This window comes from Bacteroides faecalis (assembly GCF_003865075.1).
GTDB classification, from domain to species: Bacteria; Bacteroidota; Bacteroidia; order Bacteroidales; family Bacteroidaceae; genus Bacteroides; species Bacteroides faecalis.
This window is the reverse complement of the sequence record NZ_BHWB01000002.1, coordinates 287050-517735: the sequence shown is the minus strand read 5'-3', so window position 1 is coordinate 517735 and position 230686 is coordinate 287050. Positions and strand designations below refer to the sequence as shown.

General features: G+C 38.0%; 186 protein-coding genes, 3 tRNA genes, 3 rRNA genes and 10 pseudogenes (2 of these 202 running past the window's edge). 108 read left to right on the top strand and 94 right to left on the bottom strand.

All coding sequences use genetic code 11. The annotated features are described in order from the left end of the window. The 6 genes in view from EJF25_RS04955 to tsaB are tightly spaced (at most 52 nt apart) and all read right to left on the bottom strand, a layout consistent with a single transcriptional unit that may run on beyond the window. Positions 1–253 carry the 5' portion of a 1-deoxy-D-xylulose-5-phosphate reductoisomerase gene (locus tag EJF25_RS04955; RefSeq protein WP_125040293.1) on the bottom strand. The gene continues 917 nt to the left of window position 1, outside the view, so 253 of the gene's 1170 nt are visible here — the first part of the coding sequence; its start codon is at positions 251–253; its stop codon lies off the left edge, out of view. A gap of 42 nt (positions 254–295) precedes the next feature. Continuing rightward, positions 296–1156, bottom strand: coding sequence for a M23 family metallopeptidase (locus tag EJF25_RS04950; protein WP_125040292.1), 861 nt, complete (start codon positions 1154–1156; stop codon positions 296–298). A 44-nt stretch (positions 1157–1200) separates the two neighbouring features. Then, positions 1201–1737 (bottom strand): ribosome maturation factor RimM, encoded by a 537-nt coding sequence (rimM, locus tag EJF25_RS04945; protein WP_125040291.1) that lies wholly within the window; start codon positions 1735–1737, stop codon positions 1201–1203. Then, complete coding sequence (gene murA / locus EJF25_RS04940) at positions 1734–3038, bottom strand: UDP-N-acetylglucosamine 1-carboxyvinyltransferase (RefSeq protein ID WP_125040290.1); 1305 nt, start codon at positions 3036–3038, stop codon at positions 1734–1736. Before murA ends, rimM begins: the two co-directional genes overlap by 4 nt. Positions 3039–3048: 10 nt before the next feature. Next, the gene (locus EJF25_RS04935) at positions 3049–3663 is read right to left on the bottom strand and encodes a DUF4290 domain-containing protein (protein WP_125040379.1); all 615 of its coding nucleotides are present in this window, start codon (positions 3661–3663) and stop codon (positions 3049–3051) included. 52 nt (positions 3664–3715) lie between these two features. Further along, the gene (gene tsaB / locus EJF25_RS04930; RefSeq protein WP_125040289.1) at positions 3716–4405 is read right to left on the bottom strand and encodes a tRNA (adenosine(37)-N6)-threonylcarbamoyltransferase complex dimerization subunit type 1 TsaB; all 690 of its coding nucleotides are present in this window, start codon (positions 4403–4405) and stop codon (positions 3716–3718) included. Between the two features lie 89 nt (positions 4406–4494). Here tsaB and EJF25_RS04925 point away from each other — a divergent pair, with 89 nt between their 5' ends. From EJF25_RS04925 to nadD, 3 genes are all read left to right on the top strand, one after another. Then, positions 4495–5373 (top strand): YicC/YloC family endoribonuclease, encoded by an 879-nt coding sequence (locus tag EJF25_RS04925; RefSeq protein ID WP_125040288.1) that lies wholly within the window; start codon positions 4495–4497, stop codon positions 5371–5373. A gap of 77 nt (positions 5374–5450) precedes the next feature. Then, on the top strand, positions 5451–6017 hold the full coding sequence (gmk, locus tag EJF25_RS04920; RefSeq protein WP_125040287.1) for a guanylate kinase: 567 nt from the start codon (positions 5451–5453) through the stop codon (positions 6015–6017). Between the two features lie 183 nt (positions 6018–6200). Continuing rightward, positions 6201–6797, top strand: a complete 597-nt coding sequence (nadD, locus tag EJF25_RS04915; protein ID WP_125040286.1) for a nicotinate (nicotinamide) nucleotide adenylyltransferase — start codon at positions 6201–6203, stop codon at positions 6795–6797. A gap of 53 nt (positions 6798–6850) precedes the next feature. Here the strand turns inward: nadD and EJF25_RS04910 are convergent, their stop codons facing one another. Next, the gene (locus EJF25_RS04910; RefSeq protein ID WP_125040285.1) at positions 6851–7885 is read right to left on the bottom strand and encodes a metallophosphoesterase; all 1035 of its coding nucleotides are present in this window, start codon (positions 7883–7885) and stop codon (positions 6851–6853) included. Positions 7886–7979: 94 nt separating this feature from the next. Here EJF25_RS04910 and EJF25_RS04905 point away from each other — a divergent pair, with 94 nt between their 5' ends. Continuing rightward, positions 7980–8873: a 1,4-dihydroxy-2-naphthoate polyprenyltransferase gene (locus tag EJF25_RS04905; RefSeq protein WP_125040284.1), complete on the top strand. Its 894-nt coding sequence runs from the start codon at positions 7980–7982 to the stop codon at positions 8871–8873. Positions 8874–9122: 249 nt separating this feature from the next. Here EJF25_RS04905 and rfbB read toward each other — a convergent pair whose 3' ends face one another. The 4 genes from rfbB to EJF25_RS04885 form a co-directional block, all read right to left on the bottom strand. Next, the gene (gene rfbB, locus EJF25_RS04900) at positions 9123–10259 is read right to left on the bottom strand and encodes a dTDP-glucose 4,6-dehydratase (RefSeq protein ID WP_125040283.1); all 1137 of its coding nucleotides are present in this window, start codon (positions 10257–10259) and stop codon (positions 9123–9125) included. A gap of 21 nt (positions 10260–10280) precedes the next feature. After that, complete coding sequence (gene rfbA, locus EJF25_RS04895; RefSeq protein ID WP_125040282.1) at positions 10281–11150, bottom strand: glucose-1-phosphate thymidylyltransferase RfbA; 870 nt, start codon at positions 11148–11150, stop codon at positions 10281–10283. A 75-nt stretch (positions 11151–11225) separates the two neighbouring features. Then, the gene (locus tag EJF25_RS04890; protein WP_125040281.1) at positions 11226–11717 is read right to left on the bottom strand and encodes a metallophosphoesterase family protein; all 492 of its coding nucleotides are present in this window, start codon (positions 11715–11717) and stop codon (positions 11226–11228) included. Positions 11718–11761: 44 nt separating this feature from the next. Further along, positions 11762–12925 (bottom strand): DUF4221 family protein, encoded by a 1164-nt coding sequence (locus tag EJF25_RS04885; RefSeq protein WP_125040280.1) that lies wholly within the window; start codon positions 12923–12925, stop codon positions 11762–11764. Between the two features lie 351 nt (positions 12926–13276). Between EJF25_RS04885 and EJF25_RS04880 the strand changes: the two genes are divergently transcribed. Beyond that, positions 13277–15337 (top strand): RNA degradosome polyphosphate kinase, encoded by a 2061-nt coding sequence (locus EJF25_RS04880; RefSeq protein WP_125040378.1) that lies wholly within the window; start codon positions 13277–13279, stop codon positions 15335–15337. Positions 15338–15600: 263 nt separating this feature from the next. Further along, positions 15601–17853, top strand: a complete 2253-nt coding sequence (locus tag EJF25_RS04875) for an inorganic phosphate transporter (protein WP_125040279.1) — start codon at positions 15601–15603, stop codon at positions 17851–17853. A 530-nt stretch (positions 17854–18383) separates the two neighbouring features. On the opposite strand, the gene EJF25_RS04870 is transcribed toward EJF25_RS04875, so the two are convergent. Beyond that, the gene (locus EJF25_RS04870; RefSeq protein ID WP_009040242.1) at positions 18384–19670 is read right to left on the bottom strand and encodes an IS1380-like element ISBf12 family transposase; all 1287 of its coding nucleotides are present in this window, start codon (positions 19668–19670) and stop codon (positions 18384–18386) included. Positions 19671–19905: 235 nt separating this feature from the next. On the opposite strand from EJF25_RS04870, the gene EJF25_RS04865 reads away from it, so the two are divergent. From EJF25_RS04865 to EJF25_RS04830, 8 genes are all read left to right on the top strand, one after another. Beyond that, the gene (locus EJF25_RS04865; RefSeq protein WP_125040278.1) at positions 19906–20730 is read left to right on the top strand and encodes a DUF4493 domain-containing protein; all 825 of its coding nucleotides are present in this window, start codon (positions 19906–19908) and stop codon (positions 20728–20730) included. An 11-nt stretch (positions 20731–20741) separates the two neighbouring features. Further along, positions 20742–22061 (top strand): DUF4493 domain-containing protein, encoded by a 1320-nt coding sequence (locus tag EJF25_RS04860; protein WP_125040277.1) that lies wholly within the window; start codon positions 20742–20744, stop codon positions 22059–22061. A 17-nt stretch (positions 22062–22078) separates the two neighbouring features. Continuing rightward, on the top strand, positions 22079–23749 hold the full coding sequence (locus EJF25_RS04855; protein ID WP_125040276.1) for a DUF4493 domain-containing protein: 1671 nt from the start codon (positions 22079–22081) through the stop codon (positions 23747–23749). A gap of 8 nt (positions 23750–23757) precedes the next feature. After that, positions 23758–24489, top strand: coding sequence for a hypothetical protein (locus tag EJF25_RS04850; RefSeq protein ID WP_125040275.1), 732 nt, complete (start codon positions 23758–23760; stop codon positions 24487–24489). A gap of 17 nt (positions 24490–24506) precedes the next feature. After that, positions 24507–26120: a PCMD domain-containing protein gene (locus EJF25_RS04845; protein ID WP_235016722.1), complete on the top strand. Its 1614-nt coding sequence runs from the start codon at positions 24507–24509 to the stop codon at positions 26118–26120. Further along, positions 26113–28266, top strand: coding sequence for a DUF4493 domain-containing protein (locus tag EJF25_RS04840; protein WP_235016721.1), 2154 nt, complete (start codon positions 26113–26115; stop codon positions 28264–28266). Before EJF25_RS04845 ends, EJF25_RS04840 begins: the two co-directional genes overlap by 8 nt. 2 nt (positions 28267–28268) lie before the next feature. Continuing rightward, entirely contained in the window at positions 28269–28943 is a 675-nt protein-coding gene (locus tag EJF25_RS04835; protein WP_125040273.1) for a DUF4493 domain-containing protein, read from the top strand. A 418-nt stretch (positions 28944–29361) separates the two neighbouring features. Further along, positions 29362–30243 (top strand): M48 family metallopeptidase, encoded by an 882-nt coding sequence (locus EJF25_RS04830; RefSeq protein ID WP_125040272.1) that lies wholly within the window; start codon positions 29362–29364, stop codon positions 30241–30243. 86 nt (positions 30244–30329) lie between these two features. Here EJF25_RS04830 and EJF25_RS04825 read toward each other — a convergent pair whose 3' ends face one another. The 6 genes from EJF25_RS04825 to EJF25_RS04800 form a co-directional block, all read right to left on the bottom strand. After that, entirely contained in the window at positions 30330–31664 is a 1335-nt protein-coding gene (locus EJF25_RS04825; protein ID WP_025075175.1) for an NADP-specific glutamate dehydrogenase, read from the bottom strand. Positions 31665–31827: 163 nt separating this feature from the next. Next, the gene (locus EJF25_RS04820) at positions 31828–32004 is read right to left on the bottom strand and encodes a hypothetical protein (RefSeq protein ID WP_125040271.1); all 177 of its coding nucleotides are present in this window, start codon (positions 32002–32004) and stop codon (positions 31828–31830) included. Next, positions 32001–34292 (bottom strand): NADP-dependent malic enzyme, encoded by a 2292-nt coding sequence (locus tag EJF25_RS04815; RefSeq protein WP_125040270.1) that lies wholly within the window; start codon positions 34290–34292, stop codon positions 32001–32003. Before EJF25_RS04815 ends, EJF25_RS04820 begins: the two co-directional genes overlap by 4 nt. 94 nt (positions 34293–34386) lie before the next feature. Further along, complete coding sequence (locus tag EJF25_RS04810) at positions 34387–35997, bottom strand: hypothetical protein (RefSeq protein ID WP_125040269.1); 1611 nt, start codon at positions 35995–35997, stop codon at positions 34387–34389. 3 nt (positions 35998–36000) lie between these two features. Next, positions 36001–37035 carry an HlyD family secretion protein gene (locus EJF25_RS04805; protein WP_125040268.1) on the bottom strand — a complete coding sequence of 345 codons (1035 nt, stop codon included), beginning with the start codon at positions 37033–37035 and terminating at the stop codon, positions 36001–36003. Positions 37036–37048: 13 nt separating this feature from the next. Further along, complete coding sequence (locus EJF25_RS04800) at positions 37049–38368, bottom strand: TolC family protein (RefSeq protein WP_125040267.1); 1320 nt, start codon at positions 38366–38368, stop codon at positions 37049–37051. Positions 38369–39088: 720 nt separating this feature from the next. On the opposite strand from EJF25_RS04800, the gene EJF25_RS04795 reads away from it, so the two are divergent. After that, complete coding sequence (locus tag EJF25_RS04795) at positions 39089–40291, top strand: multidrug effflux MFS transporter (RefSeq protein ID WP_125040266.1); 1203 nt, start codon at positions 39089–39091, stop codon at positions 40289–40291. 6 nt (positions 40292–40297) lie between these two features. Here EJF25_RS04795 and EJF25_RS04790 read toward each other — a convergent pair whose 3' ends face one another. Then, a complete protein-coding gene (locus EJF25_RS04790) occupies positions 40298–41146 on the bottom strand; it encodes a helix-turn-helix domain-containing protein (RefSeq protein WP_025075654.1) in 849 nt (282 codons plus the stop codon). Positions 41147–41305: 159 nt separating this feature from the next. On the opposite strand from EJF25_RS04790, the gene EJF25_RS04785 reads away from it, so the two are divergent. The 5 genes from EJF25_RS04785 to EJF25_RS04765 all read left to right on the top strand — a co-directional run bounded on the left by EJF25_RS04785 (position 41306) and on the right by EJF25_RS04765 (position 48322). Further along, positions 41306–42463 carry an efflux RND transporter periplasmic adaptor subunit gene (locus tag EJF25_RS04785; RefSeq protein WP_125040265.1) on the top strand — a complete coding sequence of 386 codons (1158 nt, stop codon included), beginning with the start codon at positions 41306–41308 and terminating at the stop codon, positions 42461–42463. A gap of 3 nt (positions 42464–42466) precedes the next feature. Then, a complete protein-coding gene (locus tag EJF25_RS04780) occupies positions 42467–45664 on the top strand; it encodes an efflux RND transporter permease subunit (RefSeq protein ID WP_025075656.1) in 3198 nt (1065 codons plus the stop codon). A gap of 44 nt (positions 45665–45708) precedes the next feature. Next, positions 45709–47073 (top strand): TolC family protein, encoded by a 1365-nt coding sequence (locus EJF25_RS04775; RefSeq protein ID WP_125040264.1) that lies wholly within the window; start codon positions 45709–45711, stop codon positions 47071–47073. A gap of 9 nt (positions 47074–47082) precedes the next feature. After that, positions 47083–47691, top strand: coding sequence for a TetR/AcrR family transcriptional regulator (locus tag EJF25_RS04770; protein WP_125040263.1), 609 nt, complete (start codon positions 47083–47085; stop codon positions 47689–47691). A gap of 160 nt (positions 47692–47851) precedes the next feature. Next, positions 47852–48322: a 4-fold beta flower protein gene (locus EJF25_RS04765; RefSeq protein ID WP_125040262.1), complete on the top strand. Its 471-nt coding sequence runs from the start codon at positions 47852–47854 to the stop codon at positions 48320–48322. Between the two features lie 125 nt (positions 48323–48447). On the opposite strand, the gene EJF25_RS04760 is transcribed toward EJF25_RS04765, so the two are convergent. Continuing rightward, positions 48448–49386 carry a hypothetical protein gene (locus EJF25_RS04760; protein WP_125040261.1) on the bottom strand — a complete coding sequence of 313 codons (939 nt, stop codon included), beginning with the start codon at positions 49384–49386 and terminating at the stop codon, positions 48448–48450. Between the two features lie 312 nt (positions 49387–49698). Between EJF25_RS04760 and EJF25_RS25475 the strand changes: the two genes are divergently transcribed. The 4 genes from EJF25_RS25475 to EJF25_RS04740 all read left to right on the top strand — a co-directional run bounded on the left by EJF25_RS25475 (position 49699) and on the right by EJF25_RS04740 (position 54897). Next, on the top strand, positions 49699–49920 hold the full coding sequence (locus tag EJF25_RS25475; RefSeq protein ID WP_125040260.1) for a hypothetical protein: 222 nt from the start codon (positions 49699–49701) through the stop codon (positions 49918–49920). Positions 49921–50028: 108 nt separating this feature from the next. Continuing rightward, entirely contained in the window at positions 50029–50667 is a 639-nt protein-coding gene (locus EJF25_RS04750) for an HU family DNA-binding protein (RefSeq protein ID WP_125040259.1), read from the top strand. Positions 50668–50848: 181 nt separating this feature from the next. Further along, the gene (locus EJF25_RS04745; RefSeq protein WP_125040258.1) at positions 50849–51709 is read left to right on the top strand and encodes a hypothetical protein; all 861 of its coding nucleotides are present in this window, start codon (positions 50849–50851) and stop codon (positions 51707–51709) included. A gap of 458 nt (positions 51710–52167) precedes the next feature. Beyond that, positions 52168–54897 (top strand): AAA family ATPase, encoded by a 2730-nt coding sequence (locus EJF25_RS04740; protein ID WP_160119374.1) that lies wholly within the window; start codon positions 52168–52170, stop codon positions 54895–54897. Between the two features lie 81 nt (positions 54898–54978). On the opposite strand, the gene EJF25_RS04735 is transcribed toward EJF25_RS04740, so the two are convergent. After that, positions 54979–56256 (bottom strand): O-acetylhomoserine aminocarboxypropyltransferase/cysteine synthase family protein, encoded by a 1278-nt coding sequence (locus tag EJF25_RS04735; protein WP_125040256.1) that lies wholly within the window; start codon positions 56254–56256, stop codon positions 54979–54981. A 191-nt stretch (positions 56257–56447) separates the two neighbouring features. On the opposite strand from EJF25_RS04735, the gene EJF25_RS04730 reads away from it, so the two are divergent. Next, positions 56448–57533: an N-acetylmuramoyl-L-alanine amidase family protein gene (locus EJF25_RS04730; RefSeq protein ID WP_125040255.1), complete on the top strand. Its 1086-nt coding sequence runs from the start codon at positions 56448–56450 to the stop codon at positions 57531–57533. 537 nt (positions 57534–58070) lie between these two features. Next, a complete protein-coding gene (locus EJF25_RS04725) occupies positions 58071–58394 on the top strand; it encodes a thioredoxin family protein (RefSeq protein ID WP_025075667.1) in 324 nt (107 codons plus the stop codon). A gap of 286 nt (positions 58395–58680) precedes the next feature. On the opposite strand, the gene pncB is transcribed toward EJF25_RS04725, so the two are convergent. From pncB to EJF25_RS04685, 8 genes and pseudogenes are all read right to left on the bottom strand, one after another. Next, the gene (gene pncB / locus EJF25_RS04720; RefSeq protein ID WP_125040254.1) at positions 58681–59850 is read right to left on the bottom strand and encodes a nicotinate phosphoribosyltransferase; all 1170 of its coding nucleotides are present in this window, start codon (positions 59848–59850) and stop codon (positions 58681–58683) included. Between the two features lie 61 nt (positions 59851–59911). Then, positions 59912–60895, bottom strand: coding sequence for an Acg family FMN-binding oxidoreductase (locus EJF25_RS04715; protein WP_125040253.1), 984 nt, complete (start codon positions 60893–60895; stop codon positions 59912–59914). 40 nt (positions 60896–60935) lie between these two features. Continuing rightward, positions 60936–61313 (bottom strand): hypothetical protein, encoded by a 378-nt coding sequence (locus EJF25_RS04710; protein WP_235016720.1) that lies wholly within the window; start codon positions 61311–61313, stop codon positions 60936–60938. A 34-nt stretch (positions 61314–61347) separates the two neighbouring features. After that, positions 61348–61767 (bottom strand): annotated as a pseudogene (locus EJF25_RS04705) (hypothetical protein); the annotation flags it as partial. 10 nt (positions 61768–61777) lie between these two features. Beyond that, positions 61778–62377 (bottom strand): TetR/AcrR family transcriptional regulator, encoded by a 600-nt coding sequence (locus EJF25_RS04700; protein WP_125040252.1) that lies wholly within the window; start codon positions 62375–62377, stop codon positions 61778–61780. A gap of 75 nt (positions 62378–62452) precedes the next feature. After that, entirely contained in the window at positions 62453–63232 is a 780-nt protein-coding gene (hdhA, locus tag EJF25_RS04695; RefSeq protein ID WP_125040251.1) for a 7alpha-hydroxysteroid dehydrogenase, read from the bottom strand. Between the two features lie 348 nt (positions 63233–63580). Beyond that, positions 63581–64519, bottom strand: a complete 939-nt coding sequence (locus EJF25_RS04690) for a DUF1848 domain-containing protein (protein WP_125040250.1) — start codon at positions 64517–64519, stop codon at positions 63581–63583. A 349-nt stretch (positions 64520–64868) separates the two neighbouring features. Beyond that, a complete protein-coding gene (locus EJF25_RS04685) occupies positions 64869–65195 on the bottom strand; it encodes a cupin domain-containing protein (RefSeq protein WP_125040249.1) in 327 nt (108 codons plus the stop codon). A gap of 233 nt (positions 65196–65428) precedes the next feature. Between EJF25_RS04685 and EJF25_RS04680 the strand changes: the two genes are divergently transcribed. Both EJF25_RS04680 and EJF25_RS04675 read left to right on the top strand, forming a co-directional pair. After that, positions 65429–66298, top strand: a complete 870-nt coding sequence (locus EJF25_RS04680) for a DUF6845 domain-containing protein (RefSeq protein WP_125040248.1) — start codon at positions 65429–65431, stop codon at positions 66296–66298. A 189-nt stretch (positions 66299–66487) separates the two neighbouring features. After that, entirely contained in the window at positions 66488–67246 is a 759-nt protein-coding gene (locus EJF25_RS04675; RefSeq protein WP_125040247.1) for a hypothetical protein, read from the top strand. A 186-nt stretch (positions 67247–67432) separates the two neighbouring features. On the opposite strand, the gene EJF25_RS04670 is transcribed toward EJF25_RS04675, so the two are convergent. The 3 genes from EJF25_RS04670 to EJF25_RS04660 all read right to left on the bottom strand — a co-directional run bounded on the left by EJF25_RS04670 (position 67433) and on the right by EJF25_RS04660 (position 69836). Next, positions 67433–68290: an AraC family transcriptional regulator gene (locus EJF25_RS04670; RefSeq protein WP_125040246.1), complete on the bottom strand. Its 858-nt coding sequence runs from the start codon at positions 68288–68290 to the stop codon at positions 67433–67435. Between the two features lie 65 nt (positions 68291–68355). Then, positions 68356–68487, bottom strand: coding sequence for an NAD(P)-binding domain-containing protein (locus tag EJF25_RS04665; RefSeq protein ID WP_125040245.1), 132 nt, complete (start codon positions 68485–68487; stop codon positions 68356–68358). A gap of 38 nt (positions 68488–68525) precedes the next feature. Beyond that, positions 68526–69836: an amino acid kinase family protein gene (locus EJF25_RS04660; protein WP_125040244.1), complete on the bottom strand. Its 1311-nt coding sequence runs from the start codon at positions 69834–69836 to the stop codon at positions 68526–68528. A 242-nt stretch (positions 69837–70078) separates the two neighbouring features. Here EJF25_RS04660 and EJF25_RS04655 point away from each other — a divergent pair, with 242 nt between their 5' ends. The 3 genes and pseudogenes from EJF25_RS04655 to EJF25_RS25045 all read left to right on the top strand — a co-directional run. Further along, positions 70079–70786, top strand: a complete 708-nt coding sequence (locus EJF25_RS04655) for a TIGR02757 family protein (RefSeq protein WP_125040243.1) — start codon at positions 70079–70081, stop codon at positions 70784–70786. Between the two features lie 248 nt (positions 70787–71034). Then, complete coding sequence (locus EJF25_RS04650) at positions 71035–72243, top strand: MFS transporter (protein WP_125040242.1); 1209 nt, start codon at positions 71035–71037, stop codon at positions 72241–72243. Between the two features lie 470 nt (positions 72244–72713). Then, positions 72714–72887 (top strand): annotated as a pseudogene (locus EJF25_RS25045) (FimB/Mfa2 family fimbrial subunit); the annotation flags it as partial. 294 nt (positions 72888–73181) lie between these two features. Here the strand turns inward: EJF25_RS25045 and EJF25_RS04640 are convergent. Beyond that, positions 73182–73721: a phosphatase PAP2 family protein gene (locus EJF25_RS04640; RefSeq protein ID WP_125040376.1), complete on the bottom strand. Its 540-nt coding sequence runs from the start codon at positions 73719–73721 to the stop codon at positions 73182–73184. 164 nt (positions 73722–73885) lie between these two features. Between EJF25_RS04640 and EJF25_RS25470 the strand changes: the two genes are divergently transcribed. The 3 genes and pseudogenes from EJF25_RS25470 to EJF25_RS25460 all read left to right on the top strand — a co-directional run. Then, entirely contained in the window at positions 73886–74233 is a 348-nt protein-coding gene (locus EJF25_RS25470) for a MerR family transcriptional regulator (RefSeq protein ID WP_235016719.1), read from the top strand. 93 nt (positions 74234–74326) lie between these two features. Beyond that, positions 74327–74470 carry a GyrI-like domain-containing protein gene (locus tag EJF25_RS25465; protein ID WP_160119373.1) on the top strand — a complete coding sequence of 48 codons (144 nt, stop codon included), beginning with the start codon at positions 74327–74329 and terminating at the stop codon, positions 74468–74470. A gap of 80 nt (positions 74471–74550) precedes the next feature. Continuing rightward, positions 74551–74828: pseudogene (locus tag EJF25_RS25460) on the top strand (ATPase); the annotation flags it as partial. Between the two features lie 129 nt (positions 74829–74957). Here EJF25_RS25460 and ung read toward each other — a convergent pair. Continuing rightward, complete coding sequence (gene ung, locus EJF25_RS04625; protein ID WP_125040240.1) at positions 74958–75620, bottom strand: uracil-DNA glycosylase; 663 nt, start codon at positions 75618–75620, stop codon at positions 74958–74960. Between the two features lie 867 nt (positions 75621–76487). On the opposite strand from ung, the pseudogene EJF25_RS04620 reads away from it, so the two are divergent. Both EJF25_RS04620 and EJF25_RS04615 read left to right on the top strand, forming a co-directional pair. After that, positions 76488–77699 (top strand): annotated as a pseudogene (locus EJF25_RS04620) (MATE family efflux transporter). Next, positions 77696–78334 carry a CatB-related O-acetyltransferase gene (locus EJF25_RS04615; protein WP_125040239.1) on the top strand — a complete coding sequence of 213 codons (639 nt, stop codon included), beginning with the start codon at positions 77696–77698 and terminating at the stop codon, positions 78332–78334. The pseudogene EJF25_RS04620 and the gene EJF25_RS04615 overlap by 4 nt, the downstream one beginning before the upstream one ends. 1156 nt (positions 78335–79490) lie before the next feature. Here EJF25_RS04615 and EJF25_RS04605 read toward each other — a convergent pair. Beyond that, positions 79491–83555: a hybrid sensor histidine kinase/response regulator transcription factor gene (locus EJF25_RS04605; RefSeq protein ID WP_125040238.1), complete on the bottom strand. Its 4065-nt coding sequence runs from the start codon at positions 83553–83555 to the stop codon at positions 79491–79493. 357 nt (positions 83556–83912) lie between these two features. Here EJF25_RS04605 and EJF25_RS04600 point away from each other — a divergent pair, with 357 nt between their 5' ends. The 9 genes from EJF25_RS04600 (at position 83913) to EJF25_RS04560 (ending at position 101149) form a co-directional block, all read left to right on the top strand. Continuing rightward, positions 83913–87029 (top strand): SusC/RagA family TonB-linked outer membrane protein, encoded by a 3117-nt coding sequence (locus tag EJF25_RS04600; RefSeq protein ID WP_235016718.1) that lies wholly within the window; start codon positions 83913–83915, stop codon positions 87027–87029. A gap of 13 nt (positions 87030–87042) precedes the next feature. After that, positions 87043–88962 carry a RagB/SusD family nutrient uptake outer membrane protein gene (locus EJF25_RS04595; RefSeq protein WP_125040237.1) on the top strand — a complete coding sequence of 640 codons (1920 nt, stop codon included), beginning with the start codon at positions 87043–87045 and terminating at the stop codon, positions 88960–88962. A gap of 29 nt (positions 88963–88991) precedes the next feature. Next, positions 88992–90236, top strand: a complete 1245-nt coding sequence (locus tag EJF25_RS04590) for a DUF5000 domain-containing lipoprotein (protein ID WP_125040236.1) — start codon at positions 88992–88994, stop codon at positions 90234–90236. 34 nt (positions 90237–90270) lie between these two features. Further along, positions 90271–90981, top strand: coding sequence for a DUF4998 domain-containing protein (locus tag EJF25_RS04585; RefSeq protein ID WP_125040235.1), 711 nt, complete (start codon positions 90271–90273; stop codon positions 90979–90981). Between the two features lie 90 nt (positions 90982–91071). Further along, on the top strand, positions 91072–93777 hold the full coding sequence (locus EJF25_RS04580; protein ID WP_125040234.1) for a glycosyl hydrolase 2 galactose-binding domain-containing protein: 2706 nt from the start codon (positions 91072–91074) through the stop codon (positions 93775–93777). Between the two features lie 14 nt (positions 93778–93791). Further along, positions 93792–96371 (top strand): beta-mannosidase, encoded by a 2580-nt coding sequence (locus EJF25_RS04575; protein ID WP_125040233.1) that lies wholly within the window; start codon positions 93792–93794, stop codon positions 96369–96371. A 5-nt stretch (positions 96372–96376) separates the two neighbouring features. Then, a complete protein-coding gene (locus EJF25_RS04570; protein ID WP_370685702.1) occupies positions 96377–97615 on the top strand; it encodes a glycoside hydrolase family 88 protein in 1239 nt (412 codons plus the stop codon). Then, positions 97612–99075, top strand: a complete 1464-nt coding sequence (locus EJF25_RS04565; RefSeq protein WP_125040231.1) for a glycoside hydrolase family 28 protein — start codon at positions 97612–97614, stop codon at positions 99073–99075. The genes EJF25_RS04570 and EJF25_RS04565 overlap by 4 nt, the downstream gene beginning before the upstream one ends. Positions 99076–99088: 13 nt before the next feature. Continuing rightward, positions 99089–101149 carry a polysaccharide lyase family 8 super-sandwich domain-containing protein gene (locus EJF25_RS04560; protein ID WP_125040230.1) on the top strand — a complete coding sequence of 687 codons (2061 nt, stop codon included), beginning with the start codon at positions 99089–99091 and terminating at the stop codon, positions 101147–101149. Positions 101150–101377: 228 nt separating this feature from the next. On the opposite strand, the gene EJF25_RS04555 is transcribed toward EJF25_RS04560, so the two are convergent. The 14 genes from EJF25_RS04555 to EJF25_RS04490 form a co-directional block, all read right to left on the bottom strand. Beyond that, positions 101378–103192, bottom strand: a complete 1815-nt coding sequence (locus EJF25_RS04555) for a FimB/Mfa2 family fimbrial subunit (RefSeq protein WP_125040229.1) — start codon at positions 103190–103192, stop codon at positions 101378–101380. Between the two features lie 12 nt (positions 103193–103204). Then, on the bottom strand, positions 103205–105091 hold the full coding sequence (locus EJF25_RS04550) for an FISUMP domain-containing protein (protein ID WP_125040228.1): 1887 nt from the start codon (positions 105089–105091) through the stop codon (positions 103205–103207). Between the two features lie 544 nt (positions 105092–105635). Further along, on the bottom strand, positions 105636–106346 hold the full coding sequence (locus EJF25_RS04545; RefSeq protein WP_125040227.1) for a TatD family hydrolase: 711 nt from the start codon (positions 106344–106346) through the stop codon (positions 105636–105638). After that, the gene (gene qatC / locus EJF25_RS04540) at positions 106343–107674 is read right to left on the bottom strand and encodes a Qat anti-phage system QueC-like protein QatC (protein WP_125040226.1); all 1332 of its coding nucleotides are present in this window, start codon (positions 107672–107674) and stop codon (positions 106343–106345) included. The genes EJF25_RS04545 and qatC overlap by 4 nt, the downstream gene beginning before the upstream one ends. Continuing rightward, a complete protein-coding gene (locus tag EJF25_RS04535) occupies positions 107664–108398 on the bottom strand; it encodes a Qat anti-phage system associated protein QatB (protein WP_028729003.1) in 735 nt (244 codons plus the stop codon). Before EJF25_RS04535 ends, qatC begins: the two co-directional genes overlap by 11 nt. Beyond that, on the bottom strand, positions 108398–110179 hold the full coding sequence (locus tag EJF25_RS04530; RefSeq protein WP_125040225.1) for a KAP family P-loop NTPase fold protein: 1782 nt from the start codon (positions 110177–110179) through the stop codon (positions 108398–108400). Before EJF25_RS04530 ends, EJF25_RS04535 begins: the two co-directional genes overlap by 1 nt. Before the next feature lie 122 nt (positions 110180–110301). Further along, entirely contained in the window at positions 110302–111267 is a 966-nt protein-coding gene (locus EJF25_RS04525) for a DUF5712 family protein (RefSeq protein ID WP_125040224.1), read from the bottom strand. Positions 111268–111271: 4 nt separating this feature from the next. Then, positions 111272–111856, bottom strand: a complete 585-nt coding sequence (locus EJF25_RS04520) for a BfmA/BtgA family mobilization protein (RefSeq protein ID WP_125040223.1) — start codon at positions 111854–111856, stop codon at positions 111272–111274. Positions 111857–112140: 284 nt separating this feature from the next. Further along, on the bottom strand, positions 112141–112473 hold the full coding sequence (locus tag EJF25_RS04515) for a helix-turn-helix domain-containing protein (RefSeq protein WP_065762702.1): 333 nt from the start codon (positions 112471–112473) through the stop codon (positions 112141–112143). Between the two features lie 145 nt (positions 112474–112618). Further along, positions 112619–113254, bottom strand: a complete 636-nt coding sequence (locus EJF25_RS04510) for an RteC domain-containing protein (RefSeq protein WP_125040222.1) — start codon at positions 113252–113254, stop codon at positions 112619–112621. A 30-nt stretch (positions 113255–113284) separates the two neighbouring features. Then, a complete protein-coding gene (locus EJF25_RS04505; RefSeq protein ID WP_125040221.1) occupies positions 113285–113743 on the bottom strand; it encodes a DUF2867 domain-containing protein in 459 nt (152 codons plus the stop codon). A 1-nt stretch (position 113744) separates the two neighbouring features. Beyond that, positions 113745–114281, bottom strand: a complete 537-nt coding sequence (locus EJF25_RS04500) for a TetR/AcrR family transcriptional regulator (RefSeq protein ID WP_125040220.1) — start codon at positions 114279–114281, stop codon at positions 113745–113747. Between the two features lie 112 nt (positions 114282–114393). Continuing rightward, entirely contained in the window at positions 114394–114912 is a 519-nt protein-coding gene (locus EJF25_RS04495) for a DinB family protein (RefSeq protein WP_125040219.1), read from the bottom strand. A gap of 52 nt (positions 114913–114964) precedes the next feature. After that, positions 114965–115510, bottom strand: a complete 546-nt coding sequence (locus tag EJF25_RS04490; protein WP_125040218.1) for a TetR/AcrR family transcriptional regulator — start codon at positions 115508–115510, stop codon at positions 114965–114967. Positions 115511–115727: 217 nt separating this feature from the next. On the opposite strand from EJF25_RS04490, the gene EJF25_RS04485 reads away from it, so the two are divergent. From EJF25_RS04485 to EJF25_RS04465, 5 genes are all read left to right on the top strand, one after another. After that, positions 115728–116042, top strand: a complete 315-nt coding sequence (locus tag EJF25_RS04485) for a helix-turn-helix domain-containing protein (RefSeq protein ID WP_125040217.1) — start codon at positions 115728–115730, stop codon at positions 116040–116042. Next, positions 116029–116322 carry a DUF3876 domain-containing protein gene (locus EJF25_RS04480; protein ID WP_065762709.1) on the top strand — a complete coding sequence of 98 codons (294 nt, stop codon included), beginning with the start codon at positions 116029–116031 and terminating at the stop codon, positions 116320–116322. Before EJF25_RS04485 ends, EJF25_RS04480 begins: the two co-directional genes overlap by 14 nt. Before the next feature lie 141 nt (positions 116323–116463). After that, the gene (locus EJF25_RS04475; RefSeq protein ID WP_235016716.1) at positions 116464–116697 is read left to right on the top strand and encodes a helix-turn-helix domain-containing protein; all 234 of its coding nucleotides are present in this window, start codon (positions 116464–116466) and stop codon (positions 116695–116697) included. A 248-nt stretch (positions 116698–116945) separates the two neighbouring features. Further along, a complete protein-coding gene (locus tag EJF25_RS04470) occupies positions 116946–117242 on the top strand; it encodes a helix-turn-helix domain-containing protein (protein ID WP_125040216.1) in 297 nt (98 codons plus the stop codon). 6 nt (positions 117243–117248) lie between these two features. Then, on the top strand, positions 117249–117551 hold the full coding sequence (locus EJF25_RS04465) for a helix-turn-helix domain-containing protein (RefSeq protein WP_125040215.1): 303 nt from the start codon (positions 117249–117251) through the stop codon (positions 117549–117551). A 65-nt stretch (positions 117552–117616) separates the two neighbouring features. On the opposite strand, the gene EJF25_RS04460 is transcribed toward EJF25_RS04465, so the two are convergent. The 6 genes from EJF25_RS04460 to sppA all read right to left on the bottom strand — a co-directional run bounded on the left by EJF25_RS04460 (position 117617) and on the right by sppA (position 124034). Then, positions 117617–118843: a site-specific integrase gene (locus EJF25_RS04460; RefSeq protein WP_125040214.1), complete on the bottom strand. Its 1227-nt coding sequence runs from the start codon at positions 118841–118843 to the stop codon at positions 117617–117619. Between the two features lie 236 nt (positions 118844–119079). Next, positions 119080–119152 (bottom strand) — tRNA-Phe (locus EJF25_RS04455). A 140-nt stretch (positions 119153–119292) separates the two neighbouring features. Continuing rightward, positions 119293–120327, bottom strand: coding sequence for a thiamine-phosphate kinase (thiL, locus tag EJF25_RS04450; RefSeq protein WP_125040213.1), 1035 nt, complete (start codon positions 120325–120327; stop codon positions 119293–119295). A gap of 17 nt (positions 120328–120344) precedes the next feature. Further along, positions 120345–121154, bottom strand: coding sequence for a purine-nucleoside phosphorylase (locus tag EJF25_RS04445; protein WP_125040212.1), 810 nt, complete (start codon positions 121152–121154; stop codon positions 120345–120347). Next, positions 121117–122244 carry a tetraacyldisaccharide 4'-kinase gene (lpxK, locus tag EJF25_RS04440; RefSeq protein WP_125040211.1) on the bottom strand — a complete coding sequence of 376 codons (1128 nt, stop codon included), beginning with the start codon at positions 122242–122244 and terminating at the stop codon, positions 121117–121119. Before lpxK ends, EJF25_RS04445 begins: the two co-directional genes overlap by 38 nt. Positions 122245–122255: 11 nt before the next feature. Then, positions 122256–124034 carry a signal peptide peptidase SppA gene (gene sppA, locus EJF25_RS04435; protein WP_125040210.1) on the bottom strand — a complete coding sequence of 593 codons (1779 nt, stop codon included), beginning with the start codon at positions 124032–124034 and terminating at the stop codon, positions 122256–122258. Between the two features lie 175 nt (positions 124035–124209). Here sppA and EJF25_RS04430 point away from each other — a divergent pair, with 175 nt between their 5' ends. Further along, positions 124210–125478 (top strand): histidine-type phosphatase, encoded by a 1269-nt coding sequence (locus tag EJF25_RS04430; protein WP_125040209.1) that lies wholly within the window; start codon positions 124210–124212, stop codon positions 125476–125478. A gap of 108 nt (positions 125479–125586) precedes the next feature. On the opposite strand, the gene EJF25_RS04425 is transcribed toward EJF25_RS04430, so the two are convergent. After that, a complete protein-coding gene (locus tag EJF25_RS04425) occupies positions 125587–125796 on the bottom strand; it encodes a hypothetical protein (RefSeq protein ID WP_125040208.1) in 210 nt (69 codons plus the stop codon). Between the two features lie 146 nt (positions 125797–125942). Here EJF25_RS04425 and EJF25_RS04420 point away from each other — a divergent pair, with 146 nt between their 5' ends. After that, positions 125943–126230: a hypothetical protein gene (locus EJF25_RS04420; protein WP_125040207.1), complete on the top strand. Its 288-nt coding sequence runs from the start codon at positions 125943–125945 to the stop codon at positions 126228–126230. Between the two features lie 185 nt (positions 126231–126415). Here the strand turns inward: EJF25_RS04420 and EJF25_RS04415 are convergent, their stop codons facing one another. Beyond that, the gene (locus EJF25_RS04415) at positions 126416–126814 is read right to left on the bottom strand and encodes a hypothetical protein (RefSeq protein ID WP_125040206.1); all 399 of its coding nucleotides are present in this window, start codon (positions 126812–126814) and stop codon (positions 126416–126418) included. A 297-nt stretch (positions 126815–127111) separates the two neighbouring features. Here EJF25_RS04415 and EJF25_RS04410 point away from each other — a divergent pair, with 297 nt between their 5' ends. Then, entirely contained in the window at positions 127112–127273 is a 162-nt protein-coding gene (locus EJF25_RS04410; protein WP_235016715.1) for a hypothetical protein, read from the top strand. 397 nt (positions 127274–127670) lie between these two features. Here the strand turns inward: EJF25_RS04410 and EJF25_RS24810 are convergent, their stop codons facing one another. Then, positions 127671–127841 carry a hypothetical protein gene (locus tag EJF25_RS24810; protein WP_160119372.1) on the bottom strand — a complete coding sequence of 57 codons (171 nt, stop codon included), beginning with the start codon at positions 127839–127841 and terminating at the stop codon, positions 127671–127673. Beyond that, positions 127838–128757 (bottom strand): annotated as a pseudogene (locus EJF25_RS04405) (IS1595 family transposase). The gene EJF25_RS24810 and the pseudogene EJF25_RS04405 overlap by 4 nt, the downstream one beginning before the upstream one ends. Before the next feature lie 2307 nt (positions 128758–131064). Here EJF25_RS04405 and EJF25_RS04395 point away from each other — a divergent pair. The 15 genes from EJF25_RS04395 (at position 131065) to EJF25_RS04330 (ending at position 148968) form a co-directional block, all read left to right on the top strand. Continuing rightward, a 16S ribosomal RNA gene (locus EJF25_RS04395) occupies positions 131065–132590 on the top strand. 307 nt (positions 132591–132897) lie between these two features. Continuing rightward, positions 132898–132971: transfer RNA gene (locus EJF25_RS04390), tRNA-Ile, on the top strand. Between the two features lie 74 nt (positions 132972–133045). Further along, a tRNA-Ala gene (locus EJF25_RS04385) sits at positions 133046–133122 on the top strand. A gap of 25 nt (positions 133123–133147) precedes the next feature. Next, positions 133148–133279, top strand: a complete 132-nt coding sequence (locus EJF25_RS26105; protein ID WP_262707190.1) for a hypothetical protein — start codon at positions 133148–133150, stop codon at positions 133277–133279. Beyond that, positions 133280–136162 (top strand): 23S ribosomal RNA (locus EJF25_RS04380). Between the two features lie 108 nt (positions 136163–136270). Next, positions 136271–136381 (top strand): 5S ribosomal RNA (rrf, locus tag EJF25_RS04375). Together the 16S, 23S and 5S rRNA genes with 2 tRNA genes alongside form the textbook arrangement of a ribosomal RNA operon. 533 nt (positions 136382–136914) lie before the next feature. Further along, positions 136915–137505, top strand: coding sequence for a V-type ATP synthase subunit E family protein (locus EJF25_RS04370; protein ID WP_125040204.1), 591 nt, complete (start codon positions 136915–136917; stop codon positions 137503–137505). Positions 137506–137516: 11 nt separating this feature from the next. Then, the gene (locus tag EJF25_RS04365; protein ID WP_125040203.1) at positions 137517–138359 is read left to right on the top strand and encodes a DUF2764 family protein; all 843 of its coding nucleotides are present in this window, start codon (positions 137517–137519) and stop codon (positions 138357–138359) included. Positions 138360–138376: 17 nt separating this feature from the next. Further along, on the top strand, positions 138377–140131 hold the full coding sequence (locus EJF25_RS04360; protein WP_125040202.1) for a V-type ATP synthase subunit A: 1755 nt from the start codon (positions 138377–138379) through the stop codon (positions 140129–140131). 43 nt (positions 140132–140174) lie between these two features. Further along, positions 140175–141500: a V-type ATP synthase subunit B gene (locus EJF25_RS04355; protein ID WP_025076427.1), complete on the top strand. Its 1326-nt coding sequence runs from the start codon at positions 140175–140177 to the stop codon at positions 141498–141500. Between the two features lie 37 nt (positions 141501–141537). Continuing rightward, entirely contained in the window at positions 141538–142143 is a 606-nt protein-coding gene (locus EJF25_RS04350; RefSeq protein WP_125040201.1) for a V-type ATP synthase subunit D, read from the top strand. Beyond that, positions 142140–143957: a V-type ATP synthase subunit I gene (locus EJF25_RS04345; protein WP_125040200.1), complete on the top strand. Its 1818-nt coding sequence runs from the start codon at positions 142140–142142 to the stop codon at positions 143955–143957. Before EJF25_RS04350 ends, EJF25_RS04345 begins: the two co-directional genes overlap by 4 nt. Before the next feature lie 82 nt (positions 143958–144039). Beyond that, positions 144040–144501 carry an ATP synthase subunit C-like protein gene (locus EJF25_RS04340; RefSeq protein ID WP_125040199.1) on the top strand — a complete coding sequence of 154 codons (462 nt, stop codon included), beginning with the start codon at positions 144040–144042 and terminating at the stop codon, positions 144499–144501. A gap of 202 nt (positions 144502–144703) precedes the next feature. Beyond that, entirely contained in the window at positions 144704–146365 is a 1662-nt protein-coding gene (locus EJF25_RS04335; RefSeq protein ID WP_125040198.1) for a glycogen/starch synthase, read from the top strand. A 38-nt stretch (positions 146366–146403) separates the two neighbouring features. Then, a complete protein-coding gene (locus tag EJF25_RS04330; RefSeq protein WP_125040197.1) occupies positions 146404–148968 on the top strand; it encodes a glycosyltransferase family 1 protein in 2565 nt (854 codons plus the stop codon). Between the two features lie 155 nt (positions 148969–149123). Here the strand turns inward: EJF25_RS04330 and EJF25_RS04325 are convergent, their stop codons facing one another. Beyond that, entirely contained in the window at positions 149124–150224 is a 1101-nt protein-coding gene (locus EJF25_RS04325) for a TlpA disulfide reductase family protein (protein ID WP_125040196.1), read from the bottom strand. 138 nt (positions 150225–150362) lie between these two features. On the opposite strand from EJF25_RS04325, the gene EJF25_RS04320 reads away from it, so the two are divergent. Genes EJF25_RS04320 through EJF25_RS04305 form a run of 4 tightly spaced genes read left to right on the top strand, consistent with a single transcriptional unit; the run spans position 150363 to position 154720 of the window. Next, complete coding sequence (locus EJF25_RS04320; RefSeq protein WP_125040195.1) at positions 150363–151754, top strand: polyamine ABC transporter ATP-binding protein; 1392 nt, start codon at positions 150363–150365, stop codon at positions 151752–151754. Between the two features lie 11 nt (positions 151755–151765). Continuing rightward, the gene (locus tag EJF25_RS04315) at positions 151766–152563 is read left to right on the top strand and encodes an ABC transporter permease (protein ID WP_200832866.1); all 798 of its coding nucleotides are present in this window, start codon (positions 151766–151768) and stop codon (positions 152561–152563) included. After that, the gene (locus EJF25_RS04310; RefSeq protein WP_125040194.1) at positions 152557–153354 is read left to right on the top strand and encodes an ABC transporter permease; all 798 of its coding nucleotides are present in this window, start codon (positions 152557–152559) and stop codon (positions 153352–153354) included. The genes EJF25_RS04315 and EJF25_RS04310 overlap by 7 nt, the downstream gene beginning before the upstream one ends. A gap of 31 nt (positions 153355–153385) precedes the next feature. Next, complete coding sequence (locus EJF25_RS04305) at positions 153386–154720, top strand: ABC transporter substrate-binding protein (protein ID WP_125040193.1); 1335 nt, start codon at positions 153386–153388, stop codon at positions 154718–154720. Between the two features lie 313 nt (positions 154721–155033). On the opposite strand, the gene EJF25_RS04300 is transcribed toward EJF25_RS04305, so the two are convergent. From EJF25_RS04300 to EJF25_RS04280, 5 genes are all read right to left on the bottom strand, one after another. Next, the gene (locus tag EJF25_RS04300; RefSeq protein ID WP_125040192.1) at positions 155034–155729 is read right to left on the bottom strand and encodes a DNA alkylation repair protein; all 696 of its coding nucleotides are present in this window, start codon (positions 155727–155729) and stop codon (positions 155034–155036) included. A 74-nt stretch (positions 155730–155803) separates the two neighbouring features. Continuing rightward, the gene (gene fucP, locus EJF25_RS04295; protein WP_125040191.1) at positions 155804–157114 is read right to left on the bottom strand and encodes an L-fucose:H+ symporter permease; all 1311 of its coding nucleotides are present in this window, start codon (positions 157112–157114) and stop codon (positions 155804–155806) included. A 17-nt stretch (positions 157115–157131) separates the two neighbouring features. Beyond that, positions 157132–157524 (bottom strand): L-rhamnose mutarotase, encoded by a 393-nt coding sequence (locus EJF25_RS04290; protein ID WP_125040190.1) that lies wholly within the window; start codon positions 157522–157524, stop codon positions 157132–157134. A 161-nt stretch (positions 157525–157685) separates the two neighbouring features. Then, positions 157686–158234, bottom strand: a complete 549-nt coding sequence (locus EJF25_RS04285; protein WP_125040189.1) for a 30S ribosomal protein S16 — start codon at positions 158232–158234, stop codon at positions 157686–157688. Between the two features lie 145 nt (positions 158235–158379). Beyond that, positions 158380–159681, bottom strand: a complete 1302-nt coding sequence (locus EJF25_RS04280; protein ID WP_125040188.1) for a Na+/H+ antiporter NhaC family protein — start codon at positions 159679–159681, stop codon at positions 158380–158382. A gap of 196 nt (positions 159682–159877) precedes the next feature. On the opposite strand from EJF25_RS04280, the gene EJF25_RS04275 reads away from it, so the two are divergent. The 5 genes from EJF25_RS04275 to EJF25_RS04255 are packed head-to-tail and all read left to right on the top strand — an operon-like array spanning position 159878 to position 167160. After that, the gene (locus EJF25_RS04275; RefSeq protein WP_125040187.1) at positions 159878–160948 is read left to right on the top strand and encodes an efflux RND transporter periplasmic adaptor subunit; all 1071 of its coding nucleotides are present in this window, start codon (positions 159878–159880) and stop codon (positions 160946–160948) included. Positions 160949–160958: 10 nt separating this feature from the next. Next, a complete protein-coding gene (locus EJF25_RS04270) occupies positions 160959–163991 on the top strand; it encodes an efflux RND transporter permease subunit (protein ID WP_125040186.1) in 3033 nt (1010 codons plus the stop codon). 2 nt (positions 163992–163993) lie between these two features. Further along, a complete protein-coding gene (locus EJF25_RS04265) occupies positions 163994–165298 on the top strand; it encodes a TolC family protein (protein WP_125040185.1) in 1305 nt (434 codons plus the stop codon). A gap of 36 nt (positions 165299–165334) precedes the next feature. After that, positions 165335–166363, top strand: coding sequence for a sensor histidine kinase (locus EJF25_RS04260; protein WP_200832871.1), 1029 nt, complete (start codon positions 165335–165337; stop codon positions 166361–166363). Further along, complete coding sequence (locus EJF25_RS04255; protein ID WP_125040183.1) at positions 166360–167160, top strand: LytR/AlgR family response regulator transcription factor; 801 nt, start codon at positions 166360–166362, stop codon at positions 167158–167160. The genes EJF25_RS04260 and EJF25_RS04255 overlap by 4 nt, the downstream gene beginning before the upstream one ends. Positions 167161–167169: 9 nt before the next feature. On the opposite strand, the gene EJF25_RS04250 is transcribed toward EJF25_RS04255, so the two are convergent. Both EJF25_RS04250 and EJF25_RS04245 read right to left on the bottom strand, forming a co-directional pair. Next, a complete protein-coding gene (locus EJF25_RS04250) occupies positions 167170–170313 on the bottom strand; it encodes an ATP-binding protein (RefSeq protein WP_125040182.1) in 3144 nt (1047 codons plus the stop codon). A gap of 620 nt (positions 170314–170933) precedes the next feature. Next, positions 170934–171461, bottom strand: coding sequence for a DJ-1/PfpI family protein (locus EJF25_RS04245; protein ID WP_125040181.1), 528 nt, complete (start codon positions 171459–171461; stop codon positions 170934–170936). A 166-nt stretch (positions 171462–171627) separates the two neighbouring features. Between EJF25_RS04245 and EJF25_RS04240 the strand changes: the two genes are divergently transcribed. Continuing rightward, positions 171628–171978, top strand: coding sequence for a winged helix-turn-helix transcriptional regulator (locus EJF25_RS04240; protein ID WP_125040180.1), 351 nt, complete (start codon positions 171628–171630; stop codon positions 171976–171978). Positions 171979–172079: 101 nt separating this feature from the next. Here EJF25_RS04240 and EJF25_RS04235 read toward each other — a convergent pair whose 3' ends face one another. Then, positions 172080–173396: an MFS transporter gene (locus EJF25_RS04235; protein WP_125040179.1), complete on the bottom strand. Its 1317-nt coding sequence runs from the start codon at positions 173394–173396 to the stop codon at positions 172080–172082. Between the two features lie 31 nt (positions 173397–173427). Continuing rightward, positions 173428–174870 (bottom strand): mannitol dehydrogenase family protein, encoded by a 1443-nt coding sequence (locus tag EJF25_RS04230; protein WP_125040178.1) that lies wholly within the window; start codon positions 174868–174870, stop codon positions 173428–173430. Positions 174871–175068: 198 nt separating this feature from the next. Between EJF25_RS04230 and EJF25_RS04225 the strand changes: the two genes are divergently transcribed. From EJF25_RS04225 to EJF25_RS04210, 4 genes and pseudogenes are all read left to right on the top strand, one after another. Continuing rightward, a complete protein-coding gene (locus tag EJF25_RS04225) occupies positions 175069–176085 on the top strand; it encodes a LacI family DNA-binding transcriptional regulator (RefSeq protein ID WP_125040177.1) in 1017 nt (338 codons plus the stop codon). A 26-nt stretch (positions 176086–176111) separates the two neighbouring features. After that, positions 176112–176555 (top strand): GNAT family N-acetyltransferase, encoded by a 444-nt coding sequence (locus EJF25_RS04220; RefSeq protein ID WP_125040176.1) that lies wholly within the window; start codon positions 176112–176114, stop codon positions 176553–176555. 11 nt (positions 176556–176566) lie between these two features. Next, positions 176567–177246: pseudogene (locus EJF25_RS04215) on the top strand (RNA polymerase sigma factor). Between the two features lie 62 nt (positions 177247–177308). Beyond that, a complete protein-coding gene (locus EJF25_RS04210; RefSeq protein WP_125040175.1) occupies positions 177309–177833 on the top strand; it encodes a DinB family protein in 525 nt (174 codons plus the stop codon). A 433-nt stretch (positions 177834–178266) separates the two neighbouring features. Here EJF25_RS04210 and EJF25_RS04205 read toward each other — a convergent pair whose 3' ends face one another. Genes EJF25_RS04205 through EJF25_RS04190 form a run of 4 tightly spaced genes read right to left on the bottom strand, consistent with a single transcriptional unit; the run spans position 178267 to position 180764 of the window. Further along, complete coding sequence (locus EJF25_RS04205) at positions 178267–178494, bottom strand: hypothetical protein (protein ID WP_125040174.1); 228 nt, start codon at positions 178492–178494, stop codon at positions 178267–178269. A 13-nt stretch (positions 178495–178507) separates the two neighbouring features. Then, entirely contained in the window at positions 178508–179854 is a 1347-nt protein-coding gene (gene creD / locus EJF25_RS04200; RefSeq protein WP_125040173.1) for a cell envelope integrity protein CreD, read from the bottom strand. 25 nt (positions 179855–179879) lie between these two features. Then, positions 179880–180176, bottom strand: a complete 297-nt coding sequence (locus tag EJF25_RS04195) for a winged helix-turn-helix domain-containing protein (protein WP_125040172.1) — start codon at positions 180174–180176, stop codon at positions 179880–179882. Continuing rightward, positions 180177–180764: a hypothetical protein gene (locus EJF25_RS04190; protein WP_200832865.1), complete on the bottom strand. Its 588-nt coding sequence runs from the start codon at positions 180762–180764 to the stop codon at positions 180177–180179. A 239-nt stretch (positions 180765–181003) separates the two neighbouring features. Between EJF25_RS04190 and EJF25_RS04185 the strand changes: the two genes are divergently transcribed. Genes EJF25_RS04185 through EJF25_RS04170 form a run of 4 tightly spaced genes read left to right on the top strand, consistent with a single transcriptional unit; the run spans position 181004 to position 185435 of the window. Beyond that, positions 181004–181444 carry a MarR family winged helix-turn-helix transcriptional regulator gene (locus EJF25_RS04185; protein ID WP_200832870.1) on the top strand — a complete coding sequence of 147 codons (441 nt, stop codon included), beginning with the start codon at positions 181004–181006 and terminating at the stop codon, positions 181442–181444. Further along, the gene (locus EJF25_RS04180) at positions 181425–182747 is read left to right on the top strand and encodes a TolC family protein (protein WP_125040371.1); all 1323 of its coding nucleotides are present in this window, start codon (positions 181425–181427) and stop codon (positions 182745–182747) included. The genes EJF25_RS04185 and EJF25_RS04180 overlap by 20 nt, the downstream gene beginning before the upstream one ends. Before the next feature lie 16 nt (positions 182748–182763). Beyond that, a complete protein-coding gene (locus EJF25_RS04175) occupies positions 182764–183834 on the top strand; it encodes an HlyD family secretion protein (RefSeq protein ID WP_125040170.1) in 1071 nt (356 codons plus the stop codon). Further along, a complete protein-coding gene (locus EJF25_RS04170; RefSeq protein ID WP_200832864.1) occupies positions 183831–185435 on the top strand; it encodes an MFS transporter in 1605 nt (534 codons plus the stop codon). The genes EJF25_RS04175 and EJF25_RS04170 overlap by 4 nt, the downstream gene beginning before the upstream one ends. Before the next feature lie 370 nt (positions 185436–185805). Here the strand turns inward: EJF25_RS04170 and EJF25_RS04165 are convergent, their stop codons facing one another. Then, positions 185806–186870, bottom strand: coding sequence for a LacI family DNA-binding transcriptional regulator (locus EJF25_RS04165; protein WP_125040169.1), 1065 nt, complete (start codon positions 186868–186870; stop codon positions 185806–185808). A gap of 251 nt (positions 186871–187121) precedes the next feature. Between EJF25_RS04165 and EJF25_RS04160 the strand changes: the two genes are divergently transcribed. Next, a complete protein-coding gene (locus EJF25_RS04160) occupies positions 187122–188147 on the top strand; it encodes a sugar kinase (protein ID WP_125040168.1) in 1026 nt (341 codons plus the stop codon). Between the two features lie 38 nt (positions 188148–188185). Further along, complete coding sequence (locus EJF25_RS04155; protein ID WP_077153862.1) at positions 188186–188854, top strand: bifunctional 4-hydroxy-2-oxoglutarate aldolase/2-dehydro-3-deoxy-phosphogluconate aldolase; 669 nt, start codon at positions 188186–188188, stop codon at positions 188852–188854. 210 nt (positions 188855–189064) lie between these two features. Here the strand turns inward: EJF25_RS04155 and EJF25_RS25450 are convergent, their stop codons facing one another. After that, complete coding sequence (locus EJF25_RS25450) at positions 189065–189325, bottom strand: hypothetical protein (RefSeq protein WP_125040167.1); 261 nt, start codon at positions 189323–189325, stop codon at positions 189065–189067. Between the two features lie 250 nt (positions 189326–189575). On the opposite strand from EJF25_RS25450, the pseudogene EJF25_RS04145 reads away from it, so the two are divergent. From EJF25_RS04145 to EJF25_RS04095, 12 genes and pseudogenes are all read left to right on the top strand, one after another. Further along, positions 189576–190475, top strand: a pseudogene (locus EJF25_RS04145) (cation diffusion facilitator family transporter). 49 nt (positions 190476–190524) lie between these two features. Next, complete coding sequence (locus EJF25_RS04140; protein ID WP_125040166.1) at positions 190525–192123, top strand: aspartate:alanine exchanger family transporter; 1599 nt, start codon at positions 190525–190527, stop codon at positions 192121–192123. A gap of 67 nt (positions 192124–192190) precedes the next feature. Continuing rightward, a complete protein-coding gene (locus EJF25_RS04135; RefSeq protein WP_502697240.1) occupies positions 192191–192541 on the top strand; it encodes a DUF8478 family putative metalloprotein in 351 nt (116 codons plus the stop codon). A gap of 92 nt (positions 192542–192633) precedes the next feature. Beyond that, positions 192634–194961, top strand: coding sequence for a TonB-dependent receptor (locus EJF25_RS04130; RefSeq protein ID WP_125040165.1), 2328 nt, complete (start codon positions 192634–192636; stop codon positions 194959–194961). A gap of 85 nt (positions 194962–195046) precedes the next feature. Then, the gene (locus tag EJF25_RS04125; RefSeq protein ID WP_125040164.1) at positions 195047–195274 is read left to right on the top strand and encodes a hypothetical protein; all 228 of its coding nucleotides are present in this window, start codon (positions 195047–195049) and stop codon (positions 195272–195274) included. Between the two features lie 580 nt (positions 195275–195854). After that, entirely contained in the window at positions 195855–196499 is a 645-nt protein-coding gene (locus tag EJF25_RS25445; protein ID WP_235016712.1) for a glycosyltransferase family 2 protein, read from the top strand. Between the two features lie 18 nt (positions 196500–196517). Next, positions 196518–197699 carry a glycosyltransferase gene (locus tag EJF25_RS25440; RefSeq protein ID WP_235016711.1) on the top strand — a complete coding sequence of 394 codons (1182 nt, stop codon included), beginning with the start codon at positions 196518–196520 and terminating at the stop codon, positions 197697–197699. 7 nt (positions 197700–197706) lie between these two features. Continuing rightward, positions 197707–198666 (top strand): glycoside hydrolase family protein, encoded by a 960-nt coding sequence (locus EJF25_RS04115; protein WP_125040163.1) that lies wholly within the window; start codon positions 197707–197709, stop codon positions 198664–198666. Positions 198667–199190: 524 nt separating this feature from the next. After that, positions 199191–199511: a hypothetical protein gene (locus tag EJF25_RS04110; protein ID WP_077153870.1), complete on the top strand. Its 321-nt coding sequence runs from the start codon at positions 199191–199193 to the stop codon at positions 199509–199511. 172 nt (positions 199512–199683) lie between these two features. After that, complete coding sequence (locus tag EJF25_RS04105; RefSeq protein WP_125040162.1) at positions 199684–200865, top strand: DUF4934 domain-containing protein; 1182 nt, start codon at positions 199684–199686, stop codon at positions 200863–200865. 117 nt (positions 200866–200982) lie between these two features. Further along, a complete protein-coding gene (locus EJF25_RS26525) occupies positions 200983–201201 on the top strand; it encodes a cysteine peptidase family C39 domain-containing protein (RefSeq protein WP_125040161.1) in 219 nt (72 codons plus the stop codon). Continuing rightward, on the top strand, positions 201191–201904 hold the full coding sequence (locus EJF25_RS04095; protein WP_125040160.1) for a vitamin K epoxide reductase family protein: 714 nt from the start codon (positions 201191–201193) through the stop codon (positions 201902–201904). The genes EJF25_RS26525 and EJF25_RS04095 overlap by 11 nt, the downstream gene beginning before the upstream one ends. A 330-nt stretch (positions 201905–202234) precedes the next feature. Here EJF25_RS04095 and EJF25_RS04090 read toward each other — a convergent pair whose 3' ends face one another. The 6 genes and pseudogenes from EJF25_RS04090 to EJF25_RS04065 all read right to left on the bottom strand — a co-directional run bounded on the left by EJF25_RS04090 (position 202235) and on the right by EJF25_RS04065 (position 207865). Beyond that, entirely contained in the window at positions 202235–204487 is a 2253-nt protein-coding gene (locus EJF25_RS04090) for an outer membrane beta-barrel family protein (protein WP_160119371.1), read from the bottom strand. Positions 204488–204701: 214 nt separating this feature from the next. Beyond that, entirely contained in the window at positions 204702–205436 is a 735-nt protein-coding gene (locus EJF25_RS04085) for a hypothetical protein (protein ID WP_106813128.1), read from the bottom strand. A 40-nt stretch (positions 205437–205476) separates the two neighbouring features. Continuing rightward, on the bottom strand, positions 205477–206427 hold the full coding sequence (locus EJF25_RS04080) for a relaxase/mobilization nuclease domain-containing protein (RefSeq protein WP_125040158.1): 951 nt from the start codon (positions 206425–206427) through the stop codon (positions 205477–205479). Then, entirely contained in the window at positions 206424–206837 is a 414-nt protein-coding gene (locus tag EJF25_RS04075) for a plasmid mobilization protein (protein WP_125040157.1), read from the bottom strand. Before EJF25_RS04075 ends, EJF25_RS04080 begins: the two co-directional genes overlap by 4 nt. Positions 206838–207021: 184 nt before the next feature. Further along, positions 207022–207501: pseudogene (locus EJF25_RS04070) on the bottom strand (DUF3408 domain-containing protein). Positions 207502–207514: 13 nt separating this feature from the next. Continuing rightward, positions 207515–207865, bottom strand: coding sequence for a hypothetical protein (locus tag EJF25_RS04065; protein ID WP_125040156.1), 351 nt, complete (start codon positions 207863–207865; stop codon positions 207515–207517). 33 nt (positions 207866–207898) lie between these two features. Between EJF25_RS04065 and EJF25_RS04060 the strand changes: the two genes are divergently transcribed. Beyond that, positions 207899–208210, top strand: a complete 312-nt coding sequence (locus EJF25_RS04060; protein ID WP_008656559.1) for a helix-turn-helix domain-containing protein — start codon at positions 207899–207901, stop codon at positions 208208–208210. An 82-nt stretch (positions 208211–208292) separates the two neighbouring features. Further along, positions 208293–208601 (top strand): helix-turn-helix domain-containing protein, encoded by a 309-nt coding sequence (locus EJF25_RS04055; protein ID WP_125040155.1) that lies wholly within the window; start codon positions 208293–208295, stop codon positions 208599–208601. Between the two features lie 232 nt (positions 208602–208833). Here the strand turns inward: EJF25_RS04055 and EJF25_RS04050 are convergent, their stop codons facing one another. Both EJF25_RS04050 and EJF25_RS04045 read right to left on the bottom strand, forming a co-directional pair. After that, a complete protein-coding gene (locus EJF25_RS04050; RefSeq protein ID WP_125040368.1) occupies positions 208834–210030 on the bottom strand; it encodes a site-specific integrase in 1197 nt (398 codons plus the stop codon). A gap of 64 nt (positions 210031–210094) precedes the next feature. After that, entirely contained in the window at positions 210095–211327 is a 1233-nt protein-coding gene (locus tag EJF25_RS04045) for a site-specific integrase (protein WP_125040154.1), read from the bottom strand. 447 nt (positions 211328–211774) lie between these two features. Between EJF25_RS04045 and EJF25_RS04035 the strand changes: the two genes are divergently transcribed. The 3 genes from EJF25_RS04035 to EJF25_RS04025 all read left to right on the top strand — a co-directional run bounded on the left by EJF25_RS04035 (position 211775) and on the right by EJF25_RS04025 (position 214823). Beyond that, positions 211775–212320, top strand: a complete 546-nt coding sequence (locus EJF25_RS04035; protein WP_235016710.1) for a DsbA family protein — start codon at positions 211775–211777, stop codon at positions 212318–212320. Between the two features lie 178 nt (positions 212321–212498). Next, entirely contained in the window at positions 212499–214367 is a 1869-nt protein-coding gene (locus tag EJF25_RS04030) for a heavy metal translocating P-type ATPase (RefSeq protein WP_125040152.1), read from the top strand. Next, the gene (locus EJF25_RS04025) at positions 214368–214823 is read left to right on the top strand and encodes a Fur family transcriptional regulator (RefSeq protein ID WP_370685695.1); all 456 of its coding nucleotides are present in this window, start codon (positions 214368–214370) and stop codon (positions 214821–214823) included. It begins immediately after the preceding gene. A gap of 24 nt (positions 214824–214847) precedes the next feature. Here the strand turns inward: EJF25_RS04025 and EJF25_RS04020 are convergent, their stop codons facing one another. From EJF25_RS04020 to fldA, 10 genes and pseudogenes are all read right to left on the bottom strand, one after another. After that, complete coding sequence (locus EJF25_RS04020; RefSeq protein ID WP_125040151.1) at positions 214848–216932, bottom strand: cytochrome c biogenesis protein CcsA; 2085 nt, start codon at positions 216930–216932, stop codon at positions 214848–214850. 21 nt (positions 216933–216953) lie between these two features. Next, on the bottom strand, positions 216954–218108 hold the full coding sequence (locus EJF25_RS04015; RefSeq protein WP_125040150.1) for a Rid family hydrolase: 1155 nt from the start codon (positions 218106–218108) through the stop codon (positions 216954–216956). 22 nt (positions 218109–218130) lie between these two features. After that, a complete protein-coding gene (locus tag EJF25_RS04010; RefSeq protein WP_306308330.1) occupies positions 218131–218862 on the bottom strand; it encodes a hypothetical protein in 732 nt (243 codons plus the stop codon). Positions 218863–218873: 11 nt separating this feature from the next. Further along, positions 218874–220088, bottom strand: coding sequence for a porin (locus tag EJF25_RS04005; protein WP_125040149.1), 1215 nt, complete (start codon positions 220086–220088; stop codon positions 218874–218876). Between the two features lie 23 nt (positions 220089–220111). Further along, positions 220112–221542 (bottom strand): di-heme oxidoredictase family protein, encoded by a 1431-nt coding sequence (locus EJF25_RS04000; RefSeq protein WP_125040148.1) that lies wholly within the window; start codon positions 221540–221542, stop codon positions 220112–220114. Between the two features lie 103 nt (positions 221543–221645). Further along, the gene (locus EJF25_RS03995) at positions 221646–222803 is read right to left on the bottom strand and encodes an imelysin family protein (protein WP_125040147.1); all 1158 of its coding nucleotides are present in this window, start codon (positions 222801–222803) and stop codon (positions 221646–221648) included. A 31-nt stretch (positions 222804–222834) separates the two neighbouring features. Further along, positions 222835–224168, bottom strand: a pseudogene (locus EJF25_RS03990) (putative porin). Between the two features lie 224 nt (positions 224169–224392). Beyond that, positions 224393–224706, bottom strand: a pseudogene (locus EJF25_RS03985) (TQO small subunit DoxA domain-containing protein); the annotation flags it as partial. A gap of 128 nt (positions 224707–224834) precedes the next feature. After that, positions 224835–225197 carry a DUF2023 family protein gene (locus tag EJF25_RS03980; RefSeq protein WP_125040146.1) on the bottom strand — a complete coding sequence of 121 codons (363 nt, stop codon included), beginning with the start codon at positions 225195–225197 and terminating at the stop codon, positions 224835–224837. Between the two features lie 29 nt (positions 225198–225226). Beyond that, positions 225227–225733 (bottom strand): flavodoxin FldA, encoded by a 507-nt coding sequence (gene fldA / locus EJF25_RS03975; RefSeq protein WP_125040145.1) that lies wholly within the window; start codon positions 225731–225733, stop codon positions 225227–225229. A gap of 182 nt (positions 225734–225915) precedes the next feature. Between fldA and EJF25_RS03970 the strand changes: the two genes are divergently transcribed. After that, entirely contained in the window at positions 225916–227958 is a 2043-nt protein-coding gene (locus EJF25_RS03970) for an LruC domain-containing protein (RefSeq protein WP_125040144.1), read from the top strand. Between the two features lie 305 nt (positions 227959–228263). Here the strand turns inward: EJF25_RS03970 and EJF25_RS03965 are convergent, their stop codons facing one another. Further along, positions 228264–229439, bottom strand: a complete 1176-nt coding sequence (locus EJF25_RS03965; RefSeq protein ID WP_125040143.1) for a phosphoribosylaminoimidazolecarboxamide formyltransferase — start codon at positions 229437–229439, stop codon at positions 228264–228266. A gap of 205 nt (positions 229440–229644) precedes the next feature. On the opposite strand from EJF25_RS03965, the gene EJF25_RS03960 reads away from it, so the two are divergent. Beyond that, a complete protein-coding gene (locus tag EJF25_RS03960) occupies positions 229645–230349 on the top strand; it encodes a hemerythrin domain-containing protein (RefSeq protein WP_125040142.1) in 705 nt (234 codons plus the stop codon). After that, positions 230339–230686, top strand: the 5' portion of a protein-coding gene (locus EJF25_RS03955) for a response regulator transcription factor (RefSeq protein ID WP_125040141.1). 264 nt of this gene lie beyond the right edge of the window; the window shows 348 of its 612 coding nt (coding positions 1–348); its start codon is at positions 230339–230341; its stop codon lies beyond the right edge, outside the window. The genes EJF25_RS03960 and EJF25_RS03955 overlap by 11 nt, the downstream gene beginning before the upstream one ends.

Here is a 230686-nt window from a genome sequence, read left to right as displayed (position 1 = left end):
ATACTTTGATGGGGAGATCGCTCAATGCTTCTTTTAACTGAGGATATTTCTCTTCGTTGGCTATCACTACCACCTCCGGCTGAAACTTCCTTGCCTGATCGATCAGTAGTTCCACCCGGTTATTAGCTGTCAGTGCATAGACTTCATACAGATCAGGATGTTCCTCAATTACCTGTAGCGCCTGTGTACCGATTGAACCGGTAGAGCCTAAAATTACTATTTGTTTTTTCTTTTTATCGTTCTCTATATTCATTATGATCTAATTCCTTCTTTTTCTTTTCATCATCCCCTCCACTTAATACACGATATATTTCTCCGAATTGACCGGACGACCTTTATACCAGAGTTCAAAGTGTAAGTGAGGACCTGTGCTGAGTGTTCCGCTGTTTCCTACCAGAGCAATAGCTTCTCCCCCCTTTACCCGTTCTCCTTCTTTCTTTAGTAGCGAACCGCAATGTTTGTAGACCGAAACAAAATCCTGATTATGCTGCACAGCTATCAGGTAACCTGTTTCAGCTGTATATGTGCTCAAAATAACTGTTCCGTCCATTGTTGCCAACACACTTTCATTAGGGTTAGCCGCAATGTCGGTTCCGAAATGTTTTTTCTCCGCATCGAAATGGTCGGAAACCATACCACGTGCAGGACGATAGAAAATTAATCCGTTTACATCCGGTTGAAAAGCACTCGATGTCAGATTATATTTTTCATTTTCTTCATATTGGCGGCGGAATTCCTCTTCACGCTTAGTACGTTCCATCAAAGTATCATGGCGGGCTTCCGTCAATGAATCTAACGTTTGTACACTATCGATCCGTACCTTTCCGCTAAATATATCCTGAATATTCATGATATAGAGATTCTGCTTGCCCAATACCTGTTGGAGGGAATCCACCCGCAGTGCATTATTCACAATCTGACTACGGACTTCACTATTCATATAACCGGGAAGGTAATTACGCAAAGGAGTAAAAGTAATGATACTGGCAGCTATCAGAAAGAGCACCGCCAGCACACTCAGCAGAACAGAGAGACCGTTGAGCTTGGACACATGTAGCCCTACTATCTCTTCAAGTGTGTTCTCATTGGTTATTGTGAGTTTATACTTGAACTTGAAATTATTCCAGAAAGCTTTGCTTCGTCTTCTTTTTGGCATTCCTCGGTTAATTACAAATTTCTAATTAGTTACTACAATCTATTTTAATCTTCTTCCAAATCATCCAAATTCAGCAATCCTTCAGGAAGCTCCACTGTGATAAGTTTCTGCTCCTGATCAATGCCTAAAATAAACTCTTCCTGTGCAGGAACCAGAAGTTCTTCTCCTTCCTGTTCGACAACAAAAAGAGTATTCACCGTAGTGGTATCTACATCCACAACATCACCCAGCAGTCCATGGTGAACATCTTCCATTCGGAAACCGATAAAGAAGTTCCACGACAATTCGCCGGCTCCTGCCTCATCTACGTGTTCTACCGGAAAATAAACATCGACATTGGTAAACATCCGGGCCCGTTCGGCAGTATCTACACCTTCCAGCTTCATCAAAGCGGTAGAATCTGAGCGGAAACGGTATTCTTCGATAAAGAAAGGCACGAAGATTCCATCGAGCTGACATACCAAATAATCGCAATCTGTACGATCGAAAATATCATCTGTGAAAGTAAATTGCAATTCACCATGTATGCCATGCGGTTTATTAAATATACCGATCTTATATACTTCTTCTTTCTTTATCATATACGAGTTATTCTTGCTCCGATTGCGTTCAGACGTCCTTCAATATTCTGATATCCCCGGTCTATCTGCTCGATGTTACTGATAGTACTTGTACCTTCCGCACTCATGGCAGCGATCAACAGGGCGATACCGGCACGAATATCGGGAGAAGTAAGACGGGCACCACGCAGGGTAAAACCATGATTATGCCCAATGACAACAGCCCGGTGCGGATCACACAAGATAATCTGTGCTCCCATATCTATTAGCTTGTCCACAAAGAACAAACGGCTTTCAAACATTTTCTGATGTATCAATACACTTCCTTTAGCCTGGGTAGCTACTACCAACAATACGCTCAGCAAATCAGGTGTCAAACCCGGCCAGGGAGCGTCGGCTATAGTCATGATTGAGCCATCTATAAAAGATTCTATCTGATATGTTTCCTGAGCCGGGACATAGATATCATCTCCCTTTTGCTCCAGTTTGATACCCAACCGACGAAAGCTTTCCGGAATAATCCCCAGATTCTCATTGGAAACATTTTTAATGGTAATCTCACTTTTGGTCATGGCTGCCATACCGATAAAACTGCCCACTTCGATCATATCGGGCAATACGGTATGTTGCGTACCATGCAGTTCTTCTACACCTTCGATCGTAAGTAGATTAGAAGCAATGCCGCTGATTTTTGCTCCCATTCGGTTGAGCATGTGGCAGAGTTGTTGCAGATAAGGTTCACAAGCAGCATTGTAGATAGTAGTCGTACCTTTAGCAAGCACAGCAGCCATCACAATATTGGCAGTTCCGGTAACGGAAGCTTCGTCCAACAGCATATAATTGCCTTGAAGCCGATCTGCAGTTATTACGTAAATACCGCGTTCTTCATCATAACGGAAATCAGCTCCCAAGTTCTGAATGCCCACGAAGTGGGTATCCAAACGTCTACGACCAATCTTATCGCCACCCGGCTTTGAAATCAACGCTCTACCAAAACGCGCTACCATCGGCCCGATCAGCATAACCGATCCGCGAAGGCTTGAACATTTCTTCAGGAATTCATCACTTTCCAGATACGCCAAATCAACATTCTCTGCTTTGAAGGTATAAGAATCAATGCCATTCTTTGCAACCGTTACTCCCATCTCCCGCACAAGCTGGATCAGGTTATTGACATCCAAAATGTCAGGTATATTGTTCACCGTTACTTCCTCTGCAGTCAGCAACGTGGCACAGATAATCTGCAAAACTTCGTTTTTAGCACCCTGAGGATAGATTTCCCCACTGAGCCGATGTCCTCCTTCGATTACAAATGAAGCCATATAATTCCGATTAATATCTTCTGCGTTGATTATTATTTCTGTTATTGTTATAATTTGCTTTCGGACGATAGTTCTGATTCAGACGTTCTGCCATAAGACGAATAATATCATCTGTCAGTTGAAGCTTTCCATCCGAAAGTTCATTCAGGTCTTCTGCAATCTTACGTTCGTCCACTGTGTCTTTGTTCCAAGCCATGTAGTCTTTCTTCATATGGTTGCAAATCATTGCGACCAGATTTCTCTTTTCATTTCCTTCCGGAAATTCACAGGCTTTCTTTATCAAGACTTCCAATGTATGTCCATAATGACGGTAGTGCATACGAACGTTTGGATAAGATATCGGTTCCGGTTTAGTTACCAGATTGTCTTTATGGATTATTTCGTACGGATAATCGATATCTAACTCAAAACCGGACATGATAGCCAAATGATCCCACAGTTTATGCTTGAAATCAGGAACATCACGCAGATGAGGAAACATATTCCCCATAATGTTGATAATTGTATTGGCACAACGCTGACGTTCAGAACGATCTTGGATAGTCAGCGCATAATCCACCATATTTTGGATGCTGCGTCCGTATTCGGGAAGGGGCATTCTCTTTTGTTGGGTATTGTATTGCATATCTTCAGTAGATAAGGAATTATTGATTATAGATAATGACATAAGAAAACAATTAAAGAAGTTTTTTGGGTAATGATGCAACAAACTCTTTCAAATAGAAAGGTTCAAAATAAGCAACATTCTTATAATCTTCCAATGCCACTGCTTTCTCAGCCAATGGATACATCGCTTTTGCCAGTGGATGAATATTTTCAATGAAATGTGCATTCGGATGAGTGATTTTCTCACGACACTTCTCTGCTCCGTTACCAAAGAAGTAAACCGGATGTTCGTTTAGAAATTCAAGATATGAATTCTCATCTACGATGTCGGCGGCAATTTCACGTTTCACATTCAAAGCACGATCATAAATAGCTGCGTATACTTCCATACGGCGGGCGTCAATCATTGGACAAAGCAGTGCGTCTTCCGGCAGATCATGCTGCAACAGTACAGGTACACAGAGAATCTCCAGAGTAGGAATGCCAATCAATGGAATGTTACGACCATAGCAAATACCTTTTGCCATCGAAACCCCGATACGAAGTCCGGTATAAGAACCCGGTCCGCAACTGACTGCAACTGCATCCAATGGTATGGCATGGTTATCGATAAATGATAACGCTTCGTCTACAAACACTCCCAAAGAAACAGCGTGTGAAGGGCCTTTCAAGTCTTCTTTCACAAAAATCGTCTGTCCGTCTTGACTGGCCGCTACCGAGCAAACAGAAGTAGAGGTTTCAATATTTAGTATACACGACATAAAAATCAGCTTATTAAATTGTGGCAAATTTACATGATTATTTCCAATTCTTAAAATAATCGTGTACTTTTGCACAAAACTTTAAGATTATGATACAGTCAATGACAGGATATGGCAAAGCTACCGCCGAACTTCCTGATAAAAAGATAAATGTAGAAATCAAATCGCTCAATAGCAAAGCTATGGACCTCTTTACCCGTATAGCTCCTGCCTATCGCGAAAAAGAGATTGAAATCCGCAATGAAATATCCAAAGTACTGGAACGTGGAAAGGTTGATTTCAGCCTGTGGATTGAGAAAAAGGAAGGTACGGAGGGGGCGACTCCTATCAACCAAGCATTGGTAGAAGGTTACTACAAACAAATCCAGAACATTTCTAAGAATCTGGGTATCCCTGTTCCGACAGACTGGTTTCAGACATTGCTCCGCCTACCGGATGTGATGACAAAAACAGAGATTCAAGAGCTGACGGAAGAAGAATGGAAAATGGTACATGCGGCTGTATTGGAGGCTATCAATAATCTTGTAGAGTTCCGTAAGCAGGAAGGCGCTGCATTGGAAAAGAAGTTCCGCGAGAAAATCACTAATATCACTCATTTGCTCGAAACGGTGACTCCTTACGAAAAAGAACGTGTAGAAAGAGTAAAAGAACGTATCACCGATGCACTTGAAAAAACTTTAAGTGTAGATTATGACAAGAACCGATTGGAACAAGAATTAATCTACTACATCGAAAAGCTTGATGTCAATGAAGAGAAGCAACGTCTCAACAACCACTTGAAATATTTTATCAGCACCATGGAAAGTGGTAATGGTCAAGGTAAGAAACTAGGATTTATTGCTCAAGAAATGGGACGTGAAATCAATACGCTTGGTAGCAAATCCAACCATGCCGAAATGCAAAAGATCGTCGTGCAAATGAAAGATGAGTTGGAACAAATCAAAGAACAAGTATTGAACGTTATGTAAAAATAAAGCATGAAGAGTTACTATGCAACGTTATAAATAGCGCAGCAATTCTTCATTCTTAATTCTTCATTTTTATTATGAATGGTAAATTAATCATCTTTTCTGCTCCGTCAGGTTCGGGAAAATCTACTATCATCAATTATCTATTAACGCAGGATTTGAATCTTGCTTTCTCTATTTCTGCCACTAGCCGCACTCCGCGCGGAACAGAGAAACATGGGGTTGAATATTTCTTTCTTACTCCTGAGGAGTTTCGTCGTCGTATAGAGAATAATGAGTTTCTGGAATACGAAGAAGTATATACAGACCGTTATTATGGCACATTGAAGTCTCAGGTAGAAAAGCAATTGGAAGAAGGACAAAACGTTATTTTTGACGTGGATGTAGTAGGCGGTTGCAATATCAAGAAATTCTATGGTGACCGGGCTCTGTCTGTTTTTATCCAGCCGCCTTCTGTTGAAGAGTTACGTTGCCGACTGGAAGGTAGAGGTACGGATAAGCCGGAAGTAATTGAAAGCCGTATAGCTAAAGCGGAATTTGAGTTGGGCTTTGCTCCTAAATTCGATAAGGTCATTATCAATGACGATTTGGAAACAGCTAAAGCAGAAGCTCTGAAAGTGATCAAAGAGTTTTTGGAGAAATAGATCAAAATAAAGGAAAATGGCAAAGAAGTATCCTAGAAAAACAATTGTAAACTTGACGATTCTATGTGCTACAACAGGTATTGTAAGCCTGTCTTTTGGTATACTCTTCCTTTTTTATGAGAAGTGGATCTTTGCCGTTATTCTACTGTTAATAACTCTCAGACAAGCCATTGTTTTCCCAAAATGGATAAAGCTGCTAAATTAAAAACCGGAATCTTCAGCGGGTCATTCAATCCGATTCATATCGGGCACTTGGCAATAGCTAATTACCTTTGCGAATATGAGGGACTGGATGAAATATGGTTTGTAGTAAGCCCACAGAATCCTCTAAAGGCACATTCAGAGCTATGGAGTGACGAACTACGTCTTAAATTAGTAGAACTGGCTGTTGAAGATTATCCACGTTTCCATGCTTCTGATTTCGAATTTCATTTGCCTCGTCCATCATACAGTGTTCACACATTAGATAAGTTGCATGCCACTTATCCCGAACGGGAGTTCTATTTCATTATCGGCGCCGATAATTGGGCACGCTTCGACCGTTGGTATCAATCCGAACGGATCATCAAAGAAAATCAACTACTCATTTATCCACGTCCGGGTTACCCTATAGAGAAAGGTGAACTTCCGGAAACTGTACGTCTCGTTCATTCACCTGTATTTGAAATCAGTTCTACTTTTATCCGCCAGGCACTTTCCGAAGGGAAAGATGTCCGTTACTTTGTTCATCCAAGAGTTTGGAATTACTTGGCTATGCATACACAAGATGAATTACTGTAGTCAAAAATTGATTACTCTACTGCGTTAGCCATCACTCCTTTTTCTTCAATTGACTATTTCTTCTGTGTACTGTGAAGGGTTATCATTATTATCTCCGCAGGAGCACCCATACGGATAGGTAACTGTGAAGTTCCGATACCATTTGTTACGATCAGTGGTATCTGAGCTGAGTTATAAGCCAATCCTGTAAGAAAGCGCATACCATAATGAGAATTTTGTATCGGAGCTTTACCAAATATGCGTACTTGTCCGCCATGGGTATGTCCTGCCAAAGCAAGATCCGTATTAGCTACTGACACATCTTCCACATAGTCCGGAGTATGCACCAGAAGGATAACAAAGTCTTTAGGTGAAAGAGCCAATGTTGGAGACACACCATTCTTTGTCATATTAAAGGGATCACGCACACCGGCAATCAATATCTGCTGACCATCTTTGCGTATAGTGTCTACTTTATGCTCCAATACATGCATACCATAATGTTCCATCGTACGGATAATCTCGTCATGACAACGCTCATAATCATTATTTCCCATCACGCCGTATGTTCCCATTGGAGTTTTCACCTCCGAAAGTGCAGCGAACAAGGGTTCCACATGTTCGCATCCTTCCTGATAATCTCCTCCCATCAACAATACATCTGCTTTTTGCTTATTCAACAAACGGACAAGATTGCGCAATGAAGTCTGTCCAAACAAACTTTTATAATGCAAGTCAGAAATAAAAGCAATACGAAATCCGTCAAATGCTTCAGGAATATCATCGTTTGTAAAATCATAATACATCACACGCTCTATACCGGAATAATCTGTACCCAAGCTTAATGCAGAATAGGATATTTTTATTCCAGGTACCGTTTCATCGGAAAAGATTTTTGCTTTTGCTTTGCGGTCCTTTTCAAACTCTTCCCTCAGGTCATTGATTTCCGAATGTTTGGGAGGAACATAGGTATCTTTCTTTAATGAGGTAACGGTATCTATAGTCAAAGTAGAGACAGACGAACTCGCTACCATATTTTTCTTCGACTTACAAGAGACAAAGGCAAATAACACCACCAAGAATAAGAAAGGATAAAAATTCTTCTTCATAATCTTTTAGTATAATGAAAGTACAAAGATAAATAAATTTCATGTACCTTTGTCCGTCAAAGCATTTAATTATACAGAGATAAACAATAACAGGATGGAAAAAGTTAAACGGAATTCGCTACATGCTTGGATATTGGCAGCACGTCCCAAGACACTGACAGGAGCTATTACCCCTGTCATGGTAGGTACAGCACTTGCTACAATGGATGGACATTTTCAATGGCTTCCTGCTCTTATTTGTTGCCTGTTTGCAAGCTTCATGCAGATTGCGGCCAATTTCATCAATGACCTTTTCGATTATCTCAAAGGCACTGACCGAGAAGATCGACTTGGCCCGGAACGTGCTTGTGCACAAGGGTGGATTTCAGCAGGAGCCATGCGGACAGGAATCATTATCACCGTAGTGCTTGCCTGTCTTATCGGCAGCGTACTGCTATTCTATGCCGGATGGGAGTTGATACTCGTAGGATTGCTCTGTGTACTTTTTGCTTTTCTCTACACTACCGGTCCTTATCCCTTATCTTATAATGGTTGGGGAGATGTTCTAGTCATCGTCTTTTTCGGCTTCGTACCCGTAGGAGGGACTTATTACGTACAAGCATTAACGTGGACACCGGATGTCACTATTGCCTCTCTGATTTGCGGATTACTGATCGATACATTATTAGTAGTAAACAATTATCGCGACCGCGAAGCGGATGCACGAAGTGGGAAACGAACTGTCATCGTTCGCTTTGGGGAGCATTTTGGGCAATACCTTTACTTTATATTAGGATTATCTGCCTCCCTTCTCTGCTTTTGGTTTCTTATCGAGGGACAGATGTTTGCCGCCCTTCTACCACAGCTCTATCTGATTCCTCATATCATCACCTGGAAACGAATGATACAAATTCATAGTGGTAAAAAATTAAACAGCATATTAGGCGAAACTTCGCGTAATATGCTGTTATTCGGTATTCTTTTATCAATAGGAATGCTAATAAGTTAAATCAAATACACCTTTATCCTATTCTTGTACTTCTTTCATGGTAATCTTGTACTTAACTCACCGTAGTCTTGTACTTCATTCAGACGACTCTTATACATCAATCTATCCATTCAAGTACATCTTTCGGGAAGTTCTTGTACATCTATTAAGCAATGCTTGTAGATGAAGCCTTATTGAAGTACAAGATCAAACTATTTAATTTGATTCAGCCTAAGTTTACTAAACTGAATGTTCTAAATAATCCGGGGATTATTTCCCGTACATCTTCTCGTAGTATCCCTGATAATCGCCACTGGTCACTTCATCTACCCAAGCCTGATTACTCAGATACCATTCGATAGTCTTCACAATACCAACTTCAAATTTCGTTTCCGGATACCAGCCCAAAGCATTCGTGATTTTAGTTGGATCAATAGCATAACGTTGGTCGTGACCCAAACGGTCCTTAACAAAGGTAATCAAATCTTCGTTTATCCAATCGATTGCAATTTCTCCTTTTTCGTCTTTTACTTTTTTCTTCAAGACCTGACGATATTCGGGATGTTCTTCCATCAATCGGCGGATCGTTGCAATGGTCAGCTTCACGATTTCAAGATTTGTTTTTTCGTTATGCCCACCTACGTTGTATGCTTCACCTTCTTTACCTTCACGTACTACGAGGTCGATAGCCTTACAATGGTCCTCTACGTAAAGCCAGTCACGCACATTGCTGCCATCGCCGTAAACAGGCAAATGTTTACCTTCGAGAATATTCTTGATAATTAGTGGAATCAGTTTTTCCGGGAAGTGATAAGGACCGTAGTTATTAGAACAACGGGTAATCGTTACCGGCATTTTATAAGTATCATGATAAGCCATCACTACCATATCAGCACTTGTTTTGGATGCACTGTAAGGGCTGTGAGGACAAAGCGGAGTTGTTTCAGTAAAGTAACCTTCTGCTCCGAGAGAACCATATACTTCGTCAGTAGATACCTGATGATAACGTACACCTTTTCTCCAAGTAGGATATCCTTGTTCATCCTTACCCATCACCCATGCACGACGAGCGCAATCCAACAGGTTTTGCGTACCGAGAATATTCGTTATCAGGAACAATTGAGGATTTTCAATGCTACGGTCTACATGACTTTCAGCAGCGAAATTCACTACATAATCAAAACGGTATTCAGCAAAAAGACGATCTACCACTTCGCGATTACAGATATCACCTTTTATAAAAAAGCAGCGTTCGTTATCAATATCCTTTGCAATAGTACCCAGATTACCTGCATATGTCAAAGCATCCAGGACAATTACTTTTATGTCACTGTGTTTAGCTAGAATATACTTTATATAATTGGCGCCAATAAATCCAGCAGCACCGGTCACTAAATAAGTTTTCATATATAATTCTTTATGTTGATTTTAGGATTGTTTTGCCAGTTCTATAAGGTACTTACCGTATTCCGTCTTTTCAAGTTGTTGTCCTAACACAAGTAGTTGCTCTGATGAAATCCATCCCTGACGCCAAGCTATTTCTTCGATACAACTGACGTAGAAGCCCTGACGATTCTGAATGGTTGCCACAAAATTGGAAGCTTCCAGTAAGCTATCACAGTTTCCTGTATCAAGCCATGCAAATCCACGTCCAAACAGTTCTACCTTCAATGTGCCCTCTTCCAGATAAAGACGGTTCAGATCCGTTATCTCATATTCTCCACGCGCCGAAGGTTGGAGTGCAGCAGCTTTCGCGGTTACAGTAGCGTCGTAAAAGTAAAGTCCGGGAACGGCATAGTTACTTTTCGGGTGTACCGGTTTCTCTTCCAGCGACATCACTTTTCCCTGTTCGTCAAATTCCACCACACCATAAGCGCGAGGATCTTTCACATAATAGCCGAAAATACAAGCACCTTTTGTTATGCTGGCGGCACGACGAAGCATAGCAGAGAATCCTTGACCGTAAAACATATTATCGCCCAAGATAAGGCAACCCGGTTCTCCATTCAGAAAATCGGCACCAAGTACAAAAGCCTGCGCCAAACCGTTAGGTTTCTCTTGAATCTTGTAAGAAAACGACATTCCTAGTTCTTCACCTGTCCCCAACAAGTCGCGAAACATAGGAAGATCACGAGGGGTAGAGATAATCAATACTTCACGTATTCCAGCCAACATCAGTGTAGATAGCGGATAATATATCATCGGCTTGTCATACACAGGCATTATTTGCTTGGAAATCGCTTTAGAAAGCGGATAGAGACGCGTAGCACTCCCTCCTGCCAGAATAATTCCTTTCATCTTCGTCTGAGTTATTCGTTACTGCGTGCAAAGGTCGGAAAGAAATTTGACGTGGCAAAATTTTAAAATCATTTTTCACCCTGCCAGTTCAATAACTTCCAAGTCTTTGAAGGCTCCCTGATCAATGACAAAGCGCACCAATGTCCGTACTTTGTGAAAACCGGACATTCCAGCGGCCCCCGGATTAATATGTAACATATTCAATGTTTTATCATATTTTACCTTTAATATATGGGAATGTCCGCTAATAAACAATTTTGGTGGACGCGTCATGAGACTCCCGATGATAGAGGGATCATATTTTCCCGGATAACCTCCAATATGTTTTATCAGTACTTCTGCACCGTCTACAGTAAAACGGTTTACTTGTGGAAACAGTTTCCTGATCTCCTGACCGTCAATATTGCCATAAACAGCCCTGAACGGACGAAAAGCCGTCAGTTTTTCCGCCACTTCCAAAGAGCCAATGTCTCCTGCGTGCCAGATTTCATCACAGGGTTCGAAATACTCCAAATATTTCTCATCCCAAAAAGCGTGAGTATCTGATAATAGTCCTATTCTTGTCATAAAATATCTTGTTTAGTAACGGCAAAGATACGATGTTTTTTCTATTATTTATCAGGACGAATAATATCCACTATCAATTCTTCGCTATTATTTTCTGTATCCAGAAGGTTATCATTATAGAGTACAATTCCATCATCAATCACTACCCATCCTGTAAATACTCCATAACGATGTTTTGCCAGTTCAACCTCGCACATTTTATTAAAATCAGAATCAAAAATCATTAAATACAAACCGCGATCATGCATTAGGTAATCCAAACTTTGAGTAGTATCAAAGTCACGTTCACCTAAGTGTAAACGAGCATACAATCTATATTTCGACAAAAGCATGATATCATAAAAATGCGGATTCTCAATTCCATATCTTTCCCATACCGAATAATCTGCATCAGATTCACACTTCTGTGCTTTATTCTCTGTGAATTTACTATCAGCATCAATTGTTTTACGTTCTCCTGTCATTGTGTCGATAAAATAAAGATGAGATTCAATAGGATAATTATATATTATTTTCCCATTCCCAAAACTAACATTCGGTTGATTCATAGTAGCATATCCTTTGTCAATATCTGGTTCCACAACAGACGGCATTAAAACATAGTCTACGTTCTTTTCTTTACCGGATAAAAATAGTTTCCTCACTTTAAATGTTACAGGAGATGTCGATGTATCTTTAATCAAAAAGCTCAAAGCATCACAGTTTGAATCATAGTGTAAATGAGAAGTAGCTATGGCACGATTTGTAGTTACAAGAATCTGTTCATTTTCGCCAATATACTCCCTCATATTCACTTTTTTCAAAACATCTCCCTTTCTATTGATAAGAAAGGCACGATCTGTTTCATCATACAACCATACAGAATCCAACGCCTGAACAAATATCCCTTGTAACCGTACGATGGCTGAAGGACCCTCTTTATTTAAAATCACTTGAGATATTTCTTTGTTTTGCAAATCAATATAGTCCAACGCATGTGTTTTGTAATTATATCCAACGATGACATCTATCGTATCAAAACTATAAGAGGAAGATAGATAATATGATTTAAGTTGTAATACATCCGAAAAAGGGAATTTAATTTCTTCCGCCTTTACAGATAATGAATCACTTTGGTTTGGAACCTTTTTATTGTTTTGAGTCCCGGTACAAGCAAAGAGGCTCAACAATAACAATAGTAAAGAAGATATCTTAGTATACTTTTTCATTTTACTTTTAATTTCAGATCTGATTAATTCATTCTATCCTGTTTCTCAATAGGAAAATAATTGTATTTGCTTTCATCAGTTTAATTTAGCATAGTTTTCTTTTTAAATAGTTGATATTCGAAATAAAAGTAGTGAATGAAAGGCACATCTCAAAAATAAATAGATAACTATTTCTGATTAACTGCATTTTTTATGAAAAAGAATGATAGAATCTACAGAAATTCATTACTTCATAGAAAACGGAAGCAAGAAACACTGTCCAAAAGAGGATCTCCTAAATTTTAATCGAACAGAGTTTGTACTGATATAATAAAAGTGCTATATTTGGAGGAAATCTTGACTTTGAAGCGCATGGAAAACAAGTATAATTATTTCAAACGGGACATCAGTTGGCTCTCATTCAACTATAGGGTGCTACTGGAAGCTCAAGACGAGCATTTGCCGTTATATGAACGTATCAACTTCATCTCGATCTACTCTTCTAATCTGGAAGAGTTCTATAAAATTCGTGTGGCCGACCATAAAGCCGTAGCCTCGGGAGCTACCGAAAGTGATGAAGAAAGCGTACAATCTGCACGTGATTTGGTAGAGGAAATTAATCAGGAAGTTACCCGCCAATTAGATGATCGTGTACGTATCTATGAAGAGAAGATACTCCCTGCTTTACGTAAAAACCATATCATATTTTATCAGGATAGTGATGTAGAAGCATTTCATCAACAGTTTATCAAGAGATTCTTCCAAGAAGAAATATTCCCTTATTTACAACCTGTCCCCGTATCAAAGAATAAAATCATCTCTTTCCTACGAGACAACCGACTTTATATTGCGATACGGCTCTACCCCAAAGATGGAGGTAATCCGCTTTATTTTGTAATGAAGCAGCCATACGCTAAAGTTCCCCGATTTATTGAACTTCCACCACATGGAGAAAACTATTATCTGATATTTGTTGAAGACATCATCAAAGCAAACCTCGGACTTATTTTCCCTGGTTATGACGTAGATTCGAGCTATAGTATCAAGATTTCCCGCGATGCGGACATCCTGATTGATGACACGACTAACAGCGCCGATCTCGTAAAACAACTAAAGCAAAAAGTGAAAAAACGTAAGATAGGAGATGTCTGTCGATTTGTTTATGACCGCTCTATGCCACAAGACTTTCTCGAGTTTCTCATGGATGCTTTCCACATCCATCAGGACGAACTAGTACCCGGAGACAAACATTTGAACTTAGAGGATTTACGCCATCTGCCTAACCCCAACAAGGCACTCCGCCCCATTGAAAAGCCGAAACCAATGAAGCTAACTTGCCTCGATGAGAAAGAGTCTATTTTCAATTATGTTGCTCAGAAAGACCTGTTATTATATTATCCTTATCACTCTTTCGATCACTTTATCCATTTCCTCTATGAGGCAGTGCACAATCCTGAGACACGGGAAATTATGGTTACCCAATATCGGGTAGCAGAAAACTCAGCTGTTATCAACACGTTGATAGCTGCCGCACAAAACGGTAAGAAAGTGACTGTCTTTGTAGAACTAAAAGCCCGATTCGACGAAGAGAATAATCTGGCAACTGCTGAAATGATGCAAGCAGCAGGTATCAAAATCATTTATAGCATTCCCGGATTGAAAGTACACGCCAAAGTAGCTCTTGTTCGGCGACGAGGATTCAATGGTGAAAAGATTCCTAGTTACGCATATATCAGTACAGGCAATTTCAATGAAAAAACAGCTACGCTCTATGCTGACTGTGGGTTGTTCACCTGTCGGAAAGAAATCGTGAATGATCTTTATAATCTTTTCCGAACCTTGGAAGGAAAAGAAGATTTGAAATTTAATACATTGTTAGTTGCCCGTTTTAACCTTATTCCAGAACTTAACCGTCTTATCGACCGGGAAATCTCCCTCGCCGAACAAGGCAAAGAAGGACGAATCATTTTGAAAATGAACGCTCTTCAAGACCCTACAATGATCGACCGACTTTACGAAGCTTCGGAACGTGGTGTAAAGATCGACCTTATCATCCGCGGTATCTGCTGCCTCATCCCTGAACAACCTTATAGCCGTAACATTCGTGTAACACGCATTGTTGATAGTTTTCTGGAACATGCCCGTATCTGGTATTTTGGCAATAACGGACATCCTGACCTTTTCATGGGTTCTCCCGACTGGATGAGACGTAACTTATATCGCCGAATCGAAGCCGTCACCCCTATTCTTGATCCGGATTTAAAAAACGAGCTGATAGAATTACTTCATATCCAACTGGCGGATAATCAAAAAGCCTGTTGGGTAGACAATCAACTACATAATGTTTTCAAAAAGAGACCTGCCGGAAAGCCTGCTATCCGGGCACAATACTACTTTTATGAATGGTTAAATAAAAAGACAATAGCTAAATGAAATTCTAAAAACAGATAAGCAAGAGTAAAATTAAGAGTGTGCTATTTTAGGGCTAGCACACTCTTAATTTTCTGGTTATTATTTTGAAATCTTTTTCCTTTTTAAAACAAAAACACACAAAGCGGCAAAATATCCTCTTCCAATCATTCTGTATAATACCTTTACCCAGAACTTTTATTTTGTAACACAAATGTAACGCATATGACATTTCTCTGCAACGTCAAAATCGGACTTTTGCATCCAGAAATAACATACACATTTTTATGGAGACAATTTACTTATGCATTATCATTTTCCTCTTCGTTCTTGCTGTGTTCGACCTTATTGTCGGTGTAAGCAACGACGCGGTAAACTTTCTGAATTCAGCAGTAGGAGCCAAAGCCGCTTCGTTTAAAACGATTCTATTCATTGCCGGTATCGGTATTTTTATTGGAGCTTCCCTCTCTAATGGAATGATGGATATTGCACGACACGGTATTTATCAACCCGAACATTTCTATTTTACGGAAATTATGTGTATCCTGCTTGCCGTCATGCTTACCGATGTCGTGTTGCTGGATGTATTCAACTCCATGGGAATGCCCACTTCCACTACAGTATCATTGGTATTCGAACTACTAGGAGGTACCTTCGCCCTTTCACTGATCAAAGTAAATACTGACAGCGCCCTCAGTCTGGGCCAACTTATCAATACAGACAAAGCGCTCTCTGTCATCATGGCCATCTTCGTATCCGTTGCAATTGCTTTCTTTTTCGGTATGGTTGTACAATGGATTGCCCGTGTCGTTTTCACCTTCAACTATACAAAGAACATCAAATACAGTATTGGAGTATTTGGAGGCATTGCCGCTACTTCCATTATTTACTTCATGCTTATCAAAGGTTTGAAGGATAGTTCATTCATGACAGCCGAAAACAAACAGTGGATACAAGACAATACCCTGATGTTAATCTTCTTATTATTTGTATTTTTCACTATCCTGATGCAAATACTCCACTGGCTAAAAGTAAATGTGTTCAAAATAGTAGTGTTAATGGGAACTTTCGCCCTTGCACTCGCTTTCGCAGGCAATGACTTAGTAAACTTTATCGGTGTGCCTTTGGCAGGATACTCCTCATTTCTTGATTTTACAACGAACGGAAACGGTGTTGCTCCCGACAGCTTCCTGATGACATCTTTGCTTGGTCCGGCAAAAACACCCTGGTATTTCCTGATTGGTGCCGGAGCCATTATGGTATATGCTCTATGCACTTCAAAGAAAGCACACGCTGTTATCAAAACCTCTGTCGATCTCTCTCGTCAGGATGAAGGAGAAGAGAACTTCGGAAGTACACCAATCGCCCGTACCATGGTCCGTATAAGTATGACCCTTGCTAACACAATATCACGCATCACACCAGAAGGTACTAAGAAGTGGCTCGATGCTCGTTTCCGTAAAGATGAAGCTATCATTGCCGACGGAGCAGCTTTCGACCTGGTTCGTGCCTCCGTAAATTTAGTACTCGCTGGTTTACTCATTGCTTTGGGAACCTCCTTAAAGTTGCCACTCTCTACTACTTACGTGACTTTCATGGTTGCCATGGGTACTTCACTCGCTGATCGCGCTTGGGGACGTGACTCAGCCGTTTACCGTATTACCGGTGTATTAAGCGTTATCGGTGGATGGTTCATCACAGCCGGAGCAGCTTTTACCATCTGTTTCTTTGTAACTATGATATTGCATTATGGAGGAAACATATCTATCATTGTCCTGATCGGTATTGCTGTATTTATCTTAATACGTAGCCAAATAATGTATAAGAAACGTAAAGCAAAAGAACAAGGTAATGAGACGTTAAAACAACTGATGCAAACTACCGACAACGAAGAAGCTTTACAATTAATGCGCCAACATACTCGTGAGGAACTTGCTAAGGTATTGGAATATGCAGAAACTAACTTCGAATTAACTGTAAATTCATTTATCCACGAAAATCTGAGAGGGCTACGCCGGTCGATGGGAGCTACTAAATTCGAAAAACAACTCATCAAACAAATGAAACGTACGGGAACAGTTGCCATGTGTCGCCTTGACAACGCGACCGTTCTTGAAAAAGGACTTTATTATTATCAAGGAAATGACTTTGCCAGCGAACTGGTTTACAGTATCGCCCGTCTCAGTGAACCTTGTTTGGAACATATCGATAATAATTTTAACCCGCTGGATGCTATTCAGAAAGGTGAATTCAGCGACGTAGCAGAAGATATCACCTATTTGATTCAACAATGCCGCAAGAGATTGGAAAACAATGACTACAACAGTATGGAAGAAGAAATTCGCCGTGCCAACGACCTAAATGGACAACTTTCTCATCTGAAACGTCAGGAGTTACAACGTATCCAAAGTCAGACCGGTAGTATCCGTGTAAGCATGGTTTATCTCACTATGGTTCAGGAAGCACAAAACGTGGTAACTTACACTATCAACCTAATGAAGGTAAGCCGCAAATTCCAGATGGAGACGGAGATGCCATAAGAAAAAGATACAGAACAAACAGCAAGAGGCTGTACCGAAAGTAATAGAACTATCAAATGATAGTAAATAATTGCTTTCAGTACAGCCTCTCTTTTTATACCTTCCTTGATAAAGAGATGTGGACAAGCCAGCCAATAATACTTTTTTAAACTATTATTTTTTATTTATTAAATTGCATAAATATTAAACCTGCATTCAAAATGGCATAAAAATGACCACTCTCACTCAAATTTATTCATTGTAAGCAAACAATTCTAATCTAAAAGATGTTGTCTCAGCATAAAGGTCAGCACAGAGTTTAGTTATCAATGAGGATTAATGCTCAGTTAGAAAGCAAACAACAGTTTTTATAAGTTAAACCTCAAATCCGCAACTAAGCCCTTGAACGTCCTTATTGCGTTTACACGTCCTCTCATTACTGAATTTGCAGATAATTTGAACTTGAAGCACCCACTTCTGCCTACAATATCCCCTTACCCCACAATGTGACTTGAGGCAATACACAATATCATTCCCATAAGTTGTAGGCATTATCCAAAATCAGTCTGGAAAACATCTGCGTAAGCATTATTACAGGTATAGATGTTCAGCACATACCGCCTTGATGTCCTGATCCACTTGGCTGGTACAGAGATAAACCTGAAGACAAACGCTTTTATGCGACTTGTTGCATTGAGCCCGAACTTCTTTACGTCAAGTCTTTGAATAATGGCCTTGTAAAAGTTACGGATAAGTGCTGTAAGAAGAAGGAACACTGTGTTCTCTGCCATGAAGGATTTGGGCAATCTGTCCCACCCGAAACCATTGTTCATATCATCGAAGATACGTTCCTTTCCTCCACGAAGGTTATAGAACTCGACAATTTCTCTTACGGAAGAATCATAGTCGTTAGTCAGGATACAACGGTATGTGTATTCTCCTTCCCAAAAATCCTGCACACCATCCATCCGTTTCTGTCTTTGAATCACAAGTCGATATGCCTTACCTTTCCACTTCTCAACAAGGATAGAGTTCAATTCAAACTCAATGCCATTGATTTCCTCAGTTTTCCAGCCTTTGAGAGCAAAGGTGTCATTGTAGATCGAACTGCAGCGGTTAGCACGGATATAGAAGGACTTGCAGTGTTTTTCTATTTCCTCCACGATTTCCTCGGAACATGATCCACAATCAGCTCTGAAGCGATTGATAGTGAGCCCATTCTGTTCAAATCTCGCAAAGAACCTCTTCAGCGTGTCCTTCTGATGGAAACGAACATTTGTGTTACCATCGCTATTCTCTATACCGACTATCAAATCGCCAATAACCGCCACGCCAGGGCGATAACCAAGGAACTTCTTGTATGTAGGCTTTGCATCATACTTCTCTGTCTCTATGAACTGATGGTCGAAATCAACATCATACATCTCACCCTCTTTCAGTTGGCCAGATGCAAATATACAATTGAGCAATAAAGTATTGAGAGTGTCAGCCGTATTGAAATCGTAGGTCTTGCCCATATCTGATGTGTATGAAATGTTTTCTTGCGTCAACTCCTTTATCGCCCTGAGGATAGTATCAGAGCTACAAGTGCGAAGTGTCGGATGAAGCGAGAGGTGGTTCATCAAATGAGTAGTGACATCCTCAATACATGAACCGCTACAGAAGTAGATACTCATGAGAGAACGGATGATTTCGCTGTACTGATAACCGAACGATCTACACCTTAGACCGAGGGTTGAGTCGATTACAGATGATAATGTGGAGTCAAATTGCTCCATGATTGAAAATAATCCCCCAAAAGGAGTGAGTCTCTCAGATTTAATTTGTATCTTCGCCATGTCTATCGTCGGATTCTCTTGTTTTTTTTGCAACACTAAGATAAGTGAAAATTCTGACATGGCAAAATCCTGAGCAACTTTTTGTTGCTCAGGTACTTAAAAAGTTTAATTTATAATAGTGTTGCGGAATTAAGGTTAAATATTGAAAACTATTATATTTGCCTGAGTTTTGTATAAAATATTAGTGGTTAAGTTATATAGTGTATAACTTTATATTAAATAATGAGAGATTATTATGAAGAAAAGTTTTATTTTATGCTTCACGTTTTTCTCTTCTTTGTTTTTTATCGCTTGTGAAAGTAGTGAGGGGAACGATGCTTCAGCAGCAAAGGGAAAAATGATGATTGACTTAAATTCTGACGTGTCATATGCTTCAAAAGGGAGTAAGGCACGAGCTATGGATCTGACCCCGTATAAAAATGTAGCAAATTATACGGTGGAGTTGAAAGACGCTTCGGGAAATGTTCTTCAGTCAAAACTTTATTCCGAAATGGAATTGACTCAGGAAGTGACTCCCGGTACTTATACAGTACGTGCGTATTATGGTGAAAACGTAAATGCCGGATATGATAAGCTGTATATGGAAGGTGCACAAACCATTACAGTAGTGAAAGGAGATAATAAAACTGTTTCTTTTGCTTGTACTCCGGCAAATGTTAAAGTGAATCTGAAATATTCTGATGACTTCTATACATTCTATTCTGATTGTACGGTGGGATTGAAAACCCAATATCTGACGGAAGCTTTTGAGATGTCGCAGGCTGATGTAGATAAAGATTTGTTTTTGAAGGCAGTCGGTAACGAAAATCTTTCTTTGACTTTTGCTTTGAAGGATAAAAATGGTATTACCGTTACGCCTGCTAATTTCGGTGCTCAGACTGTGACCATCAAACCACGTGATTTTCTGACTATTACAGTAAAACCTAAATTGATAGATATTGAGGGTGGAAAAATCAGTGGTATCACTGTAACAATAGATAATGGAGTGCAAGAGGAGAATATAGATGTTACTCTACCGGATGAGTTTATGCCGGGCGAGGATACCACTGTTAATAATTAAAAGATTGCAGCATGAAACAAATTACCTATATATTGACGGGAATTAGTCTCGTGATTGGATTGAGCGCTTGTGAAATGCGCGATGAATTGAAAGGGAAAAATGCATTGAATGATAATGAAGGGTTAGTAAGTCTGGATTTATTGGCTCAGGACTATTCTAATATCGTAATTTCTCGTGGAGCTTTTCCTGATGAGGAAGTGAATGTGGAAAATTATACGGTTCAAATTGTTAATGCATCTACTGACGGTGTGGTAAAAGAGACTTCCTATGGCGATTTAAGAGCAGAGGGAGGTTCAGTGAAGCTGACTGCCGGGAAGTATCGTGTGAGGGCTTACAATTATAATGGTGAAAATGTAGGTGCTTCGGAACGTCCGTATTTTAAAGGACAGACTGATTTTCAGATATTGCCGGGAAAGACAACAACGGTTAATACGACTTGTCGTTTAAGTTGTGTGGAGGTGAATCTGATTCTGGCTAAGAGTTTCGAAGAAAACTTCAAAGATGATTATACGATCACCATCACGAACGGCGGTACGGGCAACTACGTTTTTAAGAAGGAGAACGTGGGTAAGAAAATCTATTTTAATGTACCGGAAAATGCATCTAGCATATTGATGAGTGTGAAAGCGACTACTTCTACAGATGGTACGGATATTGCACAGTCTTATACAATTACTAAACCGGAGAACTCTGAAAATAGTAGCAAGTTGGAAAACGGGGACTCGTTTAAAGTGACAATCAATCCGGGAGATAATCCAGTCATTGATCCTGTGACGAAGATAAATCTGGGGATTACCGTTGATTTAACTTGGACTGAGACCGGAACGACTGTGGAGATTCCAACGGAAAATATTGTATTTAATCCCGGAGGAGGTTCAGAAGGAGGAGATACAAATAAAGGAGAAATGAATGTTGTCGGCTTAGATAAAACTTATTCATTTGTAGCTTTGTCAGAAGATGTTCCTACTGTAAAAGTTGATTTCTCGGTTCCTAATGGAATTAAAAAGCTGTTGGTAAAGATTAATTCTGATAACGAGGGCTTTATGGAGACTTTAGAAGGTTTTGGCTTAGGTGGTGAATTCGATTTGGCCAATCCGGGTGATTTACAGGGAGTATTGTCCGGGTCTTTGGAGACACAGGAAGGAATAGGATTAATCGATGCTAATGACCCTATCAAGGATAAAACAAGTTATTCGTTTGATGTTACTTCTTTTATGTCCTTATTGGGATTGTACGGTGCAAGTGAGAATACTTTTACTATTACTGTATCTGATGGTATCAATTCGGATATCCAAGGTGATTTGAAAGTGAATGTAACAGCGCAAGAATAACCTAAACTATAATCATAATGAGACGATTTATTTTTAGCACATTTACTTTGTGCTTGTTAGCTATTATGATAGCTTGTCAGGATGAGACTTCTTCGAGTGATGGTTACGGTTATCTTCAGGTTTCTTCTGTGGGATTAGATAAAAATGTAATACCACAGGCAAGAGCTGTAGAGAAGATGGGACTGGACATTTTGCAAGAGGGAACAGTAGTGAAGCACGTAGATGACTGGACGCTATTACAAAGTGAAAGTCTGTTGCTTCCTGTAGGCAATTATTTTTTGCGAGCATATTCAATGGATAAGGATTCCACGCAGCAAGGATTTGAGGTTGCGCCCTATTATCTCGGTGAAACACTTGTGAAGATAGAGAAAGACATTTCTCGCTCGGTGGAAATTGTTTGTTCTATGGTTCAAAGCATGGTAGCTGTCAGCTATTCACAAAACTTTAAAAATGCTTTCTCTTCGTATGACTGTGTGGTTTCCAATGAATATGGAAGCATAGATTTTACATCTCAGGAAACACGTCCTGCTTATTGTCGTACTGGGAAATCTTTGAATGCTGTTTTGAAAGTGACAAATACCGATGGAAATTCCTTTACTTTTAATAAAGTAATAACAGAAAAGGCTGAAAAACGTTATTATTATAAGGTTAAGTACGATGTTACTAATGAAGGTAATGGTAGCTTTAATTTTACAGTAGATGAAACGACTCATGAGTATGAGGTAAATATAACTGTTCCTATGACATCTGATGCCGATCCGAATTTAAAGGTGACAGGCTCAAACGCATTTGGTAAGTTTGCTTATATGTATGGGGCTTCCACTTTGACCGGAGAAACTGAACCTATTGTTTTTCAGTATAAAAAATCATCAGAAGGAGTTTGGAAAAGTGTAAGTACAACAGTAGAGAACGGAGTATATAGCGCGAAAACTGAAGAATTGGAATTCGGAACGAGCTATGTTTATCGCCTTGCTTGTGGTACAAAGGTAGGAGCTACCGATATGTTCACTACCGAGGTGTATCAGGAAATACCGAATTTAAACTTTGATACCTGGTCGCAAAGTGGAAAGAACTATTTTGCAAACGCAGATGCAAGTGACTCATATTGGGCTACGGGCAATACCGGTGTTACTTCTATCTTGGCAGGTTCTAAAGATCCAATCACTGTTTCTGTAGAAGGAGATGATGCTTATTCGGGTAAAGCCGCCAAATTGAGAACGATAACAGGGGTTACTTTAGTAAAATCTGCTGCTGGTAATTTATTTATCGGAAGTTATAAAACGAATATGTCTAATCCTTCTGCCAGTGTTACGTTCGGCCGTCCTTATACTGGAGCTCGTCCTGTTTCACTTTCAGGATATTATAAGTATAGTCCGCAGCCTATTAACGAAGGTTCTAAGCCGGGTACATTGACTACCGATGAATGCAATATTTATGTAAAACTGTGGGATGCTTCCGGTAACCAGATTGGTTTTGGAGAGTTTGTCGGAACAGAGACAGTTACATCTTATACGAGATTTTCTTTTGATATTACCTATACGGATATGACGGCAAAACCGGCAACGATTACAATTGTTGCAACGTCAAGTCATTATGGTGGAGATTTTAGCGGCTCTGCTGTTGTAGGGCAGGTTGGAAATGGTAGTACACTCTGGATAGATGAGTTTGAGTTGTCATACTATAAATAATTAACTGAATGAAGAAAAGATATGTCATCTTTTTCATTTCCCTATTGTGCGTGGCAACCGTCTGCGCACAACGGGGATTTGACCGTAAAATAAAATCCTCTCTTTTTGTTCCTAAAGGCACTTGGATGGGTGGCTGCTCCTTTTCCTATTCTGAGCAAACAAATGACAATTACAAGTTCTTAGTTCTGGATAATGTCAAAGCAAGCGGATATAATTTCAAAGTCAGTCCGTATGCCGGATATTTCTTTGCTGATAATATGGCGGCAGGAGCACGACTCAATTATTCACGCTCTTACATTGACATCGGCAATCTCGATTTGGATCTGGGAGACGATCTTACCTTTGATATAAAAGATTATAAATATTTGGAACATACTGTCTATGCTTCCGGATTTCTGCGTACCTATATGGGGTTGGGAAACAGCAAAATTTTCGGCTTCTTCAATGAACTTCGTTTGTCATATGGTTACGGACAAGGGAAAAACACTTCCGGAGTAGAGAATGATCTGACAGGTACATATCAGTATATACATCGCTTGCAGTTGGGCTCTGCCCCCGGATTAACAGCTTTTGTAACAAATAATATAGCAGTAGAAGTTTCCATCGGTCTTGTTGGACTTGATTTTAAATGGATAAACCAGAAAACCAATCAGGTAGAGAGTGGATATCGCAGGAGTAGTTCTGCGAATTTTAAGATTGATATATTTTCGCTGAATATCGGAATGTGTTTTTATCTTTAATTCAAATGAGGAAAAAAATGAGAATATATATTTTGGGCATCGGTTTACTGGCTTTTCTATTGGGAGCTTGTATTGAAAATGATATTCCTTATCCCTATATTCCAGGTGAAATTCAAGAGTTTGAAATAGAAGGGCAGACCGAGGATACAAAGATTGATGCAACCAAACGTACCGTTGTACTTACTGTGGACGAGTTGGTGGAACTGGAAGAATTGAAAGTCACAAAGTTGGTGGCTAATTCTGAAGCAAAAATTCTTCCGGATGAAGCTGTTTGCGCTTCTGCCAAGCAGTTTCCTGATTTTAGTTTTACCTCTTTGAGTGATTTGCCCAGTAATGCCAATACAAAGATAAACTTCACAAATCCGGTTAAGATTCTATTACGTACTTATCAGGATTATCCGTGGACTGTTACGGTCAATCAAGTGATTAACCGTACTATAAATGTAGAAAATCAGGTAGGACAGCCAGTTATAGATGAACTGAACCATATTGTCTTGATCTATGTGTCAGCTTCTCAATCGCTGAAAGATGTGAAGATTAACGCATTGGAATTAGGAGGACGCAATGGGAGATTAGTGCCTGACCCAAGCGGTGTGAAGGATTTCAGCCGTCCGCAACAGTTTGCTGTTTATCGCGGAGAAAAATATCTTGGTCTGTGGACTGTGGATGTTGTCCAAACTGAGACTACTTCTTCTGTTGGAGAGGTGGAGATCTGGGCGAAAAAAGCAATTGTGAGCGGTGGAGTGAAAGCTGGGAGTACGCCTACCATTGAATATAAGAAAGCGTTGGATAGCAGTTGGAGTCAGTTAGACGCATCTGCTGTAAATATGTTAAGTGCTACTTCCTTTAAAGCAACGATTGCAGGTTTGGAGGACGGTACGGTTTATCAGTGGCGCATTTTAGTAGATGGTGTTGCCGGCAGTGTAGGATCTTTTACTACAGAGAAGATAACAGTGGTTCCCAATCTAAACTTCGATACTTGGATACAGAGTGGAAAGAACTGGTTTGCAAATTCGATTGCTGATGATTATGAAGCTGCCGGAGCCTATTGGGCTACGGGAAATGAGGGTGTTACTTCTTCTTTGGCTGGTGGCAATGATCCTATTACGGTTCCGGTAGAAGGAAGTGACGCTTACAAAGGAAAAGCGGCCCGTTTACGTAGTATTACCGGAGTTACGTTAGTTGGTGCTGCGGCAGGTAATTTATTTATTGGGAAGTATAAAACGAATATGATGAAACCTTCTGCCAGTGTCACTTTTGGACGGCCTTATACGGGTGCGCGTCCCACAAAGATGACGGGATATTATAAGTATAAGCCTGAACCGATAAATAATGGAGGAAGCATTCCGGGTACTTTGACCAAAGACCAATGCCATATATATATAAAATTATGGGATACTGCGGGCAATGAATTTGCTTATGGGGAGTTTGTTGGTTCGGTAGAAGTAACATCATATACTAAATTTACAATTGATATTGATTATAAGAATTTGAATGCTCGTCCTGCTGCCATGACTATTGTAGCTACATCCAGTCGTTACGGTGGAGAATTTGAAGGAGCTAAAGTCGTTGGGCAAGTTGGGCACGGCAGTACTCTTTATGTAGATGAATTTGAATTGTTATATGAATAGAAGAATAAGAATGAGGATCAAAGCTTTACATATAAGTTGTTTAGTCATTTTGTTTTTCGTGATTTCATGTCAGAGGGAGGAATTGATTTCTGAAAGCGGAAATCTGTCTATTACTCTAACGGATGGAGAAGCAGCTCTAAAAGTTCGTTCTTTACCGGATTTATCAGTTGAGACGGCAGGGCAATTTATTATTAAGATGCAAAATCTCGAGAAAGATAAAGTTGTTTTTGATAATACTCTTTCTGCTTTTAACGTTTCTGCACCTCATTTGTTTGTGGCGGGGCAGTATGAAGTGGTAGCTTCGTATGGGACAAATCCGGAACTTGCATTGGATGCTCCTTATTATACGTCGAAAACGATTGCGTTTGATATAGAATCCGGTAAGACGAAGGAATTGACGATTCCTTGTTTTGTTGGCAATTCTTTAGCTTCTTTCAAATTTGGAAATCAGGATAAACTTGAGAAGGTTTTGAAGGATTATTATATAGAATTAGTGGTAGGTGACCAATCTGTGGTTTGGCATCCGGGTGATATAGAGAACCCTTATTTCAGGGCAGGTTCCACGGTTGAACTTTATTTGAAAGGAACGTGGATAGAGAATAATAAAGGGTATAGCAAAAATTTTGCTGTAATCATGCCGGCGCAGAAAGGTAAAAACTATGTGTATACACTCAATATAGATACATCCAATATGACAGGTGTGATTTTTGATTTACAGATTGAAACCTCTATTGAAACGGTTACGGTGAATGAAACTGTCCCCCAAGAGTGGTTACCAAAGCCTAAAGTAGAAGCAATCGGATTTGATGATTCTAATGCATTGACATATGTAGAAACGGCTGATGCAACTACAGCTAAAATTGCCTATAAAGCTGTGCGTCCGGTAGAAGATGTTGAGTTTACTTTGAATTTTGAAGATGAGAAGCTTTCTTCACTGAATAAAACGTACTTATTGTCTACGCTTACAATAGACGAACGTACTTCATTGGAAGCTGTGAATATTATTTTGCCAACTTTGAATGTGGTAGAGGGTGTATTGGATTTATCTGCAATGACTGCTAACTTACTGGCAAAGAATGAAGGCGATGTAAATAACCTAATTGGTGTAAAGGTAAAGGCCAACGGAAGATGGAGTGAAGAAAAAACGTATACAATAAGGACTTTAAAACCTGAGTTTGCAGTATCAGTCTATCCGGGCAATATCTGGACTAAAGAATTAACGGCTAATCCACTTATGGCAACCGATATAAAAACAGGAAATATTGATAAAATTGTAACTGACGTTCAATATCAATTTAGCACAGATGGTAATTCATGGATTCCTTTGCTTTCAGATTTGCGTAAAGAGGGACTTGCTCCCGGAACAACATACTATGTACGGGCTTTGTATCGTGATGAATTAACTAGTGGTGTTACAGAGGTAAGGACATATGAGGCTCTTACTATACCCAATGCTTCTTTGGATGATGGGTATGATACTACCAATCCTAAAAGTAAAAATCCGCTTTATACATTTCAGGGCGGATGGATTGGAACCAGAAATCCATTGACTTGTCATACTAACGGTGTGAATGCTTTTTATGTTTCAAAATCGAGTACTCTTCCTATTTCTGATAATGGAAGTACGGTAGCACACATGATGACAATAGGGTGGGGAGCCGGAAACTCTTGTAGTTTTGGGAACAAAAGTGGAAGTATCATAAATAACATTTCAGCTGGTATTGTTTGTGTGGGAGAATATAGCGCTTCTGAAGATTCCGTTTATGGTAAAGCGGCATATATCCGTCCTACCAGTCTATCTTTTGTATATAAAGCCTCTCCCTACAATGGAGATGAATATCAGGTAGAGGCTTATTTGGAGAATATAACTGATGGTAAGGTTGTAGTGATAGGAAAAGCCTTTCTGAAATCCGGCATTGCTTATTCTTCTTATCAAACAGAAAGTCTGTCTTTTGATTATGATCCGACTCAGGAACGTTTACCTATCTCTCATTTGAGAATAATATTTAAAGCAGGAACGAAAGAAGATAAGGATCATTTGGAAGATAAGTTTACTAAGGAAGGAAGTGGAAGTTTTTATTCTAACTATTATATCAGAGGTAGCCAATTTTGGCTCGATTCTTTTGAATTGCATTACGATAAATAAATATGAAACAGATTTATATTATTATAATCTTCTTATTGGTAAGTTTTTCTTTTGTATCTTGTAGTGAAGAGCAACATTATACCAATAAGTCTTTTGGATATTTTTCTATTTCGAACCTTTTCTTGAGTTGCGATGAAGAGGTTCATCCTTTGGTTCGTGCCGTGGATACATCTCTTCAGTTACAGATCTGTCAAGGGGGAGAAATCGTAAAGGATTATGCTCCTGGAGAAGATTTATCGAAACGTATTGTGCTTCCAGTAGGGGAGTATACATTAAAAACTTTTACTCCAGATCAATCGGAAGCGGTTAATGGTCAAATAGGTGTACCTGTTTATGAAACAATTTCTTCCTTTGAAGTAAGGGAAGGGGATATAACTAGCATTTCTTTGGTTGTTCCACAAGTTAATGTAGGAGTTTGTGTTAATGTATCAGATGAATTTAAGGTGAATTTTCATAATTTATCTGTTACTATAGCTTCTGTGACTGGACGTTCGATTGTTATTGCAGATATAGATACTTCGTCTCCGTATTATTATTTTGCTATTCCTTCTGACGGAAAACTAAAATATACTGTAACGGCTTACAATGCAGATGAAGAAGAAATGACTTTAACAAAAGAAATAGTGGACATTGTTTCGGCTAAGAATTACTCCATTCATCTGGATTTGTCTAATTGAATTTGATTATTACAGGAGTAAAAGAAATACAGATTATAGAAAAATAAAGATTTGTTGTAATCTAAACAGTGTTAGCAAAGTAAGTGAAATTATTCTTTGTTGACACTGTTTTTTTATACTTCCGAATTCTTAGAAAAACAGTTGGTCCATTTAATTCTAATATGTTGCTTTGTCAATAGTTGTATATCTGTAATAATTAACTGTTTTATTTAGGTTTGCAATTACCGGAATATCTCTTGACCAACTATTGCACTTCTTTTTTCTAATTGATTATCATTTTATATCCAGAGACTTAAGGTTTCCGAAGTGAACTAAATATTTTGGATCTATTAAATCAAAATAAATTCCTGATTGTTCATTATTATAAAAGTGCTATTTTTGTTTAATGAAAAAAGGGTATTACTATAATAATATAATTATGAAAAAAGGAATTGTTGCTGTTTCTATGCTTTTGTTATTATCCGGATGCAGTAGCGTTGCTTTGACAGGACGTAAACAACTGCTACTGGTCTCTGATTCTGAAGTCATGAGCTTGAGTAATTCAAGTTTTCAGGATTATATGAAAACTGCGAAAGCCTCTACAAATGTGGCAAATACTGCGATGGTTGTCCGGGTAGGTAAGCGAATAGCCAATGCGGTAGAGACATATCTGCGTAATAACGGTATGGCTGATCAGATTCAGAATTTTGCCTGGGAGTTTCATCTGGTGCAAGATAAAGAACCGAATGCTTTTTGTATGCCGGGTGGAAAGATTGTGGTTAATGAGGGTATTTTACCTTATACCCAAACAGAAGAAGGACTTGCCATTGTCTTGGGGCATGAAGTTGGCCATGCTGTAGCCAAACATTCTGCTGAACGGCTGAGCCAGCAAATGGTGGCTTCTTATGGCGGGCAAATATTAAATGGAGTGCTTTCCAACAAATCTACTGCTACACAAGCTTTAGCACAACAGGTTTACGGATTGGGAGCACAATATGGAGTGATGTTGCCTTATTCCCGTAAAAATGAAAGTGAGGCTGACCATCTGGGGTTGGTGTTTGCTGCAATGGCAGGATACAATCCGGAAGCAGCTATAGTTTTTTGGCAACGTATGGCTTCAGCGGGAGCACAAAAAATACCGGAGTTTATGAGTACTCACCCTTCGGATGTGTCCCGTATCAACAATATAAAGAAATTAATACCAGAGGCAATGAAATATTACCAACCGGGACAAACGCAACTGCCGGGACAGTCGCTAAAGCAGACTTCTGGAAAATCTTCCGATAAACAACCCTATCGCTTTGAGAAAGTAACGAAATAAGAGATATAAAGAATCCCCGTCTTCCCTAAAAAAGAAAGAACGGGGATTTATTAACTATAGCTTACTAATAATTGTATTGTGGCTGATTATAAAATACCTTGTGCCATCATTGCTTTTGCAACCTTCATGAATCCAGCTACGTTGGCACCCTTCACATAGTTTACATATCCGTTAGCTTCAGTACCATACTGAACACAAGCAGCGTGGATATTCTTCATGATGCTCTTCAGTTTTTCATCTACCTCTTCAGAGCTCCAACTCAGTTTGATAGAGTTCTGAGTCATTTCCAGACCAGATACTGATACACCACCGGCATTTGCAGCTTTACCCGGAGCGTAAAGGATTTGAGCTTCCTGGAATATACGGATAGCCTCAGGAGTAGAAGGCATGTTTGCACCTTCAGAAACAGCTATCACACCGTTAGCAATCAACTTCTTAGCGTCATCGCCGTTGATTTCGTTCTGAGTTGCAGAAGGAAGAGCGATATCAGCTTTTTCTCCCCAAGGACGAGCTCCTTCTACATATTTGCAACCATATTTTTCAGCATATTCGCGAATACGTCCACGATACAGGTTTTTAAGTTCCATGATGTAATCCAGCTTTTCGCGGTCGATACCTTCCGGATCGTAGATATAGCCGTCAGAGTCGGACATGGTAACAACCTTACCACCCAATTCGAGTACTTTTTCTACTGTGTATTGAGCAACGTTACCAGAACCGGATACCAGACAAGTTTTGCCTTTCAAATCCATACCCTTAGTTTTCAGCATTTCCATCAAGAAATAGATGTTACCGTAACCAGTAGCTTCCGGACGAATCAATGAACCACCGAATTCGCGGCCTTTACCTGTAAATGTTCCGGTAAATTCGTGAGCTAATTTCTTGTACATACCGAACATGAAACCTACTTCACGACCACCAACACCGATATCACCGGCGGGAACGTCAGTCTCAGGACCAATGTGGCGCCACAATTCCAGCATGAATGCTTGTACGAAACGCATTACTTCAGCGTTTGATTTTCCACGTGGAGAGAAGTCGGAACCACCTTTACCACCACCCATTGGCAATGTCGTCAGTGAGTTTTTGAATGTCTGCTCAAAAGCAAGGAATTTCAGAATTGAAAGGTTTACAGATGAGTGGAAACGGATACCGCCTTTGTACGGGCCAATCGCGTTGTTGTGCTGAACACGGTAACCCATGTTAGTCTGCACGTTGCCTTTATCATCTACCCAAGTTACGCGGAACTGGAATACTCTATCAGGAATACACAAACGTTCAATCAAGTTTGCTTTGTCGAACTCAGGATGTTTGTTGTATTCTTCTTCAATAGTTGAAAGAACTTCTTCTACTGCCTGATGATACTCCGGTTCATTGGGAAACCGTCTTTTCAAATCGTCTAATACCTTAGCTGCATTCATAATCTTTTTGTCTTTTATTGGTTGTTATAAATTCGATTATCTATTTCTCTAATGCGGTTGCAAAAGTAAAGATAAAAATTAAACTAGCAAACATTTTATAAAGAAAAATGCGATAAAATATCAAATTTGATATTTTATCGCATAAAAAATGGGAAAAAAGATATTATTTGTTCTTTTTGATAGACTTATAGACAGGAATAAAGACTAATGCTGCCGAAATGATAAGCATTACTACTGTCATTCCGTCAATACGTTCGGCTTTTGTTAGAACCAAATAGCAAAGCGCCAGCCAAAGTAGGCTGACGCAAACTATTTGTGATTTGGATAATGGTTTTCTCATTGATTTCCTTTTTTCTTCTTTTCAACGATAGCATCAATCACTGCTACGGCAGTAATGTTAACGATATCACGAACAGAACTTTCGAAGTCGGTGAAGTGAATCGGCTTGTTCAATCCCATTTGGATAGGACCAATAAATTCTGTATCGGGATCCATTGCCTGAAGCAATTTGTAACCTATGTTTGCCGAACTCAGGTTAGGGAAAACCAGCGTATTTACATCTTTACCTTTCAGACGTGTAAACGGATATTTAGCGTCACGAAGTTCACGATTGAGAGCAAAGTTTACTTGCATTTCACCATCAATGGCAAGATCAGGAAATTCCTTCTGCATAGAGTTGATTGCTTCGTGCACTTTTACAGGACTACCTGAGGTATCAGCTCCAAAATTGGAATAAGAGAGCATAGCCATAACAGGGATATGATTGAAAAAACGTACTGTTTTGTCAGCAAGTTTGGCTATATCAGTCAGAGTTTCTGTGTCTGGGTGACGGTTGATTAGCGTATCGGCAAGGAAGAAAGTACCTTTCTTTGAGTTGAGGATATGCATCGTACCGAAGTGTTTGAATCCGGGCTGGATACCAATAACCTCTTTTGCTACCTTGATGGTGTTACTGTATTTGGTATAAATTCCGGTGATAAAAGCATCTGCATCACCAGTTTCAACCATCATCATTCCGAAGTAGTTGCGTTCGAACATTTTGTCATTGGCTTCTTCATAAGTAAAACCTTCGCGAGCACGTTTTTCTGTTAGAATACGAGCGTAGCGTTCACGACGTTCCAATTCGTTCGGATGGCGGAGATTTACGATTTCAATACCTTCCAAGCTAAGGTCTAATTGCTGAGCCATTTTGGCGATCACTTCGTCATTACCTAATAATATAGGATGACAGATGCCTTCGGATTTGGCTTCGACTGCAGCTTTCAGCATATTGGGATGGCCACCTTCGGCAAATACAACGCGTTGTGGATTACGGCGAGCTGTGTCGTGCAATTGACGGGTTAATTCTGATTCATATCCCATCAATTCGCGGAGATGGACACGATAAGCGTCCCAGTCCTCGATTTCTATACGTGCTACTCCACTTTCCATGGCAGCTTTGGCTACGGCACAGGAAACTTCTGTGATGAGGCGTGGGTCTACCGGTTTCGGAATAAAATATTCAGGGCCGAACGAGAAATTGTTTACATGATATGCTGCATTTACCACATCAGGTACAGGTTGTTTTGCCAAATTAGCAATAGCGTGTACAGCTGCAATCTTCATTTCTTCATTGATTGCTTTGGCGTGTGTATCCAATGCACCGCGGAAAATATAAGGGAATCCGATTACATTATTAATCTGGTTCGGATAGTCGGAACGTCCGGTTGCCATCAATACGTCTGGGCGGGCAGCCATGGCGTCTTCGTAAGAGATTTCTGGTGTCGGATTCGCTAATGCAAATACGATCGGCATGGGAGCCATACTACGTACCATATCCTGATTTAGCACATTTCCTTTTGACAAGCCGAGGAATACGTCAGCACCTTTAATGGCTTCTTCCAAAGTATGAATGTCAGTACGGTCCGTTGCAAAATATCTCTTTTGTTCGTTCAGGTCAGTACGTGCTTTACTGATGACTCCTTTGCTATCCAACATCACGATGTTTTCCAGACGTGCACCCAGAGATACATATAATTTAGTACAGGAGACAGCAGAGGCCCCGGCACCGTTCACTACGATTTTTACGTCTGCAATGTTTTTGCCGGCCACTTGCAGTGCATTTACCAATCCTGCACTGGAGATGATGGCAGTTCCATGTTGGTCATCGTGCATGACGGGAATATCGAGTTCCTCTTTCAGACGGCGTTCGATTTCAAAACATTCCGGAGCTTTTATATCTTCCAGATTGATACCACCGAAAGTGGGAGCAATTGCTTTAACAGCTTCGATAAATTTATCCGGGTCTTTTTCGTCTACTTCAATATCGAATACATCAATTCCTGCATAAATTTTGAAAAGTAAACCTTTACCTTCCATTACGGGTTTACCGCTAAGAGCACCTATATTACCTAAACCAAGTACTGCTGTACCGTTAGAGATTACGGCTACCAGATTTCCTTTGGCTGTATATTTGTAAGCATCTTGTGGATTCTTCTCTATTTCGAGGCATGGTTCTGCCACGCCGGGAGAATAAGCGAGTGATAAGTCTGTCTGTGTACTATAAGGTTTGGTAGGAACTACCTCAATCTTGCCGGGCTTGCCTTGTGAATGATAGAGCAGAGCGGCTTCTTTGGTTATCTTAGCCATACTAGTTGTATTTTTTGTAAATTATCAATTGGCTGCAAATGTAGGAATAAAAGTTTGGAATTGTAGCTTTATGGCAAAATTATATGTTATTTTATTATCTTTTATCGGATGGAGCATGTGATGTACGCCAAAATGTATTTTTAACTTCTCGGGCTACATTTTTCCAATTGGGCATACGTTTTAAAGAACGGCGTATCGGAAAGTCGTAGAGTAATAACAGCAGAAAGAGGAAAATACATGCATAGGCCACCCAGCCGTAAATTTGCTTGATGCTCACTTCCATCATTTGACTAATAAATTCTTCCATATAATGACCAAGATGGAATGGATTGTTACTGAAAGATACATGATCGATCGCCGATCCGTAACGTCCCAGATTGTCGGGTACGTAGTAAGCCAATCCTTGTGAATAGATTGCACAGCCCAGTACTCCGCCGACTACCATATGGAGCATATTGAATACACTTAATCCCTGAAAGAAATGTTGGAAGGTCATAATCTCTTCCAGACATACCATGAAAGTGGCACTTAATACTGCATAAGCAAAGCCTCGACAAATCGTTGGCAGATAGAGTTGGGAGATATGAATGTCAGTCGAAAGAGTCAGGTAATATCCGATTAAGTAACCTATTAGTCCAACAAATCCGACAATGATAAGACGTACATAATTATATTGTTTGACGTGCATCCACCAGTAAGAAAACAGGCAACCACCAATAATACCTATGATAGCAAACCAATCTAATTGTACACTGACCATTTCTTCATATTTCATCACCTCTTCATAAAAGACTTCTTCTAATACGTGTTCTGTTGCCAGAAATGCTTCTACTATCGTAATCAGTCCTAGTAACGGCCAATAAAACCGATAAGTCCACATCTTAGGTTCAAGAAACGGATGGCGGATGGTCATCATACGCCAGATACAAAATACTAGGGTGATGATGATTGCTACCGATAATTGCCGGATAACAGGACTGTTCCACCAATCGTACCAATCACCATAATTAAATAGGAAAGTGATTTCGGCTAATAAAGCGGCCCATAAAGCTGCGCCTAGCCAATCAATACCGAATAGTGGGAACTTGCGCATGAAACGGAAATGTTTAACGCAAGTAAACTGTATAAATAAGACTATTAACATTAACCCTACAATAAAGAGGTGCATATAGGTCCAGTTGTAGTGGTACATTAAATAGGTCGTTATCAAGTCTGACAACTGAATGCTGCCTAAAATAACAATATGAAGCCATGGAAAGAATACGGTGAAATCTCGTGTCGGCGTCATCCACAACTGGATATTGGACATGCACTCAAAAGTTCCCTGAATTTTACACATACCTTCAATGAAACATACCAACCACAAAAGTGGAAGAAAGCTGATGGATGGCGCTACTAGATTGCAAAGCAAAACTCCCAATGCTGCCGATGTAAGCAAAGTTTTATTGGTAAAGCGGAACTTCATTCGGAATAATAGCGGAAAGTAGATTGCCATTCCCGCCAGATTGGCGTACATACACATGAGAATATCTTCACGCATCAGTACTTTGCCACCGATCATCTGATTTAATGCTCCCAAATAAACTCCCCCCGATAATTGGAAGGTAACAGCAATGAATAGATAAATCCATGGTTGTATTTTTCGTGGCACAAAGCTACGAAACATCGGCATCGTGAAAGGACCGTTTAAAACAGGTGCTCCCATATGTTAATATTTTACTTCACATTCTACATTGAACCCTGCTCGTAAACGTTTTAAGTCTTCGGGCTTGTTTCCTTTCAGACGGATGCGGACGGGGATACGTTGCTCTACTTTTACGAAATTTCCCGTGGCATTATCTTGTGGAATCATAGAGAAAGCTGCTCCTGTTGCATCCGAAATGGATTCTACAGTTCCTTTGAAAATTATATTCGGCACTGCGTCTGCGGTCATTTCTACTTCGGCTCCCTCTTTAATATTAGGTAATTGGGTTTCGCGATAGTTGGCTATGATCCACAGGTCACTATTATCTACAATATCAACCATTGTTTGTCCCGGTTGTACCAGTTGTCCTTCCTGTATCTCTTTTCGTCCCGTAGTTCCATCGCATGGAGCAATGATAACTGTATAAGAAAGGTTCAGACGAGCGAGCTCGAGTGCAGCTTCTGCCAGACGGACTCCTGCTTCATTCTGTCCTAAGCGGTGGGTCTGTTCACTTTTAACTAACGATGTAGACTGCTTGGCACGTGATACTTGTTCGTAGCGTGCTTTTGCTGCTTCGTATGCTGTATGTACATTATCATATTGTTGTTTGGTAACTGCATCGTCTTTCAGTAGTTTTTCAAAACGATCCAATTCACGTTTGGCATTTTCCATTTGTACGCGAACTTCCTCTATACTTGCATCGTTTACACTCAAATTGTTTTGAGTGGTGGCAATACCGATGGTGGTAGCTTGCCTTCCTGCCATAGCGTTTGCCAAATCTGCTTCTGCCTGAGCAACGCGAAGTCGAAATTCCGCATCTTCGATGATAAGCAACGTATCACCTTTATGTACCGGCTGATATTCTTCGAAACAGATTCTTTTTATAAATCCCGGTACGCGGGTATTAATCGGAGTAATGTGTTGTTTAACTTGTGCGTTATCAGTATATTCTATACTTCCCAAATGAAGAAAACGGGAACAAACATAGGCTGCACCGCCGATGAGGAAACAAAGAATCAGAATATTGTATATAATCTTTTGAGTTTTTCTAGCTATCATAATCTATTGTATTTTAAAGGGTATGTGTGATATATTTCATTTTGTAGTAACTGTAGATCACGTTGATACGTGCATTAACCAGAGCAAGATCAGCACTTAGCTTCATGTTACTGGCGTCAAGCATATCGGTAAGTAACGCCAGATCGTTTTTGTAACGGTTGCTGGTTACACTGTAGTTTTGATCAGCCAGTTCCACGCTTTTTTCTTGTGTGCGTAAGTCGGTAAAAGAGGTAAGGAAATTAACATAATTGGCTTGAACACCATTCTCAACTTGTTCTTGTGCAAGAATATATTCCTCCTGTGATTTTTGTATATTCAATTTTGCCTGACGGACTTTCTTATTGTTTTTGAACAATGAAGAAAGATTGTATTTGATTCCTACTCCTACATACCAATAATTAAAATTGTTGTTCAATACCGGAACTTCAATGGTGATGGGACCATCCAAATGTTCTCCTGCAACAAGAGCTATTTTGGGAAGGAGTTCCGAACGTTCCAGTTTGGCCTTCTGTTCGTTCATTTTCACAGCCAGTTGTGCTTGTTGCAAACCTACATTACTTTGAGTAGCTAATTGCTGCCAGTCATTTTCTGCCAGTGCTTTCACTTCTTCTTCTAGTAAAGTGGAATCAGGAATGATTTCTGTTCCGACAGGTAGGTGAAGAGTAGTCACTAATTGATGGTTCATGATTTTGCAAGCATCTTGAACTTTGGCAAGCTGCAACTTTAACGTCTCTTTTTGTAATTCATAGCGGGTGATATCATTTTTCAAAGCCGTTCCTTGTGTGCGTCGTGCTTTCATGTTACGTATCACTTGTTCTGTTAAATCGAGATTTTTCTGTAATACTTGTATCTGATTGTTTAGTTTATACAGATCCAGGTAATAACCGGTCAGAAGAAAACGTATTTCCTGACGATTTTTCTGCCAATCTAATTCACTCATCTTTTGCCCGAGTTCAGCCAGAGCGATTCCGCTGTTGATTGCTCCACCTGCATAGATCACTTGCTGCGCTTCCAAGGCGAAGTTATTGCCGAAATGAGGCATCGGAATATTCTGACCATTTGTGAAATCACGATCCCATAAATATCCATTACCAAGATAACTGAACGATAGTGAAGCGCCTATATCCGGCAACCGTTCTGATTTGGCTGCTTTTAAAGCTTCATCAGCTGCCTCTTTTCCGGTTTTGTACGTTCGGATACTCTGGCTGTTCTCATCTGCCAGACGAAAGATTTCATTAATGCCCAACACCTGTTTTGATGACGTCTGGGCAGACAAACTCTGACTGCATAGTGCCACGCATAGCGGTACTATGAGCCATCCTTTTTTGCTCATAAAGTAAAATAAATAATTAATGTGATTAAAATATTCGCTCTTATATCATGCTTCCTTTCCTGAAGGTCAGCGTTTTGAATTGTGGCGAGTCATTAAAATGAGAATGATTATATCTGTGCAGCTACTCCCCAACTGTGGAAATCGTGCATTTTGTTTTTATAGCGAATGGAAATTTGATAATACTTAAGTTTCATATTGATACTTGTTTTCTATTTTGATTTGCAAAATTATAAAAAATAATAGGTAAGTTGTGACTTTATATATCTACAAATATAATGTTTTTTAACGAATACTCTTTCTCTTTTTTATTCTTGGATGATGCTTAACCAAGTTATTTAATTTGTGGTTTTATCAAGTAAGTAGTAATGTTACGGTATCTGTCATTAGCTTCGTTCAAAACATCTTTTAGCTTTTATATTACGGTATATTCATACTACCGTAGGGAGAAAGAATCTCTTCTTTGTATATGCCGAAGAGGAGATTCTTCACTTCCTTATGAATGAAAGAGATACTATCGAGAATCATTCTTATATTGCAGAAAAAAATGAAAGAATACTTATAATACTAAAACGAATTAAATTAAGAATTGGCTGAGCTATCTGTTACAAAGTGATTCTTCACTCTAGAATTGTTCTGAAAAGTACTAATTTTGTTCTTGTTTTGACGTTCTCATATAGATAGAAAGCCCATACCTTTGCACTCAAATTTAAAAGATAGATTATGAATGCAATAAAAGAAGAAAATTCAAAGGTCTTTCTGTTGTTATTGTTAGGAATGTTGACAGCATTCGGACCTTTTGTTACGGATATGTATTTACCCAGCCTGCCCTCGATGACAGACTATTTTTCCACAAGTTCTTCTATGGTACAGTTAGGACTTACTACAAGTATGATAGGCTTGGCGTTGGGACAAATCTTTTTTGGACCTCTTAGTGATAAATATGGCAGACGTCCGCTATTATTGGTGTCGATAGTGTTATTTATGATTTCTACTATGTTATGTTTGTTTGTGCCGGATATTTATTCGTTTGTTACATTAAGATTAGTACAAGGTATAGCTGGAGCAGGAGGAATAGTAATTTCCCGTTCGATATCAACAGATAAGTTTTCGGGAAAAGAATTAGCTAAAATGCTGGCAATAATTGGTGCAATAAATGGAGTTGCTCCCGTTGCGGCTCCGGTTATCGGAGGATTGCTGACAGGCACAGTGGGTTGGAAAGGTATTTTCGTGATCCTGTTGCTTTTGGGAATATTGTTGTGGATTGGTTGTATTCGTTTTAAAGAATCACTGCCTGTAGAAAAACGTTCGAAGACAGGAGTTGTTGCTACATTCCGTAGTTTCGGTACAATTGTTCGTAACGGTCGTTTTATGCTTTATGTCTTGCAATTAGCATTTGCACAAGGCATTTTATTTGCCTACATTGCTTCTTCTCCTTTTATAATCCAACAGCATTACGGATTTTCTCCTTTAGCTTTCAGTATTTGTTTTGCTGTCAATGCAATAGCTATTGGGACAGCTGCCGCTATTTCGGTAAAATTCCGTAAGACTGAGTACGGAACACTGACTGGGTGTGTTGGTATGTTGGTTTTGTCTATCCTTATGATGGTTGCTTTATACAGTCAATGCAACTTCTGGACCTATGAATTGCTGATGTTTACGTTATTATTTATGATGGGATTGACTTTTACAACTTCCACTACTTTGGCGATGGACTGTGAACGTCAGTATTCCGGTGCAGCTTCCGCTTTGCTGGGTGCACTGTGTTTTGCGGCCGGTGGAATAGTTTCTCCATTAGTCGGTTTAGGCGATATACTTATATCTACTGGGATAACATTCATAATTTGTGCTATTTGTTCATTACTATGTGCGTTAGGAGCAGTCAGACGAACCATAGTCAAGGTAGTAAAAGTAAGCCGGATTTAGTCCGGCTTACATCGAATATTTACTTTGATATTCTCTGGGTGACATTCCTTCGTGCCGTTTGAAATATCTTCCTAGATACGATTGGTCCGGGAAACCGAGTCGGTGGGCTATCTCTTGTATGGTCAGTCCGGTGGATTGGAGTAACACTTTTATCTCCAGAATAGCAAAGTCGTCAATAATCTTTTTAGCAGAATCGCCGGTTACACTTCTACAGATACCCGTTAGATATTTGGTAGAGATACAGAGTTTACTGGCATAAAAATTTACTTCCCGTTGAGAAATACAGTTTTCGTGAACTAAAGCGACGAAATGCTTAAAGATTTCATCCTGTCGGCTTCCACCTTCAATTTCACGTCGGTCGAAATAACGGTAACACTTATCATAAATGTTCAGCATGAAGGATTGAAGATGATTTTTGGCTATTTGGTTTCGAAAACGATTTTCACGATCTTTATAGATTGCCGTTGTCGCACGTATTAATCCATTAATGGTTTCGGTATTTTCTTCGGAAAGGGTGTAACAAGGATTCTCTTTAAGGAACTGGAAGAAAAATGGTTCGAATCGGAGACAAGCCTCCCGGAACATATCTTGTGGAAATCCGAAAAAAGAAGCGGTAAAATCGCTACTGCTGCCATTGATGCGTATGATAGTTCCCGGTAACAATACTATTTGGGTATTTTCAATAACTTCATAATCTTTCAGGTCGATCGTTACATGTGCCCACCCACTTTGACAGAAATAGATGGCACCACCTTCCAGTTTCCACAGGTGGTGCATGATTGGTGACAAATTTTCATCTGTGCCAGCCACAAAGGGTTCACGAAGTACAGCAAGTATAGATTTTCTTTCTTTCATATACAGTTCTTTTTTAGGAAGGCAAAAATAAGATTTTTTTGCTAAATATTAGCTTTTATGTTCCGAAAATGAACAAAACTGAAAACACTATGAATAGTTTTCTATCATAGAATCCATTTACCTTTGCCGCAGTAATTTTTTTAACTAGGTAACAACAAAATGAGTAAAAAGGTATGTAAAATGAAGCAGGCATTAATGTTGCTTTGCTCTTTAGCTGCTGTAGGATGTAAACAAGCACCACCGGCACAAATGGAAACAGGATACGAAGTGATGACCCTTTCTCCGGCAGACCGGATGATATCAAGCACCTATTCGGCGACTATTCGCGGACGTCAGGATATTGATATTTATCCTCAGGTAAGTGGTACACTGACTAAAGTAAGTGTGACTGAAGGTCAGCGTGTGAAGAAGGGACAAACATTGTTCATCATCGATCAAGTACCTTATGAGGCTGCGTTACAGACTGCATTGGCTAATGTGGAATCTGCTAAAGCGTCTCAGGCTACGGCAAAACTGACTTACGAAAGCAAAGAGGAACTGCATAAAGAAAATGTAGTTTCCGATTTTGACTTGAGCACAGCAAGAAACTCTCTTTTGGCAGCTAATGCGCAACTGGCACAGGCAAAAGCTCAGGAAGTAAGTGCTCGTAATAACCTTTCTTATACGGTGGTGAAAAGTCCGGCAGATGGAGTGATCGGTACATTGCCTTATCGTGTAGGTGCTTTGGTTAGTTCTAATCTTGCCGAACCTTTGACTACAGTTTCTGATAACTCGGATATGTATGTTTACTTTTCGATGACAGAAAAGCAACTGTTAAATTTGATTCGTCAATATGGTTCTAAGGAAGAAGCATTGAAGAATATGCCGGCGATTGATTTGCTGTTGAATGATAAGTCTGCTTATCCACAACAGGGACAGATCGAGACTATCAGCGGAGTGATCGACCGTTCGACGGGAACCGTTAGCTTGCGTGCTGTATTTCCTAATAAGGATGGTCTGTTGCATAGTGGTGGTACAGGTAATGTGGTTATTCCGGTGCATAGAACAGAAGCACTGGTTATTCCGCAAGCAGCTACATTTGAAATTCAGGATAAGAGATATGCATATAAGGTAGTAGACGGTAAAGCGCAATCAAGCCAGATACAGGTAACCCGGGTGAATGGAGGTAAGGAATTTATCGTGGATGAAGGCCTGGCTTCGGGAGACGTAATCGTGAAGGAAGGTGTAGGATTACTTCGTGAAGGTACTCCTATTAAGGCGAAGACGGCACAACCTACGATGACAACTACTGAAAATCAAACAACAAAGGAGGATTAATCCATGAATTTAAGAACCTTTATTGAACGCCCTGTATTATCGGCAGTCATTTCTATTACGATTGTCGTTGTGGGTATCATCGGGTTGTTCAGTCTACCCGTAGAGCAGTATCCGGATATTGCTCCCCCTACTATTATGGTGAGTACCACCTATTATGGTGCCAGTGCAGAAACTTTGCAGAAAAGTGTAGTTGCTCCTTTGGAAGAAGCTATCAATGGTGTGGAGGATATGACATACATGACTTCTTCGGCTACTAATTCCGGTTCAGTGAGTATTACCGTTTACTTTAAACAGGGAACAGATCCGGATATGGCGGCTGTCAATGTGCAGAATCGTGTATCAAGAGCTACGGGACAGCTTCCGGCAGAAGTAACCCAGGTGGGTGTAACTACTTCCAAACGTCAAACTAGTATTTTGCAGATGTTCTCATTATACAGCCCGGACGATAGCTATGACGAAAACTTCCTTTCCAACTATATTAGTATTAACCTGAAACCGCAGATACTGCGTATTTCCGGTGTAGGTGACCTGATGATTATGGGAGGTGAGTATAGTATGCGTGTGTGGATGAAGCCTGATATAATGGCACAGTATAAACTGATCCCATCGGATATCACTGCAGTACTTTCCGAACAGAATATTGAATCTGCAACCGGTTCGTTTGGTGAGAATTCTAACGAAACCTATCAGTATACAATGAAGTATAAAGGACGTCTGATTACTCCGGAAGAATTTGGAGAGATTGTCATTCGTTCTACAGACAATGGCGAGGTTTTGAAACTGAAAGACATTGCCGAGATACAGCTAGGTCAGGATAGTTATGCGTATCATGGTGGTATGGACGGTCATCCGGGTATTTCGTGTATGGTTTTCCAGACGGCAGGTTCTAATGCTACCCAAGTAAACCAGCAGATTGACGACTTACTTGAAGAAGTAAGTAAAGATCTTCCGCGTGGTGTGGAACTGACACAGATGATGAGTTCGAATGACTTCCTGTTCGCTTCCATCCATGAAGTAGTGAAGACGTTGATTGAAGCTATCATTCTGGTGATTCTTGTGGTATATGTCTTCTTGCAGGATTTCCGTTCTACGTTAATTCCTTTGGTGGGAATTGTTGTTTCATTGGTCGGTACATTCGCATTTATGGCTTTGGCAGGATTCAGTATCAATTTGCTTACTTTGTTTGCGTTGGTGCTTGTGATTGGTACGGTGGTGGATGATGCCATTATTGTCGTTGAGGCGGTGCAGGCGAGGTTTGATGTGGGATATAGATCATCGTATATGGCAAGTATTGATGCGATGAAAGGAATCAGTAATGCTGTCATTACTTCTTCACTTGTGTTTATGGCAGTATTTATTCCGGTATCATTTATGGGAGGTACTTCCGGTACGTTCTATACTCAGTTTGGTCTGACAATGGCGGTGGCTGTCGGTATATCAGCTGTCAATGCATTAACATTAAGTCCGGCATTGTGTGCTTTGTTACTGAAGCCTTATATTAATGAAGACGGGACACAGAAGAATAATTTTGCGGCGCGATTCCGTAAGGCATTCAATTCGGCTTTTGATATAATGGTTGAAAAATATAAGAATATCGTATTGTTCTTTATCAAGCGTAAGTGGCTGACTTGGTCGTTGCTGGCATGTTCTATAGTACTATTGGTTTTTCTGATGAACACTACTAAGACCAGTCTGGTTCCTGACGAAGATCAGGGTGTGATATTCGTCAATGTAAGTACAGCGTCAGGCAGTTCATTGACGACGACTGACGAAGTGATGGAACGTGTTGAAAAGCGTATGATGGAAATTCCTCAGATTGCTCACGTACAGAAAGTTTCCGGTTACGGATTATTGGCAGGACAGGGAAGTTCGTTTGGTATGTTGATTCTGAAGTTGAAACCCTGGGGTGAACGTCCGAATGATGAAGATAATGTACAGGCTGTAATTGGTCAGGTGTACGTTCGTACGGCTGATATTAAAGATGCTAGTGTCTTTGCTATATCTCCAGGTATGATTCCGGGTTATGGTATGGGTAATGCATTGGAACTTCATATGCAGGATAAGATGGGTGGTGATATCAATGAATTCTTTACGACTACCCAGCAATATTTGGGAGCATTGAATCAGCGTCCTGAGATTTCGATGGCATATTCTACGTTTGACGTTCGTTATCCACAATGGACCGTAGATGTGGACGCTGCTAAATGTAAACGTGCCGGTATTACTCCTGATGCAGTGCTGAGTACCCTTTCCGGTTATTATGGAGGTCAGTATGTATCCAACTTCAATCGTTTCTCTAAAGTGTATAGAGTAATGATTCAGGCAGATCCGTTATTCCGCTTGGATGAGACCTCTCTTGATAATGCTTTTGTACGTATGTCGAATGGTGAGATGGCTCCGTTAAGCCAGTTTGTTACATTAACACGTAGCTATGGTGCAGAATCATTGAGTCGTTTTAATATGTATAACTCTATTGCGGTAAATGCAATGCCGGCAGATGGTTACAGTACCGGAGATGCAATCAAAGCAGTGCAGGAAACTGCGGAACAAGCTCTTCCCAAAGGATATGGTTATGATTACGGAGGTATTACTCGTGAGGAAAATCAGCAAAGTGGTACGACGATTATCATTTTCGGTATATGCTTCCTGATGATTTACTTGATTCTGAGTGCATTATACGAGAGTTTTCTCATTCCGTTTGCTGTTCTTTTGAGCGTACCTAGCGGATTGATGGGAAGTTTCCTTTTTGCCAGGATGTTCGGATTAGAGAACAATATCTATCTGCAAACGGGATTGATCATGTTGATTGGTTTGCTGGCGAAGACGGCTATCTTGCTGACAGAGTATGCTGCCGAACGTCGTAAGGCAGGAATGGGACTGGTTGCTTCTGCGGTAAGTGCTGCTAAAGCTCGTCTTCGTCCGATTCTGATGACAGCATTGACGATGATCTTCGGTCTGTTCCCTTTGATGTTGTCTAGTGGGGTAGGTGCGAATGGTAACCGTTCATTGGGTACAGGTGTAGTCGGTGGTATGACTATCGGTACGTTAGCTTTACTTTTCATTGTTCCGACTTTGTTCATTGCTTTCCAATGGTTGCAGGAGCGTTTGCGCCCTATGCAAAGTGTACCTACAGAGGACTGGCAGATCGAAGAAGAAATTAAGATAAGTAACGAAGAAAAGTCTGAGGCAGGAAAGAAATGATTCACTATAGAGTGACACAGAGTTTTCAATTATAAAAAAGAAATATGAGAAAAATAATACTATTATCCGCAGTGACAGTCATGTTGAGTAGTTGCGGTATTTATAATAAATACAAGTCGGTTTCGGAAGTTCCCGAGGGACTTTATGGCAGCGAGTCAGTCGCTGCCACCGATACGACGAATTTTGGGAATCTTTCTTGGCGGGAAGTATTTACCGATCCACATCTACAGGTACTGATAGATTCGGTTCTGGTGAAGAATACGGATATGCAGACAGCTCATTTGCGTGTGAAAGAAGCGGAAGCTTCTTTGATGACGGCGAAGTTATCCTATTTACCTTCTTTGTTTCTTTCACCGGAAGGAACAGCCAGTAGTTTTGATAAGGGAAAGGCTACACAAACCTATTCATTGCCTGTGACTGCTTCTTGGGAACTGGATATTTTTGGCCGTACCACGAATACGAAACGTAGTGCAAAAGCAGCTTACCAACAAAGTAAGGAATATGAGCAAGCTGTAAAAACGCAATTAGTATCTGCCGTAGCCAACAATTATTATACTTTGTTGATGCTCGATGCTCAATACGATATTGCCGTAGCTACGGAAAAAGCATGGCAGGAAACAGTAAGAGCTTCACGTGCCATGAAGAAAGCAGGTATGATGAATGAAGCCGGATTGGCTCAGACAGAGGCTAACTATTATACAATTCGTACGACAGTACTCGATTTGAAAGAGCAAATCAATCAGGTAGAAAACTCCATGAGTCTATTGCTGGCGGAAGTTCCTCATACTGTTCAGCGTGGTAAATTGAATAATCAACAGTTGCCGGAAAACTTCTCCATAGGAGTTCCTTTGCAAATGCTTTCCAATCGTCCGGATGTACGTAGTGCCGAATATTCTTTGGCACAGGCTTTCTATTCGACAAACTCTGCGCGTGCTTCTTTCTATCCTTCTATTACTTTGAGTGGTAGTGCTGGCTGGACGAATAATGCCGGAAGTATGATTCTAAATCCGGGTAAGTTTCTTGCTTCAGCAGTAGCTTCTCTGACGCAACCTCTATTTAATAAAGGTACAAATATCGCCCGATTGAAAATAGCGAAAGCTCAACAGGAAGAAGCCCGCCTCAATTTTGAACAGACATTATTGAATGCAGGTGTGGAGGTAAACGAAGCATTGGTGCAGTATCAGACAGCTCGCGAGAAAGCCGCTTTCTATGAGAAACAGGTTACTTCTTTGCAGACAGCTGTCAAGAGTACCAATCTTTTAATGAAACATAGCGATATAACTTATCTGGAAGTCCTGACCGCACAGCAAACGTTGCTGAATGCTCAGCTTTCTCAAGTGGCAAACCGCTTTACTGAAATCCAGGGAATGATTACTCTATATCAGTCGCTGGGTGGCGGTAGGATGTAGGAGGATAGTATGAATCCTGAAACGCTACGGAGTCAGATACTCGATTACACGAAACGGGAAATGTCTCTGCATGGAACTAACGGACTGACTATGGATGACATAGCTAAGGGGATGAAGATGTCGAAGCGTACGCTCTATAAACTTTTTCCCAGCAAGGTTTGTCTGTTTCGTGTTTGCCTTTCTGATTTTGCTAATAAGATCAGAGGCAGTGTACAGCAGCAGCAAATACGGATGGATAGTTCGTGCATGGGGCATCTTTTTATAACTGTAAACGGGTATCTCACTCTGTTACATTCGATGGGGAAGACTTTACTGTTGGATATTGCCGAAGATGATGAGTACCGTTCTTCTTTTGAACGGGAAAATACGTTCTGGCTACAACAGTTCATTGATATACTGACACATTGTAAAATTTGTGGTTTTCTACTTCCTGAAGTCGATACGGATCGTTTTGCAGCGGAATTGCGGGAAGCAATTTATCAGAGTTGTCTGCAAGGCACTCCGTATATAGTGCAACGGATGTTGAATTATATGCTTTTACGAGGACTTTTTAAGATGGATGGGATTCGTTATATTGATGAACATCTGGCATTCGATAAGTTAAATGTTTGTGTTTGAAGAGAAAAAGCGTATCTGAGTAAAAACGGATACGCTTTTTCATTTGTAATGAGCCTTCTATTTCAGGATTCAGGTATTCTTTTAGCAAGTAAAGATTGTTTGTTTCAGTTTATAATCTGTATATTTGCGGATAATAAAAATGAATTTTATATTATAAAATATGAAAAAGTTATTTCTAATTTTATTCGTTATTGGGGGATTAGTATCGGGATGTAGTAAAGATGATGATAAACCTGTTATTCCGCAGGAAGCAGAAGTCACCTTATTTGATAAGAATATAAAACCTATCGCTTATATAAATTATGTGGATGATGATTTGACTATTTATATGTGGGACGGCATTCCGGTGGCTTATTTGGAGGAATCTGGACTGATTTATCATTTCAACGGGCAATTTCTGGGGTGGTATATGAACGGTGTGATATATGATAAAGAAGGCTATGCAGTTGCCGCTAAAAAAGGTGTTGTAAGAGGAGAAATAAAAATGAATGAAACGTATGCGGAATCAGTGATAAAAGGAGTGAAGCACGTTAAACCTATTCCTCATGTTCACTCATTAAAACCGAAAACCCCGTCTTTTCGGGATAAATGGAGTGAAATTTCTTTGACTGACTTTTTTCTTCCCCAATAAAAAAAAGGAAAAATCAGCATCTCAAATTGAGTGCTGATTAGAGGTGAGGTGATTGTTTATTAATGATTCTCTATGATAATTCTTTAAATTGAATGCTGAATAAAAGCTAGTTATAAACTGTTCTTTTACTTGTCTATCACTTTCAAGCTCATATTTCTTACACTGATGGCTGCATCAAATGTGCCGGGTACTTCCCATCCGAAATTCATCCCGCAGATTTCCATATCCTCCCAAGTCGTATCCTTAAAAAAGCCCTTTGATTTCATTTTCTCAATAGCTTCTTTAATCAGAGGCAGCACATCTACTTTAGCCTGATGCCATTGTTTATCGTGAAAAGTGATATTGCCCCATACGGCTAATTGGGGAACATTATAAATATAAGTGGAAGTATCTAAATCCCAAGAAATAGTTTCCTTGTCAGTCATCTGTTGATGCCGGTAATCATAAGAAGGAATACCCAGCCAAATGAAGGTGTTAAAGTCCGGAGCCTCACTATTGATATTTCTCAAAACGAAGTAAAAGGGAGTTTGAGCTGTATGTAATTTCGGATTATACTCACTGTCGGACATCTTCCTCTCACATTTCTCCAATTTTATCTCCATCGAAAAATTCAATTGTTTCACTTTGCCTATATTGGGCTGACTTTTGAAGTTCTGCTCAATCAAAAGATGAGGCCATGGCTCATTCTCTTCCCGTGGCTTATCATACTCTTGACTTGTATTGATTTCCAACCATAAGCTGCCATCTTGATTCCAGATAACTTTTTTCCCTTGATTAGTATAAGTGATGGAGCCATCCTGATTCCTTATCGGTAGTGTATTTCCTAAATCGTGTTTACTGTTCCATTGAGCTATTTTCCAAATAGGCTTTTGGGCCTGTTTCTCAAAATAGAGTGTATCTACGCAGGCTTTTTCCCATCCACCTTTCTCTTCCACTATCTTAGTATTCAGAGGACTGAGTGCGAATCCATCTTCAAATGCAATGTCTCCGAAAGCTTCCCATTCGTCTACAGGCGAGGCAAAGCTGAAACAAATACATAGATTTAACAGTAGACTACTCCACACCGACAACTTTATAATACTTTTTTTTTCATATCTGTGATACTTTTAAGAGCCTGTTTAAGATTAGTTGAAATTAAGATTCTAAGTAAGTTTCCGTTTCAGCTGAAGTATCAATTTATTGGGAGTGCATAGACTTTTCCTAAAAATGTATTAGACTGGTTTAACGAAAACCGATTTCCAAATATAAAGTAAAGTGCCCGGACTTGCAAGAAAGAAACTGAAAATATGATTTATATATGTTCGGTAATGCCGTTTTTATTCAATTAAACTTTGTTGCTAATTCTCGTACTTAGTATTATTCATAAACATTAGAATATGAAAGAATGTATTAATGGCATAAATAAGAATTTATTTCATACCTTTGTAATGCGTAAATTACTTTTGATCGGAAGGAAATTTGTTCTTTCAAGAAATAAAGTATACTTTTGTAGGAAAGGAGCTATAACCGCAAGTCCTGATTATGAAACCGGAACCTTTGATTATATAATCGAAAGTTTCAGTTATATAACCGGAGCTTGCGGTTATAGTTTTGTATAAAGAAAAAGAATGTTTTCTATTAATACAGAGCAAGTTATCTCTTAATGGAGAATAAGTTTTCTATTAATGGCCAACAGTATATCTAATAATGAAATAAAAACAAGAACTATGGCAAGGTACATCATGGAAGAAATGCCCGACATACAAGGAACGGGCGAACGGATACTTTATCCAAAACTGGCAAGGATCGAACAAGTTTCTACCGAAGATCTGATATACGAAATAACATCCTGTAGCGGATTTAATAGGGGAGTTGTAGAAGGAGTACTTGCGGAAGTAGCTATCGAAATGGCACATTTGATGGCAAATGGTAAATCTGTGAAGTTGGATGGTATCGGAACGTTTACACCATCTCTCACGTTATGCAGTGACAAGGAGCGCGAGAAACCGGGTGAAGGAGAAACTCACCGGAACGCGCGAAGCATTATGGTAGGGAATGTGAATTTTCGTGTGGAAAAGACGATGATAAGACGTATCAATGAACGGTGTGATTTGGAAAGGGCTCCCTGGAAACCACGACGTTCTTCGAAAAAATATTCATCTGAACAACGGCTGGCTTTGGCAGTGAAGTATCTGGAGCATCATCCTTATCTGACAGTTCGTGAATATCAGAAAATGACAGGATTATTGCGTACGACAGCTACCGAAGAGTTACGCCAATGGGCAAAACAACCCGATTCGGGTATCGGAATTGACGGGTGGGGAACACATCGGATTTATATAAAGAAAGTGGTTACTTCTCTCTAAAAACTGCTGTTTCTTATAAATATGTGAAGCGAGTCAGAGAGCTATATTTTCCCGATAGAGGTAATCTATTTCTGTACATATTGTGTATATTTGCGGATAATAGATACTTCTGCTATACTATTATATTATGAATTAATTGTGAATACATGCTTTAAGAAGAATTAATCTAAGTACCAGATATATGAAAACAAAAACTTTATTAGGCTTTTTATTTTTGCTTGCCACTGTGTTATCTCTTACTTCTTGCCAAGACAATACTGAAATTATTTTGTTTAGTGGTTCGGAACTGAACAATGAAACAGGAACTTGTACTAATACAGTTTCTAATGCTACGCTATACTTGAATGGAAGTTTGAGCATGGATATTGGAATTGCCAATGGAAAAGGAGGTTATTCGGCTCAGAGTTCTGATGAAACGATAGTGACAGCAATTGTAAAAAATGATCGTCTATTACTGAATGCGCATGATAAAAAAGGAAAAACTAAGGTGACTATTAGTGATAAAGATGGGAATTCTGCAACACTGCCCGTAGAAGTTTCTTATGGAGTTGCATCATTGTATGGTAGAACCGAACAGATTTCGGTGATTGTGGATAATGTATATTGGAAAGACGAAGAATTGCAAGAGGCAGTAAGAGAAGAACTGAGGTCTTACTCTTTTTTAAAACAAGGGAACGAATGTATTTTGCAGCCTGAAGATGTAAATACATATCTGAAAGAGAATTCTAAAGGTAAGTTTACTCTTGAAACAGGTAGTGAAGAAGGAAAAAGAGAGGGGATTTATCAAATAAAAATAGATGATACCTTGACTGGAGATTTCAGGTATACCTTTGAGTTTACGTATAATGATAACAATGAAAAGCATACTTTCTTCTTAAATCCGAAGTTGAAAAGCGCTTCTGTAAAGAGCGTAGCACCTGCTCCTATTCTTTTTGTAGAAGATATAACTGATATTCAACCAGTGACATCAGTCCAATTACCCGAAAATAGTAGGGTGATTTATGTCTTTTATTCGAATCTTATGCAATTAAGACCGTTATAAATTCAATAAATCATAGTTTTGTTGAAGGTGGCAAACAAGGCTTCAAATAAATATTTTGTTAAAATAGTTGGATCATATTTATTTTCCAACTATTTTTGTCTCCGTACTTTAAAAGCACTATATGTTCTAATGAAACAGAACCGTTTACTAAAACAAATTTCAAAGAATTACAATGAAACGATGACTGCGAGGCTCATGGAGGAGTTTTGTATGCATTAACGTTGTGTTCTTTGACAGATTGGACACCCATCCGGCATTTTGTAGTTGATTACAAAATGAGAGGTCCGGAATATCTGCAAAATCGCTAGTTTCTTATTCTCTTTTATTATTTGTAGATGTTTTTAGCCTGTATGCGTCTTTCTCGATTCGTACAGATTACTCTCGTATTGCCCTTTGTCAAGGGTGATTTAGCTTACCGTTTTTTATTATTCCATTTTTATATTAAAACTTATAGTGCTATGACAAAAAAGAAAGATACAACTATTGATGAGAAATTAAATGATTTGGACGAACAAATCAAAGCCTTTTTAGATGATATAGAGGATTGGAAAACTAACTCTGATACTACTGCATGCGAAGAAACAGGTATATCGGGATTAGATGATAATTTCGGATATGTAAGAGAAAGCCGCTACGTGGATAAAGGAGTGACATATTTCATTCCGGTCAATCCCAAACCGGAGGGTGAATATAAATTGGAAGAATTAGTTGTCTTTGCCAATGAGGAAGATACTTATCATGAAAGGAGAAAAAATAAACTTTATTTTAAATCGGATACGAAGAAGGTACTTCGAATAACGATGTGGATACGGAAGGTTACAGGAAATGATCCATCGAACGGTGTTCTGTTTTCGCTGTATCGGGAGGGATGTCGAGTTCCGGTTTTTAAACGATTAGAGCAAATTGATCCGGATGGATTCGAATATTCTTTTACGTATGAAGATACAGGCAAACTATTGCCGGGACGTTACTTCTTATTGATTGGTAATATGGAAAATGATTTGGAAGCAAAGTCACCGTTGGAAATAATGGGGACGCAATTATGTTACCGATTTCGGATACTGACTGAGGGAACATATTTACCTAAGCCAAAAGTGAGAAGAGTGTCTGTGTCTCGTCCTGATGTGCAGGAAACTGTTTGCGGAACTTCCGGTAAATTGGATATAAAAGTTGCTTTGAAAGGATACATCGAAGATACATATGACTTTTGTGCTTATTGTTATAATACTGACCATCAGCTGATAGGAAAAGTGGAGACCGACGCGAAACTTATATCGAAAGGATCGAATACATGGTTAAAGTTTTCATTGGAGTCTGCATACATTTGGGTAGCAGGAGATTATTCATTGGTATTTGTATATAATGAAGAGCCAGCTTACGTATTCTCTTTTCATCTTTCATCACAAGCTTTCGTACAATGTGAAGTCCGGGAACTTCAACCGGATTCTTTTCATTATTTAATGGTTAAGTATTGTGAGAAGAAAGTGGTATGGCAAGGGAGAATTTGTAAGCTACCGGGGATGCGAAATATTCGGGAACGGTTTGTTTCTTTGATAGAAGAGACTGTGTTTGATGAACTGTGTCGACGGAAAGGAGTGGAGATTACCAAGAGAAATAAACATTTTGTGATGATAGGAGCAGAATCTTCGATCCAACCAAAAGTGGCGACTTGTCTTTCTTCAATGTTCTCATTGGGTAATATTCAGATGGATGAAGTGGATGCCACATCGTTGATTACTTCCAAAAACTCATTGAATCCTTATGAGGAAGTAAATACATTGATGAGTAACCGTTTGGATAGTACAATTTTCCTGAAGCAGTTCTCTGCATTACTTTCTCCCAATGGGTTACCGGTGTTACGTAAAATCACGAATGCTTTAAATGATCAAGAACATTCTTGGTCGTTAGTACTTTGTGGAACAGAAAGTGAAGTTGAACAGCTTTTTGAAGCGGTTCCTGAATGGAGGGCTTACTTCCCTGAGGAATATTGGTTGGAATTTGGAAATTATTCGTTCTCTGATGTATTGTATAGGTTGATATATCAGTTAGAGAAACGTAAATACAAGCTTTCTCCGGATGCAGAGCTACGTTTGTATCATGCGACTAAACAGTCGTGGGATAATGGAAAATTGATGCATTGGGGTGAGAAAGAAATTATCGATTTTGTTGAGAGTACCTTATTGCCCGTTGTTAGAAAACGCATGATGAAGAGGGTATTAAAATCTGCTTCACAGGATATACAAGCATTACAAACTTTGTATGCGGATGATCTGGAGCTATCGTTTGACGGTAGCCGGATGAATAGTTTTGAAGAAAATATGAAACCTCTTCTTGCAATGGTCGGGCTAAAGGAAGTGAAAGAACGGCTGACTGAGCATTTCAACTTGTCCTGTTTACAAAAGATGCGGCAACAAGTCGGTCTTCCGGTGGGCGATATAGGTCCGTATCACATGATATTTACAGGCAATCCGGGTACAGGTAAAACGACGGTGGCAAAATTGATTGGCAAAATCTATCATTCTTTAGGAATACTTTCGAAGGGAGATGTAGTAGTGACAGATCGTTCGCATATCGTGGGACAATATCTCGGAGATACGGAAAAGAATATGCTCGATATTCTGGAAAAATCTCGTGGTAATGTGCTATTCATTGACGAAGCTTATACGCTGTATTGCAGAAAAGATGATCGGAGTGACTATGGATTACGTGCTATCGAAGTGTTACTTCCTGTATTGGCACAGAAAAATCCGGATATGCTTGTCATTATGGCCGGATATGAGAAAGAGATGGAATTGATGATGAGTGGGAATCAAGGGTTGGCAGGACGTTTCCCTCATAAACTTCATTTTAGCGATTATACAGTAGATGAACTATTCCAGATCGGGCAGAATTTATTAGATAAAGGCGAATATTGGTTACCGGAAGCAACAGAGGATATTTTCAGAAGACTTATTGCTGAAGCTGTAGCGAATAAAAATGCTTTATTCAGTAATGCACGTTGGGTGGAGCAAGTAATTACTACCGGAATTCTCCCTGCCATGGCAAAGAGATTAATGCGTAATTGTGATACGCTTTCTAAAGAAATGCTTCGGACAATAGAACCGAGTGATGTAGAGGAAGGAATGTTTCGTTTTATCAATGTATTGGCGGATAAACCTCAAAGAAACCCTATTGGATTCAGAGCGTAGATAAATGAAGAAGAATGAAGAACTTCCCTTGCGCTAACTACGCCGAAAGCTAATTCTTCATTCTTCATTTTTAGCTCTTCATTACCCAAGTGCTTGTTTTATGTCAGCGATGATGTCGTCAGCATTCTCAATACCTACTGACAGACGGATTAAGTCAGGGCGTACACCTGCTTCGAGCAATTGTTCGTCAGTTAGCTGACGGTGTGTATGACTTGCCGGGTGAAGTACACAGCTACGTGCATCGGCAACGTGAGTGACGATAGCGATTACTTCCAGAGAATCCATGAATTTAATGGAAACATCACGCCCGCCTTTCAGACCGAAGGAGATAACACCGCATGAACCGTTCGGCATGTATTTCTGTGCAAGTGCATAATACTTGTTATCCGGAAGTCCACAGTAATTTACCCAAGCCACTTTATCATTTTTTGATAAGTATTCGGCAACCTTCTGTGCGTTGCGGCAATGTTGCGGCATACGGAGGTGCAGAGTCTCCAAGCCTAAGTTCAGCAAGAAAGAGTTTTGAGGGCTTTGGATACTTCCAAGATCACGCATCAGCTGAGCTGTTGCTTTGGTGATATAGGCTCCCTTACCAAAAGCTTTGGTATAAGTCAGTCCATGATAAGATTCGTCCGGAGTACAAAGTCCGGGGAATTTGTCAGCGTAAGCATCCCAATCGAAGTTGCCACTGTCTACGATACATCCACCTACACTGGTAGCATGACCATCCATGTATTTAGTGGTAGAATGAACTACGATATCTGCTCCCCATTCAAACGGACGACAGTTGATCGGAGTTGGGAAAGTATTGTCTACAATCAAAGGAACGCCATGACTGTGAGCAACGCGGGCAAACTTTTCAATATCTAGCACTTCAAGAGAAGGATTGGAGATCGTTTCTCCAAACAATGCTTTAGTGTTCGGTTGGAAAACAGCGGAAATTTCTTCTTCGCTCGCATCCGGGCTGACAAAGGTAACGTCAATACCGAGTTTCTTCATTGTTACGCCGAACAGATTGAATGTTCCGCCGTAAATGGCTGAAGAGCAAACAAAATGATCTCCTGCCTGACAGATATTGAATATGGCATAGAAATTGGCTGCCTGACCGCTGGAAGTCAGCATAGCGGCAACTCCACCTTCAAGAGCAGCAATCTTGGCAGCTACTGCATCATTTGTCGGGTTTTGCAAACGGGTATAAAAATAGCCACTTTCTTCAAGATCAAAGAGACGTGCCATTTGTTCACTGGTCTCATACTTGAAAGTTGTACTTTGATAAATGGGCAGCACACGCGGCTCGCCCTTTTTAGGAGTCCATCCTGCTTGTACACACAGGGTTTCGGGCTTGAATTGTTTTGCCATAATGTTATCGGATTTATTGTTTTATTGCCAAAAAAAGTTTTTATGGCGCAAAAGTAAGGAAAATAATTGTATTTTTGTCCCCTTCATAAGTATTTAGTTTACTATTGAGAATAGGGAATTATCACGTTATTCTCAGTAGAATATGCCAGAGGAAATAATTGATTGTGATGACATACTAAGTCCGTATTGAAATGAAAAAGAGATTCTATATTCTTTTGTTATTTACTTGTTTTTTTTCAGTACCTACTCTTTGGGCGCAACAGAAGGCAACTCCGAAAGCAGGTGAAGGCATTTCTACTTTTTTGTTGCGTCATAACCGTTCTCCCAAAAAGTACTACGATGATTTTGTTGAGCTGAATCAGAAGAAGTTGGGAAAAAATAAAGTGTTGAAGATGGGAGTTAGTTATATTATTCCTCCGGTGAAGAAATCTACAGCTTCTTCTACGTCTGTGAAAGCGACATCCGAAAATAATACTTCCTCAAACAATACAAATAGCGATACTGCACTACAATCGGCTAAAGCCGTAAAAATAGGAGCTATTAAAAATGAACCCTTGTTTGGCAAAGCGCTAGCAAATGTGAAAGTTACTTCTAACAGACTCGCAGGTGCATGTTTCTATGTAGTCAGTGGTCATGGAGGTCCCGATCCCGGAGCTATCGGAAGAGTTGGAAGACATGAACTCCACGAGGACGAATATGCGTATGATATTGCTCTTCGTTTAGCACGAAATTTGATGGAGGAAGGAGCAGAGGTGCGTATTATTATTCAAGACGCTAAAGATGGTATTCGGGATGATCCTTATCTTTCGAATAGTAAACGCGAAACTTGCATGGGGGCACCGATTCCGTTGAATCAAGTGCAACGTCTACAACAGCGTTGTAGTAAGATTAATACGCTCTATCAAAAAGACCGTAAGAACTATAAATATTGTCGTGCTATCTTTATCCATGTGGACAGCCGTAGTAAGGGTAAACAAACGGATGTCTTTTTCTATCATACTCTTCAAAAACCGGAAAGTAAACGTTTGGCAAATAATATGAAAGACATGTTTGAAGCTAAGTATGATAAGCACCAGCCTAACCGGGGATTTTCGGGGACAGTTGGTGGGCGTAATTTATATGTACTCTCGCATACGACTCCTGCTTCTGTTTTTGTAGAGTTAGGAAATATCCAGAACACTTTCGACCAACGTAGATTGGTGATGAGTTCTAATCGACAGGCACTCTCTAAGTGGCTGATGGAAGGCTTTTTAAAAGATTATAAAGCAAAAAAATAAACTTTTTACTCTTTTTCTTTGAACAAAAGAAAGAGCAAGGATGTTATATATGTGCAAATCGCCTGATACACTACTTGTAGGTATGTGAATATATATGAGTCAGCAATATGCCTCCCTGGCATAACAGGAAGATTGCATAGTAGTTTTGTCGTGTTTTATTTTGTGTTTGTGTTGTGACGGTGCTGCGATGTGAATCGGGGTGCCGTTTTTTTTTATCATAATTTTTTTTCGATTACTTGTGAACAAAAAGAAAACAGTGTTGTTATATATAGTGCAAATCGCCTGGTACACTACTTGTAGGTATGCGAATATATATCAGTCAGTAATATGCCTCCCCGGCATAGCAGGAAGATTGCATAGTAGTTTTGTCGTGTTTTATTTTGTGTTTGTGTTGTGACGGTGCTGCGATGTGAATCGAGGTACCGTTTTTTTGTGGTTACTTAATAGTTTAATCTTTGTATATTATTGATTAATGACTAAACCTTCTCTCTCTATCTATTGTTGGATTTATAATTATGAACTAAAATATCAATGAGTATGAAAGAGAAGAAGATTGCCCGAGAGGCGAGAAACAAAGAAAAGTTAGCTAATGACGATTGGGTAATGGCAGAATTTTACGCAACATGGTGTCCTCATTGCAGACGTATGCAACCTGTGGTTGAAGAATTTAAAAAATTGATGGAAGGTACACTTGAGGTAGTGCAAATTGATGTTGACCAAGAAGATGCTCTTGCTGATTTCTATACTATTGAAGGGACTCCTACATTTATTCTTTTTAGAAAAGGAGAACAGTTATGGAGACAGTCAGGTGAATTAAGTCTTGAAAGACTTGAGAGAGCCGTCAAAGAGTTTAAGTCTTGAAAAAATATTAATAAAAGAGTATGTTTTCTACTGTAAGTTTTAAATCATGTTATAAAACATACTTTTTTATTTGGATAATTTGCAGATATGTCAAAAGTCCGTATCTTTGCAATGTGTTTTTCATAGTATTAGATTTAAGGTTAACAAAGGTTGGAGCAAGGCGTTGCTCCTTTTTTATGTCCATACTTTTAATATTCGTAATTTATTGCGTTCAATTAGTCTTTTCTGATCTGTTTGTTTTTAATTTTCTCCCATATAAAAATGAGGTGGTTTCTTTTATATATTATCATTTACTTAATCTTAGTTCGTACAGACAGGCTTTGACTTCTTCCGGATTACCTGAATGTTTTCCCTCGTCATCCGATAGTTTGATACATTCTCTCCATTTCTGATTGACATTCATCTTACATTGAGTTAGCTTCATCACAATATTGGAAGGCTCGAAACCTGTATCATTGGTGAGATTCGTACCAATTCCGAAAGAACAACGGATTTTATTCTGGCAATATTCCTGAATTTCTAATGCTTTGGTAAAGTCGAGGGCATTGCTGAAGACGATCACTTTAGTTGTTGCATCAATACCTAGCTCTTTGTAGCGGGCAATTAGTTTGTCGATGAATTTGAATTCATTGCCAGAATCACACCGTACTCCATCAAATAACTTTGCTTGCTTACGGCTTATGTTGCTGAGAAAAATATCGGAAGTGTATGTGTCGGACAGAGCGATTCCTAAATCTCCATCGTACACATTGACCCAATTTTCAAGTGCCATGTAATTAGCATGTTTATATCCGAATTGTGCACCATGAAACATAAACCATTCATGAGGATGGGTGCCCATCATTTTCATATCGTATTTCATTGCAAAATAACAGTTGGAAGTGCCTGTGCAATATCGGGCTGTTTCATTCAGTTTTTTGATAACGGCTTCTTGTACATCTGTCGAGAATCTTCTGCGTGTACCAAACTCAGAAAAACGAAGTTGATTACGATTGGATAATTCTACTTTTTCTGACAGTTTACAAAGGATATCACTCATATCCGCTATATTACCTGAGAACTTATTTTTGATTTCGGAAACAATAGCGAGTAAAGGAACCTCATATAAAGTGACTTTATAAAGAAAATCACTTACTTCAATGTGTAGATGGTGTTCTTCGTCCAGATGAATTTTAATTTTGTGAGGATCGAAGCGGAAAGAGGATAACCATTCCCAATAGACTCTTGGAAGGAAACGGCAATTACGAGTCATATATTCCAGTTCTTCTTCCGTAAGTCTTAATTGGTTCAGATTATTGATTTCCGTTTTTAGTGTTTCCAGAAACTCTTCGGTATATTTCGTCTCGTTTCTGTCATTGAAACTGAAGGTTCCCATAGCAGATGGAAACAGTTTGATATAAGCATACGAAGTGGTAAACTTATAAAGATCTGTATCTAGTAGCGTTCTGACAATCATTTGTTGGTTCTTTATGATAGAAAACGCTGTAAAGTTAGTTTTTGTTGGTCAAAGCTGGTGTCTAATTGCCAATAATTACCTCACTTACTTTTTTTCTAGGCGAATAAGGCATTGGTTGGGCATATCCTACTCGTAAAAGTAGGATGGGAATTTCTTCTCCATTTTCTTTTAAAACCTCTTTTTGTATTTGTTCTGAAAGGGAAGCGATCTCGCAGGGTTGATTCATAAATGCAGTTGCTATATCATGTTGGGTAGTATTTAATAGAAAACGTTCTAATATTCTTCCTGCCGCAATCCATGTTTTGGGTGTGTCTTCTTTGATAGTAAACAGAATGAGGTGAGAGGACGAGTTGATTTTCTTCCGGTCGCTTTTATTCTGAATCCCAGGTGTTAGACAGGTACTTATAATGGAACGAGATATCCATTTCGGAAGGTTAGGTGCTCCGAAAACAGCATAACTTAATCCGTCGTTGGTTTTCTTTTCGTGGCGTTTATTGAATCTCATCCATGATTTTAATTCTGTCTTAAACAAAGGATCGCTCATTTGAATTTCATTTCCTTTTAAAATGAGACGAAGCAGTTGATCAAATTCGGAAGTGCCATTTTTCCAGTAGTGAAGTTGAATATTCTGTTCTTGATTTATTGATATGGTTTCTTTTAAAATCGTATTCCTAATTGTCTGTCCGTTGTAAACACTTCGATTATTTTGTCGCTTATTAATTTGTTCGAGTAAGGAGTTCAGGTTTTTATTGGTTGATGTTACTCCTTCATTAACTTGGGACATTAATTGAATTGTAATTATTCCATCGTTTGAGATTTCTATTCCATAAGTATATCCTTTGGATTGTGCGGCAATACATAGATTTTCTGCTGCACAACCTAATGAAATGAATAATTCGCGGTGACTGGCGTCTACTACCTTTAATGTTTTGCTGAAATCAGGATGGATCTCAATACTATTTTCATTGATGTGAAATAACCATGGTTGGGTGTTATGTCCCGAAGGCGCTTTTATTGCCTGCTCTATCATGAATTGTGTGTCCATAATTCTTTGGTTATGATGATTATCGGTTTCTGGTAATATATTAGTAGGTTAAACCTACTTTTAGTTTGATTGAATGATGAGATAATTCTTCTGTAAACTCTGTGTGGAAATATTCATCAGTTCGTTTTTTCAATCTTTCTAATTCTTGTAATTCATAACCTAAAGCCAGATTAATTTTTAGCTTATGTGTGGTTTTGAATTGTATTCCAAATGAAGGGGAGAGGTAGAAGCCTCCGTTTGTTTTTTTATCCGTAGCAAAAGATCCTCCGATATTACATTCTAAGTAGGGAACGACTTTCTTTGGTTTAGTAAAGAAAAACTGCGTACTGGCGTATAATGGAATGAGGAGTTTTTCATAAAAAGAAAGTCCGGATCCTGCGCCGATGGTAAAATGACGATTAATGTGATAATGTGCCATTAACTCCCATGTGAAAGGTGTATGAGACGGTTGGCTCATTGAAATCTGTAGAATGATTGATTTCGACTTTGATAATAAACTGCTTTATCTTTTGGGTCGGTTCCATTTTTATATGGAAACTACCTTTCGGAGTAGCTCCACTGATACCATCGATCAATGGTGATTTTTTTGTTGGAAGATACAAACCGTCTTCATACTGTATTCCTCTTTGATAGCACCAATGTGGTAAAGCTTCTTTCCTGCGGTTTCCTTTGGAAGATTGCCAGGATTGAGTTGCAATTTGGGGAGGGTTCTTTTTGTTGATTCCCATAAAAAGCGGAAAGTCGTGTAGCCATTCATCTCCTTTCTCAATCGAAATTTTTAGATCATTGCTATGATAATCTATTAAATCCTGGTTGCATCCACTATTTATTAAAGTGATAAACCACATTGCTATAATTGTCATTGTTTTCATAGTCTTAGGATTACTTTTTTAACCAAAGGTCGATGAGTAAATTAATTCCTTCGTTCAGTTGCATCCATCCGCTCTCTTCTTGTAATTTAAGTCCATTGTAAACCGGACAGCTTTCTTCAAGTAATGCCAGATAGCTGATTGCAGCAGTAATAATAGAAGCCATAGCGGCTGTTTCTTTTTGTGGATGTTTAGAAAGTTTGCTAACAGTTTCTACGAGCCAAATTCCCTTTTCCTCTCGTTTATCGCGAAGTTCCTTAACAATTTTGTTGTCCGTTGCCAACTCCCAACGATAAAGCCGTTTTAATGTATAATTCCTTCTTAGCTGTTCGATTTGTTTTTTAAACATTTGTTTGATGAATTCTCCTATATGTTCTGCGTCAGGTAGTTTCTCCTCAAAGTTGATCCAATAATCATTCTCCTGAATATAAGCGGCAATCAATCCATCCAGTGAGTTAAAATAACGATAGATCAGCATTTTTGAAACTCCTGCTTTGGTAGCTACAGCATTGATTCCTAACCCTTCAAAGCCACTTTCTTCGATAATGTCATTAACGGCTTTGATTAAAGTTAGTTCTGTTGCCTGTCTGTTTTTAATAATCTCTTTTTCCATTGATTTATATATGTTACTGATTGGTCACAAAAGTATGTTTCCTATCGGTAACATCAAAAGAAAAAGAGATTTATTTTATGATAATTCGACAGTAGGATTATGAATTGTCAATCCACCGTCTACAACAATCGTTTGTCCTGTGATGTAACGAGCATCGTTTGAAGCTAAAAAAGCAATAGTAGCTGCAATATCTTCGGGTTCTCCCAGATAAGGAGTGGCACATTGTCCCAGAAAGATATTTCTGACCTCTTCATTTAGATTGTTTAAAGCAGCAGGGGTGAGAATTAATCCTGGTGCCACAGCATTGCAACGAATATTTTTCTTTCCTATTTGAGTTGCGATATATTTGGTAAGGTTTATGACTCCCGCTTTGCTGGCACCATATAACGTTCCGTTAGTATCGGCTGTAATTCCACTGACAGAAGCAATATTTACAATGTTTCCTCCATTATGAGCAGTCATGATGGGGATAATTTGTTGAGAGAGATACATGGTACAACAAAGATTCAAGTGAAAAGCCTCGTCGAAGTAATCAATATCCAGTTTCTCGATATTTAGGTCTTGTTTAGGATTGGTTCCCCCTACATTATTAACTAAAATGTCTATTTGACCATATTCCTTCTTTGCAAACTCAATCAATTGCTTGCAACTATATAATTCTGTGGCAGAAAAATAGATAGAGCGTACATCGGCTCCTGACTGAGTAAGTTCGGTAGCAAGTTTATCTGCATTTTCTATGGAATGGTCGGCAATAACTACTTTGCCACCTTCCGATACAAGCCGGCGTGTGGTTGCTTCGCCAATACCACTGGCCGCTCCGGTGATGATGGCTACTTTATTTTCAAATCTCTTCATTATGATGATTTTTAGATGGTTACCTTTCATCAATAACATATAGTCCTATAATTTGTTATCCCTAGTAAACCCTCTTTAATAAGATTCATTAGTTGGTTCGTAAACTTTAGCATCTCTTTTCGTCTGGAAGCTTTATATATTTAAGAAAACTACAAAATGTTAATGACAGTTCAATTATTTGTTAATGTGATTACGATTCTATTAAACCATGTTATAAAACATTGCGTTTTTCCGTAATAATTTGGAGATAAGTCAGAAACCCGTATCTTTGCAATGTGTTTTTCATAGTATTAGATTTAAGGTTAACAAAGATTGGCTGTCTGGGATAGATAGCCTTTTTTTATGCCCCTAAAAAAGTGAGAACTGATCATTTCGTAAACTAAGTATTTTCCTTTCTTTTATTATATCATTTTCTGATGGGTGTCCTATAAGTAGAGGCAAGTTTTTATCATGTTTCTGCATATTATATTCTATATGATTGTATTTACCTTTAATTGCGTAACAATAGATACATCCGTTTTGGCAACTTTCATAAGTACCTATGTCGATACTCTCAATGCAATTGCAGACTGACCTTTGATTCTTGTCTTTTTTTGCGAGAATGGGATAACCTGTTATTCGTTCGATATGAATTTTATCGATACACATGCCGTTCGTGATACCTAGATGTTTTAAATCCACTTTGGTAGTACAGGTTTCTAATTGAATGGAAGGATAGTTATTAATCGTACTTTTGAATGAAATAGCCATATTTTCGATTTCATCTTTCCTTAAAGGTTGGATATTGAATTGCCTCATTGCATTAAAGATATGTGGATAATGGTCAATAAAGCCAAGCATGCATTTTTCTGTATGATCTTTAAGTTTGTCAGCGATCATCGCAAATCTTTCTTGATGAAAAGATACATTAAATTCGTCATTTGTTAATATGGGATCATATCGCCAGATTACTTTTTCTCTACCTATTTTATCTGAAAGTCGTTTAAAGGTATCTATCCGTTTGCTAATCGATGGTAAGTTAATTTCTAGCTTATTTCCATATGGATTAAGGGTGAATTGAAAATAGTATTTATAATCCTTTAGTTGATTCAAGTTATTCAACATAGGTCCCGGATTCTTGGTCCAGAATACAATACAGTCTATAACGATCGGACTCAGTGAGATTTTACTGAGCATTTTAGGATTAAAAGGATTAGGAACCAATACATATCCTTCTTTTATCCGATTGAAAAACCACTCTGAGAAGAAAGCCGGAATGTCTGTCCGGCGGCTGGCACTAATTATCATAATTCAAAAGTACTAAAAATAACTAGTGTAACAATGTTTTGGATTATATTAATGATGAGTCGAAACAAAGTAATTTGTAGATGATCAATAGTTATGTGATAAATGAATGTAAGTAGAATTGTGAATGAATGTGTTAATTGTTAATTCAAAAAGTGTGAAATGTTAATGCGCTGCCGAGAACTTTAAACCATGTTATAATATGACCGATTCTAACCTTGAAATTTGCTATTAAACCTGAAATTGGTATCTTTGTACAGTGTTTTTTTCATAAGTATTAGATTTAAGGTTAACAAAAGATTGGTTGCTCGTGATGAGTAGCCATTTTTTGTTTTTATACCACTGAGGTTGTTCATTCCTTAATCATCGTTAATAACATCTTAAATCTTTCGATAGCTGTTACAGCATGTGGAATGTTTGCCGGAAGTATAATGCTTTCACCTGCTTTTACCATAAAAGGTGTTCCATTGATAATAATGTTTGCTGCTCCTTCCAGTATTTGTATGAGTGCATCGAACGGAGCCCGATGTTCGCTTAATTCTTCTCCTTTGCCAAAAGAGAACAGAGTGATATTTCCCGAAGGACTTTTGATTAATTGTTTGCTAATGATACCTCCATCTGAATATTCGATGAGAGATGTTAAATGGAGTAATGTTCCTTTTTGAAATGATTGTTCCATATCGATTTTATTTTTAATGAATATATGGACGATAACATTTGTGAAACCGGCATTGTTTACTAATCGTTTAAGAATAAATGATTGACGTTTTTCTAAAAATAGAACTTTTATTTTGTGTTTTATAAATTATTAATCAGCAAAAATCAATTTCTATTGTTATAGTAAAAAGTAAGTTATTTCTATGGCTTGCTATAAGCGAATCATTCTATCTACAACTTAGTAAAGAAAACATTATGAGAAAGAGTTTTTTATTTTTTGGAGCACTATTAGGTGTTTTACTATTGGTCTCTTGTTCGGGAGGAAGCAAGAAACAGGCTACCGCTGCAGTGAATGCGGAAGATTTGGATAATGCAAGTAAAGTGATAAATTACTATCATACATCACTTAGCGTATTAAAACATGTAGCTAACGCGAAGGATATTAATGCTGTGCTTGGCTATATGGAGCAAACTGGTAAAGTTCCAGAGATTTCTCCGATTGCCCCTCCGGAACTTTCTGCACAGGATACTGCAGAATTGATGCATCCGGGAAATTATTTTAGTGAAGAAATCCGCCAACATTTGGAGCAGACTTATAGTGGGCTATTTGGGGTACGAAATCAATTTTATGCGAATTTTAATAAGTTCTTGACTTACAAAAAAGCAAAGGATACAGCAAAAACCAGCCAACTTTTGGATGAGAATTATCGGTTAAGTATAGAATTGTCTGAATATAAACAATTGATTTTTGATACATTGGCTCCTTTTGTGGAACAATCAGAGAAAGAATTGTTGGCTGACGAACCTTTGAAAGATCAGATAATGGCTATGCGGAAGATGTCCTCTACAGCACAAAGTATTCTGAACTTATATAGTCGTAAACATGTAATGGATGGTGCTCGAATTGACTTAAAAATGGCAGAGTTGAGGAAACAGTTAGAAGCTGCTAAAAAACTTCCTAGTGTTGCTGGCTATGATAAAGAGATGAAAACTTATCAGGATTTTCTGTCTACTGTAGAATCCTTTATGAAGGATATGCAGAAAGCCAGAGATAAGGGAAAATATTCTGATGAGGAGTATAGTTCTATGATGGATGCCTATGAATATGGACTTTCTGTCATTTAAAAAAGTAACCTCCTGTTGTTTAATGATTAGTTTCATGAGAGAAGAAGCTATTTGTTAATAATCTTTATATTAGTAAGGTATTAGTTGTTTTCTTGAATTTGATCAAGGTTTTTGTATTGGCTTTCTTTTATTTTTGCCATCACAAAAAACTAAATGATCTATATAAAATAACTAATACCTTATGTAATTATGAAGAATCTAATTTTGACGGGATTAGGCATTCTGTTTTTTTCCATATTGATATGTGGATGTTATGACAGTTTTGAGTATGATAATTCGGGGGAAAAAGGTAGTCCTTATGAATCCGATCTTAATGTATTAAAGAAATTCGTGGATATTAATGAATCAACTCAAGAATATTACATTAATCCGAACAAGAAAAGTACAATACTATCTTATATCACAAATTCAGATTTGGAAGAACTGAATGCTGTTGATCCCCAAAATGCATTGCAATACGAGGGAAATTTGAGTATGCTTAATACAGAAATATTGCAGGCTATATCTTCTCACACTGTAGATTATGTTGTAATGAGTACCAATTATCAGGTTATCATAGAGAAGGTGAATGAGGATGTTCCGGTGGAACTGAGTCATGTCGCTTTTTCTGCTTCGACAAATAATCAGGTGAGATCTTTGTTGGATATATCAGATCAAGGATTATCAAAAAACATCTATTCCGGGAATCTTGTAGAGACGGGAATAGAATTGAATCCATCTTTGTACACTAGGGATAATTGGTCTTTCAGGATAAGTTGTGAGGTTGGTAATTCCGGCAATAAACAAATTGTACGAGTGTTTTTTTGTGGAACAGGCTATTTTAGTGTAGCTACTTTCAATTGGCTACTATTGAATGCCTATGATAGTAAAGTGCTATGGAATTTTACTTGTGAACAGGTGATGAATGAAGATTTGCCGTCAGTTGCACAGATGGTTTTCTTTAAATAGTTTATTGGAAATTGGGGATTATAAAATTGCGATGAGAATTGTTATTCATATAACAAATTTTCATCGCAATTTGCTTATAGCACTGTCTTTTAGAAGATGACATTTTACGAGTTATTATGTGAAGGTTTAGAGCATACTCGTTAAAATGACTTTGATGACAATGACAGACTTTTGCAATTTATTCTTTTATTCTACAGGAATATAAATTTCAGTCAGTAAATCTTCAGGAGCAGTACAGCATGGATCGTTCAAATATCGTTCCGCACTTGCTTCATCACGTATTGTGCACTCCATTTCCGGTAGATATTTTCCATAAATGGTATCGTATACAGCTTGTAGGTGCTCATAAGATCCTTTATAGATAAACGTTGCATAGCGACCGACAGGAATTTGCTTAAATCCAATCTCTCCTTTGGGAGCAACTTTTTCAGGTATCACCATACATACATCGGTACGTAATTTTTCTACTGGCGTGACTTTGGGGTCATCGTGATAAATACAAAGAGGAGCTGCTTCTCCCATCGGTAGTTTTTGTTCAAAAATGAACTGACACAATCTTCCCCAACTACCTCCATAGTCGTTAAGTTTGTAGTCTCCTGACAAACGGATATAAATAACATTTCGTTCAGGAATATTTTTGATTTCCCTTTTCAGTTCGAGATCAGGTCTGATAATCGCTGGTTTCATAATTACAAAGTTTTTATTGTTTCTATATTCTAAAGGTGAAATACCATAAAATTGTTTAAACACTTTCGACAATGAAGAAGGTGATGAATATCCGATGCGATAGGCAATATCTGCAATCGGGATATCTGAGTAGCGTAGTAGACGGGCTGCTGTTTCTGTTCGCGTCCGAACAATAAATGTGCCGATAGGTTCACCGAGGAAAGCTTTCATAATCCGGTGAAAGTAGAAAGGTGAAAAATTTGATATCTTGGCCAGCGATTTCAAATCGATTTCTTCTCCTAAATGTTGGTTAATGTATTCCACTACTACGTTTACACATTTCTGATATTCTTCTTTCGTTGTTTTCTTTGGTTGCATAGTTTGATTGTTATTTCACTTTGCAAAAATACAGGTAAAAAGGGGAAAGGACTTTTCCAATGTTGCTAAAATGCTTTTAATTTATTTATATCAGGATCAGAAATGATAATATCATTTTCATTATAAAGATGGTCTTGTGCCAGACAGGTAGCAATTGCACTACCCATAGGCCCAGCACCTAAAATTGCTATTTTCATGCAAATAGGATATTTGTTAGTTAATTGAATGGAGTTAGTTATGCCGATTGTACTTCAAGGAAATGTTGGGATAATGAATCAATCAATCTTTTTTTATCGGTGTTACGAACGGAGATTGTAAAGCAGTGGTCACTTCCGCCATAAGAAATCAGTGATATGGGAATATGTTTGATCGTATCTAAAATATTACTTTCCATCTGGGTACGTTCCCAATGGAGGGAACCGATAATGTGTATTACCGACATATTCTCATCAACTACCATTTCTGCGTATTTATATAATTCTCTTTGAATAATCCGTAAGGTATCATGGCTTGCATTGAGTAACATTGAAATAGAGACATTGGAGGAGGCCATTGATACTACATTTATTTTATATTTACCTACAATCTCCAATAACTTCCCCATTAATAAATAGCCGGGTAAAACATTGAGTGAGGTGAAACGAACAAAGGTAACGGAATCTTGGGCAAGGATTGCTTTAACACCGCTTCCGGTATCATCAGAAGAAATATAAAGGCGTTCTGTTGCCAGATCGTGGGTATCTGTTAAACGAATGGTCATTTTGTAACGCGATGCGAGGGTGATACACTCGGCATAAAGTAAATGTACGCCACTGTTTATTAGATTTTCGGCTTCTTCGTATGTCAATGAATGTTCTTCTCTCTGGCCGTTCTGATTTGCATAAATATTGTCGAGTTCAGTTGATAAAACAATTTCGTCGGCTTGAAAGACAGAAGCAAGTATCATAGCATAATAGTCATTTCTCTTTTCACTCATAAAATCTATTTCGCCATACACATTCTTACATAAAGAGAGTGGAGCGATAAATAGCTCAATGTCGCGGTTTACCTCTAAGTATTGTTTTATATTCTCTTGAATGTATGGAATATTAGGTTTTCTTTCCATATTGTTTTGTATGAATATGTCAGTATCCAGAATTCTGGTATTTATTCCTTGTTCACGCAGACAATATATAACCAACTGACTAGATAATTTATATATTTCGGCTTTTATAATTTTATCAATTAGTAAATCGGCTTTGTTCTCAACGAGTCTATGTAGATTTTCAATGTACTGTTGAATCACCACCTTAATTTCTTGGTGTAATTGAGGATTCAGGATGAGATGGTCTGCTATTGTAGAGCAATATTCTGCGATGGCGCAGATAGTTGTGTGCGAAGCTTCATCTTCATCATGAAACCAACTGATTGAGATATCTTGTAACCATATTTGTAATTTCGTTAATACCGGAACGACTCCTACATTAGGATGTTCTCTTAAGATGCTGTTGATTACTTGCTTAATTTCATCTTCATCTTTAATTTTTTCAAATTTGCAAACTTTCATTGTTGTATAGTCATTAATTGGTTGCTATTCTTTTCAAAATGATATGCTTTTTACCAAAAGAGAAGACTTTGTTTAATTGCTTCCATAAATTGTAATTACTACATATTGCTAGTAATCAATGTATTAAGGTAATACTCTAGACTTCTAACATATCCTTCTATACTAAGTATAGTGCCAAAACCATACCACTTCCGTTTAGAAATATGTACTTTTGTACTTTCAATGATTGATACTCTTTCAAAATGACCGAAGACATAAAGAATAAACTTTTGATGTGTGCAGAGATATATCACTGTGCTGAATTTATAGAAAATGATCCGGTGCAATTCCCGCATCGTTACACAAAAAAGCAAGACATAGAAATCAGTGGTTTGCTGACTGCTATTATGAGTTTTGGTAATCGCAAACAGATATTGAAAAAAGCAAATGTATTGCACGAGTTAATGGGGGATTCGCCATATCAATATGTATTGTCTTGTCAATGGAAAAAGGATTTTCCCGCAGAAATAACTAGCAGCTTTTACAGAATGTTATCCTATGCTGATTTTCATGGTTATTTTCAACGATTGTATAGGGCTTATTCAAAATATGAAACTTTAGAGGAAGCTTTGAATATCTATTCTGGGATTCCTATGGAGAAGTTGTGTACATTCCTCGAAGTATCTTCCAAAAGTCCGCAAAAGAAATTGAATATGTTTTTGCGTTGGATGATTCGACGAGACTCGGAAGTCGATTTTGGCATCTGGGAGAGTTTTGATCGGAGAGATTTGATTGTACCTTTGGACACACACGTCTGTCGTGTCGCTCATTTTTTCAATTTGATAGATACTGATACTTTCTCGTTGAAGAATGCTCGCAATATTACTACCGCATTGGCGGAGGTTTTCCCCGATGATCCTTGTTTAGGAGATTTTGCCTTGTTTGGTTTAGGAGTTAGTGGGGAAATATAGGTTTTAAAAATTCATTAGTTGATGAAGAAATGATTATTTGGATGAGGTTATTTGATTATAGTCAAAAGATTGAATCTTTTTGATTCATAAATATATAAAGCGCTGAACAGGAAAGTTTAAATGGAAATTTATATAACTCATGTGAACAATTCTACATTTTAATGGATTAATAGTTAGTAGATGACTTAGAGTTTATACTTTTGTATTGGCATTCTGAAGCATATCATTTGGAAGCTATTTAACATTATATGACTAACTGGAAAAAGAAGTTCATTATTATATGGACAGGACAATTATTCTCCATTTTAAGTAGTTCGATAGCGCAATTCGCACTTGTATTATGGATAAGTCTGGAAACAGGCTCTGCGGAAGTATTATCTTATGCGACCATTGCTGCTTTACTTCCCCAAGTATTGATAGGACCATTTGCTGGTGTTTTTGTTGATCGTTGGAATCGTAAGTGGACAATGATTGGAGCCGATAGTTTTGTTGCGCTTTGTTCGGGAATCATTGCTTTGTTATTTTATCTTGACGTGATAGAAATATGGCAAATTTATATATTATTGATGCTTCGTTCAATTGGTGGTGCTTTTCATACTCCGGCTATGAAATCGTCTATTCCGTTATTGGCTCCTGAGAGTGAATTAATGCGTATCGCTGCAGTTAATCAAGCTATACAGTCCGTTTGTAGCATTGGTGGACCGGCATTAGGTGCGATTTTATTGCTGTCTTTTGACATGAGTATAGTGATGATGCTTGATGTGGCAGGAGCCTTTATTGCTTGTATCTCCTTGTTATTTGTCTTTATACCAAATCCTAAAAAGGAACTTCAGTCAGCTAAAGGAGTAGTGAATGATATGTACGAAGGCTTTAAAGTTATTCTAAAGAATAGAGGAATTAGTTGGGTGATGGCAACAGAGGTTTTGATAACTTTCTTTGTTTTACCGATTGTAGCATTAATGCCACTTATGACTTTGAAGAATTTTTCAGGAACAGCCTATCAGGTTAGTCTTATTGAAGCATTATTTGGGATAGGTATGTTGATTGGAGGAATACTCCTAGGAATATGGAATCCCAAAATACGAAAGATATTTCTGATTGTTTTTTCTTATTTTTTCCTGGGACTTGCATTGGCTTTGTGTGGATTGCTTCCTACTGACGGATTTATTCTTTTTGCAATTCTGACAGTGATGCAGGGAATTGTTATTCCATTTTATTCAGGACCATTTACTACTTTATTGCAAACACAATTTAAACCCAATTATTTGGGGCGAGTATTTGCTTTATTTGATAGTGTAAGTCTTTTCCCTTCCATAATTGGGTTACTTATTACCAGTGTTATGGCCGACTCTTTAGGTATCGCCAACATCTTTGTTTATTGTGGCATTGCTATTGTTTTGACTGCAATTTGGATGATGTGCATTCCTTCTGTCAGAAATCTGGGAAAAGAGGATTGAAAATTGCTTCTGACTGATTTATGAAATAGCCATACGGAAAACTTTTTTGAGCTATAGGGAAAAACATCTTATTGAGTCTTCTACCTACCTTTGTATCGTTGATCAAAACAGAATAGGAGCGATGGGGATATGTGCCGAAGGTGGATCACAGCTAATACTGCAATGAATATCGTACCAAAGCAGTAGGGGCTGTAAGTGCTGTGAATATCGGAACTATGTTCCGGACTGGTTGGAATAGAAATCAGAAATCGGTGGATGCTTTCCCATTGCTTGAAGCAGGCGCAAATCCGCGAACAGCAGAAGTTAGCGGAATAGCAAGTGCTACATTTCTTTGGGCTCCGGTAACCAAAGAGGATACATCAAGTAAAGAGATGGAAGAAGCTTGGGAGTACTATCGTACCTCGCGTACGCAATTTTGTATTGCTCCAAGTGTTGCTACTGTGGGAAGTTTTATACAACTCGTTACTTATGATGCTTTTCATACTCAAGTGGATAAAGTTGAACTTTATGTATTTGACAAAGAGGGGAAGTATCTGTTTAAACAGACGAAGGAAGGTAAGGTGTTGGCAACGGGAGTACGGGATTCGTATGATATTACTTCACTTATTTCCGATGTTTCTGATATAGCTGATTTGAGATTACAATTCCTTTGGCTATATGTGCTGATGTAATATACCCGACATTTCATCTTTCGAAGTATTAAACTGGAGGAGGGTTGGGTATTCTCCATGTCGCATAACAGGGGATAATTCATTATAGACTTGTATCTTTTAAGTGAAATTGGTAATTTCGTAAGTAGATAACTTTGGCAAAGTTTCATCACTTCTCCTGTGTTGTATGATGGCTATTTTGAAAAAGGTTGCCGAACGTATATCTACAGCATCCGGTAGAAGGGATTATAGAGTGGATGCCTTAATTGTCTTAACGGGGAGACTTGATTAAAAAGTCATGGATGCGTATATTCCCCAATGCTCATTACCGAAAACTGCCGGAGATATTGTCAGATTATGCTTATTGGCGAACGGACGAGTGAATATATAACTACTTCCGATGCCTATGGCAGCTCCGGCGAGTATGTCCCAGCAGTCATGTCTTTTTGCATATACACGTCCCCATGCTACATATCCGGATACAAGATAAGCAGGAATTCCGTATTTCCATCCATATCTGCGTTGGATAAAAGAAGCTCCCTGAAATGACATGGCTGTATGGTTGGATGGGAATGCATGATTGTCACTGCCATCAGGACGCTGTTTTTTTATACTGTATTTTAAAATGTAAGAGGTTGCCAAACTAGTTGCACCTCCTAAAACTAATTGTTTGGTACCTTTATAGTCTTTCATAATAAGGGTGGTTATTAAACCGGCTGCCGGAGTTGCAAACATTAAAACATCTGTTGATTTTTTCACGTTTTCACGAGGCTGTGCTTGGATGAAGTTCAGAAAGCAAGAAAATAGTAGCCAAGTACAAATAACCATTTTGCTCCATCTATTTTTTGAAATTTGATCCATTTGGTGGTTTTGTCTGATTGTTAAAGTAGTGTTTATATACATTTGAAGTTTTTGTTTCTACAACATGTTGAGTTGTATAAGTTAATTTTGCGTCAAAGGTATTATTTTTATTTGGATTTTATGTTAATCTCTTGACTCATACCTTAGGAGAGGTCTTATCTTTGTGGCATAAACCAACTGCGCAGAAGTTTATGAAGAATAAAATAAAGTTTAAAATCGGAGAATTTTCCAAGCTTTGTCAAGTGACAGTCAAGACACTTCGTTATTATGAAGAGGTAGGATTATTAGTGCCTGTTGAAATGGATGAGTGGACTGGCTATCGCTATGACAATATCAGCCAACTTCGAAGAATGAACCGGATTGTTTGTTTAAAGCAATTAGGATTTAGTCTTGAAGAGATAGGTGAATTGCTTGAGGATGGTAGGTCTTATCCTAATCCTGATCAATTGAAGAGAAAGGTCGAAAGTTGTAAACAGTAGATAGAACATTTGATGTAATGAAGAATATGGTGTGGATATTGACATTGAGTATTTGTTGCTCTTTGTGTCAATCATTATGGAGCATACAAGAAAATGCCGGAAACTTTTACAGAGTTATATGCTTATGCCGAAGCGAATGGTTACGAAGTAAGTGAACAACCTCGTTTTTGTTATATAGATGGTATCTGGAATAAAGAATCTGTAAATGAATGGTTGACTGAAATTCCATTTTATTAATTTACATACTCCCATCCAGTCTGGCATTGATCATCCAGCTTACACCGAATTTATCGGTAAGCATTCCAAAATATATCATATCCGAACATACCATTTTCCGCGAAATATTGTCGAATATACCTGAAAAACAAAAGGAGTTACTTTATGCGATTGCTAAAGAAGGTGAGGCAGGGCGGATTACTTCTGCACAATTCATTAAACGTCATGGTTTGTCTTCTTCAAGTTCTGTACAATCAGCATGAATAAACTACTAGAAAAGGATATTATCACAGAAATTAATATGGTCTTTTCTGTGACGGATAAACTTTTTGCGTTGTGGATAAATAAAATATATGGTGGAATATATCTGGTTACTTAGAATTAATACAGTGTGTGTAGATATTTCTGATCTCTGTCTTGCTCGGATTGCTTCGATGGAGTTCTGTACTCCCAACATTAGAAGAGACATGAGAATAATTGTACTGATATACATCCACAACAATACTACTTACCAATCAATTTCTTTGATTCCTTTACTTTGTAAGAAAATATTAGCTTTGCTGAAATGCCTACATCCTAAAAAGCCATACTCAGCAGACCGGGGAGATGGATGTACTGCTGTTAAGACAAGGTGTTTATTTGTATTTATTAAAGCTGTTTTTTCTTTTGCATAACTTCCCCATAACATGAATACTAAATGTTCCCGCTCATCACTTAACTTTTTAATGACCGCATCTGTAAATGTTTCCCAACCCATATTCCGATGTGAACCTGTTTCGTGAGCACGTACGGTGAGAACAGAATTCATTGGAAATACTCCTTGTTCTACCCAACGATTCAAATTTCCGGAAGTGGGTATTGGTTTTCCCAAATCCTGATGTATTTCTCTAAAAATATTAATTAATGATCCTGGGATTGCTACTCCATCAGGCACAGAAAAACAAATTCCATAATATTGTCCGGGATTAGGGTAAGGGTCTTGCCCGAGAATGACAACTTTTACTTTTTCGAAAGGACAAGAGTTGAATACATGGAATATCTGGTGTCCGGGCGGGAGTACATGTGTTCGTCCATACTCACTCCTGACAAATGTTACCAATTTCTCAAAATATGGTTTATCAAATTCTTCTTGGAGACGTTTACGCCAACTTTCTTCTATTTTCACATTCATAGGTTACTGCTGTATTTTGTTGTAACATCTTTGATCCACAAGACGTCTTCGTCTTCTTCAGCTGAAGGGATTCCTTCCCAATCGGAAAATATATTTCACAGTATTCCAACAGACATGATTCTTCGTTAAATATTCGTAGCATAGTAAGAATAAAAAGAGGATATAAGATTATAGCATCCCTCATATATGTAGAGAATTGCAATACATTAATAACTAATACACAAAGATACGACTACTCAATGTGCTACACCTTACAATAGTTCTTTTTTATATTTCTTTAATAGTTTTGAAAAATGTATTTGTAATACAGTTAGAATTAATGTCTTTGTGTTGGTTGAGATTAAGATAAATTCTGTCTTTGTCATAGTTAGAATAAGACGTTATTTATGTTAGAACCAGAAATAATACAATCTTTGATTCATGGCGGAGAGGGCTACGATGTAGAGTTTAAAGTTCGGGTGCCTTTTACCGTTGTATTGTGCGAAGCTATTTAAAGTATTTGGGTATCAGGGTATTATTGAATTGAAATGTATATCTGAAATAGATGGTTACTTCTTAATACAGAGAATAATTAGATATTAGTTGTAGAATATTCGAAGAATAAATATAAAATATGCCATATTATAAATAAGTTATTCCTCTTTTTCCTATTTTTGTATCCGAACTCAGTAAGTTAAATAGTATTCACTGCTTATGAAACTCTGTATATAGCTACGCTCATTGGATAGTCCTTTTTTGTAATGCTATTCAGCTATTTGACAAATAATCTTTTATTTGTCACAGAGAATTTTACCCTCTTATTTATAACTTGTAGAATGATGAGCTATTTGAACGTAGGTTATCATATCTGCTATTTATAGTTGAGCGATGAATTATTCATATAAGCAAATATGGCTCATTAACTTTCCGGTGATGATGAGCATTTTAATGGAACAACTAATTAATATTACAGATGCTATTTTCTTAGGTCATGTAGGGGAAGTGGAATTAGGTGCATCTGCTATAGCCGGAATCTATTATTTGACAGTGTACATGCTTGGTTTTGGATTTTGTATTGGCTTACAGGTGATAATTGCACGAAGGAATGGAGAGCAAAAATATGGAGAAGTCGGAATGGTATTCTTTCAAGGATTATTGTTTCTATCAGTACTGGCTGTTTTCCTTTGTTTATTGATCCATGTGATTTCTCCATTTATTTTAAAACAGCTAATTACTTCTTCAGAAGTCTGTCAAGGTGTAATTTTATATCTGGACTGGCGTAGTTTTGGATTGTTATTTTCATTTCCGTTTTTAGCAATTCGATCTTTTTTTGTAGGTATAACACATACTAAAGCACTATCATGGTTAGCCATCGTTGCAGTGATTATCAATATTCCTTTTAACTATTTCTTGATTTTCATTTTAGATTTGGGTATCTCAGGAGTGGCAATTGCTTCGTCATTAGCGGAAATGGGGTCATTAGTGGTAATCGGAATTTATATGTGGATGAAGATTGATAAATTGAAGTATGGATTGAAGCCTGTTTACGATGGACAGTTATTGCTAAAAGTGCTGAAACTATCAGTCTGGAGTATGCTTCATGCATTTATCAGTATGGCACCATAGTTCTTGTTTTTTATTGCAATAGAACATTTAGGAAAGATAGAATTGGCTATCTCTAATATTATCAGAAGTGTATCTGCATTGTTTTTTGTAGTTGTAAATTCTTTTGCACTCACTGCCGGTTCATTGGTGAGTAATCTGATTGGAGCTGAAGAGGCTAAGGAGATTTTCCCGCTATGTCGGAAGATCTTGAATCTGGGATATGTAATAGGATTACCTTTGGTGGAAATTACTTTATGGGGACATCAATGTATTATCGGTTTTTATACGGATAGTGAACAATTAGTGCAATTGGCATTCCATTTGTGGTGATGTTATTGAATTATACGTTTGCTTTACCTTGGTTGGTTAAGTTATTGTACGAAAGCACCTTGGGCTGTCTACCTGACTGCAGAATATCTTTTTGTGATTTTATTAGCTGTTCAATCTATCATTTATTTAAAAAAGAAAAAATTACCAAAATTAAAAAAGTTATGATGACAAAGATATATCCGCGTACAGGTGATAAACAAACGGTGTACCTGAATGCTGTAGTGAAAGATTCACAATTTGAGATTGGTGACTATACAATTTATAATGATTTTGTATCTGATCCTTTGTTGTTTGAAAAGAACAATGTACTTTATCATTATCCGATTCATCGGGAGAAACTGGTAATAGGAAAGTTCTGTTCTATAGCTTGTGGTACGAAATTCCTATTTAATTGCGCTAATCATTCATTGAAATCATTATCTACTTATACGTTTCCTTTATTTTATGAAGAATGGGGTTTGGATAAAGCGAATATTACGTCTGCTTGGGATAATAAAGGAGATATCGTTATAGGTAATGATGTCTGGATTGGTTATGAAGCAGTGATTATGGCGGGTGTTCATATTGGTGATGGAGCAATTATTGCAGCGCGTGCTGTTGTGACAAAGGATGTAGCTCCTTATGCTATTGTAGGGGGGACCCCTGCTAAAGAAATTCGGAAACGTTTTGATTTGGATACGATAGGACAATTACAAGCACTGAAATGGTGGGAGTGGCCTGTTGATGAGATACGCCGATGTATACCATTTCTTACTAATGGGAATGTGGGTGAATTGTTGGCTGTTGAAAGGGATTGGTAATCGTGAGATTCCTTTTTCCAGAGGACCAAATATCAGGGATATATCAATTAAAAACAAGATTGAAATTAACTTGTAGTTTATTTAGGAGCATTTAAAAAACATAAGGAACTTTGTATCAAAACATCTCAATGTTTGTTTTAAATCATTGGGAAGTTTTTTTTAATCTTCTCAATGTTTTTCGCCCTTTCAAAACGACAAAATGACAAAACGACATATATGACCTTTTTCTAAGTGTATTTTATTCTGTTGTTTATGTAATTATTTGATTGTTAGTGATATATGTGGAATTTCTAACTTTCTTAAGATAATTGTTGGAAGTGTTAATTACGTGGGATTAAAAATATGTTCTAATACATAATATTATACTGATTTGTTATATTGGATTATTATGTGTTGATATTATTTGATAAATAAATAATAGTGTAGCTTATTTTGACTGTATTTTATGGTGAGATTTGAATGTTTTTTTAATTAAGTAATTATATTGTATTAGAATGTATATGAAATTAATGTTGAAAATATTCTTATATTTATATCTTGATTTTATCTTTTATGTAGTTTTTAAAAGTGTCATATGTCATTTTTGTCGTTTTGTCGTTTTGAACAAAAGTGACAATGATATGGATTATAGTATAACTAAATTTATAATAAACATGTAATCAGATAGTTATTGAGAAATTTAAACTTTAAAATCCTTTTCTTAGGTTTGTAATATGCTTCAAGCTTACGTAATTTATGTTTTAGGAATGATAGTAAATATCGCTTTTTCTCGTTTTTTTAATGAAGTAAATGTAGTTATAAATGAATGTTTAAAATAATGTGTTGCAATGATTGTTGTGTAAATATAGTGACGCTATCTTATCGTCATAGCGTTAGTATAGATGTAGTTTAGTGTTGCTATAACCAGGATATAGCGACACCCTTTTGAATGCTTTCAATTGTATGGATAAGAGGGCTTTAAAGATAATACTATCACAATACAATGAAATAAAAGAAGCTGTATAACCTCATAAAACAGTTGTACTACTTGGCGGATTAGGGTGGATTGGAAAAATAATCTGTTAATTGCTCTTGAACATGGCGTGGCACGATGTCTCGGAATGGCTCCAACCAACGCAACTACACAGTAAAGACGATGTCGATAACAAAAATTCTTCTAATTTAAAGAATTATCTTTTTGTTTATTGCTGTCTCTATATTCTTTAGGTGTTTGATTATATCTTTTAGCAAATTCCTTATAAAAATGCGAACGATTGAGAAAGGCAGTTTTATACATAATCTCTTGAATGGTTAATTGGGTAGTCAGTAACAGTTTGGCCGCATGGCTAATCCTCTGTTCTTTAATAAAATCTTTCGGAGGCAATTGATCCAAAGCTTTGAATTTGCGATATAAATTTCGGCTACTGGTTTGTAAAGCTGCCGCTAATTCATCCGGACCAAACGAAGCATCATCTATGTTCTTTTCGATCATCTGAATAGCTGTTTGTAGAAACTCCTTATCCTCTTTTTGAATCAATTGTCCACCACTGAACTCAAAGATGCTGGCGGATGAATTGTAGTATTCTTCCATTTCTTTTTGCTTTTTTATTAAATGGCGGACTACTGTTTTCAGGTATTGAGAATTGAATGGTTTAGGGATATAAGCATCAGCACCACATTCTATTCCTTCTATTTTTTCATCTGTTGTGTTCTTGGCAGACAAAATTACTAAAGGAATATGTAGTGTGTGTTTATTTCCTTTCAGTAATTTGGTTAAGGTGATACCGTCCACTTTGGGCATCATAATATCTGTGATGATTAACTCCGGTGTTTGCTGTTTTAGTAAGTTTAGTCCCTCTTCACCATTTGAGGCTGTTAATACCCTATATTCATCAGAAAGAATATCCTTCAACATCCACAATAGTTCTTTATTGTCTTCAATAACTAAAATAGTGGCTGAAGTTGAAGAAGATTTATTACCTTCAGAAAAAGCCATTGGTTGCTCTGACTTTTTTAATGAATAAGATTGTATGTGACCCGCCTGAGTGTTATTTTTTCCTTCTTCCTTTTCAGAAGTAGAAAGGCTTACTTCAAGTAGAGGTAATGTTACAATAAATTCCGCATATTTGTCCACCTCACTTTCAATATGAATTTCTCCTTGCAGTAGCTTCACCATACTTTGACAAATAGCCAGTCCAAGGCCGTTTCGTGATGAAAGACCTTTGATGCTGTTTTCTTTAATGTTATCGAGTACAATATATCGGTTAAATATAAGAGGAATGCTTTCTTGACAAATACCTTTTCCTGTATTATATACTTTGATTTGCAGATTTGAATCGATTTGTCTTACAGAGATGCGAATTACCCCCTTTTTAGGTGTATATTTAAAAGCATTGGAAATCAGATTGTTTAATACTTTACTAAAACAATTATTGTCACTATTCCAAATCAGCTCACGTTCAACTTCTGTTTGAAGGAAAATATTGTTTTGTTCTGCTAACTCACTGAATGAATCGATTATTTCGTTAGAAAGTACACTTATGTCTAATTTCTGAATATGGCATATCTGATTTCCTGTTTCCATACGTCGGAAATCAATTACTTCCTGGATAAGGCTATTTAGTCGTTCAGAGTTTGACTTTATAATCTGTATATATTTGTTGATAAACGAATCAGTGTGTTCATAGTTCAGAATCCGTTCGCATGGACCATAAATTAGGGTTAATGGAGTACAGAACTCATGAGTAATATTGGTAAAGAAACGTAGTTTCTCCTCATACATCTCTTCCTTATATTTGGTATCAAGTTTTTGGGTGATCTTATTTTTTCGTTGTTCATATTTCCACCTGATATATCGGATCATACCTAAAATACAGCCGATAATAATCAATGAATAAAAAATATAAGCATAGATTGTTTGATACCAGGGAGGACGTACAAAGATATGGATACTTTTGGCTAGTTGATGGCTATTGTTGATACCATCATTGTATTTTACTTTTAGAATATAGTGTCCGGGAGGAATATTAGTAAATTGTGCTTCATGTGACCGGGTATCCATCCATACATTATTGAAGTTCTCCAGCTTATATGAATATTGGCTGTTTTCTCCATTAATATAATCGACTGCCACAAATGAGACGGCAAAGAAGTTTTGATGGTGATTAAGAACAATTGTTTTTTCATCTTTTCTCTCCTCAACAAATTCGGAAATGTTATATTCCTGATTAAATATTCGTAGTTGAGTAAAATAAATCTCCGGTAAGAATCTTTTTTTCTCTTTAGGATTGTTTTTAATCCAAACAAGTCCGTCTACTCCCCCGAAAAAGCATCTTTTTTTAGTAGGATCCCAATAATAAGCATTATCGCTAAATTCAATTGTTTTCAGTCCTGTTTTATGATTTAAATTCTGAAAGGTATTTTGATATGGATTAAAAAGAATAATGCCGGTATTGCTGCTAAGCCATAAATTGCCTAGATCATCCTCTAAAATTCCATGTATGGTATTGTTAGGCAGCCCTTCATTTTCACTATAATTTTTATATTCGATTTCTCCATCGGGTAGTATAGTAATCTTTGTCAGTCCATAACTAGTACCTAGCCAGAATTGATGGTTTCTATCTTGATGAATACATAGAATATCGTTCATGGGAACAATTCCGTCTTTTTCGGTAAAATTGATGAGGCGATAGTTTTCTGTAATTGTGTTCAGCCTGATCAAACCATTACCACGCATACCTATCCATAGGATTGAATCATTTTCGGCACATATGGAATATATCTGGTTGTATTGCACCTTATTGGGGATATGGAAATTATAAGGACGGATGTTTTTTATGCTAACATCATTATTGTGAGACTGTATGGCAATTTTTAACAAGCTACTTCCTGATCCGACCCATAGCAAAGAGTCTCCCTTTTCGAGAATGGAATGTACTCCTGCGATTTTTATACGCGTAGAATTTTTTATTGTGTGTATTCTGTCATCTTTGTAGGAATAATAATTTAGTTCGGGGCCGTCGGAACCTATCCATAAGATTGCAGAAGAACTTCCGGGTGTAAAGGCAAATATTGCATTATTGGTTAATCCATCTTTAGTTGTGAGGTGCTTGACATTAGTTGCTGAATAATTAATTGCAGCTTGGTCGTAATCTTTAATTTTGATGATGCCGTTTTCTTTTGTACCCAGCCATAATGTATTTTGTGAATCAGTATAGATAGCACGAATCGGACGTTTTTTGGAAACAGGTAACTGGTTAAGAGTGATATTGTTATAAGTGTATTCATCTTTAGTCCAGGCATATACCCCTTGTCCGTCTGTTCCAATCCATACAATATCCTGTTGGGTATCTTTGTATAAGGAGAATACGCCGCAATCGATTTCCATCCATTCTACTTTGTAATTGCGTGAAGCATCGAGTCGTATCAAACCATTTGTTTTAAATCCTATCAGAAGGTCTTTATTATCAAATATAATCGAACCTATTTTCCCATTTTCATTGATTAATGTGCCTGGATTCGTTATGAAGTGAGTACCGGTGGAGTCAATATAAGAAATATTGCCTCTGTTGTCAACAATGATAATTTTTTCTTCGCTATAAAATGAAGCACGAATAGAATAAGGATATTTAAAGTTTTTGTGCCGGATGAGCTGAGGTACTTCTTTCTGATTGAAAGTTAGAGTATATTTTTCTAATTTTCCTTGATTATGAATCCAGATCGTGTCATGTGAATCAATAATAAGGTTAGAAACATTGTCATGTACCATTCCGGGATGAGTAGGCAGATTTATAAATTTCTTTTGAGTTTTGGAGTAGAAAGACAAAACATCCGGTTTTCCGGAAATGTAGAAATTATCATGACTATCTTTTGCCATATGAGAATTTTCACCGAATTCATCGTATGTTTCTTCAATCTTGTTGGTTAGTTGGGAAAGCTTGTTGAGTCCCCATTTTGTATTAATCCAGAGATAAATACTATCAGTTTCTATAATATCTTTTATGATATTGCTAGAAAGAGTATTCTGGTTCTTAATGTCAGGTTTATAAATATGTATTTTGCGGCTATTATACATATTTAGTCCGTCATAGGTCCCTATCCACAGAAAGCGTTTATCATCCTGAAACAGACAGGTTACAGAGCTGTTGGATAGTCCGTCTCTGCTGCTGATTTGCCTGAGATTGTATGCATAAGTAGTTATTGAACAAAAAATATAGATTATATATATGATAGCCTTTTTCATTTTGCGTGTTGCTTAAAATATAAACTTCACAAATATATAAATGAATCGTTTGATCTTTGCAAAAACAGATGTATTCAATTTCGCCAAAAGTGTATTTTTCCGTATTATTAGTTTCTTTTCATATAGAATTGGCGAGATTCGGCATATCTTATACTCTTACTTCCTTCTATATTTGTCGAGGATACAACACGATGTAGGTTTTCAATAGGTATATTATCATATAAGAGAAAACAATTACTATTATTATCTAATATTAAATTAAAAGTTATGCAAGAAAGACACATTTTTCATGGTAGGAGGATGTCTTGGATAAGTTGGCTGCAAAGTATGTCAGTTTTTCCTAAGAAACCAATTCTTATGATTGTGGTGCTATTGTTAGCATCTATTGTGACAACAAACACTTATGGACAAAATGCAAGTACAACAAACTCCATAACCGTTCAGGGGCAGGTTATGGATGCAGAGGGTGTTCCAATTCCCGGTGTTAATATCAGACTTAAAGGACAGAATACAGGTACTATTAGTGATTTGAATGGTAACTATAAACTTTCCGATGTAACAGAAGATGCAGTGATTGAATTTTCTTTTATAGGTTTTGCCACACTTGAAAAGAAAGTGAAAGGAGAAACATTGAATGCTATCCTTCTGGAAGATACCAAATCGCTGGATGAAGTTGAGATTGTTGCTTTCGGTACACAAAAGAAGGAAAGTGTTATCGGTTCGATTTCAACGTTGAAACCCGCGGAATTGAAAGTGCCTACCAGTAATCTGACAAATGCTTTGGCAGGACGTATCGCAGGTGTTATTGCCTACCAGCGTACCGGTGAACCGGGAGTTGATGATTCAAATTTCTTTATTCGTGGGGTAACTTCCTTTGGTTATGCAAAATCTCCGTTGATATTGATTGATAATATTGAAGTAGATACGAAAGACTTGTCTCGTCTGCAACCGGATGATATTGAAAGCTTTTCTATCATGAAAGATGCTACTGCTACTGCTTTATATGGCTCGCGTGGTGCAAATGGTGTTATTTTGGTGAAAACCAAAGAAGGACAAACCGGATCTATGAAATTAAATCTTCGGGTAGAGAATTCAATTTCTACTCCTACGAAAATGTTGGAATTGGCTGATCCCATTACTTATATGAAATTGCATAATGAGGCCATTTTAACTCGTGATCCGCTGCATGCGTTAATGTACTCGGAAGACAAAATAGATAATACGGTACCGGGACATTCAAGCGTAATTTATCCTGTAACGGATTGGCGTAATGAACTGTTGAAAGATTATACGATGAATCAACGTGTTAATCTGAATATTAGCGGCGGTGGTAGTATGGTGAATTATTATGTAGCCGGTTCTTTTATGCAGGATAATGGCATATTGAATGTTGATAAAGCGAACAATTTCAATAATAATATTAAGAATCGCAATTATTCGGTAAGGTCGAACATCAATATAAAACTGTCAAAGACGACTAAATTGATGGTACGTATGAATGGCGCTTTTGAGGATTACAATGGGCCGTTAAGTGGTGGTTCTGATCTTTATTACAAAATAATGCAAAGTAATCCGGTATTGTTTCCGGCTACTTATCCGAAAGATGAAGAACATGCTTATGTGAAACATATTATGTTTGGTAATTCAGGAGATGGAAAATATATAAATCCATATGCTGAAATGGTAAAAGGATACAAAGAAACGGGACGTGCCAAATTGGAATCGCAGTTTGAATTGAATCAGGATTTGGACTTTGTAACAAAAGGATTGAAAGTGCGTGCATTGTTTAATACCTCTCGTTTGTCTTATTATTCGACTTCTCGTCAATATAAACCTTTTTACTATGCATTGGGTGAATATAATTATATGAATAACACATATGCTGTTGATATTATAAATCCTAATGGCGGTACTGAATATCTGGACTATAATGAAGGAGATAAGACAATTACGGCCAATACTTATTTGGAAGCGGCAGTAAATTATGATCGCGACTTTGGTAAACATGGTGTTGGAGGGTTGTTGGTAATGCAATTACGTAATAATCATCAGCCGAATGCCAGTTCTTTGCAGACTTCTTTGCCGAAACGTAATGTCGGTTTATCGGGACGTTTCACATACGCTTATGATAGTCGTTATTTTGTTGAAGGGAACTTTGGTTATAATGGTTCGGAACGTTTCGATAAAGATCATAGATGGGGCTTTTTTCCATCGGCAGGTCTGGCATATATGATTTCTAATGAAAAGTATTTTAAGAACCTTCTTCCTTATGTGCAAAAGTTGAAATTGCGTGCTTCTTATGGTTTGGTAGGTAATGACAATATTGGTGATTCCAACGCCCGTTTTCTATATTTATCGGAAATCAATATGAATAATGGAGGAACCGGAGCTAGCTTTGGATATAATGAAGGTGCCTATAAGAAGAATGGTATAGCTATTAATCGTTATGCGGATCCTTCCATCGGCTGGGAAGTGGCTAAGAAAATGAACTTTGCCGTTGAAATGACATTTATGGATGCCTTGAATATTACAGCTGAATATTATAAAGAAAGTCGTGACCACATCTTACAGTCGAGAGCTGATATTCCGAATACAATGGGATTATGGAAAACTCCTAATGCTAACTTAGGTAAAGCGAAATCTCATGGTGTAGATTTGTCTTTGGATTATAATAAGTATTTTACGAATGATACGTGGTTGCAGTTACGTGGTAATTTTACTTATGCTGCCAATCAATATGTGGAATATGAAGAAGTGGAATATCCGGGAGCACCTTGGAAAAGCCGGGTCGGCAATCCGATTACTCAAGAATATGGATATATAGCCGAAGGTTTATTTGTTGATGATGAAGAAGTGAGAAACTCTCCTGTACAATTTGGAGAATATGGAGCCGGTGACATTAAATATCGTGATGTAAATCGTGACGGTGTTATTTCAGAGTTGGACATGGTACCTATTGGTTATTCGAAAGATCCTGAAATCGTATATGGCTTTGGGGCTTCTTACGGATTTAAGAATTTTGATGTTTCTGTATTCTTCCAAGGGTTGGCAAGAGAGTCATTCTGGATAGATTATGGCAGAGTTTCACCTTTCTTTGATAATTCAAGTACGGATGTTCGTGAAAATAACCAGTTAGCTAAGTTTATTGCAGATGATCATTGGTCGGAAACGAACCGTAATATTTATGCGGTATGGCCTCGTTTGAGTGATTCTTCTATTGAAAATAATGCCAAGAAGAGCACATGGTTTATGCGTGACGGTTCTTTCTTACGTTTGAAACAATTAGAAATAGGTTACACATTGCCACAACGTATTATTCAGAAAGCCGGATTGAAAAATCTCCGCGTATATTTCACCGGTAATAATCTATTCTGTTTTAGTAAGTTCAAAGAATGGGATGTAGAGCAGGCGGGTGACGGTTTGAAATATCCGTTGCAGAGAATTTATAATATTGGTTTGAATTTAACTTTCTAAATAAAGAAGAGCGATGAAAAAAATACATATACTTTTATTAGCAGCATCTTTATCATTGGGTTCTTGCAACAATTATCTGGATATAATTCCTGATAATATTGCTACTATTGATAATGCATTTACGATGCGTACTGAAGCAGAGAAATTCCTTTTTACCTGTTATTCTTACAGACCGGCAATCGGTACAAAAGAAGACCCGGCCATGTTTGGTGGTGACGAGATTGTTGTTACTAATTATTTTCGTGAGAGTGCTTCTTATCAGTCTGGCTGGTATGTAAGTCGTGGTATGCAGCGTTCCAGTGATCCTTATTTCAATTATTGGAATGGGCAACAGCAGGCCAGAGATATGTATCAGGCATTGCGGGATTGCAATATCTTTCTAGAAAATATTCAAAAGGTCCCTGATATGACTCATGTGGAAAAGGATAGATGGATAGCAGAAGTCAAGTTTTTAAAAGCTTATTATCATTATTGGCTGGTACGCATGTATGGTCCGATTCCTCTGGTGAAGGAAAATCTTCCTATTGAATCAGGTTCTTCCGAAGCCAGAGTTTACAGAAATACGTTGGATGAGTGTTTTGATTATATTGCTGAGTTACTCGATGAGGCAATTGCCAGTGAGGGTTTACCTGACAGAATCGAAAATGAGACAGAAGAATTAGGTCGGGTTTCTAAAGCTGTTGCTTATGCTTTAAAAGCGGAAGTGATGGTAACAGCGGCCAGCCCACTATTCAATGGTAATATGGATTATGCGGGACTTACTGATAACAGAGGTATTGAGATTTTTAATCCACAGAAATCTGAAACAGAAAAGTTGAAGAAGTGGGAAGATGCTGCTGAAGCGTGCCGTTTGGCAGTTGAATTTTGTGTAGGAGTAAACTATGACTTGTATAAACCGGAATATTTTGATTATACCAATATGACAGATGGATCAAAACAAGTTATGGCCTTGCGTAAGATTATGGCGGAAAGATGGAATAATGAAATAATCTGGGCAAATTCAAATGCTTGGTTTACTAATTATCAGGGACATTGTATTCCTCGTGGGTGGACTTCAGAAACAGTTAATAATACCAGTGGTACTAGTGGTAATTATGCAGTACCTTTGAGGATTGCGGAACTCTTTTATACGAAAAATGGAGTTCCTATGGAAGAAGATAAAGAGTGGAAATATGAAGAACGTTATGGAGCTGCGAAAGTGGGTGCTGACAATGCTGCTTTTATGGCAAAAGATCAGTGGACAGCTAAATTTAATTTGAATCGTGAAGCTCGTTATTATGCTTCTTTGGGATTTGATCGTGGTATCTGGATGGGACAGGGAACGAAGGATGTGAGTAAATCTAATTATTTGAAGGCACGAGCTGGAGAATCAGCTGCCAATTCATTTGAACCAAGTTGGAATCTTACGGGATTTTGGCCTAAGAAATTAACTCATGACGGAACGGTGGTTACAAAGAATAGTGTTACTTATGAAAAATACCCATTCCCGGTGATTCGTATGGCAAGCCTTTATCTTCTTTATGCAGAAGCTTTGAATGAGATAAACACTTCTTATGAAAATGTATTGCCTTGGATTGATAAAGTACGTAATCGGGCAGGTTTGAAAGGAGTCGAAGAGTCGTGGACCAATTATTCTACTGATCCGATGAAGTTTAAAGACCAGAAAGGTTTACGTGAGATCATTCATAATGAGCGATTAATTGAATTGACATTGGAGAGCCAGCGCTTTTGGGATCTCCGTCGTTGGAAAGAAGCTTTGAAAGTATTTAATCAACCGATTACTGGATGGAATTTATTGTATAATTCTGCTGATGATTATTATAAAGAAACGTTTGTTTTCAGTAGGGCATTCAATGTGCGTGATTATTTTTGGCCGATACAGGATGCTGAATTGTGGCGGAATAAAAACTTGAAGCAAAACTATGGTTGGTAATTGAATAAATGATATAAAATGAAATAATTATGAAAACGAAAATATATACTTATTTAGTGGGCTTGCTGGTTATTTGTACTCCTTTCCTGACAAGTTGCGGAGATGCTGATTTGAACGAAGCTTCCGGAAAGAAAGTTGCTCCTCAGCAAGTGACGGTCAGGGAAGTTAAGAACCTGAATGGTGGGGCTATTATATACTATACACTTCCCGATGATCCGAACTTGAAATATGTACGTGCTGTCTATGATGTAAAGCCCGGAGTTGAGTCGGACGCCAGAGCTTCTTACTATGTAGATTCCCTTGTTGTGGAAGGTATGCAAGAAGGAGGAAAACATGAAGTGAAGTTGTATTCTGTAAGTTATGGGGAAGTTGCTTCAAAACCTGTTATAGTAGAAATCGATGCAAAAACTCCGGCTTATCAGGAGATCTGTCATACACTGAAATATGATAAGACATTCTCTGGGGTAAAGGTTGAATTTGAGAACGAGACAAAAGCTAAAGTTGCTATTGGTATTGTTAAAAAGAATACTGAAGGAAAGTGGGAACAACTTTATATGCATTATACTGAAGCTGTCAGCGGTAACTTCTCCGTTCATGGTCAGGATGCTGTTGAAACGGAATTTGGCTTCTATGTGCGTGACCGATGGGGAAATCTTTCTGATACGATTTCATTTGTTACTGTTCCTATTATGGAAATAGAATGTGATAAATCCCTGTTCAAGAATGCTAAATTGCCGGGTGATGAGTGGGAATGTCATGCTTGGGCTTCGATGAAACTGAATGCAATAGAGTGTATCTGGGATGGCCGTACAGTGGGACTGCCGATGTATCACTCAAAGAATGTAACGATGCCGCGGCATATTACCATTGATTTAGGTAAGAAATATCAATTTAGTCGTTTCGTATATTATGGACGTTGTGATACACAGAATAATCCGGAGGCCTATCAGAAAGGACATATTCATTTATTTGAAATGTATGGTAGTAATAATCCGAATCCGGATGGTTCATTTGATGAAAGCTGGACACTAATCAATGATTATGAAACAGTGAAAGCATCAGGAGGAGGTCTGAATGATCCGGTAACAGAGGATGACCGTAAGAAAGTCATGGCAGGTGAAGAATTTGAAGTACCGGAGACAACCGCTGCTTACCGTTACATTCGTTTGCGTGTATTGGAAACATGGGGTGTATATGGTTCTTGGGGCGAATATGAGGCTAGTAGCTTTATCTATATAAATGAGCTGACTTTCTATGGAACGGAAGCTGAATAAACGGAATTCATTGAAATTTATAAAAAGAACAGATATGAGAAAAAATTATATATATACGATACTTGCAGCAATCGTAACACTTCTGTGCAGTTGCGACGGGATGGATGCCCCATACGCTGATTTTATAAAAGACGGTCCAATCGTTTATATCGGCAAGGCTGATTCGTTGAAGGCTTTTTCGGGTAGAGAACGGGTGAAGTTGGCATGGCAAATGCGAAATGATCCTCGGGGAGTAAAAGCTAAAATATTCTGGAGAGATCGTACTGAATCGGAAGAAATTACTTTAGACCGTTCAAAAAAGGAGTTTGAATACGTTATTAATGATCTGGACGAATCAACCTATGTATTTGAGGTGGTTATTTATGATAAATATGGAAATTCTTCTCTGGCAGCAGAGGTTACAGCGGAAGTATACGGAGAAGTCTATGAGAGTTATCTTTATCCGCGTAGTTGCTACAAGTATAGTGGTAAACAGGTTTATATCGACAAAACTCTGAATAAGTGGGTGGTGACGTTGAATGCTATCCGGGATGATACCATGATAAATACAGAAGTTGTTTATGTAGATAAAAATGGAAACGAACAGACCGTTTCATGGAGCGAGAAATCACAGAAATCTCTTGTGCTGGAAGATTATGTAGAAGGTAATATGGTGAAATACAGAAGTTGTTTTAGTCCACAAGAAAATGCGATTGATGATTTCTGGACAGATTACACCTACTTTGTGAAACCTGCGGAGAATTAATAAAATAGTATTGATATAGTAAGAGAGGAAAAAATTCCTTCTGTGTAGGATCCCTTTTTCCTCTCTTATCGAAAGATGTAATGATTGATAATGAAGAAGCTAATAAGTTTATTTTTTGCACTCTTGTTCGTCTCATTTCCTATATGGGGGGATAGTATTCGTAATGATGTCAGAGATGGAAACAGAATCTGGCTGGATTCGAAGGAATTTCATCAAGGAGAATTTTGTTGGAAAATGATAAAGGCCGGTGATGTTAAATCGACTGCTGACGAGATTTCGTCATTGGGGTATGATACTCATGACTGGATAACAGCCATTGTACCCGGAACCGTATTGAATTCCTTAGTTTATAACAAAGTCTATCCGGAACCTTATTACGGAGTGAACAATAAGATTGAGTCCGGTAAAATTCCGGATATATCAAAAGTGGGGCGTGAGTTTTATACTTATTGGTTTCGTACTGAGTTTGATGTACCGGAGTCTTTTGCAAAAAGAACGATTTGGCTTCAGCCGGAAGGGATAAATTATAGAGCAGAGATTTGGGTAAACGGAAATTTGTTGAGTACAATGAAGGGAATGTTTACGAATGATTATATCAATGTGACAGATTTCGTAAAGGTGGGACAAAAGAATGTTTTAGCTATTAAAGTATACCCTGTAGATATGCCTGGGTCTGCCAAACCAAAGAACTGGGGAGCAGTAGGTGAGTTTCATAATGGGGGGAATGGGAATATCGGCCTTAATACTACGATGTTGATGACAGTAGGATGGGACTTTACTTTCATGGATGGCATTCGTGACCGTAATACAGGTATTTGGAAAAGTATTTCCTTATATACTACGGGTAAATTGGCTATAAGACACCCGTTTATTAAGTCTGAACTAAGTAAACCGGGATACGATGTGTCTCGTGAATCCATATCGGTAGAGGTTGTCAATCCAACCAACTCTATGGACACTGTAAAGTGTGTGGTTAGAGGAGAAATTGTTGGAGAAAATATTGTAGTAGAAAAAACGTTGCGTATTTTACGTGGTGAAGAGAAAACCGTTACGTTTTCTTCCGAAGAATTTCCACAGTTGATTATGTCCAATCCCCGTTTATGGTGGCCTGTCAATAAAGGACCGCAGAACTTATATCAATTAAAAATGACCGTTTCGGTGAAAGGAGTTGTATGCGATTCTGTCACAACACGATTTGGTATTCGTGAGATTACTTCCGATACAAATACACCGGATAAGTCACGTGTGTTTTATATTAACGGAAAAAGGATTTTTATTCGTGGAACAAACTGGATTCCTGAGGCAATGCTACGTACATCAGATGAACGTACTTATGCAGAACTGAGATATACCCGTCAGTCAGGAATTAATTTAATTCGTTTCTGGGGTGGTGGTATTGCGGAATCCGACTATTTCTATCAATTATGTGATGAATTGGGCTTATTGGTTTGGCAAGAGTTCTGGATGACAGGAGATACCAAACATCCTCAGGATAAAAAGACATATTTGAATAATGTAGAATCGACGGTGAAGCGTATTCGAAATCATCCATCTATAGCTTATTATGTATGCTCGAACGAAAGTTCTGAAGTAACAGGAATCTATGAGTCACTTATGAAACTTGACGGAACACGTGGATATCAAATGCAATCGGAGTGTAATGGGGTACATGACGGTAGTCCGTATAAGCAAGTTAATCCGATGCAACATTATGAAAATACAGCTTCGGATAGAGGAAGTCGTGTGGATGGTTTTAATCCGGAATATGGTGCGCCTACATTACCTACAGTGGAGATATTACGTGAAATGATGGATGAGAAAGATTTATGGCCAATCAATAAAGAGGTCTGGGATTATTTGGATGGAAATGGCTTTCATCTAATGTCTACCATGTATACTGATCTGGTAAATAATTATGGAACCTCTTCGTCTATCGAGGAATTTGCAGAAAAGGGACAGTTTGTCGGAGCGATTAATTCAAAGAGCATTTGGGAAGTGTGGAATTATAATAAATTGGACTATGGAGATCGTTTCTGTTCAGGATTACTGTTTTGGTATCATAATTGTTCGATGCGGCAGGTAAGTGCCCGTATGTGGGATTGGTCTTTGGAACCCACCGCCTCGCTTTATCACACCGCTAATGCTTTACAACCACTTCACGCACAGTTTGATTATTTAAAGAATACAGTTTCAGTAGTAAACGACTATTATGAGGGTTTTAACGGGTATACTGTCACAACACAAATTTACAATATACAGAGTAAAAAGGTATGGGAGAAATCAGTTTCGATTGATATTCCTGCGGATGGAGTGGTAAACGACGCATTGGTAATTGATTTTCCTGTGGACATTTCTCAGGTGCATTTTATTAATTTGAGGTTATTAGATAACAAGGGAAAAGAAGTTTCGTCTAATTTTTATTGGCGGTCAAATGATGAATATAAAGGTAAAAAGACATTGACAGGACCTGCAACTTCGGGTTTTGAGGAACTGAAGAATTTGAAACAAGCGAAATTACAAACATCTTATAAAATAAGGAAGGATGCTGACAATTATTATGTCGATATAAAGTTGAAGAATGTATCCGGTTCAATCGCTTTTTTCAATCAACTTCAATTGCTTGACAGGCAACAGAAACCTGTTCGCCCTTCGTTTTATACGGATAATTTCTTTTCTTTATTGCCGGGAGAAAGTAAAAGTATCACCATTGAGACATCAAAGGAGCATGTGTTAGAAGATCCGGTTTTAGTAGTCAGAGGTTGGAATATCGTTAGAAGAGAGTTTATGTTGAAATGATAAACTAAATAGGTATGAGGATAAATAAATATATAATTTTTTCGCTTATGGTATTACAGGCAGTGGCAACTCAGGCAATCCCTTTAAGAAAATATCTTCATGAAGGATGGGAATTTCGACAGGCAAGAGGAGTAAATTGGTATCCTGCAACCGTTCCCGGAGGTGTTCATACAGATTTGATGGATAACCAACTGATTGATGATCCTTTTTTCCGTTTGAATGAACGTGGAATGCAATGGATTGATAAAGAAGATTGGATATATCGTACTTCATTTGATATAGACCCGGCTATGATGTCCAAGAAAAACATTATTTTTGATTTTGAAGGATTGGATACGTATGCAGATGTAACGTTAAATGGTAAAAGGATACTTACTGCCGATAATATGTTTCGTGAATGGAAAGTGGATGTAAAAGAATTATTAAAATCGCAGGGCAATCAATTGCAAATCTATTTCCATTCTCCGATAAAAATAGCAATGCCGAAATGGGAAGCTGTTCCGTTTCAATATCGTAGTTCGAACGATCAGTCTGAAAACGGTGGATTGTTTGACAGGAAGGTTGGAGTATTTGTACGTAAAGCTGGTTATCATTTCGGTTGGGATTGGGGACCTCGGTTAGTAACTTCCGGCATTTGGCGTTCTGTGGTTTTGGAAGCTTGGGAGGATGCATGTATTACTGATGTCTTCTATGAACAACAGGAAGTAACAAGTCGGTCTGCAACGGTTCATGCTACAGTAGAAATATATGCTGATAAAGATATGCAAGTAGTAGTGGCTATTGATAATTGTACGGACAATTATCAATTAGACCAAAAGGTTGTCAAAGTGCAAAAAGGAGTAAATAAAGTTCCTTTGTCCTTTACTATCAAACAACCGAAATTATGGTGGACAAATGGGCTGGGGGAAGCCTTTTTATATTCTTTTTCCGTAGTGCTTAATGCTGATGGACATGAGATAGACCGATTAGACAGAAAGATCGGACTTCGTTCATTGAAAGTAGTCACAAAGCCTGACGAACATGGAGAAAGTTTTTATATTGAATTGAATGGTCAGCCGATTTTTGCTAAAGGTGCAAATTATATTCCATGTGATAATTTCCTGACGCGGGTGACAGACTCTATTTATGATAAAACGATTCAGGATGCAGTAAAAGCAAATATGAATATGCTTCGTGTATGGGGAGGAGGTATCTATGAGAATGATATTTTCTATGACTTATGTGATAAATATGGTATTCTTGTATGGCAGGATTTTATGTTTGCGTGCAGCGTCTATCCTTCGGAAGGAGAGCTGTTAGAGAATATACGCCAAGAGGCGATTGATAATGTCCGCCGTTTGAGAAACCATAGTTGTATAGCATTGTGGTGTGGAAATAACGAATGTTTGGATGCTTGGTTCAACTGGAACTGGAAACATACTTATGACAAGCAAAACCCAGAATGGTCTAAGATTATTTGGAATCAATTTAAGGAGTTGTATTTTGTAACTTTACCAAAGGTGGTGCAAGAGTATCATCCGGGAGCTTGTTATCGGAAGTCGTCTCCTTATTCAGATGATGAAGGGACTCGGAATCATAACGTCGGAGATATGCATTATTGGGAAGTTTGGCAAGGTTTAAAACCTCTTTCTCATTTTATGAAAGAACGAAGCCGTTTTTTCAGTGAGTACGGTTTTCAATCGTTTCCGGATTTTGAATCAATTAAAAGATATGCGCCAAAACAGGAAGATTGGGAACTTACCTCGGAAGTAATGATGTCGCACCAGCGCGGAGGAGTATCAGCCAATAAACGTATTAATGATTTCTTACTAAAAGAATACAGAGTACCGAAAGATTTTCGTACTTTTGTTTACATGAGCCAGCTTTTGCAAGCAGATGCGATTAAAATGGCAATGGAGGCACACCGTAGAGATATGCCGTATTGCATGGGATCATTGGTATGGCAGCATAATGATTGTTGGCCTGTGGCTTCCTGGTCGAGTCGTGACTATTATGGACGTTGGAAAGCACAACATTATTTCACTGTGAAGTCTTTTGATGATATCTTGATTTCTCCTGTGATGGATGAAAACAGATTGAAGATCTATGCCGTTTCTGATCGTCTACAGCGTACTTCGGGAGCATTGACTGTTAAAAGTATCCGGTTGGATGGGCAGATAATAGAAGAGAAACAACAAAAAATTAATATACAGGCTAATACCAGTAAGGTAGTTTGGGAAGCAGATCTGGCTACTTTATTAGGTAATGTAGAGGAGGAAAGTGCGGTTGTTTATATGACTTATCAGGATAAGTTAGGCAAGAAATACACTAATATTTATTTTCCGGCAAAACAACAACAGATGTGTTATCCGAAGGTTGTTTTTTCAACTGAAATAGTTCCTATGGAAGGTGGTTATGAAGTAACATTGCGTTCCGATGTTTTTGCCAGAGGGGTCTATTTGACTATAGAAGGGGATACGGATCATTTTATTTCAGACAACTATTTTGATTTAATGCCTCAGGAAGATGTCAAGCTTAAAGTTGATACAAAGTTGAGCTTGTCTGAATTTGAACAGAATTTGAAAGTAGCTTCTTTCTCAGATATGTATAATTAGAAATGATGATTATGTGTAGGAATATTTTAATATTTGTATTTTCTCTCTTTTGTATTTCGTGTGCAAAAGCGGAAACTCTTTATACGAAGCAGAATTTACCGGTAAAGCCGAAAGGTAAAATAAATGTGGAGTTGGCATTGAAGAATGCTGTACATCAATATCTCTATATGAGGGATAAACTGAGTGGGTCGGCTGCTTTCCCAAAGACTTATGATGCCAATAAAAAACTGTTGGAAACTAGTGATTCCGAATGGTGGTGTAGTGGTTTTTATCCCGGAACATTATTTTATCTTTATGAGGCAACCGGTAATGACGATTTGTATCGAGAGGGTGTCCGGATGCTGAAATTGTTGGAGTCTGAACAGTATAATTCAGATACCCATGATGTCGGTTTTATGATGTATTGTAGTTTTGGGAATGCAAATCGTATTGCTCCTCAAACTGATTATAAAGATATTCTAGTAAATAGCGCCCGATCACTGATGACGCGTTTTAGTCCGATTGTCGGATGTATTAAATCTCATAATCGTAAACCGAATGATTATATTGTAATAATAGACAATATAATGAATCTGGAACTATTGTTTTGGGCGGCTGAAACGACTGGAGATTCGTCATTCTATGACGTAGCAGTGAAACATGCAGATACTACTATAAAGAATCATTTTCGACCGGATAACAGTCTCTACCATGGATTGAATTATGATCCCAAGACGGGGAAAATCAAACAGTATCAGGCTGGACAAGGAGCTTCCGATAAGTCGGCTTGGGCACGTGGACAAGCATGGGGACTTTATGGTTTTACAATGATGTATCGCTTTACGAAGGATGAAAAATATTTGGATCAGGCAATGAAAGTCGCTGATTTTATGCTGAACCATCCCAGTATGCCAAAAGATTTGATTCCTTATTGGGATTTCAATGCTCCGAATATTCCTAAAGCTCTGCGTGATGCATCTGCGGCAGCAATAACTAGTTCCGGATTGCTTGAATTATGTTTATATGTGAAAGGAGAAAAACAACAGACTTATTTGAATGCTGCCGAAAATATATTGAAGGTCCTTGCTTCACCGGCGTATACGGCTCCTGAGAATACAAATGGTGGATTTATTTTGAAACACTCGGTTGGTAATATGCCGGCTAAGAAAGAGATAGATGTTCCATTGAGCTATACAGATTATTATTATGTGGAGGCATTGTGTAGATATAAAGCATTACAAGATGATAAAAAGAATGGATTATGAACAAAAGTAAAGTGAAAAGATTGTTGGTCATACTAGGGTTATTACCTGTTATTCTAAGTGCAAAGACAATAGATATAACGAAAATTGGAGCTAAGGGAGATGGAAAAACTGATAATACAGAGTTTTTGCAGAAAGCAATTGACGAGTGCTTTACAGAAGGGGGCGGTATTGTTTCTGTGCCTTCCGGCATTTATTTGATTCGTCCGGTTGAACTGAAGTCAAATGTCAATTTACATCTGGAACAGGGAGCATTGTTGTTAGGAAGTACCCGTTTGGCGGATTATGATTCTGCATTTCCTATGGAGGGCGGTACAATGAATCAGTCGTCCGGCTTGATCTATGCTCGTGGTCAGGAGAATGTTGCTGTTACAGGAACTGGTATTATCGATGGACAGGGGGGAAGTTCTACTTTTCAATTCGGTAATGACGCTGACGGAGGTCCTAAGCGGCCTAAATTGATTTACTTTGTGGAATGTAAAACAATACAGGTGACTGATATTACTTTACGTAACTCGGCATATTGGGTACAACATTATGAGAAATGTGAGGATGTTGTTATTCGTGGTTTGAAAGTATTCAGCCATTGTAACTATAATAATGACGGGCTGGATATTGATGCAAAGAATGCGGTTATATCCGACTGTTATATTGATGTGGAAGATGATGCCATTTGTTTTAAAAGTGATCATCCGGAACTTTGTGAAGATATTACAGTTACGAATTGCGTGACTGCCAGCAATTGTAATGCTATAAAATTTGGAACCTCTTCTTTAGGAGGATTCCGTAATATTTCGGTGTCCAATTGTGTTGTCCGTCATGCCAAGGAAGATAATATTCGTCATTGGAGCAAACAGTTGAAGCATATCACTGCGGACATAACGGTTATTTCAGGGATTGCCATTGAAATGGTAGACGGGGGTATTATTGACGGAATAACAATTTCCAATATTTCCATGAGAGATGTGCAGACTCCGATTTTTATTCGTCTGGGAGACCGGAGACGTACTTTTAGCAAACAGATCGGGTCATTGAAAAATATTAATATCAGTAACATTGTTGCTACTGCCGAGAGTTTGATTGCCTGTTCTATCACAGGAGTGAAAGGAGCTAAAGTGGAAAATGTGTCTATCAATAATGTACAGATTACATATCCGGGAGGTGGAACAAGGGATATGATAACCCGAACTGTACCGGAAGTGGAGCAATCATATCCGGAAAATAGAATGTTTGGTCATACACTACCCGGTGCCGGTTTTTATGTTCGCCATGCAAAAAATATCTATTTTAATAATGTGCGTTTTTCTAGTCCTGTTTCTGATGAACGTCCTTTGTTTTTCTTTGATGATGTGGTAGGAGCCGAATTGAACGAATGTAAAGGTATGAAGCCGACAGATGCGAAATTTATTCGTACCATAAATAGTTCCGGTATTTCGGCAGATGGAAAATGGTTGAATCAGTGAACCTATTATTGAAATGAGAAGATTAATTCTGTTTGTTCCGGTTATACTTTTTTGCGTTAGTCTGAAAGGATCAGAAGTTCAGAAAGAAATAGAAAAATTGACTTTCAGGCTGGTGGAGAAACAGTTGGAGGTGAAAGTTGATAAAAAGGCAATTGCGCGTTACCTGGATATGATGCAGCCGGATGGTAGTTTTATTGGAATTGATTATGTAACAGTTACAAATAACTTTAGAGCCGGTCCGCATCTTAAGTATCTTAAAGCTATGGCCGTAGCTTATCGAAAGAAGGGAAGTGGATATACCGGTTCTAAAGAATTATACCGTAAGATTTTATCCGGACTTGATTATTGGTTGAAAATGCGTCCTGTTTCTAAAAACTGGTGGTTCAATGATATAGGGGCTCCACAAGATTATATGGTTCCATTAATTTTATTGAAAGATGAAATGAGTAAGGATAAGCTTTTGTATTATTCTTCCTATTTAGAAGATAAAACGGGGAATAAAGCGCATCGGGGAAAGAACCGTACATGGGTATCTAATATAACTATTCACAAAGGTTGTATTGAGGATAACATTGAATTAATTCGCATAGGTTTTCATTCTATCGCATCTACAATTCAGATTGTCTCCCGTCAAGGTGACGAAGGAATAAAAATTGATGGAAGCTTTCACCAACACCGTCCGCAATTATACTCGGGAGGTTATGGAATGTCTTATGTCAATGATTTGACCGATTTCTTTTTATTGGCTAGAGGGACTTCTTTTGAGGAACTTTTTGATGCTGATAAATTGAAAATTGTTAGGGAACTGATGCTTAATGGAGAACGTCTTTTTGGTTATCGTAGCACCTTTGAACATGGTGCTAATGGGCGGGGGATCACTCGTAAAAATGGAATATTTAATATCTCTGCCAGTACTTTGGATAAGATGGTTCTGATAGATCCGTCATATGCCAAAGAATATCGGTTATGGCAAAAGCATTTGAAAGGTAGCCCTTTTCCTGTTCCGGGGAATAAGTTTTTCTGGAAATCGGATATTATGGTTCAGCATGGAAAGAATTATTATCTTTCGGCTAAGGTCGTTTCCAAACGGACAAACGGTACGGAAATGATTAATGATGAGAATCTTAAGGGATACAATCTACCTTTAGGGGCAATGCAGATTCTTACTTCCAGTGAGGAATATAAGAATATATATCCTTTGTGGAATTGGTGTATGCTTCCGGGTACAACGGCTATACAGCAAGCAGATTCTGCTATACTAAGAGGATATTTGTTTGGAACGAATGAATTTGCAGGTGGAGTCAGTAACGGGAAGAATGGAGTGATTGCTTATGAACATGATTATCGGGGGGGAAAGGCTAAGAAAGCTTATTTTTTCATGAATGATGTAGTACTTTGTTTAGGAGCCGATATTAACTCTAAAGCACCTGAAGAGGTTTTTACTACGGTCAATCAGTGCTTTTTCACAGGTAGTATGACGGTGAATGATGGCAGCAAGGAGTGGAAATATAAAAGTGGGCAGGAGATGAATAATCCTAAATGGGTTTATCATGACCGGATCGGTTATTTGTTTTTGGATGAAACGAAACGGAATGTATGTAGCCGGATACAGACAGGAGCTTGGAATGAAATAGATCTTTCAGGTAGTTCAGAAAGATTATCAGGGGATATTTTCAATTTGTGGGTCGATCATGGAACTAAAGCTAGCGACGGGCATTACGCATATATGCTTGTTCCTGATTGCACATTGAAAAACTTCCGTTCTTTTGTGAAGAAACATACATATGAGATTATATCGAATACTAGTTTCTTACAAGCTGTAAGATTGAAAAAGGAACAAATCTATGCGGCTGTATTTTATACGCCGGGAACGGTTGTGCTGGATGATGGGATAACGCTTTGCTCTGATAAGAAAGCGGTCGTATATATTGAAAAGCAAGGTGAGAAATTTAAAGTGTGGGCTGCTGATCCATTATATAGTCAGAAGGAAGTCACACTCACATTAAACGGTAAAGATATATTGCTGACTTTTCCGGCGGGTGATTATGTTGGAAATACGGTGTCAAGTTACTGATTGGGAGAATCACGTATTATGAAAAAGATCATTCTTGACGGTGTGAGGATATGAAAAAAGTTTGATTTCTTGGATAAGTAGTACAGGATAAGATTTCAGAGGACTAAAAAATAGTATAAATGTATAGTGTATATATGAAGAGAACATCTTTAGTATTACCTAAAGACGTTCTTGGTTTATCTGTTCAGATTGAACGGTTTTATTAAGGCAGTAGACATACTATCAATTCTACATTGGTAATTGTGCTATTATTTCTTTTGAGCATATAGGTAATTTACCTTCTTTGCCCATATTTACAAAAACTGTGGCACATAATACGGTCCATTGATCACCATAAGTCATTGTACTATTATGATTATAGCCTAGGCAATGTCCATATTCGTGAAACATGGCTTGGCGTGGATAATTGTGTGGATGAGCATTGGGAGGAGTTGCATCAAAATAAACTCCGGTATAACAATAATTTGCCAATCCATACGTAGTACCACCACCAAGTCCACCAACACCAGAAACGCACCCGAGAACAAGCCCGCCATGATTGCGGATTTTTTGACGCAAAACATCTAAATTGATCGGATTTCCACCATTATCTTTCAGTTTTCCTTCATAAGTGTTCATTTCTGTATTAAATTCTTCAGAAGAGAACATAAAGGCCATATTGATAGCTAGTGCTACTCCATGTCGGCACAATAGTGGATTCATGTGCCGCCAGTATGCATGGCCGGCATCGGCCGAATAAGAAGAAAAACGTATAAACCAATGACTGTCTATCTGTTCCATTTTTTTTATAAATGGGTCATCTGTTTGGATTACAAGTGTTACGTCATCATTAGAGAGTTCGGGTTGTGCAGGCACTACCACTTTCCGGCCATTACTAGTGGTGAATGTTCGTTCTGAGTCAACTACAGGCAAGGGAAACGAAGCTTCCATGAAAGGATATATCTGTTCAAAATGTGCCAATTTGAAAAATTCCGTACTGATTTTATTAAAACGGCACATGACCGTTACATTCTGGATGCTGACAGGAGAAAAGAATTTAACCAGGAGCTTATGTTCATTTGAGATGGATAATTGCAACGGAGCATTTGCATAAAAAGAACGACGTTCACTGTTATAGAAAATCTCACGTGGCTCGTCGGCAAGAAACATGGTATCAGTTTGGAAACGTTCGAAATCTTTCTCACGTATATAAAGGAAACCTTCTTGATTTTCCGGGTGAAGATAGTCAATACTGATATGCGTTACTCGTCCGGCTTCAATTTTACAATTGGTAAAACGGTATTTACGCTCGAATAGCATCCCGTCACTGCGCTCTGACTCGATGGTTACAAAGCCGGAAAGAGCATCCTTACTCGGCAGCGAATAGAATGAACATTTCTCAGTGATGTCATAAGAATCTACTTTCTTCCCTCCAGTATATTGCCCATCTGCATTTAAAGTGGTATATATCCCTTCAGTATCATCGAACGTAACATCAATTTTGCGGATAAATCTCCACATATAGTCGGATGACAGTTTCAAATCGATATCCACTCTTCCTACACAACGCTCCAAAGTTACGCATTCTGATACTCCAGTTTGCTCTCTGTCGATATGGAGTTCTATTTTCTTGTAAAAGTAAAGAGCATCTAAAGGCATTTTTTCTGTTGAGTTCATCAACCAATCATCGGATAAGAGTGTGGGAGTATTAACTGTCTCCATTGCATTTTCTTCCGTACTGGTAGTGGCAAGGAATACGAGTGTATAGTCACCCTGTTCCAATCCTTCGATGGTTAGTTTTGAGAAGTCATTCTCCAGTTTCTGATATAAGGGTTTTATTATCTTTCCTTCTTTGTTGGCAACGGCATACCACATATGGGTAATTCGTTCTGGCTTACTTCCGCGTGATTGTACTGCAAAAACATCATTTTTTTGTAAATCAAACAAGAACGTTACTTGTCCGGTACAGGGAGATACATTATCAACCTCCTGTTCGAAATCGCTCGAACAGGAAGCAAGTGTGAATACCCAAAGTAATAACATTGTGATTTGTGCAATCTTCATACTTAGTCTTCTTTATTTCTTTACGCAACGTACAGAGGCAAATGCTTCCATTTGTAATTGTTGCTTTTTAATATGAGTCGTCTCTTTTCCTTCAAAGGGCAACCAGTAAGCCCATGCATATCCACCCGGACAGCCGTTGCGCTCACTTGTCCATAAAACGGCCCTTTTCCCAAAATTAGGATTGTTGGATGTACTTTTATCTCCTTTCTGACCGGCTAAAGGAATTATTAGATAACGTTTAGTGTCTTCCGAAGTAAATTTCACATAGTGTTGAGTTCCCGTTATACCAGTTGGTGTTAATAATTTTCCTTCTCCTTCATGGAGAGTAGCGATAATTGTTTCCCCATTTCCTGCCTTGTATATTCCGGGAATTTCCTGTTCTGAGGGAAGTAGAGAATGTATTTCGGCAATAGTTGGTACTCGATATCCTTCTGGACATGGCATGTGAGTATCGTGTATCCAAGGAGTATCTGCAGTCTGATTACCTAGATTGTTAGAGGGCTTATATCCTTGCCATGGTATGTACATATATAAACGTCCTGATTGGAACAAACCACCCACAGTGTTAATCCAACTTGTGCGATACATGTCTTCAACTGTACTTCCATCCAATGGATAAATTTGGTCATCAAGGTTGCGGCTACGTGCATTGAATGCCATCCATACATTTCCGCCGATTTCTACGGTTTCAATCTGCTTGTCGCTCGGAGCTATACGAATTTCCACATAGTCATACGTCCCCTGGAGTAAGGAATTTTTCAGGTGTACCAAGACTGTATAACCCAGACGTCCATTACCTTGTGCATCCACTGATACATTGAATGCTGACATGATACCTTCTTCTTCTTCCGATGTAGACATACTTCCTATTTTTGCCCCGTTGCCGTCACCTTCCGTATAAGATATGTCGATACGAGTATCGGTCATAAATGCTAATGTCATGTTATCTACACCTGTAGCGGGTACTTCCAGAATATTATTTTCATAATCCACTTTTACTCCTTCTGGAATCTTTGAATATGATGCATTGAGCAGGATACGGTTATTTGTATCGGGTTTTCCAATAATTGTTTCTCCTTCTTCCCATGGCTTGATCTTAAAACTTCCTTCTATTGTAGCGCCTACATTGAGTACCGTTAATTCGTATACTTTATTGCGTTTAACAACAGGTAATTCCACTTTCAGTCTGATGGGAATTTCGTCATACGTTCCACGTAAAATGATATGGACAGGGCGTGTGCTCTCAAAAATGCGAAAAATTTCTTTTTGCTCACCGTTGAAGTCGGAAGCTAACTCTTTCCGATAGTTTACCGTTTTATTCGATGCCTGTTTGTTTTCAATGAACAGAAAAGTTTCGGCAGGAGCATCTTCTACGATAATTTCCTTGATTTTCGTCTTGCTGTCGGCTGTTGTATTTAGGTCGATGCGAGCCACACCATGTTTCATGACTACATCTACATTGGCACTTCCGCGTGTTACAACTCCACTTTCTAGTTCAGTAACCGCAGTCATAAAGTTCGGTGCGGAATTGTCATGCAATCCTTCACCAATGAAAGTATTAAGAAATTCTTCTTCAGTGGTAGCCTTTTCTTTAACTGGTATATCCAATCCGGTTAGGAAGTAGAGTTGTGATCCGCTAATCGCAGAAATTTCAGATTGTTCATTTTTTCCTGGATTCAACAAATCTGTTTTGTAAAGCTCTCCGTCACTGAACTGGAAAACAGATACATCCTTGAGTTCTTCAGAAGATTCCTCTCCTGACATCGTAATACTTTTTAATACAACTGAATAAGTTTGTTGAACAACTTCCCTTCCTATTTGCTCATCGTTCGAACAGGCGCCTGAAAGTAATGTTCCCAATAGAATGGGAATGATGGTTTTTATGCTAGAATTATTCATGTCTTTATATATAATATTAAATGATAGAAAGCTATATTGGGTGCGTTTTCTGAAAGCGGCGACAAAAATACTACTTTTTACTTATTGACAAAACTAAATTGGCTATTGATTGTATTCGCATTAATTAGTTGTGCTGTAGAATCTGTGATAATTTACGTAATAGGGGGGATAAAACAAATTCCCCTTGAAATATACTTATTTCAAGGGGAAAATATATTAATTTTTGTGGTGCCACCAGCAAGAGAACTATTATCTTCTCTCTGTTGATTATCACCGTTTTATAGTTTCTTCCATTTGGAAATCCACATGATTTAGCACACGATTATGTTTTATCGTTTTGCTCGCTATAAGAACAATTCTTTCTTCAAATATCTCATTGTTTATATATCGCATTGAAGTCTCCTAATGGATTAATCACGCTGATATTTAAAATTTTATATTTTTTGCTTCAAGCATATCTCATGAATCATCCTACTAATTTGCTACGTGCTTTTGCGGTAGTTTGCTCATGGAGAATACTGAGGGCAAAGATAATGATTTTATTTTATTGTACATTATCGATTAATGAATAGAAGTTTGTTTTAATTGTACTTTCAATTTCCACTATACTTAGATTGTGTTCTTTTGCCAAATAAGCAATTACGTTATTAATATTACATTTTTTATTGAATGGAGCGTCTGTTTCTGTTAAGATTCTATTCAATGGCATATATGATATTAGCTTTTTACCATTACTACTTTCGATCATAGCTTCATTTAAGGAAAAGTAATAATTACATTCTAATATTTTGTTTAGCGTAGATAGATTTCCACTGTACCAATGAAATATTGCATTTGAGATATGGTATCTTTTCAATAATTCTAAAACAGTCTCTTCTGCTCTTTTGGAATGGATACTGAGCAGCTTGTTTTTGTTAACTATACATTGAAGAACAAATTCAAAATTTTTAATCTGCTTTTCTTTTGTTGAATAACCATCTCTAGAAAAGTCAAGCCCAACTTCTCCTATATATGATGTTTGTGGTAATAGTCGCTTAAAAAGCTCCAACTCATTATCTTGTTCAGTTGCTAATAAAGGGTGTAATCCTAAAGCAAGTCTGACATGCTTGTATTTCTTAACAAAAGGAACTCCCATCTTAAAATGACTTGGCATATTAGTCATGCCAATAACTATGTCCCCTTTATTCTCTATTTCTTGAATATATGATTCAGGGGACTTCATCATATCAAAATGGCAATGAGTATCAATAATCATATATGAATTCTATGTTTTATTTCTTCATTTCCCTTATCTTCAATCCATTTTTTTAGCTCTTCTCTTACTCTAACTACAACATCTGCATAATTTGAAAGCTCATTCAAAGGAAGTGAACCATTACAAAGCAGATTAGCTTCTATCTCTTTTTTTGAAAGATCATGTGCTAAAAAGTCCAAGAAAGCAGGCATATCAGGTATGTGCATTAAATCCCTTATTAAGTCATTTGGATTTAAAGCATTTGTACCTATATCTTCGGTGTCTAGCCCAATTTTATGTAGAGCTGCTCTTCGATATATACAAGGCATACATATTCCACAGTTAATAGCATGACGATTTTCACGAATATCCTTTCTTGTCCCCCTTTTTGCACATGAACAAGATAAAGGATATGTTATTTTAAATAATTCTCTATCTGCACACTCTTCCACCATCTCGCCTTTTGTTTTAAACTCATATGGATTCATTATATTATTAGGTAAACTTAATATTTGAGCTATCTCATTCAATTCTTTTATAACATAAGGATGAGCTGTACGAGTACTACAAGTGCTATATCTAGATGCTGTTAAAGGATGGTTTAGTGCAATTGTTCCATTTTCTGGTAGTATAATTTCTATATCGGGGGCTAGATTACTAGCTACATATATAGCCTGACTTAAAAACATAAAAGAACGGCTTCTTAATGTAGTTTCTCTAGAACTTCCTTTAATATCTATTCGGGTCTGTATATGATCAAATGATTCCGGGAATTTTTCTTTTAAAATAGGAATAATTTTGTCTTGGTCAGATTTTGCTCCTTTAAAAATACTGTCATAATGAGATATAAACAAAATTTTATCTTCATTATCATGTAGCAAGTCAATAGCTCCTATTAAAGAATCCATACCACCAGAAAATAAGCATACTTTTTTATAAGAATCTACGGATATATTTTTTATTTCATAATTCGGTATATTAAGTTCTTGTTCTCGTTTTACAAAATCAACATTCCAATAGTCAGCTGTTAGAAAATGTAATAATTGATTTACTTTATCATGCACATTTTCCCATTTATCGGGGTCTGCTACAGGAAGCGTAAACTCTAAATCTCTACTCCATTTATCAGAAGCAATATATTCTCTTTTTACAAGTATATCAATTCCATAAACTGTCGATGCGAGTAAAAGCAAATCGAATGCTTCTCCTTCAATACTACCTGCATATGCATATAAATCTTTCAACGCAATTGTTAAAAGACCATTAAAAGAACGATTTTCATTTATTGCTGAAAGTCGAAATTGGATTTTACCATTGTATGATTCAATGTTTTCTATATTAATTCTCATAATCTGCAAATGCATTTAAAGTTTCATTAAATATACGTTCTTCTATATCAAGCCCCTCAGCATTATTCCAATTAACTCTTTGTAAATCATGTTGAGCGGAAACATCTATGACACATTCTTTAATATAATCTTTTATATCTTGAAATAGTCTTCCGGCATTGTCTTTTCCCTTTTTTCTTACCAAACTTTCATAGAACCTTTGGCTTAAATGCGTGAAGAGATAATATGTGAAATATCTTACAAGTAACTGAATATCTGAATACTGTTGAAGTGTTTCTTGAAACTTGTCTTGTAGATCTTGGATTGACTCGGCATCAAGACAAATTTCTTCTAATAACATTTTTTCAGCTTGTTTTGCAGCAACTTCGTCTAAAGAAGAAGCACTACCACATACATGTTCAAGTAGAAAGTTAATGACATCTTTGGGCTGAGAATGTTCGTTTAGAAGCATTCCCCATGAGGCTAATGATTGACTTAGCCCTGTTTGGCGAATTGAAGAAAATGTAGATTGTAGTTTCTTGGCAGCTTTAGTTCCTGCATGTCCTACTCCACTTCCCCCTCCATGATTTCCCCTTCTATTCTCTCTGACAAAGCTCGCATGTTTACAGAAAGCTCTTTGAGCTGCATTATCTTTACTGCTTCCACACGAAGATGTAACAGTAGTACTTAATTCTCTCCATCCGGGAGTTCCTTTCAAGCCTTTGTAACTAGTTGATGTTCCCATTATTTTTTAGGATTTAAAAGACGTTCATATGCTTTTTTTGCTGCAGGTGGAACTTTTGATCCACATGTTGATATTGTTGTTTGATAGGATGATTTACAGGTTTCAAGATCTATTGTATATTCAAATAAATGATACAACCCTCTTTTACTAGGATCTTCTATTATTTTATTCGATAGAAGTGTGTAAAAGGAAAGTTGTTTCTCTTTATCTAAAATTCTGAGTTTTTCATCTACTATTTTTTTTATGACAGGTTCTGGAAGTTCTGGAGCTGATAGTTCAATAAACAAACTTCTAATTTCAGGATCAGTCATATACAAGGAAGATAAAGAACTTAGTTTATCTCTTGATAACCAAAAATAATCCAATAAATTAAATTCTGCTAATTTGGGACTTGACTGTAACCATTGTATTGTAGATTCGTCCTTCCAATTTTGCGGCAAATCTTTAGTTTCTGCTTTTTCATATTTCTTGATTTTTGAAGATTTACCAGTTTTAGGATTTAAGTCCTGATATATTTCTCCAAATAGTGATGGAGATTTATATTCCAATATCATTAGTTTAGCTAGCACAGTTTCATTTATATCTTTCATTTGTGCAGCATCTTTAATTTTCTTTCTTAACATATACATGTTTAGAAAACGCTTTATTTGTCTTGGATTTCCTTTTAAACAAGTTGCAATTAAACCTGATAATTGGCAGATTAGCAAGCAATCATCATCTAACTTTTTTATAATTTCCTCACCTAATCGACTTTTTATTATTTTAATATCATAAGCAGAGTATCTCTTTTTTTCTTTAAAATTCAAAAAATCAAGGTAAACTGATTCAAATTCTTCATGCGAAAATGCATTCTCGCAGAAAAGTAGAGTAATATAAGTATTTACTTCTGTATCAGATAATTTAGGAAGATTGTAAGGAATTTGTATCAGTTTTTCCAAATAATCTCTAACAATTTTTTTGTCCATAGCATCTTCTCCATCTGACATACTAGGGTTTAGTGGAAACTTATCTTTGTATCGATGTGTTATTGCACTTTCTACTATTCTAGGATCAGCTCCTATTATGAATGCTGTATTATCAACGTTTAAGAATAATTTTATAGCTTCTAAATTATCTATAATTCTTTCTGGCAGACAGCGATCTAAATCATCAATTATAACGACTAATTCTTTTATATTTGATTTGGCTAATAATTCCGTCATATCTTTTCTGAATTCGCGTATGGATTGACTTTCTTGACTAGGAGTGTCTGGGTTCTCTTTTATAAATCCCTTTATTTTATCCTCAGCTTTATCACTACAAAGTAAGTCTATTATTTTTTGAGGAGCATCTTTAAATTCTTTTAAATTAGATATTATCTGAGGAATGATAGAAGCTCCACCTGTAAAATATGCGGTAGCCATAGGAACTGTTACCTTTGCTACACGCATCCAGTTTATTGACTTGTATAGTCTTTTAGCAACAGATTTTACCTCCTCAATAGTTTTAAATTCGTCTTCTATCTTTTTTACTATTGCTTCCATTAAGGCGGCTTTTGCGTCATCATAGCCTTCAAAAGTCCATCCGTTAAACTGAATTGTAAAGATTCCTTTGTCTTGGAAAGACTTTGTTTTTAATTCTTCATATATTTTTTCAAGAATACTGGATTTTCCACTTCCCCAGTCTCCAAAAACGCCCAAAGTTAGTGGTAACATTTTTTGCTCTTGTAAAAGGGCAATTATGATTCGAGCATGTAAATCGAATCCAAGCATATCGTTCTTTGAAATATTATCTTGCCACATAGTCGTAGATGTTCTATATTTGCCTTAGTTTAATGTCACTTTTACAAATTTATAAAATAAGATTAACTTATAAGCTCTATAGGAGTGTTTTTTTTGAATAAAAGTAATTTTGATTGATTTCATCATCTTCGCTTATATTTTCTTCTCTTTTTATGTTTTGCTTTTTCCTCTTCCGATATGCTAGAAGATGATAATAAATCACTTTTGGTAGAAAAAAAGGATATTGACGAGTTAAGCAATTGACTGTTAGCTTGATGGGATGATTGTTCGTCAGAATTGTTTATCTTTTGGTTAGTAGTAATATAAGTATCTGTATTGAGAGTTTGATTTCTAGCTTCCAAAGTTTCAAGATTGGTAAGAAACAAGTTTTTTTGATTGATTCCTATTTTTCTGTCATTGGATTGAAGTTCTTGCTCTTGCTGTCTAAGCTGTTCGGAGATAGAACCGTTCTTCATAGTGTTGCGGTAATCAAACGATTCTAATTCTTGGCGGTTGTAGCCAAACAGTCTATCAAAACCCTGTTCCACTTGTTGGAACAGATTCACACGATTGAAGCCACCTTTGATTACTCCGTTCTTGGTGTTCTTGTGATTAATAAGCGGGGATAGCTTCTTTTTATTGGCTTGGTCTTTCCGGCTAATGATCAAATGACAGTGCATATTCAGTTCGTTGTTGGAACGGCTACGGTCAAAATGTATCTTCCCGTAAAACCTTATATCTGCTTCAGATAGTTTTTTATTAAAGTTCTTAGCATATTCAGGAACAAACACTTCACGGATATAGTGTTTCATTGCTTCGGCTTGTTCCTGTTGTGTATTACCCATCGCTCGGAGTTCTTTTTCCGATGGGCTGACATGAATAGCATAAAACTTAGCATCCGTTTTCAGCAGTTGCCCGATATTACTATCTATATCTTTTATAACTTTTGATTTATAGATATTGTCCTTTGTCTGATTGAAAAAGCCTTCGGTATAAATACCTTTTTCCATCCTTTCTAAATCCTCATGTTCCAGATAATTTGCTAGCTGTCGGCAACTCCCAGAATTATTATATGTTCCATTTGATGGCGGGGCAAAATCTATGTGCATAACTCTATGTGTTTATCAGATTACCAATTTCGGTTTTCAGATTCTCTTTCCTTTTGCTATCCATTACACCACAAGCAGAAAGTTCCAAATATAGTTGTATCAGGTGAAGTAACTTTTTATAATCCCGTTGGTGTATCTGGTAGAGTGCGTTAATTTGCTTCGACTGATTGTTTATCACATCAGCGTGATTACAGAACTGTTCACTTAGCTTTTTAAGCACGGCTGTTTGTCCCTCCTGATTGGCTTCCAATTGAGAGAGAATAAGAGTTTCCAAAGTTTTACCGATAGCATTGAAGCGCAAAGCAATAGAATTTGTTGCCCGTATCATGGGATTCAGTTGTTCTTCTTCATAATGACGGATGAAACGGATTATATCATCTTGTCTCTTATTTATTTTCGCCAGTTCCAATTTTACGGATTCAGGTGCTTCGGATGGGTTGATATGTGCCTTATTAATATACCCAAACGCCAACTTTACAACTTCACTCTTTTTCAGTGAATAGCGTTTGCATATCTTCTCTACCAAAGCTGCCGTTTCCTTGTCTATGGAAATGGTAGTAAATATTGTTTTTCGACTGCTGTTTGGCATGGTAATTACTTTTTTATAGAAATATGAATAGATAAATACCTGACAATAAGCATTGAAAAGGAAATGATTATTACAGGTGTCATTACAGCGTGTTCTTGTAACACACTAAAGCTTAAGGCTTTGCCTCGCAGAGCAAGAGGGAAGAACAGGACTTGTCCAGTTCCCTCTTGCTCAATTTAGCGAAACGAGCAAAGCCGAAAGGCGTAGCTGTTTCAGCTAAATTAGGGTGGTAGCACAAGGAAGGAACAGCACTGCTTCATTCCTAAATTTGCTACCTTTTGCTTTCACGGTTGATTCTCTAATTGATTAGCTTTTTCAAACTGTTTGTAGGTTTGAAAGTCGGCACGTTCACGAACGAAAGCCCGAATATCATTCGCTCGATAGTAGGTTTTCTTTCCGATGGTAAAGTAGGGTAGTTGTCCGCTTACCCTGTAACGTTGAAGCGTTCGGAAAGATACTTTCAGAAGAAAGGCTAAATCCTGATTATCGAGTATCTTTTCATTATCATCTAATACTTTATCGGTATTGATTAGGGATTTTAAGTCTTGCCCTATTTCAGTGAGTTTTTTGGATAGCTTCTCCATCCATTTCTCAAAGTTTTCGTTGTCTATATACATTTTGCTTCATTTTAAGTTGAACATTCATGATTTTCAATCGATTGATGAAGCAAAGTTCTGAAAATGGATGCAAATAAATTCGGGGAATAGATCACCTATTCCCCGATAAATAATACTTAATACCCTGAATATCTGTATTGAATTCCTATGGAAAATATCCCTCTTCCTTACACTTTTCAATGATTGCAGCTCTCAGTTTATCCAAAAAGGCTGTCCGTTTATCTGGCTTGCGTTTGATTACTTCTTCTTCTTTTTTATAAATATCACTGAATTTTATGTTAAACAGCTTTTCAAAAGCATTGGCTAAATCACTAAAATGTATTTCCTTCCCATCAACTGTTGTAATACATTTTAGATAATAAAGTCCACATACGATTTCCATTATGTCGATGTACTTTGCAATATCTTTATTTAGGTGTAAGGTAGATTTCCATCCAGCTTCAATGTTAATAAAGAATTTGGGAAATTCCATTTGATGATGAAGTAGATCTAGTTCTTTATTAATAAATGAAAGTATCTTATTACATGTTATACTTTTTGCTTCGTAACAGAAATCTCTTCTGATTTCTAAACTATTTTTTAGTGCTTCAAATTCTATGTAGGTAAGATTTAGTTCTCTAATTAAAGTTTTGTAATCTGATTCATTATTCAAAAAGGCAATCACGGATTTTACAAATTCTCTATATGCCATAAGTAATTGGGCTTCATCAAAATTCTCTTTTGTGCAAGAAGAGTTGAGAAGACTATATATATTCTGATCTGAAAGATTCCATTTTGGCATAAGTAATCGAACACGCGTTATATTTCTTGTTTATTGCCTTTCATATTTATTCTTTATTCGTTTCAATAGAAAGTAAATGATTATTCTGTGAAATGGTCTAATAAAGAAAAAATATATTCGTCCAAGCCTATTGTTATATTTGACAATAGTTGTAATCCTAAGTTCCTGTTTGCCATTTTTATACTCACCACACCACATTGAAACATGAAAATCCAAGTGGCTGTCAGTCATTCCAAAAATCTCTTCATGCTCATTTTTATCAGACACCTTATCTGTAAATTTACTTTTTGTATCCAATCCCAATGGCTTTACGATAGCGTTTCGTAAATTCATTAACCAATTTATCCATTTAGGAAGTTGGTTAAAAGCAAGATTGTGAAATTTTTCAGGTGTTATTTTCTGATTACAAACTATTTCTCTTGAATAGGAATCTACATAATCGGCAGGAAGATACTTTTCAATCAAGCCACTTATTGGTATGTTTTTCATTTTACTGCTCTTTAAATTTATTGATAACCATATCCTGCAACTCTTTGAACTGTTCCGCTGGTAGAGCCGAACAAACTTGCTGCATGCCAATCAGCATGGAGTATTGTATTATCGCCAAATCCATTGCTTGTTTAGCATCCAATCCGGTTGCTTCATTTAGTTTGCTTGCATATTCCAACCTGATACTATCCGCTTGCGCTACATAATTTTCCACAATTGGATTGGAATATCCCCATGCCCGTATTACACTTTCGTTTCGGATAGAAGCGTATGCTGCCATATCAGCTAATTTCTGCTGTTGCTCTTTGGGAGTGCTCAATTTGTCCACTTCACGAATAAACTCAAATGTGTTTACCTCCAACCAATACTTCATGAGAGCATCAACATACCCATCAATATTCTTAAAATGATGATAGAATGCTCCCTTTGTAATTTTCAGTAAGGCACATAAGTTGTCTATTGTAATCTTAGAATATCCATCATTTTCTAAAACGTTTAGTCCTATTACGAACCATTGATTTTTATCTACTTTCTTCATAACTCAAACATACCATATGGTATGGTATGCAAATGTAATCACTTTATTAGAATAAACAATAGCTTGCCTGTCTCTTTTATTATCATTTCCTGTATTTAAGACGCAGCTATCTTTAAAGCCATTTGATAGGATAACCTAGCATACGCTTTAATTCTTCCATTTCCGCACTATGCCACATTTCATGTTTGAAACACCAAGATAATGCTTCATATTTATTATTAGCTACTGGATGCTTAAACGGAATAGGTTCTAATTGCTCAAATAATATATCATCATTTAATTGGGATAAATTATCTATGCATATTTCGTGAATGGCATCAAACTGATCTTTTAGCTCATATGCTGGTATCAAGTTTTTTTCTACTGACCTATGTAGGGTTCCCATACCATTGAAGATTTTCACATAATCAACAATAGGTATCAATTCTGCGACTTTAGTATTTCTTCCTGTGATACATGTGATAGCATGGAAGTTTTGGCTAATCATTAAATGTCCAACTTGCCAAGCAAAATTTGAATCTGTGTTTTGAGGAATTGTGTACCACAAATCTTGTGGTATTTCGGAAATCAAACGATTTACAAAATTCCTCGATTCAATAATCTGTTCTCTTAAAAAATCAATTCTTTTCATTTCTATAAATTTATATACTTATTAGTAAGTAAGTACTTGGGGCAAAAAAATATTAGATATTTAATAATCCTTCCTGTATTGATTTATACACATCATTTCTTAATACTTTATTCATTTGCAAAGAAGATAGTAATGCAGAATGAACCATAAAAGCCTTTGTTCTTGGTGTTTCCGCAAATGAAAAAGCATTGTTTTTTAAACCTTTATCTAATAAAGCTGTAAGCCATTTCAGAATCGTGTTTACCAATCCCTGCAACTCTTTCTGCATGTTTTCAGGTAAAGTGTCATAAGATGGTGAAAGTGAGCCAACTATACAAACCCAATGATTATTGATAAAACTATCATGCATATGAATGTAATTGGAAAACTGCGATTTATAATCCAAACTTTCCCATGTCTTAGTTAGTTCGTTGAAAGCATTCAGATTTTCTCTTATTATCTCTACTCCCAGATCCGACTTTGAAGGGAAATAATAATGAATAGCTGCATTCTTTATATTCAATGCCTTAGATATGTCTGCATAGCTAAAAGAATTGTAACCAATAGAGCGAATTAATTCACTTCCTATACGTATTATTTCACTTCTTGTATCATTCATGACGCAAATATATACAATTTACTTAGTAGTAAGTATAAAATCTTCGATTTTAACATCTTGTATGTTCACAGTGTATAATTTCTATTTTCATTTATCCAGCCAGTTATAACCACTTCATACCACTTTCAGACAGTTTAGAAAACGGCTCTTGATTCTTCTTTCATTTGCTGGTGAAAATAGAATCAACACGTTTTATAAACCATTAAAAATTAAAAGTATGGAAGTAGTAACCATTGAAAAGAGAACCTTTTCGTATGTCTGCGAACGGTTCACGGAGTTTGCCAAACGGATAGAGAGTTTGTGCAGCACTCATACTCAAAAAGTTGAAAACTGGCTGGATGGTCAGGAAGTGTGCCTGCTGTTAGGTTTTAGTAAACGAACGCTGCAATATTACCGAAGTAGTGGACGGCTGGCTTATTCCCAAATAGGGAACAAGATTTATTATAAGTCTTCCGATATTGAAAGATTTATTGCGGACAGTGAAACACAAAATCAATCACTCAAACAAATTACGCCTTATGAAAAGAACTAAAGAAGATTATCCATCCTTTAATCTGTTTTCTATTGTCGGCACATGGGAAAGCGTTAATCTGAATCCTACGGTTATCATCTACCGTAATGATAAAGACTATCTTCTTTCTATTATATATGTATCGGAAACTACCAAACAGGCTTCACCCGCCACATATGAAATACAAAAAGAAGGTAGCCTGTATTTTATTGCTCCTGCTCCTAAACGGATTTACATAGATTATGATCCAGTGAAAGATGTGCTTAATCTTTCATCACTGGGTGACTATCTGCGAAACTAATTAATCAATCAGCTAATTATTCAACTGATTAGCCATCCAGCAATCTTGAAATCAATATTTCAATAAAACAATCTTTCAATCATGGAACTAATAAATAAAGATACCCCACAAGTCAAAGAATTTATTTCTTCGCTCGATTGAATGCTGAACGGTATTGAATCGATTGTCAAGCACTATAAGCCCCACCTAAACGGAGAACGATTTCTTTCTAATCATGAGGTTTCTAAAAAACTGAATGTCAGTCTACGAACTCTGCAAGAATGGCGGGATACGGGATTAATCCCCTTCATCCAGATAAAAGGGAAAATCATATATCGTCAAAGTGATATTGATAAACTCCTGCAAAAGCATTACTTCGAAAGCTGGAAAGAATAATCTGCCACCCTCAAAAATATTGTTTTTCGGAATTTAATTTGAATCATTGACTTTTTCAGTGAAGTATTTAGTCTGTGCAAGTCTTTAGATAAAAATACGCTCGAAATGCAATGAGAGGAAGATTTTTATCTAAACCGAAGGCTTGGACTTGAACAGGCTAAATACGGAACTTACCTTTGTCAATGCTTCATATTGAGTTCTGGAAAACTTACTTTAAAAGAAAATGAATTTTGAAAAGTAATTTATATATGGATATAGTAGCAATAGAAAGGTTTTCCTTCGATTTTTTTAGAAAGAAGCTGGAACAGATTGTATCATGGGCAGATAATACTTCTTTATCTCCCTCTGATATGCGTATTGAGAAAGAATGGATAGAGGGTAGGGCATTGGCAGCTTCCTTAAATATTCCTTTACGAACATTACAGTCTTTACGTGAGAGTGGCAAACTTTCTTTTTCGACTGTTGGCAAGAAGGTATATTATAAGGTTGCCGAAGTACAAAAACTATTGGATTCAGGTAGAATAAAAGTAACCACTAAAGAATAATTGCTTATGGACTTATATACGAATGAGGATAGCCAAGAATTATTGCAATCGTTAGATAGGGTTTTACCTTATATAGAATATGCATTGAAGAATAATAAGCCCATGTTTGAGGGTGAACGGTATCTGACAAGTGAAGAACTTTGTTCTATTCTCAAAATCAGCCGTAGAACTTTGCAGTATTATCGGGATGATGGCATTTTCCCTTTTATCCAACTTCCGGGCAAAGTGCTGTTTCGTGAATCGGATATTAGGAAGGTTTTGGAAGATAGGTTTCGTTCTGCCTATAATATAGGAGATTATTCTCTTTAGCCTTTAATATAATGAAGATAGAGAAACGGCTACCGTCCGAATGGATTGGGTAGCCGTTTTTATCTTTAGGTGGTTTTAGGAGAGAAATTTTCTCGTACATTCTGCATATCTCGGAGAATACTCTGATCTAATACTTTTGCGTACCGTTGTGTCATCTTCGTATTGGTATGACCGAGCATCTTAGATACATTTTCCAATGAAACATTGTTAGCTAGCGTAACGACAGTCGAAAAAGTATGACGCCCTGTATGAGTGGTCAGGTTCTTCTTAATTCCGCAGAAATCAGCTATTTCCTTCAAATAACTGTTTGCCTTTTGGTTGCATGGAACGGGTAATAATGTACCTTTCTTTTCGCAAAGCGGATAGCCCTTGTATTTATCCAATATAGCTAACGGAATATCCAAAAGTGGAATGTTACACATGATTTTTGTCTTTTGGCGAGCCTTTCTTATCCAGATGTTACCTTCATTATCTGTTACCAAATGTTCGGGTTTCAATTCCGATACATCTATGAACGCTAATCCAGTCCAACACTGGAATAAGAAAATATCACGTACCAATTCCAAGCGTGGTACATTGAAAACTTTAGTTCGTAAAATTTCTAATTCTTCTTTGGTTAGAAACTCCTTATGCACTTCTTGCTCATGGAAGTGGATATTCATAAACGGATTTTTATCTAACCAGTCGTTTGCAAGAGCCATGTTAGTAATCTTCTTGACTACTTTCATGTAGCGGATAACTGTATTTTCTTGCAGATTCTTTTTTGATTTCAAGAAATGAATATAGTCCTGAATAATGGCATTATTTATTTCTTTCATCGGAATATCTTTTAGATGGTACTGTTTTAGAAGCATTTCTTTAAAATACTTCAAGCATGTATCAAAACGGGAGATAGTGACCTTTGCATAATCCTTGCCGATCAGTTCCCGACATTTGTCGTTGTGTTCTTGGAATACTCCAAAGAACATCTTATGCTTTTCATCCAGTCCGAGAAAACGCCTTTTAATCTCCATCGGATTAATTAGTTTGTTTTCATCTTCTAAAGTTCGATGAATCTCATACAAGCGTAATTTTACCGATTCTAAATAGCGGTTTACTTCTACAGATTTAGAATCTTTGCCTGTACACCATTCTTTGGCTTGCGACCAAAGTTCGGGCTTAATAGTTCGTTTTAGCTGTATTTCAGCTAATTGACCTTGAATTGTTATCCGCAACATGATAGGCGTTTCACCTGATTTTACTGTTCTTGTTTTGCGGATGAAGAACAGCACATTAAAAGTCTGTCGTTTCATACTCTAAAAATTAATGTTTAAAGTTACTGAATCGTGCAGAATAGCAAGAAACAAACGATAAGACAATCAACGACTTACGGTACAATTCGTGGACATTTTTTTCGAGACTAAAATTGTCCACGATTTAGCACTACGGAAGTGCGTAATTCTGCTCAAAATATGCGGATTAGAAGAAAAAGAAAATCCCTGAAATGTTTAATTTTCAGGGATTTACCAATTTTGAAGTCTTTTAAAAGTGGTGCCACCAGGAATCGAACCGGGGACACAAGGATTTTCAGTCCTTTGCTCTACCAACTGAGCTATGGCACCTTTCTTGTTTGCGGTTGCAAAGGTAGTGAAACTTTTGGATTCTGCAAGGATTCTGGAAATAAAAAACACTGATAAAAAGTTAGTTTGCTTATTATCAGTGTTATATGCGAATAAATATTTTAGTTATTTACTATGACAATTTATTTTTCTTCTTTCAAAGGGTTCCATCCTTGAGCTTTCAGCTCAAATTCTTGTCCGTCACGGGTAATTAGTGCGCAACCAAGTTCCGGTTTCGTGATATGCCCGATGAGGCGGATACCTTCCATTTGTGATACCTTTTCATGATCGGCAATAGGAACAGTGAAGAGAAGTTCGTAATCTTCGCCACCATTCATTGCGCAAGTCGTCAGGTTCATGTTAAACTCTTCCGCCATAACAGCAGTTTGGTAGTCGATAGGGATATGTTCCTCGTACACACGACAGCCGGCGTTGCTTTGCGTACAGATATGCATCAATTCCGAAGAAAGCCCGTCGGAAATATCCATCATAGATGTTGGCACAATGTTGGCGGCTGCTAATTTCTCGATAATGTCTTTGCGGGCTTCCGGTTTCAATTGGCGTTCCAAAAGATATTCTTTGCCCGTAAAATCGGGTTGGACATCTTTCTCACCTTTTAGAACTACTTTTTCACGTTCCAGTAATTGCAGTCCCATGTAAGCAGCACCCAAGTCACCGCTTACACAAATTAAATCTGTCTCTTTAGCACCATTGCGATAAACAACTTTATCTTTATCTGCTTCACCGATACAAGTTATGCTGATGGCAAGTCCCGTAAGAGAAGAACTCGTGTCTCCACCTATTACATCCACATGATATTGCTGACAAGCCAAGCGAATACCTGCATAAAGTTCTTCCATGTCTTCTACGCTGAAACGTTTAGACAGAGCAAGAGATACGGTAATTTGACGAGGCGTGCCGTTCATCGCATAAATATCAGAGAAGTTGACGACTGCTGCCTTATATCCCAGATGTTTCAGAGGAACATAAGTGAGATCAAAGTGCACACCTTCCATCAATAAGTCCGTAGTCACCAGAATTTCCTTTTCCGAAGGATAGGAGAGGACGGCGGCATCGTCGCCCACACCATATTTACTTGATTTGTTTTCCAGTTTGATACCCTCGGTCAGACGTTTGATTAATCCAAACTCTCCGAGAGTGGCTATTTCAGTTCTCATAAATATTCTTTAGCTTTTTATGCACGATTGATAAGTTCACGCATGATTGTAGTCATTTTCGGTTGAGCGGCATCAGCAGCTTTCTGAACCTCTTCGTGCGTTACTTCTACGATTTTTCCTTCCACTCCCAAGTCGGTAATTACAGAAATACCGAACACCTTGATTCCGCAATGATTGGCGACAATCACTTCGGGGACTGTAGACATACCTACTGCATCAGCACCAAGAATATGGAACAGCTTGTATTCGGACGGAGTCTCAAAAGTGGGACCTTGTGTACCTATATATACGCCATGCTGTACTTTAATTCCCTTTTCTTTGGCAATCTCGTTCGCTTTACGAATCAATTCCTTATCATAGGCCTCGCTCATATCCGGGAAACGGGGACCATAAGGGATATTTTTCCCACGTAACGGATGTTCGGGGAAGTAATTGATATGATCGGTAATAATCATTAGATCGCCGATCTCAAAAGCTGCATTCGTTCCACCGCTGGCGTTAGAAACAAACAGCGTCTTGATACCCAATTCACGCATTACACGCACTGGAAAAGTAACTTCTTTCATTGAATATCCTTCGTAATAATGGAAACGACCTTGCATTGCCATAATGTCCTTATTGCCCAACTTTCCGAAAATCAGCTTACCACTATGGCCTTCGACAGTCGATATCGGAAAGTTAGGAATATCCGAATACTTTATTTCATACTTCTCGGTGATCTCGTTTGCTAAACTCCCAAGTCCGGTTCCCAAAATGATGGCGGTTTCAGGACTTGTGTGCATCCTCTCTTTAAGATAAGCTGCGGTTTCTTGTATTTTCTCTAACATAGTTGATAATATGTTGGTTAAATTTATCTTGTTGATTTTGTAATATCTCAATTTCAATAGGCAAGGCGTAGATGAACGGTTTTAGTTCTTCATTCACTGCCGGATGATGGAGTAGTCGGGTTGCATCCTTTTCTGTGGTAATGATAATTCGTTGATCACCTTTCAGCTTTTTAAATCTTTCTTTGACGAGCTGTATATCTCGGTGACTGAAATCATGATGATCACCAAATGAGAGGAGATCAATATTCTGCGTATACTCTTTTAATCTTTCAAGAATTGGGGCGGGGGAAGCAATGCCCGTTACCAGTAATATGTTTGCATCGGTCAATGAAGACAAAGGCACCTCTTTGTTTCCTGAATCTTCCGTTATCGAATTTGAATCATTCTGAGAGAATATAGGTCGTAAATTTCCATAACAGAACGATGAAAAGAATAATTGCTGATATGGATACAGGTTTAACCGTTTGGTAATGATGTTGTAGTCAATAGGTTTAATATCTCGCGGACATTTAGTGACAATAACAATCTGAGCTCGGTTCTTTCCATTGATCGATTCCCGTAGCCGTCCCGCCGGGAGCAAAGTATCGTCACAGAATAGACGATGATAGTCTGTTAGCAGAATACTTAATCCGGGTTTGGCATAACGATGTTGGAAAGCATCGTCAAGCAGAATAACATCTATTGTCGGTTCTTTCAGACGAAGCAATTTTTCAATGCCATGACAGCGATTCTCATCAACAGCTAGTGTGACAGACGGGAATTTGGTATACATCTGATAAGGTTCGTCACCAATTGTCTTTACCGTACTTTGTGGAGTGGCAAGCACATAACCACTCGTACGCCGTTTGTATCCTCTGCTCAATACCGCTACTTGATATTGATCACGAAGCAACTTTATCAAATACTCGGTATGAGGAGTTTTCCCTGTTCCGCCCACGGCCAGATTGCCGACGCAAATAACAGGAATATTAAAACTCTTCGACTGGAATACTCCCCAATCAAACAGTTTATTCCTCGTTGCTACCACTGTCTTGTAAATCCACGAGACAGGATAGAGCCATTTATGTATCTTGACAACGTGCTCACTCATATAAAATACAGTTACTTAATATTCAATTCAAACGGAATGCGTGCCTGAAGCATGGACTTCTCTTTCAGATTTCTCAGCAAACCGAATTGTTGATAATATTCTCCTAAATTACTTTCTAATATTTGTGATTCCACATAATTCGTAGGCTTTACTCCAAGTAGAGAAGACAGGAAGTCTAGTTTAGACGGATAAGAAACAACTGTATAATTTTCAATTCCTGCTTTATTAACTGCGATTTTCAATGCATCGTCAATACCTCCAAGTACGTCTACCAGTCCGAGTTCTTGAGCAGTTTCACCTGTCCAGACACGTCCTTCGGCAATCTTTTCAATTGCTTCTTTCGTCATGTGACGTCCTTCGGCACAGCGGGTAATAAACGTATCATATCCTTGAGTTACCATCATTTGCATCAACGACTTCTCCTCTTCATTAAAAGGACGCATGATATTTCCGAAGTCAGCAAACTTGTTTGTTTTTACAACATCATAAGTCAGTCCGATCTTCTCAGTCAATCCTTTTACATTTGGAACCATACCGAAAATACCGATAGAACCGGTGAGTGTCGTTGGCTCTGCAACGATAGTATCGGCTACACAAGAAATGTAATAACCGCCGGAAGCAGCATAATCACCCATAGAAACAATAACCGGTTTCTCCTCCTTCAACTCTTTTACAGCATGCCATATTTGTTCGGAGGCAAACGCACTGCCACCCGGAGAATTAACCCGTAATACGACAGCTTTTACATCATTGTCTTCCTTTAGTTTACGTAAATCCCGAATAACTTTTGGTCCGACAATACCTTCTTCTGAAGCTGCCGATCCGGATGTGTCGGTGATTTCGCCGGATGCATAATACACTGCAACGATATCATTGCTTATATCTTTGGGCGTATTCTCCCTGATATTCATCATCTCACTCAAACTTAATGTAGGAAGATTATCGTCTTTATCAATACTTACTAGCTCTTTAAGATAATTGCGTACATCATTCCGGTAGATCAAAGTATCAGCAAGTCCATATTTTACGCTTTCTTCGGCAGGATAGAACATAAGCATACGATCGGCATAAGCATTCAGACTATCAACGGAAAGTTGTCGGGAATCAGAAACTCCTGTAAGCACTTGTCCCCAGATAGAATTGATGAAAGCGGTTACCTGTTCACGATTGGCAGGACTCATTTCCGTAGAAATAAACGGTTCAACTGCCGATTTATAAGTTCCTACCTTAAATATTTGCATATCTACTCCAATTTTTTGAAGCAAATCTTTATAGAAGAGTGGGGTGGAGGCAATACCACGCCATTCGATCATTCCTTTCGGGTTAAGCATTACTTTGTCTGCTACACTTGATAAGTAATAAAGTCCCTGTGTATAGTTATCACCATAAGCTATGATGAACTTTCCGCTTTCTTTGAAGTCGAGCAGTGCATTACGGATCTCTTGCAGAGATGCGTATGAAGTGGCTAAGGAACTGACTTGTAAATAGATTCCCTGGATGTTCTCATTCTCCTTTGCTTTTTGGATAGAAGCAAGAATATCATCCAGACCATATATATTGGTATCATTATCAAATAATTGAGATAACAGATCAATCGGATTTTCCTGTATACGTTCAACAAGCGTACCGTTTAAGTCGAGCATCATCACAGAATTCTGTTTGACTATAGTTTCACTTTCAGAGGCGAATACGATACTGAATAACGTCACCATACCGATTATAAAGAATACAATGCCCGACAGAATTATGCCGGTCATGGTAGCAAGTGTAAATTTTAAGAAATCTTTCATTTTACTTATTGTTTTTGAGGCAACTAACCTTTAAGCTAACAAAGATAAATAATTGAGTTGATATTTGTCCCATAAGTCACATGAAATTTTGCATTGTCATAGAGAAGGGATACTATTCCTTTGGATAAAAGAAGCAATCTCGGAATAAAAAAGTATATTTGCAAATAAAAATATTATGAAAAGACTCGCTTCCGTTATTTTGTTAATTCTGATAGTCTTGGTGGCGCAAGCGCAAACAGCTCGTGAAGAAATTAAAGCCAACCGACAACTTTCTGCAAACAATTATTATGCTTATCCTACGCCTACTGTTAAACAGCAAGCAGCCCCAAAAGGATATGAACCCTTCTATATCAGTACTTATGCACGTCATGGCTCACGTTATCTGATCGATCCAAATGATTATCTCTTTCCAAAACAGGTGCTATTAAAAGCAGACTCTTTGAATAAACTTACTACAAAAGGAAAAAGTACCCTGAATATTGTGCTGAAAATGGCAGAAATGGCAAATGAAAGATTAGGGGAGCTAACTCCGTTGGGAGCTCGCCAACATAGAGGTATTGCAAAGCGTATGTTTACAAACTTTCCTCAGATCTTTGCCGATAGTACGGAGGTAGATGCACGTTCTACTGTCGTGATTCGTTGTATCTTGTCCATGACTGCCGAATGTCTTCAGTTGCAAGCTATGAATCCGAATCTTCGGATTAAAAATGACGCCAGCTATCATGATATGTTTTATATGAATCATAAGGATAAGAATCTGGAGAAACTGGTTAAATCCGCAGAGGTCAAGAAAATCATGAATGATTTTGAGGCGAATCATGTGCATCCGTCCCGTTTGATGAAAGTATTGTTTACCGATGAGGAATATGTAAGAAACAATGTAGATGCAGCACGACTGATGAGACGTTTGTTTGATATAGCTGCTAATATGCAAAGTCATGACACAGATATGGAGCTATATTCTTTGTTCAACGATGATGAATGCTATGATTTATGGAACTGTAATAATGTGAATTGGTTCCTGAATTCCGGCTGTTCTCCTCTGACTCAGTGTCTGATGCCTTATCGGGAGGCCGAATTACTGCGGAATATTCTGGATACTGCTGATGATGCCTTAAAAGATGGAAAACGAAGAGCTACCTTGCGTTTCGGGCACGAATCCTGTGTACTTCCTTTTGTAGCTTTGCTGGAATTAAACCATTATGGACAATCTTATCCCGATATCGAAAAACTATCTGAGCAATGGCGAGCTTACGAAGTATTTCCGATGGCTTGCAATGTGCAATTTGTATTCTTTCATAAGAAAGGTAATGCAGACATTCTAGTGAAAGTCTTGCTGAATGAACGTGAAATGAAGTTACCGGTGGAAAGTGATTTGACTCCTTATTATCATTGGAAGGATGTTTCCTCTTATTATCGAAACAAATTGTCAAAGTATAATTAATTAAGGTGATTATTTACGACATTACCCTAAATAGGCTTGTCTGATTTATAATAACTGATTAAACAGTAAAGGGAATAACCTTGACGGCTATTCCCTTAGTTTTTTCAATTACTTTTGGGCTCTATTAGCTTCAATTTCATCTTTTTCGACTTTTGTAAATGTTTCGCCGCATTGAGTGCAAATGTAATCACCTGTTTTGCTTTCAACATATCCGAGCCCAGATATTGGTGCTCCTTGAGTTTCTTTTTCAAAACTTGGATGGTCGCATGGCTTATCGCCCCATTCTTCTCTTAATTTTTGTCCTTTCTTAATGTCCATAAAACGTATATTTTGAAGTTTCGATATGCAAAGTTGAAGCAAGTTTTTGGACTGTACAATAGAATAAGCGTTTTACTAATGCTACTATAAATCATTTACTTATACTTACAAAGTTTTCAGATATAGAATAAGGAAAATTTGTAAATATGAACAAGATAATTATTTCAATTGAAGTACAAGACAATGGCGGTAAGGAAACCACTATCATTGTCAGAGGAGAACGGAACAATCAGATTATGTTTGAAGAGCAGTTTGATTATAAGGACGAAGAAAAGCACTCTTTGCGTCTTCACCTTCTGAAAGGACGGTTTATGGAGAAGTTTCCGAAACTTGGCGAAAATTTAGCTCTTCTTTGTATTCGTAAACTCTTCAATGATATAACGATACGGAGTAAAATGAAAGCCAACCCTGATTATAGAACACTTGATAAATAAGAAGTTATGAGAAAGAAAATAATAACAATAGAATATGAAACAAATATTGCTGATTCTAAAACATTCATTCGCAGATTGATTAAAATCGACAATAAAGAAATCTTTGACAACACTTGTAGTATTACTCTTTATTCCAAAGAAATATCTCCGTTAAATCATTTACAGATTGGATTGACGATAATATTTCAGAGAAACAGGTTAAGAGCATTAAGAATATTACTACCCAACGATACAATTTTTTCAGCTTTATCAAGAAGATTTGGTTCAAGTTGTTTAGAAAGAGTTTCTAATTCCAATCCCAGTTTCTCAATATTCGCTTTCAAAATTTCTTCTTGAGCGGTAAAACCTCCATGTGATATATAATAGTGAGCATAAGCTGTGACTTGTATAAAGCAACTTCCAATACAAGGAGTGAGTTTAATTAAATTCATAGCTTCAAACTGCTCTAATATCATGCATAACCTATCACTTGATGTTGAATACTTAGATGCAAATTCGTCATATTCAATATCAATCGGAACATCTTCCGAAATTACAAAATCTCGTAAAATTGAATCTTTTAGTTTAGGAGTTATCAAATTCATGATTGTATTTTTGAGTAAAAATACGATTTTTCTCGCTATCTTTACTGTGTCTTTCAGGACAAAGTTTTGGAATATAATAAGGAAAGTGCCTTATACTCGTTGAAATCGTCAAATTATCAAGAGGTATATACGAGGCACAGAGGACAGATCATACTTGTGGGTTGCCTTACTGTGTGTATATATAGGTGTTTGGCGATACCTAACGAGTATGCACAGGGGCAGCCCACTTTCTTTAACAACTAACATTGTTAAATTTCTCCTATGGCTGTCGTGGAGAACTCGTTAAAATTCGCCACCATGGAACTTATAGTAGGTTTCTTTTGTATTCTGTTTGCGTTGGGTATTTCTATTGCCACCATATTAGCTTCTCGAAAAGGGCGTAATTCTGTAAACTGGTTCTTCTTATCTCTATTCTGGGGTATTGTAGGATTGATTGTATTGCATGTTCCAAGCATTTAGAGCGTGAAAAAGGAGAAAGTGATACCCTCGTTAAGGTATTATGGACTATCGTGCTTATACTACTTGTATTATTTGCCGTATTTTTCTACAATCGTACAGTAGAGCAAAGAGAGTTCCGAAAGAATTACCAAATTGAAGAAGTTGCTCCCAAAATAGAACTTTCCGATAACTATATTGAACGAACAGTAGATTTGAATGATTATTTCAATTCAAGTACTGGCTGAGATGATGAAACGGATTGGAATTATGCAGGATTTGAAGATGAAGAAAGCCAAAAGGCTTTTTACAAAATCCTTAAAAAGAATGGTATATATTGGAGCGACCAAAAACAATGCTGGGCTAAGAAAGTAAAGAAAACCGCAGAGCAAGCTCCCAAGGTCAAAATTAGATGAAGGAGTTATTTCTTGCTTTTCTTTTTAGGTTTAATATCGTATTTCATAGCCTTCTGCATGAGAACAGAAAAAAACACTGGAACTTCTGCTTGCTTCTTTAATTCTTTTGCAGGTAGAAGTTCGATAGCCATTGCCTTTTCCATGTCTTCTATTGTTACTTGTTTCTTTTTACTCATTTTGTCAGACTTTGAAAAGTTGTACGATGATAATCTGAATTGCATAGTAACAGATTAAATCGTGAAACGTCATCAAAACCTCTCGTATTATAGCGGAAGCTGAACTCATTAACATATCGTTCAAGGTGTTTCTTGCTCGTATGGTTATATATTCCCGTCAAGCTACGTTTCAGAATACTCCAAAAGCCTTCGATATTGTTCGTATAAGCGTCTTCATCAACGTATTGTCCGTGACCGTGGTCAACTACGTAATGCTCATATAATTGCTAACGGTTTTATATCCGCACCATTCATCAGAGAATAACGTTGCCATGCGTTTTACAGTTTTGAGAATAGGAACTGTCAATGATTTATAGGAAGTGTTACGGATTACTTTACAAACCACCTTACCGCCACGCTAAAGCATACCCATGAGGGGAACTTTATCTTTGAAACTCCTGCCTTGGTATTTCTTTACTTTCTTGTTATAGTGCCGATTTTTATTCTTTCCGCCCACGAAAGTTTCATCAAGTTCGACTTCTCCGTCAAGTTTCTCTTCCATTACAATACCGAAGCATTCACGAATACGCTGATTCATGAACCACACAGTTTTATAGGTAACGGATATTCTCTTGGATAATTCGATTGATGAAATACCTTTCTTGCGGGATGTTATTTCATAGATAGCCACGAACCATTTTCTCAACGACAATTTAGAGCCTTCAAACATAGTTTCTATGCTGACGTTGAAATTCTTGCTCGTATTCTTACAGCGGTACATTTCATCGCTATGGTTATATACTTTGGATGTAGGGTCATAAGGAGAAACAGGAATACCATTTGCCCAGTGTTGCTGTTCCAAATACTTGATGCAGCTTTCCTCCGTAGAAAATGCTTCCAAAAGGTCGTATAAGGAGTTGAATTTACCGATATTCATCTTACCAAAGTTTAATATTTCTTGCTATATATAACTCTGGTGAGAAAAGTTGCTAGGGAAAACAGTTATCTGTGTATATTGAAATACCGCCCAAAACTCTTGTTTTGAACGGTATTATTAGCAAAGTTAGTTAGGGTAATGTCGCAAATAATCACCCTAATTATTTTGTAATGGCTATTCCTACTAGACAAAGAGATTCAGATTCTTGAGAACCATGTATGGCGACTTATGAAAGTGTTGTTCCGAACTCTTTTAAGATAGTTTTTGGGGACCTGAAAAGTCAAAATGTTATCCTAAATATTTTACAGTTATCATCTTTGTAAATCCAAAATGAAATATTGCATTTTGTTTTGTGTTAATGTAATTAAATATGAGTCTGATTGTTTTGAGAAATATTACTAGTTGTTTTACCATTTTAACACGAAGATATATTGAAAGGGGGAACTTTGGTGTATAAGATGAAGTAAAAGAATAGTTGAAGAGCTTGCTGGAAGACCGTCTGCTTTTGTAAAGAGCTACGGTCTTTTTTGTGGAATATATGAAATCAGCAGGAATTTAAGAAAACTTTTTTTATTCTACTCACTCTCTCTTGGATATTTTTTTTGATTTTTTTCCGTCACCGTCACATGAGCGTTGATGGATCATTGATAATGAGCGTGTAATCGTGTGACGGAAATGTGTGATGGCACTGTGACGGCAAAATTACCGTCACCAAACCTATGACGGCCCTAGCTTTCACGAATGTTTTTCTAAAGTTACGGAAAGTATCATCAAGTCAGTTGATGGGTATTAATAGTCTATGTCCCAACTATTAATAGTCTACTTCTCAGCCATTAATAGCCTATTAATCAACTATTAACAGCTTGTAATTCAGGACTAATATTATGAATATAAATCATTTATAACAAAAAATACTTATAACATTCACACCTTTGAAACTAATGGTATTAGGTAAACTTCATTCCCACATCTATATCTTTTGACGGTTTCATCCCTTGAAACCAATAGTTTCACCGCATGAAACTATAAGTTTCATCTTATTGAAACTAAAGGTTTCATTGCTTGAAACTGCTAGTTTCATCCGAATGAAACCTCAATGGCGATTTAGTGTAAAGTAAATCAGTATTAAGCCAAGACATTAAGCTTGCAATTTTGTTAGTGCACTCCAATTAAATATCTTGTTTTTTCACTTTTTGCACAGCCATATTATTACATCATAAATAGCTTAGTAATATCTCTGCCGGCAAACCTCTGATTGAGGAAAGCAAAAAACGATTTTCAAGTCAACTACTATCCTGCACAAAATAGAGAAGAAGAACCCAATCCTTTCCCCCTTATAATTGTTTTTACTACTTCTAATTAGTGTGACAGCAAATTATTCCATCACACTGCCGTCACCTATTACCGTCACCTTATAGTTTATTGTTATCCAGATTCTTATCTGTTAAAAAGTGACTGTTATGGCAAAAAAACATTTTTAATTCTATATGTGTACTGAAGCTGAATTCACGTTTCACCTTATTTTATACCTGATGCTTTTTATAAATGCATCCGTTTTCTCACTCCTTGTAATGTGGTTTCTATTCTAGTTCTTAGTTCTCTTCTCCCTTTTTTGGATAATTCGTTTTTCGTTCATTCAATTTTATCCCCTCAACTCTCTCTCTCTCTCGAATCTCTCTCGCTTTAAATATAATAATGAGTCCCCCTATTCCCCTCCTTCCTTCCCCTCTCCAAATTATGTTATACAACATCCCTCTCCCTCAGCCATTTATCCCCAATCTTAAAAAAACTTGCATAAAAAGTACTCTAAAATTAGGATCATATCTTAAAATCCCCTACTTTTGCACCCGCTTTCCAAGAGAAGAAAGCCTTAGTTACTTGACAAACTGCAAAAGCGTAAATCAGGTTAAGACAAAGAACAAAAAAACTTCCAAAAAGTTTTGGAAGCAATAGCATAAAGTTCTTATCTTTGCACTCCGATTCGCAAAGAAACCGGTTTATCCCCAGTTCCTTCATCTTGTCCCTTCTTTCCCTTTCGATAAGAGAGCCTTAGAAAGAGCCAAGAGAAAAGCTGAAAAAAAACTTTTCCAAACATTTGGTAGTTTCAAATAAACCCCTTACCTTTGCACCCGCTTTTGAAACCAAAGCAATTAAGTTCTTTGACATATTGATAAACAATACAAGTAGTACAAGAAAAAAAATAGAACCGTCAATACCTTTTAAATAGGTATTAGATTGAAGTCAATAAAACGTACGGCATCCGGCAGAGATCACAGATATCCTTTTTGGATATTCAAAAATACTTTTACAATGAAGAGTTTGATCCTGGCTCAGGATGAACGCTAGCTACAGGCTTAACACATGCAAGTCGAGGGGCAGCATATTTCTAGCAATAGAAACGATGGCGACCGGCGCACGGGTGAGTAACACGTATCCAACCTACCTTTTACTCGGAGATAGCCTTTCGAAAGAAAGATTAATATCCGATAGTATAAAAAAATCCCATGATTTTGTTATTAAAGAATTTCGGTAAAAGATGGGGATGCGTTCCATTAGATTGTAGGCGGGGTAACGGCCCACCTAGTCATCGATGGATAGGGGTTCTGAGAGGAAGGTCCCCCACATTGGAACTGAGACACGGTCCAAACTCCTACGGGAGGCAGCAGTGAGGAATATTGGTCAATGGGCGTAAGCCTGAACCAGCCAAGTAGCGTGAAGGATGACTGCCCTATGGGTTGTAAACTTCTTTTATATGGGAATAAAATGCTCCACGTGTGGAATATTGCATGTACCATATGAATAAGGATCGGCTAACTCCGTGCCAGCAGCCGCGGTAATACGGAGGATCCGAGCGTTATCCGGATTTATTGGGTTTAAAGGGAGCGTAGGTGGACAGTTAAGTCAGTTGTGAAAGTTTGCGGCTCAACCGTAAAATTGCAGTTGATACTGGCAGTCTTGAGTACAGTAGAGGTGGGCGGAATTCGTGGTGTAGCGGTGAAATGCTTAGATATCACGAAGAACTCCGATTGCGAAGGCAGCTCACTAGACTGGTCACTGACACTGAGGCTCGAAAGTGTGGGTATCAAACAGGATTAGATACCCTGGTAGTCCACACAGTAAACGATGAATACTCGCTGTTTGCAATATACCGCAAGCGGCCAAGCGAAAGCATTAAGTATTCCACCTGGGGAGTACGCCGGCAACGGTGAAACTCAAAGGAATTGACGGGGGCCCGCACAAGCGGAGGAACATGTGGTTTAATTCGATGATACGCGAGGAACCTTACCCGGGCTTAAATTGCAACTGAATATAGTGGAAACACTATAGCCGCAAGGCAGTTGTGAAGGTGCTGCATGGTTGTCGTCAGCTCGTGCCGTGAGGTGTCGGCTTAAGTGCCATAACGAGCGCAACCCTTATCTTTAGTTACTAACAGTTGACGCTGAGGACTCTAGAGAGACTGCCGTCGTAAGATGTGAGGAAGGTGGGGATGACGTCAAATCAGCACGGCCCTTACGTCCGGGGCTACACACGTGTTACAATGGGAGGTACAGAAGGCCGCTACCTGGTGACAGGATGCCAATCCCCAAAACCTCTCTCAGTTCGGATCGAAGTCTGCAACCCGACTTCGTGAAGCTGGATTCGCTAGTAATCGCGCATCAGCCATGGCGCGGTGAATACGTTCCCGGGCCTTGTACACACCGCCCGTCAAGCCATGAAAGCCGGGGGTACCTGAAGTACGTAACCGCAAGGAGCGTCCTAGGGTAAAACTGGTAATTGGGGCTAAGTCGTAACAAGGTAGCCGTACCGGAAGGTGCGGCTGGAACACCTCCTTTCTGGAGCGATGTCGTTACCGTTGCATGGCCGTAGATAGCTTCTCACTCCTATTCTATAAATAGAAATGATTATCATTCTACCTCAACCATCCAACATATAGACTATCAAGGTTCTATTTAATGTACTACTAGTACTTGTTTATTTATAACATATAGATCAAATCTATAGAAGTATAGATAGAGATAAACAAGAGAAAACAGAAGCCGAGTCTAACGATGGTAGACAAGGTTGAATTATCGAGCAAGAGATAGCATAAGCGATGCTTGCATCGATTATGCCGAAAGCAGCCGATAATGCGTAGAACACAGTCCTATAGCTCAGTTGGTTAGAGCGCTACACTGATAATGTAGAGGTCGGCAGTTCAACTCTGCCTGGGACTACTTCGAAGAAGCAAAAAGGAACACGAATGGTATGAATAAAAACAATACCTCCCTCCTTATTCTTCATAATCTTCGGGGGATTAGCTCAGCTGGCTAGAGCATCTGCCTTGCACGCAGAGGGTCAACGGTTCGAATCCGTTATTCTCCACCATCTCGCAAGAGAAACGATCTTTGACATGATGAAACAAAAAGTAAAATTTAGTAAAGAGCTAAAAGTATATATCAAGCCGCACACTCTTCATTGGATCAATTGGTATCTTCGTAGCAATACAACGATTCCCATGCCAACCATGAAGAAGTCAGTTTGAAAGAAAGTAAGCAAGGGCGCATGGCGGATGCCTTGGCTCTCGGAGGCGATGAAGGACGTGATAAGCTGCGATAAGCTCTGGGTAGGTGCAAATAACCCTTGATCCAGAGATTTCCGAATGGGACAACCCGTCATTCTGAAGGAATGACATCCATCCTCGATGGAAGCTAACGCAGGGAACTGAAACATCTTAGTACCTGCAGGAAAAGAAAATAATAATGATTCCCCTAGTAGTGGCGAGCGAACGGGGACTAGCCCAAACCATAGTTGTTACGGCAATTATGGGGTTGTAGGACCACGATGTCGCATGACATCTGGTGAGAAGAACGATCTGGAAAGTTCGGCCATAGACGGTGATAGCCCGGTATTCTAAACCAGACGAAGCGTAGTGGTATCCTGAGTAGCGCGGGACACGAGAAATCTTGCGTGAATCCACCGGGACCATCCGGTAAGGCTAAATACTCCCGAGAGACCGATAGCGAACCAGTACTGTGAAGGAAAGGTGAAAAGCACTTCGAATAGAAGAGTGAAATAGTCCCTGAAACCATGCGCCTACAAGCGGTCGGAGCTGTTAAAACAGTGACGGCGTGCCTTTTGCATAATGAACCTACGAGTTACTTTTTCCGGCAAGGTTAAGTGTCTAGAGACATGCAGCCGAAGCGAAAGCGAGTCTTAATAGGGCGTCCAGTCGGAAGGAGTAGACGCGAAACCAAGTGATCTACCCTTGGGCAGGTTGAAGGTTAGGTAACACTAACTGGAGGACCGAACCGATAAGCGTTGAAAAGCTTCCGGATGACCTGAGGGTGGGGGTGAAAGGCTAATCAAACTTGGAGATAGCTCGTACTCCCCGAAATGCATTTAGGTGCAGCCTTGTGAGTTACTAATGTGAGGTAGAGCGACTGATAAGATGCGAGGGCTTCACCGCCTATCAAGTCTTGACAAACTCCGAATGCGCATTAGTCCAATCACAGGAGTGAGGGCATGGGTGCTAAGGTCCATGTCCCAAAGGAGAAGAATCCAGACCATCAGCTAAGGTCCCCAAATAAACACTAAGTTGAACTAACGAAGTCAGATTGCTAAGACAGCTAGGATGTTGGCTTGGAAGCAGCCATTCATTTAAAGAGTGCGTAACAGCTCACTAGTCGAGGAGTTTGGCGTGGATAATAATCGGGCATTAAGTGTTTTACCGAAGCTATGGGATCAGCAATGATCGGTAGGGGAGCATTCCACTCCGCGTCGAAGGCGTAGCGTCAGCTATACTGGAGCGTGTGGAAAAGCAAATGTAGGTATAAGTAACGATAAAGGGGGTGAGAAACCCCCTCGCCGCAAGACTAAGGTTTCCTGATCAACGCTAATCGGATCAGGGTTAGTCGGGTCCTAAGGCTCAGCCGAACGGCGAAGCCGATGGCAGAACAGGTTAATATTCCTGTACTACCTTAAAGAGTGATTGTGGAGACGGAGCAGTGACAATACCGCGGACTGACGGAATAGTCCGTTAAAGGGTGTAGATGCTGATCATCCCAGGCAAATCCAGGATGAGAGTCGAACCTGATAGTATACCGAATTCTTCGGAATGAAGTAATAGCGTATGTAATCAAACTCCCAAGAAAATCCGCTAAACTTAATCTTTGAGGTACCCGTACCGTAAACGGACACACGTAGTCGGGTTGAATATACTAAGGCGCTTGAGTGAATCACGGTTAAGGAACTAGGCAAATTAACCCTGTAACTTCGGGATAAAGGGTCCCAGCTTTTCGGCTGGGCGCAGAGAATAGGTCCAGGCAACTGTTTAACAAAAACACAGGGCTGTGCAAAATCGAAAGATTCGGTATACAGCCTGACACCTGCCCGGTGCTGGAAGGTTAAGAGGAGATGTCATCGCAAGAGAAGCATTGAATTGAAGCCCCAGTAAACGGCGGCCGTAACTATAACGGTCCTAAGGTAGCGAAATTCCTTGTCGGGTAAGTTCCGACCTGCACGAATGGTGTAATGATCTGGACACTGTCTCAACCGTGAGCTCAGTGAAATTGTAGTATCGGTGAAGATGCCGATTACCCGCGATGGGACGAAAAGACCCCGTGAACCTTTACTATAGCTTAACATTGAATTTGGGTAATTAATGTGTAGGATAGGCCGGAGACTTTGAAGTTCAGACGCCAGTTTGAATGGAGTCGCTGTTGAAATACGGCCCTTTGATTATTTGAGTTCTAACTCGTAATTTCGAGGACACTGTTTGGTGGGTAGTTTGACTGGGGTGGTCGCCTCCAAAACAGTAACGGAGGCTTCTAAAGGTGCCCTCAGGACGATTGGTAACCGTCCGTAGAGTGTAATGGCATAAGGGCGCTTGACTGGGAGACTCACAAGTCGATCAGGTAGGAAACTAGAGCATAGTGATCCGGTGTTTCCGTATGGAAGGGACATCGCTCAAAGGATAAAAGGTACTCCGGGGATAACAGGCTGATCCCTCCCAAGAGCTCATATCGACGGAGGGGTTTGGCACCTCGATGTCGGCTCGTCACATCCTGGGGCTGGAGAAGGTCCCAAGGGTTGGGCTGTTCGCCCATTAAAGTGGCACGCGAGCTGGGTTCAGAACGTCGTGAGACAGTTCGGTCTCTATCTATCGTGGGCGTATGAAATTTGCGTGGCTCTGACACTAGTACGAGAGGACCGTGTTGGACTGACCTCTGGTTTACCAGTTGTGCCGCCAGGTGCATTGCTGGGTATCTAAGTCGGGATTGGATAAGTGCTGAAAGCATCTAAGTACGAAGCCAGCCACAAGATTAGATTTCTTAGGGTCGTTAAAGACGATGACGTTGATAGGATGCAGGTGTACAGGTGGTAACATCTTAGCCGAGCATTACTAATTGCCCGTCTACTTTCTTTCTGGTTTTGTTTGTTATATACGTTTAGCGTATTATGATTATTAATATAATAAATACTATTGATAATAATGATTACTGTAATTTTACTTTTCATCATGTCATAACCTTTTTCAGGTGGTTATAGCACGAGGGTTCCACCTCTTCCCATTCCGAACAGAGAAGTTAAGCCTCGTCACGCCGATGGTACTGCGTAACAGTGGGAGAGTAGGTAACTGCCGTTTTTGAAGAAGCCCCTTCAGTCGATTGACCGGAGGGGCTTTCTGTTTTTTATCCGCTCTGATTAAGAGAGTGCTTATGTGTACAATTCTTGTGATACCTACGTACTTATGAATGTATCGGTTAGGAAATCTGGAAATTGTGTTTATATATGACTAAAGAATTATTCTAGTATATTTTAAGTAGTCAAAACAAGCATTTGGAATATGTTAGAGATCAGCATTGTAAAATAGGTGTTTTCAGTACTTGATATATTCGTTTTTCTTCTTCTTTTTTACTTTTTCAGAATTTGTTTGTTTTTTGTTTTCTGCCTTTTGGTTATATTTGTTCTGTTCTTTTAATTAAGGCTAATATTGTTATTTAGTAATAATAATGCGGAAAAAACGGAATAAAAATAGTATAATTCTGTGATTTTTTAAGAAGTGAACCGTTTTCTTTTCATCTTTCTCTTTTTTATCAAATTGATTTTTGTAAATTTGGCGGGAATCTGATAAGGAACATAATTAATATAGTAATAATACTAAATACTCCTGTTTATATGGAAAACAAAATTCAAGAGTTGACCGATAAGATTTATCGTGAAGGCGTGGAAAAAGGAAACGAAGAAGCGCAGAGACTTATCGTGAACGCTCAGGAAGAAGCAAAAAAGATCATTGAGGATGCTCGTAAAGAAGCTGAGTCAATTGTAGCATCCTCTCGTAAATCTGCTGATGAACTAGCAGAAAACACAAAATCAGAATTGAAATTGTTTGCAGGTCAGGCGGTTAATGCACTCAAATCAGAGATTGCAACTATTGTTACTGACAAGTTAGTAACGGATTCGGTGAAAGATTTCACTCAGAATAAGGACTTTTTAAATGCTTTTATTGTGGCATTAGCGTCCAAGTGGAGTGCAGACGAGCCAATTGTTATTTCGGCTACTGATGCTGATTCTTTGAAGAAGTATTTTGCAGTACATGCAAAATCTTTGTTGGATAAGAGTGTAACGATTCAACAAGTAAACGGTATCAAAACCTTATTTACTGTTTCTCCTGTTGATGGTTCTTATAAAGTGAACTTCGGAGAAGAGGAATTCATGAATTATTTCAAAGCATTCTTGCGTCCTCAATTAGTAGAAATGCTATTTTAAAAGGAGCGACTATGAGTAGTAAATACTATTACTTAGTAGCTGGTTTACCAGAACTTTCATTGGAAGATAGTAAACTAAGCTATACAGTAGCCGATTTTAAAACAGAAATTTACAGTGGGTTATCTACTTCAGATCAAAAATTGATTGACTTATTTTATTTAAAGTTCGATAATGCGAATGTGTTGAAACTTTTAAAGGATAAGGATGCAGAAATAGACACACGAGGAAATTATTCTGCCGCTGAACTTACTGAATATATTTCTACATTGAAAGAGGGAGGAGAAATTAGTTCGAAAGAATTTCCTGCTTATCTTTCTGTCTTCATTCTTGATTATTTGAATACACCTGTAGAAAGTATTGTGTTATATGAAGATCATTTAGCCACTCTGTATTATGAGTATGCAATGAAGTGTGGAAATAAATTTGTTTCTTCTTGGTTTGAATTCAATTTGAATATCAATAATATTCTTGTCGCTTTTACAGCTCGTAAATTTAAATGGGATATTGCTGGTAATATTGTGGGTAATACAGATGTATGTGAAGCTTTGCGTACATCTAGTGCTCGTGATTTCGGTTTGTCCGGTGAAGTCGATTTTTGGGAATCATTGGTGAAAATCAATGAAATTGCAGAATTGGTGGAACGTGAAAAGAAATTGGATGCTTTGCGGTGGAATTGGATGGAAGATGCTATTTTCTTTGATTATTTCACTATTGAACGTATTTTCGCTTTCTTGCTGAAATTGGAAATGATAGAGCGTTGGATTTCATTGGATAAAGAGAAGGGAAATCAGTTATTCCGCAGCATAATTGAATCACTGAAGAACGAAGTACAGATTCCCGCAGAATTTAGATAATAAAATTAAAAAAATATATGGCAACAAAAGGAACTGTTAGTGGCGTTATTGCCAACATGGTGACCCTCGTCGTTGATGGACCGGTAGCTCAAAATGAGATTTGTTATATCTCTACCGGTGGAGATAAGTTGATGGCGGAGGTGATTAAGGTTGTAGGTTCGCATGTATATGTTCAGGTGTTCGAAAGTACACGTGGATTGAAAGTGGGTGCTGAAGCCGAATTTACAGGACACATGCTCGAAGTTACTTTAGGTCCGGGTATGTTATCAAAGAATTATGATGGTCTACAAAATGACCTTGATAAGATGGATGGTGTTTTTCTGAAAAGAGGACAGTATACTTATCCGTTGGATAAAGAGCGTATATGGCATTTTGTCCCGATGGTGAATGTCGGTGATAAGGTGCAATCTTCTGCATGGTTAGGTCAGGTAGACGAGAACTTCCAGCCGTTGAAAATTATGGCTCCGTTTACCATGGAAGGAACTGCAACGGTGAAGTCAATTGTACCTGAGGGAGATTATAAGATTGAAGATGTCGTTGCTATTTTGACGGATGAAGAAGGAAATGATATTTCCGTAACAATGATTCAGAAGTGGCCGGTAAAACGAGCTATGACAAATTATAAAGAGAAACCACGTCCTTTCAAATTATTGGAAACGGGTGTACGTGTTATAGATACCTTAAATCCTATTGTAGAAGGTGGTACGGGATTTATTCCCGGTCCGTTCGGTACGGGTAAAACGGTGCTGCAGCATGCTATTTCAAAACAAGCGGAAGCGGATATTGTAATCATTGCAGCTTGTGGTGAACGTGCAAATGAGGTTGTGGAAATCTTTACGGAATTTCCGGAATTGGTAGATCCACATACCGGACGTAAATTGATGGAACGTACTATTATTATTGCAAATACTTCAAATATGCCGGTAGCTGCTCGTGAAGCATCTGTATATACAGCGATGACTTTAGCTGAATATTACCGTTCTATGGGATTAAAAGTATTGTTGATGGCAGACTCTACTTCTCGTTGGGCCCAGGCTCTGCGTGAAATGTCCAACCGTATGGAAGAGTTGCCTGGACCTGATGCTTTCCCGATGGATATTTCTGCTATTATTTCCAACTTCTATGGTCGTGCCGGTTATGTGAAGCTGGCTAATGATGAAACAGGTTCCATTACATTTATCGGTACAGTATCTCCTGCTGGCGGTAATTTGAAAGAGCCTGTAACCGAGAATACCAAGAAAGTAGCCCGTTGCTTCTATGCCCTTGAACAGGATCGTGCTGACAAGAAGCGTTATCCGGCTGTGAATCCGATTGATTCTTATTCCAAATATATTGAATATCCTGAATTTGAAGAATACATCAAAGATCACATCAATGATGAGTGGATTGGTAAAGTGAACGAACTCAAAACTCGTTTGCAACGTGGTAAGGAAATCGCTGAGCAGATTAATATCTTAGGTGATGATGGTGTACCTGTGGAATATCATGTCATTTTCTGGAAGTCTGAGTTGATCGACTTCGTAATCCTGCAACAGGATGCTTTCGATGAGATTGATGCGGTAACTCCGATGGAACGTCAGGAGGCTATTTTGAATATGATAATTGATATTTGTCATACGGAGTTTGAGTTTGATAACTTCAATGAAGTTATGGACTTCTTCAAGAAGATGATTAATATTTGTAAGCAGATGAACTACTCGAAGTATCAGTCTGAACAATATGAAGGATTCAAACAACAGTTGAAGGAATTGATTGCTGAAAGAAGTGTTTGATCAGTAATCACAATTCAAAATTTATAATTCATAAATATTAAAGATGGCAACAAAAGCTTTTCAAAAGATATATACCAAAATTACTCAGATTACTAAGGCTACCTGTTCGTTGAAAGCAACAGGAGTGGGGTATGACGAGCTTGCCACTGTGAATGGTAAACTGGCACAGGTGGTAAAGATTGCCGGTGATGATGTCACTTTGCAGGTATTTGAAGGTACGGAAGGTATTCCGACCAATGCGGAAGTGGTATTTCTTGGTAAATCGCCTACATTGAAAGTGAGCGAACAATTGGCAGGACGTTTCTTTAATGCTTTCGGTGATCCAATTGACGGAGGACCGGAAATTGAAGGACAAGAAGTTGAAATCGGTGGTCCGTCAGTAAATCCTGTACGGCGTAAACAGCCTTCGGAGCTTATTGCGACGGGTATTGCAGGTATTGACTTGAATAATACTTTAGTTTCAGGTCAGAAAATTCCATTTTTTGCAGACCCTGACCAGCCTTTCAATCAAGTAATGGCGAATGTAGCATTACGTGCGGAAACTGATAAGATTATTTTGGGTGGTATGGGGATGACTAATGATGATTACCTATATTTCAAGAATGTGTTCTCTAATGCAGGTGCTCTCGACCGTATCGTCAGTTTTATGAATACCACAGAAAATCCTCCGGTAGAACGTCTGTTAATTCCGGATATGGCACTGACTGCTGCTGAATATTTTGCTGTGAATAATAATGAGAAAGTCCTTGTATTATTGACAGATATGACTAGTTATGCTGATGCGCTGGCAATTGTATCTAACCGTATGGACCAGATTCCATCAAAAGACTCAATGCCGGGTTCACTTTATTCGGATTTGGCAAAGATTTACGAGAAAGCGGTACAATTCCCTTCAGGAGGTTCTATCACTATTATTGCGGTAACTACTTTGTCCGGTGGAGATATTACGCATGCTGTGCCTGATAATACTGGTTATATTACTGAAGGACAGTTGTTCCTTCGTCGTGATAGTGATATTGGTAAAGTTATTGTCGATCCGTTCCGTTCATTGTCTCGTTTGAAACAGTTAGTAACCGGTAAAAAGACACGTAAAGACCATCCACAAGTGATGAATGCTGCCGTACGTTTGTATGCTGATGCTGCTAATGCCAAAACAAAAATGGAAAATGGTTTTGACTTGACGAACTACGACGAACGTACACTTGCGTTTGCGAAAGACTATTCTAACCAGTTGTTGGCTATTGATGTTAATCTTGATACGACAGAAATGCTTGATGTAGCCTGGGGCTTATTTGGTAAGTATTTCCGTCCGGAAGAAGTAAATATCAAGAAGGAATTGTTAGATCAATATTGGCCCAAAGGTGAATAAAAGAGCGATTAGTAATTAATAATTAGCAATTAATAACGTGGCTATAAAGTTTCAATATAACAAAACCTCTCTTCAGCAGCTCGAAAAGCAACTGAAAGTGCGGGTACGTACTCTTCCTATCATTAAGAATAAGGAAAGTGCCCTCCGCATGGAAGTGAAACGCTGTAAAACGGAAGCTGCCGATCTGGAGGATAGGCTCGAACAACAAATTCAAGCCTATGAAGCCATGTTCGCCCTTTGGAATGAATTTGATGCTTCATTGATAAAGGTGAATGATGTTCATCTTGGCGTGAAAAAGATTGCGGGTGTACGTGTACCGTTGCTCGAGAATATAGATTTCGAGATACGTCCGTACAGCTTGTTCAATGCTCCCAAGTGGTATGCCGATGGCATTCATTTGTTGAAAGAGCTTGCTCATACAGCTATTGAACGTGAATTTATACTTGCCAAGCTGAATTTGTTAGAACATGCAAGGAAAAAGACTACTCAAAAAGTGAATCTTTTTGAGAAAGTACAGATACCGGGCTATCAGGATGCATTGCGAAAGATTAAACGATTTATGGAAGATGAAGAAAATCTGTCGAAGTCATCGCAAAAGATCATGAAATCCCATCAAGAAAAAAGGAAGGAGGTAGAGGCATGATTACAAAAATGAAGAAACTTACGTTCCTGGTTTATCACAAAGAGTACGAACAATTCCTGAATAGTCTGCGCGAACTTGGTGTAGTCCACATTGTGGAAAAACAACAAGGAGCTGCTGACAATACAGAATTGCAAGAGAACATACGACTTTCAAATCGTTTGATGGCTTCTTTAAAACTGCTTCAGAATCAGAAACATGCGAAGGATGCAGTCATTGTAAAAGAAGGTGGTACGGCTACTCATGGATTGCAGGTATTAGACGAAGTAGATGCTTTGCAGATAGAGCATGGTAAACTATTACAACAGCTGCAAAGTTACGCCAAAGAGAAAGAAGCACTACAGGTTTGGGGTAATTTTGAACCTGCGAATGTGCAAAAGCTGAAAGAGGCCGGATATGTGATCGGTTTCTATAGTTGTTCGGAGGGAAATTACAAAGAAGAATGGGAGACGGAATACAATGCTATGATTGTGAATCGTATTTCTTCAAAAATATTCTTCGTAACTATAACTAAAGCCGAGCAAGAGGTAGATTTGGATGTAGAGCAGGCTAAACTTCCTGTTTATTCTTTGGCACATCTAGAAATGTTGTATAATACAACTGAACAAGCTATTGAAGAGAATGAAAAGAAATTGGTAGCACTCTCTGAAACAGAAATACCTTCTTTGAAAAAAGCTTTGCAAGAGATACAAGGAAAGATTGAGTTTTCTAAAGTTGTATTGAGTACTGAGCAAACAGTTGGTGATAAACTGATGCTATTAGAAGGGTGGGCGCCTGCTTCCAGTAAGCTGGAAATCGAAGCTTTTCTAAATGATGCACATGTCTATTATGAAATTACAGATCCGGTTCCGGGAGATAATGTTCCGATCGAACTGAATAATAGAGGCTTTTTTGCGTGGTTCGAACCTATCTGTAAATTGTATATGCTTCCGAAGTATAATGAATTGGATTTGACCCCATTCTTTGCTCCATTCTTTATGATTTTCTTCGGACTTTGTTTGGGAGACTCGGGCTATGGCTTGTTCCTGTTTGTTGGAGCAACGGCATATCGGATGATTGCAAAAAAAATAAGTCCGAATATGAAATCGATCTTGTCACTGATACAGATATTGGCGACTTCGACCTTTTTCTGTGGTTTGCTGACGGGAACATTCTTCGGTGCTAATATCTATGATTTGGATTGGCCTATTGTGCAGCGGTTGAAACATGCAGTCTTTATGGATAATAATGATATGTTCCAATTATCTCTTATCTTGGGAGCTATTCAGATTATATTCGGTATGATATTGAAAGCGGTAAACCAAACGATTCAGTTTGGATTCAAATATGCGATCGCTACAATAGGCTGGATTATTCTGTTGGTATCTATGGCTGTGTCTGCTTTATTACCCAATGTCATGTCGATGGGAGGAACTGTACATTTAGTTATTCTGGGAATCTGTGGTGTAATGATCTTCCTCTTCAATAGTCCGGGAAAGAATATTTTCCTGAATATTGGTTTGGGATTATGGGATTCTTACAATATGGTTACGGGCTTGTTAGGTGATGTGTTGTCTTACGTTCGTCTGTTTGCTCTTGGACTATCCGGGGGTATTCTTGCCGGAGTATTCAATAGCCTTGCAGTAGGTATGAGCCCGGATAATGTCATTGCAGGTCCTATCGTAATGGTACTGATTTTCGTTATCGGTCATGCGATCAATATCTTTATGAATGTGCTTGGGGCAATGGTTCATCCGATGCGTCTTACATTTGTAGAGTTCTTCAAGAATTCAGGTTATGAAGGAGGCGGTAAGGAGTACAAACCTTTTAGAAATTGATCATTGGTATTAATCATTGATTGCTTATAATTAAAGAATAAAAATAGAATTAGAATTAAACAATAAAAAATAGAATAAGATTATGGAAATGAATTTGTTTATTGCCTACATTGGCATCGCAGTTATGGTTGGTTTGTCAGGCATTGGTAGTGCTTACGGAGTAACTATTGCAGGTAATGCAGCTATTGGTGCATTAAAAAAGAACGATAGTGCATTTGGTAACTTCCTTGTATTAACGGCTCTTCCCGGTACACAGGGACTTTATGGTTTTGCAGGTTACTTTATGTTCCAGACTATCTTTGGTATTTTGACTCCTGAAATCACAGCTATTCAGGCATCCGCTGTTTTAGGTGCAGGTATTGCTTTGGGATTAGTTGCATTATTCTCTGCAATTCGTCAGGGACAAGTTTGTGCAAATGGTATTGCAGCTATTGGACAAGGACACAACGTATTTAGTAACACTTTGATTCTTGCTGTATTCCCGGAACTTTATGCAATCGTAGCTTTGGCAGCAACCTTCTTGATTGGTAGTGCGCTTGTATAATTTTTCCTAAGAATATTTTTTAATAAAGAACTTTCTATCCCCTTGTGGATGCACCTTTGCATTCACAAGGGGATTATCTTTTTCATACTTTAGCTCTGCTTCTTTCTATTTTCTACTTCATATTTTTTGTATAAAGTATTATTTTTCAAAGAATAATGTGTATTTTTGCACTCGCATACTAAAAAGAGTTTTAATATATTATATGGTAAAAGATTTTTTAACCCCCGATTATATCTTCGAAGCCAGCTGGGAAGTATGTAATAAAGTGGGAGGGATATACACCGTCTTGTCTACAAGGGCAAATACGTTGCAGGAGAAGTTTCGTGATAGAATATTTTTTATCGGTCCTGATGTATGGCAAGGCAAAGAAAACCCTCTGTTCACCGAATCAGAAAATCTTTGTGCTGCATGGAAAAAACATGCACAGGAGAAAGATGATCTTTCCGTCCGTATAGGACGATGGAATATTCCAGGTGAACCAATTGTCATTCTAGTCGATTTCCAACCTTTTTTTGAGAAGAAAGACGAAATATACACAGAAATGTGGAATCGTTTTCAAGTGGATTCGTTACATGCTTATGGTGATTACGATGAAGCTTCTATGTTCTCTTATGCAGCAGGTAGAGTGGTGGAGAGTTTCTATCGCTATAATCTGACTGAAACAGATAAAGTGGTATATCAGGCACATGAGTGGATGACAGGAATGGGAGCACTTTACGTACAAGAAGCTGTGCCGGAGATTGGTACTATTTTTACGACCCATGCTACTTCTATCGGACGTTCGATAGCTGGTAACAACAAGCCGTTGTATGACTATCTGTTTGCTTATAATGGTGATCAGATGGCTCAGGAACTGAACATGCAATCCAAGCATTCTATAGAAAAGCAGACGGCTCATTATGTGGACTGTTTTACTACAGTTAGCGAGATTACGAACAACGAGTGTAGAGAACTACTTGATAAACCGGCAGATGTTATTCTGATGAATGGTTTTGAGGATGATTTTGTGCCAAATGGTTCTACGTTTACGGGTAAACGCAAACGTGCACGCGCTTTGCTGTTGAATGTAGCCAATAAATTATTGGGAACAAAGCTGGATGACGATACGTTAATTGTCGGAACCAGTGGACGATATGAATTCAAAAATAAAGGTATTGATGTGTTTTTGGAGTCATTGAACCGTTTAAATCGTGATAAGAATTTGCATAAGAATGTATTGGCATATGTAAATGTTCCAGGTTGGGTAGGAGAACCTCGTGAAGACTTACAAGCTCGTTTGAAGAGTAAGGATCCGTTTGATACTCCCCTTGAAGTTCCTTTCATTACTCATTGGCTGCATAATATGACGCATGACCAGGTATTGGATATGCTGAAATACCTAGGGATGGGTAATCGTCCAGAGGACAAGGTGAAGGTTATTTTCGTACCTTGTTATTTGAATGGACGGGACGGAATAATGAACAAAGACTATTATGATTTGTTGCTGGGACAGGATATGAGCATTTATGCTTCCTATTATGAACCTTGGGGATATACTCCATTGGAGAGTGTAGCATTCCATGTTCCAACCATTACTACCGATCTGGCAGGATTTGGTCTATGGGTGAATAGCTTGAAAAACCAATATGGAATTAATGATGGAGTAGAGGTACTACATCGCTCAGACTATAATTATTCGGAAGTGGCAGATGGTATTAAAGATACAATCACCCTCTTTGCGGATAAGACAGATAAAGAAGTGAAGGAAATTCGCAAGCGCGCTACTGAAGTGGCAGAACAGGCTTTGTGGAAGCACTTTATACAATACTATTATGAGGCTTATGACATTGCATTGCGCAATGCTGTGAAGCGTCAGCTCAGTTAAAAAACAATTTATTCATCAATAAGTAAATTAAAAACATTATGAAAATTCAAGTAAGTAATGTGAACACTCCTAACTGGAAAGAGGTTACTGTTAAATCTCGTATCCCTGCAGAGTTGGAAAAGTTATCTGAGATTGCACGTAACATTTGGTGGGCGTGGAATTTTGAGGCGACAGAACTTTTTAGAGATCTAGATCCGGAACTTTGGAAGGAATGTGGACAGAATCCTGTATTATTGTTAGAGCGTATGAGCTATGAAAAGTTAGAAGCTCTTGCAAAAGACAAAGTGATTCTGAGAAGAATGAATGATGTATATACGAAATTTAGAGACTACATGGATGTGAAGCCGGATGATAAACGTCCGTCTATAGCCTATTTCAGTATGGAATATGGTTTGAGCCATGTATTGAAAATATATTCTGGTGGTCTGGGCGTGTTGGCTGGTGATTATTTAAAAGAAGCTTCTGACAGTAATGTAGATTTATGTGCGGTAGGATTTCTTTATCGTTACGGATACTTTACACAGACGTTGTCAATGGATGGACAGCAGATTGCAAATTATGAAGCTCAGAATTTCGGGCAACTTCCTATTGACCGTGTATTGGATGCTGAAGGTAAACCATTGGTTGTAGATGTTCCTTATTTAGATTATTACGTTCATGCAAATGTGTGGCGTGTAAATGTAGGACGTATTTCCTTGTATCTGTTGGATACAGATAATGAAATGAATAGCGAGTTTGATCGTCCGATCACTTATCAGTTATATGGTGGTGATTGGGAAAACCGTTTGAAACAGGAAATTCTGTTAGGTATCGGTGGTATTCTGACTTTGAAGGCATTAGGCATTCAAAAGAATATTTATCATTGTAATGAAGGACATGCTGCATTAATTAATGTTCAACGTATCTGTGATTATGTAGCTACTGGATTAACTTATGATCAAGCTATTGAATTGGTGCGTGCATCTTCGCTCTATACAGTTCACACTCCGGTTCCGGCTGGTCATGATTACTTTGACGAAGGTTTGTTCGGTAAGTACATGGGTGGATATCCTGCAAAAATGGGTATCAGTTGGGATGATTTGATGGATCTTGGCCGTAATAATCCAGGTGACAAAGGCGAGCGCTTTTGCATGTCTGTATTTGCTTGTAATACTTCTCAGGAAGTAAATGGTGTAAGTTGGTTACATGGTAAGGTTTCTCAGGAAATGTTCTCTTCTATCTGGAAAGGTTATTTCCCTGAAGAAAATCATGTTGGGTATGTAACTAACGGTGTTCACTTCCCGACTTGGAGTGCAACAGAATGGAAACAATTGTACTTTAAATATTTTAATGAGAACTTTTGGTACGATCAATCCAATCCGAAAATTTGGGAAGCAATCTACAATGTGCCCGATGAAGAGATTTGGAAGACTCGTATGACGATGAAGAATAAATTGGTAGATTTCATTCGTAAGTCATTTCGTGATACTTGGTTGAAGAACCAGGGAGACCCTTCACGCATCGTTTCATTAATGGATAAAATTAATCCGAATGCATTGTTGATTGGCTTCGGACGTCGTTTTGCTACTTACAAACGTGCACATTTGCTGTTTACTGATTTGGAACGTCTCTCTAAGATCGTAAATAATCCGGATTATCCGGTGCAATTCCTGTTTACAGGAAAAGCTCACCCGCATGATGGAGCAGGACAAGGATTGATCAAACGTATTATTGAGATATCTCGTCGTCCGGAATTCTTAGGCAAGATTATCTTCCTTGAAAATTACGATATGCAGTTGGCTCGTCGTCTGGTTTCGGGTGTAGATATTTGGTTGAATACTCCGACACGACCTTTAGAGGCATCTGGTACATCTGGTGAAAAAGCATTGATGAATGGTGTTGTGAATTTCTCTGTGTTAGACGGATGGTGGTTGGAAGGCTATCGTGAAGGCGCTGGTTGGGCATTGACCGAAAAACGTACTTACCAGAACCAAGAACATCAGGATCAGCTGGATGCTGCTACAATTTACAGTATTCTTGAAACTGAAATTCTGCCATTATATTATGCTCGTAATAAGAAAGGATATTCTGAAGGTTGGATCAAAGTTGTGAAAAACTCTATTGCTCAGATAGCTCCTCATTATACAATGAAACGTCAGTTGGATGATTACTTCAATAAGTTCTACTGCAAACAAGCAAAACGTTTTCAAGCTTTGGCTGCCAATAACAATGCAAAGGCAAAAGAAATTGCAGCATGGAAAGAAGAAGTTGTTGCGAAGTGGGATTCTATTGAGATTGTTTCTTGTGACAAAGTAGAGGAACTTGAGAAAGGTGATATTGAAAGTGGAAAAGAATATACTATTACTTTCGTAATTGATGAGAAAGGTTTGAATGATGCAGTAGGACTGGAGTTAGTAACTACTTATACAACTGCGGACGGGAAACAACATGTTTACTCGGTAGAACCATTTAGTGTAATTAAGAAAGACGGTGATTTATATACATTCCAAGCTAAACATAGCTTGTCTAATGCGGGTAGCTTTAAGGTTTCTTATCGTATGTTCCCGAAGAATCCGGATCTTCCACATCGTCAAGATTTCTGTTACGTGCGTTGGTTTGTTTAATTATTTAACGAAAGCTAAGGAGGCATGTTTCTCCATGACTTTCCTATATAAAATTAGCCCCTGTAATTTTGAATTGCAGGGGCTAAAATTTTATGATTTAATCGTTTGCTTTTAAGCGAATAACAACAACTTGTTTACTCTTTATAAATCCTGAGTTATTTCACAAACTCAGCAATTTTAGTTTGAAGTTCTTCACCATGAAGACCACGAGCAACAATTGTTCCGTTTTCGTCGATTAAGATAGTATGAGGAATACTGTTTACAGCATAAAGCTGAGCACCTTCACTTTGCCAGAACTTCAGGTCAGACATTTGTGGCCAAGTCATATCCATTTTTTTAATAGCTTCTTTCCATGCAGCTTCATCCTGATCTAATGATACACCAACGATTTCGAAGTTTTTATTTTTATATTTAGCATAAGTTTCTACCAGATTAGGCATTTCACGACGGCAAGGACCACACCAGCTTGCCCAGAAATCAACCAGTACCACTTTACCTTTACCTGTATAGTCAGAGAGTTTTACTGTTTTCCCTTCTGGATTTTGCATTTCAAAATCAATGAATTTAGTACCTACAGCAGTCTTTTTTTGCTTATCTATGAGTTCTTTGATTTGAACAATTGTAGCGTCATTTTGGAAATTAACCGGGATCTTTTGCAATAGTGCATCATTTTCTGCAGTTGTATTTTCCATAAAGGTCTGTTTGAACATAAAGATACCAACAGGGTTAGTGATGTTTTTCTCTACTCCTTCTTTGATAACTTTGTTAAATTCTTCTTCAATTTGTGCTCCTTCTTCTTGTTTAGCTGCTTTTTGTTCTTCGCTGAGAGTAGTATCACTCATAGCCTTATATATAGCATTCATTTTTGCATTAAGTTCATCAATCTTATTTTTGATTTCCTGATATGCATTATTGTTGGAAGTACCGGTAGCAGTGCTTTTTTCACTTCCTAATGCAATATTGATTTTTCCATTTTCGAGGAAGAAATCGACCATTAAAGGTTCAGTACCATTTTTATATGTTACATAACGATTGATTGCAGAATCCTGTACACCTTCGAAAGTGAATTTTCCATTAGAAATAATAGCTGTATCAAGTTTAGTCAGATTTCTACCGGTTCTTTCCTGAAGATAAACGGTATCCCCGTCAGCAGCTCCTTCTGCTGTACCGGTAATGACATATCCGTTTTTCTGACCAGTACAAGCTGCTATGCTTAATGCAGCTGTAGCAATAACTAAATAAGTAAACTTTTTCATACTTTTGTAAGATTAGTGAATAAATATTTATGCAAAGATAAATTTTTTTTCTCTTCGACATTGAAAAACACTGTTATATTAGATTAACCTTAGGAAGAAATCGCAGAAATATGTACCTTTGCAACCCAAACTTTTAGTATGAATATGCAAGAAGATAAATCCATCATTGAAGTTAGTCGTGTATCGAAGTATTTTGGCGAGAAAACAGCCTTGGATGATGTGACCTTGAACGTAAAAAAGGGTGAGTTTGTCACCATTCTCGGTCCTTCCGGTTGTGGAAAGACTACGTTATTGCGTCTCATTGCCGGTTTTCAGACAGCTTCGGAGGGGGTAATTAGAATCTCGGGTAAGGAAATAACTCAAACTCCACCTCATAAGCGTCCCGTGAATACCGTATTTCAGAAATATGCTTTATTTCCACATTTGAATGTGTACGATAATATTGCATTTGGGTTGAAACTGAAGAAGATACCGAAACGGATTATTGAAAAGAAGGTGAAGGCTGCTTTGAGAATGGTAGGTATGACAGATTATGAGTATCGTGATGTCGATTCTCTTTCCGGAGGGCAACAACAGCGTGTAGCTATTGCACGTGCTATTGTTAATGAACCGGAAGTATTATTGTTGGATGAGCCATTGGCAGCACTCGATCTGAAAATGCGTAAGGATATGCAGATGGAGTTGAAGGAAATGCACAAATCCTTGGGGATTACTTTCGTGTATGTAACTCATGATCAGGAAGAAGCACTGACATTGAGCGATACGATTGTTGTAATGAGTGAAGGGAAGATTCAGCAGATAGGTACTCCGATAGATATTTATAATGAACCGACAAATTCATTTGTTGCAGATTTTATTGGTGAAAGTAATATTCTGAATGGCACAATGGTTCGTGATAAATTGGTTTATTTCTGTGGTACTGAGTTTGAATGTGTGGATGAAGGTTTTGGTGAAAACACACCGGTAGATGTCGTGATTCGTCCGGAAGATCTTTATATTTTCCCGGTTTCGGATATGGCTCAGTTGGTAGGAGTGGTGCAGACTTCTATTTTCAAGGGTGTACATTATGAGATGACTGTACTTTGTGGTGGTTATGAATTTCTGGTACAAGATTATCATCATTTCGAAGTCGGAACAGAAGTAGGACTATTAGTGAAGCCGTTTGATATCCACATTATGAAGAAAGAACGGGTATGTAATACGTTTGAAGGAAAATTGCTGGATACTACTCATGTGGAGTTTTTAGGGTGTTCATTTGAATGTACTCTGATAGAAGATATAAAAGCCGATGAGGAAGTCAAAGTTGAAGTTGATTTTGATAAAGTAATCTTGCAGGATAACGAAGAAGACGGCACATTAACCGGTGAAGTGAAATTTATCCTTTATAAGGGAGATCATTATCATCTGACTGTATTATCCGATTGGGACGAGAATGTATTTGTAGATACGAACGATGTATGGGATGATGGAGATCGTGTAGGTATTACCATCCCTCCGGATGCGATTCGTATAATTAAAATAACCGATTAACAGGAAAGGAAGTGAATAAGAGGTTTTTAGTCTTTTTGTCATCACGTAAGAGTTGGACTTTGCCATACATTATTTTTTCGGCGATCTTCGTAATCATACCGTTGATTCTAATTGTTGTGTATGCTTTTACCGACGATAATGGTCATTTGACCCTCGCTAATTTTCAGAAGTTCTTTGAACATCCCGAAGCAATTAATACTTTCGTATATTCGATAGGTATTGCTATTATTACTACTCTTGTTTGTATCCTGTTGGGATATCCTGCAGCTTGGATACTTAGTAACAGTAAACTGAATCGTTCAAAAGCATTAGTCGTACTTTTTATTCTGCCTATGTGGGTGAATATTTTGGTACGTACGTTGGCAACTGTTGCTTTATTCGATTTCTTTAGTATTCCTTTAGGTGAAGGTGCATTGATATTTGGTATGGTGTACAACTTCATTCCTTTTATGATTTATCCGATTTATAACACTCTTCAGAAGATGGATCATAGCTATATTGAAGCTGCACAGGATTTAGGGGCTAATCCTCTACAAGTCTTTTTTAAAGCAGTACTTCCTCTTTCTATGCCAGGCGTGATGAGCGGTATTATGATGGTATTTATGCCGACTATTTCTACTTTTGCCATTGCCGAACTATTGACGATGAACAATATCAAACTTTTTGGTACAACTATTCAGGAGAACATCAATAATAGTATGTGGAACTATGGAGCTGCTCTTTCACTGATTATGTTGTTACTGATTGCTGCTACTTCATTGTTCAGTACTGATGATAAGGACAATAACGAAGGAGGTGGATTATGGTAAAGAAGATTTTTGCTCAGACCTACTTATGGATATTGCTTTTATTGCTTTATTCACCGATTGTGATTATTATTATCTATTCATTTACTGAAGCAAAAGTATTGGGTAACTGGACCGGTTTCTCCACAAAACTTTACTCTTCTTTATTTACTACTGGTACTCACCATTCTTTGATGAATGCACTGATAAATACCATAACAATAGCTTTATTGGCAGCTACTGTTTCTACTTTACTGGGTAGTATAGCTGCTATTGGTATATTCAATCTTAAAGCCCGTTCACGAAAAGCAATTGGCTTTGTGAATAGCATTCCCATTTTGAATGGAGATATTATTACCGGTATTTCTCTTTTTCTTTTGTTTGTTTCCGTAGGTATAACTCAAGGATATACAACAGTCGTATTGGCGCATATTACTTTCTGTACACCATACGTTGTATTAAGCGTTTTACCACGTTTGAAGCAGATGAATCCGAATATTTATGAAGCTGCTCTTGATTTAGGGGCTACACCTATGCAAGCTTTGTGGAAAGTAATTATTCCGGAGATTCGTCCGGGGATGATCAGTGGCTTCATGCTTGCTCTAACTTTGTCTATTGATGATTTTGCCGTAACTGTGTTTACTATTGGTAATCAAGGTCTGGAAACACTTTCGACTTATATTTATGCAGACGCCCGTAAAGGAGGTTTGACTCCTGAACTTCGTCCATTGTCTGCTATTATCTTTGTTGTGGTATTGGCTTTGCTAATTGTACTTAATTACCGGGCTGATAAAGCAAAGAAGAAATATGAATAGATTATTTAATGTGCTCTAGGTGAAGAATAAAATGAAAAGAATAATACCTGTTATTTTGTTATTGCTGTTTTTGGCAGGTTGCTATAATTCAGGGGAACCGCGTGAAAGGGTCCTTAAAATCTATAATTGGGCAGATTATATAGGTGATAGTGTGCTTGAAGATTTCCAGTCTTATTATAAAGAACAGACCGGTGAAGATATCCGTATCGTTTATCAGACGTTTGATATCAATGAAATCATGCTGACAAAAATAGAAAAAGGGCATGAGGATTTTGATGTTGTTTGTCCTTCAGAATATATCATTGAAAGAATGTTGAAAAAACATTTGTTGTTGCCTATTGATACTAATTTTGCTCATTCGCCGAATTATATGAAAAATGTATCCCCTTTTATTCGTGAACAAATTGATAAATTGAGCCAGCCGGGTGAAGTCGCTAGCCGTTATGCAGTTTGCTATATGTGGGGAACAGCCGGTATACTCTATAATCGTGCTTATGTTCCCGATTCGGATGCGTTATCATGGGATTGTCTGTGGAATAAGAAATATACTGGTAAGATTTTGATGAAAGATAGTTATCGTGATGCTTATGGTACAGCTATCATTTATGCTCATGCTAAGGATCTGGAAGAAGGGAAGGTTACTGTAGAAGAATTGATGAACGATTATTCTCCGAGTGCCATGGAATTGGTGGAGAAGTATCTGAAGGCATTGAAACCGAATATTGCCGGTTGGGAAGCTGATTTCGGGAAGGAGATGATGACGAAAAACAAGGCTTATCTGAATATGACTTGGAGCGGTGATGCTATTTGGGCAATTGATGAAGGGAATGCTGTGGGAGTAGATCTTGATTATGTAGTGCCTAAAGAAGGAAGTAATATTTGGTATGATGGTTGGGTCATTCCTAAGTATGCAAAGAATCCGAAGGCTGCCAGCTATTTTATAAATTTTATGTGTCGTCCTGATATTGCTTTGCGTAATATGGATTTTTGTGGATATGTCAGTTCGATTGCTACTCCTGAAATTATGGAGGAGAAAATAGATAGTACACTTAATTATTTTTCAGATTTAAGCTATTTCTTTGGTCCCGGAGCTGATAGTATTCAGATTGATAAGATACAATATCCAGATCATAAAGTAGTAGAACGCTGTGCTATGATTCGAGATTTCGGGGATCAAACAAAAGAAGTGCTGGATATTTGGTCTCGTATTAAAGGCGATAATTTAGGAGTTGGAATTACTATTTTGATTTTCGTTGTAGTGGGACTGATGAGTGGCTGGATGATTTATAAAAGATGGCAACGCTATAATCGTCAGAAACTACAAAGACGTAGAAGTCGGAGGAAGAATAAGCGAATGAAAAAATAATAATTTCAACCTTCCACAAATGATTTTTAGCCATATATATTGACCCGCTTTTAGAGTATTAATGGCTGAGAAATGGAGTATTAATAGTTGAGATTTAGGATATTAATAGCTGAGGAATGAACTATTAATGCTTAACAATTCTCAAAATAAGAGCCTTTTGATGTCTTTGGAAACGACTTTTTAAAGTTGAATAATGATATATAAAAAACATCCCAATGTTTGAATTCAGTCTTCCCAATGATCGATTTCAAAGATTGCGGTGATTTAAAAAAACATTATGATGTTTTTTATGTACTTTCGTATAGTTCATTTTTTATAGTTTCCGTTTCATGCTCTTGATAAGTAGTTTAGTTTCTTTATCTACACGTAATGATTCTACTGTTTTCTGTAATGCTTTGTTGAAAGTCCAATTATCTAATTTACTATGTTTTAGATATTCCATTGTTTTATCTGGGAATTTCACAAAACAAGTAGATATCAACCATGCCATAGCCATACGGGCATAGTATGCTTCATGTTCAAATAGGTCTGCATATTCTAATAATCTGTTAATATATTCTTCATTAATATAATGGAATAGCATGACAATTCCGAAACGTTTTTCAAATTCTTTGTCAGAATATAAATAAGGTTGTATAAATAGCCAAACTTTATCTTTATCTTTTCTTACTAATGTCTTTAGCTCTCCACAGAAAATATCACATACTGCCCAATTGTCAATACGAGGAATAAACAATCTTATATAATTCATTTGCTTTTCAAAATCGGTCTTAGCTATCCCGATGATCATTCCTTGTAACATCGTTTCTTCATAATATTCAGTATCAGCTATTTCTATGAAGGAGTGCCAATCATTTTGCTTAACAATTTTCTTTGCCATTGTACGTAATTGAGGAATGCGTACTCCTAACACATTATCAGTACCTGGAAGTAGGGAAGAATGAAATTCTTTGTATTTGGCGTCAGCTAAAGCTTCTAGCTCTTTACGGATATTTTCTGATGTTGTCATGGTGTTTTATATAATCAATGATAGCAAAGATAACAAATAATCATAAGTTAGAGTATAAAATAAGAGATCACAACCTAGCATTTTCTTTTAATTGTCCGATATCCATAACTAACGATTACCAGAAAACAAATAAAAGGCAGGATAAAAGATACATTGACAGCAGGGAAGATACCTATTACTTTCAAATCAATAATACTTGCTTGCAATGGAGGAAGGACAGAGCCACCCAGAATAGCCATAATTAATCCCGCGGCTCCGAATTTAGCGTCATCTTCCAAACCTTTCAAGGCAATACCGTAAATCGTAGGGAACATAAGTGACATACAAGCAGAGATAGCAACTAAACAATACAATCCATAGATATTTTGGAAGAAGATTGTCCCTAATGTAAATAAAGCTCCTAAAATAGCCAGAATCATCAGAAGTTTTCCGGCACTCAGATAACGAAGGATGAAAGTACAGATGAAACGACTGATGCAGAAAATAACCATTGCTACAATGTTATATTGTTGAGATAAAATCTCTGCACTTTTCTCATCCATGCCTTGTGACATAAATAATCGTGTACCATACTGAATAATAAATGTCCAGCACATTATTTGTACTCCTACATAAAAGAACTGAGTTATCACTCCTTCTCGGTAATGGGCTTGAGAGAAGATACGCTTCAATGTAGGGAAAAAGTCGATATGATGATTTTCTTCTCCTTTTTTAGGCATTTTCACTATACGTATCAGTATTAACATGATTAGAATCAATATTCCGATAGCAAGATAAGGAGCGATCAGTACTCCAAGATCACTTTCTTTAATAGTTTGGAATTCATTTTCGCAGAGTTGTGAACGGTCAATACTAGACATTGGATTTAACCTAGCTTGGATAAAGTTCATAGCTACATACATTCCGAGCAGTGATCCCATAGGATTAAAAGATTGGGCGAGATTCAACCGTCGTGTGGCAGTTTCTTCCGTTCCCATAGAAAGAATATATGGATTGCAGCTCGTTTCTAAAAAAGAAAGTCCGCAGGTTAGTATAAAATAAGCAATCAGAAACGGATAATATTCTCCAGTTAGTTTGGCGGGGAAGAATAGGAAAGCTCCGAAAGCATATAGACCCAGTCCCAACAAAATACCGGCTTTATAGGAATATTTGCGGATAAAGATAGCGGCAGGAAAAGCCATAGCAAAGTAACCGCCATAGAAGGCTACTTGAACTAATGTTCCGTCAGTGGCACTCATCCGAAATATCTTAGAAAATGCTTTTACCATCGGATTGGTGATGTCGTTTGCAAATCCCCACAGGGCAAAACAGGAAGTAATTAAAATGAAAGGAATAAGATAATTAATTCCATCTTTTGACAAGATAGACTGCCTATTGTGTTTCATAGTCGTTTGGAGTAGTTTTAAATATTATATAGGTGGAACATTCTTTCCAACGGTTTCCATTTTTCTGCTGAACTCATGCCGGGAGTTGCTTGTTGAAAGATCGACATATATGCTTCCCATTCCTGTTGTCGGGGAAGAGTGTTCAGTCGTTCCATTGCTGAATCCCAGTCAAAGTCAAGAGGAGTCTCGACAATCATAAACAGCCGAGTAGCAAGGATATAAATTTCCATTTCCAGAATACCAACTTCACGAATATCTTCCAGAATTTCGGGCCATACTTCTTGTTGGCTATGTCTTTTTCTGTACTCTGTAATTAGTTCAGGAGAATCACGCAAATCAAGGGTTTGGCAATATCGTTTGACAGGAATATTGTAAGATTTTACTTTATAACCGTTTTTAGGTGTTTCCATATAGCATTTATATTGAATTATATTCATGTAAAGGAAAGCAATTTATTTTGAAAGGGAAAAGTCTAGCCCTATGTTTTGTAGCATAAAACAAAAATCCTCTCCGGCGAACCAGAGAGGATTTATAGCTTTTTCCAAATTTCTTGTTGGGAATCTGCCGAGAATTATTCAGCAGCAGCTTCTTCTGCAGGAGCTTCCTCAGTCGGAGCAGCTTCTTCTGCAGGTGCTTCAGCAGCAACCTTTGCAGCTTCTTCAGCAGCTTTCTTTTCAGCAAGTGCTTTAGATTTTGCTTCGTTGATTTTCTTTTCTGCGTCTAAACGTGCTTTAGCTTCAGCTTTCTTCGCTTCTTCTTCTTTAGCTTTCAAAGTTGCCAAACCTGATTGTTTGTTGTTCTTCCAAGCTTCAAATTTAGCGTCTGCTTCTGCTTCACCGAATGCGCCTTTAGCTACGCCACCCAAAAGATGTTTTTTCATGTAAACACCTTCACGAGAAAGGATGTTACGTACAGTGTCACTTGGTTGAGCACCTTTCAGCACCCATGCCAATGCAGCGTCGAAATTCAAATCTACTGTAGCAGGATTGGTGTTCGGGTTGAAAGTACCAATCTTCTCAATAAATTTACCATCACGTGGTGCTCTGCTGTCTGCAATTACAATTGAATAGAACGCGTAACTTTTACGTCCGTGTCTCTGCAATCTGATTCTAGTTGCCATTTTACTAATTGTTTTTAATGATTGATTTGAATTATGCCATTAACTCGTAATAGCGGGCGCAAAGATACGGCTTTTCTTTTGATTGACAAATATTTCTATTCTTTTTCTTTGATTTATCATTATCTGACCGAGCTTAATATCAGTTTTATGAGTATCTTTTTGGATAGCGAAACAGGATAGCCAGCAATGCGCAAGTTCCCATTGTGAATGGATAATAAAGGTTACCGATGATACTGATAGGAGAGATGTTTGCTAGTCCCGCGGCAATCAGCATTTGTGCTCCATAAGGAATCATTCCTTGTATCAGACAGGAGAAAGTATCGAGAATACTAGCTGTCTTTCTGCGGTCAAGATGAAATTTTTGGGCAATATCTTTGGCAATCGGTCCCGTTGTGATGATAGCAATAGTGTTGTTGGCAGTACATAAGTTAGCTATACTAACCAAAGCGGCAATACTAAGCTCTGCACCTCTTTTTCCATTAACGTGTCGGGTCAGTTTCTTAATAATGAAATCAATACCGCCATTGTAACGGATTGTTTCAAGCATACCTCCGGCTAATAGGGTGATGATGATTAATTCTCCCATTCCTGTAATACCTGTTCCCATTGCTCCGAACCAGTCGAAGACACTGAAACTGCCAGTAGATATACCAATAATTCCACTTGTCAGGATACCTATAATTAATACAAGCATGACGTTCATTCCTGCAATTGCTGTTCCTAATACTATTATATAAGGTATAACTTTAATCCATTCGATATTTTGTACCTGAGCGGGAGCAGTTATGGACAATCCCTGAAAGATGTAAATGCCCAATACTATGATTGCAGCTGGAACCACAATCATGGAGTTTACCCTGAACTTATCACGCATCACACATTCCTGAGTTTTTGTTGAAGCAATGGTGGTATCGGAAATAAAAGATAAATTATCTCCAAAGAATGAACCACCGACTACTACAGCTACTATGAAAGGAAGAGCTATTTCTGTTTTTTCTGCTAGTCCTACAGCAACAGGGGTAAGAGCAACTATGGTTCCAACACTTGTTCCGATAGACAGGGAAATGAAACAGGCGGCAATGAATATTCCTGCCAATAATAAGTTATCTGGGAGGATATGTAGTGTCAGATTAACGGTGGCGTCAATGGCTCCCATTTGCTTGGCGCTTTGTGCAAAAGCACCGGCAAGGATGAATATCCAGATCATGAGCAGAATATTCTTATTGGCGGCACCTACAGAAAATTGATAAATCCGTTGATCCAGTTTAAGCCCGCGAGTAATAGCAATAGCATAACAGGAAGAAACAAGGAAAGCTACGGTGATAGGTACTTTATAAAAGTCATTAACCAAAATGGAAGTTACCAGATAAAGGCAGAGAAAAACGAGCAACGGGCTAAGTGCCCACCAACTGCCGGAACGGTTCTTATGAATTCTTTCTTCAGTCATAAATAGATATTGTGGCTTTTGTTTACGATTTGCAAAGATAGTAAGGAAACACATAAGTAAGACAAAAGGTCTGAAATTTCATCTTTTCTTTTTCCGTTTGAGCTTCTTCTTTTTCCGTCTCAGAAATTAAATTCCGGATGGTTTTGTCTTTTTCATCTATTTTCGTGCCGTTGATAACTTAATAACTTATAACAGAATGACAATGATTAAATTTTCAATGTGCATTTTCTGTCTTTGCCTACTTACGGCGTGCGGGCAAGGGGAGAAGAAGTCAGAAGAACCGGTAAGGATTAAAGTGGTGAAAGCAGAAACTTTGGTACCTTCTTCCATTCGTGAATTCTCATTTATTTCAAAACCCTTTAAAGAGACAGAACTTTCTTTTCGAGTTGGTGGACCAATTGATCGTTTTGAAGTATATGCCGGTAATTTTTATCATCGGGGAGACATCATTGCTGAAATAGATTCACGTGATTTCCGTATTCGTAAAGAGAAAGCAGAAGCTGTATATAAACAAGCAAAAGCAGAGTTTGAGCGAATTAAAGTGCTGTTTGAAAAAGATAATATCTCTGCCAGTGCTTACGAAAAAGCACATGCTGATTATACTTCAGCGAAAACAGCTTTTGAAACTGCTGCTAATGACTTAGAGGATACTCATTTAGTAGCCCCTTTCGATGGATATGTGGGAGAGGTGTACATTGAAAAGTATCAAGATGTAAAAGCTACTCAGCCTGTCATTTCATTTATTGATATTACTCAGCTAAAGATAGAGGCCTATGTTACGCAGGATATCGCATTTCAGTCTGGACAGATTAAAGATGTAGGAGTTCGTTTTGATGTCCGACCGAATACAGTATATTCAGCTAAAGTAGTGGATGTTTCAAAAAGCACCACTCGTAATAACCTTTCTTTTTTGATGACGGCTTTACTACCTAATAAAAAAGGAGAATGGCCTGCAGGTATTTCAGGAAAAGTATTGCTCGATCTACCTTCTTCTTCGTCGGCAGAGATGGTAACAATTCCGCAAACAGCTCTTAGTCATCGTCCTACTGAAGGTGATTATGTTTGGACGGTTGATGATACTACCGGAAAAGTATCAAAGAGAAAAGTTCTTTTGGGAGAATTGCTTCCTAATGGGAAAGTAGAGGTTAAGGGAGGATTACAAGCAGGTGAAGCAGTAGCTATTAGCAAATTGCGTTTTCTATCCGAAGGAATGCTTGTAGAAGTAGTATCTCAGAAACAAGTAATGCCAGTTACAGCTCAAAAGTAAGACAGAATATATGAAATTTGTAAAATATTTCCTGCAGAAACGGTCAGTGACCATTTTGCTGTTGATACTGATATTAGGAGGTGGGTTGTTGGCGTATGTCAAAATGGGAAAGTTAGAAGATGCGCCATTTACTATTAAACAGGCATTAGTAATGACTCCTTATCCGGGTGCTTCTCCTTCCGAAGTTCAATCTCAAGTGACAGATGTACTGGAAGAATCCATCCAGTCGTTGGGTGAGTTATATTTCTTAAAGACAGAGAATCGTGCAGGACTTTCTAAAATCACAGTTTACGTGAAAAAAGAGATTCGTGCAGATGAGATGCAACAGTTGTGGGATAAACTTCGGCGTAAGGTCAATGATGTGCAGTCAAAATTACCTGACGGGGCCGGTCCATCCGTAGTAAATGATGATTTTGGAGATGTACTAGGAGTCTTTTATGGATTGACCGGAGAAAACTACTCTTACCGGGAGTTAGAAGACCAAGCCAAACTTATCAAAAATGAGTTGCTTAAAGTGAAAGACGTAGCGAAAGTCGAAATATACGGAGTACAATCTCCGACGATTGATGTTATTCTTAGCCCTTCCGTTATGGCAAGAAGCGGTATTACTACAGCAGATATATCTCGTGCATTTGATGCTCAGAACAGAGTGGTCGATGCAGGGGGAATTGATGCGGGTACGGACAGAATACGGATTGAATCTACCGGAAATTTTTATTCATTGGATGATATCCGGGATTTGACGATTGTGGCACGTACAGGTGAACATTTCCGTTTGGCAGATATCGCTGAGGTAAAAGAGAGCTACCAGACACCACCCAGTAATAAAATGCGGATTGATGGAAAACCAGCAATAGGTGTAGCCATATCCACTGTTCCTACTGGTAATGTAGTAGATATGGCTGAAGCTGTAAAAGTCAGGATTGATCAGTTTGCAGAGATAATTCCCGAAGGCTTTGAGTTACAAATTATTTATGATCAAGGCTATGAATCAGCAGTTGCAAATCAAGGATTTATCTGGAATCTGATTATTTCGGTAGTGACAGTGATTGCTATTCTATTGTTTTTTATAGGATTCAAAAACGGTATACTGATTGGTAGCGGTTTGGTATTCTCTATTTTTGCTACATTGATCGTAATGCTTTCTCAGGGAATTGCTTTGCAACGTATGTCACTTGCGGCGATTATTATTGCAATGGGAATGCTTGTCGATAATGCTATTGTAGTATCCGATTCAGTATTGGTCAATATGCAAAGAGGAATGCGTAAGCGAGTCGCTATTTTGAGAGCCTGTTCTTCCACTGCCTTGCCACTGTTGGCTGCCACTGTTATTGCCATTCTAACCTTTTTACCTATCTATTATTCGCCACATATTACTGGCGAATTACTGTCATCCTTAGTTGTAGTGATCGGTGTTTCGCTGATGTTCAGTTGGGGCTTTGCGCTGACACAGACTACTTTCTTCATTCAGGAGTTTGTCCGTCGCCCTAGACCCAACGAACTTAAGGCGGCACTTTTTGCAGGTAAATATTATGATAAGTTCCGGGCTGCTTTACGGTGGGTAATTCGTCACCGTTATGCAACAGTCGGTTGTATGGTCGTAATGCTTGTGTTGTCAGCTTGGAGTTTTAAGTTTATTCCGAAGGTTTTTGTTCCTGCATTAGATAAGCAATATTTTACGTTAGATATGTGGCTTCCCGAAGGGACTAAAATTGAAGAAACAGACAAAATGGCTATGGAAATGGCAACCTATATTCAAGATCAGGAAGAGGCTGAAATGGTATCAACCTATATTGGTCGCACACCTCCACGCTATTATTTGTCTAATGTGTCTTTTGGACCTCAGTCCAATTATGCTCAAATATTGGTGAAGTGCAAGACTTCGAAACTTTCTCGTCAGCTACATGCTCGTTTGCAAGATTCGATTTCAGTAAGATACCCAGAGCCGTTGATTAAAGTAAATAAGTTCGAACTAAGTCCGCTGACAGAGGCGGTCATTGAAGCTCGTTTCTTGGGACCGGATCCCGCGGTACTCGATTCATTAGTAGGACAGGCTATTGAAATCATGCGTCGAAATCCCAAAGTTGCGGATGCGCGTAATGAATGGGGAAATATGTCGATGATGATCCGACCGGAATATGATCCGGTCAAAGCCGGTGCATTGGGAATTACAAAAGCCTCTATGATGGAATCTGTAAAGTCGATAAATGACGGTTTACCTGTCGGCGTCTATCGGGATGATGAAAAGAAAGTGCCTGTTTTGCTGAAATCCGGCAATGTAGATATTATAGATGTTAATTCTTTGGGAGATTTTTCAATCTGGAACGGTGAGAAATCAGCTCCACTTTCGCAAGTGACAGAACAAATTGAAACAACTTGGGAATTTCCACAGATAAGAACTTATAATCGGCAATTGTCTATGGCCGCTATGTGTGGTGTGAAGTCCGGACATACTATGGCAGAAGTACATGGAGAAATAAGGAAAGAAATTGAAAAGATTCAATTGCCCGAAGGTTATTCTTTCTTCTGGGATGCCCAGTATAAGGATCAAGGTGAAGCGATGCAGGCTATTGCTAAATATTTTCCGTTAGCATTTCTTGCATTAGTAGTGATTTTGGTAGCTTTATTCGGTAATTTCCGTGAACCGATTATAATTATATGCGTCTTGCCTTTGTCGCTGATAGGTATTGCGATTGGTCTGTTATTGACAGGTTTTGATTTCGGCTTTTTCCCGATAGCCGGTTGGCTAGGATTACTTGGTATGATTATAAAAAATGTCATTGTATTGATTGATGAGATTAATATACAACATCGAAGTGGAATAGATTTATATACATCAATTATTGAGGCAACAGTTTCTCGAACCCGTCCAGTATTGATGGCGGCCACAACTACTATTTTTGGTATGATACCACTATTGTTTGACGTAGCATTTGGAGGTATGGCTGCTACCATTATTTTCGGGCTGACATTTGCCACAGGACTGACATTATTTGTGACTCCTGCATTGTATTCTATGTTTTATAAAGTAAGAGGAAGGTAAAGATGAAAAAAATAATAGTTTGTTTGTTGTGTTGTGGAAGTGTTTGTATGTCCATGCCTATATTAGCTCAGCAGAGTCTCTTGTTAGAGAAATACCGGGCTATGGCATTGGACTACAATCACGACCTGAAAGTTGCAGAAAAAAATATTGCTGCTAGCATAGAAGTTGAGAAGTCTGCGCGTGCGGATTTAAAGCCGAAACTTTCCGGTGCTGCTAATTTTCAATATACGGGAAATCCATTAGAATTGTCATTGGATATTCCTACTTTAGGATTGTCGAAAACAGTGGAAGGAAAGCAGTTGAAGTATGGTGGCTCTCTTTCTTTATTACAGCCGGTTTATACGGGAGGTCGTTTGCTGGAATCCATTCGGATGGCACAACACCAACAATCTTTAGCAAGCAACCAGTCGAAAATTTTGAATGATGCAGTTTGCTATCAGACGGATATTCAGTATTGGAGTGCTGTTGCTCGTATGGAAATAGTATCAGTAGCTAAAGACTTTCGAAACTCGATGGCTGCTTTGGTGAAAACGATCAAAGAACGAGTAGATGTTGGTTTTGTCGATCCGCAAGATTTGTTGATGGCAGAAGTGAAATTGAATGAAGCAGAATATCAGTTACTTCAGGCACAAAGTAATTTTGAAACAGGCAGGATGGCGTTGAACTCTATGATTGGAATCCAGTTAGATCACTCTACTGAGTTGGATTTGCAAATACCGATGGTGATAGTTAATGATTCATTGTGGCTTGCTACAGGTATGGGGCGTCCAGAAGTAAATATGGCTTATGACCATATTAGAATAGCTGAAAGTACAAAGAAACTAAATGATTCACAATTCAAGCCCCAATTTTATGTGGGAATAGATGGAAGTTATTCATCTCCCGGATATAATTTTAAAAAAGACCTGGACCCTAATTATGCAGTTTATGCCAAAGTTTCCGTGCCCATCTTTGAGTGGGGAAAACGGCGAAGTGAGAAGCGTGCTTCTTCACTTCGCATTGGCATGGCTGAAGATAATTTGAATAAAGTGTCTGATCAGGTGGAACTTGAAGTTGGGGTGGCACGTAAATCTTTGTCGCAAGCCATCGAGCGGGTACGCTTAAGTGAAAGTTCGCTTGCTAAAGCAGAAGAGAATGAAGCAAAGGCGATGGAACGTTACAATGAAGGCAAAGTATCTGTGGTAGAAGTGATCGATGCCCAGACTTATCGGCAAACATCACAAGTAAATTATGTGCAAGCCAAAGCTGCAGCACAAGGGTATTATTCCGAATTAATAAAAGCTCTTCATGGCTATAATTGTCGATAAAAAACAGTAACTTTGTCTGAAAAGAATCGTATGAATATAAAACAGAATCATATACTTTATATTAGCTTATTCTCATGCCTAGGTGTGTTTTCCTTTTTTTTGCTGACTAATTATGCGGGATTCTCTGATACAGTATCGGATGCACTCTATTCAGTAGGGACTTTGCTATTTTTTATAATAGCTTTCAATTTGCTGGGATATTCTACGATTCGTTTGAGTACCTGGATTGACAATCAATATTCAGCGAATCTTCATAGTCGCTGGAAGCTGATTTCTGTTTATACGATGGTCATGCTGATGTTTTTTCTACTCAATTATGGTTTGTTGGTAACAGCTAAATTCTTGGTTGGTGCTTCCCGTCCGTTTGTGTTTCCTCATGGTGGATGGCGTATACTAATCATTGTTTGGTTAGTGGAACTTGTTATTTTGGGTCTGCTGTTGGCCAACCGATCCATGCAACATACGCTTAAACTGCAAAAGCAAGCAGCAGCGTTACAGGAAGAGAACAATACAGCCCGTTATACAGCTCTGCAAAATCAGTTGAATCCTCATTTCTTATTCAATAGTTTGAATACACTGATCTCTGAAATCAGATACAATCCTAAGAATGCGGAATTATTCACACAGCATCTTTCTGATGTATATCGTTATATTCTTCAATGTCAGAACCAACGTTTGGCAACGCTGCATAATGAACTGAGCTTTCTGGATTCCTATGTCTTTCTTCATCAGGTTCGTTTGGGAGACTGTATCCATGTGCACAACTATATTCCGGAAGAATGGAAAGAAATGAAACTGCCTCCTTTAACTCTTCAATTGTTGGTGGAGAACGTTATTAAGCATAATGTGATTCATTCGGGAAAACCAATGGTTATTGAACTGACCAGTATTGAAGAACCACCGAGGCTGATTATCAGTAACGCGATTCGTCCTAAAAAGTGTGGAGGTACTTCGGGAATGGGATTAAAGAATCTTTCAGCCCGTTACAAACTCTTGAGTAATCAGGACATTGTGATAGAAAACGAGTCAGATAAGTTTACTGTAAAAATACCTTTATTTCAATGAGTAAGATAATAGCAGCTATTATAGAAGATGAAGTGCCGGCAGCGCGTTTGTTACATGAGATGATACAGGCATTACGACCTGACTGGGAAGTACAGGTATTGCCGGGTACTATAGAAGAGTCTGTTGAATGGTTTCGTTCCAATCTCCATCCGGATATTTTATTTCTGGATATTCAATTGACTGATGGCAATTCGTTTATGTTTATTGAACAGGCACAGCCGGATAGCATGATCGTTTTCACAACTGCTTATGATGAATATGCTGTCCGGGCTTTTACTGTAAATAGTATTGATTATCTGCTGAAACCTATTCATCAGGAACGTTTATTGCAAACAATTGAACGCTTTGAAAGCCTAACAGAAAAATATATACGTGATTTTAATCGTGAGAACCGGATACTAGAAATTCTGGAAAGTTTATCCGATACTCAAGGAGTCTCGTCTTCAGAAAGTAAAAGATATCGTACCCGTTTTCTTATTTCTTCCAGCAATAAGCTTTTTACATTGGCAGTAAACGAGGTTGCCTATTTCTACTCGGAAAACAAACTTACTTTTGTAGTAACTAAGAATAATAAGGAATATGTTCTGGATTTTGCCTTGGATAAACTTTGTGAGCAATTAGATCCGGATCTTTTCTTCCGGACCAATCGTCAAACATTAGTTTGTGTAGATGCAATTCAGCGAATTGAACATTATTTTTTGGGAAAGGCGGTAGTACATGTGATACCACCTTTTAAAAATCAAATTATTGTGAGCAAAGATAAAATTTCGGCATTCAAAGTATGGTTGAATTATTAAACTTAAGCATTACAACAGGATAATACGTTTTTGCATGATGTCCGTCAATTGAGCTTTCAGTTGGCGTGCATTAATTGGTTTGGGCATGTATCCGTCGAAACCACTTTCCATGACTTTTTGTTCATCAGAAGCATATGCAAAAGCTGTGACAGCTATAATCGGTACTTTTGCCGAATATTTACGGATTTCCCGGGTTGCTTCATATCCATCCATTACAGGCATATTAATGTCCATCAAAATCATCTGTGGATTATATTTTTTGAACATTTCTACAGCCTCTTCTCCGTTCCAAGCATGAATCAATTGATATTCTCCTTTGAGTATTGAAGCAAATAATTTGTAATTGCTCTCATTGTCCTCAGCAATCAGAATAGTAAATTCATTTTTTTCAATAGTGATGGGTTGAACATCTATTTTTTTTATGCTGTCATCGGTCATATTTACAGGTTTATAAGGGAGTGTAAACCAGAATGTAGAACCTTTTCCTTCTTCAGATTCTACTCCGATGTTACCTTCCATATGCTTTACTAAGGTTTGGCAGATAGATAATCCTAAACCTGTACCTTGTGCAAAATTGTTCAACTTAACAAAACGGGCAAAAATACTTTTTTGTTTGTCTTTAGCAATACCACATCCGGTATCAGTTACATAAAAATAAATCTCTTTATCACGAAGTTCATAACCGAAACTAATGTTTCCTTCCTGAGTGAATTTGATTGCATTAGTTATCAAGTTGATGAGTAATTGTGATAGTCTGTTTCTTTCTGTGTGGATAAAACAGGAATCCATAGTAGGAGTAAAGTTTAATTGAACTTTATCCGATTTGAGTTTAAAGCGGAGAGAATTAGCCAACTCATTCATAGTCTTGTTCAGATCAATGTTGGAATAATGGAATTCCAGTGTTCCTGCCTCGATTTTTGATAAATCGAGAATATCGCTGATGAGTTGTAACAATAACGTATTATTATTCTCAATGATACTTACATATTCTTGTTTTTCTTGCTCTTCGTCCGTAGATGCCAATATGCCTGAGAAACCGACAATCGCATTCAGAGGGGTACGTATTTCATGGCTCATATTTGCCAGGAATGCGGATTTTAGACGGTTTGATTCTTCTGCGCGGTCTCTTGCCGTAGTCAACTCCATTTCCATCTTTTTCCTTTGGGTAATGACTAGGGAAGAACCTACTAAGGTAAGCGGTTTTCCATTCTCGTCACGTGTCTCGACAGCCGCTTGCGCCTCTACCCATTCTATTCTGTGGATGTGATTGTTTACGGTAACTACGCGATATTCTTCTTTTACTTTGTCCAAACGACCCTCTACTAAGTCTTCGTATGCTTTTTCTACACGTTCCCGGTCTTCTTTGAAGATCTTGGCAAAATATTGGGAATCGGGAACCGCCAATTGTTCCTCGTTTACATCAGTACCTTGAATGCTTAGTTCTATGGGCTTGTTGATGTCACAAAGTATGGTTTTACTCAATAAATCCCATTTCCACGGTACAATGTTTGCTACGTCCAATGCCATGGCAAGTTTATTGTTAGTAGCGCTCAACTTCTGTTGCGCTTTATGAAGCTCGGTACTGTCTACACAGAATATATCAATGATATTGTTCTGGTGTGTGCCTTTTAGTACCACATCATAAAAAGTATCTATTTGTTTAAAATAATATGGGAAAGTGATTGCTCTGTTTTCATCCAGTGACATTTTGGTGAAATGCAAAAATTCCACCATTGATTCGGGGAAAAACTTACTTGCAGTCTTGCCGATCACTTCTTCTTTAGAGAAAAAGGTTTTCTCAAAATGAGAATTTACATTTCTGTATATTAAGTCCACAGGTTCACCTTTTTCATTGATAATCAATTTTTCTTGCATATAAAGTATCGGCATATTATTGATCAGATTTCTATATGTCGTCATGATTTCAATTTCTTTCATTTGAGCTTTTTTGAGATTGTTCAAATGGCGGATACGATATTGAAAGAATAAAATGAGCAGGACGATACATAGGATAGCTCCCAGAATAAAATAGTTATATTGCTCCCAAAATGTAGGGGGCTTGTTGAAGAAAATTGTTCCTTTGGGACAAAGATCTAGGGATAAACCTTTACGATTCAGTACTTCATAGTTAATAATTGGAGCACCCTCTGAAGGCAGATAAAAAGGAATATCACGAGCTTGTTTACCATCTAATATTTCTTCTGTAATTTGAATAATCTTTGCATTATAAGCTTCTTGATCATAAGCATATCCACCTATCATTCCTCCTTTATAATCTTTGAGAGTGATCAGACCGACTGTAAACAAAGGTGCTGAAGTCGTTGCAATAAGCTTATAGGAATTGGTGAATAACGAAGTATTACCTGCAAATGTTTGTTTGAAGAACCAAGATGAATAAAGTACTCCCGTTGTTTTGGGGTTGATAGCGTAAAGAGAATCCAATAATTGATTGAGCGTAATCTTTTCCGGAGAAAGAAATTGGTAACCAATGTCCGGATGTTTCTTTGCTAACTCTTCTTGGATGATCAGGTTATTTGTTTGATTGATTTGCCGACTATCTCCAATAAAGATGAATTTTTCCATGTTTGGAATCATTTGACAAACCAATTCCATATTTTTCTGTACAAATAGATCTGAATATAAGAATACTAAATTATAGGGCTTTGCTAGTTCTGTAAGTGGAATCCGATCGGATAAAGGGATCGGTTCTTTTTTTAGATATGCTTTTTGGGGACCAAAGTAATCTTCTTCTCCACAAAGCATGATCGGTACATCTCCCCATTCTTTTCTGAGATCATCTTTTAGGATAAGAGTAGAGTTTCCTAGTAAAAGTATCATGCGAGGAGAATGGTGCTTGTACTTTGTAAATATTGTGTCTTTGAATTCCTGTAAAATAGTATCATTATCCATCATGAGCATATTCATGTGCTCGGTGTAAAGTGCTAATTGAGGAAGATTTTGGATATGTTCCGTTACAGCTGAAATCATTCTCAAACTCCAAGGGGCGGCTTCCGTATACGAATTGATGATTAGAATATAATTATTCACATTTACGGAATCCTTTTGCGCAAATAGTGGATTAACGTAGAGTAAGTATAGGTAAAGAGGAAATAATACTTTAACTATCCGTTTGTAAAAAGCAATTTTTGTCATAAAATAATTCAAGTAATCTTGCAATTTTGTTTATGTATTTGGCAAAAGTACTAATAATAAATGAATTAAATGACTTTTTAATGATGAAAAGCTAATAATACTTGAAATAAATTTATAGACGAGGAATGTTTATTTTTAAGATTTTAATCGAATGTAGAAAAGTTGAAAAGAAGAAAATAGGGGAAAAATAGCCTAATGATTTGCAATAATATGCAGATTGTGAGTTGTTTTTATATTTTCTTGATTGAAATATACGCTTTAGGATATCATTATATGGCTAGTTTAGCGTTATGAAACTAATCGTTGGTTTTAAATCAACGACTTTTTCCTTTTAAAGGAACATAAAATGAAGCTTTGAGAAGGGGAATTTAGATCTGGTTTATCTTTTCCTTCAGTTGTTTTGGAATAATCAAAAATCCGTTGTTGCTGAGAAAGAAAGATATAAGGAATACTTTTATTTGTTTAATTGTAGCAATATGGTTTAATTAAAATGCTAATTTAATCAATTGGATTTGTGTGAATAAAAAATCCCAAGACTTTTTCTTATATAGTGTAAAATGTCTTGGGATAATCGTAATCAGAAGAATTAAAATATTTTTTTTTTCAGATTGGTCAATTTTTCATTTTAATGCTTCTATAATTTGTGGCATCATGCTCCAAATTGTATTTTCGTCTTGTGCTGTGAAGAAGTTTCCGTCTATTTCAGATTTTTCATCAGTAGCTGTACCATTTTGAATAGCTGGTTTAGCTAATGGGTGAACGGCTACTTTTTTTCCTTTCGTTACTCCTGTAAAATCAAACATCATGGCACCGGCACAATGTCCAATCATAATTTTCCCTTTTTCTCCGAAAGTTTTAATTACTTGCATTAAATCTACATTGTAAGGTTGTTGTGCATTTTGACTAAATACTGGTATGGCATCTCCACATGAGAATACAACTGCATCAAACTCGTCCTCGTGCCCTTTCAGATTGGCTATTACATCATCTACCATCAAGCTGATTCCTGAATTCGTCTTGATTTCTTTTTTATCCGATACGGCAAATACCTTATAAGAAATACCATTTTCGAAGAATGCTTCCAAATATTGAAACAGACCACAACCATTTACCGGATTCACTGCTAAAACTGCTACTTTCTTTGCCATAATCATAAATTTTAAAATGAAACAATAGTTATTTTTAGTAAGTTTATTACTTTTGTGATGCAAATGTATCTTTCTTCTTTGTTATAAACAAGAACGTACCTAAGAATAAGGAAGTTACATAGAAGTAACTATTGTTGAAATTCAATAAAATACAAAAAGTTAAAGAATGAAAAACTTTCATCCGACAGGAAATTGTCCCGTAAGGGATGTGATTAGCCGCTTAGGGGATAAGTGGTCTATGTTAGTGCTTATTACATTAAATGCGAATGGTACAATGCGTTTCAGTGATATACATAAAACGATTGATGATATTTCCCAGCGAATGCTGACTGTCACATTGCGTACTCTTGAGGCAGATGGACTAGTGGAACGTAAAGTTTATGCGGAAGTTCCTCCACGCGTGGAGTATTACCTGACTGAAACAGGAGGTAGTTTGATTCCTCATATTGAAGGACTAGTCAGATGGGCTTTAAAAAATATGGATGTTATTCTAGAACACAGACAAATAAATCAGTAATCGAATATAAATAATGGATAGAGATCTTCTGAATTATTTTAAGTCTATCTGCCAGTGAGAAATTTAATCTTACTTGCAAATAGACTTATTATAATAGGAATTTATAGACATTCTTCATCTTTAATACGCGAACCGATCTGAGCATAATAGAGCATGATTAACTCACATACGACTACAATTAGCCATGTCCATTGCCATCCTCCTAAAGTATCGGCTAATACACCTTGTAATACGGGGAAGACGGCACCTCCGAATACGCCCATCATAAATATGCCTGAAGCTTTCGAGGTATATTTTTTCAATCCTTTGATAGCCAAAGTAAAAATGCAGCCCCACATTACAGAGTGACATAAACCAACAGATACCAGAACCCATAGGTTATCGCTGATTATAGCTATTAATGTTAGGATAGCTGCGATGGATGTCGTAACAGTCAGTAGTATACGTGGTGAAATATTATTGAATAAGCTAAAAATAAGCCTTCCGACCATTAGGCCACCCCAATAGAGTGTAGCCAGTAAAGCAGGAATTCCTAAGTCCAATCCCCAGAGGATTAGATGATGTCTGCCGAAGAAAGACAGCCCCTCGCCGGATTCAATTAACTCCATGGCATGAAGATTGACATTTACACCCACTGCTACTTCGGCACCTACATAGAAAAAGATTGCGACTACTCCCAATGTCAAATGGCGGAAAGACCAAATGCTACGTTTTAGCTTTTCTCCGCCGTCTGCTCTGGTTTCTTGGATATCAGGCAAGTTCAGGCGGGAAGTGATTAATGTGGTGACGACTACACACAGCGCTATCAGTAAGAATGGAATCATCAGTTGAGCAGCTGTTATGCTTTCGAGTGCAACGCCTGCAAAGATTACTCCCGTTACAAAGAAAGGGGCAATAGTTGTACCAAATGAATTAATGGCACATATAATATTCATACGTTGAACTGGTTGTGTGCGAGGCAATTCGTAAGCGGCTACATAAGGATTGATGACAACTTGCAGCAGTGCGGCAGAGGTTCCCATCAGATATGAGCCTAACAAGAAAATAAAATAACCGTAAGGAATTGTGTCGTCAGCTATTTGCAGACAAACATCTCCGTAGTTTACAACAAACCAAGAAGAAAGAGAATACATGAGTAATCCGGCAACCATCACAGCTAAAGCCCGTATTAGAGTCTTTTTATAGCCATGTGTATTTATCCATTTTCCTCCCAGAGAACTGTTCAGCAGGTATCCCAGAAAGAAAAAGAACGAAATAAGGGTTGTCAGTGTGTTCTTTAACTCATCGACTTGGGAAAGAAATGCAATTTTCAGAGGTCCCTGAAACTGTCCATTGACAGTTGTCAGGAAACCTACGATAAAATAAATAAAAGTCAGGATGATAAATGGTCCAAGACTATTTTTTCTTTGTGTATCCATGATGTAAAGGTTGAGATCTTAAAAACCTTTTTTATGATAGTATATTTTCCAGAACAGACATAGCTCCTTTTTCTTTGACTGCTTCTACCATTAGCAGATATTGTTTTACGAAATCATTAGCTGCTTTTAAATCTGTACTTTGAAAAGGAGATAGTGCCAGGAAGTCGATCGGATCATCGCTTTTGATTAGCGTCTTATCATCGGTAGACATCCAAGGTTCGGCTATGTCAAATGCGGTACCTTTATCATCTACTTTGTATTTCAGATAATGACGGTATGTGGCAAAAAGGTAAGTGAGTCGTGAAAGATCTTTATGATCCCGGATCATTTTGATCAGATTAGGCATTATATATACCGGGAATTTAGATACTCCGTCGAAACATAAGCGTGCTACTTGATCGCTGACAGAACGGTTTCCGAAACGTTCAATTAATGTTTGCTTATATAAATTCAGGTCGGTATCACCGGGAGCCGGTACATACGGAGTAATGTCTACATCCATGAAAGTACGAACAAATCTAGCAATCCGTTCATCATGCATTGCATCGTCTACTTTTCGATAGCCACTAAGGAAAGATGGATATGAGAGCAATTGATGAGAGGCATTTAAAAGGCTTAGTTTCATGTTTTCGTATGCAGTAACGTCTTGAGTAAATTCTACTCCGACTTTTTCCCATGCCGGACGACCTGCAATAAAATTATCTTCGATTACCCATTGGATAAAATCTTCACAATAAACCGGTGCTTCATCGGTAGTTCCGTTTTGGGTGTTCAAACGAACAATGTCATCCGGACGAGTGGCAGGTGTTATACGATCTACCATACTATTGGGGAAAGTTACATTTTCGGCTACCCATGTAGCTAGTTCTGCGTCTTGTGCTTGAATGAAAGTGGTAAATGCTTTTTTTGCAGTATTCCCGTTATGTTGTAGGTTGTCACAAGATAAGATGGTAATAGGACCATTTCCAGCGGCTCTCCTTCTGCGTAATCCTTCGGCTATGAAGCCAAATGTTGTTTTGGGAGTCTGTGGATGAGTCAAATCATAGTTTATATTTTCATCTTCCAGCATGAATTCTCCGGTAGATTTTTCTATATTATATCCACCTTCAGTAATGGTAAGTGTGATAATACGGGTACTATTATCAGCTATTTTTGCAATGACAGCTTCCGGATTTTCGATTGCCCAAATGAGTTCGACGAGTGAACCGATGCGATAAACTTCGTCTTTGCCATTACGCCCACATACTGTTAATGTGTATTCGTTGTTTTGTTTCTTAAGGGCTTTATATAAGTGCTCGTCACTAGGTAATAACATTGCACTACAAATACCCCAATCTTGTTGAGTCGAATCATCTAGCAACAGATTAGTGTAAAACTCCTCATGGGCACGATGAAAATTTCCCACGCCAATGTGTAAAATACCTGTTTTAACCTGTTTACGGTTGTAATTGTAAGAGATAACTTGTGTCTTCATGATTTCTTTTGTTTTATAAAATTCAACTTCATTTTGATATAACAAAAATAAGGGTCGGAATATTATAGCGATCTCTTTTTTCGGTCCTTTTACCTGCAAACGATTGCGGGAACGTTCCCAAAATCTGCAAACGTTCTCAATGATTAGGATTTGTCGTTCCAAATTCATACTTTTGTTTTAACTTAAACAGAAAATTCCATGAAGCATATCACTATTAAAGATATAGCGCGACATCTATCTTTGTCCGTTTCAACAGTTTCTCGTGCGTTGATGAATGACAAGAATATCCGTAAAGAGACAAAAGAAAAGGTGCTTGAAACAGCAAAAGTTTTAGGATATAAACCCAATCCAGTAGCTACTAATTTGAAGTATGGGCACACGAATACGGTGGGAGTTATTGTTCCGGAGATGGTTACTCCATTTGCTTCACAAGTGATTAATGGTATACAAAGTATACTTTATGCGAATGGAATAAAAGTTATTATTGCCGAATCGGGTGAAGATTTTTCTAAAGAAAGAGAAAATCTTAAGATGATGGAACGCTTTATGGTAGACGGTATTATCATCTGTTTGTGTAGTTATAAAAAAAATAAGGATGAGTACACGCGCCTGCAACAAGCGGAAATGCCTATGGTTTTTTATGATCGTATTCCTCATGGTATGAACGTCTCACAAGTGATTGTGAATGATTATTTGAAGGCTTTCTTTTTAGTAGAACATTTAATTCGGGAAGGTTGTAAGCGCATTGTGCATTTGCAGGGACCGGATGATGTATATAACTCTATAGAGCGGGCAAGAGGGTATAAAGATGCATTATCTAAATTTAATATCCCATTTGAAAAAGAGATGATGTTTAAAACAGGTCTGACATTTGAGGACGGGGAAAATGCTGCTAATATATTAATAGAGAAAGGGCTGCATTTCGATGCTGTTTTTGCTTTTACTGATACGCTAGCTATCGGAGTAATGAATAGGCTTCGGGATTTGAATAAGAAAATTCCGGCAGAGGTTGCCATTGCCAGTTTTTCAGGAACAGTACTTTCTACGATTGTTTATCCGCAACTTACTACTGTTGAACCTCCTTTGTTTCAAATGGGAAAGGAGGCGGCTGAATTGATTCTGGAAAAGATAAAGAATCCTTTGTCTCCAAATCGTTCCATTGTGTTGGATGCGGAAATTCAGTTGCGTGCTTCTAGTATGAAGAAATCTTCTTAATAATTTTTTGTAACAGAGTAGTAGACATGGAAATAAAAAAGGTTTCCTCAGATAAGAAACAATTTCTGGAGTTGTTGTTATTAGCAGATGAACAGGAAAATATGATTGACAGATACTTGGAACGTGGAGAAATGTTTGTTTTGTATGAGGATGGTTTGAAAGCCGTTTGTGTGGTAACTGCTGAAGGTGAAGGTATTTATGAAATTAAAAATATTGCGACCGTTCCGGCTTTTCAGCGCAAAGGGTATGGAAAGAAATTAATAGAATTTCTGTTTGGATATTATTGTGATAAGTGTTCGGCAATGTTAGTAGGCACAGGAGATGTTTTTTCTACTGTTTCTTTTTATGAATATTGTGGCTTTTCTATCTCTCATCGGATTAAGAACTTCTTTACGGATAATTATGATCATCCGATATATGAAGATGGTGTACAGTTGGTAGATATGGTATATTTGAAAAAGACATTTTAGTATCGATCGCCATGGAAAGGGATATAAAGCTATTGGTCGATGAATATGGAAATCTGATTTCTACGATTGCCCACCGTATGATTCAAAATAAAGATATAGCCCGAGAGGCGGCACAGGAAGTGTGGTATGAATTATGTAAAAGTTATCACACCTTTAAAGGAGATTCAGAACTTTCTACATGGGTTTATACAGTTGCTTGCCGAACCATAGGCAGGTACGCGGAAACTGAAAAGGAGGTAAAAATGTCGGAAGTGGAATATTTCCGTTCGTTACCCGAAATTGAATATTCTGGAGCAGATGAGGAAAAACGGGAATGGATTAAAGAAAGATGCGACTGGTGTATTACCGCATTGAATCATTGTTTGAATAAAGATGCTCGGCTCATATTTATTTTTAGAGAGAATATTGAGCTATCTTATCGTCAGATTAGTGAAATAATGGAAATAACGGAATGCAATGTAAGACAAATCTATTCTCGTTCCATTCAGAAGATTACTATTTTATGAATGACACCTGTCCTTTATACAATCCCAATGGTACTTGTAAGTGTCGTATTTGTAAACAAGTGCATTCTATTGACATGGATAAAGAATATGCAACAGTGATTCGAATGATGAGGCTGACGGATTTGTATATGAAATTTGAGAAGGAATTGCCTCGTAAGAATTATTGGGAGAAATTTATTGGCTGAGTTGTCACAAAGTCCTTTTTCTTGTCCACTAAACTATATGTATTAATCAAAAATATATAGTTATGAGTAAAATTGAATTTTTAAAAGAGCAGATAATAGAAGCTCGTACATTTGTAAATCGTTTGATGTCAGAATTGCCAGAGGAATTATGGTATGTTGTTCCTGAAGGAACGGATTCTAATTTTGTCTGGCAGGTCGGGCATTTGTTAGTCTCTCAGAATTTCCATGCAATAACCACAATAACCGGATCAAATGAGAAAGTAAAACGTCTGCTTCCTATTATGGAATATAACAGGATATTCAATGGTATGGGAACTCTGCATCGTTCTATAGAGAAAGATCTGATTCCTGTGGCAAAATTGAGGGAACAACTGGAAACTGTCCATCAAATTTGTATTGACAATATTGAAACATTGAATGATACTATTTTGTCGGATAAATTAGAACCAATCCCATTTAAACATCCTGTTGCGGAAATAAAATATGAAGCTTTATCGTGGAGCTTTAAACATGAAATGTGGCATAGCGCAGAAATGGAAGCTATAAAGAGGGAGTTGGGGTATCCTATCGTATGGATGAAAAACTAGTATTGTATGATTATATTATCGATGAAGCATGGTAGGAAATTGTGCTTTTAGAACAAGGGGAACTACTGCTTACTATTTTTTACATTTGAAGTTTTTATTTATAATAAATGTCGATTGAGTTTATAATAGATTTCGTACACATTTATTATAAACGGTACTCTACTTTATTATAAACTATTTTATGAACTTATTAGTAAATAATAGAGTTGTATTGTGATGTAAAATAAACAATTAGTGCATTAATCGATTGATTAATGCACTAATAATAGTTTGTTTCAATACTTAAAAAGTATTGAATTGTAGATGATTTATGTATTTATATTTCTTATTCTATCCATGCTGTTCTATTCTTTATCTTTCTCCAAAGATACAACATAAAAAGTCATTTGTCAAATGTTTCATGAGAAAGCGAATGATTTATTGTATTTTTCGTTCAACCCATATGCTGAATTTGTATACAGAAATAAATAATAAAAACTACATCTAGAATAAGAGCTATAGAAGACCATTTAATAAATAACTGATCTTTTTTATAAATGCCAAAGCATAGTCCAACTATAGAACCGAAGAGGATACCTACGGGGAATCCAAAAAATCCAAGTAGGATGATGCCTGTAAGCATAATAATGCCTATAATTGTTAATATTTTGCTTCTATTCATATAATTAAGTTATTTATTCATTGAACCAATCTATCTTTTTCGAGAAATACATCACGATGGCTAAGATGGTAAACAATCCTAAGCTACCGGCTAGCAGAGCAAAAGTTTCCAGTTGGATGAGGACAAATATATAAAGATAAAGTATACTTAATAGTCCCATCATAATAAACGCAGGTTTCTTTTTTCTGATAATGCCAAGCATATATCCACCTACTAATAACACTGTCAATGCTGATGACAACAAATATGCAGGATTGAAACCGATATGTTCGGAGAAAGAAAGGAGTAAACTATAAAATAGGCAGAGCGCTAATCCCACTAACAGATATTGCAACGCATGGATACGAGTTTTATTCATGATTTCAGTAAAGAATATAACTCCAAATGTCAGTAAGATAATGAGAATGGCATACTTTGCCGAACGCATGGATTGCTGATACTGTTCCACCGGTATCTTGAAATTGACTCCAAAGCTGGAGTTTTCTATATCTTTGATGTTCTGGTTATAGTTTATTGAAACTTGCGAATAGTTACGATTTAGATTCAGCACTTGCCATTGCGCTGAAAAATCCTTCTCGGTAATCTCTCTATTGTTAGGTAGATAGTTTCCTATAAAACTAGGGGTATTCCAATTAGCTTTCAGATTCACCTGAGTTGTTTTCCCTAATGGAATAAAATTGATAGATTGCGAACCTTTCAATTTGATTTTGATCTCATAAGGTAATTTTTTATCCGTTTTCAAAGCTGAAAGATCAGCGATGGCATGAACTCCTGTGTTGTTTATTCCTCTGTTATCCATACCGGGTTCGAATATATAAACAGAATCGTTCAATGTAATACTGATTTGCTCACTGATACCTCTCATGTCAGTCAGATTTAGGCAGATAGCAGTTTGGTCAAATTTCAGGTTATTCATATCTATTCTGCTTTTTATTAACTCTTCTGAGCTGAAATAACCTTTTAACGTCAGTTCGGATTGATATACATTAACCTCATAAAGACTTCTTTTTAAAATTTCGGTTTTCAGTTGTCCGTCAATAAGTAGTTCGTCCGGGAATAGTATCAAGTCTTTGATGGATACTTCTTTCTTTCCGTTATTTTCTGTAGTGACAGGATATTGGATATTCAGGTAAGGTCCGGATATGGTTTGCGCCAAGCTCCATTTCTCACTAACCTCATTGATAGCATCTTCCTGAGTTTGTCCCCGTTCGGTTATTAGGTTTTCAATCATGAACATAGGTATCATCAAGAGAATTACGAGCCCTCCGATAATAAGGATCTTAATCGTTTTAGAGAAGCGATGCAGACAACCCATTGGTTGTTGTGTCTGCTCAGTTAATTTTTCATTGAAATCGTCCATAAGAATAGTTGTGTTAAATGAATGATTATGTTGATTTTAAAAATTTCTCCAAGGCCTTGATATGAACTTTAAAGGCTTCTTTCCCTTGTGGGGTAGCTCGAAAAACGGTTCTTGGTTTCCGTCCCACAAAACCTTTGTTGCATTCGATATAGTTCAGTTCTTCTAATGCACGTGTATGGCTTGCCAGATTACCGTCTGTCAGTGAAAGCAGTTCTTTCAAAGTATTAAAGTCCATTTCTTCATTAACCATCAGAACAGCCATAATACCTAGCCGGACTTTGCTCTCGAATGCTTTATTAATATTTTGAAATGCTTCTATCATTTATGATTTCTTTCTTTCGTAATGAATGTAGAATAGTATCCCATATAAAATATGGAATCCGCCGAATCCTATAGTCCAGAATAGAAGGGAATGGCCTTCCCAAAAACTATCTATAATTCCCAAGCAGATGAAAGCATATCCCAACCATGCTATATTAGAATAAGTGAACTTGGAGACATTTACCAAAGTTAATCCGTAAAATAAAAGCGTGATAGAAGATATAATGCCATAATATCCATGACACAAAATGGATATACATAGTATTCCCCCAGTCAGCATCGGAAGTGAAAAATTCCATAATGCCCGGTAAGCTAGTTTACTGAAAAACTTTTGTCGCATTCTCTTGGATTTATTGTATGAGAGAATGCAGGCTGTAATTGCCGAAGCTGCTAATACAGCCGCAGCAACTATAATCATAGGCTCCAGCGTATCTGTCAGACTAGGAATTAATACTATAATACTTGCACCTATTGATGCGTAAATTCCAGCCATAATAGCTGCGAAACCACTGATCGAGATAAACTTGGAAGATTTTTCCATCAACTCTTTTATCTCATTTACCGATTCTAATGCTTTATCTTTATTCATGTAAAAAGTACTTTGTAATGCAAAGTAAAATAAAAGATTTCAGATAGCCAAAGATTAAGCAGAATAATTTTGAAAAATTGATAATGATAGGATGATCTCACTGAGCTGATAAAGGATATGCGTCATTATTATATATAATATATGTAAGGAGGAAGTTAGAATGAAATTAGTCAAATATTTGACTAATTCATGGAAAATATCTACCTTTGCATCCGAAATAAGGTAAAAGGAATTTTATGATGGTAGAAGGAGTAGAGTTTAGAGAATTAATGTTACAGGTAGTTCGTACGCGTATGACATTCCGTAGAGCCATGCAGCAAACATTGAGAAAGAACAAAGTGGGCGTTACATTTGAGATGTTACAAGTATTAAGTTCTTTATGGCATGAGCAGGGAATTAGCCAACAGATACTGGCTGAACGCATAGCGAAGGATAAAGCATGTTTGACAAATCTGATGAACAATTTGGAAAAGAAGGGTTATGTCTGTCGGAAAGAGGACCCGAATGACCGCCGTAATAAACTGGTCTTTCTTACTCCGGAAGGAGAAGATTTTAAGGAACAGATCCGTCCTATTTTGAATCAGGTTTATATAAGTTCGGAGCGTATTATCGGCATAGAAAGCATTGAAACAATGTTAGCAGAATTAAAAGGGGTAGATGATGTCCTTGAAAACATATAGAATAATATTTCAGGTAGGTTTAACCTACCTGATAATTTTTGCTCAACCGGCAGTTGCACAAACAGATTCTTTATTTCTTACTGTAGATGAACTTTTTGAAAGGGGAGTGGAGCATAGTCTTCAACTTCAAGCGGATGCGATGAAAGAATTAATGGCTCAGGAACGAACGCAGACAGTTCGTGCTACTCGTTTACCAGATTTACAGATAGGTTTGAAAGGTGGTTTTGTGGGGCAACCAATTCTTTGGGAGCGGGGATTGGCTGATCCGCTTCATCCGGAAGTCCCTGATTGGTCTCAGAATTATGCGATTGATTTCAACCAACCATTATATCAAGGAGGAAAGATTCGGTATTCTATCCATAAGGCGGATTTAGAAAAACAAATTGCGGAATTACAGACTTTGACGGATAGAGTAGAAATTAAATTGGGTTTATTAAATCAGTATATGAACCTATTCAGTCTTTTCAAACAACATGAAGTGCTGATACGAAATATCGAAGAATCGGAACTACGTTTGCAAGATATCCGTCGTATGAAGAAGGAAGGTCTGATTACTAATAATGATGTGCTGCGGAGTGAAATGCAATTAACGAATGATCGGCTATCTTTGCAAGAAACCGAAAATAGCATTGCCCTTGTGTCTCAGCAATTGAATATCCTGTTAGGACAGAATGAGAATTTATTATTACAGCCGGATACTACAATCTTATTTCATACGATTACTCTCCAATCATATGATGATTATATCGCTTTGGCATTTGCTAATGATCCGGCAATGAAGTTATTACGTGCACAGACTGAAATGGCACATACTGATATTAAACTTACACAAGCTTTTTCTCTTCCTAATATATCATTGTATGCTTCAAATTCACTAGCACGTCCTGTCTCACGTACGTTGGCGGATATGTATAATAATAACTGGAATGTAGGTGTGTCGGTTTCTTATCCTTTGTCTTCACTTTATAAAAACAATCATAAGATAAAGGAAAGTAGAATGATGGTATCACTGCACCGTAATGCGGAAGAACAGAAAATGCAAAACATCAGAGTGGAAGTGCGTACTGCCTTTTTGCGTCACCAAGAAGCTCTTCAAAGGGTGGAAGCTTTGAAATTATCTGTTCGCCAGGCGCAGGAGAATTATCGGATTATGCAGAACCGTTATTTGAATCAATTGGCTATTCTTACCGATTTACTTGATGCAAATTCGGTTCGCTTGAATGTAGAATTGCAGTTGGTTGCTGCACGTACACGTGTGATTTATACTTATTATCAACTTCAGAAAGTTTGCGGACATCTTTAATAAATGAATGTAAATTATGGCAAATAAATTAGAGGAAAAACAGCATAGGCTAAAAAAAGTCAGGGTACGTAATATTGTTCTGAACCTGGTTTGTGTTTTACTTGCAGGTTCCGGATTGTGGTGGACGGCAACTTATTTCTGGCGTTATATTAATTATGAAGTCACAAATGATGCATTTGTAGATCAATATGTCGCTCCATTGAATATGCGGGTTTCGGGATATATTAAGGAAGTATGTTTTAAGGAACATCAATATGTACGCCAGGGAGATACCTTATTAATATTGGATAATCGCGAATATCAGATTAAATTGAAAGAGGCAGAAGCAGCTTTGTTGGATGCGCAGGGATCGCAGGAAGTTCTTCATTCGGGCATTGAAACCTCTCACTCAAACATTGCTGTGCAAGATGCCAATATTGCCGAAGCTGAAGCAAAGCTTTGGCAATTAGAACAGGATTATCACCGTTTTGAGCGTTTGCTAAAAGAAGAATCGGTTCCGGAACAACAGTTTGAACAGGTAAAGGCTGCATACGAAGCTGCACAAGCTCGTTATCAGGCGTTGGTTGCACAGAAAAAAACAGCTTTGTCACAGTATGCAGAAACAAGTAAAAAAAGTACAGGAGCAGAAGCGACAATACTTCGTAAAGAAGCAGAGGTAGATTTGGCTAATTTGAATTTATCCTATACAGTCCTCCTTGCTCCGTATGATGGATATATAGGGAGACGTACATTAGAACCGGGACAATACGTTCAAACGGGACAGACAGTCTCATATTTGGTGCGAAATAAGGATAAATGGGTGACAGCCAATTATAAAGAGACTCAGATTGCCAATATACATCTAGGACAACAAGTATGTATTAAAGTAGATGCTTTACCAGGAAAGGTTTTTCATGGTGAAGTGACAGCTATTTCCGAGGCAACGGGTTCAAAATATTCATTAGTTCCCACAGATAATTCTGCCGGGAATTTTGTGAAAGTACAGCAACGCATACCTGTGAGGATTGATCTGAAGGATGTTTCTTCGGAAGAGATGGCACAATTAAGAGCTGGTATGATGGTAGAAACAGAAGCATTGCGCCGATGATTACTATGAAGGAACTTGGGGTACCTACGCGCCAGTGGGTACCCGACTGGCTTGGACTTCTTAGTCTTTTCATTATTATTCTTCCGATTACTATGTTAAATGGTTCTTATACCGGAAGTACATTGGAAGTATCGAATACCTTAGGAACCAATTCGGAAGACATTTCTATGGGGTATTATGCCGCTTCCACCGGTATGGCAATTGCTTATCCCATTATTCCCAAAGTATTGGCAGCCGTTTCTGTTAAGTTCTTGTTGCTTACGGACTTGCTCTTGCAATTTTTCCTGAGTTGGATATGTGCCCGTTCGCAAAATGCCGATATTTTGATTGTTTGCAGTTTTGCCATTGGTTTTCTGAAGGGATTCCTTATGTTATGGTTTATACGCCATGCAAAGATGATTTTTAGTCCAAAAGATGTGCGTAGCGAGTTTTATTCTTATTTTTATCCGTTGGTGTTTAGTGGAGGTCAAGTTTCTATGCTCATAACAGCTCAGTTGGCGTATCATTATAATTGGAAATATATGTATTACTTTATGATGCTTTTAATTTTAGTATCCATTCTTTTAGTGATTGTATGTTTCCGTCATAACCGCCCTATAAAATCTGTCCCTATGTCAGAATTGCACATTCGAGAGATGTTTATTATCTCGATAGGGCTATTAATGCTGATGTATGTTATTAATTATGGGAAAGTACTTGATTGGATGGCTTCCCCTAAAATATGTCTTTATATTGTGATTGCTCCTATGTTAATCGCGTTATTTATTTGGATTCAACATCGTTCGACTACTCCTTATGTTAGTCTTGCTCCTTTATATCAGCCCAAAGCGATTATCGGATATTTCTATATGATGCTTGTTATGTTTTTCAGTACTTCGACTACTTTGCTGACTAATTATTTAAGCATTATATTGAGAGTCGATACTACGCATACCTATTCCCTTTATATTTTTCTGCTTCCAGGATATGTAATAGGAGCTTTCATCTGTTTCTGGTGGTTCAGGTGGCAGCGTTGGCGTTTTCGTTTTTTGGTGGCAGGAGGTATGACATGTTTTGTAATATTCTTCGGAAGTCTTTATTTCGGAATCTCTCCGCAAAGTACCTATGACATGTTATATCTGCCAATATTCTTTCGTGGATTAGGAATGTTAGCTTTGATTATAGCTTTTGCTCTTTTCGCTGTAGAAGATATGGATCCGAAGCTTTTATTATCCAATGCTTTTTTTCTAATAATTTTCCGATCGGTATTGGCACCTGTTATGGCTACTTCTTTATATAGTAATGTTCTTTATCGGTTGGAACAAAAATATATGTATTCTCTATCGGAAACAATAACTGCTACTGATCCGTTGGCTGCGTCGCGCTATACTCAATCTTTGAATAGCGCTATAGCACAGGGGCATGGATATAATGAAGCTGTTCAAATAGCAACTAATTCTCTTTATGGAACTTTGCAGCAACAAAGTTTGTTGCTTGCACTCAAAGAGATTTTAGGATATTTACTTGTAATATCGATTATTATAGCTGTTGTATCTCGTTTTATTCCATTCCATAAAACAATCCGCGTTACATTTACTAAAATGGGAGATGATATGGTCTAGCGATTTTCAAATTTCATAAATAACGCTCATGACTGGTGTTGAGAATTGATAGTTGATGATAAACAATTGTTTAGCAGTGTACTTTTCATAAAATCGGTGTAATATGTATATTTTATATGAGAATTATTGCGGCCGGCTCTTTAGCTTCTTTGCTACTAAAGAAAATATGTCTGACAGAAAAACTTTATTTGATAATATCTTAGTCTTCTATGAAACCTTTAAGGCAATTAATGTTCAGTAATCTTCATTCGATAGGGCTTCAATTCCATTAATAAAAAATCCTGCCGAGAGATTGGCAATTGCAACATTATCGGCAGGAGTGACTTTTAAGAATTCTGTTTCTATGTACTTTATCCGTTGTATCTAACTTTTATTTACTATGGTAATATTCAATCGTTTCTGCAGTTAGTAAATCAATTGGCATATAATTGATACGAGTAACGTCTTTTTTGAAAATGAGATGGTCACAAAGAGCTTTAATACCATTGAAACCTTGCAACTCCGGTTGTTGGGCGATAAGGAAAGAAATGCTACCTTCTTTCAGACAAGAGACATTTCGTTCCAAAAGGTCATAGCCTATCAAGTTGAAATTTTTTTTCTTACGCGTTTGCATATATTCGCCTATGATATAAACTTTGGAGTTGAATGTTATTCCTGTATTTACCTTAGGATGAGTACGGAAGAAATCATCCAACATTTCGTTGTCTTCATCATTACGTTCTGCATGTAAGTCTAGTTCCAATATCTTACATAACGGATGATGTTCCTTCATATATTGTTTGAATCCGATTTCACGACTTTCTTGTTGGTTAGAACCAACAATTCCTTCATGTATCTTTTTGAAAATAACAATTTCTTTTTCCTCTCTGGCTAGTAACATCAGCATTCTAGCTGCGAAGTATCCGCTTTGGCGTGAATTCTGTCCAAAAAAGGCTAGGGGAGGGGTATCTTCTATTTTTGAATCTATAAATATATAAGGTATATCTAACATTTTCAGTTGGGTGGTGAAACCTTTCGTATATTGCGGAGCAGTTGGTGCTACCATAACTCCGTCTGGTTCTTCTGCCAGAATAGCTTTGCTGGCATTAACAAACGAATGGTAATCATAAGGATCGTAATAGTTGATTTTAACCGAGGTGTTGAAATCCGAATACGTAGTAACCGCTTCGTAGATTCCTGCTTCGATGGCAGTCCAATATTCTCCTTCTAGATGTTGAGGTAGAAGGCAGATGAAGGAGTATCTTTTATTAGAAGCAAGTGCACTAGCATACATATTGGGTTGGTAATCCAACTGTTTTAGTATTTCTTCTACTCGTTTTTTACTGGTTTCTGAAACTCCACTACGACCATGAATTACGCGGTCTACTGTTCCTACTGACACATTAGCTAAATGCGCTATGTCTTTTATTCTGATTCTTTCGGGCAATTTATTCATACGATCCCTTATTTATATAAATTTATGTGCTCGCACACAATAATAATCTAAATATTATCGACACAAATATATAACAATTTTTGTAATTACGAAAATTATTGTATCTTTGTGCCCGCACACGAAAGGCTTGTGACCTTCGTTTATAGATAAATTAATATTCATATTATCAGTGGATTATGTCTTTTTACAGACGAAAAATGATAATTTGCAACTTTATAATACTAATAAATTAGAATTTAAAACATAAAATTATGGGAAAGAAAGTAGTTACATTAGGTGAAATCATGCTTAGATTATCAACTCCGGGTAATACTCGTTTTGTTCAATCTGACTCTTTTGATGTAGTGTATGGCGGTGGAGAAGCAAATGTTGCTGTGAGTTGCGCCAACTACGGACATGATGCCTATTTTGTAACCAAATTGCCGAAACATGAAATTGGACAGGCTGCTGTAAATGCCTTGTGTAAATATGGGGTTAAAACAGACTTTATCGCTCGTGGTGGTGACCGTGTAGGTATCTATTACTTGGAGACTGGAGCTTCTATGCGTCCTAGCAAAGTAATCTATGATCGTGCCCACTCTGCTATTGCTGAAGCGGATGCTGCTGATTTCGATTTTGATACTATAATGGAAGGTGCAGATTGGTTCCACTGGTCTGGTATTACTCCTGCTATCTCAGATAAAGCAGCTGAATTGACTCGTCTGGCTTGTGAAGCGGCAAAACGTCATGGTGTAACTGTTTCTGTAGACTTGAATTTCCGTAAAAAACTGTGGACTAAAGAAAAAGCACAGTCCATTATGGAACCTTTGATGAAGTATGTCGATGTGTGCATTGGCAATGAAGAAGACGCAGAACTTTGTCTGGGTTTCAAACCGGATGCAGACGTTGAAGGTGGGCATACGGATGCTGAAGGTTACAAGGGAATCTTCCAACAGATGATGAAAGAATTTGGATTTAAATATGTAGTATCTACTCTTCGTGAATCTTTTTCTGCTACACACAATGGTTGGAAAGCAATGATTTATGACGGAAAAGAGTTCTATACTTCAAAACGTTATGATATTGATCCTATAATCGATCGTGTAGGTGGTGGTGATTCGTTTTCAGGCGGTATTATTCATGGCTTATTGACAAAAGCTACTCAGGGTGAGGCTTTAGAATTTGCAGTAGCTGCATCCGCTTTGAAGCATACTATTAATGGCGATTTTAATTTGGTTTCTATAGAGGAGGTAGAGGCATTGGCCGGCGGTGACGCAAGCGGTCGTGTACAACGCTAATTCCTCATTTTTAATTCTTCATTCATAATTTAATAAAGATGGCAAAATTCGATAAAATAGCCGTATTGAATAAGATCGGCTCTACAGGTATGGTGCCTGTATTCTATCATAAAGATGCAGAAGTTGCAAAGAAAGTAGTGAAAGCCTGTTATGATGGTGGTGTTCGTGCTTTTGAATTCACTAATCGTGGTGATTTTGCACAAGAAGTATTTGCTGAAATCGTAAAGTTTGCAGCAAAAGAATGCCCTGAAATGGCAATTGGTATAGGTTCTATTGTCGATCCTGCTACTGCTGCTATGTACTTGCAGTTAGGTGCAAACTTTGTTGTAGGTCCCTTATTCAATCCTGAAATAGCTAAAATTTGCAATCGTCGTTTAGTAGCTTATACGCCTGGTTGCGGTTCAGTGTCAGAAGTAGGGTTTGCACAGGAAGTAGGTTGCGATCTTTGCAAGGTATTCCCAGGTGATGTATATGGAACTAATTTTGTGAAAGGCTTAATGGCTCCTATGCCATGGTCAAAACTAATGGTTACTGGTGGAGTAGAACCCACTCAGGAAAACCTGACTGGATGGATTAAAGCAGGTGTATTCTGCGTTGGCATGGGCTCTAAACTATTCCCGAAAGACAAAGTGGTAGCAGAAGATTGGGCTTATGTAACAGAAAAATGTAAAGAAGCTCTTGGATATATTGCTGAGGCTCGTAAATAAGACTTTTTAAATATATGGTTTGGTAAATAGAAGTAGAGGCTGGTGGTGACCAGCCTCCTTGAAATATGTCTCTATTGGTTAGTTAGTTCTGTTTAGTAACGAGACATATTTTCATTTTGTTTAAAGGTGTTTAAAAAGGGATAAACCATCGGAATGAGTGATCATTTTGGTGGTTTTTCTATGTTTTTGAGTGAACTGTATTATAGCACATCAAGAGTTATGTAATATTCTGGTTCTGATGATTCGTCCGATTACGAGAGTCAAAATATAAAATATGGCAAAACCTATTATAGAAAAAACAAATGGGCGTTGTTCGTCGAAGCTCCGACGTGGAGGTATCACTTTATAGGCCTTGGTCGTAATTGTATTCTGTGCTTTTAGAACAGAATCTGTTGTCTGTGGTACAATTGCAGTTGTTGATATTAGACTACTATCTGTTACTGCTATATTGGGAGATATTTCTGTAGACATTTTCTTTATCTTTTTAGTTGAACATATTAATTATTGGTTACAACATAGTATACAGACTGAGTTTAGAAGTTTTTTTCAAAAAACGGAGACAAAGGTAACTAAAAAAATAGTTGGCAGTATGAGGGAACCCGATTCTTTTTAAAGGATTTGATTTAAGTCAATTTCTTAGTTTTAAAACGGTAATAACTTTAATAAATGGCATGAACTAATTTTAAGCATAGATGTTTTTCATAAATAAAAATAATATGATATGGAAACTCATCACCACGAACATAATTATCAGCTGACTTCACTCAATAAAGCTTTCGTTATAGGAATAGTGCTTAATGTAGCTTTTGTTATTGTAGAATTTAGTGTTGGCTTTTACTACAATTCACTTGGGTTACTTTCGGATGCCGGACATAATTTAGGGGATGTGGCTAGTCTGGTATTGGCTATGCTCGCTTTCCGTTTGCAAAGAGTAAGTCCCAATAGCCGTTATACCTATGGATATAAAAAGAGTACAGTTCTTGTTTCTTTGCTGAATGCAGTTATTCTACTGGTGGCAGTCGGGATTATTGTTGTTGAAAGTATTGATAAACTATTTCATCCAGTGGCGGTTGATGGCTCTGCCATTGCTTGGACTGCCAGAGTAGGAGTAATTATCAATGCTGTTACAGCATGGCTATTTCTTAAAGATAAGGAGAAAGATTTAAATGTAAAAGGTGCTTATTTGCACATGGCAGCAGATACATTAGTGTCTGTCGGAGTAGTTGTTTCAGGACTTGTTATAGCTTATACGGGTTGGAGTATTGTCGATCCTATCATCGGATTGATGATTGCAGTTATTATTGTCATTTCTACATGGGGGTTACTTCATGACAGTCTCCGTTTATCATTAGATGGCGTTCCAGTAGGTCTTGATTCTCAAAAGATAGTGCACCTTATCTTAGAACAGCCGGGAGTGAAAAGTTCCCATCACGTTCATATTTGGGCTTTAAGTACGACCTAAACTGCATTAACTGCCCATCTGGTTATTAATGATATTGCTAAAATGGAGCAAGTGAAATGTTCTGTAAAAATGGTCTTGGAGCAAGCAGGTATCCATCACGCTACTTTGGAAATAGAAGATGAGAGAACTACTTGTGATACGGAATGTTGTAAGGATTGAAATAAATCCGTACCTTTGCTGCCCTAACACTAACTAACCTTTTTACAATATGTTGATTGACTTGTTGCAGTCCTCTTATTTTTCTCTCTTCCTGATCGTTGCATTAGGTTTTATGCTGGGAAGAATTAAGATTAAGGGGCTATCGCTTGATGTGTCGGCGGTGATCTTTATTGCTCTTCTTTTCGGGCATTATGGCGTTATTATTCCCAAAGAACTGGGAAATTTTGGTTTGGTACTTTTCATTTTTACCATTGGAATTCAGGCGGGTCCCGGTTTCTTTGATTCTTTTCGCAGTAAAGGAAAGACGCTGATTCTCATTACTATGCTTATTATAAGTTCTGCCTGCCTGACCGCACTTGGATTGAAGTATGCATTCAATATTGACACACCGAGTATTGTAGGGTTAATTGCGGGAGCACTTACCAGTACGCCAGGATTAGCTGTAGCTATCGATAGTACCCATTCGCCATTGGCATCTATTGCCTATGGTATAGCCTATCCCTTTGGGGTTATTGGGGTTATTTTGTTTGTGAAGTTGCTCCCTAAAGTGATGAAGGTTGATTTGGACAAGGAAGCACGTCGTTTGGAAATAGAACGTCGTGGACAATTCCCCGAATTGAAAACCTGTATTTATCGTATAACTAACTCAAATGTATTTAATCGCAGCTTGATGCAAATTAATGCTCGAGCCATGACAGGAGCTGTTATTTCACGTCTTAAACATAAAGCTGAAATCTCGATTCCTACAGCATACACTGTATTGCATGAAGGGGATTATATTCAGGCTGTAGGCAGTGATGAGTCATTGAATCAATTGGCATTGCTGGTTGGAGAGCGTGAAGAAGGTGAACTTCCATTAGATAAGACTCAGGAGATAGAGTCTTTGTTGCTCACAAAAAAAGATATGATTAACAAGCAGCTAGGGGATTTGAATCTGCAAAAAAACTTTGGCTGTACAGTGACTCGTGTTCGTCGAAGTGGCATTGATTTATCTCCTTCTCCTGATTTGGCATTGAAGTTTGGTGATAAATTGATGATCGTTGGTGAAAAGGAGGGAATCAAAGGAATAGCTCGTTTGTTGGGTAATGATGTGAAAAAACTTTCTGATACGGATTTCTTTCCGATTGCAATGGGTATTGTACTAGGCGTATTATTCGGTAAATTGAATATATCTTTCTCAGATAGTCTGTCATTTTCTCCAGGATTGACCGGAGGCGTATTGATGGTAGCACTTTTCCTGAGCGCTATTGGTAAAACAGGTCCTATTCTCTGGTCTATGTCTGGCCCTGCCAATCAGTTACTACGGCAGTTAGGGTTGTTACTTTTCCTTGCGGAAGTTGGTACTTCTGCCGGAAAGAATCTGGTAGCTACTTTCCAAGAGAGTGGATTATTAATGTTCGGAGTAGGAGCTGCTATCACATTAATTCCAATGTTGGTTGCTGCCATTGTAGGTCGTCTGGTATTTAAGATTAGCCTTCTTGATTTATTGGGAACGATTACTGGTGGTATGACTAGTACGCCGGGTTTAGCTGCTGCCGATTCAATGGTAGATAGTAACATCCCTAGCGTAGCTTATGCAACCGTATATCCGATTGCTATGGTATTTCTTATTTTATTTATCCAGGTGATCGCTTCAGCAGTATATTAAATCATCATAAACTAAGGATTGGTGGTCAGAAAAATAGTTTATATCTTTGCCACTTTTAAATAAAGAAGTGAAACGATTGTTACTCCATATAATGCGTTATTTTCTGCCGGTACTATTTATTTCGTACATGGCAAGCATTACATTCTTTGCCCATATGCATGTGGTCAATGGGGTAACGATTGTCCATTCACATCCTTTTAAGAAAGGGACAGCGCATAGCCATACATCTGTTGAATTTTTATCCATTCATCTTTTATCTCATTTGGTAACTGATGGTGCTGCTACTCTTTTCTTAGTTCCTTTTTCTATTCCCTTTTTATTGTGTTTGTTGCTGAAACGTCCGCTACTGACACATCATCATGCACCTTATCATGGGGTGGTAGCACTTAGGGCACCACCAGTTGTTCGTTCCTTTTGATATAAAAGATGACAATACCTGTTTTTTGCACAGGTTACTAATCATCTATACTTTCATGTTAATATTCAATGAAAACGAACAACGAACGAAAAATGAAAAAATACATCTTTTCGCTTGTCTGTCTGTGCTGTGCATTATTGCCTGCCCTTGAAGGACAAGCTGCTCATCATGAGCACCCTGAATATCCTGAACTGCGAAAATCGGATGCTAATATTATCGGTCATATTCTTGATAAGAAAACAAAAGAACATTTACCCTACATTACGATTACATTAAAAGGGACGACTATTGGAACAGTTACTGATGTAACCGGGCACTATTTTTTGAAAAATCTTCCTGAAGGAAACTTTGTACTTGAAGTAAGTTCTGTTGGTTATAAAACAGTCATTAGGAACGTAACATTAAAGAAAGGTCATACTTTGGAAGAAGATTTTGAAATAGAAGAGGATGCGGTAGCATTAGATGGTGTGGTTGTATCTGCTAATCGCAATGAAACTACTCGTCGTTTGGCTCCGACATTAGTAAATGTAATTGATTTGAAAATCTTTGAGAATACAAATTCTACTACGTTAGCACAGGGATTGAGCTTCCAACCGGGTGTACGTGTTGAATCGAATTGTCAGAATTGTGGATTTCAACAAGTACGTATCAATGGTTTGGATGGTCCTTATACACAAATTTTGCTAGATTCTCGTCCTATATTTAGCGCTCTCTCCGGTGTATATGGCATTGAACAGATTCCGGCTAGTATGATAGAACGTGTAGAAGTAATGCGTGGAGGAGGTTCAGCTTTGTTTGGTTCATCAGCAATTGCCGGTACTATTAATATTATTACCAAAGAACCAATTCGTAACTCGGGTATGCTGTCGCATACAATTACCTGTATTGGAGATGGTGATGCGTTTGACAATAGCACTGCTCTGAATGCTTCACTTGTAACGGACGATCGACGTGCCGGATTGTACATCTTTGGACAGAATCGTCATCGTTCAGCCTATGATCATGATGGTGACGGTTATTCGGAGATTCCCAAACTGCATGGGCAAACAGTTGGATTTCGTTCCTTCCTGAAAACCAGTATTTACTCAAAACTAACATTTGAGTATCACCATATGGAAGAATTTCGTAGAGGAGGAGATTTGCTAAATCGTCCCCCTCATGAAGCAAATGTTGCAGAGCAGACCGAACATTCTATTAACGGTGGTGGATTAAAATATGATTATTTCTCTCCGAATGAGAAACATCGTTTCAATGTTTTCGCTTCGGCTCAGCATATCGATCGGGATAGCTATTATGGAGGCAAACAAGATTTAGATGCTTATGGAAATACTACAGACTTAAATTGGATGGCAGGTTCTCAATATATTTATACGTTTGATAAATGCCTTTTTATGCCTTCTGACTTAACAGCGGGAGTTGAACTTAATCAGGATCGTTTGGAGGATCGTATGTGGGGATACAACAGGTATACTAAACAGAACGTAGATATCTATAGTGCTTTCTTGCAGAATGAATGGAAAAACGATCATTGGGGAATCTTAATTGGCGGGCGTTTTGACAAACATAATCTGATTGATCATCTAATTTTCAGTCCTCGTGCTAATTTACGTTTCAATCCGACGAAGGATATAAATTTTCGTGTAAGTTACTCTTCCGGTTTCCGGGCACCTCAGGCGTTTGATGAGGATTTACATATTGAGAATGTAGGTGGCAATGTAGCGATGATTGAGCTGGCAGATAACCTGAAAGAAGAAAGATCTAATAGTTTGAGTGCTTCAGCTGATATTTACCATCGTTTCGGAGCTTTTCAGATGAATTTTTTGATAGAAGGATTCTATACAAAGTTATTAGATGTTTTTGCCTTGACAGATGGAGAAGTAGTAGATGGAATCCTAAAACGTACACGTTATAATGCTCCCGGTGCACAAGTAATGGGAATGACTTTGGAGGGAAAAATGGCTTATCTGAATAAATTTCAGATTCAGGCTGGAGTAACTTTGCAGCAAAGTCATTATGATGAACCGCACGAGTGGAATAAGGAAGCGCCGAAAGTAAGAAAAATGATGCGTACACCAAATACCTATGGCTATTTCACTGCTATTTATACTCCGATAAAGCCTTTGTCTATTGCATTCTCAGGAACTTATACCGGTTCTATGCTGATTCCTCACGAGGCAGTCCCGGGTTTTCTGGATGCTCCGATTACAGTTGATACCAAAGATTTCTTTGATATTAGTTTGAAAGCTGCTTATGATTTCAAGCTTTATAAATCAATGGATTTACAAGTAAATGCCGGTATACAGAATATCTTTAATTCTTATCAGAATGATTTCGATAAGGGGCCTGACAGGGATTCTGGTTACATTTATGGTCCTTCGTTGCCCAGAAGTTTCTTTTTAGGGGTGAAAATCAGCTATTAATAAATTAATTTAAGTAGCATGAAATAAAATGTCCAGCCTTCACAGGTCAGACATTTTATTTTGAATATTTGTAAATACTCCACACATGAGCGAGTTGATTAGATTTGTAAATTACTACATCGTATATCTCTTCACTGGTCAGACCAAAGATGTTTGCTATAGCTATGATTACTTCTTAAATCGCTCCCCATCTCCTTTCAGTAATCGTGAGTTCCAACGGTTCCTTAGTTGCTTGTTCAAAGAGTTTCTCCATTGTCTCATAGGTATTGAACCGCTTTATAACGGATGGCAGATTATATTGGAGAACGATTAAGGATGAGCTGGCAATTTGCTCATGGAATATTCATTGATACGTTCTTGGACAGCCGCTTCCTCACCCTGTTTTTTAGTGAAGGGATGTTCAAGTTCTTTTTCATTCATACCTAATTACCTTTCTTTCTTTTATCACCAAGAAGCGTAAAGTCAAGAAGTATCTAGCTTGTACCACCGGTTATACCCATAAACTGGGTTTTGAAATCAAGAACAGATTTATGCTCCACATGGAAATGGACACGCCTGATGTACTCTATACACTTTCCTGTCTTTTTATAATCCGTATCATCAACCATCATGTTATTGCCTCTCTATGGTCGCCGCGACTCGGGTATTTATCTATGACGGACAGCTAGCTGATGTTATTCTAAGAATTATATCGAACTTACGTTAAAGAAGACAGTTTAAGCACATGGCTTAAATTGTAAAAATGTATATTGCTATTGTTTACTATAAAACCTATTGTAGGGTTGTTATAATAATCTTATTATAACGTTTTATTGTCAAATATTTAATTGTTTATCTTTGGATTATCTAATTTATTTTTTTATATTTGCTCGTGTTGCAATAAATTTAATACTATGGAAACTTCTTTTTCTATAATAATGCCTACTTATAATCAGGCTTCATTTATTCGGAGAGCGATTCAGAGTTTATATAGACAAACCTATCAGAACTGGGAGCTAATTATAATAAATGATGGTTGTACCGATGAAACTGAAATGTTTATTTCAGATTTATTGGTTGATACTCGTATCGTATATATAAAAAACGATAGTAATCTAGGTTTGGGGTGCGCTTTGAATCAAGGTCTTAATGCCGCTAAACATGAATATATTGCTTATCTTCCTTCGGACGATTTTTATTACGAGAATCATTTGGAAAGTATCAAGAAGAAATTTGAGGAATATGATGATATGATTTTAGTGTATACGGGGATGAGATATGATTTTCCTGACACTTTACATTTTACTTTCGATACGGAAAGTAAAGGAGTTAGAAAAGGGTATTGTTTGCAATTAGTACAAACTTCCCACAAAAGAACAGAAGAGCGCTGGGTAGAAAGAAGTGAGTGGGTAACAGAGGACCTCTATTCAATGTTTTGGTATAAATTGATTGGAGAAGGGACCTTTGGCATGACCAATGAAGTTTCTTGCTCCTGGGTTTCTCATCCAGCTCAACGCCATCGTTTTGTTAGTGAAAAATATGGAGGAGGGCTTAAATAATATAGAAACTACTATCAGGTGAAGTCTCCTGTTAAAATGAGAGTTTCCGAGTATAAATTTATCGACGAAGAGAAGCTTTATTCGAATTTTCGAGAAAAACAATCATCTTGTGAATCTTCCCTTAAGATAGTTCTGTTAGGAGAATTGGCTTATAATCCAGAACGTATATACGCATTGGAGGAGGCAGGACATCAACTTTATGGTTTATGGCTCCCCACACCGGTATTTAGTTTCTCAGCGGTGGGACCTTTACCATTCGGGCACATCGAAGATATCCCTTTAGGTTCTTGGAAAGATGGGTTTGCTGAGATTCACCCCGATGTCATTTATGGTATGTTGAACTTTGGTTCGGTTGCTTTTGCCTATGATGTGATGAGAGCATGTCCTGATATCCCTTTCGTTTGGCATTTTAAAGAGGGACCCTCCGTTTGTCTTCGTAATGGTGTCTGGGATAAATTGATTTATTTGTATACTCATGCTGCAGGTAAAATCTTTTTGAATGATATGGTAAAAGAATGGTTTAAACAATTCCTTCCTCCGACTTCTGGTCTTTCGTTAGTTATGGATGGTGATTTACCTAAAATGGATAATTTTAAAAATGATTTTTCGCCTAAACTATCTGCTCAGGATGGCGAAATACATACCGTAATTGCTGGAAGAATGATAGGTATATCTGATACGGATTTGAAGGTATTTGTGAATAATAATATTCATATTCATTTGTATACAGAGAACTATTATAATGATCGGGCAAGGGAGAATATCCAGCGTTTTCGGACAGCTCCTAATCATTTTCATGTTCATCCTCATGTATCAGCTGACAATTGGACAAAAGAATTTTCACAATATGATGCTGGATGGTTGCATTGCTTGAAAAGTAATAATAGTGGAGATCAGCTGAAAATGCTTTGGGATGATATGAATATACCTGCCAGGATTAGTATGTATGCGTCAGCAGGCCTACCGGTTATACTTTATAACAACACTGGGCATATAGTAGCTACGCAAGATATTGCGACTAAATTGGATATCGGAATATTTTTTAAAGATGCCCAAGAACTATCAACTAAATTGAAAGACAGAATTAGGATGCAACAATTGACAGATAATATGTTACATAATAGAAAGCTGTTTAGCTTTGATTATTATGTGCCACAGCTTATTCAATTATTCAGGGATATTATAAAAATGAAAATATAAATATACTATGAACAAAACACTTCGGAACATTGCAAATACAATTGTTGCTAACTTGGCTAACACAGAACCTGCAGGTTTGTTTGATGGTAAAATGGGGATTTGTCTCTTTCTGTATAAATATTCTCGCTATTCGGGTTTTGAAATTTATGATGAGATAGCTTCCAATTTGCTGGACGAAATTTTCGATCAGCTAACACCGGGTATGTCCTCCAGTGCAATGGATGGACTTGCAGGTATTGGTTTTGGATTAGTAGAACTTTTAAAAGATGGTTTTTTAGAGAGTGATCCCGATGATAATATTCTTAAAAACATGGATGATATTCTTCTCCGTGGTGTCAGAAATACCTTGATGAGGGAAGCACCGTTTTCAATAACTTTGTATTCTTCAGGCATATACTTATTGTCTCGGATGTCTTTCCGTAGAAACGAAATGGAAAGTGAATGGATTGTTGATGTAATAGGGCAAGCTATTTGGTTGATTGAGGACTTCAAAAAAAGGACTCAGAAAGTTCCCGAATTGTCTTTACTTAATTCAATGCTATATGTATTTGCTCGGTTATTTGCTATTTTAGAAACCGATAAGAATAAAATTCAATGTATATTAATGGATATTTTGCATTTTTCTTCCCTGTCTATCCAGCAACATAATTATAATGAAATTGATATTTTATTGTTTCGGCAGAATGTAGAGTATCTTTCTGAAGTGTTAGATATTGAAAAATTTCCAATAATAGGCGTATTGAGAGAAATGACTAATTATTCTGAAGAAGTCAATATGGATATGTTGTATAATAATATGTGGTGGTGGCTTCTATATGACTTGTACCCTATTGAAAATATTTCATCTGAATTAATAGAGAACTATGTTGATAAGAAGTTGCGAGCGTCTTATTATGATGAATTGGCTGTAAATAGTAAATTAGCTGCCCTAGGATGTTGGATTATGTCAAGAAATGGTTGTAAATAATGGGATTAAGTAAATTTATTGATTTTTCTTAATGATATAAAATGTTATATATAATAGCGATTTTAATTTAAATACTTAGTAATTAGTGTGTAAATAAGTAGTAATCATAGGGGTTAAAAAATGTGAATTGACTTATTTGTTTTGTTTTATGTGTTATTTTTATAAAAAAATGATAAAGTTTATGTTGAATTGGAATGTTTGCATATTTGAAGTAAATTTTTGTTTCTTCGTAATAGATAAAATGAAGGAGATAGTTATGCGCTTTAAATTTCTATTATTGGGGATTTGTTTTACTACATATATATACTCAAGAGTTTTAAATAGGCAATGTCGATTATTACATCGGCTGTTATATTTTATCAGGGCAGTTGTGATCCCCATTCTGGTAGGCTTCCAGCATTCCTCCAGAATGGGGAGAAATTATAAGATGAGGAAAATGTCAGTTCTTAAAATAGAATATTATGTTGGGGGTTTTTAGAAAGAGACAATCACTGGGTCTATAATAAAGTAAAATACTATTTTGTATGAAAAAATTAGATAAGTCGGTGTTGAATAAGCTGAATATTAGTGAAGATAATATACTTCAGAAAAGTGAGTTGAAAAAAATTATAGGTGGGTATGGTACTGGAGGATACGGCACAGATATCGGAGGGGATGGTTCCGATGGATATGGTGCTGGAGGATATGGATCAGAACCTAAATTTGCTTGTAGTCATGAGTATCATGACTCTGACGGTAGTTTACTAGCTAGGACGACAGAATGTTATATGGGGCTTGAACTAGCAATTTCATTTTGTCAAATGTGGACTGCGGGTGGATTGCGTTGTAATTGTCATCAGTGTTGATCATGAATAAAAGGAAGTGGTTGTGAAGTTCCCTAATATTAATGTAGAACTGACTACAGATTAAGTATTGGAATCCAATAAAAATGTAGTCAGTTTTATATATTTTCCTAGTTATGGATTGATGTAATAATATTTTGCATTAAAGGGTTGTTAATATATAATTGAAAATTTCATGAAGATATTGCTAACTATAATAATTTCATTTACGATATTTCTCACTTCAAGTGCTCAAAATGTAACAAGTGTGGATTTGACAAAATCAAAATTTAAAGAGACTAATGCCGAAGAAATATTTAAAGATGTCAAAATAATACCTTTGGAAACGCACAAAGATGGACTTATCGAAAAGCATTGTACTTATTATTTGACTGATAAATATATCATTGCGGTAGGCTTTTTGCAAAGAGCCTATATGTTTGATAGAGAAACTGGAGCCTTTATTCGGGAAGTAAGTTCTTTGGGGCAGGGTCCTGACGAATATACTGGCTTTATTTATCATAAATGTGGCTTCGATGAAAAAAATGGGATTCTATTTGCAAGTATTGGGGCGTATACATCAAAATGGTGGAGATGTATTAATATAGAAACAAATAAAATGGAATCAAATTTGAAAAAACCTTTATCTGAAAATAGTTCTGAATTTCTTTCTGTATGTGCTCCTTGGTTTATAAAAAATGATACTTATGTAAGTTTTTGTAGTAATAGGACAGGAAAGGATAAGGTTCGATTAGTCGTATATAGAAAAGATGGAACTGTTATTAAGAAGTATCCAAATTATCTTGAATACGAAAAACATATGAATTCCTTTTCAATTGAAAATGGAATATTTTACTATTATAACAACTTGACTTATTTTAAGGAACCAGGTTTTAATGATACTATTTTTTGTGTAAACGAAAAAAAGATGACTCCTCACCTTGTCTTTAAATTAGGGGATAAGCAACCTTCTTATTACCATCAAGAGGTATCAGGTTATAACAAAGGGAAGTATTTTATAAACTTTGTATACGAATCTAACTTATATGTATTGTTTAATTTTTCCTATTTAAAGAAGGGAGCAGAGTCTTCGGTAAAGTCAGCAAGATTCCCTTACTGTGGATATTATGATAAAAAGAGCAACCAAGTTTATATATCTTCGATTCCTGATTATAAAACACGAGGGTATATAATAACAGGCATTCCACTTCGTTTTTTTCCAGTTTCCATAAATAAGAACAAAGAGATGATTGCGTATATTGATCCTGAAGAGTTGATAAAATATAAGAATCAATTAAGCCCCAAATACAAACAGCTGTTCAAAGATATACAAGAAGATGATAATCCAATCGTAATTATTGCAAAATTGAAAGATTAAATATTCCTTATGAGTAAAAATATGATTTGTCGAGCGACTTATTTTTTATAAGTGTTAATAGGAAATCGTAATTCTTTACTCAATGAAAAGTTTGATTTCATTTAAAAATTTAGAACGATGTCCAATTATTTAGTCGAGTTACTTTCTAGACTACTTAAATCGTACGGTATTAAAATAACGACACATACGATTGAACAGACTATACTCACTCATCCGGAGTATCCATCTATGCAATGTATATCAGATGCATTGGATAGTTGGAAGGTTAAGCATGTCATAATGAAACTCACATTGGAAAAGTTGAGAGCTTTAGATATACCGGTTGTTGCGCATTAAAAAAAATGAATTTGTGTGGGTTACGCAAGTGACTGATTCAAAGGTTTATTTAGAGGACTCATTCGGTAAAAAAATAAGCGATGACATTGAAACATTTGAGCAGGAGTGGTCAGGAATAGCACTGGCTATCGAAGATATAGTAGATGCAGGAGAGCCTAGTTACAAAGAAAAGTACGATAAAGGGTTGAGAAAAAAGATATTTGAATATACCTTTATGAGCAGCTATATGATTTTACTATTTGCGTTGGTATATTTTTCATGGATGAATGACACTGCTATATCTATTCTGTACAAATTAATACTACTTTTTGTAAATATGACAGGATGTTATATCGCTTATACACTCATAAAGCAGGAAAAATTTCAAATCAATCGTTTAGCTCAGAGATTCTGTAAAGTTGGGAAACATGTAGATTGCTTCCAAGTAACTCGATCAAATTATTCTAAGTTTTTCGGATGGTTGTCGTGGGCAGAACTGGGAATAGCCTATTTTTCTGCAGTAACTCTTTGGGTAGCTATTGCTCCAATCAGTAGTCATTGGATATCGCCTTTATGGTGGCTTTTATTGTTGCCATTACCTTTCACTTTGTGGTCGCTGTATACCCAGGCATTTTTGATTCGTAAGTGGTGCTTGTTTTGCTGTACAATAGTATTTATTTTATGGTTAAATGCCCTAACTCGCTCTAAATTGGACTTTGATTGAAAATCAAGAAGTTGGTCGTTTGCCTATATTATATAGGTAACAATATGGAAACGAGCGGACTTCTGCTCGTTTCTGTATTTTGCAATATGCAAAGAACGCCTCAATTCGGGGACAAAGATACGATAATTTTCTAAATATCCCATAACTCGCTAGGAGAAATTTATGGAATTTAGAACTTTTGCGTAAAATCTGATGCTTAGCAACACAATATGCATCCTAAAACAAACGGCAGGTGTTCGGACATAGACTATCCGAACACCTGCTGCCATAACGTTTTATTGAAATCATATTCCTACTCTTTTAAAGATTTTCGGATACCTCTTTTAATTTTTAGAAACGACTCAATTCTTCATTGCCTGCACCCTTGCCCTTATAACGGTCTCTTGATGTATTGAAGTTATACTGTAATGTCAAGAGCAAGGCACGATTATCGCTTGTCATATTTTGCCAAAGTGTGACATCCTTGTTGTAGAATGTTACATCACGGTAGCTCTTGTCGAAAATGTCATTGGCTTCAAGTGACACGGAGAAACGGTTCTTACAGAAAGCTTTGTAAAGCTTGGTATTAAGGTATGAGGAAGAACTTAGCTTCATGTTGTCCTTGTTGCCACGACTGTTCCATTCCATATCGATATTCATCCAAATGTCGCCAGGCAGATGGATGGCATTCTGGAACTGCACGATTCCCAAAGGATTGCTGAAGGATTTGCGTTCACCCATATATTCGCCAGTGAACCACTGTTTGATGATGCCTGCATTCACTTTAGGTTCCCAAATGCCAACCTTAAATTGTGCGCCAACAAATGCTTGTAGTTCATCAATCTTTGGAGTATTCTCCATGGTCAGCAACTTTACCTCTCCATCCTCGCCATAAGATTTCGTAGTCTGGATAAAGGCATCCTTCCTATGTTCGTATGAAACCTTTGCAAAGAATTGCTTCCATGCACCCATCAACTCAACAGAATGAATCTTCATAGGGGATAGGTAAGGATTGCCACTTTCCAAGGTCAAGCGATTGACATAGCTGACTGTTCCGTCAAGGTCATCGTATGATGGACGTTGAGTCTTGCTTGTGTAGCTCAATGATAATTGCGTTTTTCCAATCTCTGTAGAAATAGCCAAAGAAGGGAACACGTTGTTGTAAGTCTTGCTTTGGTCTTCTTTGAGTTGTCCATTTTCTGTGTATTTGAAGTTGACATGCTCGTAACGAAGTCCTGCCTCTACGGCAACCTTTCCGAACTGCTGACCTATGGAGAGAAAACCAGCCATGTTTTTCTCATCGCTCTTGGTGTTGCTATTTCCGATAGTAGCCATATTGATGTTGAAATCATTCAATGTCTGTGAGGCGGTGTACTCATTGCCCACTTCAAGTTGTCCTTTCCACAGAGGATAGCTCAAAACCAGCTTCTCGGCAAACATTCGTGAGTGCCCGATACCATTGGATGTAATCGAATTGTCCTCATTGTTGAGGTTTATCTCCGACAGATTGGAAGTCTTGCGCTTTTTTCTCCACATGTAGTCCATGTTGAAGTCAACGCCAAGTTTGCCCACTTCTCCATTGTAATAGATATTGGCATGATGCTTAGGCATGGCATGTGTCCTGTTGAGTCCTACGGTGGAAACCATATCTTTCAGAGTTCCATCTGCATACGAAGTGGTTTTATAATCAGGATGTTCCTTTTGCAGTCCCACTCCATTCACATAATAAGCGCCAATGGAATGATGCTCATTGAGCATCCATGACAATCCAAACTTGCCGAAGAACTCATTGTTTCGCATACGACCGATGCTTTCTATGTTCTGAAGCCAATTGGTAGAAGCTTTCGTTTCCAGGTCCGTGACTCCATAGCTATAGAATTTGCCGGTATAATAATTGAGATTGGAGAATAGTTCCAAGCCTCCTTTACGATATTTCAAGTTTGCTTGCTCCATGCTCGAAAAATAGTGTCGGAAACCATTTTGGGCACGAAGTGTTCCACCAAAGCCTTCACCTTGCGATGGTTTGGTACGAATACGAATGACAGACTTGACCGAAGCATCATACTTGGCACCAGGATTGGTGATGACTTCCACATTCTTGATGTCTTGTGAGTTGAGTTGTGCAAGCTCGTTTTTGTCTTGTACGACACGCCCATTGATATAGATAAGTGGTGTACCCTTGCCAAACACTTCGAAGTTGCCATCTCTTCCTGTGACCATTGGCACTTGGCGCAATACGTCATTTGCCGTGCCTGCATGAGACAGTTGAGAATTAACTACAGTAGTAACCAAGGCATTGCCCTTGATGGCAATAACAGGGCGTGATGATTTCACCACCACTTCACCGAGCATCTTGCTGTCCTCTTCCATCTTGATGACACCCACATTTTCACCCTCGCAATCCTTGCAGATGGTTTTGTAGCCCACGGATGTTACCTTGATGATTCCGCCATTGCAGATGGAGTCTATTGAGAAGCTACCATCCTCTCCACTCACCGCTCCCTTGACGAACGCGGAGTCTTGCCGATTTAGGAGCACCACATTGGCGAAAGCCAAAGGCTCACCCTTGGTGTCCACTACTTTTCCCGTGATACTCTGTGCCATCGTCGAGGTCATAACAGATAGGCACAAGGCCGTTGTTAAAATCCCCTTATTATTCATTGTATAATTATTTTTTATTGCTTAATCTATTATATTCTTATCAATCCTCAGTATATAAGGAATCATGACGTTGCAAAGGTACTAAATGAAAATTACAGCGTATTTGCGGAAATATTAAATTTGTGTTACATAAAGAAAAAGTCCTTTATTTGGCTTTTCAAGGCATATTCTTACCTTCAATTTCAAGTAATTTGCAATTGGTAAGACTATCCTTGTATGTTGCCATTTCTATCATTTTATAATGGTGGCGAACAGAATCCTCGTAAGCAGCAACACGATTCCTCACATTATTTATAACATTTTCGTCTCGACATATAGAGAAGTACTTTTCAATGTAGTGAATGTTTGGGTCATCAGTAGAAAGCACCATCTTCAATGCCCTATATTTCAAGTCTGCCTCCTCCCAATCTTGGTAATCTCGCCATTGGGTGAGATTGCCCCAAATGGAAATGACAAGGGATAGAGCCAAGCCACCAATGAAAAGAAGAACATTCTTTGAGGTTGGCTCGAAGTGATGGGTTACAACCTTCTTTTGAGGTGATTTGTTCATCAATTCAAGTTTATCTTGCAATGCCTTTGAGGTGACAGTATGCTCTTGTTTCATCTGCTTGACAGCATCAACCAAGAACTTGCTTCGCTGCTCATTTTTGCCAAGTTCAACCTTAATAAGGTCAGCAAAAACGATAATGGCATCTCTTAATTTGGATATTTTATCTCTGACTTCCTCTTCTTTGATAAACATCGCATTGATTGACTTATCCAACTTGGTTATGTCATTACTTGCAGGAACGGTTTCCGCTCCTGCGTTCTTTGTGGAGACAGAAAGTTCATCGACTTTCTGCTCCAATCTCTCAACTGTGCCGTAGATGGCTTCCAATAGTTCTTCTTTCATTGTATATTACTTTTGTTGTTTGAATGGTTTGTAACTTGCATCAAAGGCTAAAGCCTCTTCTGCGTTTCTTCTTTTTCTTCTTGGATGATTCGTCCTCTGGGAAAGACTCGAAGGTCTGAGCGTTGGCAGAAGCAAAAAGTCCAATGGAAGAAATGCCGTCCCAAGGATCTTGGCTGCTATCCGACATAGATGGCTCATGGTTGCTCTTGTGATAGCCTTGCTCGTATTGCAGAGTAGAGCTGGATTTTGGTGATACATGGTTCTCCATTCCCTCAAACCTTGCATTCAGCTTGCCAAAGCTATAGCCTCGGCTAATTTGCGTACCCTTGAAACTATATCCGTCCTTGCAGAATCGGATGCCTTGCACCTTGGTTCGCTCCTTGTCCTTATAGACTAACTCCAAGAGAACACCTCGTTTTGCAAGTTCATTCTTGAACTTCTGCCAGCTATCTGCAACTTTTAAGGCATCTTTGACTGCATTGTGAATCTCGTATTTTGCACGCTCTGCATTGCGCAATTTGCGAGTGTTAGTCTTGCTCTTGTCCGTTCCGTAAGTCAATCCATCCTTGGATTTTAGAGCCTTGGTCACTTGCTCATTACGCCTGTAATCGTGGGCGTCTGATATGAGTTTGCCCTCATTGTTGATGCGGTTATACACGATATGACAATGTGGATTGTCCGTGTTGTGATGCCTTACGATAATGAATTGGGTATCGTTGATACCCATCATTTGCATGTATTCAAGGGCTATCTTAGCCATGAAATCATCCGTCAAACGTGGCTTGTCCTCGGGCTTGAAGCTCAAAGCTATGTGCCCCACAGGCTTCTTAATCCTTGGATTTAGTTGCCTTTGTAGCTCGAAACTTTGCGTCATCTCGGTATTCGTGCCGAGTAACACACCATCAGAGGCAAGGATTTTCGCCTCGTCCTTGCCTGTAACATAGCGGATGCAACCAGCAAATGAGCTGCCCTTCTTTAGCTTGCCTATCATGTGGCATCCTCCTTTCTGCCTATTCCGCATGGCTTCGATTTTGGACTTGCTTGGCGATACTCGCCAAGGATTTCTTTTAATCTTCTCAACAAGTCCACCACATATACATGGGTTTCATGGAAACCTCTCTGATGCGACAGCTTGGCAAGTTGGTTGAGGTTGTTCGCCATACCGATGAGGTTCTTGGCAATGGCTACCGTCTCTGCATTGTGTCCGCTGACCACCTCGCCATTCAAGGCTGACTCACGGATATACTCCGCCAACTTGCGATTGGCTTTTCTTGCCCTCAGTTTCAATGCCTCGTAGCTTGGCTTTGAGAACTTCACCGTGACAGACTTCGACAACTTGCGAACCCTGCCTGTAGGCGGTCTTCCGCCCTTTTTCCTGTTCTGTTCCTGTACGTTTGTCATTCGATATACTGTTTACAGTTGGTACACTCACTTTCTGCGACCGTCGGGAGCAAAATTCCTCCGCCCTCATGGTGGAGCGAGGCGTTTTGGGGTTCCCAAAACATAACCTCGCTCCCTCTCATAACACGTTAGTTGGAACTACCGCTTTTCAGCTATCCACGTCCAAGGTCGCAGACCTTAATTCTCACAATTTGCGCCAAGCCTCGAAGTCCTCTTCATAAAGGCTTAGGTGGTGGCGCACGATGTTCTCGATGATGCCCGATACGCTCATGCGCCTCCCTCCGAGGATGCGGACGACACGATCAAGACGGTCTCGTACATCGGAACTGACGAAGACTGGCTTGCGGTCGTCAATCCTTGGAACTTGGAGGAAGGTCTGCTGATACTCCTCTAATGTCGCCTTGCGCTACTTGCCACTGATGCGCTTCTGCGGATTCGGTGGCGATAGAGCTTCGTTCGTTAGCTCGTCCTCCATACAGGAGGTTGTTGCAGCCACATTCTCTGTCACAACTTCTAAATCGGAGTTCTCCACCTCTTCAAAGAAAGAGCTATGTTCTTGGGCATAGTCTTTACCATAAGTGGATGATTGAAGCGAAGCCACCACCTCCTGTGTCATTTTCTCCTGCTGTTCAGGAGACATTTTCGTTTCTTTTGTTCTTGCCATAGCTTATGCTGTTTTATTTGTTAGTATAGTGGTCACTGTTTGCACCATTGACCGATTGTCGGGTGCAAAGTAAGTGTACTGAGTGCAGCCATGCAACTGATTGGGTGTAACGTGGCAATTTAGTTGTGGCTTGCTTATTTGCATACCGAGATAGTTGTGAGAACTTCAACGTATTTCTCAACTCATCATTGTTCATGTATTCGTTGCAGTCGTGCAAGTTTTTCTTGTTGTTTTTGGCGTTGAAGTCGGCAAACCCCGGCAACATACTGCCACAGAAATTGAAAACGCTTGTTTTTAGATTGCCGTGCCTTATCTTTGCACCCACAAGCGTGGAGCACAGCATATGCGTGGAGCTTTGCGACATATAACATGGTATTAACTTAGAAAAAAGAAAAGTATGGGATTCATCGTATTCGAGGAAGAGGCATTCAACTATCTTGATGCCCAGTTGGAGAACTTCGTGAAGCGCATGGACAGAATCCGTGAGCGCAGTGAGGACAAGACCATGAACAAGTGGCTCGACACGCAGGACGTGTGTCAGACGCTCAACATCTGCCCACGGACAGTGCAGACGCTTCGGGACAACGGAACTTTGGCTTATACGCAAATCAGCCACAAGACCTACTACAAGCCGGAGGACGTGATGGCTATCGTAGCAGTAGTGGAGGACAAGAAAAAGGACATGCGCTTTCGCAAGCGCACAGGTTAGGCTGTCAATATACAACAGCCACTTTATCCAATGCAGCAAGTAAAACGAGTAACGTAAGTATCAACAATAAAACGAGACAACTATGAGCAATGAAGTAATGACAAGAAACAGCGAGTGGATGAACCACATCGTGAACCACCTCAACCGAATGGTTGACAATTTTGAACGTGCCGTGATGAACTACCGCCCCATGCTTGACGGTGAGCGCTTCATGACGGACAAGGAGCTTTGCGCCAGGCTGCAACTGAGCCGAAGAACCCTGCAGGACTACCGAAACAACGGTGTCATCCCGTATATCCAGCTTGGCGGAAAGATTCTCTACCGCGAGTCCGACATTCAGAAGATTCTGATGGCTAACTATCGTGAAGCGTACAGAATGAAAAGTGTGTAGGAGAATGTCCTTGATGAGTGTGTGAAATGAACAAGGCGACAACGTATAACTTACCGAGCGTGGCTGTTATAGGTTGTCGCCTCGTTTTATTGGCTATACCGAGTTGGTCGTGTTTGCCGGGTATCATTTGTGTTACCTGTATAAATCTAATACCATGCTAAAACACACTGCGGTGGTTCGCCCAAGTGGCTGGAGGCGCAAAGCCTCCAAGGAACGTTGCTTTATGGCAGGTCTATGCCATTGGATTTTTGTTCCTTTCTCGCTTGGCAATAAGCTTATCCATGTCATTTGAAATCTTCTGCTCCGTCACCTGCGCATAGACCTGTGTGCTTGTAATGTCTGCGTGTCCCATCATCTTGGCTATGCTGCCGATGGGAATGTCCTCGTTGAGCATCAAGACTCCGAATGTATGGCGGCTGGCGTGGAATCCCAACTTATTACTTATGCCAAGCACCATTCCAAGGGTATGCACATCAAGATAGATGTCTTTCTTCTCACCCAGTGGAAAAACAGGCTTGCTGTCGTCCGTGGTATTGTAGAGCGAAAGAATCTTATCGGCTATCGGATGGAGTGGCACGAAGAACTCCACGCCTGTCTTCTCTCTTTCCTTGCGGATGAACTTCCTACCCTCGGAGTTCTCACTGATATGGTGAGGGTACAGTTTCTTTACATCTATATAGGATAAGGAGGTGAGCGAGGCAAAAATGAAACATCTGCGTGCAAGCTCCGTTCGCTCGTCAGCCATCGGGGTAGAGAGCATCTTGATGAAGTCTGCCTTGCTGATATGGGTCATCTTCGGGGCTGCCTTCTTCTCATACCCTATCTTGGCTATGGGATTGAAGCGGATAATGCTCCTGTCCACTGCCTTGTACATCAACATGTTCAGCCAGAGAAGGCAATGGTTCACGTAGCTGTCGATGCGTCCCTGGTCTCGTTTCAGGAATAGCTTGTATTCCTCCCCGAAATTCTCGTCTATGTCCTCAAAGGCGATGTCGTCCTTCTCCAACGAATGGACAAAGGCTCTCAGGTTCTTCTGCCATGTCCGCTTGTGCAGAAAGGTCTGTCTGGCTTTTGAGGTTCGATACCATTCCACGATGGTATCACCAAAGTTCAGCAAGAACCTTCCTGTCGTGTCCTTGTCCTTCAACACAGCCTTCAGCATTTCCACGGTGATGATGCCATTGGCGGTAAGAAGTGAGTTGTATTTATCCTTGACCTCAGCAAGGAAACTTGCCAATCGTCCGTTGTCCCTTGCGTTCCGTACCTCTCCCTTCTTGGCGTTCCACTCCTGTGGGGTACAGGATATGCCTGTGGAAATGGCTGCGCTTTTTCCGTCAACGGTGATGCGGCAAAGTATGTTGGCTGTTCCGTCTGCCTTCACCTTCTGTCTGTTGATGTAAGGCAAAATTGAAAATGTACTTCTGCTCATAGTTGTTGTCCTTATAATATAATAATGTAGTTGAAACTGTAAAAAGAAAAGTTGAAAGCCTTGTTCATAATGCGAGAATAAAGTCCTTCTCGGTTGCAGCGATGAACTTGTCCATGTCCTCAAACAGCTTCTTTTGGGTCACTCTCGCATACCGCTGCGTCATCTTCACATCCTTGTGACCGAGCATCTTGCAGATGGTCTCCATCGGCACACCAGCCTCCAGCGTAATGAGGCTGGCGAACGAGTGTCGTCCCGAATGGTAGGAATAGGTCTTGCTAGTTTCCGCCAACTTGCAGATGGTGATGAGATCGATACGAACACGATTCGTGCTCAGCAATGGGAAAAGGGTATCTCTTGCCCCGTCCTCGTATTTCGCCATCAGCTCCAATGCTTCGGGCAGGAGTTTCACCCTGGCAAGTGTTCCGGTCTTCTTGCGGTTATAGATGAGCCATTTGTCGCCATCCTCCAACACCTTGACATTGGCTTTCGTGATGGAAACGGTGTCTATGAAGGCTGTTCCTGCATAGCAGGCGAAAAGAAACAGGTCACGACTAACGGATAGTCTCGGCTTGTCTTCGGGTAGTTCCACATCACGGATTTTTATGAAATCAGGCATGCTGAGAGCCTTGGGTGTCGTAACCCTTGGAGTGCCAACCCGATAATGGGCGAACAGCAGGTTCTTGCACAAGCCTCGCTCAAAGGCGATGCGGCACATCTTCTTGAAGAGTGACACATAGATGGTGATGGTTCCTGATGAAAAGCCTTTCTCGTCAAGCAGGTAATGGTGAAAGTCACTGATGAAAGGCTCGGTCAGCTGTCCGAAAGCCAAATCAGTCAACCTATACTTCTCCCCGATGAACTCAGCGAGATTCTTGCGAATCTTTCTGTAAGTCCAGACACTGCTCTTCGACATATCGATGCCCTCATGGGTGCTGAGTTCACTGATATGCTCGTCCACGAAGGAGAGAAGGGTGGTCTGTGTCTTGACGCTGCCCTGCAAAGCCTCCTTGACATCCTTAGCCTCGAAGTCCGTTCTCTTTTCCACAAGCACATCGAATGCCTTTTGGATGGAAAGCAACAACTGCCCGATGTCCTTGTTGGTCTCCACGGCTTCCTTGCTCTTGCCCTCCAATCGGCTGGCACGAGGATTCCAAAGCGATGGAGTGCAAGACAACTTGCAGGAGAACTGCGCCATAGTCCTGTTCACCGTGATGCGTCCCATGATGGGAGCTTTTCCATTCTTGTCCATTCCGCTCTTTTTTAGGTAGAGCAACACCTTGAATTTTTCGATTTTCATAACGCTTACATTTTGAGTGTGCAAATATAATCATTTTGTAAGCGTTCCTTGATACGCAAAACATTGAGAATCAGTGCAATAAAATCCGTTGATGCACAAAGTTGCCTTTCCGTATTGTTACCTGCTTTGCATAGGTAACTGTGGCTCACGATTTAGTAACTGAACTACTTCAATATTCCTCACTCGCTTGCTTTATGTCGATTTGGCAACTTTGTGCAAATCTGCTCATTCCCAACTGTTTACGTTCCAACCTCTCTTATTCTCCTTTGGCTGCTTTAGAGCTTTATGTTAAAATATGTAATTCTTTATTTTATTCTTCCTCTGTGTAATATATTTCCAATTATTGAATCGTTATTGGTAGCTTTATTACTTTTGACATGTATAGCCGTTGTATTCTATATCAGTAAAACAAAAAAAGTAATCGATCCATATTTGGAAGAAAGGCAAATGGCTCGTATAAAATATAATGTCCCAATTATACGTAGTCAGCTTTCTGAGACTAACTATGAAACTAAAAATATAGGGCTTACGTGGGGAGATCCTCAATCTTCTCATGAAATTATTCTCTACATTAGCGTAGGATGTTCGCATTGTGGAAAGGCAGTAAAAGAGTTGGGACGTTTAATGGAGATTTATCCCAATCTTCATTATCGGTTAATTTTTGCTCTTAATCCTAATAGTTCTAATGATGAGACAAATATCATCACTCGTAATTTTATCTGTTATTATAGAAACTTGAGTAAAAATGAGTTCTTTAATGTGTTGGATACTTGGTATGCTCTGCCGGAAAAGACACTTGATGCGTTGCAAAAAGCTTATCCTACTTTATACACTCAATATGACTGTAAGAAGGAAATAGATATTTTATATGAATTCAACCAACAAAATAAAATAAACTATGCACCAGCTATATTTCTTGATGGACGGTTATTATCTCATATATACAATTATATGGATTTGTATGGAATAGCAAGAGCTATAAATGCTGAATAATGTTGCTTTAGTTCATTTGCGTAAGTCTGATACTTTTATATTATCCATATTTATAAATATAAATTTTCTTGAATAGGTATGATGAGAAGAATAAGTCACAATAAATAATGAGAATGGTAATTTTGCAACTAGTTTGCATTTAATTCTCACTACTTTTGTCATCAAAGAAAATATGAATATGAAAGAATATCGTTATGAATGCTTCTCGTTCTTGATGTTGATAGGCGGGATTTTAGCTTCTCATTTTGAACAAAGTTGGTTTGCCGCAGAATATGTTAGATTAATCTGGTATTTCATCGCAATATTACCTGTAGGGTTTCCTGTTCTTAAAGAAGCGTTAGAGTCATTGAAAGAGAAGGATTTTGCCAATGAGTTTATGTTAATGAGTCTTGCTGCTATTGGTGCCTTTATTATAGGTGAATATCCGGAAGGAGTTGCTGTAATGTTGTTTTATGCGGTTGGTGAGAAATTGCAGGATAGTGCAGTTGATAAGGCACGTGATAATATTCGTGCTTTATTGGATATGCGTCCTCAGACAGCTTCTGTATTAAGGGAAGGTGAGTTACAAATTGTAACTCCTGCTGAAGTGCAGATTGGAGAAACGATTGAGATAAAGGTAGGCGAACGAGTACCTTTGGACGGTACATTGCAGAATGAGTCGGTTCTTATGAATACCGCTGCTTTAACGGGGGAGAGTGTTCCCCGCTTATTAAAACAATCAGAAGAGGTATTGGCAGGTATGATTCCTTCGGATCGTATGATTCATCTGACAGTAAACAGGACGGCAGATCAGAGTGCTTTATCACGTGTATTGAAGATGGTAGAGGAAGCAGCAGAGCGTAAAGCTCCGACTGAAGTTTTTATGAGGAAGATAGCGCGTATTTACACGCCTGTAGTCATAGGAATAGCTTTATTAATAATGGCTTTACCTTTTTGTTATAGCTTATTACAACCTACATTTAGTTATGTATTTGCCGAATGGCTATATAAAGCATTAGTATTCTTGGTAATAGCATGTCCTTGTGCATTGGTGGTTAGTATTCCGTTAGGATATTTCGGAGGTATTGGAGCAGCCTCTCGAAGAGGTATCCTGTTTAAAGGAGGAAATTATTTGGATGCCATAACAAAAATTGATACGGTAGTATTTGATAAAACCGGAACATTGACTACCGGGAAGTTTAAATTGGATAAAGTGATTGGAATCGTGCCTGAAGAAGAGGTTTTGCAGTATATAGCTTCAGCAGAAAGTCAAAGTAATCATCCGATGGCAAAGGCTGTGATAGAGTATGCCAGACAAGAAAATATTCCGAACCTACCAGTCGAATTTTCAAGAGAAATGGCAGGTTATGGTTTGGAAACAAAGATAGACGGGCAGCAGGTAGTGGTTGGTAATTATCGCTTGCTGGATAAATTTCATATAACGTACCCTATTGAGCTACGTTCTATACCGGAAAGTTTGATTTTGTGTGCTCGTGACCAACAATATATAGGTTATGTTGTATTAGTAGATGAACTGAAAGAAGATGCACATCAAGCTATTCTGGATCTAAAGAAATTGGGAATCCGACAAATCGAAATATTATCGGGAGATAAGGATGCTCTTGTACAGAGTATTGCCCGGAAATTGGGAATTGATAAAGCTTATGGTGATTTATTACCCGGTGGGAAAGTGGAACATTTGGAGACATTGAAACAGGAAGGACGTCAGGTTGCTTTTGTCGGTGATGGTATCAATGATGCTCCGGTATTGGCTTTAAGTGATGTAGGAGTGGCAATGGGAGCTCTAGGAAGTGATGTCGCTATTGAAACAGCAGATGTTGTGATACAAAATGATCATCCCTCTCAGCTGGCGACAGCAATAAAAATTGGAAAATATACTCGCCGTATTGTCTGGCAAAATATTACCTTTGCATTTGTAGTTAAGATTATTATTCTTATTCTGGGTACAGGTGGACTTGCTACATTGTGGGAAGCTGTATTTGCAGATTCCGGAGTGGCACTTTTAGCCATCTGCAATGCAATGCGTATCGGAAAATTACTAAAATAAATGATGAAAGAAATGGAATCGAATCAAGTTTATATAGAGCGACTGGAGAAGAAAAATATAAAACCAACCTCGATGCGTATTTTGATTTTACGTGCGATGATGGACGTGCCTTATGCAGTTTCATTGGCGGATTTGGAAGATAAATTAGATACAGTCGATAAATCAACGATTTTTCGTACCTTAACTTTGTTTCTGAGCCGTCACCTGATACATGGTATTGAAGATGGTAGCGGATCTTTGAAGTATGAGGTTTGTAGTAGTGAGTGTGAATGTAGTGTAGATGATATGCATACACATTTCTATTGTGAAAAATGCCATCGTACATTCTGTTTTAAGAGAATACAAATTCCGGTTATTGATTTACCGGAAGGGTTTATAATGGAGAGTATTAATTATATGGTAAAAGGAATTTGTTCAGATTGTGCAGGAAAAGAAGATCTCTCTTCCTGCATTTAATTACCTTATATTGTTGTTATGATATCAACTATTAGCATAGCTGTGCATTCCACCAAGAATATAATTTACTCCAAAATAAGTCATTAATACTGTCAGGAAAGCCAGAATCATATAGATATGAAAGAATAAAGGTTTACGGAATATGTGTAAGCTGTGCGAATGAAAAGCTATGCCATATACAAGAAAGGTAATTAAAGCCCATACTTCCTTAGGGTCCCATGCCCAATAACGTCCCCAGGATACATTTGCCCAAACAGCACCCAGAAAGATTCCTGCACTTAAAAAGAAGGTCGCCGGATAGAGTAGCAGACGACTAAGTAAAGTCAATTGTTCTACACGTTCGTCGTTATTTGCGGATTCGGAAATGGTAGTATCTTTCTTCAGAATACATAATACAAGTATCCCATTGAGCATGATAAATGCAAATAAGGCATAGGACATCATGATCAGTGAGACATGAATGCTTAACCAGGGAGAAACGAGTACCGGCATTAAAGGAGTGATTTGTGGATTCATTTGTCCCAAATAAGAAACTAGTAATGCGAAACCGGAAAGTAAGAAGCCGAATGGAAGGGTATATGGAAACTTACGGTGAAGCAGACAAGATACGAGAAGAATGCAAAGTGCCATAAATTGCATTGTTTCGTAACCATTGCTAAGTGGAATACGTCCGCTAATATACCAACGCAGGCAATAACCTGATAAATGAAATAAAAATGTAGTATAAAGTGCAATGGAAAAAAACAGATTTGTGATGCGTAATAACCTTCTTTTACCGGTTACAAAATACGGTGGTTTCAAATAATAATAGAGTAATCCTAGAAAGGAGAGTAATCCTAATGATAAATTTATCATAAAAAGAATTTTGCTGAAAGGGATACGGTTATAAAGTATTTCTGCCTCAATTTTCATTTTGGAAAGAGGTTTTACACTGCCATCATCCGGTAGCAGACGAATTATTGTTCCGTTGGTTAGCATAAGAATCAAGCCTACCTTTTCGTCTGTTTCCTGAATCGCTTTTGATAATTTACTTTGTTTCTCCTCTTGTTGAAAATATTCTTGTAAACGATAGACGGAACCGTTAAATAATTCACTTAGACGTACATAAGGAGCTTTTATTCCTAGTAAATGACGGAGTTCAGTACTTTTTATGTAAATCATCGGTTCGTCTTTCCATACTTCCGGGTGAAGCAACCATCCTCCTAATACTTGTTCGGGAGTCAAACCTTTGTAAGTTGAATTTCCTGTGAGTTTCTGTACAAAATCACGAGCCAATGTATTAAATGGAGCTACTCGTTCATTGTATATTACCTGTTTATAGGCCAAGCTATCTGCTTGGGCTCTTGTGAGAGTAGGGAGTACTCTCTTTTGTCCTTGCATGGTTCCTATTATACAGAAAAGAAATGTTACGAATAATCCTCCTTTTTTCAGTAAAGGATGATTTAAAAGCTGGATAAATTCACCTTTGCGTGAGAACAATAAACAGATCATGGAAAGACCAAGTAAAATATACCCAATATATGTTACCCCAGTTCCCCATGGATCATAATTTACAGACAACCAACTCCCTTGCTTATCATCATCAAACGAGGACTGGTAAAAACGATAACCTTGTAAAGTGAATATATGGTTCATAGAGATCGATTCTTGCATTGAAACCTGTTCTCCCGGAAGAGAATAGGTGAAATGAGTGACATAATCAGCAGGTGCTTCCGTACCCGGATAATATTCTATCTGAAAACTGTCCAGACGTATTGTAAACGGTAAATTGATATGATTTTTGCTTTCCTTTTCTTGAAAACTACATTCTGTTATTCCCGGTCGTAAATGAATATATCCTTTTTTGCCTCTGACAAATGTAATCATGGCCCCCACCAAGATAACTAAGAGGGAGCCATGAAACAACAATAAAGGAAGCCGGTGCCATAGAGAACGTCGGATGAGAACAATGAACGCTATGGCGGCTATTGCTCCCCATAGACAACAAAACCAGATCGTATGATATACATTCTTTTCTACAAAATCTGTCCCCTTTAGCTGTTCCACAAAAGTGGTAACAGCAAGTAGAACTATGATACAGGTATATAAAACAACAATGAACCCTTTCAACGATGTAATTTTTAAATAATATTAAAATGGGACATACTTTTTGTTCTCACAAACTTTTACTCCTATACACTCCATTTCGATTAGCCATCCGGGACGACATACAGGTGCATGAACAAATACTTTAGGAGTATTGGGAAAACGTTGGTCGTACATCTCTTTGACAATTGTATAATCTGCAATATCACGTAAATATACGATCATCTGTCCTACATGATCGAACGTACATTCCGCCTCTTTTAATAAAGTTTCTACATTTTCCCACATTCGTAGGGTCTGTTTGCGGATATCTCCGGGATATACCACTTCACCTTTGTTGTTAATGCTTGCGGTTCCGGAGATAAACACTTGACGTCGGTCTCCGTAATCTACGTACGTTCCGCGTTCGAAACTGACACCATATTCATAAGTTGGATTTAGGTGAGACGACGCATAGAGAAAATGAATCTGTTCCGGTTTTAAACCATCAACGGCATATGTATCCATTTGGACCAGAACTTTAGGATCAGCATGACGTCCACCGATTCCTGTACTGGAGATGTAATGTGTCTTTTCTGTCAGGTTTTGAGTGACAAAAACTTCATTCCGTGCTTTTACTACTCCGGCATAATTAACATCTACATTTTGTACGAAAAACCAAGTACGGATGCAATTGTCTGCTAATTTGCAGCCTTGTTCTACGAGTTGCATCACATAGTCATTCAATAACAAGCGAGTCTGGTATTCTGAATTGGCAGCACGATTGAAAGCATTACCTCCCCAGAAATGACGATAAGAATTATGCTTAACTTCAAACAAACCATTGTGAAGTACCCGCGTCTGTACATTGGTTTGGAGATAAATCCATAATGCGATTTTTGTTCCATTCAATGGTGGTTGTTCTACAATGGAGAGCGCACAATCTGTGTTTTCTGCCATTAAAGCCAATAAAGTGTCCGCTTGATTGGAAGCATCACTAAGGAAGTAACGTTTGAAAACAGCTGTTGCTTCATACAATTCTTTTTCACGTAACCGATAATAAGTATCTATGATGGCATTTAATTGCTCCTCATAACTAATCTTCGGATTAGTAGCATGAATCATTACGTGAAATTCCGAAACTCCGTTTTTTACTTCATATTTAAATATTTCGGTTAAAGTATTTTCTGAATAAAAAGTTTGTTGTTTATTGTTGTCCATATGATTTTTTTATAACTGGTTGCTATTGTGCACCACCGTCAATCCAATTATCGATAAGTTCTAATAATTCGGTTTTGGTTTTGGCGGGAAGTATATCTACATGAGGGTGATGTGAATAATCATTGCTATTTAATATAAGATGTAAAAAGCTCTCCTGCGCATTGTTAGGCTTTACTCTTAACATATTCCCATCAATTATTGAAGGTTGATTAACCAAAGCATTGTAACTTGCTCTTTCTGTCAGATGTAGTTGGGCTGCTGCTTCAGTACTTTCACCATGGCAACCGATACAATTGGCGGTGAAAATGTTAGTTTGAATCGCATGGTACATACTGACATCAATAGTACCTACATCCATTCTGATCGTATCTGCTTCTGCAGTACTGCTATTTATCGAGCAGAATGTTACCACACGTCTTCTTAACCTGTCAATAGCACATAGTTCTACTTTCGTTACATCATCACTAATACCTGCCATGATTACTTGAATATTGTTGTCTTCTCCTACCGAAGTGGAGACTATCTTTGATATAATGGCATACTTGTTCTCATCATCAAAGCCTGCCACTACTATACTATAGTCGCTAGTCCATTTATCTATCCCATTAATCTTACCGGTCAATTTCAAGGTACGTCCTTCTCGGGGAATATGAACTGTTTTTTCATAAATCCGTCCGTCATCACATGAACTAATGACCATGGCAATCAAGGTAAGAATAAAGATTGGAATTGTATATTTTCTTATATATAACATTTTTCTATCTTTTAGAAAGTATATTGAAGCATAATAACTCCTGAATGCATAGCTAAACCTAAGTCGTCATTATCCCGGTCGAGTTGTGTATCATGACCTGTACGGGCAATATATTGATACATTGCTTGCATCTTCAAGTTGCAATTCTTGAAGAAATAATTCACTCCTATGGCAGGCATATTCAAAAAACCGTTTGTATCCAATCCATTACGGTTGAAGAAATCATAGCGTAGAGCTGCTTGCAAACGTGGAGCTACAAAATAACCACCTTGAACATAACCACCTAAATAATCGTATGACTCGGCTATCTTTTGACGTTTGGTAAAGCCTACATGCATATAGTACATCTCGGCTCCTAGATAAAGTTTATTCTTTAACATAGCAAATTCAAGACCTGCGCGAAAATCATTAGTACTTTCATTTTCACTTTCTACATTGAGAGATGTAGAAACGCCAAATATGATTTTATCCTCATGCAAACGATTTGGATTTCCTTGAGTCGCCGGCAATACTCCTTTGGGCATATAAGTAAAGCGACCGGCGTATAATAAGGATGGAATATGCCAATCGTCACTAAATGTTTTAGTAGCTGTATTTACTGAAGCTCCCGTACCATTAAATATACCAATTTCATAGCCGAATTTATCAGCAACTAATCCATGAACTTCTACACCTAAGTCGAAACCTGTACCAATGTTGGGTGTTACGGCATTCAGAGAATAGGGGAGAATGGTAGATGCTGTCAGAGATACAGGGAGTGAAGGTAACAATGTTTCCCCTAATGTCGTCAAATAAGCATGTGAAAATGGAGTCTTGAATTTCCCGACACGAATGGCAAATTGCTCTTTTAGTTGTACGTCAAACCAAGCTTGTTGGAGTAATGCCGCCCCACTGACAGCAGCATTCATGGAAAGATTGAAAGATACTTTTCCAAATGCCTTACCGGTAAATCCTAAAACTGCATAGGGTATGGAGAAACCTGAATTAGCTACATTATCTTGATTGTAAGCTTTATCCAGTCCTTCATCATCATAAAAGTTGAAGTTGGCACTTGTCTGTACGAGTAAATAGGGCTTGAATACAAAATCTCCTTTTTTAGTCTCAATGGTAAAACCTTCTCTTCCTGCTAATGAAACTACACCGTTTTCCGTATCTTCTTCATGTTGAGCCATTATTGCAGTGAAAGGCATGAGCGACAATATAACGGCAGTTATTATTTTATTCATAATAATATTATTCTGTTTTAAATTTAAAGTGAATTTATAAATGCGATAAGTGCGTCGCGGTCTTCTTTACTCATATTTTTGAAAATATTTTTGGACGCTTCTCCTTCTCCTCCGTGCCACATAATAGCTTCTACTAAATTTCTAGCACGTCCGTCATGCAAAAAGTAGGTATGCCCATTAACTTTCTCTTGTAATCCGATTCCCCAGAGAGGAGTGGTTCGCCATTCATTTCCTCGTGCCAGACCACTTACATAATTATCGTTCAACCCGACTCCCATAATTTCAGTTCCCATATCATGTAGCAGGAAGTCTGAATAAGGGTGGATGGTTTGCCCGCCTAACCATGGTAGTTGAGTACCATTCAATAAAGCCGTTCCACGTGTTTTGGTGTGAAGTGTAGTCACATGACAAAGATGGCATTTGGCTTCGTAGAACTTTTGTTCACCTTTGATTACCTGAGGATCATTCACATTGCGGCGTGCCGGCACGCTTAAAGATTGCATATAAAGGTCCACATCTTCCATCTCTTTCGTGCTGACATCCAGCTGATCGTAAGAAAGGCCCATCATACTACCTTGATTTACTTGGGTTTGTCCTTCGCAAATTTCCTCCGGATAGCGACTGTTAGTGACTCCCATGTCACTAGAAAAACCAAGTTCAACCGTTAAATCAGCATGTTGGGCTTTGTTGCCGGAAAGGCCTAAACATCTAACGCCCCGTTCTGTGATGTAATTACAGCGTCCACTGATACCGTACTCTGGATAATTACTTTTTGCAGCTAGAGCTTCTATTTCGATAGGATCTAATGCCATCATTTGTCCCATACCTACATGGCGTAGAGGAATACGTACCGTACAGAAAAGGTCTTCTGGTTTTATTTCATCTGCATACCATTGAGTGATTGTGTAATTGGGCTTGCAAAGTTTATATTCCTCACCGTCCGGGAAGGTGAAGGTTTCTTCAGTATAGGTAACAGAAAGCTTTCCTTCCGGATCAACCCCATAAATAGCCTGATCGTGAAGAACTCGTCCATAATCTTGGAAAAATGCACCATTTTTGCGTGAAATATAAACTAACATTGAGGAGAATCCATAGTTTCCTGAACCACCTTCACTCCAAAGTGTTGGTTTGGTGCGACCGGCATTTCGGTGGCAACTTCCGCAAGAATAACCGGCATATACCGGACCTAATCCTCCTCCAGTGCCATTACTACTTGTACGGACATCATCATAAAGCTTATCACCAGAATTGAAACGACTGTCGTAGCTGCCTGAGATCCAGTCAGCAGGAGTGTCATAGGCAAAGGAAGAGTTTAGAAAATTAGTTGCCGTACCGGCTGATAATGCATAGCCTTCAGGAACTTCTATTTCTAAAACATCAATTCCTTCTTCGGTGCAAGCACTACATGCTAACAGGAAAAAGATAGGAAATGAATATTTTAATAAAGAATTCATTTTCATTGTCATAGATTGAGATAATATACTTGAACATACCAAAGAAGTAAAGGAAGATTTTTCAATCTCACCTTTACTTCTTGAGGTTATTTATGAGATAAACTTATTTGATGGTACGTGCTTTACCATCTTTAAAAAGCAAATATTCTAATGTGTGGAAGCCACGTACATTTTGAGCTGCTGCGATATCTTCATTATCTTCATCGTAGTCACCACTCCATTCCAGGTCTGCATAATTCCCAGAATTTAAAATATTAACAATAGCATCCTGGTCTAAAGGCCAGCTATCCATATTTGGATCAAGACCTTTTGAAGCAACAGGACCAAATAAGAAGGCTTCACTTCTTTCCCATGGAACACGTGCATTTACCCAAGCAAGAGCAGCTGTAGTGAATGCTGCGTTACTAGGATTAGCTTGGAAGGTACTTACTGTTTGATAGAGTGCTTCAGTTTCATTCTTTAAGTCCAAATATGTAGGCAATACGACAACATCTACATATTGTTTAACTATAGGATCTAAAGTACTGTTACTATTAAGAGTTGAGTTATTAGTGATGGTGGGTTTTAATGTATTGGTTAATAAATTGGCAAGTTCTGCGCAAGCTTCCATAGCGACTTCAGCTTCAGAACTATTAATGTTATTACGAAAAGGTTGCGGAATATCCAAAATAGTATCATAAGCTTTATTGATGGCTGCTATCATTTGATTATTCAATTCTGAGTAACCGTTGTTGGCAAGAATCTTTGATATTGAATTATCGTTAATACTACCATCTCTAGTTCCATAGTATGCATTACGGATAGAAAGTATATTATTTGAATAGTCTTCACGCGAATGCCAACTGTACCAAGACTCAACAGCATATAATGCTCCGCTGATATTTCCTGCTTCATATTTTTCGTATGGGTCACCGATTTTCTGTGTACCGACTTCATTGGCAATATCGTAACAACCGTCAATAATTTGCTGGACACAGTTCAATGCACTTGAGAAAGTTGTACTGTTATGTTTCTTGAATATTTCAGCATAACTATCTCCACCCTCATAACTATTATTCCAATCTGAATATAGGTTAGCTGCATCATTTTTTAGAAGAGTAGCTACCACTTTCATATAGTTACCCCAGGACGCCACATTATTTTGCGTACATTCCAGATCTATGGGAGATTGTGTATCATTATCATCATCATTACTACAAGCTGTAGTTGTAAAAGTCAATCCTGCAATAAGTATTGCAGTATAAAAGATATTCTTTCTCATGTTTATGTAAAATTAAATTGTTAATATATACTTATTTTTTTATAAACCAGCCAATGTATGCAATACCGATGGCAAATTCATTTTCGCTATTATAGCGCCCTTTACCAAATATTTTGCTTGTCCCTATTTTACGTGTTGTATAATCGGCTTTAATGACTAGGTTGGGTAAAGCATACCAATTTAAGCCGGCTGTCCACATGCTGACCTGATTACGTTTATCCATTGTTTGTCTTTTTTCACCTTTTTCTTGTGGATTGTAATATTCATAACGGGCAAAAGGATAAATAACCGGAATTTTGCTATTATTGAATATTGACCTGATATTGACTCCAACTTCCCCAGCATAACTTACAGCATTTTTTGCTATCGGGGTGATGCGGCTATATGGAGATAAGTTAGATAACTGGGTATTTTTCCCGCTAAGTGCAGCAGAATTTCCTAAATTACCATATACAATATTTCCACGTGCAGTAACATATTTATTAATGTATTGTGCATCTGCTGTATAAATCCTTACTGGAATACTGCCGATTTTTGAATATGTAGCAGCTTTATCAGAATTAGAACCTGCATTTACACAGTAATAGAATGATGCTCCTACACGTAAACCAGGTACTCCTTTATAATCTAAGCGGGCAACGTAAGCTGGTGAAGTAAAGTTATCCTCTTCAAAGAAACCTTGTTTACCACCGGCTATCCACGTGTTTCGGTCAAATCCGTTAGCATTTAATCCGGTAACTACCATCGCTTGGTAATCGAAACTGGCATGTCCTTTTCCAAAAGAACCGAAAAAGGCTAAACCTGTCTCATGCCACGTGGATGGCAGAATGGTTGTTTCTCCTTCCGGACGCGAAGTTCCGAAGAAGAAAGTTGGTTCATGATGTGTATTTGTTAGTCCCACTGGAACAATCATATGTCCGACACGTATATTGAAAGCAGGATTTATTAAGCGGGTAATGTGAAATTGTTCCAAGGCAACTTCACCCCCCTTTTCAATTTCTGTTTCATATTCTCCATTCTCAGAGTTTCTAGTTCAAGAGCAGTTCCTGTTCCACCGGATTCAAACTCAATCTCCGCACCAAGTATCCATTTAGAATTAAATTTGTAATCGAATGCTAATACAAAGCGTGGAATAGAAATTGTATTTCTTTGATCATTGGCATTTCCGTCACTACCACCATAGAATCGGTTGATACCATAATCTTTGAATTTTGCGACAATTTCACCATAGCCGCCGAAACGGAATTTTGTATACTCTTCCGAAGTAGATTTGGTACTTTTAGATTTTTCTTGCGTTTCCTGTGCTGAAAGTGTATGAAATGAAGACAGGAGACAAAGAATGAAGATTGCAGTTAGTTTTCTCATTTTTTATTTAATTTTTTCGACTGCAAAGTTATGTGAGGTTAAAAAGGGACGCAATACCTAGAAATAGGCAAAGTTATTTCTTAAATTCAGTATATTTAGGTAGTTTGAGGTTGGAGAGCAAAAGGTAGAGAAAAATAAAAAAACAGAAAATACAAAAAGGTGTATATCTATAGTTTTTATACTATACTGAAATACACCTTATTCTATGGAACTATTAATTTGATTTAGTTGAGAGTGAGCGTTTGCTTCCAAGTTATCCCGCTGATATCAGTTAAAATGATCTCATACTCACCTGGGGGGAGTTGGGCAAGTTTATTATTTCTGATTGTAATAATGGCTTTGCTTCTTAAAGGAATAATAAGACTATGTTTTCCTGGAGCTACTCTGGTTATATATTTATTTTGAGTATCAGAGATTGGAAAGTGTGCAAGTTCTTTTTCATGTGGATACAGACATTGGATATTTCTATTTTGGGTTTTACAGATTTATTGTACAATGGTTCCCAAACTCCATTATAGAATGTTTGATTAGTTAATAAAAGGACGAATCGTTTCTTATGTAACAAATTTCCATTAGAAAGAGTTTAGGGGAAATTAATTAGAAGAAACGATTCGACTCAGGACAAACTATATACAAACAAAGCTAACAAAACTACAAATATATCATTCAAACAGCAATCTTGATACTTTCTTTTTTACTACAATAACGTTTACATTGTTGACATAGATCATATCCTAGCATGGTGCCCAGAATAAAATCTTCCTCAGCTGTTAGTCGATTTAACGGGCGGATGATAATATGGCGCATAGCTTCCATACATTCTGGTTTACCAAAAAACAGGTTAATCTTATTTGTACCAACTTCTTGTATCATATAACTTATTTTCTGACTTTTGAGCCGACGGACAGCAAATTCTTCATGTTCTTTATTCATAGTATAAAGTACCATGTTACGTACACCTTTCTTAAACTCATAGATATGGTTTAGAAAAATCCGGATTTCACTAGGAATTATTCTTTCGGTGGGCATAATGTAAACAGATTTTTTATAATAGACTATTAACTGATTTCTAGTTTTACTTGTTCTACCCATTTACTGATTCTTTCGGCTGTTTTGCTGTCTTCGTTTACTTCATCAATTGGAAGTCCGATGAATTTCCCATTAACAACAGCAATAGAAGAATCAAATGTATATCCGGTAGTATCGGTTGTACCGCAGAATTTACAATTAGTATCTTTTAGTTCTTCATAAAGAATACCTATACCATCACAGAAGGTATCGCAATAAGAATCTGAATCACCACAGCCAAACAAAGCAACATACTTGTGAGACAGATCGCATTGCTTTAATATCTTTACTCCATCATACCAATCATCCTGTAGCTCGCCGACTCCCCAAGTAGAGGTACCTAATACCAGTACATCATATTCTCTAATCAAATCCTCCGTAATTTTGGAGACATCGTAAATATGTCCGGAGGGGACATTCAGCTTTTCTGCAATTTGACGGGCTACGTCTTCAGTAGTTCCGGTTGTGGAACCGTAAAATACTCCGATTTTATTCATCTTTATTTCTTTTTTATGTGATGTTGCAAAGATAGAGGGGCTTGTTGAGATAGAAAATCCCTATTAATAATGGAATAACAGACCTTTCTCATTATTAATGGGGATATTATTAGAAATATTTTTTGATATTTTAAGATTTTAGGTTATTTTTGTAGGCATCAAAACAAACATAGTTAGTAAATATGAGAAACTTAAGGAACCTTTCTTGGGGAATTATTAGCTTGATATTAGTTTCATGTGTAGATGAGAAGAATTTGTATAAGCAGGATGGGGAAATATCAAAAGATGAACAACTCGGTTTGTCCTCGGATTTTAATCTGAAGACAGTAAAAAACATTTTAATTACTGCACTCAATGGGGATGGAGAACCACAAAAGAATGTAAAGTTTGGAGTTTTTATGGCTCAGCCTTACACTGGTGAAGGAATCATTTCTATAGATCCGGTATATGTTGGAAATACGGATGCTTCGGGTAAATTGGATGCGGAAGTAGTAATAGCAAATAATATTTCAACAATTCATGTAGCTCCTCTTACAGCTGGTTACGGTCAGGTGCAGGAGGTGAATGTTCAAGATTTTATTTCATTAAATTTTCGAGGTGTTGCTTTTCCTCAATTTGCTACTAATGTTCGTGCCACTACTTCTATTGAGATTCCTCAAACTTTTACTAAGGTTAGTGGATTGTATGAATTATATGTGCCTTATAAAAATGCAGAGGTAGATAAAGATGGTATTCCGGTTCAAGGCGGTTGCTCTTTGGTATCTAAAGAATTACTGTCTACTGCTTTGATTAATCAGATTGATAGCTGGTATCCTGAACAGAAAAATGTTCAGAAAGCAGACCTTTCTGGAAATTCGGATTTAAGGGTTATTGATGAAAATGGAGCTGAGGTTTGGGTGACTTACGTAGGTGATGGAGGTTTTTATGTTTCCAATCAAACAGTTTATAATTCATTATTGTATTATAATTATAAAGAAGGAGAAATAAATGGGCATGATGATATTGATAATCTACATATGACCCTGTTACTTCCTAACACAAATCAGATCCAATGTCCATCCGGGTTGAAGGTTCAGTTGCTTTATTGGAATGGAACTGAATATAGTACGGTTTTTCCAAAGGGAACACGTATTGGATTTGCTGTAGCACGAACTGGTTTTAAGAAAGATGGCACGTTTATAACAGAAAAGAATGCATATTCTTTTAAAAATAAGACTTACCCGATTGTGAATGGTGATGTATCTGGAATGTATTACTCTACACCGATGTTGAATGCTTGGGGAAAAACTCAGGCTGTAACTCGGCAATTGGGTTCTTATAACTGTTGTGTGACCGGGTTTGATATTCGTCCTTTCGGTGATAGTAAGTCTGATTATGATTTCAATGATGTGATGGTGAAAGTGACAGCTAGTCCTGTGGAGGCCATTGAGCCTGGCGAAGATATTCCGGTTGATGAGGAAGTTACTGTTAATGAATCTATTCATGGTACATTGGCTTTTGAAGATCAATGGCCTAATCCCGGTGATTATGATCTGAATGATTTTGTGGTGAACTATACCTATAGTGTAGTTAAAAATACTGATAATAAAATTACGGATATCAAACTGCGTTTAAAGCCGATAGCCAAGGGAGCGGCTGTTTATACAAAAATAGGTTTTGGAATAGAGTTGCCTTTAGCAGAGAATGATATTGATGTTGCAAAGGTGGAAGGTGCTACCATGGAAAGTGGGAATTCAAAAGCTACTTTCGTTGTATGGGAAGATGTAAGTGAACTTTTTCCTGATGCGCATAGCTTTATAAATACAGAGAAAGGATCTGATTTTGTTTCAGCAGAAGAGGTTGTTGTAAACATCCCCTTGAAAGTTTCCGTCAATAATCTTTCTTTGATGAAATTCAATCCATTTATATTTGTCAATGGGCGTTTCAGGGAAATCCATTTACCGGATTTTGCTCCAACGTCTAAAATGGATAGAACATTACTTGGAACAAAGAAAGACTGTTCTGATGAATCAAAAGGAATTTTCTATCGAATGGAAGATATGTTTTGTTGGGCATTGGATTTTCCTCGTGTTTCTGCAAATGAACCCGCATGGAGATATCCGAAAGAGAGATCATCTGTGGTAAAGGCATATAAAAAATATAATGAGTGGGTGACTAATAAAACAGATTTATCTTGGTTCGATCCTACAATTTCTGGAAACGTGAACGAGGAGGAATTGTATTAAGTACGATATAATGATTTTTTAAGTAAAGGGATTATCTTTCACGAGGTAATCCTTTCTTTTTGAGTGATAAACGTGAAAATTAAACTTGTCGGCATATTGATGTTTACATAATCGCATAAATTAGGCGTGGCTTGCACAGGATTGCATGAATATTGATGAGCCTATTCATGAGATTTGTGAGATCCACGCCTTGAAAAAGGTATGATGTAACTTTTTACATATCCCCTAAGACTAAGATTTAATAGTTTAACTTTAAAGATTTAGATGTATGAATCTTAAGATTTTTATAAGTAAATCTTTGTATCTTAATGATGGAATAGGCGGATACCTGTAAACGCCATTGCCATATTATATTTATCGCAAGTTCCAATTACATGGTCGTCACGTACTGAACCGCCCGGTTGAGCAATGTAACTGACTCCACTTTTGTGAGCACGTTCGATATTATCTCCGAAGGGGAAGAAAGCATCAGAGCCTAATGCTACGCCGGTCATAGTATCCAGCCAAGTACGTTTTTCTTCACGAGTTAGTACTTCCGGTTTTTCTGTAAAGAATTGCTGCCAAACTCCATCCGCTAATACGTCATCGTGATCCTCGGAAATATATACGTCAATAGTATTATCACGATCAGCCCGGCGAATTTTATCAATCCAGGGTAAGTTCATTACTTTGGGATGTTGGCGCAAATACCAGATATCCGCTTTATTCCCGGCTAGACGGGTACAATGGATACGTGATTGTTGTCCGGCACCAATACCGATTGCTTGTCCGTCTTTGGCATAACATACTGAGTTAGACTGAGTATATTTCAGTGTAATTAAGGCAATAATTAGATCACGTTTTGCATCAGTCGGAATTTCTTTTTTTTGTGTGGGCATTTCTTTCAAAAGACTTTCATCGATTTTCAATTCATTTCTACCTTGTTCAAAGGTAATGCCAAATACATCTTTATGTTCGATAGGAGCAGGACGGTAAGCTGGATCTATCTTGATAACATTATAAGTTCCTTTTCTTTTATTTTTTAGGATTTCCAGTGCTTCAGGAGTATAATCCGGAGCAATTACACCGTCAGATACCTCGCGATTGATGATACGTGCTGTTTCTTCATCGCATGTATCGGACAATGCGATAAAGTCCCCATAGGATGACATACGATCAGCACCACGTGCACGTGCATATGCTGTAGCTAGTGGAGATAGTTTGACATCATCTACAAAATAGATTTTCTTAAGTGTTTCATTCATTTCTACAGCCACAGCAGCACCAGCGGGACTGACATGCTTGAATGAAGCGGCAGCCGGTAACCCAGTTGCTTCTTTGAGTTCTTTGACTAACTGCCAACTATTGAAAGCATCCAATAAGTTGATATATCCAGGTCGTCCATTCAATACCTCAATAGGGAGTTCGCCTTCTTTCATGAAGATACGTGCCGGTTTTTGATTAGGATTACAGCCGTATTTTAATTCGAGTTCTTTTGCCATAATATGGATTAATTATGAATTATTGATTACAAATTGATAGCGACAAAATTACTAAAAAAAGCATATTCCTCCTAACTCTTCTGGTATTTAGTAACATATAATCAGTAATTAGTATTTTGTAATAAATCAAAATACCTATAAATAGTGATTGTGCACCCGCAAAATAATGCGTTTCTTTGCAGGCGTTAATATTAAATAGGTATAGATGGATAACTTACAGAAATACAAGCCAACAGATAAGATGATTGATCTCATCAGTGATAACTATTCCTTGTTACAAGTGATGAGCCGTTTTGGACTTTCGTTGGGTTTTGGCGACAAGACGGTCAAGGAAGTATGTGAGCTTAATAGGGTAGATTGCCGCACTTTTTTGATAGTTGTTAATTTCATGGCAGAAGGATTTTCTCGTTTAGATGGAAGTAATGATGAGATTTCCATTCCTGCACTGATTGATTATTTGAGACAGGCGCACCTCTACTTTCTTGACTTTTGTCTTCCTGCAATTCGTCGTAAATTGATTGAAGCTATAGACTGTTCACAAGATGACGTGGCTTTCTTGATTCTTAAGTTTTTTGATGAATATACGAGGGAAGTGCGTAAGCACATGGATTATGAGGAAAAGACTGTATTTAAATATGTAGATGCACTACTACTGGGTAATGCTCCTAAAAATTATCAAATTAGTACATTTTCTAAGCATCATGACCAGGTAGGTGAGAAGTTGACAGAACTCAAAAATATTATAATTAAATATTGTCCTGCTAAGACGAATGTAAATCAACTCAATGCTGCACTTTTTGATATCTATACTTGTGAAGAGGGATTAGAATCACATTGTAAAGTTGAAGATTATATTTTTGTTCCTGCTATTCTGAATTTGGAAAGGAGGATAAGAGAAAATGAAAAATAACGAAACTGTCCGAATTGCAATTGCTGAAAGCTCTGTGATTATTCGTAGTGGATTGACAGCGGCTTTGAAGCGCCTTCCTAATCTGAAAATACAGCCGATAGAATTATTATCTGTTGAGGCTTTACATGATTGTTTACGTACGCAGTATCCTGAAATGTTGATTGTAAATCCTACATTTGGCGATTATTTCGATGTAAATAAATTCAGAGAAGAAACTTCTGGAAAGAAAATACGTTTAATAGCTTTGGTTACTTCGTTCGTTGATGTGACTTTATTAAGTAAGTATGACGAATCTATTTCTATATTTGATGATTTGGAAGTACTTTCTAAAAAGATT

Excerpts from the sequence above, each read along its gene's own strand:
- EJF25_RS04950 (WP_125040292.1), bottom strand. The coding sequence starts at position 1,156 with ATGCCAAAAAGAAGACGAAGCAAAGCTTTCTGGAATAATTTCAAGTTC.
- rimM (WP_125040291.1), bottom strand. The coding sequence starts at position 1,737 with ATGATAAAGAAAGAAGAAGTATATAAGATCGGTATATTTAATAAACCG.
- murA (WP_125040290.1), bottom strand. The coding sequence starts at position 3,038 with ATGGCTTCATTTGTAATCGAAGGAGGACATCGGCTCAGTGGGGAAATC.
- EJF25_RS04935 (WP_125040379.1), bottom strand. The coding sequence starts at position 3,663 with ATGCAATACAATACCCAACAAAAGAGAATGCCCCTTCCCGAATACGGA.
- tsaB (WP_125040289.1), bottom strand. The coding sequence starts at position 4,405 with ATGTCGTGTATACTAAATATTGAAACCTCTACTTCTGTTTGCTCGGTA.
- EJF25_RS04925 (WP_125040288.1), top strand. The coding sequence starts at position 4,495 with ATGATACAGTCAATGACAGGATATGGCAAAGCTACCGCCGAACTTCCT.
- gmk (WP_125040287.1), top strand. The coding sequence starts at position 5,451 with ATGAATGGTAAATTAATCATCTTTTCTGCTCCGTCAGGTTCGGGAAAA.
- nadD (WP_125040286.1), top strand. The coding sequence starts at position 6,201 with ATGGATAAAGCTGCTAAATTAAAAACCGGAATCTTCAGCGGGTCATTC.
- EJF25_RS04910 (WP_125040285.1), bottom strand. The coding sequence starts at position 7,885 with ATGAAGAAGAATTTTTATCCTTTCTTATTCTTGGTGGTGTTATTTGCC.
- EJF25_RS04905 (WP_125040284.1), top strand. The coding sequence starts at position 7,980 with ATGGAAAAAGTTAAACGGAATTCGCTACATGCTTGGATATTGGCAGCA.
- rfbB (WP_125040283.1), bottom strand. The coding sequence starts at position 10,259 with ATGAAAACTTATTTAGTGACCGGTGCTGCTGGATTTATTGGCGCCAAT.
- rfbA (WP_125040282.1), bottom strand. The coding sequence starts at position 11,150 with ATGAAAGGAATTATTCTGGCAGGAGGGAGTGCTACGCGTCTCTATCCG.
- EJF25_RS04890 (WP_125040281.1), bottom strand. The coding sequence starts at position 11,717 with ATGACAAGAATAGGACTATTATCAGATACTCACGCTTTTTGGGATGAG.
- EJF25_RS04885 (WP_125040280.1), bottom strand. The coding sequence starts at position 12,925 with ATGAAAAAGTATACTAAGATATCTTCTTTACTATTGTTATTGTTGAGC.
- EJF25_RS04880 (WP_125040378.1), top strand. The coding sequence starts at position 13,277 with ATGGAAAACAAGTATAATTATTTCAAACGGGACATCAGTTGGCTCTCA.
- EJF25_RS04875 (WP_125040279.1), top strand. The coding sequence starts at position 15,601 with ATGGAGACAATTTACTTATGCATTATCATTTTCCTCTTCGTTCTTGCT.
- EJF25_RS04870 (WP_009040242.1), bottom strand. The coding sequence starts at position 19,670 with ATGGCGAAGATACAAATTAAATCTGAGAGACTCACTCCTTTTGGGGGA.
- EJF25_RS04865 (WP_125040278.1), top strand. The coding sequence starts at position 19,906 with ATGAAGAAAAGTTTTATTTTATGCTTCACGTTTTTCTCTTCTTTGTTT.
- EJF25_RS04860 (WP_125040277.1), top strand. The coding sequence starts at position 20,742 with ATGAAACAAATTACCTATATATTGACGGGAATTAGTCTCGTGATTGGA.
- EJF25_RS04855 (WP_125040276.1), top strand. The coding sequence starts at position 22,079 with ATGAGACGATTTATTTTTAGCACATTTACTTTGTGCTTGTTAGCTATT.
- EJF25_RS04850 (WP_125040275.1), top strand. The coding sequence starts at position 23,758 with ATGAAGAAAAGATATGTCATCTTTTTCATTTCCCTATTGTGCGTGGCA.
- EJF25_RS04845 (WP_235016722.1), top strand. The coding sequence starts at position 24,507 with ATGAGAATATATATTTTGGGCATCGGTTTACTGGCTTTTCTATTGGGA.
- EJF25_RS04840 (WP_235016721.1), top strand. The coding sequence starts at position 26,113 with ATGAATAGAAGAATAAGAATGAGGATCAAAGCTTTACATATAAGTTGT.
- EJF25_RS04835 (WP_125040273.1), top strand. The coding sequence starts at position 28,269 with ATGAAACAGATTTATATTATTATAATCTTCTTATTGGTAAGTTTTTCT.
- EJF25_RS04830 (WP_125040272.1), top strand. The coding sequence starts at position 29,362 with ATGAAAAAAGGAATTGTTGCTGTTTCTATGCTTTTGTTATTATCCGGA.
- EJF25_RS04825 (WP_025075175.1), bottom strand. The coding sequence starts at position 31,664 with ATGAATGCAGCTAAGGTATTAGACGATTTGAAAAGACGGTTTCCCAAT.
- EJF25_RS04820 (WP_125040271.1), bottom strand. The coding sequence starts at position 32,004 with ATGAGAAAACCATTATCCAAATCACAAATAGTTTGCGTCAGCCTACTT.
- EJF25_RS04815 (WP_125040270.1), bottom strand. The coding sequence starts at position 34,292 with ATGGCTAAGATAACCAAAGAAGCCGCTCTGCTCTATCATTCACAAGGC.
- EJF25_RS04810 (WP_125040269.1), bottom strand. The coding sequence starts at position 35,997 with ATGGGAGCACCTGTTTTAAACGGTCCTTTCACGATGCCGATGTTTCGT.
- EJF25_RS04805 (WP_125040268.1), bottom strand. The coding sequence starts at position 37,035 with ATGATAGCTAGAAAAACTCAAAAGATTATATACAATATTCTGATTCTT.
- EJF25_RS04800 (WP_125040267.1), bottom strand. The coding sequence starts at position 38,368 with ATGAGCAAAAAAGGATGGCTCATAGTACCGCTATGCGTGGCACTATGC.
- EJF25_RS04795 (WP_125040266.1), top strand. The coding sequence starts at position 39,089 with ATGAATGCAATAAAAGAAGAAAATTCAAAGGTCTTTCTGTTGTTATTG.
- EJF25_RS04790 (WP_025075654.1), bottom strand. The coding sequence starts at position 41,146 with ATGAAAGAAAGAAAATCTATACTTGCTGTACTTCGTGAACCCTTTGTG.
- EJF25_RS04785 (WP_125040265.1), top strand. The coding sequence starts at position 41,306 with ATGAGTAAAAAGGTATGTAAAATGAAGCAGGCATTAATGTTGCTTTGC.
- EJF25_RS04780 (WP_025075656.1), top strand. The coding sequence starts at position 42,467 with ATGAATTTAAGAACCTTTATTGAACGCCCTGTATTATCGGCAGTCATT.
- EJF25_RS04775 (WP_125040264.1), top strand. The coding sequence starts at position 45,709 with ATGAGAAAAATAATACTATTATCCGCAGTGACAGTCATGTTGAGTAGT.
- EJF25_RS04770 (WP_125040263.1), top strand. The coding sequence starts at position 47,083 with ATGAATCCTGAAACGCTACGGAGTCAGATACTCGATTACACGAAACGG.
- EJF25_RS04765 (WP_125040262.1), top strand. The coding sequence starts at position 47,852 with ATGAAAAAGTTATTTCTAATTTTATTCGTTATTGGGGGATTAGTATCG.
- EJF25_RS25475 (WP_125040260.1), top strand. The coding sequence starts at position 49,699 with ATGAAAGAATGTATTAATGGCATAAATAAGAATTTATTTCATACCTTT.
- EJF25_RS04750 (WP_125040259.1), top strand. The coding sequence starts at position 50,029 with ATGGCAAGGTACATCATGGAAGAAATGCCCGACATACAAGGAACGGGC.
- EJF25_RS04745 (WP_125040258.1), top strand. The coding sequence starts at position 50,849 with ATGAAAACAAAAACTTTATTAGGCTTTTTATTTTTGCTTGCCACTGTG.
- EJF25_RS04740 (WP_160119374.1), top strand. The coding sequence starts at position 52,168 with ATGACAAAAAAGAAAGATACAACTATTGATGAGAAATTAAATGATTTG.
- EJF25_RS04735 (WP_125040256.1), bottom strand. The coding sequence starts at position 56,256 with ATGGCAAAACAATTCAAGCCCGAAACCCTGTGTGTACAAGCAGGATGG.
- EJF25_RS04730 (WP_125040255.1), top strand. The coding sequence starts at position 56,448 with ATGAAAAAGAGATTCTATATTCTTTTGTTATTTACTTGTTTTTTTTCA.
- EJF25_RS04725 (WP_025075667.1), top strand. The coding sequence starts at position 58,071 with ATGAAAGAGAAGAAGATTGCCCGAGAGGCGAGAAACAAAGAAAAGTTA.
- pncB (WP_125040254.1), bottom strand. The coding sequence starts at position 59,850 with ATGATTGTCAGAACGCTACTAGATACAGATCTTTATAAGTTTACCACT.
- EJF25_RS04715 (WP_125040253.1), bottom strand. The coding sequence starts at position 60,895 with ATGGACACACAATTCATGATAGAGCAGGCAATAAAAGCGCCTTCGGGA.
- EJF25_RS04710 (WP_235016720.1), bottom strand. The coding sequence starts at position 61,313 with ATGGCACATTATCACATTAATCGTCATTTTACCATCGGCGCAGGATCC.
- EJF25_RS04700 (WP_125040252.1), bottom strand. The coding sequence starts at position 62,377 with ATGGAAAAAGAGATTATTAAAAACAGACAGGCAACAGAACTAACTTTA.
- hdhA (WP_125040251.1), bottom strand. The coding sequence starts at position 63,232 with ATGAAGAGATTTGAAAATAAAGTAGCCATCATCACCGGAGCGGCCAGT.
- EJF25_RS04690 (WP_125040250.1), bottom strand. The coding sequence starts at position 64,519 with ATGATAATTAGTGCCAGCCGCCGGACAGACATTCCGGCTTTCTTCTCA.
- EJF25_RS04685 (WP_125040249.1), bottom strand. The coding sequence starts at position 65,195 with ATGGAACAATCATTTCAAAAAGGAACATTACTCCATTTAACATCTCTC.
- EJF25_RS04680 (WP_125040248.1), top strand. The coding sequence starts at position 65,429 with ATGAGAAAGAGTTTTTTATTTTTTGGAGCACTATTAGGTGTTTTACTA.
- EJF25_RS04675 (WP_125040247.1), top strand. The coding sequence starts at position 66,488 with ATGAAGAATCTAATTTTGACGGGATTAGGCATTCTGTTTTTTTCCATA.
- EJF25_RS04670 (WP_125040246.1), bottom strand. The coding sequence starts at position 68,290 with ATGCAACCAAAGAAAACAACGAAAGAAGAATATCAGAAATGTGTAAAC.
- EJF25_RS04665 (WP_125040245.1), bottom strand. The coding sequence starts at position 68,487 with ATGAAAATAGCAATTTTAGGTGCTGGGCCTATGGGTAGTGCAATTGCT.
- EJF25_RS04660 (WP_125040244.1), bottom strand. The coding sequence starts at position 69,836 with ATGAAAGTTTGCAAATTTGAAAAAATTAAAGATGAAGATGAAATTAAG.
- EJF25_RS04655 (WP_125040243.1), top strand. The coding sequence starts at position 70,079 with ATGACCGAAGACATAAAGAATAAACTTTTGATGTGTGCAGAGATATAT.
- EJF25_RS04650 (WP_125040242.1), top strand. The coding sequence starts at position 71,035 with ATGACTAACTGGAAAAAGAAGTTCATTATTATATGGACAGGACAATTA.
- EJF25_RS04640 (WP_125040376.1), bottom strand. The coding sequence starts at position 73,721 with ATGGTTATTTGTACTTGGCTACTATTTTCTTGCTTTCTGAACTTCATC.
- EJF25_RS25465 (WP_160119373.1), top strand. The coding sequence starts at position 74,327 with ATGCCGGAAACTTTTACAGAGTTATATGCTTATGCCGAAGCGAATGGT.
- ung (WP_125040240.1), bottom strand. The coding sequence starts at position 75,620 with ATGAATGTGAAAATAGAAGAAAGTTGGCGTAAACGTCTCCAAGAAGAA.
- EJF25_RS04615 (WP_125040239.1), top strand. The coding sequence starts at position 77,696 with ATGATGACAAAGATATATCCGCGTACAGGTGATAAACAAACGGTGTAC.
- EJF25_RS04605 (WP_125040238.1), bottom strand. The coding sequence starts at position 83,555 with ATGAAAAAGGCTATCATATATATAATCTATATTTTTTGTTCAATAACT.
- EJF25_RS04600 (WP_235016718.1), top strand. The coding sequence starts at position 83,913 with ATGATTGTGGTGCTATTGTTAGCATCTATTGTGACAACAAACACTTAT.
- EJF25_RS04595 (WP_125040237.1), top strand. The coding sequence starts at position 87,043 with ATGAAAAAAATACATATACTTTTATTAGCAGCATCTTTATCATTGGGT.
- EJF25_RS04590 (WP_125040236.1), top strand. The coding sequence starts at position 88,992 with ATGAAAACGAAAATATATACTTATTTAGTGGGCTTGCTGGTTATTTGT.
- EJF25_RS04585 (WP_125040235.1), top strand. The coding sequence starts at position 90,271 with ATGAGAAAAAATTATATATATACGATACTTGCAGCAATCGTAACACTT.
- EJF25_RS04580 (WP_125040234.1), top strand. The coding sequence starts at position 91,072 with ATGAAGAAGCTAATAAGTTTATTTTTTGCACTCTTGTTCGTCTCATTT.
- EJF25_RS04575 (WP_125040233.1), top strand. The coding sequence starts at position 93,792 with ATGAGGATAAATAAATATATAATTTTTTCGCTTATGGTATTACAGGCA.
- EJF25_RS04570 (WP_370685702.1), top strand. The coding sequence starts at position 96,377 with ATGATTATGTGTAGGAATATTTTAATATTTGTATTTTCTCTCTTTTGT.
- EJF25_RS04565 (WP_125040231.1), top strand. The coding sequence starts at position 97,612 with ATGAACAAAAGTAAAGTGAAAAGATTGTTGGTCATACTAGGGTTATTA.
- EJF25_RS04560 (WP_125040230.1), top strand. The coding sequence starts at position 99,089 with ATGAGAAGATTAATTCTGTTTGTTCCGGTTATACTTTTTTGCGTTAGT.
- EJF25_RS04555 (WP_125040229.1), bottom strand. The coding sequence starts at position 103,192 with ATGAAGATTGCACAAATCACAATGTTATTACTTTGGGTATTCACACTT.
- EJF25_RS04550 (WP_125040228.1), bottom strand. The coding sequence starts at position 105,091 with ATGAATAATTCTAGCATAAAAACCATCATTCCCATTCTATTGGGAACA.
- EJF25_RS04545 (WP_125040227.1), bottom strand. The coding sequence starts at position 106,346 with ATGATTATTGATACTCATTGCCATTTTGATATGATGAAGTCCCCTGAA.
- qatC (WP_125040226.1), bottom strand. The coding sequence starts at position 107,674 with ATGAGAATTAATATAGAAAACATTGAATCATACAATGGTAAAATCCAA.
- EJF25_RS04535 (WP_028729003.1), bottom strand. The coding sequence starts at position 108,398 with ATGGGAACATCAACTAGTTACAAAGGCTTGAAAGGAACTCCCGGATGG.
- EJF25_RS04530 (WP_125040225.1), bottom strand. The coding sequence starts at position 110,179 with ATGTGGCAAGATAATATTTCAAAGAACGATATGCTTGGATTCGATTTA.
- EJF25_RS04525 (WP_125040224.1), bottom strand. The coding sequence starts at position 111,267 with ATGCACATAGATTTTGCCCCGCCATCAAATGGAACATATAATAATTCT.
- EJF25_RS04520 (WP_125040223.1), bottom strand. The coding sequence starts at position 111,856 with ATGCCAAACAGCAGTCGAAAAACAATATTTACTACCATTTCCATAGAC.
- EJF25_RS04515 (WP_065762702.1), bottom strand. The coding sequence starts at position 112,473 with ATGTATATAGACAACGAAAACTTTGAGAAATGGATGGAGAAGCTATCC.
- EJF25_RS04510 (WP_125040222.1), bottom strand. The coding sequence starts at position 113,254 with ATGCCAAAATGGAATCTTTCAGATCAGAATATATATAGTCTTCTCAAC.
- EJF25_RS04505 (WP_125040221.1), bottom strand. The coding sequence starts at position 113,743 with ATGAAAAACATACCAATAAGTGGCTTGATTGAAAAGTATCTTCCTGCC.
- EJF25_RS04500 (WP_125040220.1), bottom strand. The coding sequence starts at position 114,281 with ATGAAGAAAGTAGATAAAAATCAATGGTTCGTAATAGGACTAAACGTT.
- EJF25_RS04495 (WP_125040219.1), bottom strand. The coding sequence starts at position 114,912 with ATGAAAAGAATTGATTTTTTAAGAGAACAGATTATTGAATCGAGGAAT.
- EJF25_RS04490 (WP_125040218.1), bottom strand. The coding sequence starts at position 115,510 with ATGAATGATACAAGAAGTGAAATAATACGTATAGGAAGTGAATTAATT.
- EJF25_RS04485 (WP_125040217.1), top strand. The coding sequence starts at position 115,728 with ATGGAAGTAGTAACCATTGAAAAGAGAACCTTTTCGTATGTCTGCGAA.
- EJF25_RS04480 (WP_065762709.1), top strand. The coding sequence starts at position 116,029 with ATGAAAAGAACTAAAGAAGATTATCCATCCTTTAATCTGTTTTCTATT.
- EJF25_RS04475 (WP_235016716.1), top strand. The coding sequence starts at position 116,464 with ATGCTGAACGGTATTGAATCGATTGTCAAGCACTATAAGCCCCACCTA.
- EJF25_RS04470 (WP_125040216.1), top strand. The coding sequence starts at position 116,946 with ATGGATATAGTAGCAATAGAAAGGTTTTCCTTCGATTTTTTTAGAAAG.
- EJF25_RS04465 (WP_125040215.1), top strand. The coding sequence starts at position 117,249 with ATGGACTTATATACGAATGAGGATAGCCAAGAATTATTGCAATCGTTA.
- EJF25_RS04460 (WP_125040214.1), bottom strand. The coding sequence starts at position 118,843 with ATGAAACGACAGACTTTTAATGTGCTGTTCTTCATCCGCAAAACAAGA.
- thiL (WP_125040213.1), bottom strand. The coding sequence starts at position 120,327 with ATGAGAACTGAAATAGCCACTCTCGGAGAGTTTGGATTAATCAAACGT.
- EJF25_RS04445 (WP_125040212.1), bottom strand. The coding sequence starts at position 121,154 with ATGTTAGAGAAAATACAAGAAACCGCAGCTTATCTTAAAGAGAGGATG.
- lpxK (WP_125040211.1), bottom strand. The coding sequence starts at position 122,244 with ATGAGTGAGCACGTTGTCAAGATACATAAATGGCTCTATCCTGTCTCG.
- sppA (WP_125040210.1), bottom strand. The coding sequence starts at position 124,034 with ATGAAAGATTTCTTAAAATTTACACTTGCTACCATGACCGGCATAATT.
- EJF25_RS04430 (WP_125040209.1), top strand. The coding sequence starts at position 124,210 with ATGAAAAGACTCGCTTCCGTTATTTTGTTAATTCTGATAGTCTTGGTG.
- EJF25_RS04425 (WP_125040208.1), bottom strand. The coding sequence starts at position 125,796 with ATGGACATTAAGAAAGGACAAAAATTAAGAGAAGAATGGGGCGATAAG.
- EJF25_RS04420 (WP_125040207.1), top strand. The coding sequence starts at position 125,943 with ATGAACAAGATAATTATTTCAATTGAAGTACAAGACAATGGCGGTAAG.
- EJF25_RS04415 (WP_125040206.1), bottom strand. The coding sequence starts at position 126,814 with ATGAATTTGATAACTCCTAAACTAAAAGATTCAATTTTACGAGATTTT.
- EJF25_RS04410 (WP_235016715.1), top strand. The coding sequence starts at position 127,112 with ATGGAACTTATAGTAGGTTTCTTTTGTATTCTGTTTGCGTTGGGTATT.
- EJF25_RS24810 (WP_160119372.1), bottom strand. The coding sequence starts at position 127,841 with ATGAGTAAAAAGAAACAAGTAACAATAGAAGACATGGAAAAGGCAATG.
- EJF25_RS26105 (WP_262707190.1), top strand. The coding sequence starts at position 133,148 with ATGATGAAACAAAAAGTAAAATTTAGTAAAGAGCTAAAAGTATATATC.
- EJF25_RS04370 (WP_125040204.1), top strand. The coding sequence starts at position 136,915 with ATGGAAAACAAAATTCAAGAGTTGACCGATAAGATTTATCGTGAAGGC.
- EJF25_RS04365 (WP_125040203.1), top strand. The coding sequence starts at position 137,517 with ATGAGTAGTAAATACTATTACTTAGTAGCTGGTTTACCAGAACTTTCA.
- EJF25_RS04360 (WP_125040202.1), top strand. The coding sequence starts at position 138,377 with ATGGCAACAAAAGGAACTGTTAGTGGCGTTATTGCCAACATGGTGACC.
- EJF25_RS04355 (WP_025076427.1), top strand. The coding sequence starts at position 140,175 with ATGGCAACAAAAGCTTTTCAAAAGATATATACCAAAATTACTCAGATT.
- EJF25_RS04345 (WP_125040200.1), top strand. The coding sequence starts at position 142,140 with ATGATTACAAAAATGAAGAAACTTACGTTCCTGGTTTATCACAAAGAG.
- EJF25_RS04340 (WP_125040199.1), top strand. The coding sequence starts at position 144,040 with ATGGAAATGAATTTGTTTATTGCCTACATTGGCATCGCAGTTATGGTT.
- EJF25_RS04335 (WP_125040198.1), top strand. The coding sequence starts at position 144,704 with ATGGTAAAAGATTTTTTAACCCCCGATTATATCTTCGAAGCCAGCTGG.
- EJF25_RS04330 (WP_125040197.1), top strand. The coding sequence starts at position 146,404 with ATGAAAATTCAAGTAAGTAATGTGAACACTCCTAACTGGAAAGAGGTT.
- EJF25_RS04325 (WP_125040196.1), bottom strand. The coding sequence starts at position 150,224 with ATGAAAAAGTTTACTTATTTAGTTATTGCTACAGCTGCATTAAGCATA.
- EJF25_RS04320 (WP_125040195.1), top strand. The coding sequence starts at position 150,363 with ATGAATATGCAAGAAGATAAATCCATCATTGAAGTTAGTCGTGTATCG.
- EJF25_RS04310 (WP_125040194.1), top strand. The coding sequence starts at position 152,557 with ATGGTAAAGAAGATTTTTGCTCAGACCTACTTATGGATATTGCTTTTA.
- EJF25_RS04305 (WP_125040193.1), top strand. The coding sequence starts at position 153,386 with ATGAAAAGAATAATACCTGTTATTTTGTTATTGCTGTTTTTGGCAGGT.
- EJF25_RS04300 (WP_125040192.1), bottom strand. The coding sequence starts at position 155,729 with ATGACAACATCAGAAAATATCCGTAAAGAGCTAGAAGCTTTAGCTGAC.
- fucP (WP_125040191.1), bottom strand. The coding sequence starts at position 157,114 with ATGAAACACAATAGGCAGTCTATCTTGTCAAAAGATGGAATTAATTAT.
- EJF25_RS04290 (WP_125040190.1), bottom strand. The coding sequence starts at position 157,524 with ATGGAAACACCTAAAAACGGTTATAAAGTAAAATCTTACAATATTCCT.
- EJF25_RS04285 (WP_125040189.1), bottom strand. The coding sequence starts at position 158,234 with ATGGCAACTAGAATCAGATTGCAGAGACACGGACGTAAAAGTTACGCG.
- EJF25_RS04280 (WP_125040188.1), bottom strand. The coding sequence starts at position 159,681 with ATGACTGAAGAAAGAATTCATAAGAACCGTTCCGGCAGTTGGTGGGCA.
- EJF25_RS04275 (WP_125040187.1), top strand. The coding sequence starts at position 159,878 with ATGACAATGATTAAATTTTCAATGTGCATTTTCTGTCTTTGCCTACTT.
- EJF25_RS04270 (WP_125040186.1), top strand. The coding sequence starts at position 160,959 with ATGAAATTTGTAAAATATTTCCTGCAGAAACGGTCAGTGACCATTTTG.
- EJF25_RS04265 (WP_125040185.1), top strand. The coding sequence starts at position 163,994 with ATGAAAAAAATAATAGTTTGTTTGTTGTGTTGTGGAAGTGTTTGTATG.
- EJF25_RS04255 (WP_125040183.1), top strand. The coding sequence starts at position 166,360 with ATGAGTAAGATAATAGCAGCTATTATAGAAGATGAAGTGCCGGCAGCG.
- EJF25_RS04250 (WP_125040182.1), bottom strand. The coding sequence starts at position 170,313 with ATGACAAAAATTGCTTTTTACAAACGGATAGTTAAAGTATTATTTCCT.
- EJF25_RS04245 (WP_125040181.1), bottom strand. The coding sequence starts at position 171,461 with ATGGCAAAGAAAGTAGCAGTTTTAGCAGTGAATCCGGTAAATGGTTGT.
- EJF25_RS04240 (WP_125040180.1), top strand. The coding sequence starts at position 171,628 with ATGAAAAACTTTCATCCGACAGGAAATTGTCCCGTAAGGGATGTGATT.
- EJF25_RS04235 (WP_125040179.1), bottom strand. The coding sequence starts at position 173,396 with ATGGATACACAAAGAAAAAATAGTCTTGGACCATTTATCATCCTGACT.
- EJF25_RS04230 (WP_125040178.1), bottom strand. The coding sequence starts at position 174,870 with ATGAAGACACAAGTTATCTCTTACAATTACAACCGTAAACAGGTTAAA.
- EJF25_RS04225 (WP_125040177.1), top strand. The coding sequence starts at position 175,069 with ATGAAGCATATCACTATTAAAGATATAGCGCGACATCTATCTTTGTCC.
- EJF25_RS04220 (WP_125040176.1), top strand. The coding sequence starts at position 176,112 with ATGGAAATAAAAAAGGTTTCCTCAGATAAGAAACAATTTCTGGAGTTG.
- EJF25_RS04210 (WP_125040175.1), top strand. The coding sequence starts at position 177,309 with ATGAGTAAAATTGAATTTTTAAAAGAGCAGATAATAGAAGCTCGTACA.
- EJF25_RS04205 (WP_125040174.1), bottom strand. The coding sequence starts at position 178,494 with ATGAATAGAAGCAAAATATTAACAATTATAGGCATTATTATGCTTACA.
- creD (WP_125040173.1), bottom strand. The coding sequence starts at position 179,854 with ATGGACGATTTCAATGAAAAATTAACTGAGCAGACACAACAACCAATG.
- EJF25_RS04195 (WP_125040172.1), bottom strand. The coding sequence starts at position 180,176 with ATGATAGAAGCATTTCAAAATATTAATAAAGCATTCGAGAGCAAAGTC.
- EJF25_RS04190 (WP_200832865.1), bottom strand. The coding sequence starts at position 180,764 with ATGAATAAAGATAAAGCATTAGAATCGGTAAATGAGATAAAAGAGTTG.
- EJF25_RS04185 (WP_200832870.1), top strand. The coding sequence starts at position 181,004 with ATGGTAGAAGGAGTAGAGTTTAGAGAATTAATGTTACAGGTAGTTCGT.
- EJF25_RS04180 (WP_125040371.1), top strand. The coding sequence starts at position 181,425 with ATGTCCTTGAAAACATATAGAATAATATTTCAGGTAGGTTTAACCTAC.
- EJF25_RS04175 (WP_125040170.1), top strand. The coding sequence starts at position 182,764 with ATGGCAAATAAATTAGAGGAAAAACAGCATAGGCTAAAAAAAGTCAGG.
- EJF25_RS04170 (WP_200832864.1), top strand. The coding sequence starts at position 183,831 with ATGATTACTATGAAGGAACTTGGGGTACCTACGCGCCAGTGGGTACCC.
- EJF25_RS04165 (WP_125040169.1), bottom strand. The coding sequence starts at position 186,870 with ATGAATAAATTGCCCGAAAGAATCAGAATAAAAGACATAGCGCATTTA.
- EJF25_RS04160 (WP_125040168.1), top strand. The coding sequence starts at position 187,122 with ATGGGAAAGAAAGTAGTTACATTAGGTGAAATCATGCTTAGATTATCA.
- EJF25_RS04155 (WP_077153862.1), top strand. The coding sequence starts at position 188,186 with ATGGCAAAATTCGATAAAATAGCCGTATTGAATAAGATCGGCTCTACA.
- EJF25_RS25450 (WP_125040167.1), bottom strand. The coding sequence starts at position 189,325 with ATGTCTACAGAAATATCTCCCAATATAGCAGTAACAGATAGTAGTCTA.
- EJF25_RS04140 (WP_125040166.1), top strand. The coding sequence starts at position 190,525 with ATGTTGATTGACTTGTTGCAGTCCTCTTATTTTTCTCTCTTCCTGATC.
- EJF25_RS04130 (WP_125040165.1), top strand. The coding sequence starts at position 192,634 with ATGAAAAAATACATCTTTTCGCTTGTCTGTCTGTGCTGTGCATTATTG.
- EJF25_RS04125 (WP_125040164.1), top strand. The coding sequence starts at position 195,047 with ATGAGCGAGTTGATTAGATTTGTAAATTACTACATCGTATATCTCTTC.
- EJF25_RS25445 (WP_235016712.1), top strand. The coding sequence starts at position 195,855 with ATGGAAACTTCTTTTTCTATAATAATGCCTACTTATAATCAGGCTTCA.
- EJF25_RS04115 (WP_125040163.1), top strand. The coding sequence starts at position 197,707 with ATGAACAAAACACTTCGGAACATTGCAAATACAATTGTTGCTAACTTG.
- EJF25_RS04110 (WP_077153870.1), top strand. The coding sequence starts at position 199,191 with ATGAAAAAATTAGATAAGTCGGTGTTGAATAAGCTGAATATTAGTGAA.
- EJF25_RS04105 (WP_125040162.1), top strand. The coding sequence starts at position 199,684 with ATGAAGATATTGCTAACTATAATAATTTCATTTACGATATTTCTCACT.
- EJF25_RS26525 (WP_125040161.1), top strand. The coding sequence starts at position 200,983 with ATGTCCAATTATTTAGTCGAGTTACTTTCTAGACTACTTAAATCGTAC.
- EJF25_RS04090 (WP_160119371.1), bottom strand. The coding sequence starts at position 204,487 with ATGGCACAGAGTATCACGGGAAAAGTAGTGGACACCAAGGGTGAGCCT.
- EJF25_RS04085 (WP_106813128.1), bottom strand. The coding sequence starts at position 205,436 with ATGAAAGAAGAACTATTGGAAGCCATCTACGGCACAGTTGAGAGATTG.
- EJF25_RS04080 (WP_125040158.1), bottom strand. The coding sequence starts at position 206,427 with ATGATAGGCAAGCTAAAGAAGGGCAGCTCATTTGCTGGTTGCATCCGC.
- EJF25_RS04075 (WP_125040157.1), bottom strand. The coding sequence starts at position 206,837 with ATGACAAACGTACAGGAACAGAACAGGAAAAAGGGCGGAAGACCGCCT.
- EJF25_RS04065 (WP_125040156.1), bottom strand. The coding sequence starts at position 207,865 with ATGTCGCAAAGCTCCACGCATATGCTGTGCTCCACGCTTGTGGGTGCA.
- EJF25_RS04060 (WP_008656559.1), top strand. The coding sequence starts at position 207,899 with ATGGGATTCATCGTATTCGAGGAAGAGGCATTCAACTATCTTGATGCC.
- EJF25_RS04055 (WP_125040155.1), top strand. The coding sequence starts at position 208,293 with ATGAGCAATGAAGTAATGACAAGAAACAGCGAGTGGATGAACCACATC.
- EJF25_RS04050 (WP_125040368.1), bottom strand. The coding sequence starts at position 210,030 with ATGAGCAGAAGTACATTTTCAATTTTGCCTTACATCAACAGACAGAAG.
- EJF25_RS04045 (WP_125040154.1), bottom strand. The coding sequence starts at position 211,327 with ATGAAAATCGAAAAATTCAAGGTGTTGCTCTACCTAAAAAAGAGCGGA.
- EJF25_RS04035 (WP_235016710.1), top strand. The coding sequence starts at position 211,775 with ATGGCTCGTATAAAATATAATGTCCCAATTATACGTAGTCAGCTTTCT.
- EJF25_RS04030 (WP_125040152.1), top strand. The coding sequence starts at position 212,499 with ATGAAAGAATATCGTTATGAATGCTTCTCGTTCTTGATGTTGATAGGC.
- EJF25_RS04025 (WP_370685695.1), top strand. The coding sequence starts at position 214,368 with ATGATGAAAGAAATGGAATCGAATCAAGTTTATATAGAGCGACTGGAG.
- EJF25_RS04015 (WP_125040150.1), bottom strand. The coding sequence starts at position 218,108 with ATGGACAACAATAAACAACAAACTTTTTATTCAGAAAATACTTTAACC.
- EJF25_RS04010 (WP_306308330.1), bottom strand. The coding sequence starts at position 218,862 with ATGTTATATATAAGAAAATATACAATTCCAATCTTTATTCTTACCTTG.
- EJF25_RS04005 (WP_125040149.1), bottom strand. The coding sequence starts at position 220,088 with ATGAATAAAATAATAACTGCCGTTATATTGTCGCTCATGCCTTTCACT.
- EJF25_RS04000 (WP_125040148.1), bottom strand. The coding sequence starts at position 221,542 with ATGAATTCTTTATTAAAATATTCATTTCCTATCTTTTTCCTGTTAGCA.
- EJF25_RS03995 (WP_125040147.1), bottom strand. The coding sequence starts at position 222,803 with ATGAGAAAGAATATCTTTTATACTGCAATACTTATTGCAGGATTGACT.
- EJF25_RS03980 (WP_125040146.1), bottom strand. The coding sequence starts at position 225,197 with ATGCCCACCGAAAGAATAATTCCTAGTGAAATCCGGATTTTTCTAAAC.
- fldA (WP_125040145.1), bottom strand. The coding sequence starts at position 225,733 with ATGAATAAAATCGGAGTATTTTACGGTTCCACAACCGGAACTACTGAA.
- EJF25_RS03970 (WP_125040144.1), top strand. The coding sequence starts at position 225,916 with ATGAGAAACTTAAGGAACCTTTCTTGGGGAATTATTAGCTTGATATTA.
- EJF25_RS03965 (WP_125040143.1), bottom strand. The coding sequence starts at position 229,439 with ATGGCAAAAGAACTCGAATTAAAATACGGCTGTAATCCTAATCAAAAA.
- EJF25_RS03960 (WP_125040142.1), top strand. The coding sequence starts at position 229,645 with ATGGATAACTTACAGAAATACAAGCCAACAGATAAGATGATTGATCTC.